The organism is Ruminiclostridium herbifermentans (genome assembly GCF_005473905.2).
GTDB classification, from domain to species: domain Bacteria; phylum Bacillota; class Clostridia; order Acetivibrionales; family DSM-1351; genus Ruminiclostridium; species Ruminiclostridium herbifermentans.
The window spans coordinates 4599084-4817678 of sequence record NZ_CP061336.1 but is presented as its reverse complement, the minus strand read 5'-3'; the positions used below and the strand labels follow the sequence as shown (position 1 = coordinate 4817678).

Annotated in this window: 163 protein-coding genes, 2 tRNA genes, 6 rRNA genes and 2 other annotated features (1 of these 173 cut by a window edge); of the genes, 131 read left to right on the top strand and 40 right to left on the bottom strand. The window is 35.7% G+C overall.

The window, feature by feature from the left end:
* Positions 1-555: 555 nt before the first annotated feature.
* The 18 genes from rpmH to EHE19_RS19430 all read left to right on the top strand — a co-directional run bounded on the left by rpmH (position 556) and on the right by EHE19_RS19430 (position 23131).
* Complete coding sequence (rpmH, locus tag EHE19_RS19515) at positions 556-690, top strand: 50S ribosomal protein L34 (protein ID WP_137697049.1); 135 nt, start codon at positions 556-558, stop codon at positions 688-690.
* A 145-nt stretch (positions 691-835) separates the two neighbouring features.
* The gene (gene rnpA, locus EHE19_RS19510) at positions 836-1201 is read left to right on the top strand and encodes a ribonuclease P protein component (protein WP_137697048.1); all 366 of its coding nucleotides are present in this window, start codon (positions 836-838) and stop codon (positions 1199-1201) included.
* Positions 1183-1398 (top strand): membrane protein insertion efficiency factor YidD, encoded by a 216-nt coding sequence (gene yidD, locus EHE19_RS19505; RefSeq protein ID WP_137697047.1) that lies wholly within the window; start codon positions 1183-1185, stop codon positions 1396-1398. Before rnpA ends, yidD begins: the two co-directional genes overlap by 19 nt.
* A gap of 37 nt (positions 1399-1435) precedes the next feature.
* On the top strand, positions 1436-2275 hold the full coding sequence (locus EHE19_RS19500; protein ID WP_137697046.1) for a YidC/Oxa1 family membrane protein insertase: 840 nt from the start codon (positions 1436-1438) through the stop codon (positions 2273-2275).
* Positions 2275-2907 carry an RNA-binding cell elongation regulator Jag/EloR gene (gene jag, locus EHE19_RS19495; RefSeq protein ID WP_137697045.1) on the top strand — a complete coding sequence of 211 codons (633 nt, stop codon included), beginning with the start codon at positions 2275-2277 and terminating at the stop codon, positions 2905-2907. The genes EHE19_RS19500 and jag overlap by 1 nt, the downstream gene beginning before the upstream one ends.
* Before the next feature lie 102 nt (positions 2908-3009).
* Complete coding sequence (mnmE, locus tag EHE19_RS19490; RefSeq protein ID WP_137697044.1) at positions 3010-4389, top strand: tRNA uridine-5-carboxymethylaminomethyl(34) synthesis GTPase MnmE; 1380 nt, start codon at positions 3010-3012, stop codon at positions 4387-4389.
* Between the two features lie 64 nt (positions 4390-4453).
* The gene (gene mnmG / locus EHE19_RS19485; protein WP_137697043.1) at positions 4454-6337 is read left to right on the top strand and encodes a tRNA uridine-5-carboxymethylaminomethyl(34) synthesis enzyme MnmG; all 1884 of its coding nucleotides are present in this window, start codon (positions 4454-4456) and stop codon (positions 6335-6337) included.
* A gap of 77 nt (positions 6338-6414) precedes the next feature.
* Positions 6415-7128 carry a 16S rRNA (guanine(527)-N(7))-methyltransferase RsmG gene (rsmG, locus tag EHE19_RS19480; RefSeq protein WP_483314009.1) on the top strand — a complete coding sequence of 238 codons (714 nt, stop codon included), beginning with the start codon at positions 6415-6417 and terminating at the stop codon, positions 7126-7128.
* A gap of 159 nt (positions 7129-7287) precedes the next feature.
* Positions 7288-8130, top strand: coding sequence for a nucleoid occlusion protein (gene noc, locus EHE19_RS19475; RefSeq protein WP_137697041.1), 843 nt, complete (start codon positions 7288-7290; stop codon positions 8128-8130).
* A 425-nt stretch (positions 8131-8555) separates the two neighbouring features.
* Positions 8556-11105, top strand: a complete 2550-nt coding sequence (gyrA, locus tag EHE19_RS19470) for a DNA gyrase subunit A (RefSeq protein ID WP_137697040.1) — start codon at positions 8556-8558, stop codon at positions 11103-11105.
* Between the two features lie 884 nt (positions 11106-11989).
* A 16S ribosomal RNA gene (locus tag EHE19_RS19465) occupies positions 11990-13511 on the top strand.
* Between the two features lie 496 nt (positions 13512-14007).
* Positions 14008-17088, top strand: a 23S ribosomal RNA gene (locus EHE19_RS19460).
* 237 nt (positions 17089-17325) lie between these two features.
* Positions 17326-17442: ribosomal RNA gene (gene rrf / locus EHE19_RS19455) — 5S ribosomal RNA — on the top strand.
* The 16S, 23S and 5S rRNA genes sit together here, the layout of an rRNA operon.
* A 514-nt stretch (positions 17443-17956) precedes the next feature.
* Positions 17957-18871: a quinolinate synthase NadA gene (gene nadA / locus EHE19_RS19450; protein WP_137699121.1), complete on the top strand. Its 915-nt coding sequence runs from the start codon at positions 17957-17959 to the stop codon at positions 18869-18871.
* Positions 18872-18902: 31 nt separating this feature from the next.
* Positions 18903-20486 (top strand): L-aspartate oxidase, encoded by a 1584-nt coding sequence (gene nadB, locus EHE19_RS19445; protein WP_137699120.1) that lies wholly within the window; start codon positions 18903-18905, stop codon positions 20484-20486.
* 4 nt (positions 20487-20490) lie between these two features.
* Positions 20491-21327 (top strand): carboxylating nicotinate-nucleotide diphosphorylase, encoded by an 837-nt coding sequence (gene nadC / locus EHE19_RS19440; protein ID WP_137699119.1) that lies wholly within the window; start codon positions 20491-20493, stop codon positions 21325-21327.
* Between the two features lie 457 nt (positions 21328-21784).
* Positions 21785-21955, top strand: a complete 171-nt coding sequence (locus tag EHE19_RS19435; protein WP_137699118.1) for a small, acid-soluble spore protein, alpha/beta type — start codon at positions 21785-21787, stop codon at positions 21953-21955.
* Positions 21956-22210: 255 nt separating this feature from the next.
* A complete protein-coding gene (locus EHE19_RS19430) occupies positions 22211-23131 on the top strand; it encodes a YegS/Rv2252/BmrU family lipid kinase (protein WP_137699117.1) in 921 nt (306 codons plus the stop codon).
* 407 nt (positions 23132-23538) lie between these two features.
* On the opposite strand, the gene EHE19_RS19425 is transcribed toward EHE19_RS19430, so the two are convergent.
* Complete coding sequence (locus EHE19_RS19425; RefSeq protein ID WP_137699116.1) at positions 23539-23784, bottom strand: hypothetical protein; 246 nt, start codon at positions 23782-23784, stop codon at positions 23539-23541.
* Positions 23785-24587: 803 nt separating this feature from the next.
* Here EHE19_RS19425 and deoC point away from each other — a divergent pair.
* The gene (gene deoC / locus EHE19_RS19420; protein WP_137699122.1) at positions 24588-25241 is read left to right on the top strand and encodes a deoxyribose-phosphate aldolase; all 654 of its coding nucleotides are present in this window, start codon (positions 24588-24590) and stop codon (positions 25239-25241) included.
* A gap of 447 nt (positions 25242-25688) precedes the next feature.
* On the opposite strand, the gene EHE19_RS19415 is transcribed toward deoC, so the two are convergent.
* The 9 genes from EHE19_RS19415 to EHE19_RS19375 form a co-directional block, all read right to left on the bottom strand.
* A complete protein-coding gene (locus EHE19_RS19415; RefSeq protein WP_137699115.1) occupies positions 25689-28160 on the bottom strand; it encodes a 6-pyruvoyl-tetrahydropterin synthase-related protein in 2472 nt (823 codons plus the stop codon).
* A gap of 148 nt (positions 28161-28308) precedes the next feature.
* Positions 28309-28812 (bottom strand): 6-carboxytetrahydropterin synthase, encoded by a 504-nt coding sequence (locus EHE19_RS19410; RefSeq protein ID WP_171003660.1) that lies wholly within the window; start codon positions 28810-28812, stop codon positions 28309-28311.
* Positions 28813-28903: 91 nt separating this feature from the next.
* Complete coding sequence (locus tag EHE19_RS20085; RefSeq protein WP_137699113.1) at positions 28904-29353, bottom strand: GtrA family protein; 450 nt, start codon at positions 29351-29353, stop codon at positions 28904-28906.
* A gap of 20 nt (positions 29354-29373) precedes the next feature.
* Complete coding sequence (locus EHE19_RS19400; RefSeq protein WP_137699112.1) at positions 29374-30546, bottom strand: hypothetical protein; 1173 nt, start codon at positions 30544-30546, stop codon at positions 29374-29376.
* A 12-nt stretch (positions 30547-30558) separates the two neighbouring features.
* A complete protein-coding gene (locus tag EHE19_RS19395; RefSeq protein WP_137699111.1) occupies positions 30559-31338 on the bottom strand; it encodes a glycosyltransferase family 2 protein in 780 nt (259 codons plus the stop codon).
* Complete coding sequence (locus tag EHE19_RS19390; RefSeq protein ID WP_137699110.1) at positions 31331-32695, bottom strand: TIGR03111 family XrtG-associated glycosyltransferase; 1365 nt, start codon at positions 32693-32695, stop codon at positions 31331-31333. The genes EHE19_RS19395 and EHE19_RS19390 overlap by 8 nt, the downstream gene beginning before the upstream one ends.
* Complete coding sequence (gene xrtG / locus EHE19_RS19385; protein WP_137699109.1) at positions 32682-33272, bottom strand: exosortase family protein XrtG; 591 nt, start codon at positions 33270-33272, stop codon at positions 32682-32684. Before xrtG ends, EHE19_RS19390 begins: the two co-directional genes overlap by 14 nt.
* On the bottom strand, positions 33269-33961 hold the full coding sequence (locus EHE19_RS19380) for a Firmicu-CTERM sorting domain-containing protein (protein ID WP_137699108.1): 693 nt from the start codon (positions 33959-33961) through the stop codon (positions 33269-33271). The genes xrtG and EHE19_RS19380 overlap by 4 nt, the downstream gene beginning before the upstream one ends.
* A 132-nt stretch (positions 33962-34093) precedes the next feature.
* Positions 34094-34477, bottom strand: a complete 384-nt coding sequence (locus EHE19_RS19375) for a 6-carboxytetrahydropterin synthase (protein ID WP_137699107.1) — start codon at positions 34475-34477, stop codon at positions 34094-34096.
* A 442-nt stretch (positions 34478-34919) separates the two neighbouring features.
* Between EHE19_RS19375 and EHE19_RS19370 the strand changes: the two genes are divergently transcribed.
* A complete protein-coding gene (locus EHE19_RS19370) occupies positions 34920-35141 on the top strand; it encodes a hypothetical protein (protein WP_137699106.1) in 222 nt (73 codons plus the stop codon).
* Positions 35142-35352: 211 nt separating this feature from the next.
* Here the strand turns inward: EHE19_RS19370 and EHE19_RS19365 are convergent, their stop codons facing one another.
* A complete protein-coding gene (locus EHE19_RS19365; protein WP_137699105.1) occupies positions 35353-36144 on the bottom strand; it encodes an amidohydrolase family protein in 792 nt (263 codons plus the stop codon).
* Between the two features lie 490 nt (positions 36145-36634).
* Between EHE19_RS19365 and EHE19_RS19360 the strand changes: the two genes are divergently transcribed.
* From EHE19_RS19360 to EHE19_RS19350, 3 genes are all read left to right on the top strand, one after another.
* Entirely contained in the window at positions 36635-37177 is a 543-nt protein-coding gene (locus EHE19_RS19360; RefSeq protein ID WP_137699104.1) for an Ig-like domain-containing protein, read from the top strand.
* Positions 37178-37443: 266 nt separating this feature from the next.
* Positions 37444-38790 carry a stalk domain-containing protein gene (locus EHE19_RS19355; protein WP_137699103.1) on the top strand — a complete coding sequence of 449 codons (1347 nt, stop codon included), beginning with the start codon at positions 37444-37446 and terminating at the stop codon, positions 38788-38790.
* A 63-nt stretch (positions 38791-38853) separates the two neighbouring features.
* On the top strand, positions 38854-39312 hold the full coding sequence (locus tag EHE19_RS19350; protein WP_137699102.1) for a hypothetical protein: 459 nt from the start codon (positions 38854-38856) through the stop codon (positions 39310-39312).
* A 306-nt stretch (positions 39313-39618) separates the two neighbouring features.
* Here EHE19_RS19350 and EHE19_RS19345 read toward each other — a convergent pair whose 3' ends face one another.
* Positions 39619-40278 carry a GNAT family N-acetyltransferase gene (locus EHE19_RS19345; RefSeq protein WP_244648293.1) on the bottom strand — a complete coding sequence of 220 codons (660 nt, stop codon included), beginning with the start codon at positions 40276-40278 and terminating at the stop codon, positions 39619-39621.
* A 253-nt stretch (positions 40279-40531) separates the two neighbouring features.
* On the opposite strand from EHE19_RS19345, the gene EHE19_RS19340 reads away from it, so the two are divergent.
* The 5 genes from EHE19_RS19340 (at position 40532) to EHE19_RS19320 (ending at position 43719) form a co-directional block, all read left to right on the top strand.
* Positions 40532-40756 (top strand): WYL domain-containing protein, encoded by a 225-nt coding sequence (locus EHE19_RS19340; protein ID WP_137699100.1) that lies wholly within the window; start codon positions 40532-40534, stop codon positions 40754-40756.
* A 274-nt stretch (positions 40757-41030) separates the two neighbouring features.
* Positions 41031-41255 carry a hypothetical protein gene (locus tag EHE19_RS19335; protein WP_137699099.1) on the top strand — a complete coding sequence of 75 codons (225 nt, stop codon included), beginning with the start codon at positions 41031-41033 and terminating at the stop codon, positions 41253-41255.
* A 12-nt stretch (positions 41256-41267) separates the two neighbouring features.
* Positions 41268-41819: a hypothetical protein gene (locus EHE19_RS19330; RefSeq protein ID WP_137699098.1), complete on the top strand. Its 552-nt coding sequence runs from the start codon at positions 41268-41270 to the stop codon at positions 41817-41819.
* Between the two features lie 11 nt (positions 41820-41830).
* Entirely contained in the window at positions 41831-42061 is a 231-nt protein-coding gene (locus EHE19_RS19325; protein ID WP_137699097.1) for an ABC-three component system middle component 6, read from the top strand.
* Positions 42052-43719 (top strand): DUF2326 domain-containing protein, encoded by a 1668-nt coding sequence (locus EHE19_RS19320; RefSeq protein ID WP_137699096.1) that lies wholly within the window; start codon positions 42052-42054, stop codon positions 43717-43719. Before EHE19_RS19325 ends, EHE19_RS19320 begins: the two co-directional genes overlap by 10 nt.
* Positions 43720-44367: 648 nt before the next feature.
* Here the strand turns inward: EHE19_RS19320 and EHE19_RS19315 are convergent.
* From EHE19_RS19315 to EHE19_RS19305, 3 genes are all read right to left on the bottom strand, one after another.
* Positions 44368-45603: a site-specific integrase gene (locus tag EHE19_RS19315; protein WP_137699095.1), complete on the bottom strand. Its 1236-nt coding sequence runs from the start codon at positions 45601-45603 to the stop codon at positions 44368-44370.
* Positions 45604-45686: 83 nt separating this feature from the next.
* Positions 45687-46766 carry a type I restriction endonuclease gene (locus EHE19_RS19310; RefSeq protein ID WP_137699094.1) on the bottom strand — a complete coding sequence of 360 codons (1080 nt, stop codon included), beginning with the start codon at positions 46764-46766 and terminating at the stop codon, positions 45687-45689.
* Positions 46767-47077: 311 nt separating this feature from the next.
* Positions 47078-47458 carry a helix-turn-helix domain-containing protein gene (locus EHE19_RS19305; RefSeq protein WP_137699093.1) on the bottom strand — a complete coding sequence of 127 codons (381 nt, stop codon included), beginning with the start codon at positions 47456-47458 and terminating at the stop codon, positions 47078-47080.
* Between the two features lie 140 nt (positions 47459-47598).
* Between EHE19_RS19305 and EHE19_RS19300 the strand changes: the two genes are divergently transcribed.
* From EHE19_RS19300 to EHE19_RS19095, 42 genes are all read left to right on the top strand, one after another.
* Positions 47599-47742, top strand: a complete 144-nt coding sequence (locus EHE19_RS19300) for a hypothetical protein (protein WP_171003659.1) — start codon at positions 47599-47601, stop codon at positions 47740-47742.
* Between the two features lie 70 nt (positions 47743-47812).
* Complete coding sequence (locus tag EHE19_RS19295; protein ID WP_137699092.1) at positions 47813-48055, top strand: excisionase family DNA-binding protein; 243 nt, start codon at positions 47813-47815, stop codon at positions 48053-48055.
* Positions 48056-48133: 78 nt separating this feature from the next.
* Positions 48134-48385, top strand: a complete 252-nt coding sequence (locus EHE19_RS19290) for an AbrB/MazE/SpoVT family DNA-binding domain-containing protein (protein WP_190530434.1) — start codon at positions 48134-48136, stop codon at positions 48383-48385.
* Between the two features lie 4 nt (positions 48386-48389).
* The gene (locus tag EHE19_RS19285; RefSeq protein WP_137699299.1) at positions 48390-48587 is read left to right on the top strand and encodes a hypothetical protein; all 198 of its coding nucleotides are present in this window, start codon (positions 48390-48392) and stop codon (positions 48585-48587) included.
* Between the two features lie 33 nt (positions 48588-48620).
* Positions 48621-48956: a hypothetical protein gene (locus tag EHE19_RS19280; protein ID WP_137699298.1), complete on the top strand. Its 336-nt coding sequence runs from the start codon at positions 48621-48623 to the stop codon at positions 48954-48956.
* Positions 48928-49119, top strand: a complete 192-nt coding sequence (locus EHE19_RS19275) for a hypothetical protein (protein WP_137699297.1) — start codon at positions 48928-48930, stop codon at positions 49117-49119. The genes EHE19_RS19280 and EHE19_RS19275 overlap by 29 nt, the downstream gene beginning before the upstream one ends.
* 56 nt (positions 49120-49175) lie before the next feature.
* Positions 49176-50522, top strand: a complete 1347-nt coding sequence (locus EHE19_RS19270; RefSeq protein WP_190530432.1) for a ParB/RepB/Spo0J family partition protein — start codon at positions 49176-49178, stop codon at positions 50520-50522.
* Positions 50523-50532: 10 nt separating this feature from the next.
* Positions 50533-51471 (top strand): hypothetical protein, encoded by a 939-nt coding sequence (locus EHE19_RS19265; protein ID WP_190530430.1) that lies wholly within the window; start codon positions 50533-50535, stop codon positions 51469-51471.
* Between the two features lie 26 nt (positions 51472-51497).
* Positions 51498-51920, top strand: a complete 423-nt coding sequence (locus EHE19_RS19260) for a hypothetical protein (RefSeq protein ID WP_137699294.1) — start codon at positions 51498-51500, stop codon at positions 51918-51920.
* Positions 51921-51922: 2 nt separating this feature from the next.
* Positions 51923-52162: a hypothetical protein gene (locus tag EHE19_RS19255; RefSeq protein ID WP_190530429.1), complete on the top strand. Its 240-nt coding sequence runs from the start codon at positions 51923-51925 to the stop codon at positions 52160-52162.
* 246 nt (positions 52163-52408) lie between these two features.
* On the top strand, positions 52409-53320 hold the full coding sequence (locus tag EHE19_RS19250) for a rolling circle replication-associated protein (protein ID WP_190530427.1): 912 nt from the start codon (positions 52409-52411) through the stop codon (positions 53318-53320).
* Positions 53313-53708 (top strand): VRR-NUC domain-containing protein, encoded by a 396-nt coding sequence (locus EHE19_RS19245; protein ID WP_342343333.1) that lies wholly within the window; start codon positions 53313-53315, stop codon positions 53706-53708. The genes EHE19_RS19250 and EHE19_RS19245 overlap by 8 nt, the downstream gene beginning before the upstream one ends.
* The gene (locus tag EHE19_RS19240; RefSeq protein ID WP_190530425.1) at positions 53701-54051 is read left to right on the top strand and encodes a DUF7768 domain-containing protein; all 351 of its coding nucleotides are present in this window, start codon (positions 53701-53703) and stop codon (positions 54049-54051) included. The genes EHE19_RS19245 and EHE19_RS19240 overlap by 8 nt, the downstream gene beginning before the upstream one ends.
* A gap of 72 nt (positions 54052-54123) precedes the next feature.
* The gene (locus EHE19_RS19235; protein WP_137698765.1) at positions 54124-54561 is read left to right on the top strand and encodes an ArpU family phage packaging/lysis transcriptional regulator; all 438 of its coding nucleotides are present in this window, start codon (positions 54124-54126) and stop codon (positions 54559-54561) included.
* 166 nt (positions 54562-54727) lie between these two features.
* The gene (locus EHE19_RS19230) at positions 54728-55855 is read left to right on the top strand and encodes a pentapeptide repeat-containing protein (RefSeq protein WP_171003631.1); all 1128 of its coding nucleotides are present in this window, start codon (positions 54728-54730) and stop codon (positions 55853-55855) included.
* 665 nt (positions 55856-56520) lie between these two features.
* A complete protein-coding gene (locus tag EHE19_RS19225; RefSeq protein WP_137698763.1) occupies positions 56521-57003 on the top strand; it encodes a hypothetical protein in 483 nt (160 codons plus the stop codon).
* A 251-nt stretch (positions 57004-57254) separates the two neighbouring features.
* Complete coding sequence (locus tag EHE19_RS19220) at positions 57255-58106, top strand: hypothetical protein (protein ID WP_137698762.1); 852 nt, start codon at positions 57255-57257, stop codon at positions 58104-58106.
* Positions 58107-58290: 184 nt separating this feature from the next.
* On the top strand, positions 58291-58611 hold the full coding sequence (locus tag EHE19_RS19215) for an HNH endonuclease (protein ID WP_137698761.1): 321 nt from the start codon (positions 58291-58293) through the stop codon (positions 58609-58611).
* 140 nt (positions 58612-58751) lie between these two features.
* Positions 58752-59063, top strand: a complete 312-nt coding sequence (locus EHE19_RS19210; RefSeq protein ID WP_137698760.1) for a P27 family phage terminase small subunit — start codon at positions 58752-58754, stop codon at positions 59061-59063.
* A complete protein-coding gene (locus EHE19_RS19205) occupies positions 59050-60705 on the top strand; it encodes a terminase TerL endonuclease subunit (protein WP_137698759.1) in 1656 nt (551 codons plus the stop codon). The genes EHE19_RS19210 and EHE19_RS19205 overlap by 14 nt, the downstream gene beginning before the upstream one ends.
* Positions 60706-61911, top strand: a complete 1206-nt coding sequence (locus EHE19_RS19200) for a phage portal protein (RefSeq protein WP_244648292.1) — start codon at positions 60706-60708, stop codon at positions 61909-61911.
* On the top strand, positions 61911-62651 hold the full coding sequence (locus EHE19_RS19195) for a head maturation protease, ClpP-related (protein WP_137698758.1): 741 nt from the start codon (positions 61911-61913) through the stop codon (positions 62649-62651). The genes EHE19_RS19200 and EHE19_RS19195 overlap by 1 nt, the downstream gene beginning before the upstream one ends.
* A 6-nt stretch (positions 62652-62657) precedes the next feature.
* Positions 62658-63848: a phage major capsid protein gene (locus EHE19_RS19190; protein WP_137698757.1), complete on the top strand. Its 1191-nt coding sequence runs from the start codon at positions 62658-62660 to the stop codon at positions 63846-63848.
* 12 nt (positions 63849-63860) lie between these two features.
* The gene (locus EHE19_RS19185) at positions 63861-64145 is read left to right on the top strand and encodes a hypothetical protein (protein WP_137698756.1); all 285 of its coding nucleotides are present in this window, start codon (positions 63861-63863) and stop codon (positions 64143-64145) included.
* Positions 64146-64487, top strand: coding sequence for a hypothetical protein (locus EHE19_RS19180; RefSeq protein WP_137698755.1), 342 nt, complete (start codon positions 64146-64148; stop codon positions 64485-64487).
* Positions 64487-64885 (top strand): hypothetical protein, encoded by a 399-nt coding sequence (locus EHE19_RS19175; protein WP_137698754.1) that lies wholly within the window; start codon positions 64487-64489, stop codon positions 64883-64885. Before EHE19_RS19180 ends, EHE19_RS19175 begins: the two co-directional genes overlap by 1 nt.
* Positions 64869-65186 carry a hypothetical protein gene (locus EHE19_RS19170; protein ID WP_137698753.1) on the top strand — a complete coding sequence of 106 codons (318 nt, stop codon included), beginning with the start codon at positions 64869-64871 and terminating at the stop codon, positions 65184-65186. Before EHE19_RS19175 ends, EHE19_RS19170 begins: the two co-directional genes overlap by 17 nt.
* A 16-nt stretch (positions 65187-65202) precedes the next feature.
* Positions 65203-65754, top strand: coding sequence for a hypothetical protein (locus tag EHE19_RS19165; protein WP_137698752.1), 552 nt, complete (start codon positions 65203-65205; stop codon positions 65752-65754).
* 54 nt (positions 65755-65808) lie between these two features.
* Positions 65809-66126 carry a hypothetical protein gene (locus tag EHE19_RS19160; RefSeq protein WP_137698751.1) on the top strand — a complete coding sequence of 106 codons (318 nt, stop codon included), beginning with the start codon at positions 65809-65811 and terminating at the stop codon, positions 66124-66126.
* Between the two features lie 274 nt (positions 66127-66400).
* Positions 66401-69115 carry a phage tail tape measure protein gene (locus EHE19_RS19150; RefSeq protein ID WP_137698750.1) on the top strand — a complete coding sequence of 905 codons (2715 nt, stop codon included), beginning with the start codon at positions 66401-66403 and terminating at the stop codon, positions 69113-69115.
* Position 69116: 1 nt separating this feature from the next.
* A complete protein-coding gene (locus EHE19_RS19145) occupies positions 69117-69971 on the top strand; it encodes a phage tail family protein (RefSeq protein WP_137698749.1) in 855 nt (284 codons plus the stop codon).
* 1 nt (position 69972) lies between these two features.
* Positions 69973-71007: a siphovirus ReqiPepy6 Gp37-like family protein gene (locus EHE19_RS19140; protein WP_137698748.1), complete on the top strand. Its 1035-nt coding sequence runs from the start codon at positions 69973-69975 to the stop codon at positions 71005-71007.
* Between the two features lie 2 nt (positions 71008-71009).
* The gene (locus tag EHE19_RS19135; RefSeq protein ID WP_137698747.1) at positions 71010-72611 is read left to right on the top strand and encodes a hypothetical protein; all 1602 of its coding nucleotides are present in this window, start codon (positions 71010-71012) and stop codon (positions 72609-72611) included.
* A 14-nt stretch (positions 72612-72625) separates the two neighbouring features.
* A complete protein-coding gene (locus EHE19_RS19130; protein WP_137698746.1) occupies positions 72626-72898 on the top strand; it encodes a hypothetical protein in 273 nt (90 codons plus the stop codon).
* Positions 72891-73007 (top strand): CD1375 family protein, encoded by a 117-nt coding sequence (locus EHE19_RS20020; protein ID WP_280513955.1) that lies wholly within the window; start codon positions 72891-72893, stop codon positions 73005-73007. The genes EHE19_RS19130 and EHE19_RS20020 overlap by 8 nt, the downstream gene beginning before the upstream one ends.
* Positions 73008-73082: 75 nt before the next feature.
* Entirely contained in the window at positions 73083-73415 is a 333-nt protein-coding gene (locus EHE19_RS19125) for a hypothetical protein (RefSeq protein WP_137698745.1), read from the top strand.
* Positions 73416-73430: 15 nt separating this feature from the next.
* Positions 73431-74159 carry an NlpC/P60 family protein gene (locus EHE19_RS19120; protein WP_137698744.1) on the top strand — a complete coding sequence of 243 codons (729 nt, stop codon included), beginning with the start codon at positions 73431-73433 and terminating at the stop codon, positions 74157-74159.
* Positions 74159-74500: a hypothetical protein gene (locus tag EHE19_RS19115; protein ID WP_137698743.1), complete on the top strand. Its 342-nt coding sequence runs from the start codon at positions 74159-74161 to the stop codon at positions 74498-74500. Before EHE19_RS19120 ends, EHE19_RS19115 begins: the two co-directional genes overlap by 1 nt.
* Before the next feature lie 98 nt (positions 74501-74598).
* The gene (locus tag EHE19_RS19110; protein WP_137698742.1) at positions 74599-74823 is read left to right on the top strand and encodes a hypothetical protein; all 225 of its coding nucleotides are present in this window, start codon (positions 74599-74601) and stop codon (positions 74821-74823) included.
* 56 nt (positions 74824-74879) lie between these two features.
* A complete protein-coding gene (locus EHE19_RS19105; RefSeq protein WP_137698741.1) occupies positions 74880-75635 on the top strand; it encodes a DNA adenine methylase in 756 nt (251 codons plus the stop codon).
* A gap of 231 nt (positions 75636-75866) precedes the next feature.
* Entirely contained in the window at positions 75867-76943 is a 1077-nt protein-coding gene (locus tag EHE19_RS19100) for an AAA family ATPase (protein WP_171003630.1), read from the top strand.
* 12 nt (positions 76944-76955) lie between these two features.
* Positions 76956-79175 carry a S8 family peptidase gene (locus EHE19_RS19095; RefSeq protein WP_137698739.1) on the top strand — a complete coding sequence of 740 codons (2220 nt, stop codon included), beginning with the start codon at positions 76956-76958 and terminating at the stop codon, positions 79173-79175.
* Between the two features lie 537 nt (positions 79176-79712).
* Here EHE19_RS19095 and EHE19_RS19090 read toward each other — a convergent pair.
* The 3 genes from EHE19_RS19090 to EHE19_RS19080 all read right to left on the bottom strand — a co-directional run bounded on the left by EHE19_RS19090 (position 79713) and on the right by EHE19_RS19080 (position 82554).
* Positions 79713-79789: transfer RNA gene (locus tag EHE19_RS19090), tRNA-Arg, on the bottom strand.
* Between the two features lie 490 nt (positions 79790-80279).
* Positions 80280-81425: a TFIIB-type zinc ribbon-containing protein gene (locus EHE19_RS19085; RefSeq protein ID WP_137698738.1), complete on the bottom strand. Its 1146-nt coding sequence runs from the start codon at positions 81423-81425 to the stop codon at positions 80280-80282.
* Positions 81426-81489: 64 nt separating this feature from the next.
* Positions 81490-82554, bottom strand: coding sequence for an SPFH domain-containing protein (locus tag EHE19_RS19080; protein WP_137698737.1), 1065 nt, complete (start codon positions 82552-82554; stop codon positions 81490-81492).
* 841 nt (positions 82555-83395) lie between these two features.
* On the opposite strand from EHE19_RS19080, the gene pepF reads away from it, so the two are divergent.
* From pepF to EHE19_RS19065, 3 genes are all read left to right on the top strand, one after another.
* The gene (gene pepF, locus EHE19_RS19075; RefSeq protein WP_137698736.1) at positions 83396-85201 is read left to right on the top strand and encodes an oligoendopeptidase F; all 1806 of its coding nucleotides are present in this window, start codon (positions 83396-83398) and stop codon (positions 85199-85201) included.
* A gap of 266 nt (positions 85202-85467) precedes the next feature.
* Complete coding sequence (locus EHE19_RS19070; RefSeq protein ID WP_137698735.1) at positions 85468-86583, top strand: aminopeptidase; 1116 nt, start codon at positions 85468-85470, stop codon at positions 86581-86583.
* 34 nt (positions 86584-86617) lie between these two features.
* Positions 86618-88480, top strand: a complete 1863-nt coding sequence (locus tag EHE19_RS19065; RefSeq protein WP_137698734.1) for a sulfatase-like hydrolase/transferase — start codon at positions 86618-86620, stop codon at positions 88478-88480.
* Between the two features lie 4 nt (positions 88481-88484).
* Here the strand turns inward: EHE19_RS19065 and EHE19_RS19060 are convergent, their stop codons facing one another.
* The 4 genes from EHE19_RS19060 to leuS all read right to left on the bottom strand — a co-directional run bounded on the left by EHE19_RS19060 (position 88485) and on the right by leuS (position 98203).
* Positions 88485-91715: a DEAD/DEAH box helicase gene (locus EHE19_RS19060; protein ID WP_137698733.1), complete on the bottom strand. Its 3231-nt coding sequence runs from the start codon at positions 91713-91715 to the stop codon at positions 88485-88487.
* Between the two features lie 347 nt (positions 91716-92062).
* Positions 92063-93412: a sensor histidine kinase gene (locus tag EHE19_RS19055; protein ID WP_244648291.1), complete on the bottom strand. Its 1350-nt coding sequence runs from the start codon at positions 93410-93412 to the stop codon at positions 92063-92065.
* A gap of 1532 nt (positions 93413-94944) precedes the next feature.
* Positions 94945-95535: an accessory gene regulator B family protein gene (locus tag EHE19_RS19050; protein WP_137698731.1), complete on the bottom strand. Its 591-nt coding sequence runs from the start codon at positions 95533-95535 to the stop codon at positions 94945-94947.
* A gap of 223 nt (positions 95536-95758) precedes the next feature.
* Entirely contained in the window at positions 95759-98203 is a 2445-nt protein-coding gene (leuS, locus tag EHE19_RS19045; protein ID WP_137698730.1) for a leucine--tRNA ligase, read from the bottom strand.
* A 66-nt stretch (positions 98204-98269) separates the two neighbouring features.
* Positions 98270-98505: a binding site (T-box leader), on the bottom strand.
* A 1209-nt stretch (positions 98506-99714) separates the two neighbouring features.
* On the opposite strand from leuS, the gene EHE19_RS19040 reads away from it, so the two are divergent.
* The 13 genes from EHE19_RS19040 (at position 99715) to EHE19_RS18980 (ending at position 113669) form a co-directional block, all read left to right on the top strand.
* Positions 99715-100785 (top strand): mannose-1-phosphate guanylyltransferase, encoded by a 1071-nt coding sequence (locus EHE19_RS19040; protein WP_137698729.1) that lies wholly within the window; start codon positions 99715-99717, stop codon positions 100783-100785.
* Between the two features lie 176 nt (positions 100786-100961).
* Positions 100962-101927 carry a thiamine pyrophosphate-dependent dehydrogenase E1 component subunit alpha gene (locus EHE19_RS19035; RefSeq protein ID WP_137698728.1) on the top strand — a complete coding sequence of 322 codons (966 nt, stop codon included), beginning with the start codon at positions 100962-100964 and terminating at the stop codon, positions 101925-101927.
* A gap of 59 nt (positions 101928-101986) precedes the next feature.
* A complete protein-coding gene (locus tag EHE19_RS19030; RefSeq protein ID WP_137698727.1) occupies positions 101987-103027 on the top strand; it encodes an alpha-ketoacid dehydrogenase subunit beta in 1041 nt (346 codons plus the stop codon).
* 233 nt (positions 103028-103260) lie between these two features.
* Positions 103261-104304: an NAD-dependent epimerase/dehydratase family protein gene (locus EHE19_RS19025; protein WP_137698726.1), complete on the top strand. Its 1044-nt coding sequence runs from the start codon at positions 103261-103263 to the stop codon at positions 104302-104304.
* 278 nt (positions 104305-104582) lie between these two features.
* Entirely contained in the window at positions 104583-105752 is a 1170-nt protein-coding gene (locus EHE19_RS19020) for an O-fucosyltransferase family protein (RefSeq protein WP_137698725.1), read from the top strand.
* Between the two features lies 1 nt (position 105753).
* A complete protein-coding gene (locus tag EHE19_RS19015) occupies positions 105754-106815 on the top strand; it encodes an O-fucosyltransferase family protein (RefSeq protein ID WP_137698724.1) in 1062 nt (353 codons plus the stop codon).
* A complete protein-coding gene (locus EHE19_RS19010) occupies positions 106805-107764 on the top strand; it encodes an O-fucosyltransferase family protein (protein ID WP_137698723.1) in 960 nt (319 codons plus the stop codon). Before EHE19_RS19015 ends, EHE19_RS19010 begins: the two co-directional genes overlap by 11 nt.
* A gap of 168 nt (positions 107765-107932) precedes the next feature.
* The gene (locus tag EHE19_RS19005; RefSeq protein ID WP_137698722.1) at positions 107933-108841 is read left to right on the top strand and encodes a DNRLRE domain-containing protein; all 909 of its coding nucleotides are present in this window, start codon (positions 107933-107935) and stop codon (positions 108839-108841) included.
* Positions 108842-109130: 289 nt separating this feature from the next.
* Complete coding sequence (locus EHE19_RS19000) at positions 109131-109583, top strand: DivIVA domain-containing protein (protein WP_137698721.1); 453 nt, start codon at positions 109131-109133, stop codon at positions 109581-109583.
* Positions 109584-109953: 370 nt separating this feature from the next.
* Entirely contained in the window at positions 109954-111030 is a 1077-nt protein-coding gene (locus EHE19_RS18995) for a Gfo/Idh/MocA family protein (RefSeq protein ID WP_137698720.1), read from the top strand.
* The gene (locus EHE19_RS18990; RefSeq protein WP_137698719.1) at positions 111027-111587 is read left to right on the top strand and encodes an acyltransferase; all 561 of its coding nucleotides are present in this window, start codon (positions 111027-111029) and stop codon (positions 111585-111587) included. Before EHE19_RS18995 ends, EHE19_RS18990 begins: the two co-directional genes overlap by 4 nt.
* Positions 111588-111876: 289 nt before the next feature.
* Complete coding sequence (locus tag EHE19_RS18985; protein WP_137698718.1) at positions 111877-113007, top strand: DegT/DnrJ/EryC1/StrS family aminotransferase; 1131 nt, start codon at positions 111877-111879, stop codon at positions 113005-113007.
* Positions 113008-113090: 83 nt separating this feature from the next.
* Positions 113091-113669 (top strand): hypothetical protein, encoded by a 579-nt coding sequence (locus EHE19_RS18980; RefSeq protein ID WP_137698717.1) that lies wholly within the window; start codon positions 113091-113093, stop codon positions 113667-113669.
* Between the two features lie 17 nt (positions 113670-113686).
* Here the strand turns inward: EHE19_RS18980 and EHE19_RS20015 are convergent, their stop codons facing one another.
* The 6 genes from EHE19_RS20015 to EHE19_RS18955 all read right to left on the bottom strand — a co-directional run bounded on the left by EHE19_RS20015 (position 113687) and on the right by EHE19_RS18955 (position 137678).
* The gene (locus EHE19_RS20015; RefSeq protein WP_280513954.1) at positions 113687-113812 is read right to left on the bottom strand and encodes a hypothetical protein; all 126 of its coding nucleotides are present in this window, start codon (positions 113810-113812) and stop codon (positions 113687-113689) included.
* A 155-nt stretch (positions 113813-113967) separates the two neighbouring features.
* On the bottom strand, positions 113968-114903 hold the full coding sequence (locus EHE19_RS18975; RefSeq protein WP_137698716.1) for a GDP-L-fucose synthase family protein: 936 nt from the start codon (positions 114901-114903) through the stop codon (positions 113968-113970).
* Positions 114904-114983: 80 nt separating this feature from the next.
* On the bottom strand, positions 114984-116012 hold the full coding sequence (gene gmd, locus EHE19_RS18970) for a GDP-mannose 4,6-dehydratase (RefSeq protein WP_137698715.1): 1029 nt from the start codon (positions 116010-116012) through the stop codon (positions 114984-114986).
* 263 nt (positions 116013-116275) lie between these two features.
* Entirely contained in the window at positions 116276-118582 is a 2307-nt protein-coding gene (locus tag EHE19_RS18965) for an NTTRR-F1 domain (RefSeq protein ID WP_137698714.1), read from the bottom strand.
* A gap of 372 nt (positions 118583-118954) precedes the next feature.
* A complete protein-coding gene (locus EHE19_RS18960; RefSeq protein ID WP_137698713.1) occupies positions 118955-120037 on the bottom strand; it encodes a glycosyltransferase in 1083 nt (360 codons plus the stop codon).
* A gap of 319 nt (positions 120038-120356) precedes the next feature.
* Positions 120357-137678: an NTTRR-F1 domain gene (locus EHE19_RS18955; RefSeq protein ID WP_190530419.1), complete on the bottom strand. Its 17322-nt coding sequence runs from the start codon at positions 137676-137678 to the stop codon at positions 120357-120359.
* Between the two features lie 496 nt (positions 137679-138174).
* Between EHE19_RS18955 and EHE19_RS18950 the strand changes: the two genes are divergently transcribed.
* The 14 genes from EHE19_RS18950 (at position 138175) to EHE19_RS18885 (ending at position 163001) form a co-directional block, all read left to right on the top strand.
* A complete protein-coding gene (locus tag EHE19_RS18950; RefSeq protein ID WP_137698769.1) occupies positions 138175-140115 on the top strand; it encodes a glycosyltransferase in 1941 nt (646 codons plus the stop codon).
* Positions 140116-140333: 218 nt separating this feature from the next.
* The gene (locus tag EHE19_RS18945; protein WP_137698770.1) at positions 140334-141341 is read left to right on the top strand and encodes a glycosyltransferase family 2 protein; all 1008 of its coding nucleotides are present in this window, start codon (positions 140334-140336) and stop codon (positions 141339-141341) included.
* Between the two features lie 21 nt (positions 141342-141362).
* On the top strand, positions 141363-142436 hold the full coding sequence (locus EHE19_RS18940; protein ID WP_137698771.1) for an FkbM family methyltransferase: 1074 nt from the start codon (positions 141363-141365) through the stop codon (positions 142434-142436).
* Between the two features lie 81 nt (positions 142437-142517).
* Positions 142518-143537 (top strand): polysaccharide biosynthesis protein, encoded by a 1020-nt coding sequence (locus EHE19_RS18935; RefSeq protein ID WP_137698772.1) that lies wholly within the window; start codon positions 142518-142520, stop codon positions 143535-143537.
* A 126-nt stretch (positions 143538-143663) separates the two neighbouring features.
* Complete coding sequence (gene wecB / locus EHE19_RS18930) at positions 143664-144875, top strand: non-hydrolyzing UDP-N-acetylglucosamine 2-epimerase (RefSeq protein ID WP_190530518.1); 1212 nt, start codon at positions 143664-143666, stop codon at positions 144873-144875.
* Positions 144876-144878: 3 nt separating this feature from the next.
* A complete protein-coding gene (locus EHE19_RS18925; protein WP_137698774.1) occupies positions 144879-145745 on the top strand; it encodes a dTDP-4-dehydrorhamnose reductase family protein in 867 nt (288 codons plus the stop codon).
* A 639-nt stretch (positions 145746-146384) separates the two neighbouring features.
* Entirely contained in the window at positions 146385-147428 is a 1044-nt protein-coding gene (locus tag EHE19_RS18920; protein WP_137698775.1) for a 3-oxoacyl-ACP synthase III family protein, read from the top strand.
* A gap of 70 nt (positions 147429-147498) precedes the next feature.
* On the top strand, positions 147499-147747 hold the full coding sequence (locus EHE19_RS18915; RefSeq protein WP_137698776.1) for an acyl carrier protein: 249 nt from the start codon (positions 147499-147501) through the stop codon (positions 147745-147747).
* Positions 147748-147777: 30 nt separating this feature from the next.
* Positions 147778-148818 (top strand): 3-oxoacyl-ACP synthase III family protein, encoded by a 1041-nt coding sequence (locus tag EHE19_RS18910; RefSeq protein ID WP_137698777.1) that lies wholly within the window; start codon positions 147778-147780, stop codon positions 148816-148818.
* A 78-nt stretch (positions 148819-148896) separates the two neighbouring features.
* The gene (locus EHE19_RS18905; protein ID WP_137698778.1) at positions 148897-150384 is read left to right on the top strand and encodes a class I adenylate-forming enzyme family protein; all 1488 of its coding nucleotides are present in this window, start codon (positions 148897-148899) and stop codon (positions 150382-150384) included.
* Positions 150385-150469: 85 nt separating this feature from the next.
* Entirely contained in the window at positions 150470-159022 is an 8553-nt protein-coding gene (locus EHE19_RS18900; RefSeq protein ID WP_137698779.1) for a type I polyketide synthase, read from the top strand.
* Positions 159023-159358: 336 nt separating this feature from the next.
* Positions 159359-160090 carry a 4'-phosphopantetheinyl transferase family protein gene (locus EHE19_RS18895; RefSeq protein ID WP_171003632.1) on the top strand — a complete coding sequence of 244 codons (732 nt, stop codon included), beginning with the start codon at positions 159359-159361 and terminating at the stop codon, positions 160088-160090.
* Complete coding sequence (locus EHE19_RS18890; RefSeq protein WP_137698781.1) at positions 160087-161052, top strand: alpha/beta fold hydrolase; 966 nt, start codon at positions 160087-160089, stop codon at positions 161050-161052. The genes EHE19_RS18895 and EHE19_RS18890 overlap by 4 nt, the downstream gene beginning before the upstream one ends.
* Before the next feature lie 452 nt (positions 161053-161504).
* Complete coding sequence (locus EHE19_RS18885) at positions 161505-163001, top strand: methyl-accepting chemotaxis protein (RefSeq protein WP_137698782.1); 1497 nt, start codon at positions 161505-161507, stop codon at positions 162999-163001.
* A gap of 186 nt (positions 163002-163187) precedes the next feature.
* Here EHE19_RS18885 and EHE19_RS18880 read toward each other — a convergent pair whose 3' ends face one another.
* The 3 genes from EHE19_RS18880 to coaBC form a co-directional block, all read right to left on the bottom strand.
* Positions 163188-164258: a glycosyltransferase family 2 protein gene (locus EHE19_RS18880; protein WP_137698783.1), complete on the bottom strand. Its 1071-nt coding sequence runs from the start codon at positions 164256-164258 to the stop codon at positions 163188-163190.
* A 68-nt stretch (positions 164259-164326) separates the two neighbouring features.
* Positions 164327-165523, bottom strand: a complete 1197-nt coding sequence (locus tag EHE19_RS18875) for a hypothetical protein (RefSeq protein ID WP_137698784.1) — start codon at positions 165521-165523, stop codon at positions 164327-164329.
* A gap of 584 nt (positions 165524-166107) precedes the next feature.
* Positions 166108-167325 (bottom strand): bifunctional phosphopantothenoylcysteine decarboxylase/phosphopantothenate--cysteine ligase CoaBC, encoded by a 1218-nt coding sequence (gene coaBC / locus EHE19_RS18870; protein WP_137698785.1) that lies wholly within the window; start codon positions 167323-167325, stop codon positions 166108-166110.
* Between the two features lie 298 nt (positions 167326-167623).
* Here coaBC and EHE19_RS18865 point away from each other — a divergent pair, with 298 nt between their 5' ends.
* The 14 genes from EHE19_RS18865 to EHE19_RS18800 all read left to right on the top strand — a co-directional run bounded on the left by EHE19_RS18865 (position 167624) and on the right by EHE19_RS18800 (position 182133).
* Entirely contained in the window at positions 167624-168397 is a 774-nt protein-coding gene (locus EHE19_RS18865) for a type III pantothenate kinase (RefSeq protein ID WP_342343332.1), read from the top strand.
* A 502-nt stretch (positions 168398-168899) separates the two neighbouring features.
* Positions 168900-169757: a Rossmann-like and DUF2520 domain-containing protein gene (locus EHE19_RS18860; RefSeq protein WP_137698786.1), complete on the top strand. Its 858-nt coding sequence runs from the start codon at positions 168900-168902 to the stop codon at positions 169755-169757.
* A complete protein-coding gene (gene panB / locus EHE19_RS18855; protein ID WP_137698787.1) occupies positions 169750-170586 on the top strand; it encodes a 3-methyl-2-oxobutanoate hydroxymethyltransferase in 837 nt (278 codons plus the stop codon). Before EHE19_RS18860 ends, panB begins: the two co-directional genes overlap by 8 nt.
* A gap of 2 nt (positions 170587-170588) precedes the next feature.
* Entirely contained in the window at positions 170589-171434 is an 846-nt protein-coding gene (gene panC, locus EHE19_RS18850) for a pantoate--beta-alanine ligase (RefSeq protein ID WP_137698788.1), read from the top strand.
* A gap of 11 nt (positions 171435-171445) precedes the next feature.
* Positions 171446-171829 carry an aspartate 1-decarboxylase gene (gene panD / locus EHE19_RS18845; RefSeq protein WP_137698789.1) on the top strand — a complete coding sequence of 128 codons (384 nt, stop codon included), beginning with the start codon at positions 171446-171448 and terminating at the stop codon, positions 171827-171829.
* A 118-nt stretch (positions 171830-171947) separates the two neighbouring features.
* Positions 171948-172976, top strand: coding sequence for a Gfo/Idh/MocA family protein (locus EHE19_RS18840; protein WP_171003633.1), 1029 nt, complete (start codon positions 171948-171950; stop codon positions 172974-172976).
* A gap of 32 nt (positions 172977-173008) precedes the next feature.
* Complete coding sequence (gene tadA, locus EHE19_RS18835) at positions 173009-173476, top strand: tRNA adenosine(34) deaminase TadA (protein ID WP_137698791.1); 468 nt, start codon at positions 173009-173011, stop codon at positions 173474-173476.
* A gap of 216 nt (positions 173477-173692) precedes the next feature.
* Positions 173693-174052 (top strand): hypothetical protein, encoded by a 360-nt coding sequence (locus EHE19_RS18830; RefSeq protein ID WP_137698792.1) that lies wholly within the window; start codon positions 173693-173695, stop codon positions 174050-174052.
* A gap of 210 nt (positions 174053-174262) precedes the next feature.
* Positions 174263-174524, top strand: a binding site (T-box leader).
* Between the two features lie 230 nt (positions 174525-174754).
* Positions 174755-176377 carry a biosynthetic-type acetolactate synthase large subunit gene (gene ilvB / locus EHE19_RS18825; protein ID WP_137698793.1) on the top strand — a complete coding sequence of 541 codons (1623 nt, stop codon included), beginning with the start codon at positions 174755-174757 and terminating at the stop codon, positions 176375-176377.
* A gap of 71 nt (positions 176378-176448) precedes the next feature.
* Positions 176449-176958, top strand: a complete 510-nt coding sequence (gene ilvN, locus EHE19_RS18820; protein ID WP_137698794.1) for an acetolactate synthase small subunit — start codon at positions 176449-176451, stop codon at positions 176956-176958.
* Between the two features lie 99 nt (positions 176959-177057).
* Entirely contained in the window at positions 177058-178053 is a 996-nt protein-coding gene (ilvC, locus tag EHE19_RS18815) for a ketol-acid reductoisomerase (RefSeq protein ID WP_137698795.1), read from the top strand.
* A 154-nt stretch (positions 178054-178207) separates the two neighbouring features.
* Positions 178208-179749: a 2-isopropylmalate synthase gene (locus EHE19_RS18810; RefSeq protein ID WP_137698796.1), complete on the top strand. Its 1542-nt coding sequence runs from the start codon at positions 178208-178210 to the stop codon at positions 179747-179749.
* 396 nt (positions 179750-180145) lie between these two features.
* Entirely contained in the window at positions 180146-181723 is a 1578-nt protein-coding gene (gene cimA / locus EHE19_RS18805; protein ID WP_137698797.1) for a citramalate synthase, read from the top strand.
* A 152-nt stretch (positions 181724-181875) separates the two neighbouring features.
* Positions 181876-182133: a hypothetical protein gene (locus EHE19_RS18800; protein WP_137698798.1), complete on the top strand. Its 258-nt coding sequence runs from the start codon at positions 181876-181878 to the stop codon at positions 182131-182133.
* Between the two features lie 122 nt (positions 182134-182255).
* Here EHE19_RS18800 and EHE19_RS18795 read toward each other — a convergent pair whose 3' ends face one another.
* Both EHE19_RS18795 and EHE19_RS18790 read right to left on the bottom strand, forming a co-directional pair.
* Complete coding sequence (locus EHE19_RS18795; protein WP_137698799.1) at positions 182256-183293, bottom strand: sensor histidine kinase; 1038 nt, start codon at positions 183291-183293, stop codon at positions 182256-182258.
* Positions 183290-183964, bottom strand: a complete 675-nt coding sequence (locus EHE19_RS18790; protein WP_137698800.1) for a response regulator transcription factor — start codon at positions 183962-183964, stop codon at positions 183290-183292. The genes EHE19_RS18795 and EHE19_RS18790 overlap by 4 nt, the downstream gene beginning before the upstream one ends.
* A 493-nt stretch (positions 183965-184457) precedes the next feature.
* Between EHE19_RS18790 and EHE19_RS18785 the strand changes: the two genes are divergently transcribed.
* Both EHE19_RS18785 and EHE19_RS18780 read left to right on the top strand, forming a co-directional pair.
* Positions 184458-184616: an Hsp70 family protein gene (locus tag EHE19_RS18785; protein ID WP_137698801.1), complete on the top strand. Its 159-nt coding sequence runs from the start codon at positions 184458-184460 to the stop codon at positions 184614-184616.
* Positions 184617-184988: 372 nt separating this feature from the next.
* Positions 184989-185396, top strand: a complete 408-nt coding sequence (locus EHE19_RS18780; RefSeq protein ID WP_137698802.1) for a hypothetical protein — start codon at positions 184989-184991, stop codon at positions 185394-185396.
* Positions 185397-185773: 377 nt separating this feature from the next.
* On the opposite strand, the gene EHE19_RS18775 is transcribed toward EHE19_RS18780, so the two are convergent.
* Positions 185774-187795: a methyl-accepting chemotaxis protein gene (locus tag EHE19_RS18775; RefSeq protein ID WP_137698803.1), complete on the bottom strand. Its 2022-nt coding sequence runs from the start codon at positions 187793-187795 to the stop codon at positions 185774-185776.
* Between the two features lie 464 nt (positions 187796-188259).
* Here EHE19_RS18775 and xylB point away from each other — a divergent pair, with 464 nt between their 5' ends.
* The 4 genes from xylB to EHE19_RS18755 all read left to right on the top strand — a co-directional run bounded on the left by xylB (position 188260) and on the right by EHE19_RS18755 (position 193713).
* On the top strand, positions 188260-189789 hold the full coding sequence (gene xylB / locus EHE19_RS18770; RefSeq protein ID WP_137698804.1) for a xylulokinase: 1530 nt from the start codon (positions 188260-188262) through the stop codon (positions 189787-189789).
* 218 nt (positions 189790-190007) lie between these two features.
* Positions 190008-191207 carry an ROK family transcriptional regulator gene (locus tag EHE19_RS18765; RefSeq protein ID WP_137698805.1) on the top strand — a complete coding sequence of 400 codons (1200 nt, stop codon included), beginning with the start codon at positions 190008-190010 and terminating at the stop codon, positions 191205-191207.
* A 58-nt stretch (positions 191208-191265) separates the two neighbouring features.
* Entirely contained in the window at positions 191266-192585 is a 1320-nt protein-coding gene (xylA, locus tag EHE19_RS18760) for a xylose isomerase (protein ID WP_137698806.1), read from the top strand.
* A 447-nt stretch (positions 192586-193032) separates the two neighbouring features.
* The gene (locus tag EHE19_RS18755) at positions 193033-193713 is read left to right on the top strand and encodes an SPOCS domain-containing protein (RefSeq protein WP_137698807.1); all 681 of its coding nucleotides are present in this window, start codon (positions 193033-193035) and stop codon (positions 193711-193713) included.
* Positions 193714-193862: 149 nt separating this feature from the next.
* Here the strand turns inward: EHE19_RS18755 and EHE19_RS18750 are convergent, their stop codons facing one another.
* On the bottom strand, positions 193863-194672 hold the full coding sequence (locus tag EHE19_RS18750; protein WP_137698808.1) for a hypothetical protein: 810 nt from the start codon (positions 194670-194672) through the stop codon (positions 193863-193865).
* 323 nt (positions 194673-194995) lie between these two features.
* Between EHE19_RS18750 and EHE19_RS18745 the strand changes: the two genes are divergently transcribed.
* The 9 genes from EHE19_RS18745 to EHE19_RS18705 all read left to right on the top strand — a co-directional run bounded on the left by EHE19_RS18745 (position 194996) and on the right by EHE19_RS18705 (position 210052).
* Positions 194996-196285: a hypothetical protein gene (locus tag EHE19_RS18745; protein ID WP_137698809.1), complete on the top strand. Its 1290-nt coding sequence runs from the start codon at positions 194996-194998 to the stop codon at positions 196283-196285.
* Positions 196272-196940: a DUF6320 domain-containing protein gene (locus tag EHE19_RS18740; protein ID WP_137698810.1), complete on the top strand. Its 669-nt coding sequence runs from the start codon at positions 196272-196274 to the stop codon at positions 196938-196940. The genes EHE19_RS18745 and EHE19_RS18740 overlap by 14 nt, the downstream gene beginning before the upstream one ends.
* 548 nt (positions 196941-197488) lie before the next feature.
* Positions 197489-198448 carry a D-2-hydroxyacid dehydrogenase gene (locus EHE19_RS18735; protein ID WP_137698811.1) on the top strand — a complete coding sequence of 320 codons (960 nt, stop codon included), beginning with the start codon at positions 197489-197491 and terminating at the stop codon, positions 198446-198448.
* A gap of 725 nt (positions 198449-199173) precedes the next feature.
* A 16S ribosomal RNA gene (locus EHE19_RS18730) occupies positions 199174-200695 on the top strand.
* Positions 200696-201021: 326 nt separating this feature from the next.
* Positions 201022-201097: transfer RNA gene (locus EHE19_RS18725), tRNA-Ala, on the top strand.
* 440 nt (positions 201098-201537) lie between these two features.
* Positions 201538-204618 (top strand): 23S ribosomal RNA (locus EHE19_RS18720).
* A 237-nt stretch (positions 204619-204855) separates the two neighbouring features.
* Positions 204856-204972, top strand: a 5S ribosomal RNA gene (rrf, locus tag EHE19_RS18715).
* A 575-nt stretch (positions 204973-205547) separates the two neighbouring features.
* Positions 205548-207830, top strand: a complete 2283-nt coding sequence (helD, locus tag EHE19_RS18710) for an RNA polymerase recycling motor HelD (protein ID WP_137698659.1) — start codon at positions 205548-205550, stop codon at positions 207828-207830.
* Positions 207831-208471: 641 nt separating this feature from the next.
* Positions 208472-210052: a hypothetical protein gene (locus EHE19_RS18705; RefSeq protein WP_137698658.1), complete on the top strand. Its 1581-nt coding sequence runs from the start codon at positions 208472-208474 to the stop codon at positions 210050-210052.
* 116 nt (positions 210053-210168) lie between these two features.
* Here EHE19_RS18705 and EHE19_RS18700 read toward each other — a convergent pair whose 3' ends face one another.
* The 5 genes from EHE19_RS18700 to tkt all read right to left on the bottom strand — a co-directional run bounded on the left by EHE19_RS18700 (position 210169) and on the right by tkt (position 216621).
* Positions 210169-211392, bottom strand: a complete 1224-nt coding sequence (locus EHE19_RS18700) for a M14 family zinc carboxypeptidase (RefSeq protein WP_137698657.1) — start codon at positions 211390-211392, stop codon at positions 210169-210171.
* Positions 211393-211682: 290 nt separating this feature from the next.
* On the bottom strand, positions 211683-213341 hold the full coding sequence (locus tag EHE19_RS18695; protein WP_244648289.1) for a DUF4153 domain-containing protein: 1659 nt from the start codon (positions 213339-213341) through the stop codon (positions 211683-211685).
* A gap of 93 nt (positions 213342-213434) precedes the next feature.
* Positions 213435-213647 (bottom strand): helix-turn-helix domain-containing protein, encoded by a 213-nt coding sequence (locus EHE19_RS18690; RefSeq protein ID WP_137698656.1) that lies wholly within the window; start codon positions 213645-213647, stop codon positions 213435-213437.
* Positions 213648-213662: 15 nt separating this feature from the next.
* Positions 213663-214133, bottom strand: coding sequence for a DUF2975 domain-containing protein (locus EHE19_RS18685; protein WP_137698655.1), 471 nt, complete (start codon positions 214131-214133; stop codon positions 213663-213665).
* A gap of 499 nt (positions 214134-214632) precedes the next feature.
* Positions 214633-216621: a transketolase gene (gene tkt, locus EHE19_RS18680; RefSeq protein ID WP_137698654.1), complete on the bottom strand. Its 1989-nt coding sequence runs from the start codon at positions 216619-216621 to the stop codon at positions 214633-214635.
* A 404-nt stretch (positions 216622-217025) separates the two neighbouring features.
* On the opposite strand from tkt, the gene EHE19_RS18675 reads away from it, so the two are divergent.
* Both EHE19_RS18675 and EHE19_RS18670 read left to right on the top strand, forming a co-directional pair.
* Entirely contained in the window at positions 217026-217850 is an 825-nt protein-coding gene (locus EHE19_RS18675) for a metal ABC transporter ATP-binding protein (RefSeq protein ID WP_137698653.1), read from the top strand.
* Positions 217834-218595 carry the 5' portion of a metal ABC transporter permease gene (locus EHE19_RS18670; RefSeq protein WP_137698652.1) on the top strand. 66 nt of this gene lie beyond the right edge of the window, so the window shows 762 of its 828 coding nt (coding positions 1-762); the start codon lies at positions 217834-217836; its stop codon lies off the right edge, out of view. Before EHE19_RS18675 ends, EHE19_RS18670 begins: the two co-directional genes overlap by 17 nt.

Here is a 218595-nt window from a genome sequence, read left to right as displayed (position 1 = left end):
CTTATTTCGCCACCTTGATCATAATCAAAATTAATAATAGCAAAATGTAATAGTTACATTTGCTAAATGCATAATGTTATTAAAAAAATCAAATATGTAAATAATAAACAATAAAATTTAAGATAATAATACTCTAAAAGTTTTGTGTGAAAAGTATAATTAAAAAATTAAATAAAATAATAAAGTTATTAACAATGTGATTATAATAACACACAAGTTATCAACAAGCATTAATAAATATAACAGAGTTTTGTGGAAAATTCAATATAAAAAACACAAGATATCCACAAAAAAATTTTTTTATCAACTGAAATATCCACAGGTTTTTAAGGTAACATATATTTTAAACAACATATGGTTCAACTATACTTTTTTTGTACTATATATTGATTTATAAAGGTAAAAATAAATAAAAAGAAAATAATGTTAGCAATATAGTACATATAATTGAACCTTGACAGTATAAAAAGTATTAATATATAATAGATTCGGTGTCTTTAAAAGAAAAGACTATGATAAGTTTTATATAAAGTAAATTAGAACGGGGGTGGACTAATGTTAAGAACATATCAACCTAAAAAAAGACATAGACAAAAAGAGCACGGATTTAGAAAGAGAATGAGTACTGCAAATGGAAGAAAAGTACTAAGAAGACGCAGACTAAAAGGAAGAAAGGTTATTTCAGCGTAAGACCGCATTTTGTGGTCTTTTTCTTTAAAAATTGCTATCTTCCATACAGATAAAACTTTAGGAACTCGAAAATAGGATTTTAAGAACACTATTTATTTTCGAGTTATTATTGCTTAAATAGCAGTATTGGAAAATGGAGGTTAGCATGAAAAAGGTTGCGACACTTAAAAAGAATTACGAGTTCTCGAGAGTTTTTAATAAAGGATTGTTTTATGTAGGAAGGCATATAGTAGTTTATGCCTTTCCTAATAGGCAATCAATAAAAAGAATTGGAATATCAGTTTCAAAAAAAGCTGGAAAAGCTGTATTAAGGAATAGAAAGAAAAGGCTTATTAGAGAAGTCTATAAGCATTATGATGAATTTATTCTTAATGGTTATGATATAGTTATTGCTGCAAGAGGGGGAGAAACTGTATTCAAATATTCTGATTTGTTAAAGGAATTCAAATATTTATTGAAAAAGTTACAAATATTTGATCAGGAGAAATATAATTGCTTAAAAGACTATTAATATCTTTGATACATTTTTATCAAAGGTTTTTATCACCTTTAAAAATAAAGCCTACTTGTAGGTTTTATCCAACTTGTTCACAATATGCTTTGGAAGCTATTATGAAATATGGTTGCTTAAAAGGTAGTTATCTGGGAATAAAGAGAATATTAAAGTGTCACCCATTCCATCCAGGAGGGTATGACCCTGTAAAATAGATTAAATAAACATTAGGTTTAGGAGAAAAAATAAGATATGTTAGATTTTATTGCTGGTCCACTGGGTAAATTCCTTTACTGGATTTATACTGGAGTAAATAATTATGGTTTAGCACTGATTGTATTTACAATAATTGTTAGAACTGCTTTAGTTCCATTAACACTAAAACAATATAAGTCTACCGCTGAAATGCAAAAGGTTCAGCCTTTATTGCAAGAAATACAGAGAAAGTATGCTAATGATAAAGAAAAACTGAATCAAGAGACTATGAAGTTGTATCAGGAGCATAATATAAATCCTGCTGGAGGATGTTTACCTTTACTAATTCAGATGCCAATTCTATTTGCATTATGGCAGGTAATATCTAGACCATTAAAATTTATGCTTGGTTTGACAGAGGATAATTTAGCGAAATTAGCAGCTCAAGCTAATGCTACAGGACAATATAAAGAAATTGATACAATTACTTACTTTATGAAAAATGGTATGGGAGACCAAGTTGGAAATTTAAATATGTTCTTTCCAGGGCATGGAGGGATAAACCTTGGTAGTACTCCTACATTGGATTTTGGACAACTAATGTCAGATCCGTCAAAATTCTTAGTATTGATATTACCGCTACTTGCAGTATTAACAACATTTTTAACTGTTCGTATGTCAATGCCTAAAAAGAGTAATGACAAAGAAAAAGATAAAGCAGCTAATCCAATGGGAAATTCATTATTATTTATTTCTCCTTTAATGACATTAATATTTTCGATGCAGTTCCCTGTAGGTATGTCGCTATATTGGTTTGTTGGTAACTTATTTTCAATGGCACAACAATACTATGTGAATAAATATGTCCTTAAGAAGAAGGAGGTAGTGACAAAATAATGGCTTACAGTATAGAAAAAACAGGAAAAACAGTTCAGGAAGCTATTGCAGCAGCATTAACTGAATTAAATTTATCAGAAGAAGATGTTGATATTGAAATTATTGAAGAAGGTACAAAAGGAATTTTTGGTATTATTGGATCAAAAGTTGCAAGAATTAGAGTTACAGTAAGGGAAGAGAATAATAACAGATGCGATATTGCTTCTGATTTTCTATATACTATATTAAATAATATGGAAGTTGAAGCAGACATTAGTGTAAGCGAAGATGATGAAAATATAGTAGTTGATATTAATGGTGATGATATTGGTATAATTATTGGGCGCCGTGGCGAAACAATGGATGCTCTTCAATATTTAACTAGTTTAGTTGTAAATAAAGGTTATGAGGATTATAAGCGTGTTGTATTAAATGTTGAAAATTACAGGCAGAAAAGAGAAGAGACTCTTATAAAATTGGCTAATAGATTAGCTGAAAAGGTTGTAAAGTATAAAAAGCCAGTTACACTTGAGCCAATGAATCCATATGAGAGAAGAATTATTCATTCGTCTTTACAAGGCCATAAATTTGTTGAGACATTTAGTACAGGCGAAGAACCAAAAAGAAAAGTGGTTATTGCATTAAAAAAATAATAACAATTTATGAAATAAGATATATGGTGAAATGGTTCAGGAATTTTCTTGAGCCATTTTGTGTTTGAAAGTTATGATTAAGTATATATAACGAGGTATATTATGTATTTTGAAGATACAATTGCAGCTCTTTCTACACCTATAGGTACTGGTGGAATTGGAATTATAAGAATAAGTGGAAAAAATGCATTTGATATTGTATCAAATATTTTCATTTCAAATAAAACTATTGATGAAATTCAATCACATACCGTAACCTATGGGAAAATAGTGGATCCTACAAACAAAACTGTTATTGACGAAGTTTTGCTAACTAAAATGTGCAGTCCAAAGACTTTCACAAGAGAAGATATTATTGAAATAAATTGTCATGGAGGCTTAGTTGTTGTTAATAGAATACTTGAGCTTTTGATTAAATATGGAGCACGTCCTGCAGAGGCTGGGGAATTTACAAAGCGGGCATTCTTAAATGGTAGAATTGATTTATCTCAGGCAGAAGCAATAATTGATCTCATTAATTCAAAAACAGTTGAGAGTTCTAAAGCAGCAATAAGCCATTTAGAAGGAAATTTATCAAAAAAATTAACCTCATTAAGAGAAACATTGGTAGGACTGTTAGCACACATAGAAGTTACTGTTGATTATCCTGAACATGATATAGAAGAAATAACAGGTGAAAAGGTAATTGAGAGTTTGAAAATAGTCAAAAATAGTCTTATATCACTGGCAAAATCATTTGATAGAGGGAAAATCCTTAGAGAAGGAATTAATATTGTTATAGCTGGGAAACCAAATGTGGGGAAATCCTCTCTCTTAAATCAGTTATCCGGAAATACTAGGGCTATTGTTACAGATATTCCAGGTACGACAAGGGATATTATAGAAGAATATATTAACATTAAAGGTATTCCGGCTAAAGTTATTGATACGGCAGGAATAAGAATTACAAAAGATGTTGTTGAAAAGATAGGTGTTGATAAAGCATATAATGCTATAGAAAATGCGGATTTAATAATAATGGTTATAGCTGCTGATACAGGTATTCTTGAAGAAGATGCAGAAGTATTGAAAATTATTAAAGACAAGAAAAGCATAATAATGATTAATAAAATTGATTTAGTTGATGAAGATAAAATTGATACTATAAAGAATCAGCTAAATGTTGATAAAATATTAGAGGCGTCAGTTATTAATGAGAAAGGTATAGAAGAACTTGAGGAAATAATATATAAAATGTTCTATACTGGAGAGATATCTCAAAACAATGAAATAATAATAACAAATGCTAGACATAAAAATTTAGTAGATATGAGCTTAGAATCAATAAATCAAGCAATTAATTCATTTGAAATAGGAATGCCTTTGGATATGGTAACTATAGATATAAAAAATTCTGCAGATTTAATTGGTAAGATAACAGGTGAGTCAATAGATGATGCTATTATGCATGAGATATTTAGTCAATTCTGTATTGGTAAATAATCAAATTAATTAAAAAAGTTTTTTAAATAATTAATAAAAAGAGATATAGAAAGGAAGAATCCTAATGGATTATTTCGCAGGAAGTTATGATGTAGTTGTTGTTGGCGCGGGACATGCAGGCTGTGAGGCAGCATTGGCATCAGCAAGATTAGGCTGCAAAACAATTATTTTTTCAATAAATTTGGACAGTATAGCAAATATGCCGTGTAATCCCAATATTGGTGGTACTGCTAAAGGTCATCTTGTAAGAGAGATTGATGCTTTAGGTGGTGAAATGGGAAAGAATACTGATAAGACTTTTATTCAGTCAAAAATACTTAATTATTCAAAAGGTCCGGCAGTTTATTCTTTGAGAGCTCAAGTTGATAGACGACAATATCAAATGGAAATGAAGCATACATTAGAATTGCAAGAGAACCTTGATGTAAGGCAGGCAGAAATTGTTGAAATAATCACTGATGAATCTAAGACAAAAGTTAAAGGTGTGAAAACTCATACTGGAGCTATCTTTGAGTGCAAGGCCATTATTTTAACAACTGGAACATACTTAATGGGACGAATAATAATTGGAGATGTTAGCTATAGTGGAGGTCCAGATGGACTTTTTCCAGCAAACAGGCTTTCTGAGAGTCTATTAGCTCTAAATATTAAATTATTGAGATTTAAGACTGGTACACCAGCTAGACTTAATAGAAGGAGCATTGACTTTTCAAAAATGGTTGAGCAAAAAGGAGACGATGAAATTATTCCATTTTCTTTTGAGAATGAAAGTATTGAGAAAGAACAGGTATCTTGTTGGCTAACGTATACAAACAATGAAACTCATGAAGTTATAAGAAATAATCTACATCGTTCACCTCTTTATAGTGGAAATATTACGGGAATTGGCCCTAGATATTGCCCTTCAATTGAGGATAAAATTGTAAGATTTGCTGATAAGGAAAGACATCAAGTTTTTGTAGAACCAATGGGACTTGATACTGAAGAGATGTATTTACAAGGCATGTCAAGCAGTCTGCCAGAGGACGTACAGATAGAGTTTATGAAAACAATACCTGGTTTAGAAGAAGTTAAGGTAATGAGAAGCGCATATGCAATTGAATATGATGGTATTGATGCTACTGAGTTGAAACTGTCACTTGAGCATAAAAAAATAGATGGTTTATTTTCAGCTGGTCAAATAAATGGCAGCTCCGGATATGAAGAAGCTGCTGCTCAGGGGATAATTGCGGGAATAAATGCTGCAATGAAGCTAAAAGGGAAAAATCCTATTATTTTAGACAGATCCCAAGCATATATTGGGGTATTAATAGATGATCTTGTTACAAAAGGAACAAAAGAACCATATAGAATGATGACATCAAGGGCTGAATACAGGTTGCTTTTAAGGCAGGATAATGCAGATTTAAGATTAACTCCAATTGGCAGAGAAATTGGTCTTATTAGTGAGGAACGTTATAATAAATTCTTACAAAAAAAAGAACTTGTTGAGAAAGAAATTGAAAGAATTGAAACTACTTATTTACCTCCAAGTGAAAAGGTACTAAAATATCTTGAAAGTAGAAATAGTACAGCAATAAAAAGTGGAATAAATCTTGCAGAATTGCTTAGAAGACCTGAAATAAGCTACGAAAGTTTATCAGAGGTATGTGAACTTCCAAATTTATCAAGATCAGTAAAAGAGCAAGTTGAAATACAAATAAAATACGAAGGTTATATAAAAAGACAAATTCAACAGGTAGAACAGTTTAAGAAGCTGGAGGATAGAAAAATACCGGAGGATATTGACTATTCTATTATAAAAAATTTAAGATTAGAAGCAAAACAAAAGCTTTCTCAAATAAAGCCGGATTCAATTGGACAAGCTTCAAGGATAACAGGAGTTTCACCAGCTGATATAACTGCATTGCTTATTTATCTTGAACAAATGAATAGGACTTCCAATTAAGTTTTAATAGCGGAGTATTATAAATAAACTCATAAAAGCTTTTTATTTTAAACGTGGAGGGGAATATGGCTTTAGATATAGAATTAAGTAACCTTCTTAAAGAAGGAGCTAAGCATTATGGCAAAGAAATAACCGATGATCAAATAAATCAGTTCACCGAATATATGGAATTACTTAAAGAATGGAATAAAAATATAAATTTAACCGCTATAGAAGATGATAGGGAAATAATTATTAAGCATTTCATTGATTCTTTAAGTATATTGCCATATATAAAAGATGATTGTAAAACACTAATAGATGTAGGCACAGGTGCTGGTTTTCCAGGTATTCCATTAAAAATTGCAAATACAAATATAAATATAACTCTTCTTGATTCTTTAGAAAAAAGAGTTAAGTTTTTAAATGAAGTAATAAAAGTAACTAATATAGGAAATATAACAGCAGTACATGGTAGAGCTGAGGACTTTGGAGTAAATCCAAATTACAGAGAAAAGTATGATATTGCTGTTGCTAGAGCTGTTGCAAATTTACCAGTTTTGCTTGAATATTGTCTACCTTTTGTAAAAATAAATGGAATTTTTATAGCAATGAAGGGAAGTAACATCGAAGAATTGAACAACAGCGATAAAGCACTCGACATTTTAGGTGGGAAAATTGAGAAAATTGAAAAAATGGAATTACCTTTTACAAATATAGAAAGAAATGTTGTAGTGATAAGAAAGTTTAGACACACCCCGACAAAATATCCAAGGAAAGCAGGAAAACCAGGGAAAGAACCGTTGATATAGGAATAAAATGAAATCATTTTACAGATTTTTATCGAACGATTTTTTTTCGGTAATAAAGGAAATGGTATAAAAACAAGAGAATTATCCTTTGTAAGAATTTACAATATTTGGTATAATACCAAAGAAAAAATTAAAACTTATACAAAGGATGGTGCCGTTATGTTAGAAAACAAAGTTCAGTTTTCAAGTCAGGAAAAAAAAGACGAGTTAAAAAATATTACTTATGTTGGAATTGATTTTATAAGACCAAACCCATACCAGCCAAGGAAGCAATTTAATAAATTGGCTCTTGAAGAACTATGTGAATCAATAAAACAATATGGTGTATTACAACCAATTAATGTAAGAAAAATTTCACTAAGTACATATGAACTCGTTGCAGGTGAAAGAAGATTAAGAGCAGCAACAATGGCGGGATTAAAAGAAATTCCTGCAATAATAATTAATGTTGATGATAATGATTCAGCAGTAATGGCATTGATTGAAAATTTACAAAGAGAAGATTTAAGCTATATGGAAGAAGCAGAAGGCTATAGCAACTTAATAAATGAGCATAATTTGACTCAAGAAGAGTTGGCTCAGAAAATAGGAAAAAGTCAATCAACTATTGCCAATAAAATTAGATTATTAAAGCTTCCTCCATTAGTAAAAAAGATCCTTGCGGATAATAATCTTACTGAAAGACATGCAAGAGCTCTTCTTAAACTACATGACGAACAGCTTCAGCTGAAGGTATTAAAGCTAGTATGTGAGAGAGGGCTAAATGTAAAAAAGACTGAAGAACTTGTTGAAAAGGCAATTGATAGATTCTCTAAAGATGTGAAAAGGAAGTCAAGTGATAAAAGGATAACAAAATCTATTAAAGATGTAAGAATTTTTGTCAATACAATAAGACAGGCAATTGATATAATGAAACAGTCAGGAATAAATGCAAAAGCAGCTCAAATTGATAGGGGAGAGTACATTGAATTTGTGGTACGTGTTCCTAAAAATATGGCTTAGTATCTTAATAAAATTACTATGGCTAATTTTTATAAATGCTTATAATTTAATAAATTTAAGAATGAAAAAGTGGATTGTTTTTGACCCACTTTTTTATTATTTTTATTTCCCGAAATGAATTAAGACTAAATAATGGTAATTTTGGTGATAATATAAATATTAAATAAAAACAATATATAGTATTTAATAATTTTTTATACTACGAAATTTAAATTTTATAGTTTCTTAATTTTATAAATAACAGTTAAACTAATTTAGTATCAGCTAAAGTATAGATTTGCATTACTGTAAGCTTTATTGCTTGATTAACTAAATTTATTTATGGATAAGTATGGTGACAAAAAAGTGGACAGCCAGCCAAAAGTTTATTACAATATATAGTGGATTTGATTGTTTTTATAATATGAAAAGAGGTAGAAAGTTTAATGGCAGATGAAATAAGGGAGCAAAAAATTATACCTATAGACATAGAAGAAGAAATGAAAAAGTCATTTATAGACTATGCTATGAGTGTAATAATAGACAGAGCACTACCTGATGTTCGAGATGGTTTAAAACCAGTTCATAGACGTATACTTTACACTATGTATGTTTCGGGTTTTACACCGGACAAGCCATACAGAAAATCTGTTGCGACTGTTGGTGAATGCTTAAAAAGCTATCATCCACATGGTGATGCGGCGGTTTATGATAGTCTCGTACGTATGGCACAGGATTTTTCACTAAGACATCCCCTTGTTGATGGACATGGAAACTTTGGTTCAAGAGATGGCGATTGTGCAGCTGCAATGAGGTATACTGAGGCAAAGTTAACAAAGATATCAATGGAAATGCTTGCTGATATAAATAAGGATACTGTTGATTTTAAACCAAACTTTGACGAGCATGAAGTTGAACCAGTTGTTTTACCATCAAGATTTCCAAATCTATTGGTAAATGGTTCATCAGGTATTGCAGTTGGTATGGCAACAAATATACCACCTCATAATTTAGGTGAAGTAATTGATGGTGTTTGCGCTGTAATAGATAATCCAGAGATAACTATTGATGAATTAATGAAATACATTAAAGGACCTGATTTTCCCACAGCTGCTAAAATTGTGGGTAAAAAAGGTATAAAAGATGCATATAGAACTGGTAAGGGAAGAATAGTTGTTCGTTCTGAAGCTACAATAGAAGAGATGCCTGGAAATAGGCATAGAATTATTATTTCCGAAATACCATATATGGTTAATAAAGCACGTCTTATTGAGAAAATTGCTGACCTAGTTAAAGAAAAGAGAATAGAAGGAATATCTTTATTACAAGATGAATCAGGAAGAGAAGAACCTGTTAGAATAGTAATTGAGTTAAAACGTGATGCAAATCCAGGTGTAGTATTAAATCAATTATATAAGAATACTCAGCTTCAAGAGACATTTAGCGCAAATATGGTAGCTATAGTGCCTACTGAGGATAATCTTTATGAGCCAAGAACTCTAAATTTAAGACAGATTCTTGACTATTACATAGATCACCAGAAGGATGTTATTAGGCGCAGAACTAAATTTGAGTTAGATAAGGCTGAGGCTCGTGCTCATATTTTAGAAGGTTTAAAGAAAGCTCTTGATCATTTAGATGAAGTTATTAAAATTATTAGATCTTCAAAGAATGAGCCTATTGCAAAAGCAGGTTTAATTGAACGATTTGGATTTAGTGATAAGCAGGCTCAAGCTATCGTTGACATGAGATTAGGCCGATTAACAGGCTTAGAAAGAGAAAAAATAGAAAATGAATATAATGAATTAATTGAAAAAATTAATTATTATAAGAATGTATTGGCTAATGAAGTGTTAGTACTTGGAATAATTAAAGACGAGTTAAGAGTAATTAAAGACAAATATGCTGATGATAGAAGAACAAAAATAGAGATTGATGAATATGAAATTGATATGGAAGATCTTATTGAAGAGGAGGAAAGTGTAATAACTTTAACTCATTTTGGATATATTAAGAGACTTCCTGCAGATACTTATACAAGTCAGAGGCGTGGAGGCAAAGGCATAATTGGTCTTAGCACTAGAGAAGAAGACTTTGTTAAGGACTTATTTGTTACAACTACACATCACTATATAATGTTCTTTACTAATAAAGGTAAAGTATATAGGCTGAAAGCATATGAAATACCTGAGTCAGGAAGACAGGCAAAAGGAACCGCTATTGTAAATCTTTTACAGTTAGATGGAGATGAAAGGATAACAACGGTAATTCCAATTCAAGAATATAAAGAAGGTCAATATCTCATTATGGCTACTCGAAATGGGTTAGTTAAGAAGACTGATGTTATGGAGTATAGTAATATACGAAAGGGTGGGCTTGCTGCAGTTTCATTGAGAGAAGATGATGAACTGATAGATGTAAAACTCACTGATGGTAATCAAGATATTATTATTTCTACTTACAATGGAATGGCCATAAGATTTAAAGAAACTGATGCTAGACCGATAGGAAGAGTTTCTCAAGGAGTTAAGGGCATTGAACTGGAAGAAGGCGACCATGTTATTGGTATGGAAGTTTGTACAGAAAATACCACTCTATTAGTTGTTACGGAAAACGGCTTTGGTAAGAGAACAGAGTTAGATGAGTACAAGGTTCAAAATAGAGGGGGTAAAGGTGTTCTTACTTATAGAATTACTGAAAAAACAGGTAAGTCTGCGGGTATGAAACTTGTATCAGGTGATGATGACATCATGCTAATCAGCAGCGATGGTACAATTATTCGTATGAAAGTAAGTGAAGTTAGTATTCTTGGTCGAGCAACCCAAGGTGTTACTCTTATGAGAATGGCTGATGGAGTTAAGGTAGTAAGTATCGCAAGAATGGTAAATGAAGATGATGTGGACAGCGAAGATTCTTCCGATAATGGTGATGATGATGTCCGTGAAAATTCAAACTGCAGTTTGACAGATAACATACAAACAGATGACGATATTTAGATAAATTTTGCTTTTGAGTTTAATATATTTGAAATTAAATAGTGTTATCAATCTAAAAAGGCTATATGAGAAAACATATAGCCTTTTTAAGCTTTTTTGATGGCTCTATGTAGACTGTTGATGTAGGCTTTTAAACTGTGAATTTATCTTATTAGTTGAAGTAGGTCGGCAAACTGAGATTTTTGAAGGTATACTAATTTATTAATAATACAAAAATAATGTTAACAGAAATTATATTCATTTGGCAATAGTAGGGAAACTAGAAATTGTCACATTCTAACATATACTAGGATATTACCTACAAAGCTACAATTCACAGAATAAATTTACTAATAATTTCAGAAATAAGATACATCAAACCTTACAAGATAAAAAACTCTATTAATGAAGGCGAAGTATATTTAATAAAATTAAGGCTTTTTGTATGAATTCAGAAGAAAATAATAGGTAAATTAAAAAAATGAGTAAATATGGAAGTGTATTGTGTTGTAAATGTATTTGGTATGGTGGTATACTAACCAAGCTGTCTAGAGAATCAACACAATTTATTATTTATAGGAGTTTTGAAAAAAAACTAAAATAAAAATAAAAAAAGTGTTGACAACGAAACAGCAAGGTGGTATTATAATTAAGCTGCTTGCGACAAGTAAACAGCAAACAACTTGAAAAGCAGACGAATTGATGCTTTTGAGGATTGGACTTTGAAAAGTAAACAGTGACAAGTCTTTTAATAAAAGACCATGTAAAGGAACTCGAAAAATTCCAAAGTCTATATAATGGACTTTAAATTGAGTAACTTGCGAACTTTACAACCTAGTTCTTAAAGAACAAGGAACAATAAGTCAGCAATTTTAATGAGCAATTAAATTTTCAAATTTAAATATTAATTTGAGAGTTTGATCCTGGCTCAGGACGAACGCTGGCGGCGTGCCTAACACATGCAAGTCGAGCGGAGTTAATTGAAAGCTTGCTTTTGATTAACTTAGCGGCGGACGGGTGAGTAACGCGTGGGCAACCTGCCTTTCACAGGGGGATAACACAGGGAAACTTGTGCTAATACCGCATAACACATCGAGGTAGCATTACCATGATGTCAAAGGAGCAATCCGGTGAAAGATGGGCCCGCGTCCAATTAGCTAGTTGGTGATGTAACGGACCACCAAGGCGACGATTGGTAGCCGAACTGAGAGGTTGATCGGCCACATTGGGACTGAGACACGGCCCAGACTCCTACGGGAGGCAGCAGTGGGGAATATTGCACAATGGGGGAAACCCTGATGCAGCAACGCCGCGTGAAGGATGAAGGTTTTCGGATTGTAAACTTCTTTAGTCAGGGACGAAAAAATGACGGTACCTGAAGAATAAGCCACGGCTAACTACGTGCCAGCAGCCGCGGTAATACGTAGGTGGCGAGCGTTGTCCGGAATTACTGGGTGTAAAGGGCGTGTAGGCGGGAATGTAAGTCAGATGTGAAATCCCAGGGCTTAACTCTGGAGCTGCATCTGAAACTATATTTCTTGAGTGCCGGAGAGGAAAGCGGAATTCCTAGTGTAGCGGTGAAATGCGTAGATATTAGGAGGAACACCAGTGGCGAAGGCGGCTTTCTGGACGGTAACTGACGCTGAGGCGCGAAAGCGTGGGGAGCAAACAGGATTAGATACCCTGGTAGTCCACGCTGTAAACGATGGATACTAGGTGTAGGAGGTATCGACCCCTTCTGTGCCGGAGTTAACACAATAAGTATCCCACCTGGGGAGTACGGCCGCAAGGTTGAAACTCAAAGGAATTGACGGGGGCCCGCACAAGCAGTGGAGTATGTGGTTTAATTCGAAGCAACGCGAAGAACCTTACCAAGGCTTGACATACAGTGGAATACGGCAGAGATGTCGTAGCCCTTAGGGGCTGCTGTACAGGTGGTGCATGGTTGTCGTCAGCTCGTGTCGTGAGATGTTGGGTTAAGTCCCGCAACGAGCGCAACCCCTGTTGTTAGTTGATAACATTCAGATGATCACTCTAACGAGACTGCCGGTGATAAATCGGAGGAAGGTGGGGACGACGTCAAATCATCATGCCCCTTATGTCTTGGGCTACACACGTACTACAATGGCTATTACAATGAGAAGCAAAGCTGTAAAGTGGAGCAAATCTATAAAAATAGTCTCAGTTCAGATTGTGGGCTGCAACCCGCCCACATGAAGTCGGAATTGCTAGTAATGGCAGGTCAGCATACTGCCGTGAATACGTTCCCGGGCCTTGTACACACCGCCCGTCACACCATGAGAGTCTGCAACACCCGAAGTCGATAGTCTAACCGCAAGGAGGACGTCGCCGAAGGTGGGGCCGATGATTGGGGTGAAGTCGTAACAAGGTAGCCGTATCGGAAGGTGCGGCTGGATCACCTCCTTTCTAAGGAGACAGGGATGATGCAGCGTAAGTTGTGATTATCCAGAATCTTTAGGTCGAAGATAGTGTCAGTATTAGCTTGAGCAGAGCTCGCGAAGTCTGGTAAAACATTATCTTAGAGTACTTTGCACGAGGATTTACGAAGTAAATCCTTTAGTCACTGTTTAGTTTTCAAAGCCCAAAAGCTTTGAAAACTTTTGTACATTGAGAACTAAATAATGTATCGATAAATGCGTTTTTTATGAAATTTAAATTTCTTTATGGAATTAAAGTTTCATAGAAACAAGTTTTAATGAAGATGAGAAAACGTAGATATAATTTACATTGTGAATAATATTTACGCGACAAATAATAAGGGTAATATGTACAATTTTTGCAAAAGAAAGGTACACGTGACTCTTAGGAAAGAACTCATTGATAGGTTAAGACAATCACAATCAATTGTGAGAAGCAATTGATATACTTGAGAATCCAAATTATCGAAGATAATTCGAAAAGAGGTCAAGCTACTAAGAGCGTAGGGTGAATGCCTAGGCACCAGAAGGCGATGAAGGACGTGACAAGCTGCGAAAAGCTACGGAGAGGCGCAAATAGCCTGTGACCCGTAGATATCCGAATGGGGGAACCCGGCCAAACTAAACATTTGGTCATCGTTACATGAATAAATAGTGTAACGAGGGCAGACGTTGGGAACTGAAACATCTAAGTACCAACAGGAAAAGAAATCAAAAGAGATTCCGTAAGTAGTGGCGAGCGAAAGCGGATTAGCCCAAACCAAGAAATAGCAATATTTCTTGGGGTTGAGGACTAGCATAATGATTCTCAGAGCATAGCAGAATGAGCAGCTGGAAAGCTGAGACCATAGAGGGTAAAAGTCCCGTATGCGAAATGCGAAGAGACAGGCTAGTATCCAGAGTACCACGAGGCACGTGAAACCTCGTGGGAAGCAGGGTGGACCACCATCCAAGGCTAAATACTAACTGGTGACCGATAGTGGAGCAGTACCGTGAGGGAAAGGTGAAAAGAACCCCGGGAGGGGAGTGAAAGAGAACCTGAAACCCTATGTTTACAAGCAGTTGAAGAGCGTTAAAGCTCGACAGCGTACTTTTTGTAGAACGGTCCGGCGAGTTATTGTATGTAGCGAGGTTAAGTACGTAAAGTACGGAGCCGAAGGGAAACCGAGTCTTAATAGGGCGACAAAGTTACATGCTATAGACCCGAAACCGGGTGACCTACCCATGGACAGGTTGAAGCGGGAGTAAAATCTCGTGGAGGACCGAACCACATGACCGTTGAAAAGGTCTGGGATGAGCTGTGGGTGGCGGAGAAATTCCAATCGAACTCGGAGATAGCTGGTTCTCCCCGAAATAGCTTTAGGGCTAGCCTCAAGTTAGAGTCATACGGAGGTAGAGCACTGAATGGGCTAGGGGCCTTACCAGGTTACCGAACCCTATCAAACTCCGAATGCCGTAATGATGTTACTTGGGAGTCAGACTACGAGAGATAAGTCCCGTGGTCAAAAGGGAAACAGCCCAGACCATCAGCTAAGGTCCCCAAATTACAGTTAAGTGGAAAAGGATGTGGGTTTGCTAAGACAACTAGGATGTTGGCTTAGAAGCAGCCACTCATTCAAAGAGTGCGTAATAGCTCACTAGTCGAGTGAGCCTGCGCCGAAAATGTCCGGGGCTAAACTGTATACCGAAGCTATGGATCAGCGTGTGTTCAATAGTATCACCTAGCAAAAGACTGCTAGAACATTTCACAAAATGCATCATATAAAATATGATTAAGGAGCATTTTGTCAAATGTTCCATACAGCTAAACTGTATACCAGAAGTAATTAGAAGGTATATAAAAGGAGTTAGGAGATAGTATTGAACACACGAGGGTGGTAGGGGAGCTTACTGTTGTAGGTTGAAGCACGACCGGAAGGACGTGTGGACGAAGCAGTAGTGAGAATGCCGGAATAAGTAGCGAGAGTAAAGTGAGAATCTTTACCGTCGAAAGCCTAAGGTTTCCTGGGGAAGGTTCGTCCGCCCAGGGTAAGTCTGGACCTAAGCTGAGGCCGAAAGGCGTAAGTGATGGACAACAGGTTGAAATTCCTGTACTACCGTTATTCGTTATGAGAGAGGTGGGGACGCAGGAGGATAAGTCAAGCATACAGCTGGAAAAGTATGCGCAAGCGAGGTAGATAGTCTAGTAGGCAAATCCGCTAGATGTTTCGAAGGCGTGATGCGGAGGGAAAATAAGTACCGAAGTGACCGATTCCACACTGACGAGAAAATCCACTATCCAGAATAAAGGTACCAGTACCGCAAACCGACACAGGTAGGTGAGGAGAGAATCCTAAGACGAGCGGGAGAAGCGTTGTTAAGGAACTCGGCAAATTGACCCCGTAAGTTAGCGATAAGGGGTGCCACTAGAGATAGTGGTCGCAGAGAATAGGCCCAAGCAACTGTTTATCAAAAACACAGGTCTCTGCTAAATCGAAAGATGAAGTATAGGGGCTGACGCCTGCCCGGTGCTGGAAGGTTACGGGAATTGCTTAGCGCAAGCGAAGGCATGAACTTAAGCCCCAGTAAACGGCGGCCGTAACTATAACGGTCCTAAGGTAGCGAAATTCCTTGTCAGGTAAGTTCTGACCCGCACGAATGGCGTAATGACTTGGGCACTGTCTCAACAACGTACCCGGCGAAATTGTAGTACTTGTGAAGATGCAAGTTACCCGCGGCTAGACGGAAAGACCCCATGGAGCTTCACTGTAGCTTGATATTGGGTTTCGGTATTTTTTGTACAGGATAGGTGGGAGACTGAGAAGTAGTGGCGCCAGCCATTATGGAGTCGACGTTGGGATACCACTCTAAAAGTACTGGAACTCTAACCAGGTACCATAAACTGGTACTGGGACACTGTCAGGTGGGCAGTTTGACTGGGGCGGTCGCCTCCTAAAGAGTAACGGAGGCGTTCAAAGGTTACCTCAGCGCGGTTGGAAATCGCGCATCGAGTGCAAAGGCATAAGGTAGCCTGACTGCGAGAGCTACAACTCGAGCAGATACGAAAGTAGGACTTAGTGATCCGGTGGTATGAAAGTGGAATTGCCATCGCTCAACGGATAAAAGCTACCCTGGGGATAACAGGCTTATCTCCCCCAAGAGTCCACATCGACGGGGAGGTTTGGCACCTCGATGTCGGCTCATCGCATCCTGGAGCTGTAGCAGGTTCCAAGGGTTTGGCTGTTCGCCAATTAAAGCGGTACGCGAGCTGGGTTCAGAACGTCGTGAGACAGTTCGGTCCCTATCTGCCGCGGGCGCAGGATATTTGAGAGGATCTGTCCTTAGTACGAGAGGACCGGGATGGACGAACCTCTAGTGCACCAGTTGTCATACCAATGGCACAGCTGGGTAGCCAAGTTCGGAAGGGATAAACGCTGAAGGCATCTAAGCGTGAAACCCACCTCAAGATGAGATATCCCACTAGCAATAGGTAAGACCCCATGTAGACTACATGGTTGATAGGTCAAGAGTGTAAGTACAGTAATGTATTTAGCTGATTGATACTAATAGGTCGAGGGTTTGACCCAAAGAAGAGGAACAAAAGTTTCCAACAGGTATTCAAGAGTAGGTCGTTTTAATCTAGAAATGAGGAAAGTACATCTTCAATCGATAACATTATTTAGTTCTGAATGTACAAAATATGCTTGACAGAGTATATGAAATGTATTAACATACAAAAGCAGTAAAGGTACATTTAATGAATAGCAGTAAAAAATTAAGTCAAAAACTCTTCGAGAGGTAAAGCTTTTAGAAGAGATAAAGTTTCTGGTGGATATGACGAGATGGACACACCCGTTCCCATACCGAACACGGAAGTTAAGCATCTCAGTGCTGATAATACTTGGCTGGCGACGGCCTGGGAAAGTAAGTCTCTGCCAGAATTATATCAGAGTTTCGAGCGCATAGCTTGGAACTCTGTTTTTATATATATAATTTTTTTTGTGAAAATCAAAAGCGTATTATCTTAAAGATTGAAATTTTAAAGTTATATAAAACTTTGAGTGTAAATGTTTTATATATAATTTTAGCCTTTGTAGGTTATACTAAAAATATGTAATTATTATAAATAATAAATATACTTTATATTATAAAAGCATTTACAAAGCAAAATATAAGTATTAAAATAAATGCAGTATTTCAACTGATTTTATATAGTTAATAATATAATGTTGGGATATTAAAAAATACTTGTAAAGTAAGAAAATAATTGGACATGCTTCTATCTGTTAGTTAAACACACTATATTTTAGGTCTAAATGACGGTATTTCAGACTAGAAGAGAAAGAATCTATTAAATATAACTAGTGGATATAGTATAAATATAATACTACTAGATTTCTACCTTTTATTTAGTAATGTACTTTACACTAATTATCGAAAAAATGAGGTATATTAATGGATAAGCATACACTAATAAGTAATATTAATAAAATGAAAAAAGAACAAAATGCCGTGATAGTTGCACATAACTATCAGGTAGATGAAGTGCAAGAAGTTGCTGATGTTGTAGGTGATTCGCTTGCGTTAAGCCAATTTTGTGCGAAGAACAGCGCAGATACAATAGTTTTCTGTGGAGTTCATTTTATGGCAGAAAGTGCAAAAATTCTTTCACCTGAAAAAACGGTTTTATTACCAGAAATTAATGCAGGCTGTCCTATGGCAGATATGGTCACTGCTGATGCTCTCAGAGAAGCCAAAAAGAAGTATCCTGAAGCTGCAGTTGTGTGTTATATAAACTCTAGTGCAGAGGTAAAAGCAGAATGTGATATATGCTGTACTTCATCAAATGCCTTAACCGTAATTAGATCAATAGAACAAAAAGATATTCTGTTTGTTCCTGATCAAAACCTTGGCAGCTATGTGGCTAAAATGGTTCCTGAAAAGAATATTATTCTTTGGAAAGGATTTTGTATTACGCATCATAAAGTTAAGGCAGAGGAAGTTTTAAAAGCAAAGGAGTTACATCCTGATGCTTTATTACTTGTACATCCGGAGTGTAAGCCAGAGATTGCAGAACTTGCTGATTATGTTGGAAGTACTAAGCAAATAATTGATTATGCGAAGAATTCAGATAATGATAAATTTATAATTGGAACTGAGATGGGAGTTTTATATCAATTAAAAAAGGACAATCCTACAAAGACTTTCTATCTTATGTCCAATGGGCTTATATGTCCAAATATGAAGAAAACTTCGTTACAAAGTGTTCATGATGCATTAGCATTTAAAAGATATAATATTACATTGAGCGATGATATAATTAATCGTGCATCCCATTGCCTAAATAAAATGTTAGAAGTTTGCAAATAGTATATACGGCTATGGGGTAATAGGGGGAAAAATGGAAGAAGATGCGAAAAGGCTTGACATTAAAGTCATATATAAGGATGTTGTTATTATTGGAAGCGGTATAGCTGGAGTTTATACTGCGTTAGAAATACCCGAGAGCTATCAGGTAGCCATAATTACAAAGGAAACCTTGGATATCAGTAACTCTGTGCTTGCACAAGGCGGTATTGCTGTATCTCTAGATGAAAAGAATGATTCACCTGCATTACATTTTAAAGACACACTTTTTGCAGGTGCAGGCCTTTGTGATCAGAAAAGTGTATGGGTATTAGTAGAAGAAGCAGCAGAAAATATTAAAAAACTCTGCAAGTTGGGTGTGAATTTTGATAAAAGCGCACATGGACTGTCACTAACTAGAGAAGGTGCACATAGTGTAAATAGAATTATTCATTCTGGTGATACTACAGGCAAAGAGGTATGTGATACATTAATAAGTGTAGCACACAAAAAGGAAAATATATCTATATATGAAAGATATTTTGCTATTGATTTGGTAGTTGAGTCAGGTAAATGCTGTGGTGTTATAGTTTATGATGAATTAGAAAATAACATTAAAGTATTTAGATCTGATGCTGTTGTTGTAGCGACAGGTGGCTTTGGGCAGATATATTCACATACAACGAATCCTGAGGTTGCTACAGGTGACGGAGTTGGTATGTGCTTAAGAGCTGGTTCTGAAGCTATGGACATGGAATTTATTCAATTTCATCCTACTGTACTATATCATCCTAAAGATAAAAGCTTCTTAATATCTGAAGCAGTTCGTGGTGAAGGTGCTAAATTAAGAAATCATAATAACGAACGATTTATGCATAAGTACGATGAACTAGGGGAATTAGCTCCTAGAGATGTTGTTTCAAGAGCTATATTTCAAGAAATGACTATTTCAGGAAAGAAAAATGTATTTTTAGATATTACTTTTCAGAGCAGAGAGCATCTTGAAGAGAGATTTCCAAATATATTTAAAACATGTCTTGAATATGGCATTGATATGTCAAAAGATTATATCCCAGTTGCTCCAGCAGAACATTATTGTATGGGAGGAATTAGGACTGACGTAGACGGGCAAACCAACATAGATGGACTATTTGCTTGTGGTGAAGTAGCATGTACAGGAATACATGGTGCTAATAGATTAGCAAGTAATTCCCTTCTTGAGGGCTTGGTATTTGGCAGAAAAATTGCAAGAAAAATTGCTTCGACAGGAAAGAACTCTCAGAAACCAAATATTAGCATTAAGCATGATTATATATTGAATTTAGATAATGAAGAAATTCTTAAACATATGAAGCAAGAAATACAAGAAACAATGACTAAGTATGTTGGTATTATAAGAGATGAGCAAGGCTTAACAAAAGCAGCAGGCATTATAAATAAAATTCATGAAGATTATAATAAATTGACAGGTTTTAGTTTGGTTAAGCTTGAGGTCGCAAATATGCTTGTGGTTGCAAGGCTAGTAATTGAATCAGCTCTTGAAAGAAAAGAGAGCAGAGGTGCTCATTATAGGTCTGATTTTAATATGTCTGATGATGTTAATTGGAAGAGAAATATCGTAAAGAAATTAAAGGGGTAGTAAAATGAAGCTAGATAAATTATATATACATGATACCATTATGAATGCACTAAAGGAGGATATGCCTTTAGGAGATATAACAACTGACAATATTATTGATGAAGAAGAAGTTTCAAAGGCAGAGTTTTTAGCTAAGCAGGATGCAGTTATTGCTGGTCTTGATATAGCAAAATATGTTTTTGAAATACTAGATAGTAATATTGTTTTTAAGGCTTTAGTCAAGGATGGAGATAAGGTTAAAAAGGGAGATATCATTGCTGAAGTTAGAGGTTCAACGAGAGCATTACTTAAAGGTGAGAGAACTGCATTAAACTTTTTGCAAAGGCTATCTGCAATAGCAACTATGACTGATAGGTATGTTATCAAGGTTCAGGGACTTCCTGTAAAAATAGCTGATACAAGAAAGACTACACCAGGATTAAGGCTTTTAGAGAAATATGCAGTAAGCGTAGGTGGGGGTTCAAATCATAGATTTTCATTATCAGATGGTGTACTTATTAAGGATAATCATATAGCAGCAGCTGGAGGAATTAAAAATGCAGTTGAACGCGTAAGAGAAAGTATACCTCATACTGTGAAAATAGAAGTTGAGGTTGAATCAATGGAAGAGGTTCAAGAAGCATTGGACTGTAAAGCTGATATCATTATGCTTGATAATATGTCGACAGAGCAAATGACAGAGGCTGTACGCTTAATTGATAAAAGGGCTTTAGTTGAAGCATCCGGAAATATGACTGAAGAAACTATATATGACGTTGCTTTAACAGGAGTGGATATTATTTCAATTGGAAAACTTACACATTCGGCAAATTCAATAGATATTAGTATGAATATTTATTAGAAAATATATTGTATTTTGAAACTGGGGATAATTATTTTAGTTATCCACAGTTTTTTTTAGTTATACACAGTATAAATATTGGGAAACTGCAGAAGCCTTTAAAATTAAGAGGTTTAAGAGAATGTTATAACAACATTTAATCCACAAATACATATAAAAGTGTGGATTACTATATATAAATTCATGGAATAATTTACATTAGAGAAGGATATACTAAATATGATATTATAGTGCAGAATAAAGCGCTATATATAGTTTGTATTGTAATATAGGCTTTATAATATGTGTGTATATTGTGGATAATTTGTTATGAAATAATTTCCTTAATATTTATTTATATATGAGACAAAATATTATTGTACGCTTTAAAAATCTATTATGGGCGATTATAGCGTATTATTTATTTAACTAAAAACTTAATACGCACACACCAATTGCCCGAAAAGGAGGCACTACCATGAGTAGACATAAAAGTACGATGTCAGAGGCTCTTAAAGAGGAAATTGCCAAAGAACTTGGAGTCTACAACACAGTTTCTTCTGAGGGATGGGGAGCAGTAACTTCGAGAGATTGCGGAAACATGGTAAAGAAGGCAATTGAAATAGCTGAGAGAAGTGTCAACCAATAGTAGAGTATTTTAGCGTAGTTAGGGCTGCAGCAAGTTAAATATTGTACTTGCTGCAGCCCATTATACTTTGTAAACTCCATAGATAATATGAGATAATTAAGTATCTTTAGTTTAAACTGTTTTGATATATAGCAATTAACGTGTAATAGATTGATTTTAAAAGGGAATTAATTTATTATAGAGATATAGTACGCTAAGTAAGAGTTTAAAGCATTAGATGGATTTTGATTAGGTATTGATAGAGGAGGGCATAAATTGAAAAATGCACTATTCACATATAATCCAATATCAGGTGGACATAAGATACCAAATGAATTAGATTACATATTGGCATCATTTCAAAAAAACGGTATACTTGTTCAGCCATATAGACTTATAGATGGAGACAAAGACAATATAGTACATTTATTAAAATCTGGTATATATGACTTTGTTATAGCATCTGGTGGGGATGGTACCATAAATTCTATTGCAAATATACTTCTTGAAAATAACATTGAAATGCCTATTGGTGTAATTCCTTCAGGAACGTGTAATGACTTTTCAAAAAGTATTGGAATTAATTCATTGCAGGAGAGCATTGATATTATACTTGAGGGAAAAGTTTTAGCCTGTGATGTAGGCTTTATTAATGAATCTCAATATTTCTTGAGTACTTTTGCTGGAGGAAATTTAGTGGATGTTTCCTTTAGTACAAATAGTGACTTAAAAAAGAACTTTGGCCCATTTGCCTACTATCTGAAAGGATTGTCGGAAGTAGCTAATATAAAAAGCTTTGACTTAAAAGTGACTGCTGATGATAAGGTTATAGAGGGAAAGTTTTTGTTGTTTTTAATTGTTAATGGCAGACAAGCAGCAGGTTTTCCTAACTTAGTAAATGATGCTGATTTAACAGATGGATATATGGATATAATTCTTTTAAAAAAATGTTCAAATATAAACTTGGCAAGTATTTTCTTTAAAGTATTAAGTAAGGACTCTGTGAATGATAAAAATGTAATTATGCTTAAAGCAAAGACTTGTGATATTACTAGTAAATCACAGATAGCCCTTACAATTGATGGGGAAAAGTCAGAGTTATTTCCGTGTCATATTGAGTTTAAAAATAAAGTTTTGAAGGTATTTGCACCACAAAGTGTAGTAGATTTTAACAATGAGGCAAGAAAAAGTCCTTAATTACTATAGTGGTAGATACAGTTTTAGATGATGAAAATTTCTTCTGCCTCATTGAAACGCTGTTGATGAAATAGCTTGAAAATAAAGTAAGCACGAACAAGGTGCATTTTCTGACCACAAAAACCATAATTAGTTTTTGGCGATGTATAAAACGAAAAATTTAATTTTGAATCTAGGCGTTATACCGAAGCAAGAAAAGATCCTCAACTTCTATAAATGATGAATGCTTATGCTTTTAGCAGATGTGAAAAATTTCCGCTTTGTTGTTTAGGGTTTAATAATGAAAAGCCTCTGAACATAATGAATTTTTCTACTTGAATTTTTCTAAATAGTAAAATTTCATTATTCAGAGGCCTTATATTTTAAATAGATTAGGTTAAATTATAGTTTAACATTATGAAAAGTATTCAATACATTTGGTGTTTGTTGTCTTTAAAAGATACAAGCAGCTGATTTCGTCCATTTACAAATGATTTTCTAACATAATATCCACTAGTTAAAAGTAAGTCGTAAAGCTTATCAGTCTGATTGAAATAGTTGTTTCCAATGTCAAGAACTAGCGTTTCGCCTGGTTTAAGTTTACTTTCAACTATATCAATAGCATTGTCTTCATTTAGCATTTCAGAATTGACTAAATTATTTTGTAAATCCATTAAAAATCACTCCTTTGTCATTTTAATTAGGTGTATAAAAGCGTCACAACCAATAAAATAAATGTTTAAAGCTGAATATATTGCTGTTAAAAAACTTAAAAAAACATATCAAATTTTCGGAAGTACTTTTAAATAATCTATTTCTATTTATACTGTATATTAATTTATATAATAAGAATATAGACTAGTTTATTTAATTAGGCGTCATTGATTATTATTTTCCCAATACAAAAAAAATATTAATATCATATTTTTCTTAGCATAAAATAAACATGTAATTTATATTATATATATTTAGTGGTTTGTAAATGAGTTATATTTTTCAAGTGATTTCTTATTTTTACAAAATATGAATATATATTTTAAATTTTGGCTAAAATAATATTGACCTCACAAAATACATTTTGACCCCCTTTACATGGTTAGCCAGATATGGCTAACCTTTTTTTTCAGAAGTTAGAAATTAAATTTGAACATTAATTTAATAAATTTTATTAACAGATAAAATCATATATTTGTGATTAAATTTAACCATTCATATATTGAGCAAGTATAATCCCGTTGCTTGTGTTTAAATAGTATCAAAATCAAACTTGAAGCAATAAATAAAAATTCAGATGTAAAAATTTTTGTATCTTACAATTAAAATAGTATTTGGATAAACATAGTTGAGGATAAGTTATGTACTTGTATTTTTTATTGTAATTTATAATAATAAGTATTATGGAGAACAACTCGTTCAATGAATGATATATGTACTCTAAATATAAAATATAAGTTATTGTTATGGAGGTTACTGAATGATGAAAATTGCAGGTCTTATAGACCATACAGCACTAAAGCCTGATACTACTAGGGAACAGATAATACTTCTGTGTAAGGAGGCAATAGAGTATAAATTTGCCTCAGTGTGTGTAAATCCCTGCTATGTAAAGCTCTGTAGTGAACTATTGAAAGATTATAGCATAAAGGTATGCACTGTAATTGGGTTTCCATTAGGTGCTACAACTACGGCAACAAAGGTTGCAGAAGCAGAAGAGGCAGTGAAAAATGGTGCTACAGAAGTAGATATGGTAATTAATGTTGGAGCAATAAAATCAGGTGATTATGATTTCGTAAGAAGTGATATAGCAGCTGTTGTTCAAGCAGTTGAAGGAAAAGCTCTCGTTAAGGTAATATTAGAGACCTGCTTGCTAACTGAAGATGAAAAAGTTCAAAGCTGCATCATTTGTAAGGAAGTAGGTGCTGATTTTGTTAAAACATCAACTGGATTCAGCACAGGAGGAGCCACAGTTGAGGATATTAAACTCATGAGGTCTATAGTAAAGCCTAATCTAGGGGTTAAAGCTTCTGGTGGAATACGTGATTACAAAACTGCAAAGGCTATGGTAGACGCAGGTGCTAGTAGAATTGGTGCAAGTGCTTCAATAGCAATTGTATCAGAGGAAAATCAATAAAATATTATTTATAAACAAGTTGAGTAAATGTGTGTAATATGTAGATTGTATGTGGATAATATGGTTTAAACAGTCTTATTTATCCACATAAATCTCAGAATTTGTGCATAAATTTGTTGATAACTCAAAATATGTGTGGAAAACCTGTGATATTTATATATCATATTTGGGGATAGGTTTAAATAACTTAAATCTATTGAGAATGTAGAAGGAATAGTGTTGTATTTAAATAAGTACAATATGTGCATATTGTTAATATATCTGTGGATAACAAGTTCGATTAAAGCAGAGTTATCCACAGAAATACTATATTTTGTGTATCAATCTGTTGATAAAACTATATATAAGTGGATAAATTGTGGTTTTTCTACTGTTAAACCTGTAGATAATGTTAAAATATCCACTGATTTAAATTATGGACTGTGTAGTGTACCTGTTTAATAATTATTAATTTGAAGATTTATTAGAAATAACCTCCTTATTTTTTCTTATTATTATTAAATACAAAGCTAATATTCCAAGGATACCAATGACGGTAACGATAATTCCTTGCTTAAGATATGGATATATTAATTTTATTTCGGTATGTTTTTCTGTGACTATCAATAAATTATTTTCCTTCTTTATGCTATCGTTAAGAACAAAGTTATCCTGAAAAGCTATAGTAGTATTTACTCCTTCTACAGGGGTATCAATAATTATCAAATCCTTTTTATAAGTTAAATCAATATTTACCAGTTGTCTAGTTGGAAGTGAATTTTCTTCCATGTTAAGAGTTTCAGACATTATACTCAGTATAGCCTTGTCATCAGTTTGCATAGCATGAAATAGTATATTTAATCCTACAAAAACGATATTTCTATCATCATTTGTACCTATAAAATCCAAGTCCTGTTCTAAGTAATAGAATTTGCCTGTTGGATACTTAATATTATCTAAATAAACTGTATTCCAAGTAGTATAATCCTTATTAAAATTATTATGCATAACAGAGTTGCCCCTATATATCAAATTTGGATACTGCTTTTCAAATGAAATATTTTGAGCAGTTACACCTAAAAAGGTTTTGCGATTTGTTATCTTATCTGTTGGAATCCTATTCATGTCAATGACAATCTTAATACCTTCTGCACTTAGCTTTTGAACTATAGCTTCAGCGGTTTTTCTGCTGTTATATTTAAAGTCAGATAAATATATAATCTTATACTTTGATAACTCCTCAAAAGTATAATCTTCAATATTATCAGAATTTCCAACTGTAAACTTTGGAAAGCAAAGGGTTATATTAGATGCAGATTTGCCTATAGCTAAACCTTCATATTTTGTTATTACTCCAAAGGAATTAGATACATCTCTGTGAAAAACATATGTCTGCTTAGTCTCACAATAAAGATTATATTGGGAGTTTGAGGCAGCATCACATAATTCCTGAAGACTTTTATTTGACATTTGCAGTAATTCCTTTTTTACGATAACAGTGTCGTTTCCTAATTCAATACATCTATCAAACATATAATTAAAGTATCCCTGTTCAAGTGCTGTATTAAGCATAACAATATTTGAAGCGGTAGAGGCCCCCTGCCAAGCCCAACCAAAGGTGTAGTTTGTGGGGTTATCACCTTCACACAGCTCCCAGGAAGGATAAGAGCCATTTGAACTTAAATCCATAAGTGCTACCCTTTGATTTGTTATAGTTTCAGCAATTTCAATTTCATTATCAGTTTTTGTTGATAGTTGTGTGTAATAACGTGAAAAGTTAAAGGAAGGTATACAATCAATTACTATAATTAGTGCTAATATTAACATAAATTTGCGTTTGCATTTTTTCCATTCAATAAGAGAACAGAAAAACAGTGCATATGCAATTGGTGCAAAACGCCGCATCCATAGTATTTGACTGAGAGGCAGCTTGGATAAGAAAGGCATAGCTGCCGTTGTAGTAGCTAGTAATATAATAATAACAGTGTAGAAGCCAGCCTTCTCTTTTTTATTTGAAAGAAGTATTCCAATTAGAGAAACTACAGTAACTGAAATTCCATAATAAAAAGTATCAACAACACCGGATATTCTATTCATAGGATTTAAAGACATACTGAGCGGAGCACTTAATAAACCCATAACTTCAGCATTAGCAGTCGAATCCATACCAACTATTCCGCCGATGAGTGCAGGATAAAGCCATATACCACAAAGGGCAAAGGATAATAACATTCCAGTAAGTGCATATATGGGACGTAAAACTTTTTTGGTATAGATAGAGTATATAGCAAGAAAAATGAAAGAACTAATACCAATCATTGCTGCAACCATAACATGACATAGTGTAGACATACACAGGAGAAGTATAATAGCAAAAAGAGAAGTATTTTTTTCTACTTCAACAAACCTCCATAAAAAGTAAACTATATATGGAAGTAAAATTGCTATAACCATTCTAGGTAAATTTCCTTCACAAAAAAATATTCTGAAATTTTCAGGCATAAAAAACCATATAGTTCCTAAAAAAGAGCAAATTACAATTCTTCGGGAAGATATTCCCCAGAGCAGCCAGCCTATTGCACCCACAAAAAAAGATAATCCGGTAAAAAGATAATAGGCATTTATTATACTCCCGCCAGCAAGATATTGGAGACCTGCCATAATATAATAAGGGAGTGGTGCCCAATACCGATAAGGCTGAATGCCATTATACCAAAGTTCTGTATATAAAGGGTAATAATCTCCTGATTTAATGCTTTTATACATTAAGTCAGATTTAAATAAGTGACCCCACATATCATTACCAGATGAAAAATAGTTTTGAGTTTTCATTATATACATTAAGACAATTGAAAAGAGAGCAAAAAAAGAAATAATAGAAACAATACTAATTACTAATTTATTATTAATTTTAGGCTTTAATAATTCTGTGTTTTCCATGAAAATCCCCTTATAATATAGCTTAGTTAATCAATATTTAAAAATATTATATTGATGCAGAAAAGTATTACAGGTCCATTTTAATTTGTTAGCTTTTTAATTATTAAGGTCTTTTACCTACAATATTTTATTGTGATGGTTTAAGTAGTCATTTATCATCTAAAAAACTTTTTATTATACTTTCTGCAACATCGTCAGCTGTAAGCTTACACTGATTCATATAATGCTGATATTGCATTCTTTGAGAATCTATATTGTCCATATTTGTGTTACTTTCTTCAGAGAGTAGATTTATTACGTAGGATCTAGCAGGAGTTTCACTAATTTCAATTAATAGTAGAATCCAACCTTCACAATTTACTAATTCACGTATCCTGTTTTTAAAATAAGTACAGATATTTTCCAATGTAGGATTAATTGTATTAAAGGGTTCCACATCATTTAAGTATTTATCCTGATACTCATCTAAAAGTGATTCAATATGGGTTTCAATTGAAGAAAATTTAATAAATTCATTACGCATTTTTAGTAAGTGGATTGAAATTTCCCATGTATGAGGGTGCCTGCTTCCCGGCTCTCCATTTATGTATATAGAATGACTTGCATTTAAATAAAATTTAAATTTATATTGCTGATGTCTTTTTTCTGTCATAAATATGTTTATGCCCAACATTTCAGAAAACATAAAGGAAATTTGAATTTCCTTGAAAGAAATGGTGTTTGGCAGGTACCTCCTTTTATTATTATTTCTTTAAAACTTTTGATTCTCTATGCTTTTTTGCAAGTCCGTACAGTAGCTTTCTTAAATAATAAATGTAAAAGAATGGAACTACAACAGATAAGCTTTTGCTAAGCAAAAAATTTAAATTATCTGTTAATGAATTAAATATATAGCTGTTTCCAATGTAAATTAGCACATCTGCTAATAATAAACCAAATAGAAAGGTTATAAAATATATAGAAAAACCTGATATACCATAGTCAAAGTTAAATACATATTTTATAGACAGCAGGTAGTGTATAATTGCTCCAGATATCACGCCTATTGTGTTTGCGCCTACGATGTTTATATTAAATATTCTGTGCAATATCCAAACAATTGATATATCAACCATAGTTACTATTGTGGAAAAACATAAATATAATAGTAATGGTGGTATTTTCTTGGGTAAATATAGCAAAATTATATACATATCCTTTCTTTAGAGATTTTCTAGCTTATTTGATTTTTTTTAGCTATAGTTTTATTTTCCTCTGCGCATGATGGAAAGATAGAGTCAGCCTTTTCATATAATAAAATTACATTTGTATTTACAGAACTATTAAACTTCTTTAGTATATTAGACCAAGCATTCATAAGTTTTGATTGCAAAGTCATTGCAGAATTATAATCGGTTCTAAAAAGTAAAACTGTCAGCTCATTGTCTTGAGTTTTTGCAAGTATACCTTTTTGAGGCAGTAGTTTTTTCAGTACAGGTAATAACTCTGATACTAAACCATCAAAAGTAATATTTTCAGGGAAGGACATATTAATAACAATTTTACTAATCGGAAACAGTTGAGGATTTTCCAGCTTATTAAGCAAGGCAGCAAAAACCTTTTCGTTGTAAATATTTGTATCTTTATTGTATAATAAATCTAAATCTAATTCTGAAACATTTGCAGTAGTAAGTTCCTCTATTATTTGATTTTTTGACTTTATAAGTTTCTTTAAGAGTTGTATTTCATTATCTTTTTTATCAATAATTATTATAGCCACTACAACAATAGAAAAAAGAATTAAACATAATGCTACTATTGTAATAATTGAATATGAATTATGTTTAAAAATATAACCTGAATCAATGATATAAGCTTCTGTTGTGCATATACCTAAAGCATAGGACGTTCCATTGACTTCGAAAAAGGAAACGGATGCTAATTTGTTTTCACCTATTGCCGATTCTGAAAATAAAACAGAGCCTTTTGCTCTGTCGGAGAATAAAGCAATTAGGGGGTCAATATTTTTTCCTCCATTCATTTCAAATGATTTTAATAGCATATTAATGTCTTTAATCATTAACTGATTAGTTTCATTATCATCTTTGAAAAATAGAATTTTATTTTCTTTTATAAAAAACCAATACCGATTTGAAGATGTGATTGAGTTATTTATAATATCTTTTATTACAGTCTGTTCGTTATTTGCTTGTAAAGAAAGTGCGTTAATAAATTGTCTCTCAATTTGTGATACTAACAGTTCCTGTTCTTTCCCAAAACTTATCGAAAAGGACTCTTGATTTTGTCTGAGAATTCCTGTTTCAAATATTATTGTTGCAGCACAAAATAAAAGGGATATTATTATAATAATTAAATATTTTGATTTTGTATGCAATAAAGTATTCATGTAGTATCACCCTTATATCTTATATCGTAATCTCCGTAATCTAAATGCGAGGTTAATGCTGCTAACAGCGGTGCTAAAAACATTCATTTTACTTTTACCCTGTTTGAAATCGTATCTCAATACAAAAGGTACTTCACTAAAGCTTGCTCCAATAATGCTAAGCTTGTACAATAACTCTGCCATACAAGAAAATCCTGTTTCTTCCACCAATTTATCACCGAAATACACGATGGCTTTCTTTAAAATTTCATTTGAATAAAGTCGATATCCGCAGGTATAATCCTTTACATTCTTAACTTTAAATAAAAACTGGTATACATATTTTGCACAATTGCTTATAAAAATACGGTATTTTGAAAGTCCCTGAACACAAGAGCCTCTTTGATACCTAGAAGCAATTACAACATCAGCATATTTTGAATCATTATCCAATAGGGCTTTATTAAGCATGTCCAATATGTATTTGGGATCGTGAGTATTATCACAATCCATCAGACAAGTATATACGCTATTAGGACGATTTTTTATAACATATGTAATGGCTGTTTTTAATGCCTCTCCTAGTCCCCTATTTTGTGTATGATTTACAAGTGTAAAATTACTGTATCTTTTTTCTAATATTTCACAGATATTTTTTGTATTATCACTGCTGCCGTCATTTACAACAACGATATGCAGGGACAAATCAAACTTTTCCAAAAGAGGAAGGCGTAAATCCTGCCACTTATTTATTAATACTTCTAGATTTCCTTCCTCATTGTAGGCTGGTAGTAAAACAGTTAATTCATTCATTGTTATACCTACTTTTCATTTTTTCTATAAATTTTGATATATAAGCAAAATCTGAATATAAAACCTTAGTAAGACCTTTCCATTCATCTGTAAGTGTTTTTGTTCTCCAGCTACTATCACTTTTTATACTATTGATGATGCCAGCAAAGCGAATCCAGAATACTATAAAGTTAAATATAGGCAACAAAGCAACTGCATACCACTTTTTCATATAGTATTGTCTTAATTCTCTAAATTGCTTTAGTAATAACAAAACATCAAAGTAAAATAAAAATGCTGATAGTATATATAGAAAGAGTATTAATACAAGCGATCCGGCAACTAGCTGTAGTGAATAATTCATAAATATTAAACAAATTAATGCAAAATACCATATCATACGAGGAAAGGCAAATGTATGATCATATATTAAAAATCTTAAAGCGTGGTTAGAAAATAGCCCTTTGTCTGCAAATAGATTCCTATCCATAAACATATGGGCAACTTCAATTTCACCGCGCTGCCAACGCTGCCTTTGAGTATATAATTTATTAAAACTCTCTATAGGGTCAACAAAAAACAGAGCGTTCTCACAAAGGAATACTTTCTTTTTTAAAATCTTCTTAATTTGAAAGGTAACATGGGTATCCTCACAAATAGTATCTGTGTTATATAATTGGGTCTTCAAAATAGTAGATTTCCTAAATGCCGAAAAGGCGCCAGATAATGTATATATACTGTCCATTTCAGACTGAAAGTTTCTGCCTGCAAAAAAGGCCTGACAGTATTCACAAAACTCAATACGACGCAGCATTCGCATTAGAAATCCATTTGTAGACTCAATAAGTTCAGGGTCTGTTAATACAGAACCCGTCATGCAATGAATGTCAGAATTTAATTCAAAGCGAGTAACCACATTTTTTAGTGCATCACGATGCAGCTTACCATCACTGTCAATATGTATAATATATTTTCCTTCACTATTAAATAGTGCCAAATTCAAAGCCTTGGATTTACCCTGCTTTGCGTTTAGCCACAGAAGAGACAAATCTTTAAATTCGTTTTGACATTGTCTGTATATTTGAAAGCTATTATCTATGCCTTGATTATTTACAAGCATAATTTTAATCTTATCATTTGGATAAGATGATAAATATATTGACTCTAAGCAGCCATAGAGTGTGCTCGCTGAATTATATACAGGAATAATCACTGTTATTTCAGGGAAATCACTAATATTATTATCATTTTTTACAAACCCTTTTCTAAGGAGGACTAAAGCTTCCCATACAGCTGGAATAATCTCCATTATGAGAGGAATAATTATCCAAGCCATCCAAAAAACAATTGAACTTGAAAGGTAATTAATTAAGTTCATAATTAAAACTCCCAACTTTCTGACGGATAATATGTGCTTTTGTAAACACTAAAAAATATAATGCAATAGAGAATGAATAAAACACTAATCTTCCAAATATTGTATGGGCAAAATAAAAAATGTTATTCCCAAAGAAATAGATTAAAGCACATATTATAAAAATTCTTATTACATTAGCAATAAAAATCCATATAAAGCCAAATATATTGATAACTATTTTCTCATAAAAGCTATAAACATTAAAAAACCAAAGTAAAGATGTAAAGGCCATAATTTCAATGAATCCAGAACACTCATAATCTATATACAAGGAAATAGAGGAGTTATTATTTGAAATAAACAGTATTCCATATTGAAAATAAGAACTGTACATATGCGTTAAGTCCCCTAAAATTCCAGATACAGATGCAACTGCCTTAGTTAGCGAATCTAAAACAATTGGCTGAACCCATAACATCATCAAAATAAACAAGCCAACACTACCCCAACAAAACTTCCAGAAATCCAGCTTGCTACGGTTTAAAACAGTTAATATGTAAATCCATATAATTGAAAATAAAATCACTAATATGTTCATATGCTTTTACCCGTTTGCTTGTACTTACGATAAAGCAATACTATCCCAATAAAGGTAAGTGTAATAATGATACCTAGGAATGGTTCTGTAAAGGTACCTGCAATTGTAATTGACTGACTGCCTAAGCTTGGACAGGTTAAAGTTATATCGTTTACTTCATTAAAAGGTATGTTGTTGCAGTATTCCTTTATTTTGTCATACTTTATACTAAATTCAATATCATCACCTGGTTTATAATTATTGTTATGTACAAGTAAAGCAGCATCGCCAAGTAATGCTGTATAATCTTTATTATTAAATACAGCTACATTAAAATGAGTTCCTTGTTGTAAGTCCAAAATTGATTTGTCCCAGTCAACTTCATTATTACTATCTGTGCACAGTATTACTAATTCAATGGTATACGAATTATTAATATTCAAATATATAGTAAATGAACCGAATTTGCCATCCATTTCGCTCATCTTTATATGACCATAAATAGTTGTATCATCACAAAATAATGCAACATTTTTAATTTCTTCGCTATTATAAATGTCATAGTAAAATGCAGTATGAGGCTTATCCGACCAATCGTCAAAATATCCGTCAATAATAATTGGCGTTTTAGCAGCAGCAATTGATGGTATTAGTATTAATATCATTGTTATTATGATAGAAAATATTCTCTTAACTTTATTTTTTATCAAGAAATTCACCCTCTCAATTATTGCTCTTTTTAATAAAAAAATCGATTATATAACCAGTGGAGGACAACTTGAAGTAATTTTTTATACATTTAAATAGCCGCATATGTAAGGTTACGCAAGCTGAAAATTGCATTATTTTAGTTTAATCGAACTAAACATTAAACGATCAGATACTAAATACACTCGTAAAGGTGTTTCACTTATTTCTAATTGAATCAGATTTAGCTGCTCATTATGAAGGATAACCTTAAATTCCTCATAGAACACGTTCCCCATATTTTCGATAGAGGGTTCTAACTGATTAAATGGGGAGATATCATTTAAATATTTGTTTTGGTATAGTAATAAAAAGTTTTCAATAATTCTGTCTATACTATACAAGTCTACTTTTTTTTCTAATTGTAATTGCTCAAAAAGTAACGATATCTCAAAAGTGTGAGGATGAATGTTTTTGGCATCATTGCTAAGACTATGTTTAGCATTTAAGCGGTATTTCAATTTAAATCCTTCAAACATAATTTTTGCTCCTAAGTCAATTACTAAAAATGTAGACTCCTAAAAGTTATTAATGTAATTAGGTTCGTTTATTTTAATTTTTTATAACATAAAAAGTATAGTTCTCTAATTTAATTATACAGTTTTTACAAAGAAAATCAATGAAAATAGTCGAAAAAGTGCACAATTAAACTAAAAAAATAGTAAAGCAGGTCAGTAAATAGCGAAATATATCAAATAATAAAATATAAAGCAATTAATGGTATATATAATTTTATATTTTTTCGTACAGATTATTATATGGATGAAAGTGTGGAAACTGCTATTGCTAGCAGGATAGGTAGCGTTTTGTTTGTTTAGGCATTAAATATTTATAACTATAAACTAACAAATTTTAAAGGAGATTCAATCTATTGTGTTGAATTAATAAAATTAGAAAATACACTTATAGGAGGATTATGATATGTCAATGGATACGGCAGCAGCAGGTGCGCTTATATTTGCAAGTCTTTTATTACCAATGCTATTAGCGTTAGTATTTAACGTTATTTTTGGAATAATTGCTGTTAGTATGGCTAAAAAGAGAGGTTTTAATACAGTTCCCGCTTTTTTTGCAGGTTTTTTTGCTTCATTTATAGCTTTATTTTTTATTGCAATGTTTCCAAAGTCAAATACTAATTTCTAAAGAAACCTTACTATCGCGTATTTGAATAGGATAATAGCTGGACATAAGTCTAACCGCCACACCAGCTTATGGGAAATGAAGTACTGGGATTTTTACATACAAGAATAGCTTAGCAGAAAAAGAAGAGGCTTACTAAAATGCTATCAATAGAAACAAAACTTGTTTTTATATTTGTTGACATTTTTAATTCAGCCTCTTTTACTTTCAGTAATTATATTTTTAATAGGTTTGAAGCATTTTTCCATAATATTTGTTCTTGCTCTTCTTTTGTCAAATCGAGACTATAAAATCTCTGTAGTTCTTCAACATGTGACCACATTGGGTAATCTGTACCGAAGAGAATTTTTTTGGTACCATGTTCTTTAATAATATATGTTGATTTTTCTTTATTGAGAAAGGCTAGTGAACTGGAGGTATCTAAATACAGGTTTTTCCCAACAAGGTACTTTATAGATTCATCCCACATTTGGTATCCACCAAGGTGAGCTGCAATTACTGTGAGATTTGGGAATTTATCTAATACATTAGCCAATCTCTTAGGACTAGAAGAGGTTCTTTTTTCATCACCCATGTGTATAAGAACTGGAAGCTTACCCTCTAGTGCTTCGTAGATAGGCATCATAGAGGGATCGTCAATATTAAAATCCTGAAAATCAGGATGCAGCTTTATACCTTTTAGCCCAAGATATATTAATCTGTTTACTTCCAAGTTTACATTGGCAAGGTCGGGATGCAAAGTACCAAAACCAATAAAGCTTTCATTCATAGCCTGTGCTTCAGCTATAAAATTATTTATAGATTCAACTTGATCTACTTTTGTTGCCGTTGAGTGTACAATATACTTATAAACATTTATTTCTTTACCTCTTGTAAGCAAATCTTCTATAGTTCCATTACCATGCATTTGAGCGCCATAATAATTCCCGGTTGCCTGTGTTGCTTTTATAGCTATTTTTTCTGGGAATATATGTGTGTGGGCGTCAATTATTTTTGGTCTATTCACTTTATCACCTTCTAATTACGTAGTTTCATATAAATGGCTCTAAGAACTATAAATATTAAAGTGATGGGGGCGGTTGAGCGTTTTCGAAGAATTTTGTAACTTGAAGAAAACGTAGGAACTGTCTCCGTGCAGCTAGGTGTTATAGTACTTAGTGCAATTATATAGATAGTTAGTTAATAATTTATGTTCCATCTATTGGATTTTAACATATTTGAATTAAATGTACAAATGGTATTGGGATGGGTATTTTGTGTACTTGAATTATTTGAGTAGAGAAATGGTACAGGTGCATGGTGGATAATTATGCTCAAAATTGCTCTTGTTTACGCCCTTTTTCATGCATTATGAAGGGCTGCAAAACCATGAAACGTAGTAAAATAAAGGTGGTTCACATTTATACAAACTTTTACAGAAAGTATGATATGAGATATAATAAATATATAAAAGGTAACAAAATTACCTAAAAATTACATCAAGGGGGATAAAAAGTATGATAAAACTTAACGAGCAGAAAGTAGTTTTTGATTGGAAAAGGAGAAATTCATTAAAGGCATTGTGCTTTTCAATGATATTCGTACTCTCATTATTATTGTCAGGCTTTAATACTGCATATGCTGCTACTAGTAGTAACTGGCAAATAATTGCTCTCGCTCCGTTTGATCAAGAGATGAAGTTATCTACTCCATCGGCAGCAGCTCCAGGCGGGCGTGGATTTATGACTCCACAAAAAGTATGTATATTAAATTCAAACGGTGGTCCAGTTATTAATACTCCAGTTACATTTGAAGTGTCTAGTAATGTTTTAATTACATCTCTTATGAGAGGTACATATTCAAGAAGTATAACAGTATATACTGACTCAAATGGTATTGCTACAGCTGCTAACACCCATGCAGATTTTTTAGGAGAAGGGTTCCAAGTATATTCTCAGTATGCAGGGATTAAACAAACGCTGCAAGTGACAGCATCTGTACCAGGGTTAAATAAGGTTACTTTTAATGTGGTAGTTAAAACCTATGGATATCAGTATTAAATATAATGTGTAGTTGAATTGCTATATGGGCTTCTTAAAGTAATTTAAATATAAATTTAACAACCTTAAAACATGTATCTAGCACATGCTTTTAAGGTTGTTTTTATTATATAAACTTAAAGCTTATTAAATTTAAATAAGTATTTAATTATCTCGTTCTTGAATTTATGAGGAGACAAAAGCTACATATTTTATATGGGAACATTTATATATTTTTCTCGTCTTAAATAATGTAATACAAAATTTGTATAAAAGGAGGATAATATATGGCAAAATTCAAATTTTCAAAAATACTTATTTTTGCTGGTGCATTACTTGTTACTGGATTATCAACAGTGGGGGCAGCAACAGTATTTAAAACTGTAAATGCAGTGATAAGACCAGATATTATTGTTAAGCTAGACAACCAGACACTATCTTTAAAGGATGGGAATGGGAACACTATAAATCCATTGATTGTGGAGGGAAGTACATATTTACCTGTAAGAGCTATTGCAGAAGCAGTTGGATTAGATGTGACTTGGGATAGTGAAAGTAGTACCGTAAGTCTTAACCGTCCTGAAAAAGCTGCAGCTTTAGGCGTAAGAGGTACAGTTAGGGATATAGTACAGGGCAAAGATGGAATTACATTCTTAGTAGAGGGCAAGAAACAAAAGGATACTCGATATGACATTGCAACTGTCACAGTAAATAGTCAAACAATATTGGAGAATGTGGATTCTTATAGTGAAATAAAAGAGGGCTCAGTTGTAGAAGTAGTATTCCCCGATTTTGTAGCAGAATCCTATCCTGTGATGAGCGCTGCTGTAAAATTAACTGTAATAAGTAATGGAGAAATAGGCGTAAGAGGAACAGTTAAGGATATAGTACAGGGCAAAGATGGAGTTACATTCTTAGTAGAGGGTAAATATCAAAATGATACCCTTTATGATATAGCATCTATTACAGTAAATAGTCAAACAATACTAGAGAATATTGATTCATATAGTGAAATAAAAGAAGGCTCAGTAGTAGAAATAGCAATGCCCCAATTTGTAGTACAATCCTATCCTGTAATGAGTGCTGCTGTAAAATTAACTGTAATAAGTAATGGAGAAATAGGTGTAAGGGGAACAGTTAAGAATATAGAACAGGGCAAGGATGGTATTACATTCTTAGTAGAGGGCAAATATCAAAATGATACCCTTTATGACATAGCATCTATTACAGTAAATAGTCAAACAATACTAGAGAATATTGATTCATATAGTGAAATAAAAGAAGGCTCAGTAGTAGAAATAGCAATGCCCCAATTTGTAGTGCAATCCTATCCTGTTATGAGTGCTGCTGTAAAATTAACTGTTATAAGTAATGGAGAAATAGGTGTAAGGGGAACAGTTAAGAATATAGAACAGGGCAAGGATGGTATTACATTCTTAGTAGAGGGTAAAAAAGAAAGCGATACTCGTTTTGACATAGCATCCATAACAGTAAATAGTCAAACAATATTGGAAAATATTGATTTATACAGTGAAATAAAAGAAGGCTCAATTGTAGAGGTAGTAATGCCTGAATATGTAGTAATGACTTATCCTGTAATGAGTGCTGCTATAAAATTAAAGGTAATTAAGTAATGGAGAAATAGAGCAAGATGAGCAATTAAGGATATAGTACAAGGCAAGGATGGAATTACATTCTTGGTAGATGGTAAAAAAGAAAGCGATACTCGTTTTGACATAGCATCCATAACAGTAAATAGTCAAACAATACTAGAGAATATTGATTCATATAGTGAAATAAAAGAAGGCTCAGTAGTAGAAATAGCAATGCCCCAATTTGTAGTGCAATCCTATCCTGTTATGAGTGCTGCTGTAAAATTAACTGTTATAAGTAATGGAGAAATAGGTGTAAGGGGAACAGTTAAGAATATAGAACAGGGCAAGGATGGTATTACATTCTTAGTAGAGGGTAAAAAAGAAAGCGATACTCGTTTTGACATAGCATCCATAACAGTAAATAGTCAAACAATATTGGAAAATATTGATTTATACAGTGAAATAAAAGAAGGCTCAATTGTAGAGGTAGTAATGCCTGAATATGTAGTAATGACTTATCCTGTAATGAGTGCTGCTATAAAATTAAAGGTAATTAAGTAATGGAGAAATAGGAACAAGATGAAGAACAGTTAAGAAAAAAATATTAAAACACAAATTATCAAGGCAGCTGTAACAGATATACCCCCACCTTGAGAGAACGTTTCATTTTCTGTGTTTGCTTAACAGAACCAATTTTTTATAGTATCAAAAAACACAAATCCATCAAGGCTATATATAACGAATAAAATCCGGTCTTGACAGATTTGTGTTTTTTAATTCATTGGTTATTAGTGTTTATGTTAATTTTTAGGGTAAACATACTTGCACGAAAGCAAAAACCTACACAACTTTCATTAAAAAATATAATCATATTCTGGGTCTATTTAAGCTTGTTAAATATCGAAATCTATCTTGTGAAGGCAGCCCATCACGCAGTCCTTTTTGGGGGAAGGTCTTGTCAAACTCTTTAGCGGCTGCGGGGTCTATATGATACACTGCATCTTCAAAGAATCTCCCCTTAATATTTGAAAGTGAACCAGGAATTAACTCTAAAGCTTGTAATGGAGGTGCATACATATTGTCAGCTGTTCCAATTTTGAAGGATTCAGCCTGTACAAAACCAAATCGACAATAGTAATCGGGGTCTCCGTATATTAGTATTGCATTATACCCAAGCTCTTTGGCTATAGCTTTTGTGTGCTCGATAAGTTTGCTGCCTATTCCCATACCTTGATATTCTGGTAGCACAGAAACAGGCCCAAATGAAAGTACTTCATGGTGTTTGCCACTGTCATCGAGTATAGTTGCCTTTGTATAAACAATATTTCCGACGATTTTTCCGTCGATTTCAGCCACATAATCCAAATCCTTAATAAAACAAGGAGCACTTCTCATTATGTGTAAAAGATAATGCTCATCACAGCCAGGCATATTTTGATTCCAAAAGGCTTCTTTCGTGAGTTCTTCAACAATTCTATAATCCTCAGGTTGTTCCTTACGCAATATAGCTTCTAGCTTACTGGTCAAATGTGCACCTCCTAAAATATGTATATGGTTTGATTATAGCATTTGACTGGAAAGAAAAGAAGATAAACTAATATAGAGTAAATATAGAAATAAAAAATAAGGTTGAGCGCTAAGTAACTCGCAGAAATAGGCACAGAATAAGTCAGACTAATAATCCATAATTTTGCTTCTTAATTTTACATGGTGTAAAATAATTACAATTATTATTGACTCGAACATATGTTCGGGTGTAAAATTATATTAGGTGATTGTTATGATAAATTATTTTCTTAAAGCATCCCTTGAGCGTAACAGAATCATTCGGATTATGTATTTAAAAGATAATGAAATAACAGAAAGAAACATAAGAGTGCTTGAAATAAGCGATAGTAATATTCGGGCGTTTTGCTTCTTGAGAAACCAAATTAGGGTTTTCAAGCTAGAAAATATTCTGTCTGCTTCGTTTAAAGTCAGTAAATGTGGTGAGATGGTTAAGTAGGAATATGTGGCTGAAAAAGTGACACTTATATCGGTACTTGAGGATTTATTATCTTGTGAATATAGACAAAATTATATAATTTTTGTAAAATTATAATAGAAATATAATTAAGTTAAGTAAAATAAAGTCGTAAATTACCTATTTTTTGAGTTTACAAGTTTTTGTTTGAAAATAATAATTTATTAATAAAAATTTTAAAGGACTTTTAGATTTTATATAGAATAACTATAGATACAATTTTTGTTATATTTACATAGAATAAGGAGACATGCAAATGGAGATATTTGAAAATGTTAATACTATCGTATCTATAATAGCTGGATTATTAAGTATACTTATGTTTATTTTATCAAGTAAAGAGAGAAGAAAATGTACTCAAATAAAAAATTTTATAGAACAGAAAATTCAAGTTGTTAGTAAGGAATCAACTATAAAGAGTAAAGATGAATTTAACATTAAACAGGTAGAAACATTTGATAATAGAAAAACAATTAGTTAGGGGTGTTCTACTTTGAATGATACTTTTAACATAGAATATATTGATAAATTTTGTAATGTTCAAGAGTTAGAAATTTCTGATATTAGTAAAATAATTAAGCAAATGATATCTATAAAGAATGATTTAAATCACAAAAGTAAAAAGAGAAATAAGCCTTACGATATTATTGACAAGATTATTCTAAATAAATTCTCTGAGAATAATAAAGAAAAGATAAAAAAGTATCATTTAGATTCATTTGATATTGTTGAGGATGCATTATCGTGTTTGGCTGGAATTGAGGCCTCTATTATTAATGATTTATTTGATTATTATTGGGAAATATACACAAGTATTTTAATAAAATTAAATATAAATATTAATGATGATGAAAGTATAAAAGAAAATGTTGATTCTATATATTTAGCTTTAAATGAAAAAATTTATGAACAAATATTTGCTGGCAAAAAATCTGATATAGAAATAAATAAAAGAATTACATATATAAATGCCATTTCAGCATATGTTTTTTATCAATGCAAAATTTTAATTCCCATTGAAAGTACAGACTCGAAAAGTCAATAGGAGATGTTATTATGATCGTAAATTTTGATAGCCATCCCAAAAACTCAATAATATATACTACTAGTATAATATTGTCCTATTTAAAGGCTAATGATGGAATAGCTAATTTTGAAGACTTATACAAGTATTGTATGGATTCAAAAATGGATTATTCAATATTTATACTTACAATTGATTGGATGTATTTGGTTGGATTGGTAGAAGAAATAAATAATAGAAATGAGTTGGTCTTATGCAACTAATTAGTTTAATTGTAGTTAAGTCTACAACTAATGAGATTATTAGAAAAATAAAATTTAATGAAAAGGGTTTATCGCTAATAGTTGATGAGACAAATAAAATTACTAGTGGAAGTAATATAGGGAAGACTACTGCAGTCAAAATAATAGACCTTTGTTTAGGTGCGAACTCACCTTCAAGCTTATATAAAGAAAAGGATACTGGTGAGAATATAATTGTTGGGGAATTTCTTGAAAAGAATAAGGTTTATGCTGAGTTAACATGTAAAATTAATGATGAATTATATACATTTAAGAGATCCTTATATAAAAATGGGAAAAATGAGATTAATGGAGAAATAACTAATAATATTGCTGAATATAGAAATAAGTTAAATAATATTATTTTTAATAATTCAAATAACAAGCCAACCTTAAGGCAGTTAATAACTAAGTTTATTAGGCTTGAAAATTCAAATGAAAGTTCTTTACTTAAATACTTAGGTACCTATACAAAGAACTATGAATATCAAGCAATATATGAGTATTTATTTGGTATTGACACATCGAAGTCAGAAAATGTTAACATTTTATCAATTAATGAAGGTATTGAAAAAGATATTGAAGCTATCTACAGGAAGAATGGAGTTTCTTCACTCAAAGAATTTGAAACTAAAATAAACCTAATGAAAGAAGAGGTAGATAAATTCAAAAAATCTTATTCTGAAATAACAGTTATAAATGGATATAATGATAAGTTTAATGATATGCAGGAATTACTGTCAGATATTCATAAATTAGAAGCAAATTATTCTAAGTGTAAATTAAAGATAGAGTTAATGAAAGAAAAGATAAAAAAAGAAGAAGATAAAATATTTAATGTCGATACTAAAATATTAAAGAAGTTATACGATGAAACAAAATTATCATTAGATAGCCAACTACGTGATTTTGAGGATTTAGAAAAGTTTCATAATGGAATGGTAAATAAACGGATCACAATGCTTAAGGAAGCTATGAATGAGTTACAGGTGGAATTAAATTCTACTAATCTTGAACTTAAGAAATTACAAAAAGATTATGAAAATAACTTTGTTAGTTTTAATATAGAACTTAAAGATAAATTTGAAGAAAAGTATGGTGAGTATTCAAAAAATAAAATAAAGCTAGAGAATTTTGAAAATGACTATAACTATGTGGTTGAAAAACAGAAAGAAAAAGATAACAATTTAAGTAAGAAAATAACTCAAAATAATAATGGTAATAAAAAACAAGAAATAGAGGAAAAGTTTAACATCTACTTTAAAGAATTAACGAAAAACATAATTGGTGAGACATTTGCCATTGTTATAAATGAGGATGATGAAGAGTTTCCAGTAAAAATAATTGGAATGAATGGCAAACCTGGTACAGGAATAAAAAAAGCAATGATAACTTGTTTTGACCTTGCACATGTTAAACTGATTATAAAAGAAGGATATCATATGCCGGTTTTTGTTATACATGATAAACTTGAAAATATCGACTTAAAAGAATTAAGAGGTATTATTGCAGAGTCTCGCATATTTGAAGGACAATATATCTTTCCAATTCTAAATGATCGCATAGATATGTTGGGGATAAAAGAAGAAGAAGTTGTTTTAAGATTATCAGCAGGAGATAAATTCTTTCATATAAAATAACTTTGATATGATTATGAGAAACAAAATGTACGAAAAATATAAAAGTAATTAGACAGGTAATTTGTTTGTCACTATGAGATAGGAAATAAATTATGTAAATTAAGCTTTCTATGACAAAATAAAAATATCATAGGAGGCTTATTTTATGGTGAAAAGAAAAAATTAAATGAGTGAAGGTAAAAATATTTCTTCAAAAAGTCAAGGACTTTCTATTATAATCCCTGAAACCATTGGAATTACTTGATATTAAAGTAGTTTTTATAATTAAGTTAGATTAATAAAAATAGACAGTGTCATGAAATATATAATCAGATAAAACAGAAATCAAAAAGAACCCTTGTCTGATTGCATTGAGGAGCAAATAGTAATTCCTTGTTGCTTCTTAATTTCTCTTAAAATTAGTAAATAAGTATAAAATCAATCTAAGAACTCCAAAAACTCACTAATTTAGCGAGTTCTTGGACAAATTCTGGTGCGCTCGAGAGGATTCGAACCTCCGGCCTGCGGTTTAGGAATAAGATTCTGATTTATAAAATATCTTGAAACCCCTGAAAAAAGCGGGCTTTAGTTTTTGACTATTTTGTCTAATTTGTCTGAAAAGCCTGTTTTTTATGAAAATGTGCCCTTATATGTGCCCCAAAATGTGCCCTAAATTTTCTTTAATCTATACACTTTTCTTTGCTTTGGATGTGGATTAAATTCTTTATCCATAGCTGCAGCAACACCTTTTTCTTTAGTAGTCAGCATGTGTGAATAAGTGTTAAGAAAGGTATCTTTTCTTGCATGCCCCAACCTTCCAGAGCCAGTTACAATATCAAAACCTAGAGCGGTCATAATCGATGCATTTGTATGACGTAATCCATGAAAGTTTACATGTGGAAGATTATTTTTTTCTAGAAATTTAGGCCACCATTTTGTTGGAGTATCAGGATGCATAGGTTTACCATTATGCTGAATAAAGAGTTTGTCGTTTTCAAAAAGGAGTTTACCTTTTTCCCTCTTTTTATCCTTATACTTTTTTTGCTCAGAGTAATAGCCTCTTAGAATACTCATAACAAAGACAGGCATAGATATGGTTCTGTTAGATTTTTTAGTCTTAACAGTATCTTCATATATACCTGTATCAGTAGTATAATTTGATGTTTTATTTATAGTAATAGTATTATTAATAAAATCAATATCTGTCCAGTTTAATCCCATCAATTCGCCACGCCTTAATCCCGAAAATAAATCAAGTAATATCATGGATTGATATTTAAGAGGTTCTTTTGATAAAGCATCCATTACCTTCTTGATTTCATCTTCCTCTAAAAACGGTCTTTCGGATTCTTCAACTTTAGGAGGATCTGCTTTTTGTGCAGGATTTGAAACAATATAATCCCATTTTACTGCCTTGCCTAAAATTGACGAAATTAAATCATGGTGATGTTCGATTGTTCGTGCAGATAAATTTTCAGTAATAATTTCTCCGGTTTTAGATTTTTTTTCTATAGGTTCTTCAAGCTGCTTGTAAAATTTATTAAGATGAGTAGGACTCAGCTTGCTAATCCTTATATGCCCTAAAGCGTCATATATCCTAGAATCAAGCATTTCCTTATAGCGGACTAGGGTTTTAGTTTTCAACTTACGTTCAGCATAATCTGGTAACCATACAGTTTCAGTAAATTGCCTAAAAGTCATATTACTTCGTGAGACTTTATTTTCTGATACAGCTGCAACAAACTTTGCAAGTTCAAGTTCTACTTCTCTTGGAAATTTTCCGTCATCTTTCATTGGTGTTTCGCATCTAATATTTTTTCTAAACACTTTACGATTTTTACCAGTTCCTATGCTTGCACGAAGTCTGTATCTCCCGTTTCCTAGTACTTCTATATTTCCAGCCATAACAATGCCTCCTACTCAATCCATAAATACGATTTAGGATAAACTATATAATTTATATAATTACTCCTAACTAGCGAACATTATTAATTATCTATGTAATTTAGAGTTGTTTTTATCAAATTTTCTTTATATGAGTATATGTCATTTATTGAATCTATATAAAATCTTGTAAAATCTTTATTTTCATCAGGAATCATTATTTGCTTCTTTTTGGTATCGAGATTAATTCTACATATGGTTTTTCTGATATTTCCTTTATACAATATTGCAAAATATCTTTCATTATCTTTATAAGTTATATCATCAGCCTTAACTATATCAATGAGCAGGCTCTTTACAATATAGTAACTTTCTATTTCTTCATCAGTTGTATGAATTTTTTCTATTACAGTTTCTACATTTACCTCACTGGTATTAGTAGTACTTTCATCTACAGTAGCAGCTGAGTCAGTATCAGATTTTAATGCAAATGAAATTTTTTCATTCATTAACTCACTTATATAGTCGTTTAACGATTTTTTAATAATTCCTCTATATTTATCAATAACATTTTGAGTTTTTACTCCATCATATATTTTTGATAGTATATACTTTACAAAATCATCAGAGGGCTCTTTTAGCTCGTTTGAAAATAATAGTTTTATAGCTTTTGAATATTTTAGTTCAGATGCTGTACTAAAAATATTATCAACATCAAATGAATCGCGACTAAACTTCTTAAGCTCTGCTACTATATTTGGTTTAATATTTAGAATATCAAATTCTAGGAATGGAGTTAAATCCATTTTATTTGATTCATCTAAATCAGTATAAAAATTATAAGTAATTCCGTTTGTCAATATTCCAAATTTAGCAGATGATGTACCAAAATATCTAAATAACTGTGAACTATGTTTGTCCAGACTTTCACCACACCACTTACATTCAATTAGAATTACAGGAGAACCATTCTTCATTATTGCATAATCAACTTTTTCGCCCTTTTTAATACCGACATCTGCCGTAAACTCAGGCATAAATTCATCAGGATTAAATACATCATATCCAAGCAACTGAAAGAAGGGAACAATTAATGACATTTTTGTTGCTTCCTCTGTAGGAATCTGATCCTTTAATTTTTGAACACGCGCGGAGAACTGCCTTACTTCATCGATAAAATCCATTTTAATACCTCATTTCTTTATGTTATTAGCACTTATATAATTTATATTCTATCACTCGTAATATTTTACATGCAATACCTTAATAGGATATAAAATACAAATAAGTACATAATACACTATTATTCATACAGATATTGAAAAAATAGAACGTATGTTCTATAATGAAAGCAGCTACCTTAGACTGTGCGTTAACAAAAAGGAGAACGCATATGAAAGAACTTATCATTGATATGATTGAACAAATAGACAATCCTGAGTTGCTAAAGCGTATCTACATATTTGTTAAATCCTTAATTGGCTAGGCTCGCTGCCTAGTCTTTTTCGTTATGGTCTTCTGCCATTAATGTAGCCATTTTAGCTAAAACATCCCAATCACTGGCATCTAATTTACTAAGCATATGAACAAATTTTTTCATAAATTCATTATCATTATTTGGGCTTAAAAGAGAGCCAGCCCACTGAGCTAGTTCATCTTCTCTGTCCATTTTCAAGAACATTTCACCTTCTCCAGTACGAAGCCAGATTTCATTGACGTTAAATTCTCTACAAATATCTGAAATTACTCTGTCTGAAAGATTTCGCTTACCGGTTTCATACATTGAAATTGCAGCTCTCTTTAAATTTATTTTTGCTCCAAGATCCTCTTGGCTAATACCTAATGCCTGACGTAATTCTTCTAATCTTTTATTCAATTTGTAACACCTCCTAAAAGGATATTAGCATAATAATGTCACTCTGTAAACATTTTTTTGGAGTATAGTATTGACTTTGTTTATTTTGTGACTTATAATGTTCACATAGTAAACAGAAATTAATAAAGGAGTTGTTAAGTATGACAGATACTGAAAAGAGAATTTTAGACACATTCAAAAAGGTAATTCCGGAATTAACAGAACGTGAAAAAGACAGATTGCTTTGGATTGGAGAGGGTCTTTTATTAAAGACAGAATCACAGCTAAGCAAAAATGTTTCATAGTATGGTCTAAAAAATAATTAATCCTAGCAAGCCGAATAGAGAAGAGGCATAGAAAGGAGGTGTAGAAACTATGCAACCAGCGACAGTAAACAATTACCCTGTTTTATGGAATGCTAAGACTACAGCTGAGTATCTTGGAATATCTTACTGGTCATTAACAGAATTAGCAAGAAAAAAGAAGATACCATTTGTTCCTATTGGGGATAGACCTCATTTCAGAAAGGAAGCTATTGACCAATGGGTCATTGAACAGGAAAAGGCATCAACTAAACCAGAAACTAATCGATTTGGGATTCAGAAGATAAAAGAATAAGAATTTTAGTGGGAGAGCAGATAAAAGCAAAATGCCGTATGGCTATAAAAAACTGAAAGAATTTATAGGAGGTCTATTATGAGTAGAAAAGCAACAGGAATAGTAAGAAAAGTGGATGAGTTAGGAAGAGTGGTATTGCCAATTGAACTTCGTAGAACATTCAACATTGAAGAAAAGGACTCTTTAGAAATTTTCGTAGATGAAGAAACAATCATTTTAAAGAAATACGAGCCTGCATGTATCTTCTGCAATGAAGCAAAAAACGTTGAAGCATACAAGGGAAAGAATATCTGCTGTAACTGCATAAGTGAATTAAAGAGGGGAAGTTAACAGAATGGACAAGCAAACAGCACTAAAAAATCTCGCTGAAAAACTTATCGAATACAAAGAAACTAAAAGTGATGGCGGGAAGAGCCTAAGCTACGGAATTTATCTAGGTATGCTACTTGCATACAGCCAGTGTGGTGTGATTAGTCACGAAGAATTCGAAATTTATAGTAAGAAAATAGCTAATACAATTTATCAAAATTAAATCTGCAAATATACAAAAGCGGGAGGGAGGACAATGGAAGAAAACTGGTGCTGTCTAGCAATTAGTATTTTAACGGACTGTACGCCGGAGCAAGCTGTAGTGATTTTTGAATTTGGAAATAATCGCAAAAAGAAGCCTGCAATAAAATTAAGCAAAGAAGATTTTGAAGGGATAAGAGAACATAAAAACAACGGATTATCGTGGAAGTACATAGGTGAGTTATTTGGGCTGAGTGAAAGCGGAGTGCTTAAAAGATTTAAGAAATACGAAGCGGATTGCGAAAGGCAAAGGCAGCAAGCTAATAAAAAAATTAGTGCTGTAGCAGAAAGGGATGATTCATATGCCAGAACTACGCCAAAAAGAAATTAAATATCGGAATTGTAGTTATTTCTATAGTGCATATATAGAACAAGGTATTTTGGTTAACAGCGGGTATAATTGCAGACATCCGAAACAGGAGGAAGTAGTCACAGAAGAGGGACAAGAGATAGGAAATTGCTATAGTTGGAGCTGTCCTTTGTGTATTAAATAGAAGAGGAAATTCAAAATCTTGAATTGCTAAGTAACTATGAGGAAGGAGTAAAAAGTATGTTACAAAACATTGATATAAATAAGCTGAGAAATCACCCAAAAAATCCACGAAAAGAACTTGGGGATTTGACGGAGCTTGCAGAAAGTATTAAAACTAGGGGAGTTTTACAAAACTTGACGGTAGTGCCTTGGTTCTGCTTTGATACAGGTGTCGGAGCAGATGACCCAAAGGTACAAGAGGAAATGGGTTATTTCGTTGTAATTGGGAATAGACGTCTTGCAGCTGCAAAACTTGCAGGGCTAACAGAATTACCTTGTATAGTATCAGATATGGATTACAAGACACAGTTAGCAACAATGCTGCTTGAAAATATGCAACGTAGCGATTTAAATATATACGAGCAGGCGCAAGGTTTTCAAATGATGCTCGACCTTGGAGAGTCAATAAACAACATATCAGAAAAGACCGGATTCTCAGAATCAACAGTAAGGCGAAGAGTAAAGTTACTAGAACTTGATAGCGATAAATTAAAAAAATCAGTAGAGCGTGGTGCTTCACTTCTAGACTACATGGAACTAGATAAGATTCATGATATATCACTAAGAAACAGTGTATTAGACAAAATAGGTACACCTAATTTTAAATGGGAGCTGCAGAGTGCTATTCAAAAAGAAAAAAAGGAAAAACAGAGGGCATTTATTATTTCTGAGCTTCAGAAATTTGCGAAAAAGACAGAAGATACAGCAGATCTTATCACTATAAAAAACTACTTCCTATCTGAATACGATCAGAAAATTGAAGTACCCGACGATGCTCAAGACACAGAATACTTCTACTATGAAACTGGTTGGGGAGCAATTCAACTATGCAAAAGACAAGATGAAATTAATGAGAGAGACAATGAAGATGACGAAGCGCAAAGAATGCGACAAGACAGAGAAAAAAAGCTAGTTGCATTAAGAGAACTGACACATCAAGCTTATAATCTAAGACTTAGCTTTGCAAAACAAATAACTAACACTAAGGCTAAAAAAAATATTAGAACAATAGTTGAGTACTTACTACGTAAAGGAACAGCCGAATATTTTGATTTTGGCATTGATCTTAATTCTATAAAAGAATATTTCAATATAGAGGTTGATGGAGATGATGAAGAGGAATTAAAATATGACGACATAGCAGATGATATTGCAAAACAGCCGGAACTTAGTTTATTTGCTATGGTCTATCTATCACTTGAATCAACTCAGAACCGCTATTATAACTGGAATGGCGAATATGAAAATGATGAAGATTCAAACTTAGTCTATGATTTTTTAACAAAGCTAGGATATGAAATGTCAGAAGAGGAAAAAGCACTTCGAGACGGAACGCATAAACTATTTGAAAATAGCGAATGTTGAGGATATAGCAATGGGATGCAATAAAAACTGGACTCAGAGTGAAATAGAACGGCTTCGTGACTTATGGGGTTCAAAAACAATTCCTCAGATAGCTAAAATCATGGGTAGAAGTCAAAATGCCATAACAGTAAAATCCAAAAGGATTGGACTTGGTGCTTTCAAAGATCATAGTGAATATATGCCGGCGCTCCAAGTATCAAAACTTTTAGGAATAGACATACACACTATCACAGACTACTGGATTCCCAGACTAGGTCTTCCATTCAAACATATAGCTCCAAGAGGTAAAAAAGAGTTTACTTACATCAGAATATCGTCACTCATTACCTGGCTTAAAAATAATCCTGATAGATGGGATAGCCGTAGAGTAGAATTATATGCTTTTGGAAGTGAGCCAGAATGGCTAAAACAAAAGAGAAAAAATGATTCTGCTAATAAGCCTAAAGGTTGCATTAAGTGGACACCGCAAGAAGATGCAAAGCTTATTTATCTATATCGACAAGGAGAAAAGATAAAGGATATTGCTGATAAATTAGGTAGGTCACTTTCAGGAGTAGAACACAGAGTAGCTCGACTGGATGTTTGGGGTTCGGGTGCTTACATTGGCAACAATCGTCAAAATGAACGGAAAAAGAATAGAAGAGCTTTTGAACACAAAGCACTTGAGGCTAGGTTAATTGCAACATTGAAGACAAGATTTAATCAGCTTAACTGGGATGGATTTTGGCAGAAAGATATATGTATGAATTGGAATCCAGTCAAGGGCTGTACTTCTGGAGAAATAAACTGTGACGAATGTAGCAGCTTTATAAGAATGAAGCCACAATACTGTAAGCGTTGCGGAGGTACATTTTATAGCAGACAGATTCAAGACATTTGCGATTTATGCAAAAAAGCTAGGAAGAAACAATATCAGAAAAAATGGGCTGTATTAAACAAGAGGACATAAAACAAAATTATGAAAGGAGAAAAGCTATGAAGAAAGTTATATCTTTTGGCAGTTGCCGATTCTGCGGACAAAACAGCCTGCATGATAAGGAAGATTTTGAAACAATAGAACAGGCTAATGAATGTGCAACGCTTCATTGTAATTGTGCTGAAGCTACAAAGTATCAGTTTCAAAAGAAAGCGGAAGAGAATAGGCGACAAGCAATAAAGCGAGCAGAGGAGCAAATAGAAAATTTATTTGGTGGTGGCTCAGCTTCATATGGATTGCTACCAGTAGAGAACATTATAAAAGAGCTTATTTTAAACTCAGCAATAATGATTTATGACGGCTTATTAAAAGATGTATCAGTTAATATTACTTCTTGTCTAAAAGTGAAAATTTCTAAATCAACAAAAGGGAAGTTAACTTTTATGAGGTCAGATGCAGCGGTATTTAAACAGGAGGTATAGCAATGAAATTATTAAATAAGTTTATGCCTTTGTTTAATATAGGTACTGATTTATCCTCTATGCTAGATCATACGTATATAGCCTATTTTGCAATATGTAATGATTGCGGGAAGACGTGGAATGTAAGCAGGTATAAAAAAGTTACAAAGAGAGGCTATATTTGCCCATATTGTACAAGTGAAAGACAAAGGGAGAGAAAATACCGCTATGTTAAAAGGTCGGTAGGTGAGCTACATAAATGATAAAGAAAGCAGAAAAAAACGCCTTGTATGCTATTCCAGTAGTACACAAGGCGTAACCTTAAACTTGACTAATTGCCAAACAAATACAATAACAGTATAGCATACTTAACGGCATAAGTCAAAGTCAACGCTAATAGGCGTTTACGGGCTCGTAATAGGTATTAACTTAACAACCATAAACAAGAAATTACCATTTATTAGCTAATTAAAGCTAATTAATATGATTGAATTAAAGGGGGTAAATATGTGCCGTATAGTAGTAGCTATATTTTAGAAAATTATGAGGATATATATGACATTCAATTTGAAGATAGCATAGAGGAAAAAATAGAAGCTCTGAGAGATAAAAATATTAAGAAATATAGAGTAAAAACAATAAAAAGTGGGCAAATGTTGGAATGTGAAATATATCCTATATGGAAAACAGGAAATAAAGATGTCAGAATGAAGAAAAAAAAGCCTAGTAGAGAAGTGCAAAAAAATTTGAATGAGAAAAACACAAAGAAAAAAATTATAAGGCTAATAAATACAAATTTCACTAATGAGGATATATGGGCTACATTTACATACGATAGTAAACATTTACCGGGCAGTCCGGAGCAGGCCAAAAAGGATATGCAAAATTACATTAGACGTTTAAACAGATATGTAAGAAAAAATAAACTTCCTGCTCTTAAATACATTTATGTAACCGAGTATGAAGAGGATGAGAAGAAAGGTAAAAAAAGGGTACACCATCACATAGTAATGAATTTCCGAGATAGAGATGCAGCGGAAAAAATTTGGGATAAGGGAGGTAGGACACACAGTAGACGATTGCAGCCTGATGATTATGGTCTGGAAGGACTAGCCAGATACATAACAAAAGATTCTAAAAATTCAAAGAGATATACAACAAGCAGAAATTTAGAAAAACCTAAAATTACTATAGCAGATAGCAAAATGACAAAAAGGAAAGCGGAGAGGATCGCCAGAGAACAGAATTTAGCAAGTGACACATTCGAAAAGTTATATGAGGGATACATATTTAATGACATTGATATAAAATTCAGCAAATTTGTGAGTGGTGCTTATCTGTATGTAAGGATGCGGCAGAGGGATAAGCCTCATATGAGGGAAAAGAATCGGAAAAGCAAAGGAGGTTTAGAGATTGCCTAAAAGCAAAATTCCAACAGCAAGTGAGAGCGTTGAGCAAATATATTTATTTAGATGGGCTACTTTATCATCTAGGACTATGCCAGAGCTTGAACTAATGTATCATATTCCAAATGGTGGAAAGAGGAATATTACAACAGCGAAGAGGCTTAAAGCAGAGGGAGTAAAAGCAGGTGTACCGGACATATGCTTACCAGTACCGAAGGGCGTATATCATGGACTATATATAGAACTAAAGGCAGGCAAGAATAAAACGACACAAAATCAAGACGAATGGTTAGAGGCATTAGACAATAATGGATATTTTACAGCAGTTTGTTACGGATGGGAGGAAGCTTCAAAGGTTATTACAAATTATTTAAAAAATGGAGGTAGAAGAGAAAATGTTTAATAAAAAGTTAGTTTATGTATGTTCCCCAGTTAAGGGAGATATAGAAGAAAATATAACAAGAGCGAAAGAGTATTGCAAGACTGTTTTAATAATGGGGTATATTCCAATAGCTCCACACGTTACATTCAACGGGATACTTAACGATAAAGTACAGCAGGAGAGGGAAACAGCATTAGCTTTAGGGCTTGAGCTTGTGAAACATTGTGATGAAGTATGGGTATTTGGAAATGTCATAAGCGAAGGAATGCAGGGAGAGATAGAATTAGCAAAGCAAATAGGCATACCAGTGAAGACAGTTTTACATACTGGTGGAACGGAGGAGGCAGAGCAGAATAACAATTAGAGAACGGCTTTTTGAATACCTACCGGAAGATTATGTGTTTATGAGCATTAAGGAAAATAGGGAGGAGATAGAATGAAGTGGTCAGATTGTGCAGTACAAGACTTAAAGAAATATTCTGGACTTAAAGCAAGCATAGATAACGTAGAGGAACGTATAGAAGCATTAGAACTAAAATTCGAAGGAATTAAGGTAAATAAAAGTGATAAGATTCCGGCACATGGTGGTGGTAGCAAGTTGGAGGACTATATGCTAGATAATATAGTAGAACGTGAACGTCTTAACTTTCTACTTGAAGCAGATAGGAAAATATTAGGCATAATAGAAAGGGGCTTGCAAGCCTTAGACAATACAGAGAGGCTTGTATTAGACAGATTTTTTATACATAGAAGAAAAGACCATATCGGAACATTGATAGAAGAGTTAGGAGTAGAACAAAGCCAGGTGTATAGAATTAAAGACCAGGCATTGTATAAGTTTACTATACATATGTATGGGATTGAAGAGTATTAGGACGAAATTGTAAGTAAAATTACATAACTTAAGTTTGCTTATAAAAATATATGTACAGTAATGATAATTTTTATATGAAATAGTACTTTAAATAAATCAATTTAGGATCTATTGCCATTATGGTAAAATATATTTATAAATTTTAATGGTATAAATGGGAGGGAAAATGGCTAATAAAGAGTACATTAATATACTAAAGCAGGATATAAATGAGTGGAATAATTGGAAATTAGCAAATTATAGTAGGATAAGACTTGACTTAAATGATGCAGATTTAAGTGGAATGGATCTTATGAGGGTAGACTTTAGTAATGTAAGCCTTGAATCTGCTAACCTAAGTAAAACGAATCTCAGAGGAGCTAATTTAAGCCAAGCGAATCTAAGTGGAGTAGATCTAAGTAGGGCAAACATCAGTGATGCTTATCTAATTGGAACAAATTTATATAGAGCAACCCTTACAGGAGCAAACTTGGGAGGGACAAACTTAACAGGAGCAAATCTAACAGGAGCAAATCTTAACGAGGCAGACCTAAATTTTGCAATACTTGAGAGAGCAACTCTAAAGAATGTAGATTTGTGCAGAGCAAATTTGAGTGCTACAAACCTTAGTGAGGCGGATTTAAGCGAATCGAACCTAATGCACTCTAGGTTTATTAGAACAGTGTGTGAAAATACTGATTTTAGTGGATGTAGAATTTATGGTATATCTGTATGGGATTTACAAGCAGGAAATAACATTAAATCTAATAATATTAAGATTACGCCATACGGCGAGGCTGACATAACAACTGATAACCTTGAAGTTGCACAATTCATATACTTGATGTTGAACAATAAAAAGATAAGAAGTGTTATAGATTCAATTACTTCAAAAGTCGTTTTGATTTTAGGAAGATTTAAGGAAGAACGAAAAGAAATACTTGATGCAATAAGAGACGAATTGAGAAAACATGACTATTTACCAGTTATGTTTGATTTTGATAAACCTGCAACTAGAAATACCCAGGAGACAGTTTTAACGTTGGCTAGTATGTCAAAGTTTGTTGTTGTTGATATGACAGAGCCGATATGTTCCCCATTTGAGATAGGAACTATAGTTAGAGAACTACGCCATGTGCCCATCCAACCCCTTTTACTTAATGGAGAAATACCATGGGGTATGTGGGATAGTATAGAAGGTTTACCATGGGTGTCAAATATCTCCTATTATCAAGATAAATTTGATCTTATACGTAATATTAACGAAAAAATCATTGAACCATCAGAAAAAAAGCTGAAAGAATTAGTTAAGTAATATTTTTGGTTAGTACTACCGTACATTAGTTAAAAATAATGTGCGGTTTTTGCTTTATAAAATTAGTTGATTACTAAATTCTAATGAGTAGTCTGTTTGAGTAAATTAATCATGTAGGGCAACATATATTTCAGTAACTTTTTAAAGTGATAAGGGAATATAGATATTTCTATCTACATTCCCTTTATCGGTATACACATTAATTATGTTTGTTTCGAAACGCACATATGTAATATGCTATACCCAGTATGTACATTGTGCTTCCAAGTATAAAATACATATAGGAGCCTCCTTTCATTGTCTAAGCCAAAATATTAAGTGGCTTACTCAACCTAAAGATGTCTTAGGTCATTACAATACACCTCTTTCCTTTACATGTTTCTAACTTAGAAAATCATGTAATCCACAGACGATGAAAGAATCAATAAGACAATATACATACCTAAAACATATTACCATAAAAGTAAATAATATGCAATAAAATGAGAAAAATAAGGGAAGTTCATACGGTTTTTATATGCTAAAATATTATGAAAGAATAATGTTTAGTACAAAGACTTGCGGTGTTAATTTGCTTCAAGTTTTTTTGTCCTTCTTATTTGCAGGATTACATCTTTTTATGCAGAATTATGAAAAATAATAATCTGACTAAATGCGAGGTTGACATGTTGGTAAATAATAAGCTGAAAAACACGAATGGTGTAAATTGTGAATCAGAGGCTAATAGAATAACCTATGATGAGTTTTTAAACGATAGATTAAAACCATTATATTCTAAGAAGAAACAATGTAAAAATGTTGAACAACTATATTCAAGAGTTGAATATGAGCTTAGGAATTATTTAAATATAAATAATATTCAAAAAGGGAGTAAAGAAGAAAAGAAGCTAATTATATTACTTAAGGCTAGTATTTCAGATGTTAGGTCAAGTGATACCATATCTATGGGCGGTTTAATTCTCACTATGTTTGGCATATTTGCAGCTTTACTTTCTGATATTATAGGTAAGGAATGGGTTATTATTATTTATTCGGGATTTTGTTTTGCGGGAACATATTTTATAAAAGAAGCGGAAAAGTGGTTTGGATATGCTGGTAAAAAAAACATGGTGCTGAATATATGTCTTAATCTTTTGGTTGATAAATAATTAATATAAAATAATATTTTATAACAAACTTTTTTAAATGGGTTATACTTCCTTTTATTTAAAACTTCTTTTCAATAGCTCCGATGCCAATGGAGCTTTAATTATGTTTTTATGAAGGATATTTCTATTTTATGAAGAAATATAGAAAGTGAAGGAGATGATTGCATGACTGATGTGACTAATAATAAAAAAGGAGAAACCCAAAAGAAAAATGTTTTATTATTACTCCAATAGATAATGAAGGCAGCCCAATGAGAAGGCATATAGAAGGCATTATTGATTCTGCAATAGCACCTGTTTTAGAGGAAGAATATGAAATTATTGTAGCCCATAGAATGTATACTCCAGGATCTATAAATAAGCAAGTAATAATGAGTATATACGAATCAGAATTAGTAATTGCCAATTTAACTGGACTAAACCCTAATGTTATGTATGAATTGGCATTTAGGCATGCAATAAGAAAACCAGTAATAACAATTATGGAATCTGGAGATCAAAAATTACCATTTGATGTGGTAACAGAAAGGACGATTTTTTACGTAAATGATGCAAGAGGAGTTATAGACTTAAGGGCAAATTTAAAAAAGCAAATTGATAAGATCAGTTGTATTAAAACCGAAGAAATTGATAATCCCATTTTTTCTGCATTAGAAAAAACTTTAAGTGAAAAAGCTATACTAGGAAAGATTAACACAGTTGAACCAATACAAACAAATGCAATGGAATACATTTTAAATCGCCTAGACAGGATTGAAAGTGCTGTTAAAAATAATAGAAACTCTAGTAATTTTTACGAAGAATTTAAAAGATATGCTGAAATAAGTAATAGTATAAATCAAGTTGAAATTAAACTTGTTGACAATTTTTGTTTTCAACAACTCGATTTTGTTGCCAAAGAAATTATATCTAAATTGTATTTAAATAAATCTATAAAAGAGATACTTAAGATATGGACTGAAAATAATACTATTAAAGTTAAAGTAAAATATGATGGATCAATAAAAGGATTAGAATTAACAGTGGAACGTGCTATATCAGAAGTATTAAACATTATGGGTTTATCTGAAGATATGCGTGAAGTAAAGATAAAAATAACTTAATTAGAATTTTAGATGCTTTTTAGTTATATTTAGGGTGTGAGACTCAATGGCCACTTTATTTTTGAAACAATTTAATATAGTGTAAGACTAAATTCAATACAAAGGAATTAACAATAAGGGGGATAGATATATTCTATCTCTTTTTTGCTGTTATTAAATAGTTTTTGAGAGGATAAGCAGAGTAATGACAACACCAGATTTAGTTCATTGGATTAATAAGCTGATTGAGAATAACAATATAAAAGCTTTTTATAATTCAAAGTTATGGGAACAAATTAGAGATGAAGCTCTGAAAAGAGACAACAACGAATGTCAAAAATGCAAAACTAAAGGGTTATTTCGTGCAGCACAATGCGTTCATCATATAAAGCATGTAAGAAAACATCCTGAGTTAGCGTTGAGTTTAGATAATACTATTTCTTTATGCAATAGTTGTCATGATGAAGAGCATCCAGAAAAACTAAATAATAAAAGCAAACCACAGCTAAATGAGGAAAGATGGTAGTACCCCCCGGTCAAAAAAACGAAAAAAATTTGAGAGTAGGAAGAACGGGTAGCAGGGTCGACAAAACAGAAAAACCTCACGCGTGAGAAAAAATGAAATTATATAAAAGAAATTGAGTTGAAAGGAGGGATTTAGAAAACATGGCAAGTGCTAAGAAAATAAAGGATTCTCTTATAAAACAGCTTAAGGATAAAGGTGCTAATGTAGAACATTTTTCAAGCTTGATTGATGATTATATTTGGTACTGGATTCAAGAAAAAAATATGCAAAAAGATATTAAAAAAAGAGGTCAAACATATATAGCAATTTCGGCAGCAGGAAAAGAATACGAGAAAGATAATCCCTCTGTAAAAAATGCACTTATGTATAATAAACAAAAATTAGCCATCTTAAAAGAACTTGGATTAACGACATCAAATGTTAAAGCTGGTGATGGTGATGACGAACTCTAAGTTGATTCCGGAAATTCAGGATTACATTGATCTTGTAAGAAGTGGAGAAGTTGAAGTTTGTAAAGAGCAGCTTTTATTATGTGACTATGTAGAGAAATGTTTCTTTGAGGAAAACTTATTTGTAGATGAAACACAATTACATAAATATTTAGGTTTGCAAAAATACTTCCCGTTTGAGCTATTGCCTTGGGAAGTATTTTGTTTTACTCTCCACAATTGTACATATTCCTCGCCTGGTATTTTAAGATGGCCGGACTTGTTTATTTTAGTTGGAAGAGGGGCTGGCAAAAATGGATACTTAAGTTTTGAAGATTTTTGCTTGCTATCTCAATATAACAACGTTAAATATTATCACATAGATATTTGTGCTAATTCAGAAGAACAGGCTAGAACATCTTTTGATGATGTATACAATGTCTTAGAGGCTAATGAAATAAAATTAAAAAAACATTTTTACTGGAATAAAGAACTTATCCGGAATTTAAAGACAAAATCAGAATTAAGATATAGAACATCTAATGCAAAAACAAAGGATGGTGGCAGACCCGGTAAAGTAGATTTTGATGAATACCATCAATATGAAAACTATAAATCAATTCAGGTTTTTAAAACTGGATTAGGGAAAAAGAAGAATCCAAGAACAACTATTACTACTACAAACGGAGATGTAAGAGATGGCCCGCTTGATCACATAATTGCTAGAGCTGAGAGAATCCTTAACGAGCAAAGTGGAGATAATGGTTTATTGCCATTTATCTGTAAGCTTGATGATGAAAAGGAAGTAGACGATCCTAAGATGTGGGATAAAGCAAACCCATCCTTACACTACAATGAGGAGCTTAGGAGACAGATTGAAAAAGAGTATGTTGACTATAAAGAAGACCCTATAAGTAATTCATCATTCATGACAAAAAGAATGAACATTCCAAAAGGGAATAAGGATGTTGAAGTTACATCTTGGGAGAATATACTTGCTACTAATCAAGAAATACCAGACTTAACAGGTTGTACTTGTATTGCTGGTATGGACTATGCAAAAACAACTGATTTTGTATGCGCTGGGTTGCTCTTTAAATACAAGGGAGTTTACTATTGGATTTCGCATACATGGGTATGTGAAAAGTGTAATGACTTGGGAAGAATAAAAGCACCATTGCATGATTGGGAAGAGGCTGGATTGCTAACATTTGTGAAAGGCGTTGAAATATCTCCGGATATACCAGCTACTTGGTTAGCTGAACAGGCACAAAAGTATAACATAACAACGCTGGGCGTAGATAATTACAGATATACATTGTTAGCAAAGGCATTAAGAGAAGTTGGATTCGATACTGATAAACAGGGAGCTAATAATATTAAGCTTACAAGACCTAGTAATCAAATGCTTATTTCTCCAGTTATAACTAGCCTATTTAGTAATCATAAAATTGCGTGGGGAAATAACCCATTAATGAGATGGTATACAAACAATACTTGTATAAAGCAAGAGGCACATGGCAATTTTAGTTATGGAAAAATTGAGCCTAAGAGCAGAAAAACAGATGGATTTATGGCGTTTATTTCTGCAATGTGTGCTGGTGGAGTTGATTTAGAAGATAGTGGAGAAACTCCGGATTTTGATTTGGGAGTATACACATATTAAATGATAAGTCTTAGAAATAAGGCTTTTTATTTTACCTTGAAAGGTGGTGAGAAATTGAAGTTTTTTGACTGGATTAAGGACTTCTTTGGAGTTGAAAAGTCAATGATATTTATAAATCAAAATGCATTGGCGTCAAACGAAGCATTAGTTGCGATAAAAGATTTCGCGCTCTGTTCTGCAATCAACCTTATTGCTGGAGTATTAAGTAAATGTGAATTTAAAACATACCTAAATGGCATTGAGGTTAAAGGTGACGAATACTACCTTTGGAACATAGAGCCAAACAGAAACCAGAACTCGACACAATTTATACAGGAGTTTATATCAAAACTGCTTTACTATAACGAGTGCTTGATCTTAGATATAAACGGTCAGTTGATTATTGCTGATGATTTCACTCAAACAGAGTATGCAGTACTAGAAAATACCTTTACAAATGTTACTAGAGGAACAATGAAGTTTGATAAAACATTCAAAATGAGCGAAGTCCTATATTTTAAATATAGCAATAATGATGTTCAACGACTACTTTCTGAGTTGATGAATGGCTATAACAATTTGCTTAAAATGGCCATAGGAAAATTCAAACGCTCCGGGGGAAGAAAAGGAATTCTTGATATTGATGCAACTGCATCTGGTGATAAAAATTTTCAGCAACGATTTGATGATTTAATGAATAACAGATTTAAGACATATTTTGAGGCTGAAAATGCAGTACTACCACTACATAGAGGATTTAACTATAATGAGCAAAACGGTGAAGGAAGTAAAAAATCCACTAGTGATATGGTTGATATATCTGCAATAGTTAAAGAGGAATTAGACAGAGCTGCACAAGCATTTAAAATTCCTACATCTCTACTTAGGGGGGATATAGCAGACGTAGAGAAGATAACGGATAATTTTTTAACATTTTGCATTGATCCTTTATCGGATATGGTTGGAGAGGAAATCAACCGTAAAAGATATGGCAAAAGTGCTTTTTTAAAAGGCTCTTATGTTAAGGCAGATACAACTTGTATTAAGCATATTGATATATTCTCCATCTCAGAATCCTTTGACAAGCTTATAGCAAGTGGTGGATATAGCATTGATGATTTAAGACAGAAGGCGGGGGACAGTCCATTGAACAAAGAATGGAGCAAAAAGCATTGGATTACAAAAAATTATTCAGATGTACAGGATATGAAGGGAGGTGAGAAATAGTGACAAAATCTATATTTTTAGTTAAGCAATCAATTGATTTAAGCACCCTAGATTTATACATTTATGACTATGTTGAGGGAGATAGCCGGGATTGGTGGACTGGTGAAAAAATAGAAAGTCAAACATCTGCAAACTATGTTCAAAAACAATTAGAAGTAGCAAAAGATGTTAAGTTTATAAACCTTTATATTAACAGTTACGGTGGTGATGTTAAGGAAGGTCTGGGAATATATAACCAGCTAAAAAGACATACAGCATATAAAACTGCATATATTGATGGTTTTGCATGTTCTATAGCATCTGTTATAGCTATGGCCGCAGATAAGATTGTTATGGGAACAAATACGCTAATGATGATTCATCATGCTTCAATGGCTGCATATGGAAATGCGGAAGAACTCAGAAAGGCAGCTAATGATGTAGAGGTAATTGACAAGGCAAGTTGCTCTAGTTACCTTACAAAAGCTGGGGATAAGTTAAGCGAAGAAACATTAAATCAGCTACTTGATGAGCAAACATGGTTAAGTGCTGAACAGTGTTTACAGTATGGCTTATGTGACGAAATTGCAGGTAAGGAAAATACAAACATTACAGAAGCACAGCAGAGATTTGAACAATCCATAAAATATCAAATTCAGCAGGCTAAAGGTAAAATTATTGTTCCAGAACAGTTTATTAATCAAAAAACAAATGCTGAAAAACTTAGGGCAGCATTTTTTAATAAGAAAATAGGAGGATGAACTTAAATGAAATCAAAAGACTTAATACAGCAGGAATTAAGAGATAACTTAGTAGCAGCTTTTAAAAGTACAGACGAAAATGCAATTGCTCAGGCATTTAACATTTTTGCTGAGTCTGTACAGCAAAATATTATGGAGGAATTTCAAGCATATCAAAAAACAGCTGATAGCACTATACTAGCTAAAAGAGGAGTTCACCAGCTAACCGCTGAGGAAAACAAGTTCTATCAAGGAATAATTGATGCTTTGAAGGCACCAGATATCAGGCAGGCTTTTACATCTCTTGATACTGCATATCCGGAAACAGTAATTGATAATGTAATATCTGATATAAAAGAAGCTCACCCATTACTTTCAGCCATAACATTTACAAACACTACAATATTGACAAAGATGATAGTCAATAAACAAGGTGCGCAACTTGCTGTGTGGGGGGCTATTAATTCAGCTATTACAAAAGAATTAAGTGGTGCCATAGGAAAAATAGACCTTACACTTTGTAAGCTATCTGCATTCATGCCAATAAGTAAGGATATGATCGTAGTTGGCCCTACTTGGATTGATGCATATGTAAGAGGTGTACTTTCAGAAGCAATTGCATTAGCACTAGAGACTGCTATTGTTACAGGCACTGGTAAAGATGAGCCTATTGGAATGGATAGGGATGTATCTGATGATGTAACAGTAACAGGAGGTGTTTATCCTAAAAAAACTCCAGTCGTAGTTAAAGATTTTAGTCCAGTAACCTATGGAGCTATTGCTGGTAAATTAGCACAAGCACCTAATAACAAGACAAGGCCTGTTAATAACATCTTACTTATAGTGAATCCACAGGATTACTTTACTAAAGTATTTCCGGCAACAACTGTAAGAGCTGCAGATGGTACATATTCACATGATGTATTTCCATATCCAACTACAGTAGTACAATCATCTGCAGTAGAATCTGGTAGTGCTATTTTTGGATTGGCTGATAAGTACTTTATGGGTATAGGAGCTGGTACAAATGGCGGTAAGATAGAGTATTCAGATGAATTCAAGTTCCTCGATGATGAAAGGGTATATCTAACCAAGTTATACGGTAATGGCAGAGCTTTAGACGATAACGCCTTTATTCTTGCAGATATTAGTGGGCTTACTCCTGCTACTCTTGAAGTATCAGTAACAAATGTGGTAAAAACAAAGCAACAGGCTTAAGAGGTGATATAAATGCCGGAGGGCTTATTAAATGATGTTAAAACTTATCTGCATATAACATGGCAGGATGCTGAAACTGACAAAAATATTACTGGGATAATAAAAAGAGGGATGGCGCGCTTACAGACTATTGCAGGTGTGCCTCTTGATTTTTCCGTTGAAGATTTGCCACGATCATTGCTTTTTGATTATTGCAGATATGCCAATAGCCATGCCCTTGAAATGTTTGAAAAGAATTTTTCATCTGAATTATTAAGCTTGCACATAAACAATCAAGTTGAAAGTGAGGTAATCTAATTGTTAATAAAAACAGACAATATAGAGTTCACAAGCTTTAGCGATGGTGTGTGTGATATTTATGCGGAAGATGAAGAGGGGAACAAAACATATAAATATCAAAGCTTAGGCTTTTCTGATCGTGCTTTAGGTTTTAATCGAGTATTTGCAGCTAGAGCAGTACAAGATGAGGTTAATGCTGTAATTCGTATTCCAAAAGTACCTGGCATTGATACCCATGATACTTTGGAGATAAAAGGCAGGGGTAAATATGATATTATACTTACTCAAATCAAATATGATACTAACCCTCTTAGTATTGATTTAACTTTGAAACAACTTGAAATACACAAGGTGACATGATGGAAACAATAGATATTAATAATTTGGCAGCTGCAATAACTGAGGAACTTCAAATCTATTCAAATGAAGTAGCAGATGGAATAAAAAAGTCTGTAGATATTGTAGCAGATGAAGTCAATCAAGAAATAAAAAATCACATAACTTTTGAGCAACACACAAAAAAGTATGTTAAATCATTTAGACTTAAAACCTCATATGAAGGCCAGTTTGAAAAAAGGAAAACATGGTATGTTGCAAACGGACAGCATAGACTAACACATTTACTTGAAAAAGGGCATGCACTTCGTCAAGGTGGAAGAACTAGAGCATTTCCTCACATAAAATATGGTGAAGAATTAGCACAAAAGCGTATGGAAGAACTAGCAAGGGAGGCTATAGAAAATGCTAACGGACGTTAAAACATGGCTAGAGACAACTGGTTATAAAGTAGCTGAGGAAAGATTTCTAAAGCCTCCTGCACTACCTTACATTATATTTATTGACCATACGGATATAAGGGGTGCAGACAATAAAAATTGTATAGCTACTAGGCAGATAAGCATTGAATTGTACTCAGATAAAATTAACCACGAAGCAGAACAAAAAGTCGAAGAATTATTAAATAAAAAAGCTATACATTATTCAAAAAATCGTACATGGTTACAGGCAGAAATGTTTTTTCAAACTGTGTACGATTTTAATTTAATAGAAAAATTATAGAGAGGGGTTAAAGAAGATGCTTTCAGACGGAGAAAAAATAGTACTGGGAAGTGGTTCATTGTATTGTATGGAGTTTACTGGAACACTACCAGAAAATGACGAAATAGAAGTTGAAGCAAACCAGTTAGGCTGCATTCAAGGTGGCGCGAGTTTAGAATACAAGCCTAAATATTATGAAGCTAAAGATGATATGGGTAAGGTTTCAAAAGTAATTATTACTGAGGAAGAGGCTACTTTAAAATCTGGCATAATGACTTGGTGTGGTAAAACATTGTTAAAGTTGTGCAGTACAGCAAGAGTTACTGAAGAAGCAGGAGTAAGAACTGTAAAGATAGGTGGAACTTCTAACGACAATGGTAAAAAATATGTTATACATTTTGTACATAAAGATGCTGTAGATGGTGATATCAGGGTAACGATTGTTGGACAGAACCAAGCTGGATTTACTCTTGCTTTTAAAAAAGACAAAGAAACTGTAATTGATGCTGAATTTAAAGCACAGCCACAGGACAACGAAGGCACATTGATAAAGTATACTGAAGATATACCAGAAGTATCAGAAGTTTAGTTTGAGAGGGGCAGCAATGTCCCTTTAATATTATATAAGAGGTGAAAAAATAATATGTTTGATATAAATACAATAAATAAAAGGTATTTTGATATTAGTATTTCAGTAACTGATGATGAGGGTAAAGAACATAGTTTTAGGCTTGACGTTGAGCCACCAAAAGTTAAAACTTTAAAAAAAATTATAGCTTTATCTAAGAATAAGGATAATGAAGAGGCAATGTCTGAAGCTATAAGGCTAATCCTTAATAAGAATAAAACTAACTTTAAGGTATCAGATGAAATAATTGAAAACCTTGACATAGACCAATATAAAGCAATTTTTAATGAATATTCAAAATGGTTAAATGAGGTTAGGAATAGCCCAAACTAAGAATCCCTCGTTGTCCTGATGATGATACATACGAGGGGCATTACAATTTAAATTATCTTGAGGAGAAGCTTGTATTTGATTATACAGGCTTTAATTTTAACCAAATTTATGAACTTGATATATTTACGTACCAGGCATTACTTAGAGATGCAGTAATCTACAAGTACATGGAGACAGCGGAAGGACAGAAATATCTCAATAAGTGCTGGATATTAGAACAGACAAAACCAGATAGAGCAAAATTAAGGGAGAGGTTTGGAAAGGAGGGATAGTATTGGCCGGAACAATAAAAGGGATAACAATTGAAATAGGTGGTAATACTTCTCCGCTTAATAAAGCATTAGAAGGTGTAAATAAAAATAGCAGAAACCTACAATCAGAACTTAAACAAGTTGAAAAGCTATTAAAATTAGACCCGACTAATACTGAATTACTTGAACAAAAACAAAAGTTATTAGCTGAGAGTGTAGATAATACTAGTAACAAGCTAAAGACTTTAAAACAAGCAGAAGCACAAGTACAAGAACAGGTTAAAGAGGGGAAAGTATCTGAAGAGCAATATAGAGCATTTCAGAGAGAAATAGTACAAACGGAGATAAGTCTTAAAAAGCTAGTACAAGAACAGGAAGATTTTAATAATACTTTAAACAATACCTCTAATGAACTTGAAGGTGTATCTGGAAAAATGAAAGATACATCGAAAGAAGTAAATAACACATCAAACAATTTTGATGATGCAAAAGACAAAGCTTTATCTTTCGGTGATGTTTTAAAAGCTAATGTTATCGGAAACTTCATAGTTAACGGACTCAAAAATATAGGAAGTGCAATTAAGGATATTGCTATACAGGCTAATTCTGCTAGTGGACTAATACAAGCTAAGCTAGGATTAACAAAACAAGAAGCAAAAGACTTAACAAGTGTTGCTAAATCTATTTGGAAAGATGGTTTTGGTGAAAATGTTATTGATGTAACCAATGATTTAGCAATTGTTAAGCAATATCTAGGTGATATTTCAAATGAAGAATTAAAAGGTGTAACAGAAAAGGCATATACAATATCCAATGTATTTGGTACAGAAGTAAATGAATCTGTAAAATCCGTTAAGACCATGATGGACAACTTTGGAGTTTCATCTACAGAAGCATTTGATATTATTACAGTAGGCTTTCAAAACGGATTAGACTTCTCAGGTGAATTTTTAGACACATTAAATGAGTATGCTCCACAATTTGCAAGCATGGGCTTGTCAGCTGACGAAGCCATGAAAATGCTAAAAAATGGTGTGGATAATGGTGCATTTAGCTTAGATAAAGTTGCAGATGCAATGAAAGAATTTAACATTCGTATAATGGATGGATCCAATACTACAAGAGAAGGGTTAAACAGTATTGGCATTAACTATGACGATTTATTAAAGAAAATAAATAACGGAACTATGACTACAGGTCAGGTAATGCAACTTGTAATAGATAAGCTAAAAGAGCAAGATGATGCTACAACGCAAAACCTATCTGGAGTAGCTTTATTTGGTACACAATGGGAAGATTTAGGTAAAAAAGCTGTCCTGTCACTGAATGATGTAAACAATGGAATTAATAGCATAAGTGGAGCAACGGATAAAGCAAGTCAAGCTGTAAAAGATGATTTAGGAACAAAATTAACAACAGCTACAAGAGGTATACAAGAGGCATTCGCTCCACTTGCAGAGGATTTACTTGATATGGTTAATAACATTATGCCAAATTTAAAATCAGCTTTGCAGTGGATAGTTGATAATTCAGGAATTGTTAAAGCAGGTATTTTAGGTATAGGTGCTGGCTTTATAGTTTGGAATGTATCGAGTACGATTTTTGGAGTTGTAGAAGCCATAAAAGCTTTTCGGCTGGCCAATGAGGGCGCTACAATTGCACAGGCAGCACTTAACTTAGTAATGAACGCTAATCCAATTGGGATTATTATAACTGTTATTGCTGGTTTAATTACGGCTATAATTGCCCTTTGGAATACAAACGAGGACTTTAGAAATGCTTTAATAGGCATATGGGAAGGTATAACAAGCACTGTATCCGGTGCAATCAACAAAATAAAGGGATTTTTTAATGTAATAATAGATTTCGTAAAAAGCAATTGGCAAGGGTTATTGTTATTGCTAGTCAATCCGTTTACTGGAGCTTTTAAACTACTCTATGATAACTGTGAAAGCTTTAGGAACTTTGTTGATGACTTTGTAGAAAAGGTAAAAACTGCGTTTAAAACTACTATTGATAAAATAGTAAGCTTTTTTTCTCAACTGCCCGGAAGAGTTGCTACGCAATTAATCAATCTAGTAACAAAGTTTACAGAATGGAAAGCAAATATAACTACTTGGATTATAACTAATCTACCAATGATAATAAGTAGTTTTGTAGGCTTTTTTGCTGAGCTCCCTTCAAAAGTTTGGAATGTAATAAATGGTGTTATAGATAAATTTGCAAGCTTGAAGGAAGAATTAATTAGATGGGCAAATGAGCACCTTCCTTCTTTTATTGCAAAATTTATTGAGTTTATGATGGAGCTACCTAATAAAATGATAAACATAGGAATGAACATAGTTGAAGGTATTTGGAAGGGTATTAGTAGTGCAGTAGGTTGGCTGAAAGACAAAATATCTGGTTTTGTTGGAGGTATCGTTGATGAAATAAAAGATTCTTTGGGAATACATTCACCTTCTCGTGTCTTAGCTGATGAAGTTGGTAAGTACATGGCTCAAGGTATTGGTGTTGGCTTTGAGGATGAGATGAATCAAGTAAGTACTAATATGGCAAAGGCGATACCAGTTAAAAGACAGGAGTACGCATCTACAACTAGCAACGACACAACAGGCGTTGGATTGAAACCGTATGGATATAACCAGACAGTTAATATTTATAGCCCAACTCCGCTTACACCTGCAGAAGTTGCAAGACAAACAAGAAATGCAAGCAGAAAAATGGTTTTGGGGGTGTAACATGCCAAAAACATTAACATATATAAATACGAAAGGGCAAAGTATTCAGATTGGGTATTTTGACCCTTTTTATTTAGAGAACTTTGATGGTGGAACGAGTATTCCTAAAATCAATATATATACATCTAAAGGAACATATCAGGATGGTGCAAGCTATACCGGAAGTACAATGGACATGCGCAATATAGTTATTGACTTCCGGATTGAGAATGACTTTGTATCTAATAGAAATATTCTTTATGGCATTTTCATCCCAAAGTCTGAAGGGATACTTGTATTTGAACAGGACAGCATAAAAAGAAAAATAAATTGCTTAGTTGAATCTCTAACAATAGATGATAATACAGTACCTAAAACAGCAACATTAAGTTTGCTAAGTCCGAGACCATTTTGGGAAGATATAGACAGCATTAGGAATGATATAGCTGCATGGTTGCCTAGCTTTGAATTCCCACTTGAAATAATACCAGAAGGAATTGAGATGGGATATAGACAATTGAGCCTTGTAGTAAATGTAAAAAATAGTGGCAACATAACTCTAGGGATGGTGATTGAGTTTAGAGCTATTGGAACAGTTGCAAGTCCGAGCATTTTTGATGTATACAAGCGAAAAGAATTAAAAATAAATACTATTATGCAAGCTGGAGATATAATTACTGTTTGTACTATCTATGGCAAAAAGAAAATTGAATTAAATAGAAGCGGAGTAATAAGTAATCTTATAAATTACTTAGATAGTGAGAGCGAGTTTTTGCAGCTTGAGCCGGGAGATAATCTCTTAAGATACAATGCAGAGCAAAATCTCGACAATTTGGAAGTGTCAATATACTATACGCCAGCTTATTTGGGGGTATAACATGGAACTTTATATATATAATAGCGAGTTAGAGTTACTAGGATTAGTGGACATATTTGACAGTCTGAGGTGGAGAAGACGGTATTTTCAACCTGGAGAATTTGAACTTCACTTAAAGGCTACAGCTGAAAATATCGCTTTGTTTCAAGAACAGTACATAGTAGCAAGACATAACACCGTTGAAGCAGGAATAATTGAAAATATAGAAATAAGTACTGATAATTTAGTAGTTAAAGGTCGGTTTTTATCATCACTTTTAGAACGGCGCATAGTATTGGCAAAAACAACATTAAACACCACTGCAGAGCTTGCCATGAGAATACTAGTAAGCAATATGACTCCAATACCCAAATTGGAGCTGGGGGAACTAAAAGGATTTACTGAAACAGTAGATATACAAGTTACATATAAAAATATAGCAGTTACATTAACTAAAATAGCACAGGTAAGTAATATTGGTTATACTGTAAAGTTTGATAGGTTAAATAAAAAGCTACTTTTTGAGTGCTATAAAGGAATTGATAGAAGCGCAAGTCAAGATGTAAACGCAAGAGCCATATTCTCAGAAGAGTTTGAAAATGTTACGGATAGTAAATATACACTTGCAACTGAAAATTATAGGACAGTGGCACTTGTTGGTGGAGAGGGTGAAGATACTGATAGGATACTTGTAATGGTTGGAGAGGCTAATGGACTGACTAGAAGAGAAATCTTTGTTGATGCTAAAGACTTAAAGAAAGAGAACCTTACTGATGAGCAATATAAATTCTTATTAAGACAAAGAGGAATAGAAGCATTAACAGGAGCTGCAAAGAGTGAAGTGTTTGAAAGTAATGTTAATTTGCAATCAAATCTGGTTTATAAAAAAGATTTTGACCTTGGAGATGTGGTTACATGCAGAAATCGAAAATGGAATAAAAAAATTGATGTCCGAATTACAGAAATAGAGGAGGTATACGAGAACGGTATATTAACAATAACACCTACTTTTGGGAGTCCACTGCCTGAGCTTAAGGACGTATTAAAGGAGGAATAGAATTGACACAAAAGAGTAGTTTTTTTAACAGCATAAACGGAGATAGAAAATATAATGCCTCTGACTTTGCTGATTTTTTTAGTAGTTTTATTGGCAATGGTGTATACCCGAATCCAAGTACAAATTTAATTGTGTCAGCTGCTACAGGAATGAATATTAAAGTTGCACCAGGTAAGGCATGGATAAATGGGTACTATTATGAGAACACAGCAGAATTAAACCTTACAATTGATGTATCAGACGGAGTGTTAAAGAGAATAGACAGAATAGTATTAAAGCTAGATTATTTAAATAGGCAGATTGTTTTAGAAGTAAAAAAAGGTACTCCGGCCAGTATGCCTACGACTCCAGAAATAATAAGAAATTCAGATGTATACGAACTTGTAATAGCTGATATTCTTATAAATAACGGTGATACAGCTATAAATCAGGCAAACATAACAGACCAAAGATTAAACAGTAGTTTGTGCGGTATAGTTCACGGAACTGTGGAACAGGTAGATACAACTGAAATATTTAATCAGTACCAAACATCATTATTGAAGTTTGAGCAAGAAAAAAAGGCTGAGTTTCTTGCGTGGATTCAAGAATTAAAAGTTATTTTAGATGAAAACACCGCAGGCAATCTATTAAATCTAATAAATGCAAATAGTTTTGATATCCAAAGTTTAAAGAACTCGGCCACCACGCATTTATCAGATTATGTACGACAACCTGGTTATGGTGTTACGTCCGGAAGTGTAAATACATACACTCTTACATTAAGTCCTGCTCCTACTGCATATGTGGATGGCATGGGTATAGTAGTTAAAATAAATGTAGCTAACACAGGAGCATCAACTATTAATGTAAATGGGCTTGGAGCAAAAGCTATAGTAGATAGTAAGGGAAAGGCGTTAACATCAGGAAAACTAAGGTTAAATGGTACATATTCGCTTAAATATAACTCCACAACTGGAAATTTTATATTACAGGGTAGTGATTCATCCGGCAATGCTACTCCTGCAGATTTACTAGCCGGAAAAACAGCAAGTACAGATGCAGGAGATATAACAGGAACAATACCAAGTAAAGGAGCTGCTACATATAACCCTAGCACAGCAGTACAGACTATTCCGGCTGGACAATATCTTAGTGGGCTACAGACTATAGCAGCTGTAACCGGTACTGCAACTGCGGAAAATGTAGATTCAGGTAAAACTTTCAGTAGTGGAAGTGGAATTAATCAAGTAGGTACAAGCACTAAAAGACATTGGAAAACTGGTAAAGTAACATCAACTACTAGTGAGTATAGTGGATACTATCAGTGCTTGGTCAGTGGCTTATTGTTTAAACCCAAAATTGTTCTGTGGTGGGCGGATGAAGTAAATAGCTCTTATCCGGGTGAAGGTGGATTTGGAGTTACAGATGATTCAGAGTTACCCGTTATGAAATATTTTGACTCTTACTATGATAGAACATACACGACAAAAGGATTCAGAGGTCAAGGGTCAAGTTTCTATATAAGAACAGAAAGCCACGCAAATATTTCATTTTATAATAATTCCTTCATATTTTATACCGGCAGGCTAAACGCTTCATACAATTATATAGTTATTGGATAGGGAGGGGGATATTTTTGACAAGAATAATTTATGACATAACAGGGCAGATAATTAGTCAGATGCAAGGAAGTAACCTATATAAACCAGTAGGAGTTCCCTACATAGATGTAGATATACCTATAGGTAAATATGTAAAATGTATAGATGTATCGGTAACACCTAATGTTGCTGTATTTGAGGATTTACCTAAATCAGAACTGCAAACACTGAAAGAAGAAAACACAGAAATAAAATTAGCTCTAGCTGAATTAGCAGAGATGATGGCAGGAGGTTCATCAAATGGCTAAGATTTATTATGATTTAATAAAAAGCGGTTTAAGAACTATAAATGATGTACCTGAGAAATGGAGGTCAAAAGTACAGGTATTACTAGATTTAGATGTAAAAAGTGAATAAAAAACTAAGTTTAAATGGGACTACTCAGTGATGTGTAGTCCTTTTTATATTAAAAAACATCAAAGGAGAGGACTTATGAAAGATTTTGTTATTAAATATTGGGTACAAGTCTTATTCGGACTTGTAATGGGAGGGTTGGGAACTGCTTTAAAAGTTTTAGAAAAGCGTATGCGTAAACAAACTTGTGATTATAAAGCTCTTAAGGAAGGAACACAGGCACTTTTAAGAAGTGAGATTATAAGGTGCTATGACGTGTATATGGAACGTGGATATATATCTATTCACGGTTTAGAGAGTGTTTCATCTATGTATGAAGCATATCACACGCTAGGCGGTAATGGAACGGTAACCAAATTAATGGAAGAATTAAGAGAATTGCCAGTTAAGACTAGAAAGATAGAAAAATAAAGGAGATTGGTAAAGATGACTGTGAAAGCATCAAAAATTATCGAATGGGTCAAAAGCAAAATTGGTCTTGGTTATGTTTATAGTGCAATAGGGCAAGTATGCACAGTACAAACCCTTAAAGCAGCACAAGCAATGTACGGAAGCACAATGGGAGATGGCTACTTCCAGAAAGGCGGAGATTACACTAAGGGCAGATGTGCAAAGTGGCTGGGTAAAATTTGTTATGACTGCTCTGGTTTAATTAAGGCGGCAAGAAAAGCAATGTCTGGGATATGGCTAGATGTATCAGCTCAAGGGCTGTATGATCAGTGTACAGCGAGAAGAGGTACTATTGTAAATATGCCACTAATACCAGGTACTTTAGTTTTTATGTATGGGACAAAACAAGGCCGTATGGTACATGTGGGTATGTATATCGGAAATGGAGAGGTTATTGAATCTCGTGGTGTGGACTATGGAGTAGTAAAAACTAAGTTATCGCAACGTGCGTGGACACATTGGGGTCAAGCTCCATGGATAGAATTTGATTTACCTGCAGATGAGACAAAGGTTGTTATCGGCACGGAATCAGATAGCGGTGATAATTCCACTATAAAGAAGGATGATTCTAGTCAAGTTGATTTTAATAAAGCATTGGACAACCTTGTATCTAAGTTTGGAATAAGTAAGGAGTACTGGACAAAGAAAAAGGATATCGATCCATATTTCGATGATCTAATAATAAAAATTGGAGGTAAGCTATAATGAAAGAATTTATAATAAGTAACTTAACAACTATACTGCTTTGCTTGGCAGTATTTTTTTATGTGTTTTATCTTGTTTTAAACAAGCGGTGGAACAAACTCAGAAAGCTTGGCTATAAGTTTATTCTAAAAGCTGAAAAAGAAATTATAGGCTCAAAGAGAGGGCAGGAGAGGTTTAGTTTTGTTATTAAGGAATTATATTTGCTAATTCCTAAATGGTTACAAATATTTATAACGGAGGAAACCTTAAAAGAAAAGCTGCAGGATTGGTTTGTCGATGTAAAAGATTATTTGGATGATGGAAAATTAAACGACAGTATAACAGATAAAGTATCAAAATAATAACAATTAAAATCTCTCGGGGGATTCTCCCTGAGAGATATATTTTTTATCATTGACACGAACATATGTTCGATATAAAATTATATTAGGTGATTGTTATGATAAATTATTTTCTTAAAGCATCACTTGAGCGCAACAGAATCATTCGGATTATGTATTTAAAAGATAATGAAATAACAGAAAGAAATATAAAGGTACTTGATATAAGTGACAGTAATATTCGAGCATTTTGTTACTTAAGAAGCAAAATTAGGGTTTTCAAGCTTGAAAATATTCTGTCTGCATCATTTAAAGTCAGCAATTATGGTGAAATGGTTAAATAATAAAATACTTTTAAGAACAGTACATTATCTGTTCTTATTATTTTTTGGAGGATATTATGAACAGTTTTATAGGTTGGATTGGTGGTAAGAAATTATTAAGGAAGGAAATAGTAAGCAGATTTCCAGAAAAGTTTGATAGATATATAGAAGTATTTGGGGGAGCTGCATGGGTACTGTTATATAAGGACAAACATGCTGAAATGGAAATTTATAATGACTATAATAGTGACCTAGTTAACCTTTATCGGTGCATTAAGTATCACTGTAAGGAACTGCAGAGAGAATTATCATTTATGCTGAATTCTAGGGAGCTTTTCGAGGACTTTAAAGCACAGTATAATACAAAAGGTATGACTGACATACAACGAGCTGCAAGATTCTTTATGATAATTAAAACTTCTTATGGCTGTAATACTCGTACATATGGTTGTGTTAAAAGGGACATATCGGTAACAGTTCAATATCTATCAGCTATTCAGGAGAGGCTTTCAAAAGTAGTTATTGAAAATAAAGATTTCGAAAATTTGATAAAGGTTTACGATAATCCGTATACCTTGTTTTATCTTGACCCGCCATATTATGGTACAGAGAAATATTATCAAGCTCAGTTTTCACAAGATGATCATGAACGCCTTTATAAAATACTTACAGGGATAAAAGGGAAATTCATATTGTCATATAATAATTGTGATTATATATGGGAGCGTTATGAGAATTTTCATATTGAGGCGGTTGAAAGAAATAATAACCTTACATCTAGATATGCTGATAAGGATAAAAAGTATGGGGAGTTGATTGTTAGGAATTATTAAATAAAAGCCTCCTTTTAGAGGCTTTTATTTACCTTCTATAGAAGTTGCTGTAAATAGATAGTTAACTAATGCCTTCAAGGATAAAACCTTGAGGCTAAATTTTTCTCATTTTTCATTGTACAATAATATAATGAGAATAATGTTGATGTACATGCTTATATATGGTACTATTGTTTTGTACCAAATAAAAAAGATATTTTAAAAGGTGATAAAATGAGCGTGGATAATATTTTGCCAAAACTTATAAGGGCTGGGTTAGAACAGGATCTAAAGTCATTTGAGGTAATATCTATAACAGTTGCAAATAAATTAAAGAAAACGAACCCTCAAGTAGCAGAAGAGATAAATAGTGTACTTTTCAATAAGAATATTACCAACAATGCATATAGATCAATTGGATTAGATAATTTACCTACAGATAAAAAGAATAATATGAATTTGGTTAATATTGTAGAGGTTCAAGAAATTCAGGAACCAATTTTAGATAATGATGTAAAAAAACTATACAAACGATTTTTAGACGAACAGATAAAAGCAAATGAATTATTGAATATTGGTGTTAAACCATCTAACTCTATACTGTTATATGGTGAGCCAGGTGTAGGAAAAACTTATTCGGCTAAATGGTTTTCATATATGCTAAAAAAACCATTGATTGTGTTGGATTTGTCAATCGTTATATCAAGTTATATGGGTGAAACTGGTGCAAATATAAAAAAAGTATTAGATTATGCGAAAAATAATAATTCAATTCTGTTTCTTGACGAATTTGATGCAATAGCTAAAAGAAGAGATGATGAAAGGGAATTGGGAGAAATAAAAAGAATTGTAAATGTCTTATTAAAGGAACTTGAAGAGTGGCCTATAGGAAGTATTATAATTGCTGCTACGAATCATCCCAATTTGCTTGATAAGGCAATTTGGAGACGATTTGATTTGAAAATAGAATTGGAAATTCCAAAAGATGAATTAAAAAAGGAAATAATTATTAGGGAATTCAACAATGTAAGGAATATATCTCAAAGTATATTAGATTTATTTATAGAGAGTACTCCAATGATAAATGCTGCAGAAATTGTAAGACTTTGTGATGATATAAAAAGAGAAAGTGTATTGTCAAATGATGACATAAATGTAATAATAATAAATAAAGTGGTGAAATATTTCGAAAACTTTAATATTAATCAGAAAAAAAAGTTAGTAGAGGTACTTTATGATGGGGGTAAAAGATATAGGGTTTCTGAAATCAGCAAAATATTTTCAATTCCGCAAAGCACTATATATAGGTACTTAAAAAATAATCAATAAGGATGTGTGCTTATGACATTTATGCCGTTTTTATTAAAAGGTGAGAGATTAGCTACAAGTATAAGAAAAGGAAAAAATGGAGGAGAGAAAGCAAGTCCGTATTCATATGAACAAGTTAAAGAACGGTTGGTAAGAGATATAGATTATATTCAACAAGACTTAACCCAAAATAGTCATTTGTTTTCAGATTCAGAGATTATTCTTTGCGTTCGAATGGCGGAAGGTTTCTTAGCTAAAAGCTATAAACCAGATGTTTTTGAAAATAAAGATTCTATGGAGTTTGTTGGTGCGAGAATTTATGAGAGAAAACACACAGGTAAAGATGAAAATAAATCAAAACTATATTTTGTAAAGTGTGCTAAAGAAAACATTCAATGGTTCCTTAATGATTTAGAAACTGATAATTTTAATAAAACCGAAATTAAGCAGCTAAGAAGGATTGAAAAATTTGATTTCTTACGGCCAGAAGAAAAAATTCTAGGCTTTTCAAATGAATTAGACTTATGTGAGGTGGAAATAGTATTACATCCTATAAGACAAAACGCTGAAAATGCGATTAATAAAATTCAAAGATATTTAGAATCAGAGCCTATCATAAGAGAATATCCTGAAGGTCCAATTTTTATTTTTGGAAAAATTCAAAAAGTGAATATTGAAAAATTAGCAGGGTTTAATTTCCTAAGAACTATTCATCCAGTTAGAAATATTGAAATTACTGATATAACTAGAACAACTGAGTTAAAAATGCCTCGGTTATTGAGTAAAAATTCAAATTCAAATTTAAAAATAGGTGTTTTTGATGGTGGAGTTAATATAAAAAATCCATTTTTAAAAGATTTTGTTAGCGAGTATAATATTGCGTCTTTACCTAAAGAAGAAAAATTAGTTAAACATGGGAATGCTGTATGCGGTGCGGTATTATTTGGGGAATTGAACAAATATGGAAATAGCGATTTAATTCCTAGCCCAAAATTCACGGTAGATAGTTTTAGGGTATTACCTGAAAATGACCTATATACTATAATTGATAACATCGAAAGGACTGTTAATGAGCGAAAAGACATTGATGTTTTTAATATATCTTTTGGACCACGAGGTCCTATTTTAGATGATCAGATTAACAGATTTACATATGCTTTGGATAAATTGGCACAAAAAAACAAGATTTTTTGTATTGCCGTAGGTAATGATGGTGATGTAATGGAGCCATTTAATAGAATTCAAGCACCTTCTGATTCAGTAAATTGCATTGGGGTTGGATCATACAGCTATTATAAGGATAGTATTTATAGATCAAAGTACAGTTGTATTGGAATTGGTAGAGAAGGGGGAAAGATTAAGCCAGATGTTTTAGCGTTTGGGGGAGATGAAAAGAATTTGTTCCATGCTATTGACCTGACTGGTGAATGTAGGGCACTTACAGCTGGGACAAGCTTTGCTTCACCGGTTGTAGCTAACAAAATAGGAACATTATTAAGTGTATCAAATCAAATAAACCCGTTAATGGCTAGAACTCTAATAATACATACAGCAGAAAATAAACTTAACTCTCCAGCAGAGGAAGGGTATGGAATTGTTAAGGACAAGATAAGTGAAATTATTAATTGCGATAAAACCAAAGTTACAATTTTATATGAGGGTCAGATATCACCAGCTACATGCACTAAGCTTCCTATACCAGTTCCTAATTTAGATTTAGTTGAGGGGAAAATTAATTTTAGTTGGACGATAACGACTTTATGTGATGTAAATGCTTTAGATAGCGACTTATATACAAATTGTTGCTTAGAAGAAACTTTTTATCCTAACAGCAATATATATAGATTTTCAAAAAAAGGGGATAAGTTAAAATATAGAAAGAATGTATTAATTGACTCAGAAGAAATAAATGAATTAATATTTAAAGGCTATAAAAAAAGTACATTGCCTATAAGCGATAGTGCAAATTACAAAACAGAACTTGAGAGGAGACTTGATTTGAAATGGGATACTGTTAGTAGAAAATTTAAACCAAAAACAATATCAAGTATTTCAGACCCATTTCTTGTTTTACAAGCTATTAGTAGGGAGGATAACAAAAAAGAGAAGATTAAGTTCTGCGTTGCAGTTACTGTTGAAATTAACAAATACACAGGTAATATGTATAATGATATACGTAATAAGTACAGTGTGTTGACTCCTATTGAAATTTCTCAAGAATCTCAAGTTGATATTGAAATAAATAATATTTAGTTTATAATAAAATGCATTTGAATTATTGGATGGTTAATTTTTATATTTAAGCATTTAATACCCATAATCTGATTTCTATCAAATAAAAGAGCGACAGCCAAAGCTTCGCTCTTTTGTTCCTCCAAAAATCATTCTACGATAGTAATATTAAACCAAAATATGAAAATGTCAAAAATATTATTGTTTAGTGATGGGATTAGTAGTAAATATATACATACACAGGGTGATACAAATATGAAATGTTGTAATTATCTAGAAGAGGAAATTTCTGAAAAATACGTATACTGCAGTAAACTATTTGTGAAGAATGCTGATTAATGGTAAGTTGTATTGTAAAGGAGATATATCTAATTTTAGTAAACGAGAGACAAAACAACAAGCAAGCAGCTTCAATAATTTGATTTAAAAATAACTGAAAATAGTTAAAATGATTGCTTAATTTGCATAGTTGAAAAATAAATGTGCCTTTTTATGTGCCCTAAGAAAATGGTAACAAAAAACTGCTTAACTGTATTCCTACAGTCAAGCGGTTTTCACTGGTGCGCTCGAGAGGATTCGAACCTCCGGCCTGCGGTTTAGGAAACCGACGCTCTATCCTGCTGAGCTACGAACGCATTAACAAATTCAAATTATTATGAAATTTATATAAGTATTATAAACAACTATGACATTATACTAAATATTTTTGATGATTTCAAGTAGATTTATACAATTATGCATCCATTGCATGAAAACAAACACATATTTACCAGGATAAACTATATTTATTTGGAACAACTAGATTTCATTATTGCCTTTAGATGGTTATCTAAAAGGATATATATGACTGAAACTATATCTTGCGTCAGATTTCATCAGGTTTAAGCCTACAACATAAAAAGTTTCATCTCCATACTTTTTGGGGAAACAAGAATCCATTAGCACATGCTTAAGGCTACCTATGGCTGAAACCCTATCTTCCGTCCGATTTCATCAGGTTTCAGCCTAGTATAAAGCATTTTTTACATAAATAGTGTTCTCTCATGATTAATAACACAAGCGCATATTGGTAATTTTTTAATTCCGTTTTCTATAACAAAATTGCGTTAATAATTGTGAATATTATTAACCTCCTGTAAACAAACTAATTAAGTAGAAGCCTAAACTAGCAAAAGCAATAATACCTATTATCAAGGCTGTAACCTTCCAAGGGGATAGTGGTGATTTGCCATGTACTCTGCCAGTTTGTCCATTAATCATGTAGCCGTATGTTTTTCCTTTGTATTTGAAGGAAGAAAACCATAAAGGCAATAAAATATGCTTATATTTTTTGTTAAAGTAAGAGGTTTTAAACCTAATATTTTTAACTTCATCAGCAATTATTTGTGCTCTTATTCCATCTTCAATTTCATGTGCTAGTCTTTCTTTCGCAGTTTCCCATCCTGTCTTTAAATCAACAGAATAACGTTCTGCTTTAAAGCCCGATAAAAACTCTGGCTTATAAGGTGTTAATTCTTTAAAATTATAAGGCTGAATTCCTGCAATCATATCATCATCTATATGAACTGAAGCATCAACAATATAGTCTCTAAAGTCTTTTGTGTATTGACCAGACACAGGATACCATCTTGTTCTTCGTTCTTGATGGGGTACTTGTACAGATTTACCATCACGTGTTTCGGTTCTATAAACAGTAACGTAATAATATTTTCCTGCCATTGCAGTGTAAAAGGAACTCGTATCAGCATTAAAAGACCAGCAGGGTACGTACATGCCAGTTAGCTGCACATACTGATTATTAACGCCCTTTTTTAGCTTAGTAGGAGCTAGCCATTTGCCCTTCAGCCATTTTTTATATTGCGCAATGGCAGTTTCTTCTGTTATTTTAAAAGGAATTAAACTCTCAGGCATTATTCCGGTTGTAATAACTTCTTCTTGTATGTTGCTGTTACCACAGAATGGACATTTATCAGCGACAATATAAGCATCAAATACCGTTGAAGCACCACAGCTTTTGCACTTAACACTGTGACTTTTTTCGCCCCAAACCTGCGGCTCAAGTTCATTGTCATTGTCAAACCCATAAGCAGTAGGATCTTGCTTAGAATCATCAAAGTCAATTACATTTTTGCAATATTCACACTGCAGACTTTGCCCTTGAGGATCAAATACCATAACACCACCACAGGCTGGACATTTGAAAGAGGTTGAATCAGTTGCAGGTGCTTCATCAAAACCAGATTGTGATTTATTTGCTTTTGTGTCATTCATAAATTTTGTCTCCATATCAGAGTATTTATATTTATATTAATTAAATTTTGCTTAAAGCCAGTAACTACTGTTTTTGACCACATTCGAGGCAGAATTTACTATTAGCAGGAAGCTCATTTCCACAACTAGAGCATTTAGTTATAGCTGGAGCCACTTTTGTGCCACATTCCAAACAGAATTTTGCCTGCTCTGGTATAGATGCACCGCAACTAGAACACTTGATTTTCGCAGGTGCAGTTGATGTTGTAGGCTGAGGCTGCTTTTGCTGTTGTGTTGAAAAGGCCTCTGCAAAAATATTTCCTATTCCCATTCCTGCTCCCATACCAACGCCAACGCCTGCCATTCCGCCTGGATTCTGCGCAGCATCACGTATAGATTCAGCTGCCTGATAACGAGTATATTGATTGAGGCTATCACCTATGATTCCCATAGAGGTGCGCTTATCAAGAACCTTCTCAACTTCTTCTGGAAGGGATATATTTTCTATAACAATTGACTCCAAAGATAGTCCTAATTTCTTAAAGCTTTCATCCAACTTTTTCTTTGACATGGAAGCTATTTCATCATACTTTGAGGACAAATCAAGAGCCGGTATAGCTGCTTCAGCCAATAAGTCAGCAACACCAGAGACAATTTTGCTCTTAAGCTGGCCAGTAATTCCATCTACAGTAAATAAGCTGGAAGTTCCAAAAACCTCTCTGAGGAAAACTGTAGGGTCAGCAACTTTAAAGGAATATACGCCAAACATTCTAATTCTAATCATACCAAACTCTGCATCTCTCATCATTATAGGGTTCGTAGTTCCCCATTTGCAGTTTGTAAACTGTTTGGTATTAACAAAATAGATTTCTGACTTAAAAGGAGAGTTAAAACCGTATTTCCAAGATTTAAGCTTTGTTAATACTGGAAGGTTCTGTGTATCAAGAGTGTATCTGCCCGGTGTAAATACATCTGTAAGCTGACCCTCATCAACGAATACTGCCATTTGAGATTCTCGTACAGTTAACTGCGCTCCCATCTTGATTTCTTTGTTTTCAACTGGGAATTGGTATACCATCACATTTGAGCTGCTATCAGTCCATTCAATAACTTCAATAAACTGAGACTTTATAAAATTGAATAATCCCATATTTCCTCCTTGAGCTAGAATTTAGTAAAAAATATTTTTATAATTAACGAGCCTAAAAAATGTTCTCCACTTCTATAAGTGGCATATTGTGCTTATGCTTTAGGCGGTGCAGTAAGAATAGAGCCCGCCTCGATAAAACGCCTCTGATATTAATGAAATTTTTCTAGAACTTCTACAACCGTAAAAATTCATTTCTAATTCATTTCTATTGAATTTTTAATAAATGCCGTTATAATCACACTAAAGCAATTATTATAGACGTGTTTAATATACAATCCTATATACTATATACTTTATCATATAAATCCATAAATTTAAATAACAGTACGTACTTATTTTACTTTGGAATGATTTACAAGCAGATATTAAGCCATTGATATATTTTAATACGATAGATTTATGTACTAAAATTAGTTTATTTTCTATGCTTAGGTGGCGGTATTAATGGCTTAGTTTATTTAATTTTATTATAACCTTGGAAATGCGTGGCATTTATTCTTCGAGTGTTCTATAATTTATATAGTGAATATTTAAAATATTATGCAATATTATTTAATTTGTGTGCAAACTAAGTACAAGCAAAAATAAATTATAATGAATAACCAACGCAGAAATATTTAGCTTGATGAATTGCTGATATAACTATTTTGTTTTTGGGTAGTATTTCGGTGTATCGGAAGCACAAGCTAAATATTTAAACTATTGGTTTTGCCAGTTTCATTTGATTTAGAAAGCCTATAGTTTTCAAGCTTGGCAAAATAGAAAAAGGGTATTGGCAGATAGTAGTAATTGGTTTAGAAGGTTATTGAAATAATATAAAAATATATTGGAGGTATACTAAATGGCTACAAATAAGAATTTACCTAAGAGAGAAGAGATTGATTCAAAGTTCAAATGGAAGCTAGAAGATATTTATAGTGACATTTCATTATGGGAAAAGGACTTTAAAAAAGTTAAAGGTATTGCAATTCAAATAGAGGGCTTTAAGGGTAAGCTGGCTGAAAGTCCGCAAATGCTTTTGGACTGCTTAAAAATGTGTGATGAGTTATTATCACTTAATGACAAGGTTTTTGTATATGCTCGAATGAAACGTGATGAGGATAACGGAAACTCAACTTACCAAGCACTTACTGACAGGGCTTCCACCCTTGCTACAGAAGTTTTTGCGGCAATTTCATTTATTGTTCCAGAAATGCTCAATATTCCTGAGGACAAGCTGTTATCCTATGCAAATTCAGATAAGGAACTTTCAGTGTACCTATTTATGATACAGGAAAGCTTGAGACAAAAGGAGCACGTTCTTTCAGAGAAGGAAGAGCAGATTCTTGCGATGTCATCTGAGGTATCTAGTGCTGCTGGAGATGTTTTCACAATGTTCAATAATGCAGATATAAAATTCCCTTACATAAAGGATGAGGAAGGGGAAGAGGTTGAGGTTACAAAGGGACGATATATTGCGTTTCTTGAAAGCAAGGACAGACGCGTTAGAAAGGACGCTTTTGATGTGGTTTACAGCACCTACAGTAAGGTTAAAAATACTTTGGCAACTACCCTTACAGCAAATGTAAAGAAGAATAGATTTTATGCAATGGTTAGAAAGTACCCATCTGCAATTGAAGCCTCCCTTGATAATGATAATGTTTCTGTTAATGTGTATAATAATCTAATCGAAACAATAAATAATAATCTTAATTTGTTGGACAGATATTTGAAATTAAGAAAGAAGGCATTAAAATTAGATGAACTTCACATGTATGACCTATATGTGCCAATGGTTGAAGAATTTGATAAGAAAATACCATATGAGGAGGCTAAAGCAATTATTTTAGAGGCTCTAAAACCGTTAGGCGAAGAATATATTGGATATCTTCAAAAGGGCTTAAATTCAGGTTGGATTGATGTCTATGAAAATGAAGGCAAGACTAGCGGTGCTTATGCATGGGGTTCCTATAAAACGCATCCTTATGTTCTGCTAAACTATCAGAATAAAATTAACGATGTTTTTACGCTGGCACATGAAATGGGACATGCTCTCCATTCCTTTTATACTAATATGACACAGCCATATGTTTATTCGGAATATAAGATATTTGTTGCAGAGGTTGCGTCAACAGTAAATGAATCCTTGTTGATGAGATACCTGCTGCCAAGAGCTGAGAGCAAGCAAGAGAAAGCATATCTTTTGAATCATTACCTAGAAGAATTCAGAGGAACTGTTTTCAGACAGACAATGTTTGCTGAGTTCGAAAAGATAATTCACGAAAAGGTAGAGCAGGGAGAGGCTCTTAATGCTAAAGAACTCTGCGATATGTATTATCAATTAAATAAAAAGTATTTTGGAGAGACAGTAAATGTTGATGAGGATATTTCTATGGAATGGTCAAGAATACCTCACTTCTACAGCAGCTTCTATGTTTATAAATATGCTACAGGCTTCTCCGCGGCTACAGCTATTGCAGAAAAAATACTTACAGAGGGAAAGCCTGCTGTTGACAAGTATATAGAATTTTTGAAAAGCGGTGGTTCAAACTATCCAATCGAGTTGTTAAAAATAGCAGGAGTAGACTTGTCATCACCACAGCCTATTCAGGATGCATTGGCTGTATTTGAAAAAACTCTCGATGAACTGGAAGAAATTTTGGGATAAATTTTAATAATCAGCTTAGGTATAAAAAGTCTATTGGTGTGGTAGTATTCTATTAATAATGCTGCCACACCTGCAATTTTTTGCTGTAAAAGTTGACTTTAATTTAGGCTGAGCACTGTTAGTGATAAATATGTTTTATGAAATATGTTTTATAAAAAAATTATTGTGAGACATAAAATTTAATTATTTCTTTAGTATTTCTTTAAAGAAATATTATAATTAACTTAAATACAACAAATAATTTATATTAAAAATGGAGGATAAATATGAAGGATTCACGTATAGAAACACTTGCTGCAAATTTAATAAATTACTCCTGTGAATTAAAAGCCGGGGAGAAGATACTGATTGAGAATGTAGGTAACGAAATGCCTCTATCGAGGGCGTTAATTCGTGAGGCATATAAAGTTGGTGCTATACCATATTTGACAATTAAAAATCCAGAGCTTGATCGAGTTATTCTTGAACAATGTACAGAGGAACAAATGAAGGACATGGCTCGTTATGAACTAGCTCGTATGAAGGATATGGATGCATATATTGGCATACGTTCTGGTGACAATGTTAGTGAAAAGGCTTCTGTACCAGCTGATAAAATGAAGCTGTATATGTCTCTCTTTTCAAAGCCTGTTCATTCAGAGGAACGTGTAAATAATACAAAATGGTGTGTTATGAGATATCCAACTCATTCAATGGCACAATTGGCAAATATGCCGACAGAATACTTTGAAGATTTCTATTTTGATGTTTGTAATCTAGACTACAAGAAAATGTCAGTTGCTATGGATCCTCTTGTAAAATTAATGGAAGCAACAGATAAGGTTAGAATCACAGGAAAAGGCACAGATTTGAGTTTCTCAATAAAAGGCCTACCAGCAATAAAGTGTGACGGTAAAATGAATATTCCTGATGGAGAGGTATTTACAGCTCCTGTTAAGGAATCAGTAAACGGTGTTATAACATATAACTGTCCTGCTGTTTATCAAGGTGTTACATTTGAAAACATCTGCCTTGAATTTAAAGACGGCAAAATAATCAAGGCAACATCAAATGATACTAAGCGCATTAATGAAATATTTGATACAGATGAGGGTGCTAGATATGTTGGAGAATTTGCAATTGGAGTAAATCCATATATTGAAAATCCAATGAAGGACACATTATTTGACGAGAAAATCAAAGGCAGTTTGCATTTCACACCAGGCAGCTGTTACGACGAATGCCCTAATGGAAATAAGTCCTCTATTCACTGGGATTTGGTATTTATTCAAAGACCTGAATATGGTGGCGGAGAGATATGGTTTGATGATATACTTGTTAGAAAAGACGGCTTATTTGTTTTAGAAGAACTAAAAGGCTTAAATCCTGATAATTTAAAGTAATAAAAATTATATTTGTTTATAGGGGTCCTAAACTGTGGATATTAAAAAGTTGCTTTCAAAAAATTTATGTGTAAAAGTCTTGTTTTTTATAATACCTCTTATTTCTTTGTTTATTATTGAATTTGCAACTAGAGGTGATTTAGCTAGTATTTTTGAATGGATAATAAAGGCACCAATGCAGTTTACTCTTTCATTAGCTTTGCAATATGCTATTTATATAGTTATATTTGCAATTTTTAAGCATGCAGGGGCTACAGCTCTTTTTTATTCAGTTTTGAGTGTACTTATAGCAGCTAGTGTGGGAAGTAAAAGAGAGATACTCGGAGTGCCTTTAATGCCATGGGATATAATGAGCAGCTTAAATGTGGCAGGACTTATGGGAAGCATAAATTTAGCGCAGTTTAATTTTTTGTATAATTGGATTTTTGTATTATCTTTAATAATTTTTATTGCTATTCTTCTTGTAATTTTTATTTATCAAAAGTCAGTATTTAATTTTAGCAAGAAGTCAAGAATAATTGCCTCTATACTAAGCGGAGCAGTAATTGTAGTGGTTTTTGTAACTCTACCTAAGGCTGGTATAGAGGAATCCCCTATAACTATATGCGAAGAAAATGGATATATTCGAGGGTTTATAGTCAATGCACAGCTATGGGCAGAAATGGATGAGGAAAGCACAGAGTTGGCATATAACGATAATTATAAGTATGACTTTACATCTGGAGAGGCGACATCTGATATAAAGCCAAATGTTATTTTTATAATGAGCGAAGCCTTTTGGGATGCAACTTTATTGCCTAATGTGGTTTTTTCTGAAGACCCAATACCAAATTTTCATAAACTACAAAAATCGGCTATCAGCGGTGAGATGGTCTCACCTACATATGGAGGACTAACCTGCAATGTTGAGTTTGAGATACTCACTGGCTTATCCCTAAAGTATTTGCCTTATCAAACAACAGCATATACTACAAGTATAAAAAGAGATATTCCGGCAATGCCATCATACTTTAAAGAACTTGGATATCAAACAATTGGAGTTCATCCATATGAAAAGTCTTTTTTTATGCGTAACACAGTATATCCAATGCTTGGCATAGACAAATTTGTTACACAGTCAGAAATGCCAGATGCCCAAATAAAGGGAGGGTATATTTCTGATGATACCTTTGCGGACTACATTATCTCAGAATATGAGAAGGCTGAAAAACCAGTTTTTATGTATAATATTTCTATGCAAAATCACTGGCCATATACTAATGAAAATTATTACGAAGATAACAAGTTTCAAGTTCAATCTAGTAAAAATCTAGACAATGAAAGTATAACAGCTTTACAGAACTATGCACAGGGGATAAGTGATGCAGACAAGAGCCTAAAGAAAGTAATTGATTATTTTACAAATGTAAAAGAGCCAACTGTAGTAATATTTTTAGGCGATCATTTGCCTGCATTGACAGATCAGCTTGGAGTATATAAGAAACTTGGTTTTATTGATAAATCTGTTAATGACGATGACCTTTTTAAGGGAACTGAAGGCCAAAATATTGAAAATAGAAATATGCTGATAGATAATCAGAAGATATTAAAAACGCCTTATCTAATCTGGTTTAATTACAAAACAGATATTGAAAAAGGGAAAACACTAAGCCCAAATTATATGGGTGCATATGTTTTGTCTAAAATAGGCATGAAGATACCACCATTTTACAATTTTTTGCTGGATTACTCCCAAAAGGTACCTGTAAATAGACATTTCCTTTCAGTCCTTAGTAATGGTACTGCCTATAAGAAAACACCTTCTAAATACAATGATTATGAATATACCTATGAGAAGGTTCAAAAAGACATATTATACGGAGAGCAAGAATATAGGGATTTGTTTTTTGCAAAATAAATACCTACATTTCAAATAATTCCATCAATTCTTGCTGGCTCAATTTATTAATTAATGTTTCGCCAGACTGTATAACTGCATTAACTAGCTGTTTTTTTCTATCCTTTAAATTTAATATCTTCTCCTCTATTGTACCATGTGTAACTAATTTCATTACATGTACGGTTTTGGTTTGTCCTATTCTATAGGCTCTGTCCGTTGCTTGGTCTTCTACTGCGGGATTCCACCATGGGTCATAATGAATGACAGTATCTGCTCCAGTTAGGTTCAAACCTGTTCCGCCAGATTTGAGAGAAAGCAAAAATATCTTACCTTCACCATTGTTAAAGCCTCTCACTAACCGAATTCTTTCCTCAGCTGGAGTTGAGCCATCTAAATAAAGATAATCTATTTGGGACTCAATGAGCCATTCCTTAATAATTGCCAGCATGGAAGTAAACTGGGAAAACAGAAGTATTCTATGACCAGCCATGAGAGCATCTTCTACAACCTCTTTTAGAAGCAAAAGCTTACCGCTGTCGCCTTCATATCCATCTATAAAAAGGGCAGGATGGCAGCACAGCTGTCTAAGTCTTGTAAGTACTGAAAGAATTTTCATTTGGCTTCTTTCAAAGCCTTTTTCCTTTATCTCATTAAATAAATCTCCTTTAGCACGTTCTAAATAAGCTATATAGAGTTTTTTCTGTTCATCTGTAAGCTCCGCCTCTATTACATGTTCTATTTTTTCAGGCAATTCCTTTAGAACATCCTGCTTGAGTCTCCTTAGAATAAAGGGTTTAAGTTGTTTGCTCAAGCTTGATAATGCAGAGGTGTCACCTTTTAAAATAGGCCCTTCGTACTTCTCAACAAATTTAGAATGAGAATGCATATAACCAGGAAGAATAAAATCAAATACAGACCATAGTTCTGTAAGGTTATTTTCCATTGGGGTTCCGGTTAAAGCTAGCTTATGATTTGATATAAGCTGCTTTACTGCCTTCGCTGCTTGGGAGGCTGGATTTTTTATATGCTGAGCCTCATCAAGAATACAGTATCTAAAGGTAAAATTCTTATAACTATCAATATCCCTTCTAATTAGAGCATATGATGTAACAAGTATATCTGAACTAAGTGCTGATTTAATCAGACTTTCTCGTTCAGCTTTACTGCCTACAACAGCTGTAATGGTCAATTCTGGTGCAAATTTATAAACCTCAGAGCACCAATTATAAATCAAAGAAGTAGGGACAACAACAATAGATGTACAGCTGCCGGAAGTCTGCTTCTCATACTGGAGCAAAGTAATTACTTGAAGGGTTTTACCTAAGCCCATATCATCAGCTAAAATTCCCCCAAGCCCATATACGGATAGGGTTTTGAGCCATTTAAAGCCTAGCTTTTGATAGTCTCTTAATGTTCCTTTAATTGCGGATGGTATCTTATATTCTGTTTCTGTCGGTTCTTGTATATCATGAAGCAAAGTTTTCAATGCATTATTGCGTTCAAAAAACTTCATACCGCTTTCTTTAAGCATACTATCTATATAAAGCGCACGATATTTAGGCAGTTGAATGATGTCATTCTGAATATCTGAGTAATTTAAATCAAGATTATCAATTATTTCAGCCATATTCATCAATTCGTTAGAATCTAACGGCAAAAATGCGCCATCCTTTAGTCTATAGTACTTCTTTTTTTGTTTGATGCTATCAAATATAGCTGCTAACTCGTCCTTTTGTACGCTATCAATATTAAAGCTAAACTCAAGAAAATCATTTAAGCTATTAAGCTTTAAACTACCTGAAAATGAAATGGTTTTTCTAAAGCTCATAGCTTTGAAGCTTTCTGAATAAAATACCTGTGAATTTTGCTGTAATTTAGGTATTACATAGTTTACGAAGTCAAATATTTTTTCTTCCTCATCTAGATAAATTCTATTTCCACTCACTTTGAAGTCTGTCTCAGCAAGTATATCAAGAATAATGCTTTCTTCTTCAATATTTCTAATGAGTATTTTGTCAGAAGATGATTGCCCAACAGCAGAGAAGGGATTAATATTCCTTTCTCCATACTTAAATTTTACGTCGGCAGTGATAATATCTTCATACCTATCAAGGTATATTTCGGGCTCAAATTCGTGGCGCTCAACTATTGCTTGCAGTTCCTCATCAATAGAAACTTGACCAATTTTTTCGACAAAAGGCAAGAGTTCAGCAAAAAATCGTTCTTTATCTTGATTCATAAGGGTCAGCTTGTTAAATTTTTGTATAGAAATATACTTAAAAAAGGGTTTAAAATACTCTTGCTGGGTATTTGAAACTTTACAAATAATATCTTTATACAAAAAATACTCATAGTCAGAAGTAACGGAATGTAAAGGATGTTCTGTGTTTATACTAAGTTCAACGGCAGCTCCATTTTTAGTCAGCATAAAATCTATAGGTATATCCTGTTCGACGATATGAACATTCGCCAGTTTCTGCTCATTAATTATGACATTAAATGAAGTGTCTTTTAGTAATTGTAGTACGTGTTTCAGTGCTGCTTCTGACAAGTATATATCTTTATCTTTTAAAATGGACTGATTTTTGATATTTCCAGTCATATAATTAACTAAATTTTCGTTTTGCCAAATTTCTTGAATATAAGAAATTATAGACTTATCGGTTTCTTTAAAATCATGTATTGCAGGATCAAAAGAAAAACCTTTGCCGTAGACTAGTTCTTTATTGTGATTAATACATTCTAGTAGCTCACTTATATTTCTTACGACGTAAAGACGGTCAAAGCCAATTCGCATTGTTAATGTTGCAGAGGGGCCTCGTTTAGTTAAATGAGACTTAGGCTTAAACAACTCCAAGGTAAATTCAAGGTTTACTTTGGACTTAGCTGAGCTGGCTCTTGTTTGAAAAAAATCAAAAATTTCTTTAATAGCTTTTTTCTGATTTGCAGAATTAAAAAAACCTTGCTCATCCTTTTCATTTATAAGAAATAATACCGATATAATATGCTTACAGCAACTATTTGAATCGGAAAAATCACGACAGGTACAAGAGTAATCTTTTAGAAAACCATTTTTATCAAATTGTATCTGTACATTATAAGGGCGAGTTCCTAAAACTGAAGCGTCAAATAAAAACATATCTTCATTGAAGGATACAGAACGTACTCTTTTATTTTTATAATAATCATAGCCCTTATTCATTCTCATAGGCGTTGACAAATAATATATACTATCTTTAGAAATATGAAACATTTGGTACTCCTAATTGTTATATTAAAATGCAATAATAGTACAATTTAGACTATCCTTTTATTATAAACAATTTCCAAAGTAAAGTATATTTTTATTTATAAAAAATTTCTTGACTCGATATAACGAGACAAGAAATTGCCTCAAACTTCTATAAGTGGTGGGTATCAATTTGGCTTCAGGAGAGATACCCCATCTACCTCATTGATAAGCCCACTGATGTAATGATTTTTTCATTCTATAAATTTCATTATGAATCAAAGCGTTATAATGCAATTAAATAATAAAACCAGTAAATAAATGATGTTAGCTATATTTTGAAACAGCGTATATATCCTATATGAATAATATTATGCCAATTTTGCAATGGATGATTGTGATTTAGCCTTTACCGGAAGAGCAATTAAAAACTCTGTTATATCTTCAGTACTATTTATCATAATACTACCCCCTGATTGCTCTATTGCCGAATGAACGATACTTAGCCCAAAGCCTCTCTTTTTGCTTATATTATCTTTTGTTGAATAACCTGCATTAAATATTTTCTTTTTATCAGCATCAGTAATCATAGGCCCATTATTTGAAATTGATATGTAGTAAGTATTTTTATCTACATAAGTTTGGACATTGATAAATTTTTTCTCTTTTTCAATCAAAGAAATTGACTCAAAAGCATTTTCTATAATATTTGAAAAGATTGTGACAGCTACATCTTCAGCGATATCTGCAACCGATAATGGTGTAGCAAAGTCAACAATAATATCTACTCCCTTTTGAATTGCATTATTATACTTTACATTGATTATAGCATCAACATAATCATTTCCAGAACCTATTGTTATATTTCGGGTTTCATTATTATTTGCATAATTATTGATATATGATTTGATTTTTTCATTCAAGTCTGGTTTGTTTAGAGTACATAAGCCATATATAGTATTTAAATGATTTTTGTACTCATGTCGTTCTTTTGCCACCATTTCGTTAAATGCAATTAACTGCTTTACATTTTCCTTTTCTAACTTACTGGCAAATTCAAGCATTTCAAGATTTGAAAATTCTCGGAACATTATAATAACTGAAAATATAAGGATTGCATAGACGATAAATGAAAATATGTTGAAAAATTGTAGTTTTTCAGGGTCGCCAGATATATAAATATTTAACCCTATTAATATAATTAGCGCGGAAGAAATAAGTGTTAATATTGGTGCAAACTTTGAACGATGATAATCCTTGTCAATAAGTAAATCAATACTTTTATTACTTTTGTATAAAATAAATACTAAAAGAGATTCAATGAATTTAGCAAAAATACTACATATGAAAATCAATTTCTTATCTAAAACCAAAGCATCCATTGGAAATTTCAATATAATTACACAGAATATAACAATAAATAATTCAACAAAGGATAAACCAATAACAGCTAGAAAATGTTTCAATAAGCTTTTAAAAAATGAACCATTAAATATATAATTTAAAATTACTATCGTGAGAATAACTACAGGAAATGTCTGTAATCCTACTGGTAATATCAAGCTCAAACTATATGAATATATGGTGGCGACTACTATAAATATAATTACCTTATTTAAATGCTTGAATAGAAAATCTCTACGATCTGAAAAGGACATAAAAGCTACTATTAACAAAAGGTTTTCTAGCGCAGTAAAAAAAAAGTTACTAACCTCGTACACTTTAACACTCCTCATAATTCAAAATAACATAAAAAAACCATAAATACTATATACTTACTGTACATGTATTTATGATTTTTTTCAAGTATTATATAGATTTTTTGAAAAATTTATTCCTTTGGCTCAAAGAAGTATAATGTTTTAGTAGCACCTAAGGCTAGTTTATTAATTAGTAAAGAACCCTTTCCGATTGATTTTAACAATTGTTTTTTCAATAGAAGCCCTCCTTTACAAGTAATTAACATAATAATATCAAATTCTACAAATTAAGTCAATTCTTTCTATCAAAAAAAAGCGAATATAACAATTATAGAAAAAATTATAAGAAATTATAATATTTTATGAAGGAATTATTCTAAATATAATAATACAAGGTGAATTAATTAATGAATATGAGATCAAAAAAAATACATATACCATTAAGGCACATGTATTTTTTGATTCTAATAGTCAAAATATATTAAATTGACTTTTGTTCATAGAAAAATAAGGTTTTTGCTGCACCAGCAACAAGTCCTGACATTAGTATAGAACTAATACCAATTAGTTTTAATAAACTTCTTTTCACTTTGAAATCCACCTTTCTAAACTTATTAGCAAACCTAATAATGACTTATATAACACAATTTGTCAATACCTTTTTTGAAAATTAATAAATACCATATATTTACAAATGGTGATAAGTTGCTATTTTAAGTAAGTTAAGGCGATAAATATTAGAAAAAAATTTTGAAAAAATTTTTTTACAGAATAAAAATGACTTAATATATCATGTAAATTCATAAGAGTCAATCGCTCATTTAAGCAATATCCATTCTATAAATTCTGATTATTGATTAGTCCATCTTTTGACATAGAACCTAAAAAACCAAAGTACATGTATCATTATGCACATGTAAGCCACCTTTCATATTTATTTACAAGCATAATAATGACTTATATAGCACAATTTGTCAATATGTTTTTCAAAAATTCTTCTATTAATTCCATATAATTACAAATAATGCTGATGTGCAGAATTAAAGGCGATAGATATTAGAAAAATAATATGAAAATTTTTTTACAGAGTAAAAGGAATTTAAAAGTTTTACGCATACTATATATGTTTGAGAGATAATTACCTGTTTAATGTTATTAGTCATAATTTAACTTCAGTTAGTGCTCTTACACTAACTATTGACATATAACCTAAAAATCAAAACTACATGCACAAATAGGCACATGTAGTTTTAATCAAAATAAAATTAATATGATTTTGGTTCAAAAAATCCAATTGTTTTAGTAGCACCAGCAGCTACTCCTGCCATAAGTATAGAACATAAACCAATTAGTTTTAATAAATTCTTTTTTATCTAAATCGCACCTTTCTTATTATGTATTTAATACATATAATGCATTAAATAGAATATAATGTCAATAGTATTTATAAAATTTTTACAAATTATAATATATACTATAATTTAACGATATTTTTAACGAAAATAGCTATCACTAATAGATACATATAAATTAAGAAAAACATTTTTTACCTGTCATACATTCACAGCTGAATCATTATTGATTCTATTGTTAAATTGATTTTTTACCAATTGATATAATGCAAGTATATAAACTTGAAGTATGCTTACTAATAAAATCTGGCTATCAAATAAAAAATAATCTAGAATTAGTGCTAAAATTGTCAATAAAACAGTTAGTGCTTTACTTGTGGTTTTCTTTTCTTCGACTTTTTTTGTACGAACGGGTGCAATAATTAATCCAACTATAGGCAGTAAAATTATTAATATTATATTTAGGGTATCTGGTATTATATTTAATTTACCAACAAATATACTTATTGCAATAGTTGCAAGTGATATAAATATACAAAGAAACTCATTTTTTGCATGATAGCCTGCTAAGAAGGGCCGTAACATTAAAATACCAATAAAAGCGATAAAACATTCTTTAGTTAATGAAAAGCAGAAAAAAATTAAGAATATTAAAATAAATTTATACAAATCTGAAAGGATACATACCAAACCATGGCGAATCCGTTTCTCTTCTTGCTCCGAATAGTCTTGATTTTTTACTACTGTATCTGCTAACTTATTTGCAAGCTTTCTGTAAAATGTAATTTCCAAAACAAAGTCCCCCTATATTATTTCTATCTACACCATTTTATCATAATAAACCAAAAATACCTATATATAACGAAAATAATTGTCTAAATACATAAATTACAGAGACATCTATTTAAGATATATTTATGGTGGAAATAATAAATAGAACCATAAAAAAGTCTGAAAACCCCATGAGAATTAATATTCTCAGTGGCTTTCAGACTTGATTATTAAAAATTAGCTTTTACTTTGCAACAATGTTAACTAGACGGCCTTTAACAACAATAACTTTTTTAATTTCCTTGCCTTCTAAAAATTGCTTTATTTTATCATCTGCTAAAGCTGCAGCTTCTGCTTCGCTATTATCAGCATTGGCAGATATATCGATTTTTCCTCTTACAGTTCCGTTTATTTGAACTGCAATTTCAATAGTGTCTTTAGTCAATGCCTTATCATCGTATTGTGGCCAAGGCTGGTTGAATATTGAATACTCATAGCCCAGTAGTTCCCATTGCTCTTCTGCAAAATGAGGAGCAAAAGGAGAAACTAATTTAACAAGGTCAGAGATAGTATCCTCAAAGAGTTTGATGTTTTTAACCTTAACCTCTGCATCATATTTGTACAGTGCATTAACAAGTTCCATACAGCGAGAAATAGAAGTATTAAACTGGAATCTCTCTGTATCCTGTGTTGCATTTTTTATTGCAAAATGACGAGCATAGTTTAATTCCTTGTCGTCCTTATCCATATCAGTTCTAGATGTTTTTTGCTTTTGCTCTGCAAGACTTTCTACCAATCTCTCTATTCTGCCAACAAATCTTGATATTGCCTTGAGACCATCGTCACTCCATGGACCACCATCAACATAATTAAATCCAAATCCAAGATACATTCTGAATATATCTGAACCATATTTACGTACATATTCATCTGGTGAAATTGTGTTGCCCTTTGACTTACTCATTTTGTTTCCATCTGAACCAAGGATTGTACCCTGATGAACTAAAGATAAGAATGGTTCGTCAAAATTAACATAACCGAGATCACGCAGTGCTTTTGTTATAAAACGAGCATAAAGCAAATGCATCGCTGCGTGCTCAGCACCACCGACATATTTATCTACAGGTAAAATCTTATTAATCCATTCTGTATCAAAAGGTTTGTCACTGTTCTTATTGTCTGGGTATCTTAAGTAATACCAAGATGAGCATACGAAGGTATCTAGTGTATCAGCATCTCTTTTTGCAGGGCCGCCGCACTTTGGACAAACTGTATTTATAAATTCGTCACACTTCTTTAGTGGTGATTCTCCATCTGGCTTAAACTCAACATTATATGGAAGCATAACTGGTAAATCCTTTTCAGGAACAGCAACTTCACCACAGTGTTCACAATAAATTACTGGTATTGGAGCACCCCAGTATCTTTGCCTGGATACCAGCCAATCTCTAAGGCGGTAATTAATTTTTAAGCTACCCTTTTTGTCTGCTTCCAGCTTTTTAACAATACCGATTCTAGCATCATCAGATGATACACCGTCAAATTCTGCACTATTTACAAGTAAACCATATTCACAGAAGGGTAAATCATCATTAGTTCCATCAGCACTCTTGATTACTCTCTTTATTGGGAGACTATATTTTGTGGCAAAGTCAAAGTCTCTTTCATCGTGAGCAGGAACAGCCATTACACAACCTGTACCGTAGCTTGCCAATACATAATCAGCAATCCATATTGGCACTTTTTCACCTGTTATTGGGTGAACAGCATAAGCCCCTGTAAAGGCTCCAGTTTTTTCTTTAGTTGTTGAGAGTCTTTCAATATCAGTTTGTTTCTTGGTATCTTCGATATATTTTTCAATTGCTGCTCTGTTTTCAGCAGTAGTAATTTTATCTACAAGTGGATTTTCTGGAGCCAGAACCACATATGTTACACCATAAAGGGTATCGGCTCTTGTTGTAAACACCTTGAAGCTTAACTCTTGGTCAGCTACTTGGAATTCAATTTCTGCACCTTCTGAGCGTCCAATCCAGTTTGTTTGAATCTTTTTAGTTTTTTCAGGCCAATCAAGAATATCCAGCTTGTCAATAAGTTCCTGAGCATAAGCTGTAATCTTGAAGAACCATTGTGTAAGGTCACGTTTAGTTACTTCACTTTCACATCTTTCACAGGTACCATTGATAACCTGCTCGTTTGCAAGAACTGTATTACATTTTGGACACCAGTTTACAGGCGCATTTTTTCTGTAAGCCAGTCCAGCTTTATATAATTGCAGGAACAGCCATTGTGTCCATTTATAGTAGTCTGGCATACAAGTTTTTATCTCATAATCCCAATCAAAGGTTGCGCCTAATTCTTTTAGCTGCTGTTCCATTGTCTCAATGTTTTTAAGCGTTGAATCTTCAGGATGAATACCTGTTTTAATTGCATAGTTTTCAGCTGGCAATCCAAAAGCATCAAAACCCATTGGATGGAAGACTTCATAACCTTGCATTCTCTTCATTCTTGCCCATGAATCAGTTAAACTGTAATTATACCAGTGACCAACGTGCAGGTTTGCTCCTGATGGGTATGAGAACATTTCAAGGCAGTATAGCTTTTTGTCAATATTATCAGGATTAAATTTGTAAATCTCAGTATCTGCCCACTTTTTTTGCCACTTTCTATCTATATCTGCTGAGTATGGCATTTAATCAACTCCTTTTAAAATAATTATATCCAGTTTTTATATAAAAACATAAAACCCGCCTCTAAAAAAAGAGACGGGATAATCCGCGGTACCACTCTTGTTAGCTTTAATAGCTCACTCTAGTCCTTTAACGCAGGAAGATCGGCTGATTTTGTCAGCAGCTCCACGGCGAGTTCAAAGGCTGTTGTCTACTGCAATTTCACCAAATTTGCAGTTCTCTGTCAGGGAAAAATAACATGCTCAATATAGGGCATTTCCACAAGACTCAATTTCCTTTTACTAATCCGTCTCATAGCTTAATATTTTATTTTATAAGCTGAACAATAAATTTCACAAAGAATTTAACTCTAAAAGTTGATTTATTAACTAAATCTATACTAGATTATCATATATATAATATTTTTTCAATGCTTTAAACACCTGTTTATTTGCATTTTAAATATATGTCGAGTTGGTTTGTGTCTTTGAAATTCTTATTGATAATTTCTTGTTTATACAAAAATAAGTACTTATTAAAATTTGCTGTAGCTCTACAATAAGAAAACTTATCTGTTTTTACTTTAACCACACTTAAATATTAAACTCTATAAAGTTCACGATTGTATCATGGAACAAATCAAAAAGAGTGCTGGCAAATGGTAAAACGCATAGATTATCGGCAGTTAGGCTAAAAAGTAAGACCACGAATGATTGGCGGATACTTTGGGAGCGGAATTGGTTTTATTGACGAAATGAAAGGAGTTTGTATGTCAAATGCACCAATGGACGAGTGAATGACATTCAATAACGAGTGGTTTGACGATTTTATCTAGCAACACCCGCCACACCTTTAAAAATGTGCGCGTTCGTGGAGGATTATTTTTGATACAAGCTATTAATATTTGAGCAGGAATAAAAACATAGCTTGTTGACTTTGTCTAAATGGGATGAAACCCAGTATTTTAAACATTTATGCGGAATTAGAAGTTATATATTTTCAGTTAACATAAAAATAACTAATATATGAACTTCTGTCCTATTATTTACATAAAATAAATTACGACATAATTATGGGGAGAAAAGGATGATGGGAATGATAAGTACTTTTTAAAGGAGGTGCCGAAACCATGTCATACTAATTTGCTTCTAAAGTGTGGAATTGCATTTTAATTTCTGCATTTATCACTATGGAGTGAAGCTTATTTTAAAGAGCAGTTGCAGTTTATTATCTATTTAACTGACTAAAGTCAATTATGGTTAAAGCTTTCGCTACGGTATTTATAGTGTCTTTTTAGGCGTTAGGCGAATTAAGCTTTGAACTATTTTAAGTGAAGCTTGAGTTTGCTTTATAACTAGTTCGAAAAACAACTTTGTACGAACATGATGCTTTTCAAGTGATAAGAAACAACAAGCTGGTTTTGTCCGTGTTGGTGAGAGCAGCTTTAAACCCAAACACTATCAACAGATATTTTAGGATATATAAGTAAAAGTAGTTGACTTTTTAAAGCAATATTTTATGACATGGGAAGAGAATGGATAAATTCATAGTTATAATGGCAGGTGGATCTGGCACTAGATTGTGGCCCCTATCCAGAGAAGTTAAGCCAAAGCAGTTTATTAATATTGATAATGGGAATTGCATGCTGGTACGAACTATTGAGCGTGTACTCGAAATTGTACCTGCAGAAAGATGCTTTATTGTAACCAATAAGATACTTGCAAACATTACGCAAAATACTATTAAGGGTTTAGTACCTTTATCAAATATACTAATAGAGCCTGAAAAGAAGAATACTGCCGCATGTATCTCTTATGCTACTTTACTTTTAAAGGAAAGATATGGTGAGGGCATATTATGCTTTGTACCAGCAGATGGTTACGTTAAAGACAATAAAGCATATAAAGATGCAATAGAACGTGCATTTGACGCTGCTGAAAAGACAGATGATTTAGTTATAATAGGCATCACGCCCACTTATCCAGCAACAGGTTATGGTTATATTCAAACAGATAATAGCGAAGATTCTAAAAAAATAATGAGGGTAATGAAATTTATTGAAAAGCCTGATTTAGAAACTGCAAAAAAACTTATCTCAACAGGTGAATATTTATGGAACGGTGGTATTTTAGTGGGAAGCATGGATGCAATAATAAAAAACATAATGGAATTTCTACCCGACCACTATAACAGGTTAACTGAAGCTATTACTCATGTAAATGAGGGGAACGGTAACACATATATTGAAAATGCATATAATGAAATAAAAAATATATCTTTTGATAATGGAGTTCTTGAAAATAGCAAAGACGTTTATGTTGTAAAGGGTTCTTTCGACTGGGATGATATAGGTTCAATTGAAGCTTTATCAAAAACGATGGAGTTTGACGATGCTGGAAATGCTATAAGAGGTAAACATTTAGGGGTAGAAACATGTAATTCAGTAGTAGTTGGCGAAGATAAGCTTATTGCAACGATGGGAATAGATAGTCTGATAATCATTAGCACTCCAGATGTAGTACTTGTCTGCCCCAAAAATAAAGCACAGGATATAAAGACAATTGTTGACATTCTAAAATGTAATGGATATAAAAACCTTTTATAACTAGGCAAGAAATAGTCTATCGGTGTGGGAGACTTATTAATGGTTTGTTGGCAGGGGACATCAACTAACTGATGCAATTTTCTAAAATGACCATTAAAAACCAAAAATTAAAAGTCTTTCACACCTAAAATTTTAAGCTTATAGAGAAAGATGTAATTATGAAAGGAGTAGCCCAAATGCTCGATAATGATAAACTCATTGAACTGTATAAAGTAATGCAGACCATTCGATTGGTTGAGCATAGAATAGAAGATGAATACAAGTATGATGAAATAAAGACACCAATTCATTTGTCTATCGGTCAAGAAGCAATATCAGCAGGGGTTTGTATTAATCTTGAAAAGGATGATAGTGTAATTGGGACTCACCGAAGCCATGCCCAGTATATTGCAAAGGGTGGGGATATAAACAAAATGATAGCGGAACTATATCTGCGTAAAACAGGATGTTCTATGGGTCGAGGAGGCTCAATGCATTTAATTGATCCTGAGGCTGGAGTGCTTGGTTCTACTGCTATCGTAGGTGGAAGTATTCCCATTGGTACAGGTGTTGCTCTTGCAGCAAAGCTACAGAATAAAAACAACGTAACAGCAATATTTTTCGGGGATGGAGCAGTAGATGAAGGTACTTTTCATGAAAGCCTTAATTTTGCAGCAATAAAAAAATTACCAGCAATATATATATGCGAAAACAATTCATATGCAATAAATTCACATGAAATGGTAAGACATTCTACAAGCATATACAGATGGGCTGAAGGATATGGGATTCCTGCCTATCAGATAGATGGAAATGATGTTTTAAAAGTTTATGATATAGCAAAAAAAGCTATTTCAAGAGCCAGAAGGGGAGAGGGACCATCATTTATTGAATGTATTACATATAGGTGGAAAGGACATATCGGAACGGTAAATGATATTGGTGAAGGTCAGAGAACTCAAGCAGAATATGACTATTGGATTTCAAAATGTCCAATTAAGTGGTTCAGAGATTACCTAAAGGGTATTGGTGTTCTTGATGACAATATGATAAAGAGCATAGATGAGGAAATAAATCAGATTATTAAGGCTGCTTTTGAGTTTGCTCAAAATTCACCAAAGCCATTACCTAGCGACTTACTTGAGTTTGTATACGCTGATTAAGCAGAAATAATATTAGTAAAACAGATTTATATACCCAAATGGGTGTGAGGGAGGTAAGTATGCCCTGGACAACAATTGAAGTTGAAAAGCAGGATAAATTTTATATTAAAGACGATTCAAATGAAAGCAGAATTATTTCATATAAGGATGCCATATATGAAGCCCTGGATCAATCTATGGCACGAGATTCAAGAGTCTTTATAATGGGTGAGGGTGTTGATGACCCAGCAGGAGTATTTGGTACAACAAAAGATTTGCATAAGAAATATGGCGCTGACAGAGTATTTGATACACCAATTGCTGAAAATTCTTTGACTGGTATGGTGACAGGAGCAGCAATGGCTGGACTTAGACCAATTTTAATACACAGCCGAATGGATTTTTTAATTATTTCCTTGGATCAATTGGTAAACCATGCCTGTAAATGGTGCTATATGTTTGGAGGGAAAGTGAAAATTCCTTTGGTGGTTCGTACTATAAGTGCAAGAGGGTGGGGATCTGGGGCACAACATTCTCAATGCGTGCAGGGTATGATGATGAACGTACCAGGCCTGAAAATTGCTGCGCCTGCTACACCTTATGATGCAAAGGGACTATTAATTTCCAGCATAATAGACAATAATCCTGTATTGTTTGTTGAACACAGATGGCTTTATAAAACTATGGGTAATGTTCCTGATAACCTGTATTCCATTCCTTTTGGGAAGGGCATGGTAAGAAGAAAGGGAACTGACGTTACTATTGTAGCAGTTTCTTATATGGTAATAGAGGCTCTGAAGGCAGCAGAAAAGCTTCAGTCTGAAAATATTTCTGCAGAAGTTATAGATTTACGAACTATAAAGCCTATCGATGAAGATATAATTTTTGATTCCCTTGCAAAGACTGGGAAGCTGTTAATAACAGATACTGGCTGTAAAACAGGAGGGGTTGCTTCAGAAATAGCTGCTATTGTAGCAGAAAAGGCCTTTCATTTATTGAAAAAGCCTATTGAAAGAGTGTGCTGCCCCGATGGACCAACACCGGCAAGTGATGTTTTGGAAAAAGCCTATTATCAGGATTCTGAAAGTATATTTAAAAAGGTACTTGAGATGATGAAGTAATTGACTTTCAGCAAAAAAACTGATTGAAATAAGTGTAGATATTGGTTGGTAAGCCTAGTGTATTAAAATACCATGAGTTATAAAGTAGCAATATGGCAGAGACTAGAATGTTGGGCTGAACTACTGTTAATTTCTTGTGTCCGTAAGCAATTGGCAAGTTGGAGCGCCGATTGACTTTATGTGTGATAGTTTAGCATTGAAGCTTTTGTGAGCAGGGGGTGGGGTATACAAATATGGACAAAATTATTGAACAAGATTGCTTGGAGTATATAAAGAGAATAAATTTTGTACCGTTGTATGGAAAGACAGTGTTAATAACAGGTGCTAACGGATTAATAGGAACTTATATTATATATATGCTCCATTTGGTGAATACAATGGAGGGAGCAAATATTAATATTGTCGGAATTAGCAGAAATGCTCCTTGTCAGGCGCTAAGAGATATTTTCGACAGTAATTATAAATTTATTTCCTCTGACCTAAATAAAATAGATTATACAACTCTGCAGCTAAAAACTGATTATATTATTCATGGTGCAACCTATGCACAGCCTGGCAAATTCCTAAGAAATTATCTTGATACAATACATTTAAACACCACTGCTACTGAAAGGCTTTTGCAAAAGGCAAAGGAGGATGGTGCTAGGTTCTTGTTTTTAAGTTCATCAGAGATTTATGGAGAACCTGACAAGTATAACATTCCAACTCCAGAAGAATTTCCTGGACTATGCTCGCCTGTAGGAATACGAGCTATTTATTCTGAATCCAAAAGGATGGGTGAAACACTTTGCTTTGCATATAAAAACTTTGAAGGTGTTGATGCTAAGATTGCCAGAATATCTATGACCTATGGCCCAGGCGTAAAGCTAGAAGATGAAAGGGTAATGGCAAATTTTATAAAGCAAGCACTAAACGATAAAAAAATTGTTATGCTTGATGACGGGAGCAAGGTAAGGACATTTTGTTATATAGCAGATGGTGTACTAATGCTGCTTAATATTCTTTTGCATGGTAATGATTTTGTTTACAATGTAGGAGGAAGGGATTGCATAAGCATTAGAAGGCTGGCTGAGGAAATATGTGCACTGACAGGAAGTACTCTTTCGGTTGAACTACATGAGAAGCCTTCAGCACAAAATATTAAAGTATCTCCTGAACGTGTTGAATTGGATATCAAAAAGATATGTACAGAATTTAAAATAGATAATTTTAAACCCTTCAAGGAGGGACTGACTCGAACTATTGTTTGGAATGTGCTGAGAAGTAAAGGTTTGTAAAAATATATTAATATTCCATGACACCTCTTATGTAGACAAAGGAAATAATCAAATCTGCTTAGGAGGTATTTTTTATGTCACAATTACAAAATATTCGAAATTTCATGTGATAGAATCACCGGCGTATCTTGAAGCTTTTTAGCTGTTAACAGCTGTCAGAAGAAACTTATTTTGAAGCTTATCTTCAGTACGAAAATTTATTTTTGTTAGCATTCACACTTCAATTATGGATTACATAAAATAACATGATAACCATTCTTATTGAGGTGATAAGAAGCATGTCGAGTGATAGATTTTTACTTATTAAGTCCTGGAGTTATACGTTATGGGCTGACATTGATCATGTATTGTGCCAGCTTCTAATAGCTGAGATTACAAACAGAATTCCTGTCATATATTGGCCTACACATTGCCTGCACAACGGAGTTGTCCAAACAAACGGATTTGAACTATACTTTGAACCAATTTCCAACTATACAATTTACCACTTAGCAAAACCCGACTATACCTATTACCCGCCAATATGGGATTCAGATAGCTTATTGGCTGATGATAGAAACAGAGATACCTGGATGTATAGAAATATTGGAGAGATTATAAGCAGTGATGCAAATGTGGTTGTTGGAGATGCCTATTATAATGTATCTGAGCTAATACCATTTTTAAAGAAAAACCACTCGGTTTATGGAATGAGTGCAGAGCAGATATACCATTATCTATATAGCAAATATATAAGAATTAAGCCTGATATAGATATGGAAATACAAAGCTATTACAACTCATTTATTAAGAATAATTACCCTGTTTTAGCTGTACATGTACGTAAAGTTGACAAAAGTGTGGTGTTCGATGCAAGACATTCTAAAGAATATGGAAACCAATATTGGAATAAGGTCTATAAACGATATACCAAAAATCAAAATGAAGATAAAATCAGAAAAATATATCCAAAAGGTAAGATTAAGAAGCCCAATGACTTGTATAAATCTGAGATTCGCAAATTTATAGAAAAATATAATATTAAAAAAATATTTTTACTTACTGATTGCGAAGAGACGGTCAGAGAATATAAAAAGCTATATGGCTCAATGCTGATATACACTGATTGTAAGAGAGTTTTAGGCGGGGATTGTGTATCCCATATGGAAAATCCAATGATAAAGAGGCGAAGAGGTGTTGAGATTATAAAAGATACATATATCGCTTCTAAATGTGATTTTTTTATTGGTAATGATTTTTCTCATTTATCCCATACAGTAACGAGGATAAAGGACTGGGGAGATAAAAGTGTAAGCCTCTTATACTGGCTCTATAAAAGGCTTAAATACCCAGTAAATGTAATGCTAATTGTTAAGAAAGATAGTAATAATGTTTTTTCTCGTATAAAAAATAAAGCTAAAGAGTTTATAGATAAATGCAAGAAAAAGCTATTAAAAGGGGGTTCTTGATATGCCAAGTGAGAGATTTTTGCTTATTAAGTCGTGGGGATGTGGTTTTTGGTCAGATGTTGACCATGTTATGGGACAATTGCTTGTGGCTGAATTGACAAATAGAATTCCTGTGATTTATTGGGGTACAAATAGTCTTTATGCAGAATCCTTTAAATCAAATGCCTTTGACCTTTATTTTGAACCAGTATCTGATTATACAATTTATGATGTGATTAAACCTCAATATACATATTATCCTCCCATATGGAGATATGACAATGTAATGGTAGAGGATCTTGACAAAATTACATGGATATACCGCAATTTAGGTGACCTAATGGGTAGTGATGCAAATGTGGTTGTCAGTGATGTGCATTACTTTGTACGTCCAATAATAAATTACATTACAAAAGACCACTGGGCTTATGGAATGACATCACAAGAAATTTATAGAGGGCTCTTTGATAAGTATATAAGACTTAAACCTGATATTGACCTTGAAATACAAGAGTTTTTTAATGCAAATCTGAGGGATTATAGACCTACTCTTGGAGTTCACATAAGAGGAGGAGATAAGGTACGTGAGGTTGAGAATCTATCAAGCTTAAATAAGAGATATCATACTGCTATAGCTAAATTTTTAGATAAATACAATATACAAAGGATTTTATTACTTACAGACTGTGAAGACATTGTAAAAGACTTTATAAAGAGGTATGGCTCAAAAGTAGTGTTTACCGATTGCAGAAGGGGTGCTTTAAATGCTACTGATAATGCCCCTCATTTGCAGGACTATACTCACAAAAGACGTAAAGGAATTGAAATAATTAAGGATACCTATTTAGCTTCTAAATGTGATTTCTTTATTGGAAATGGATATTCCAATGTATCATATACTGTTAAACGGCTTAGAGACTGGCAGGAAGACAATATAATATTATTTTTCAGAGATTTGAAGAGTGAAATAAAATTAGCTAAAAAACGAACAAAGACTGTGAAGAACAATCACAAAATAGAAGAAAAAAAACATAAGATTGATTACCCTGAATTGTACGGAGGTGTTAACACATATGTCAACTAACAGATTTCTTCTTATAAAGGCATTAGGTAAAAGCATTTGGACAGATGTAGACCATGTTATTTGTCAGCTTTTTGCAGCAGAACTGACAGACCGCATTCCAATTGTATATTGGGGTATGGAGAGTAATTACAGTGTAGCTATAGATACTAATTCATATGAGATATTTTTTGAACCAATATCCCAATATAATATTCATGATATTACTCGCAGAGAGTATACCTTTTATCCGCCGACCTGGAAATATGAAAATCTTTTAGCAGAAGATACTGATAGATTTAAAATGGAATACCGTGATTTAAACAGTCTTATGCGTAGTGATGCAAATGTTGTAGTAAGTGATGTCTATTATCCGTTAAGATCACTAATACCTTGGGTTAGAAAGAGCCACTGGGCCTATGGGAAAACACCTTATCAGATATATCGCGTTCTTTTTGACAAGTATTTAAAGCTTCAACCTTCTATAAAAAGAGAGATTCAGAAATTCATAAATATGAATCCTAACTTCAGAGATGAAAGACCCATTATTGGTGTCCATGTAAGAGGGAATTCAGTTGCGAATGAAGTTGCCCAGATATATGATTTGAATGAGTTTTACAAGCCTAATGTGTGGCAATTTGTTGTCAAATACAATATTAGACACTTATTAGTAATAACTGATTCTGCAAAAGTCTTAAAACAATATAAAAAGCTTTATGACAGGCAGGGTATGCTGCTTTATACAGATAGTAAAAAGGTTTCTTTTAAAGAGCGTATTGCCACTTGTCTTCTTGACTATCCCAATAAAAGACATAAGGGTGTTGAACTAGTAAAAGATACTATTGAAATTATTAAAGATACTTATTTGGCAGCACAGTGTGATTTTTTTATAGGAAACGGCTATTCAAGCTTATCTAATACTGTAATGCGTTTAAGGGATTGGCCAGAAACGAACATAAAGCTTTTATATTAAAACATAAAATTATTGTTAATCACCTGCATAGACAGACTAGGTTTTAAATTTGCTTTGCCTATTATTTAAATGATTCATGAAAAAAGTTGCGTAAGGCTAACATAGTGTAAACAATAAGCATATTATGAAGTATATTCAAAATCTATATAAGCGAAAGGAGATATTTAGATGTCAATTATTACTCTTGTTCAGATTTTTGATGACGTATATATTGATTCATCAAAACCCGATACAAATTTCAGTGATTCAAATGTTTTGTGGGTTGGGAAGCAGGAGGATGGAGCTCTTCAAAGGACATTAATGAAGTTTGATTTAAGCTTTATTCCAGAAGGTTCAAAGATTATTACAGCCAATCTGAATGTTTATCTTGATTATGATGCAAGCGAAATGGAAATTCAAGAGACCATTACTCCATATGCCATTACAGAAGAATGGGATGTTTCAACGGTAACCTGGAATAATCAGCCTGAGGTAAGCAATACAATGAGGGGCTTTACAACTAATTTGTCTACACCAGGGTATTATTGTTTTATATTAACTGATTTTGTGGAACGATGGGTTAACCAAGGTTTTGCTAATAACGGCTTGTTGCTGAAAGCAGACGAAATAAATATTGATGATAACAAGCGTTTTGTTAGCAGCGACGAAACTTTAGTTGAGAAGCAGTCATTTAAGCCTGTATTTGTGGTTCAATATGAGCCTCTTCAGACAGAGGAAAATGATATAGAGGCAAAACCTCCAGTAAATACTAAAACCAGTTATTCTGTGAAGGGTGCAGATACAGACCATGAGGAGGTAACTACAACAGATGAATACCAGACAACGATGATAAGAGATACTTCTAATAAGACGCATGTCAGCTTTTTTGTAAATAATTTAACTGAGAACCTAGCTGAGGTTGGAATAGAAGTTAGTTCTGATGGTGTAAATTTTCTAAGGCAGAGTTATGATCCAATTCCTCAAGGACTTGAAATATTTATCCCTTATTATTATGCACCTTATACCCGTTTATACTATAAGTCTAAATTAGAGGGAGAACATACAAAGCTGAGTATAGATTTTGTTTCTCAATCCTAAACATACTGGTACCGTTAATTAGAGTTTTTGAGAAAGTAACGTATGGATCAAAGGCTCCGACTGTAATCGAATTGTGTTTAAGCAGATTTTTAGCGTAAATTGGGTGTTAAGAGGTCTTTATTTCATAAAATCTTTTGTCCTATAAGCAAAATTATAGATCAATAGACCATTTGTTTAAAACCTATAAAAATTGACTCCCACCTGAATCTTAGAAATAAATCTATTTTCGCATATATTTCATTGCTTTGAATATATATTAGTATGAGTGTAAATGTAGGAGTGAATAAAGATGAATTATACCCCTGAGGAGTTAAGAGGAATATCTTTAAAAAGATCCATCTTTGATGGCTACAACAAAAAGCAGGTTGATAATTTGCTTGCTTTAATTAGTGAAGATTACACCAGACAATTGAAAGAAATTGAAGAGTTGAAAAACAAAGTAGCTACGCAAACGGAAGCTATTAACCACTATAAGATTCTCGAGGAATCACTTCAGCATTCAATTCTTGTTGCGCAGCATACAAGTGAACAGGTTAAAGCGAATGCATGTGAAAAGGCTAAGTTTATAACTGAGGAAGCAGAAGCCAATGCTAAAAAGCTTATTGAGGAAGCAAATATGGAAGTAGTCAAATGTAAAGCTAAATGTGAAGAACTAAAGGCAGAAATAATGTCATATAAGTCAAAGTCAGAATTAATGTTGCAGGCTCAATTGAAAATTTTAAATCAGATGTTTCCAGAATAATGTATTACAGCATAAAAAGGGCATCTCAAAAAAATTACCCTGTAAGAAGACAGTTAAGATAAGAAGTATTAATTTCTAACTTTACTGATTCCGTTTTGCAGGGTTATTTTTGTATACTATTATGAAATAAAAATAAGCAAAGGAATTCAAAATCTGAGATTCTTACAATAGTGATTAATTTATTGAAATCTGTCCATCCACTTTTTGATGATAACCATTTACATTCAAAATTTGATTAATACCTAACCTAATTATAATATGTGATTACTATTAGATTAAACAAAAAAACATAAATGAAACAAATCCATTATTCAAAACATATAATATAAGGGTATAAAAAAGGCTGTATTGTGCCTAAAGGGGTAATAAAGTGAGATATGCATTAATAGGATGTGGTCGGATATCGCCTAATCATATAGCAGCTGCTATTAAAAATAATCTTGAAATAGTGGCTTTATGCGATATTACATATGACAATATTGAATTCTTATTATCAAAATTTAGTATTTCAAAATCCATTAATAAATACACTGACTATAAAAAAATGCTGGAAAAAGAAAAGCCTGAACTTGTGGCAGTTGCTACTGAAAGTGGAAAGCATGCGCCCATTGCTCTTGATTGCATTGAAGCGGGCTGCAATGTAATTATTGAAAAGCCAATTGCTCTTTCTATTAAAGATGCAGATGCTATCATAAAGAGGGCAGAACAAAAGGGCGTTAAGGTCTGTGTTTGCTATCAGAACAGATTTAATAAGTCAATTCAAAAAATTAGGGAAGCTGTTGAAGAAGGCCGTTTTGGAAGATTGCTTTATGGCACAGCCCATATTCGTTGGAATAGGGGAGAGGCTTATTATAAGCAAGCAAAATGGAGAGGCACTTGGGAGCAGGACGGCGGTGCCCTTATGAACCAATGCATTCATAATATTGATTTACTGTGTTGGATGATGGGAAATGAGATTGTAGAGGTTTTTGGAATGACAGATAATTTGATGCACAGCTTTATAGAAGCAGAGGACTTAGGAATTGCATTAGTTAAATTTTCTAATGGAAGCTATGGAATTATTGAGGGAACTACAAATATTTATCCTAATAATCTTGAAGAAACTCTGTATATATTTGGTGAAAAGGGGACTGTAAAAGCTGGCGGGAAATCTGTGAATATAATCGAAGAATGGCAATTTGCTGACAAGCTTGATGACTCAGAAGAGGTAAAGGCAAAATATCATGAGAACCCTGAGAATGTATATGGATTTGGACATAATCCTTTGTATGCAGATATGATTGAGTCCATAAAAAGCAATAGAGAACCATATGTTACAGCTAGGGATGGAAGAAAATCATTAGAACTTGTCCTAGCAATTTATAAATCTGCAGCTGAAGGAAAAAGCATAAAACTTCCATTAAACAGCTGTAGTACTATGGAGTTTAAAGGCAGGTTTAGTATATGAGTATTTTTCTGCATGAAAGCAGCTATGTAGACGAAGATGTCATAATAGGTGATGGAACCAAAGTTTGGCATTTTAGTCATATTCAAAGGGGCGCAAGGATTGGTGAGAATTGCACTATAGGTCAAAATGTCAATATATCAAATAACGTAATAATTGGAAACCACGTTAAAATCCAAAATAATGTTTCAGTATATGAAGGTGTAGAACTGGAAGACTATGTATTTTGCGGTCCTTCAATGGTTTTTACAAATGATTTGACCCCTAGAAGCAAGTATCCCAAAGGGACTGCTGGGTATAAAAAAACTCTAGTTAAATATGGGGCTTCTATTGGGGCAAATGCAACTATTGTATGCGGACACACTTTAGGGAGATGGTCCATGATTGCGGCTGGAACAGTTGTAACAACGGATGTTTGTGATTATGCGCTTATGATGGGTGTGCCTGCAAAGCAAACAGGCTGGGTTTGCGAATGTGGGCTTAGACTTAAGGAAGGCTATAGCTGTAAGGCATGTGGCAGAAGATACAGGCTGGTGAATAAACAACTCGAAGAAATATAGCCGTCTTTATTCCTTCTCTGTCTGGTTTGAAGTGTTTTAAAACTAAACTTGTATCAGCGTAAACTATAAACACATAGAGTTTGCTGAACAAGTTATATAAATATAATCTATCTAGATATAGCCCCAAATATAAATAAATACATTTTGGTGCTTAATTAATCCTAAAATCCTTAATTCAGCAAGTTTTATTCATACAACTAATGAACTCAATATCTTGCTAATTTTGATAAAAAAATAAGCTAATCTATAGCAAAAGTCCCGATTACATATAAAGATGGAGGTACAAAAAATGGTAATGCGAGATTTAAAGACCCAATATAATCTATACAAAAATGAAATAGATAATGCAATACATAGAGTTATAGAAAGCAGTAGTTTCATTGGAGGTGATGAAGTTGATATTCTTGAGAAAAGGCTGGCGGATTATGTAGGGGTTAAGCATTGTATTTCATGCGCTAACGGAACAGAAGCAATGACTTTAGTATTAATGGCATGGGATATTAAAGAGGGCGATGCTGTATTTGTACCAGACTTTACGTTTTTTTCAACTGGAGAAGTAGTTTCACTCAGAAAAGCAACTCCTGTATTTGTGGATGTAGATTATGAAACCTTTAATATAGATACCGTTAAGCTTGAAAATGCTATTTTGAGAACTCTTGAGGAAGGTATTCTGACACCTAAAGCTATAATTCCTGTTGATATATTTGGATTACCTGCAAATCATTTTGAAATTGAAAGAATTGCAAAAAAATATAATCTGTTAATATTAGAAGATGGAGCGCAGGGATTTGGTGGGAGCATAAATGGTAAAAAAGCTTGCAGCTTTGGGGATGCTGCTACTACTTCTTTTTTTCCTGCAAAACCATTAGGCTGCTATGGAGATGGAGGAGCAATTTTTACTAATGATGATGGGTTAGCTGAAATACTTAATTCATATAAAGTCCATGGAAAGGGAAAAAACAAATATGACAACATTAGAATTGGGGTTAATTCACGGCTTGATACAATTCAAGCGGCTGTTTTAAATGTAAAGCTAAATGCATTTACAGAGCATGAACTAGATGACGTGAACAGAATATATAGACTTTATAATGAAAGACTTCAGGGGATTGTAGACGTTCCTAAAATTCCGTCAGGATATGTATCCAGCTTCGCTCAATATACAATAAAGCTTAATAGCTCTGAAGAAAGGGGAATAATTCAAGCTAAGTTCAAGGAGAAGAATATTCCTAGCATGATTTATTACACTAAGCCAATGCATAAGCAACAAGCTTTTTCAAATTTGGATTTTAAGGAGTCAGATTATATTGTTACCAATAAGTTGTGCGATACAGTGTTGTCAATTCCAATGCATCCATATTTAACAGACAATGATATTGAAATGATAACCAGTGCTATAGCAGATGCTATTACTAAATAGAAAGTTATGAGATTGACTTAAATTATCACATTTGATATTATCTTTCGTAATAGTAATATTTAGTAATAATAGGAGAAATCGTTGTGATAAAATTGGAGAGTAAAAAATCGAATATTATATGCATAGTAATGGCTATAGTTCTTTTAGTATCAATAATAAATAGCGTTTATATAAATATGCAAAACCAAAAGTTTAAAAATGGAGATATACAGCAAATGTATTCTGAATGGTATGCATTATATTGTATGTCTGAGTATGTAGATAGATTTATTAATGGTGGCAGTAATGATGGTGAAAGGTACATATTATATGTAAATCAAGTATGCCACCATTTTAAAATATCGATAACCCCAAGTGAACTAAATACTAATCTGTCTAATTTGCTAATTTTATCATATGACCCGTTGTTTTCTAATTTGGCAAAGGAAGAAGAAACTTTAAATAAAGAAAAAGCCATAGAGTTATTGAAAAAAATGAATAGTGATTTATTAGCTATAAGCAAAGATATTATAGAAATGAGTGAAGAGGAAAAAGAAAAACTGCTAGACCAATCATCATCGAAATATGATGAAATGAATACTAGAGTAAAGGATTTTTCTAATAAATATAATAAGTTAGTAGATGATTATTTTAGAACTTACTCAGAATATGTAAGCCATTAGAGAATTGCCGATTAGGATTATTTAGAAGGTATATGGAACAATTTGAATAATTTGTAATAACTATTTAAAGCAGCATTAGGTGACCTAGTGCTGATTTTGATTTTATTATAGAAATTATTTACAGAATTTGCTTCACAGTCCATTACAACCTCCTTTTTTCTCAAGGATTAGCTATAAATGCATATATAAATATTCTTTTCAAATTTTCATTTTTTTCCATAAAATACCTCCAAATCAATGTATTTATTCAAACATCAATTTGAAGGTTAACGCAAATTTGGAGTTAGTTTCCAATATACTATTTGGATAAGACATGATCTAAATAATATTGGTATTCTCGTTTAATACCTTCTTCCATATTAATCTTTGGTGCCCAGCCTGTTTTTTGTATTTTCGAATTATCTAGCACTCTTCTAGGAGTTCCATCGGGCTTGCTGGTATCAAATACAATGTCACCATCATAGCCTATAACTCTTTTAATTGTGAGTGCCAAATCACGAATACTTATTTCATTTCCTGAGCCTATATTAATAAAATCATTTCCTTCATAGGTCTGCATTAAATAATAACAGGCATCTGCGAGATCATCCACATATAGAAATTCCCTTAATGGAGTACCAGTACCCCACAACTCAACAACAGGATTATTTTCAAGCTTTGCTTTATGTATCTTAATAATCATTGATGGTATAACATGAGAATTATATGCATCAAAGGTGTCATTGATACCATATAGACTGGCAGGCATGGCACAGATAAATTTTGTACCATATTGCTTATTAAAAGATTGGCACATATTTATTCCTGATATCTTAGCAAGTGCATATGGCTCATTTGTAGGCTCTAATGGACCTGTGAGGAGATATTCTTCCTTTATAGGCTGTGGGCAGGTTTTAGGATAAATACAAGAACTGCCTAGAAACATGAGCTTCTTAACATTGTTCCTGTAGGCACTTCTTATTACATTACATCCAATTAACATATTTTCCATAATAAAATCAGCCGGATATGTGCTGTTAGCATGTATACCGCCAACTTTAGCGGCTGCTAGAAAAACATAATCAGGTTTTTGCTCTTCAAAAAATTTCTCAGTTGCTGCTTGGTCTGTTAAATCTAGTTCCTTGTGTGATTTTAATATTAAAATTGAATATCCATTGCGTTCAAGGCATCTTACAATAGCAGAGCCTACCATTCCATTGTGGCCAGCTACATAGATTTTACTTTTTATATCCATATTCTTGTCACCTCTGATATTTGTTTCAGAATATTTATTTAAATAATGTTTTTACAACCGTATTTTTATAATAAATATGGCTATTTGATGCCATTAACATCGCTATCAACCATCATTTTAACTAGTTGTTCAAATGAGACCTTCTGTTTCCAATTTAATTTAGTCTTAGCTTTTGTTGGGTCGCCTAGAAGTAAATCAACTTCGGTAGGTCTGAAGAATTTACGGCTAATATTTATTAGTTCATTTCCATTAGCGCTGTTAATACCCTTTTCATTTTCACCTGAGCCTTCCCATTTTAAATTAATTCCAACGTTTTTAAAAGCAAGCTCACAAAATTCTCTTACAGTATGGGTTTCTCCAGTTGCAATTACATAGTCATCCGGTTCTTGTTGTTGGAGCATGAGCCACATAGCTTCCACATAATCTCCAGCAAACCCCCAGTCTCTTTTTGCATCTATGTTTCCTAAATAAAGCTTTTCTTGCTTTCCACTAAGAATATTGGCAATTCCCTTTGTTATTTTTCTTGTAACAAAGGTTTCACCACGTCTTGGAGATTCATGATTGAAGAGTATTCCGTTACAAGCAAACAAATTATAAGCTTCTCTGTAATTGACAGTTATCCAGTAAGCATAAAGTTTTGCTGCTGCATAGGGGCTTCTTGGATAAAAAGGTGTTTTTTCACTTTGAGGTATTTCCTGAACTTTACCAAACAATTCACTGGAAGAGGCTTGATAAAACTTAATGTCAGCGGCTACCTCCTTTATGCTATCCAAAAGTCTTAATGTACCTAAAGCATTTACATCAGAAGTGAACTCTGGAACATCAAAGGATACCTTTACATGACTTTGAGCGCCTAGATTGTATATTTCGCTGGGCTCAATTTTATAAATCAATTTACTGAGGTTACATGAATCTGATAAGTCTCCAAAGTGTAATATAAAGTTCCTGTTACCAGTGCCATCAGCATCAATCAGATGATCTATTCTGTGAGTGTTTATTGAACTGCTCCGTCTGACTAAGCCGTGTACTTCATATCCTTTATTTAATAAAAATTCTGCCAGATAAGATCCGTCTTGCCCTGTAATACCTGTAATTAATGCTGTTTTCATGGATATACTCCTTTATAGCTAAATAATTTTTAAAACTTATTATTTGTAAGTATGTATCTGATAATATATTATGTTTTAGTTCTTTATTGTGGAACTGGAAGGAATTAAATTCGAGTTGACTTTATTTAGAGTGCCACTATTACATGAGCAGAAGGGAATAAAATGCTGATTCCCTTCTGCTCAATTACAATTCTTGTTGTGCTAATGATTACACACGTTTGTCTTCTCGCATCTTTCTATAATTTTTATCATAGTTTAAGTTTCTATATTGAAATTTTCTTGACTGTTAGGTATGCCGTTAACCCTCCTGTCAGACTTGCGCTTACAGAATCAGTGCTTTGAACAGCCAAATCAATTACATCACCGGCTGCTAAGTCAACAATGGTACTGCCTTCAAACAATGTGGTAAGTGTAAGTGACAACAATCGAGTTTGGAATGTTGAAGGTATAAAGTTAGTTCCACCATTCACACGGACACCTGCCGACAGATTGACAGCAAGTACTACTGTACCAACTGTTACCATATATTCAATCTCATAAGTTCCACTGTCTAAAATTGTAATATTATTAGTTCCGAGAGTGACATCGCTGCTTGGCATAGTCTCTGCTAACTCAATTTGGTCAACACCACCGCCAATACCAATTGAGAGGGTTTGTGAGTCAGTTGAATAAAGACCACCAAAAGCTTCAAGACCAGCAGGGCCAGTTGTACCAGCAGGACCGGTAGGACCAGTTGTACCAGCAGGACCGGTAGGACCAGTTATACCAGCAGGACCGGTAGGACCAGTAGCACCAGCAGGACCGGTAGGACCAGTAGCACCAGCAGGACCGGTAGGACCAGTTATACCAGTAGGTCCGGTTACACCAGCAGGGCCAGTTGCACCAGTAACGCCAGCAGGACCGGTTGAACCAGCAGGGCCAGTCGGACCAATAGGACCAGTTGAACCAGCAGGGCCAGTTGGGCCAATAGGACCGGTTGAACCAGCAGGACCAGTCGGGCCAATAGGACCGGTTGAACCAGCAGGGCCAGTTGGGCCAATAGGGCCGGTTGAACCAGCAGGGCCAGTCGGGCCAATAGGACCGGTTGAACCAGCAGGACCGGTTGAACCAGCAGGGCCAGTCGGACCAATAGGACCAGTTGAACCAGCAGGGCCAGTTGGGCCAATAGGACCGGTTGAACCAGCAGGACCAGTCGGGCCAATAGGACCGGTTGAACCAGCAGGACCAGTCGGACCAGTAGCACCGTCAGCACCAGTAGGTCCGGTTACACCAGCAGGGCCAGTCGGGCCGGTAGTACCAGCAGGACCGGTAGGACCAGTAGCACCAGCAGGACCAGTAGGGCCGGTAGCGCCAGCAGGACCGGTAGGACCAGTAGCACCAGCAGGACCGGTAGTACCAGTTATACCAGTAGGTCCGGTTACACCAGCAGGGCCAGTCGGGCCGGTAGCACCAGCAGGACCGGTAGGGCCAGTAGCACCACCACCAGGACCAGTTGGGCCAATAGGACCAGTCGGACCAGTTACACCAGCAGGGCCAGTAGGGCCGGTAGCGCCAGCAGGACCGGTAGGACCAGTAGCACCAGCAGGACCGGTAGGACCAGTAGCACCACCACCAGGACCAGTCGGACCAGTTACACCAGCAGGGCCAGTAGGGCCGGTAGTGCCAGCAGGACCGGTAGGACCAGTAGCACCAGCAGGACCGGTAGGACCAGTAGCACCACCACCAGGACCAGTCGGGCCAACAGGACCAGTCGGACCAGTTACACCAGCAGGGCCAGTAGGGCCGGTAGGACCAGTAGCACCAGCAGGACCGGTAGGACCAGTAGCACCACCACCAGGACCAGTCGGACCAACAGGACCGGTCGGACCGGTAGCGCCAGCAGGGCCAGTCGGACCAGTAGGACCAGTTATACCAGCAGGACCGGTAGGACCAGTAGCACCAGCAGGACCGGTAGGACCAGTCGGGCCAGTTGGACCAGTAGCACCACCACCAGGACCAGTCGGACCAGTCGGACCAGTTGGACCAGTTGGACCAGTCGGACCAGTCGGACCAGTTGGACCGGTAGGACCAGATGGACCAGACGGACCAGTCGGACCAGTCGGACTAACAGGACCTTCTAAAATAGATACATCATCAACTAGAACGTCAGCACCGCCAGCTAAAGTGTTTTTGCTTATAGACAAAATGGCAAAGTCTGTACCAACAGGTGCTGGAATTGAAGTGCCAACAGCCTTTAACCAGTCACCACCTATTACATCAGGAATGTTGCTTTCTGGAATACTTATTACAAGGCCTGTTCCAAGAAAATTGAATGAATTATCAAAATATGAAAGAACTATAGATACTATAGGATTAGGGGATGCTCCTACTTTAGCCAAATAAGCACTAACTTCTACAGGCTGGCTGAAATCTCCATACACAGTTTGATATATAACTGATGTTCCATTCTGCAATTGTGCAGAATAAGTTCCTGTGTGGCTGAATAAAGATGTTATGGTTGCTTCAACCGCGCCCCATGGAGGAAAAGATCCGGTTTCAAAGCCTCCATTTACAATGAGTTCAGTAGCCATATTTTTATTCACCTCCTTAAATTTGTATGAAAGCATACTAGAAAATTAAAGTATGCCCTATAGACAATATATGTTGAGAATTCTATTTTGCTACTGATGTTAATATATGATATAGGAAATTTTAAATATGCAGTGCTTTTAGAATAAGGACATTATTTGTCATTAGAAAATACTTATATTTGTATGAATAAGTTCAATTCTAGAACTATCATAATTATTCAAAGTATAGAATTTGAATACTAAAAATAAGAATATAAAAGCCATTACAGCGACTAAATGAAAGCGTTATTTTTTGCAATTTTAACCTTGTGAATATCTTAACTAAAACATATTTGTTGAAATAAATTTACAAGGTAATTATCTTTAAATCTATTAAGATTCGTTATTGTTGAACATTTTATCAAACAGTTTTTTATTGTAAAGTACACTAGGATCTGTAGGTCTGTATTTGGCAGCTTCTTCATTATGCTCATAGGATTTTTTATAGTCTCCCATACGATAATAGCAAACACAAAGCTGAAGATGGGGATACCAGGTATAATAGGCATTATAAATAAAACTCCAACGATCTGGATCGGGAACTTGCTGCGAAGCCTGTTCATACCAGAAGGCTGCTGTTTTGTAATCACGCTTTCTTTGAAAATTGTATCCAATACGGCAGCACGCTTCTGCCCTCGGAGGTGCATATTTAAAAGACTCAAACAAGGAAGTAAGTTCATTATTTGTATCATTAAGAGCTCGGTAGCAGTCTCCTCTATAAATACATGCAAATATTTTATCTTCGACCCAGCCTTCTTTCATTGAAGTACAAATGTCGTAATTTTTAATTGCTTCTTCATGGCGTCCGTTTTCTCGTAATTCATTTCCATAATAAAAGTAATCCCTAGGAGAGAAGGTATCTCCTCGTGCAATTTTCTGTTCAAAAACTGAAACTGTACGACCCACTGCATGACGTATTTTTTTATGAGTGATAGATATATCTGAGTTAATGATTTTGCCTTGAACATTAATATAGTTATGGCAATCCCCATACCATTGAAAATTCTTTTCTCTCTTTAATAGTCTATTTCGCCTATATCTTAGAGTAACATTTCCAAACTCATCAGTACCTGCGTCATAATACATTGAAACAGAGTCTACAGATGGATCAAGGGTTTCCTTTAGTTCTTTTAGTTTTGCTTGATCTGCTTCTAATACAACATCATCAGCATCTAGATACAAAATATAGTCTTTCGTAGCGTACTTAAATGATTCGTTTCTAGCTGCAGAAAAATTATTAGTCCATTCATAATAAAAAACACGATCTGTATATTGTTTTGCTATTTCTACGGTTCTGTCAGTAGAACCTGTATCTACAATATTAATTTCGTCAACGATATCTTTTACTGTATCCAAACACCTTGCAAGGGTTTCTTCCTCATTCTTTACAATCATACAAAGACTGATAGTAACCATATGTAATCCTTTCTATAGAAACTAATATAATATTATATTCAGGACATTGTTAATTTGTTACTCAAATCTTTGATGAAAGTAAGAGGACTAAAAAAACAAATATTAATGAGGAATGAGAAAATGCGCTAATGTGAGGGATATTTACTTATATAAGTGAACAAATTGATGTCATAGATAAAATAAGATAAATAATACTCTTAATTTTAAATAGAATAAGCTTCAGCGGAGACATTGCTCCGCAGAAGCTTATAAATAGTGATTAAATATTAGAGTAAAGATCATTTTCCAATAGATTGTAAACTGATTAATTCATATCAAATTATGGGAAAACAATAATATTGATATCTCTATTATTTGCTGTTGCTGTATTAACATTTGTTGCTGTTGATACATAAACGCGAACAGAATAAGTGCTTGTTGTTGTTTCTGCTGCTGTATCAACTTGAGTAGAAGCTATAGGGAATCTTTGTGTTCCAGCATCTGCACCTGAAATCAAAAGTGTTCTGGTATCAATTAGTGTAGAATCTCTATACAATCTAATCTCTAAGTCGATAAGCCAATCTGCATTTGTAACAGCTTCCACTGCGAGTGCATAATCAATTTTCAAATTTTCACCGACTTCAACAGGAACATCAACAGTTATTACTGTATATTCATCATCTGCAGGTAATATCGAAGTTGAGCCAACTACTTCATTGAATGAAAGAGTTGGGACATCTGCAGCAGGACCAGTTGGACCAGTGACTCCAGTAGCCCCAGTTGGCCCAGTAGGTCCAGTTGCTCCAGTCGCGCCAGTAGGTCCCGTAGCCCCAGTTGGCCCTGTTGGCCCAGTAGGTCCTGTTACGCCGGTAGCACCAGTTGGACCGGTAGCACCCGTCGCACCAGTAGGTCCAGTAGCACCAGTAGGTCCGGTCACACCAGTAGCACCAGTAGCCCCCGTCGCACCTGTTGGACCAGTCGGCCCGGTTTCACCAGTAGCTCCAGTCGGTCCAGTCACGCCGGTCGCTCCGGTAGGCCCAGTAGCTCCAGTAGCCCCAGTAGGTCCAGTTGCACCAGTTGGACCTGTTGGCCCAGTTGCACCGGTTGGCCCAGTCACGCCAGTAGGCCCGGTCACACCAGTAGCACCGGTAGCCCCAGTCGGACCGGTCGCTCCAGTTGGTCCGGTCACACCAGTAGGTCCAGTTACACCAGTCGGACCAGTAGCGCCGGTCGGCCCAGTAGGACCTGTTGGTCCAGTAGGTCCCGTAGCGCCGGTAGGTCCAGTTGCGCCGGTCGCACCAGTCGGTCCAGTAGCCCCTGTAGCCCCAGTTGGCCCAGTCGGTCCAGTAGCCCCAGTAGGTCCTGTTGGACCAGCTGCTCCAGTCGGTCCAGTCACACCAGTCGCGCCAGTCGGTCCAGTAGAACCGGTCGGCCCAGTAGCTCCAGTTGGACCTGTGACACCGGTTGGCCCTGTTGGACCAGTTGCACCGGTTGGCCCAGTAGGTCCAGTCACGCCAGTAGGCCCAGTAGCTCCAGTTAGCCCAGTTGCACCGGTAGCCCCAGTTGGACCTGTTGCTCCGGTAGGTCCAGTGGAACCCGTCGGACCGGTAGCCCCAGTAGCTCCAGTAGCTCCGGTAGTTCCCGTTGCGCCAGTCGCGCCAGTAGGTCCTGTAGCGCCCGTAGGTCCGGTAGTACCAGTTGGTCCCGTAGCTCCGGTAGGTCCAGTAGCGCCTGTAGCTCCAGTAGGTCCAGTCACACCAGTAGGTCCAGTAGCTCCGGTTGGACCTGTTGCTCCAGTAGAACCAGTAGTTCCCGTAGCGCCAGTAGGTCCGGTAGTACCAGTAGGTCCGGTAGGTCCGGTCGGTCCAGTCGGTCCAGTCACGCCAGTAGGCCCAGTAGCTCCAGTTAGCCCAGTTGCACCGGTAGCCCCAGTTGGACCTGTTGCTCCGGTAGGTCCAGTGGAACCCGTCGGACCGGTAGCCCCAGTAGCTCCAGTAGCTCCGGTAGTTCCCGTTGCGCCAGTCGCGCCAGTAGGTCCTGTAGCGCCCGTAGGTCCGATAGTACCAGTTGGTCCCGTAGCTCCGGTAGGTCCAGTAGCGCCTGTAGCTCCAGTAGGTCCAGTCACACCAGTAGGTCCAGTAGCTCCGGTTGGACCTGTTGCTCCAGTAGAACCAGTAGTTCCCGTAGCGCCAGTAGGTCCGGTAGTACCAGTAGGTCCGGTAGGTCCGGTCGGTCCAGTCGGTCCGGTCACACCAGTCGGTCCAGTAGCCCCGGTTGGGCCAGTTGCACCAGTTGGTCCAGTCACGCCAGTAGGTCCAGTCGGCCCAGTCGCGCCAGTAGCGCCGGTAGGTCCGGTTACACCAGTAGGTCCAGTCACGCCAGTAGGTCCAGTCGGCCCAGTCGCGCCAGTAGCGCCGGTAGGTCCGGTTACACCAGTAGGTCCAGTCACGCCAGTAGGTCCAGTCGGTCCAGTCGCTCCAGTTGCACCGGTTGGACCAGTTTCACCAATTGGTCCAGTAGCCCCGGTCACACCAGTGGCACCGGGAGAACCAGTAGCCCCAGTTGGCCCAGTTGCACCAGTCGGACCAGTAGCGCCGGTCGGCCCAGTAGGACCTGTTGGTCCAGTAGGTCCCGTAGCGCCGGTAGGTCCAGTTGCGCCGGTCGCACCAGTCGGTCCAGTAGCCCCTGTAGCCCCAGTTGGCCCAGTAGGTCCAGTCACACCAGTAGCACCTGTAACGCCGGCAGGTCCAGTTACGCCAGTAGCCCCGGTAACACCGGTCGGTCCAGTAGCCCCAGTAGGTCCAGTTATACCAGTAGGCCCAGTAGCACCAGTTGGCCCGGTAGCCCCAGTAGGTCCGGTAGTACCAGTAGGTCCAGTAGCGCCGGTAGGTCCGGTAGTACCAGTAGTACCAGTAGGTCCCGTAGCCCCAGTTGGCCCTGTTGGCCCAGTAGGTCCTGTTACGCCGGTAGCACCAGTTGGACCGGTAGCACCCGTCACACCAGTAGGTCCAGTAGCACCAGTAGGTCCGGTCACACCAGTCGCCCCAGTTGCACCGGTTGGCCCTGTGACACCGGTTGGCCCAGTCGGTCCAGTAGCGCCGGTCGGCCCAGTTTCACCAGTCGGACCGGTAGCCCCAGTAGCTCCAGTAGCTCCGGTAGTTCCCGTTGCGCCAGTCGCGCCAGTAGGTCCTGTAGCGCCCGTAGGTCCGGTAGTACCAGTTGGTCCCGTAGCTCCGGTAGGTCCAGTAGCGCCTGTAGTGCCAGTAGGTCCGGTAGTACCAGTAGGTCCGGTAGGTCCAGTAGCGCCTGTAGCTCCAGTAGGTCCAGTCACACCAGTAGGTCCAGTAGCTCCGGTTGGACCTGTTGCTCCAGTAGAACCAGTAGTTCCCGTAGCGCCAGTAGGTCCGGTAGTACCAGTAGGTCCGGTAGGTCCGGTCGGTCCAGTCGGTCCGGTCACACCAGTCGGTCCAGTAGCCCCGGTTGGGCCAGTTGCACCAGTAGCACCGGTAACGCCGGCAGGTCCAGTAACGCCAGTAGCCCCGGTAGGCCCAGTCGCGCCAGTTGGTCCAGTCACGCCAGTAGGTCCAGTCGGCCCAGTCGCGCCAGTAGCGCCGGTAGGTCCGGTTACACCAGTAGGTCCAGTCACGCCAGTAGGTCCAGTCGGCCCAGTCGCGCCAGTAGCGCCGGTAGGTCCGGTTACACCAGTAGGTCCAGTCACGCCAGTAGGTCCAGTCGGTCCAGTCGCTCCAGTTGCACCGGTTGGACCAGTTTCACCAATTGGTCCAGTAGCCCCGGTCACACCAGTGGCACCGGGAGAACCAGTAGCCCCAGTTGGCCCAGTTGCACCAGTCGGACCAGTAGCGCCGGTCGGCCCAGTAGGACCTGTTGGTCCAGTAGGTCCCGTAGCGCCGGTAGGTCCAGTTGCGCCGGTCGCACCAGTCGGTCCAGTAGCCCCTGTAGCCCCAGTTGGCCCAGTAGGTCCAGTCACACCAGTAGCACCTGTAACGCCGGCAGGTCCAGTTACGCCAGTAGCCCCGGTAACACCGGTCGGTCCAGTAGCCCCAGTAGGTCCAGTTATACCAGTAGGCCCAGTAGCACCAGTTGGCCCGGTAGCCCCAGTAGGTCCGGTAGTACCAGTAGGTCCAGTAGCGCCGGTAGGTCCGGTAGTACCAGTAGTACCAGTAGGTCCCGTAGCCCCAGTTGGCCCTGTTGGCCCAGTAGGTCCTGTTACGCCGGTAGCACCAGTTGGACCGGTAGCACCCGTCACACCAGTAGGTCCAGTAGCACCAGTAGGTCCGGTCACACCAGTCGCCCCAGTTGCACCGGTTGGCCCTGTGACACCGGTTGGCCCAGTCGGTCCAGTAGCGCCGGTCGGCCCAGTTTCACCAGTCGGACCAGTAGCGCCGGTAGGTCCAGTTGTGCCAGTTAGACCTGTTGGCCCAGTAGGTCCCGTAGCTCCGGTTGGACCTGTTACACCAGTAGGCCCAGTTGCACCAGTAACGCCGGTAAGTCCAGTTGCGCCAGCAGGTCCAGTAGGTCCGGTAGTTCCCGTTGCGCCAGTAGCGCCAGTCGGACCAGTAGCCCCGGTTGGGCCAGTTGCACCAGTAGAACCAGTAGGTCCGGTCGCACCAGTCGGTCCAGTAGGTCCAGTTGAACCAGTTGCTCCAGTTACACCAGTTGACCCAGTCGGCCCAGTCGCTCCAGTTGGCCCAGTTGCTCCGGTAGCACCAGTTGGTCCAGTAGCTCCGGTTGGACCTGTTGCTCCAGTAGCTCCAGTCGGTCCTGTCACGCCAGTTACTCCTGTCGGACCGGTAGCACCAGTTGGACCTGTTGGTCCAGTAGCCCCGGTAGGTCCAGTCGCTCCGGTTGGCCCTGTAACGCCGGCAGGTCCAGTTACGCCAGTAGCCCCGGTAACACCGGTCGGTCCAGTCGCGCCGGTTGGTCCAGTTGCACCAGTCGGTCCAGTCGCTCCAGTAGGACCAGTTTCACCAATTGGTCCAGTTGGCCCAGTAGCTCCGGTCGGTCCAGTAGCCCCAGTAGGTCCAGTTATACCAGTCGGCCCAGTAGCACCAGTTGGCCCGGTTAGCCCTGTGACACCGGTTGGCCCAGTCGGTCCAGTCGCGCCGGTAGGTCCGGTAGTACCAGTAGGTCCAGTTGCGCCGGTCGCACCAGTCGGTCCAGTAGCCCCAGTAGGACCGGTAGGCCCAGTCGGACCAGTCGCTCCGGTTGGCCCTGTGACACCGGTTGGCCCAGTCGGTCCAGTAGCGCCGGTAGGACCAGTTTCACCAGTCGGTCCAGTCGCGCCAGTAGGTCCAGTGGCTCCAGTAGGTCCAATAGGTCCGGTAGCGCCAGTCGCGCCAGTCGGTCCGGTAGTACCAGTTGGTCCCGTAGCTCCGGTAGGTCCAGTAGCTCCAGTGGCTCCAGTCGGTCCAGTTGGTCCAGTTGCACCGGTTGGACCCGTCACACCAGTAGGCCCAGTAGGTCCCGTAGCGCCCGTAGCCCCCGTCGCACCTGTTACACCAGTCGCGCCAGTAACGCCGGTAGGCCCAGTAGGTCCAGTCGCGCCGGTTGGACCTGTTGCTCCAGTAGCTCCAGTCGGTCCAGTCGCGCCAGTAGGTCCGGTAGTACCAGTTGGTCCCGTAGCTCCGGTAGGTCCAGTAGCTCCAGTAGCTCCAGTGGCTCCAGTGGCTCCAGTCGGCCCAGTCGCGCCAGTAGCGCCGGTAGGTCCGGTTGTGCCAGTTAGACCTGTTGGCCCAGTAGGTCCCGTAGCTCCGGTTGGACCTGTTACACCAGTAGGCCCAGTTGCACCAGTAACGCCGGTAAGTCCAGTTGCGCCAGCAGGTCCAGTAGGTCCGGTAGTTCCCGTTGCGCCAGTAGCGCCAGTCGGACCAGTAGCCCCGGTTGGGCCAGTTGCACCAGTAGAACCAGTAGGTCCGGTCGCACCAGTCGGTCCAGTAGGTCCAGTTGAACCAGTTGCTCCAGTTACACCAGTTGACCCAGTCGGCCCAGTCGCTCCAGTTGGCCCAGTTGCTCCGGTAGCACCAGTTGGTCCAGTAGCTCCGGTTGGACCTGTTGCTCCAGTAGCTCCAGTCGGTCCTGTCACGCCAGTTACTCCTGTCGGACCGGTAGCACCAGTTGGACCTGTTGGTCCAGTAGCCCCGGTAGGTCCAGTCGCTCCGGTTGGCCCTGTAACGCCGGCAGGTCCAGTTACGCCAGTAGCCCCGGTAACACCGGTCGGTCCAGTAGCCCCAGTAGGTCCAGTTATACCAGTCGGCCCAGTAGCACCAGTTGGACCGGTTGGCCCTGTGACACCGGTTGGCCCAGTCGGTCCAGTAGCGCCGGTAGGTCCGGTAGTACCAGTAGGTCCCGTAGCGCCGGTAGGTCCAGTTGCGCCGGTCGCACCAGTCGCTCCGGTTGGACCTGTTACACCAGTAGGCCCTGTTGGCCCAGTTGCACCGGTTGGCCCAGTCACGCCAGTAGGCCCGGTCACACCAGTAGCACCGGTAGCCCCAGTCGGACCGGTCGCTCCAGTTGGTCCGGTCACACCAGTAGGTCCAGTTACACCAGTCGGACCAGTAGCGCCGGTCGGCCCAGTAGGACCTGTTGGCCCAGTCGGTCCAGTAGCCCCAGTAGGTCCTGTTGGACCAGCTGCTCCAGTCGGTCCAGTCACACCAGTCGCGCCAGTCGGTCCAGTAGAACCGGTCGGCCCAGTAGCTCCAGTTGGACCTGTGACACCGGTTGGCCCTGTTGGACCAGTTGCACCGGTTGGCCCAGTAGGTCCAGTCACGCCAGTAGGCCCAGTAGCTCCAGTTAGCCCAGTTGCACCGGTAGCCCCAGTTGGACCTGTTGCTCCGGTAGGTCCAGTGGAACCCGTCGGACCGGTAGCCCCAGTAGCTCCAGTAGCTCCGGTAGTTCCCGTTGCGCCAGTCGCGCCAGTAGGTCCTGTAGCGCCCGTAGGTCCGGTAGTACCAGTAGGTCCGGTAGGTCCAGTAGCGCCTGTAGTGCCAGTAGGTCCGGTAGTACCAGTAGGTCCGGTAGGTCCAGTAGCGCCTGTAGCTCCAGTAGGTCCAGTCACACCAGTAGGTCCAGTAGCTCCGGTTGGACCTGTTGCTCCAGTAGAACCAGTAGTTCCCGTAGCGCCAGTAGGTCCGGTAGTACCAGTAGGTCCGGTAGGTCCGGTCGGTCCAGTCGGTCCGGTCACACCAGTCGGTCCAGTAGCCCCGGTTGGGCCAGTTGCACCAGTAGCACCGGTAACGCCGGCAGGTCCAGTAACGCCAGTAGCCCCGGTAGGCCCAGTCGCGCCAGTTGGTCCAGTAGAACCAGTCGGTCCGGTTGCCCCTGTAGCGCCAGTTGGACCAGTCGCACCAGTAACGCCTGTAGCACCAGTCGGTCCAGTCGCGCCGGTTGGTCCAGTTGCACCAGTCGGTCCAGTCGCTCCAGTAGGACCAGTTTCACCAATTGGTCCAGTTGGCCCAGTAGCTCCGGTCGGTCCAGTAGCCCCAGTAGGTCCAGTTATACCAGTCGGCCCAGTAGCACCAGTTGGCCCGGTTAGCCCTGTGACACCGGTTGGCCCAGTCGGTCCAGTAGCGCCGGTTGGCCCAGTAGCTCCAGTAGAGCCAGTTGGCCCAGTTGCACCGGTAGGTCCAGCTGCGCCCGTAGCCCCAGTCGGTCCAGTAGCGCCAGTAGGTCCGGTAGCGCCCGTAGCCCCCGTCGCACCTGTTGGACCAGTCGGCCCAGTAGCCCCAGTCAGCCCAGTCGCGCCAGTAGGTCCGGTAGTACCAGTTGGTCCCGTAGCTCCGGTAGGTCCAGTAGCGCCAGTAGGACCCGTCACACCAGTCGGCCCAGTAGGTCCAGTCACACCAGTAGGTCCTGTTTCACCAGTTGGCCCGGTAGTTCCAGTAGGTCCGGTAGCGCCTGTAGCGCCAGTAGGTCCAGTAGCCCCGGTTGGGCCAGTTGCACCAGTAGGTCCAGTGGAACCAGTCGGACCGGTAGCCCCAGTAGCTCCAGTCGGTCCGGTAGCCCCAGTTACTCCAGTTGGCCCAGTTGCACCAGTAACGCCTGTAGCCCCAGTCGGTCCAGTCACGCCCGTTGGCCCAGTCGCACCCGTTGGCCCAGTCGCACCAGTCGGTCCAGTAGCCCCAGTTGGCCCTGTTGACCCAGTCGGCCCAGTGGCTCCAGTAGGTCCAGTTGCACCGGTTGGCCCAGTAGGTCCAGTTGCGCCGGTCGCACCAGTTGGCCCAGTGGCTCCCGTCGGTCCAGTAGAGCCAGTAGGTCCGGTAGTACCAGTTGGTCCCGTAGCTCCGGCAGGTCCAGTTGCTCCAGTCGGCCCAGTAGACCCAGTTGCTCCAGTTGGACCTGTGACACCGGTTGGCCCAGTAGATCCGGTAGGTCCAGTCGGTCCGGTTACACCTGTCGGACCGGTAGCACCAGTCACACCAGTCGCGCCGGTAGGTCCGGTCGTACCAGTCGGTCCAGTCGCTCCGGTTGGACCTGTTGCTCCAGTCGCGCCGGTCGGCCCAGTTGCACCAGTAGGTCCGGTTACACCTGTCGGACCGGTAGCACCAGTCACACCAGTAGGTCCAGTAGCACCAGTAGAGCCGGTCGGTCCGGTCGCACCAGTCGGTCCAGTTGCGCCCGTAGCCCCCGTCGGTCCAGTAGCCCCGGTAGGTCCAGTCGCTCCGGTTGGACCTGTTGCTCCAGTAGCTCCAGTCGGTCCGGTAGCCCCAGTCGCGCCAGTAGGCCCAGTAGCCCCGGTTGGGCCAGTAGCACCAGTAGGTCCAGTGGAACCCGTCGGACCGGTAGCGCCGGTAGGTCCAGTTGAACCCGTCGGCCCAGTAGCCCCCGTCGGACCGGTCGCTCCAGTTGGACCAGTTGCTCCGGTAGCCCCAGTTGGTCCGGTAGCACCGGTAGCCCCAGTAGGTCCAGTGACACCAGTAGGTCCAGTTGAACCAGTTGCTCCAGTTGACCCGGTAGCACCGGTCGGTCCAGTGACACCAGTAGGTCCAGTCACACCGGTAGGACCAGTTACACCGGTAGGACCAGTTACACCGGTAGGACCAGTTACACCGGTAGGACCAGTTACACCAGTAGGTCCAGTGGCTCCAGTCGGCCCAGTAGGTCCGGTTGCTCCAGTCGGTCCAGTCACACCAGTCGCGCCAGTCGGTCCAGTAGAACCGGTCGGCCCAGTAGCTCCAGTTGGACCTGTGACACCGGTTGGCCCTGTTGGACCAGTTGCACCGGTTGGCCCAGTAGGTCCAGTCACGCCAGTAGGCCCAGTAGCTCCAGTTAGCCCAGTTGCACCGGTAGCCCCAGTTGGACCTGTTGCTCCGGTAGGTCCAGTGGAACCCGTCGGACCGGTAGCCCCAGTAGCTCCAGTAGCTCCGGTAGTTCCCGTTGCGCCAGTCGCGCCAGTAGGTCCTGTAGCGCCCGTAGGTCCGGTAGTACCAGTAGGTCCGGTAGGTCCAGTAGCGCCTGTAGTGCCAGTAGGTCCGGTAGTACCAGTAGGTCCGGTAGGTCCAGTAGCGCCTGTAGCTCCAGTAGGTCCAGTCACACCAGTAGGTCCAGTAGCTCCGGTTGGACCTGTTGCTCCAGTAGAACCAGTAGTTCCCGTAGCGCCAGTAGGTCCGGTAGTACCAGTAGGTCCGGTAGGTCCGGTCGGTCCAGTCGGTCCGGTCACACCAGTCGGTCCAGTAGCCCCGGTTGGGCCAGTTGCACCAGTAGCACCGGTAACGCCGGCAGGTCCAGTAACGCCAGTAGCCCCGGTAGGCCCAGTCGCGCCAGTTGGTCCAGTAGAACCAGTCGGTCCGGTTGCCCCTGTAGCGCCAGTTGGACCAGTCGCACCAGTAACGCCTGTAGCACCAGTCGGTCCAGTCGCGCCGGTTGGTCCAGTTGCACCAGTCGGTCCAGTCGCTCCAGTAGGACCAGTTTCACCAATTGGTCCAGTTGGCCCAGTAGCTCCGGTCGGTCCAGTAGCCCCAGTAGGTCCAGTTATACCAGTCGGCCCAGTAGCACCAGTTGGCCCGGTTAGCCCTGTGACACCGGTTGGCCCAGTCGGTCCAGTAGCGCCGGTAGGTCCGGTAGTACCAGTAGGTCCAGTTGCGCCGGTCGCACCAGTCGGTCCAGTAGCCCCAGTAGGACCGGTAGGCCCAGTCGGTCCAGTCGCTCCGGTTGGCCCTGTGACACCGGTTGGCCCAGTCGGTCCAGTAGCGCCGGTAGGACCAGTTTCACCAGTCGGTCCAGTCGCTCCGGTTGGACCTGTTGCTCCAGTCGCGCCGGTCGGCCCAGTTGCACCAGTAGGTCCGGTTACACCTGTCGGACCGGTAGCACCAGTCACACCAGTAGGTCCAGTAGCCCCGGTAGGACCAGTTGGCCCAGTAGGTCCAGTCACACCAGTAGCGCCAGTCGGTCCAGTAGAACCGGTCGGCCCAGTAGGTCCAGTAGCACCAGTTGGACCTGTTGCTCCAGTAGAACCAGTTGGTCCAGTCGGTCCGGCCACACCAGTAGGGCCAGTAGCCCCAGTAGGTCCTGTTGGACCAGCTGCTCCAGTCGGTCCAGTCACACCAGTCGCGCCAGTCGGTCCAGTAGAACCGGTCGGCCCAGTAGCTCCAGTTGGACCTGTGACACCGGTTGGCCCTGTTGGACCAGTTGCACCGGTTGGCCCAGTAGGTCCAGTCACGCCAGTAGGCCCAGTAGCTCCAGTTAGCCCAGTTGCACCGGTAGCCCCAGTTGGACCTGTTGCTCCGGTAGGTCCAGTGGAACCCGTCGGACCGGTAGCCCCAGTAGCTCCAGTAGCTCCGGTAGTTCCCGTTGCGCCAGTCGCGCCAGTAGGTCCTGTAGCGCCCGTAGGTCCGGTAGTACCAGTTGGTCCCGTAGCTCCGGTAGGTCCAGTAGCGCCTGTAGTGCCAGTAGGTCCGGTAGTACCAGTAGGCCCAGTAGGTCCAGTAGCGCCCGTAGGCCCAGTAGGTCCGGTAGGTCCAGTAGAGCCGGTTGAACCAGTAGCCCCAGTAGTCCCGGTCGGTCCAGTTACACCAGTAGGTCCAGTCACACCGGTTGGACCCGTCACACCAGTCGGCCCAGTCGGCCCAGTAGCGCCCGTAGTCCCCGTCGCGCCAGTTGGACCAGTTTCACCAGTTGGTCCGGTAGTCCCCGTCGGTCCGGTAGAACCAGTTGGTCCCGTAGCTCCGGCAGGTCCAGTAGCTCCAGTCGCGCCGGTCGGCCCAGTTATACCAGTCGCGCCAGTTGGCCCCGTAGCACCAGTTGGTCCAGTCGCGCCAGTTGGCCCCGTAGCACCAGTTGGCCCCGTAGCACCAGTTGGTCCAGTCGCGCCAGTTGGTCCAGTCGCTCCGGTTGGACCTGTTGCTCCAGTCGCGCCGGTCGGCCCAGTTGCACCAGTAGGTCCGGTTACACCTGTCGGACCGGTAGCACCAGTCACACCAGTAGGTCCAGTAGCACCAGTAGAGCCGGTCGGTCCGGTCGCACCAGTCGGTCCAGTTGCGCCCGTAGCCCCCGTCGGTCCAGTAGCCCCGGTAGGTCCAGTCGCTCCGGTTGGACCTGTTGCTCCAGTAGCTCCAGTCGGTCCGGTAGCCCCAGTCGCGCCAGTAGGCCCAGTAGCCCCGGTTGGGCCAGTAGCACCAGTAGGTCCAGTGGAACCCGTCGGACCGGTAGCGCCGGTAGGTCCAGTTGAACCCGTCGGCCCAGTAGCCCCCGTCGGACCGGTCGCTCCAGTTGGACCAGTTGCTCCGGTAGCCCCAGTTGGTCCGGTAGCACCGGTAGCCCCAGTAGGTCCAGTGACACCAGTAGGTCCAGTTGAACCAGTTGCTCCAGTCGGTCCGGCCACACCAGTAGGGCCAGTAGCCCCGGTAGGACCAGTTACACCAGTAGGCCCAGTAGCTCCAGTCGCGCCGGTTGGCCCAGTAGCTCCAGTAGAGCCAGTTGGCCCAGTTGCACCGGTAGGTCCAGCTGCGCCCGTAGCCCCAGTCGGTCCAGTAGCGCCAGTAGGTCCGGTAGCGCCCGTAGCCCCCGTCGCACCTGTTGGACCAGTCGGCCCAGTAGCCCCAGTCAGCCCAGTCGCGCCAGTAGGTCCGGTAGTACCAGTTGGTCCCGTAGCTCCGGTAGGTCCAGTAGCGCCAGTAGGCCCCGTAGAACCAGTTGGTCCAGTTGCGCCCGTAGCCCCCGTCGGTCCAGTCACGCCAGTTACTCCTGTCGGACCCGTAGCTCCAGTCGGTCCAGTCACGCCAGTCGCTCCAGTAGGCCCGGTCACACCAGTAGCACCGGTAGCACCAGTAGCCCCCGTCGCACCTGTTGGACCAGTCGGCCCGGTTTCACCAGTAGCTCCAGTCGGTCCAGTCACGCCGGTTGCTCCGGTAGGCCCAGTTGGTCCAGTAGCCCCAGTAGGACCCGTCACACCAGTCGGCCCAGTAGGTCCAGTCACACCAGTAGGTCCTGTTTCACCAGTTGGCCCGGTAGTTCCAGTAGGTCCGGTAGCGCCTGTAGCGCCAGTAGGTCCAGTAGCCCCGGTTGGGCCAGTTGCACCAGTAGGTCCAGTGGAACCAGTCGGACCGGTAGCCCCAGTAGCTCCAGTCGGTCCGGTAGCCCCAGTTACTCCAGTTGGCCCAGTTGCACCAGTAACGCCTGTAGCCCCAGTCGGTCCAGTCACGCCCGTTGGCCCAGTCGCACCCGTTGGCCCAGTCGCACCAGTCGGTCCAGTAGCCCCAGTTGGCCCTGTTGACCCAGTCGGCCCAGTGGCTCCAGTAGGTCCAGTTGCACCGGTTGGCCCAGTAGGTCCAGTTGCGCCGGTCGCACCAGTTGGCCCAGTGGCTCCCGTCGGTCCAGTAGAGCCAGTAGGTCCGGTAGTACCAGTTGGTCCCGTAGCTCCGGCAGGTCCAGTTGCTCCAGTCGGCCCAGTAGACCCAGTTGCTCCAGTTGGACCTGTGACACCGGTTGGCCCAGTAGATCCGGTAGGTCCAGTCGGTCCGGTTACACCTGTCGGACCGGTAGCACCAGTCACACCAGTCGCGCCGGTAGGTCCGGTCGTACCAGTCGGTCCAGTCGCTCCGGTTGGACCTGTTGCTCCAGTCGCGCCGGTCGGCCCAGTTGCACCAGTAGGTCCGGTTACACCTGTCGGACCGGTAGCACCAGTCACACCAGTAGGTCCAGTAGCACCAGTAGAGCCGGTCGGTCCGGTCGCACCAGTCGGTCCAGTTGCGCCCGTAGCCCCCGTCGGTCCAGTAGCCCCGGTAGGTCCAGTCGCTCCGGTTGGACCTGTTGCTCCAGTAGCTCCAGTCGGTCCGGTAGCCCCAGTCGCGCCAGTAGGCCCAGTAGCCCCGGTTGGGCCAGTAGCACCAGTAGGTCCAGTGGAACCCGTCGGACCGGTAGCGCCGGTAGGTCCAGTTGAACCCGTCGGCCCAGTAGCCCCCGTCGGACCGGTCGCTCCAGTTGGACCAGTTGCTCCGGTAGCCCCAGTTGGTCCGGTAGCACCGGTAGCCCCAGTAGGTCCAGTGACACCAGTAGGTCCAGTTGAACCAGTTGCTCCAGTTGACCCGGTAGCACCGGTCGGTCCAGTGACACCAGTAGGTCCAGTCACACCGGTAGGACCAGTTACACCGGTAGGACCAGTTACACCGGTAGGACCAGTTACACCGGTAGGACCAGTTACACCAGTAGGTCCAGTGGCTCCAGTCGGCCCAGTAGGTCCGGTTGCTCCTGTAGGGCCCGTAGCACCAGTTACACCAGTCGGGCCAGAAGCCCCAGTAGGTCCGGTTACACCGGTCGGCCCTGTGGCACCAGTCACACCGGTAGGACCAGTTACACCAGTCGGTCCAGTAGCTCCAGTTGGCCCGGTTGCTCCAGTAGCCCCGGTTGCTCCAGTAGCCCCGGTAGGTCCAGTCGCTCCGGTTGGACCTGTTGCTCCAGTAGCTCCAGTCGGTCCGGTAGCCCCAGTCGCGCCAGTAGGCCCAGTAGCCCCAGTCGGCCCAGTAACGCCAGTAGCCCCAGTCGGCCCAGTAACGCCAGTCGCTCCGGTCGGCCCAGTAGGTCCAGTAGCGCCCGTAGGCCCAGTAGGTCCGGTAGGTCCAGTAGAGCCGGTTGAACCAGTAGCCCCAGTAGTCCCGGTCGGTCCAGTTACACCAGTAGGTCCAGTCACACCGGTTGGACCCGTCACACCAGTCGGCCCAGTCGGCCCAGTAGCGCCCGTAGTCCCCGTCGCGCCAGTTGGACCAGTTTCACCAGTTGGTCCGGTAGTCCCCGTCGGTCCGGTAGAACCAGTTGGTCCCGTAGCTCCGGCAGGTCCAGTAGCTCCAGTCGCGCCGGTCGGCCCAGTTATACCAGTCGCGCCAGTTGGCCCCGTAGCACCAGTTGGTCCAGTCGCGCCAGTTGGTCCAGTTGCACCGGTTGGACCCGTCACACCAGTAGGCCCAGTAGGTCCCGTAGCGCCCGTAGCCCCCGTCGCACCTGTTACACCAGTCGCGCCAGTAGGTCCAGTTGCTCCAGTTGGACCTGTTGGCCCAGTCGGTCCAGTTGCGCCAGTTGGACCAGTCGCCCCAGTCGGTCCGGTAGAACCAGTAGGTCCGGTAGCGCCTGTAGCGCCAGTTGGGCCAGTCGCACCAGTCGGTCCAGTTGGTCCAGTCGCACCGGTAGGCCCTGTTGGACCAGTAGGTCCTGTTGAACCAGTTGCTCCAGTCGGTCCGGTAGCGCCAGTCGCGCCAGTCGGTCCGGTAGTACCAGTTGGTCCCGTAGCTCCGGTAGGTCCAGTAGCTCCAGTGGCTCCAGTCGGTCCAGTTGGTCCAGTTGCACCGGTTGGACCCGTCACACCAGTAGGCCCAGTAGGTCCCGTAGCGCCCGTAGCCCCCGTCGCACCTGTTACACCAGTCGCGCCAGTAACGCCGGTAGGCCCAGTAGGTCCAGTCGCGCCGGTTGGACCTGTTGCTCCAGTAGCTCCAGTCGGTCCAGTCGCGCCAGTAGGTCCGGTAGTACCAGTTGGTCCCGTAGCTCCGGTAGGTCCAGTAGCTCCAGTAGCTCCAGTGGCTCCAGTGGCTCCAGTCGGCCCAGTCGCGCCAGTAGCGCCGGTAGGTCCGGTAGCCCCAGTTGGCCCAGTTGCACCGGTAGGTCCGGTAGCCCCAGTTGGCCCAGTTGCACCGGTAGGCCCAGTAGCTCCAGTAGGCCCAGTCGGTCCAGTCGCTCCGGTTGGACCTGTTGGACCAGTGGCTCCAGTCGCCCCGGTTGGGCCAGTTGCACCAGTAGCACCGGTAACGCCGGCAGGTCCAGTAACGCCAGTAGCCCCGGTAGGCCCGGTCGCTCCAGTAGGTCCAGTAGGTCCAGTGACACCAGTAGGTCCAGTTGAACCAGTTGCTCCAGTTGACCCGGTAGCACCGGTCGGTCCAGTGACACCAGTAGGTCCAGTCACACCGGTAGGACCAGTTACACCGGTAGGACCAGTTACACCGGTAGGACCAGTTACACCGGTAGGACCAGTTACACCAGTAGGTCCAGTGGCTCCAGTCGGCCCAGTAGCCCCGGTTGGGCCAGTAGCACCAGTAGGTCCAGTGGAACCCGTCGGACCGGTAGCGCCGGTAGGTCCAGTTGAACCCGTCGGCCCAGTAGCCCCCGTCGGACCGGTCGCTCCAGTTGGACCAGTTGCTCCGGTAGCCCCAGTTGGTCCGGTAGCACCGGTAGCCCCAGTAGGTCCAGTGACACCAGTAGGTCCAGTAATGCCGGTAGGACCAGTTACACCAGTCGGTCCTGTCACGCCAGAAGGCCCAGTTGCACCGGTTGGACCCGTCGCACCAGTCGGTCCAGCGGCTCCAGTTGGACCTGTTGGTCCAGTAGCACCGGTAGGCCCGGTCACTCCAGTAGGTCCGGTTACACCAGTCGGCCCGGTAGCCCCAGTGGGTCCAGTTATACCAGTCGGCCCAGTTGCTCCGGTTGGCCCAGTAGATCCTGTTACGCCGGTTGCACCCGTTGGACCGGTAGCACCAGTCGCGCCAGTAACGCCGGTAGGCCCAGTAGCCCCAGTCGGACCAGTTGACCCAGTCGGCCCAGTGGCGCCAGTAGGTCCGGTAGTACCAGTTGGTCCCGTAGCTCCGGCAGGTCCAGTTGCTCCAGCAGAACCAGTAGGTCCAGTCGCACCAGTTGCGCCGGTAGGACCAGTTTCACCAGTAGGTCCAGTCGCGCCAGTTGGACCTGTTGCTCCAGTAGCTCCAGTCGGTCCGGTAGCCCCAGTCGCGCCAGTAGGCCCAGTAGCCCCGGTTGAACCAGTAGCCCCAGTAGTCCCGGTCGGTCCAGTTACACCAGTAGGTCCAGTCACACCGGTTGGACCCGTCACACCAGTCGGCCCAGTCGGACCAGTAGCGCCCGTAGTCCCCGTCGCGCCAGTTGGACCAGTTTCACCAGTTGGTCCGGTAGTCCCCGTCGGTCCGGTAGAACCAGTTGGTCCTGTAGCTCCGGCAGGTCCAGTAGCTCCAGTCGCGCCGGTCGGCCCAGTTATACCAGTCGCGCCAGTTGGCCCCGTAGCACCAGTTGGTCCAGTCGCGCCAGTTGGCCCAGTAGCGCCAGAAGGTCCAGTTGGCCCAGTAGCTCCGGTAGGACCGGTCGCACCAGTCGGTCCAGTCGCTCCGGTTGGACCTGTTACACCAGTAGGTCCAGTTGCGCCAGCAGGCCCAGTAGGTCCGGTAGTTCCCGTTGCGCCAGTAGCGCCAGTCGGACCAGTAGCCCCGGTTGGGCCAGTTGCACCAGTAGGTCCAGTGGAACCCGTCGGACCGGTAGCCCCAGTAGCTCCGGTAGCACCTGTTACACCAGTAGGTCCGGTCGCTCCAGTAGGTCCGGTAGCGCCCGTAGCCCCCGTCGCACCTGTTGGACCAGTAGGCCCAGTTGCTCCAGTAGGCCCAGTCGCGCCGGTAGGTCCGGTCGTACCAGTCGGTCCAGTCGCTCCGATTGGACCTGTTGCTCCAGTCGCGCCGGTCGGCCCAGTTGCACCAGTAGGTCCGGTTACACCTGTCGGACCGGTAGCACCAGTCACACCAGTAGGTCCAGTAGCCCCAGTAGGTCCGGTCGGTCCCGTCGGCCCACCAGAAGCCCCCGTGGGTCCAGTCGGTCCAGTAGGCCCGGTAGGTCCAGTCGGTCCAGTAGGCCCAGTCGGCCCAGTCGGCCCGGTAGGCCCAGTAGGTCCAGAAGGTCCAGTTGGCCCAGAAGGTCCGGTCGGACTAACAGGACCTTCTAAAATAGATACATCATCAACTAGAACTTCAGCACCGCCAGCTAAAGTGTTTTTGCTGATAGACAAAATGGCAAGGTCTGTTCCAACGGGTGCTGTAATTGTTGTTCCAAAAGCTTTATACCAGACACCTCCAATCACATCAGGAAGGCTGCTTTCTGGAATACTTATTACAAGACCTGTTCCAAGAAAACTAAATGCGTTATCAAAATATGAAAGAACGATAGATATTACAGGATTGGGGGATGCTCCTAATTTTGCTAGATAAGCACTAACTTCTACAGGTTGGCTGAAATCTCCATAAATAGTTTGATATATAACTGATGTTCCATTTTGCAATTGCGCAGAATAAGTTCCTGTGTGGCTGAATAAAGATGTTATGGTTGCTTCAACAGCGTCCCACGGAGGGAAGGTCCCAGTTTCAAAACTACCATTTACTATAAGTTCAGTAGCCATTTTTATATTCACATCCTTAATTTCTTTGTTAAGACAGCTAGGACTAATATTAGATTATGCTATTTAGAACACTTATGTTCAGAATATATTTGATACTTGGGCTTATGTATGTTGAGAAAGAGTATATATATTTAAAAAACTAAATAGATGGAATGTGTCATTATTGAAATAACAAGCATATATATATAAGTAAACCAATTTAAACATATATCAATCATTTATAAAAATGAAAATCAGACCTGTATTCATTTATGTTAACTATTGTTCAGAACTTGATTATAGGTAATAAAAGATAAGGGAACCAAGCTACTTAATTTTCCTATTAAAAAATAAAGTGTGGGATTATTAAAGTAAAACATGCAGCAAGTATTAGTAAATTTGTATGCAGATATACTTTTTTTGTGTGAAAGCCATTAAATTATTAAAATGAGGAGGCTTGAGTCCATGCTTGTATTTAGTAGAAATTTGTACTAAATTCAGCACAGGGGAAATAATAATGGGTGAGGTAAATATAACTAACGGAAGAAAGAAAATAGTTTTTTTTTCTAAAGGTGATGATAACTTTATAATAGACATTATTGAAAAGTTATCAATTCAATATGAAACTTCAAAAGCTATAATTAAAGTATCAACTGACATGAAGATGATAGACAAGTGGATGAAGTGGGCTGATATTTGTTGGTTTGAATGGTGCGATGAACTTTTGATATATGCAAGCAAGTTAGAAATAGCAAAGCAAAAGAAAATTATATGTAGATTACATAGTTATGAAGCTTTTACATATTATCCTGCTCAGGTTAATTGGGAGTGTGTTGATAAGCTAATATTTGTATCAGAAGATATACAAAAATATGTCATAGAACACTTCAAAGTAAATAAAGGAAATACAATTGTGATACCAAATGGTGTTGATATGAGTAAGTGGTCTTATAAGCAGAGAGAACCTGGTTTTAATGTAGCTTATGTAGGATATATAAATTATAAAAAAGGGCCCATGCTTCTATTACACACAATAAAAGCTATTTACGACAAGGATAACCGCTATAAATTTTATATAGCAGGACAATTTCAAGATACAAGATACTTACTATACTTTCAGCAGATGTCTAAGGAATTTGGACTAGAGAATAATTTTTTTATTGAAGGCTGGCAGAAGGATCTTGATAATTGGTTGGAGGATAAGAATTATATACTGTGTACTAGCGTATTGGAATCCCAAAATATGAGTGTAATGCAGGCAATGGCAAAGGGTATAAAGCCTGTAGTTCACAACTTTGTTGGTGCTAAAGGAATTTATCCTGATGAATATTTATGGAATACAATTGATGAGGCTGTTTGCAATATTACAGAAGAGGGGTATAACTCTGATGAATACAGAAGCTTTATTGATATAAATTACTCTCTGGAAAAGCAGATTAATGCTATAGATAAAATGATTAATGAATTGATTATAAAGGATAAAGAGAATATTAGTTTTGATTATATAGAGTATTGGAATAATAGACTGAATTCGAATTTCAATATTGAAGGTGTAGGTAATTTTGGACTTGGAGAAATATACAATAAGTTATTATACAAATGCAGGATAGATATATGGGACGGCATTTTTAACAAGATACTTAATGAATCTAGAGACATAAGAGTATTGGAATTAGGTCCTGGAATAGGAATATTTACCGAGTACTTTTATAGAAAAGGTATTCAAGATTATGAAGCCATAGATATTTCATCAAAATCGTCAATTGAACTACAACACAGATATCCGAAATATCAATTTAAGAATGGAGATATTTGTGAAGATAGTCATTATGAAGGTGAATACGACTTGATATTTTGTGCAGATGTATTGCTTAATATTACAAATGAAAATCAATTTAAAAAAGCTATAAATAATATTTCAAGGCATTTATGTGCTGATGGCATTTGTATATTTTTTGAACCCATCAGTACAATCAATACAAAGAGCCAGTCACCCCAAGTAATAATTCGTGATAAAGAATATATAGAAAAAGTATTTATTGATAACAATCTTGTGTTAGTTGATATGCAGCCAGTGGTATTTTTTATGAACTATCCCTTTGATAGAAATCTACTAGGAAGAAAATCAAATAATGCACTTTATTTGTTTAATTTAATTTGCAGTATATTTAAGGATACCACCATTAGTAATCAAAATAAGCAGATTATTGGCGAATATCTGCTAAATAGGGATAGGCAACTAGTATATAATAATAAATTGGGATTATCTGAAAAGCTTCTTATTGTACAAAAATCAGAAATTAATAAAAATATTAACTTTGACCTAAGAGAGATATTAAATATAAAAAAAATAAATAGCAGACTAAAAGTACTTTCTTCAGCAATTTACAATAATGAAATACAACAACACAACTCCTTAAATAAAGTCATTGAACTTGTGAATTCATTAGAGGATTAAATATGAAGTTTAAATTTTATGCATTCATCGTTTCCTTCGCACATAAAAGCTGTAAGCAGTTTTTTTAGGTAAAGCAATCAAATAATGACAGTTTTCTATTTGGTTTATCTTGATAAATTTGAAAATAAAGTTTGTACGAACATGGTACATTTTCGAGCCACATAAACCACAATTGGTTTTTTATAATGGGTTTGAAATAAGAAGCAGGAGGAAGTTTTATGTTAATGCCATTGGTTACTATTGGGATTATTAATTACAATTGTTTAAAATACTTAGAAAAATGTGTTGATTCATATCTGAACCAGTCTTATCAAAACATAGAAATAATAATTGTGGACGACTGTTCAACAGATGGTTCAGTCGATAAAATAAAGGAATTAGAGCATTGTCACAAAAATATAAGCTGCATTTATCATGAGAAAAACAGCGGTGGACCATCACAGGCTATACAGGAAGTAATAAAACAAGCAAGAGGTAAGTATTTTCAGTGGATTGCTTCTGACGATTATGTGAATGAAGATGCTATCAAAAAATTTGTAGATTATTTGGAAAAAACCAATAAAGATTATGTCTATTGTAAATTTAATATCATTGATGAAAATAATACTGTTCGCTCACGTTGGAATTATTCTCTTCCTACACTCAATGAAATGGTTTATAGAATATTTACAAATTGTTCTGGAGTAATTCCTATGAACGGCTTATATAGACTTGAGTTTTTTAGAAAAAAGGATATTACTTGGAGTGTTTATAGAAATAATGAGTATTCCTGCGATACAATTAATTCACTTAACTTTATTAAAAATGGTATGGATTATGGCATTATAAAAGAAAGCCTGATTTATTATAGACTGCACCAAAATAACTATTCACATAATATTGAGCACAGAATTAAAACATCCTTTATTGTTTATGACTACATCATAAAGAATTTCAATGAAGAGATATATTTTCCCGCTATAGATTGGAAAAATTCAGAAAATAGAGAACAGCTGAAGAACTATATTATTGCTTCATATTTTTATAAAAAGATAACAGATTTTTTAAAATTAGAAACATTACCTAAGCATATAAAATACAGTATTACCAAAGAAAAGTTGGCAGAATGCGTAAGTGCTGCTATAGAGGAAGGAAGAGTATATATTTGCCAGGGATTAACTCAAGGAGATACTTTAAGAAAAGAATTAGTGGAATTAGAAAAAAGCTACAACAATCTTTTATTATGAATTGTGAGGGGACAACAAGAAATGGTGAAACATATTTTTGATATGTGCAATGTAGAAGAAGCTGAAAAATATAACGATATCATTTCTTCTCTGCAAGGCAGAAATGTTGTATTGTATGGTGCTGGTGGTATAGGATTTATAACAAGCAATATTCTAAAGGATAAAGCTTGTAATATTTGCAATTTTATTGACGATGACAAAGCTAAACAGGGTACATATGTAAATGGAATTAAGGTTGTAGCCCTTGAAGACGTATGCGTAGAAGATGCTATTATACTGATATGTTTGCCTAATCCTATGGAAGTTTATAATAGGCTTATAGGTTTAGGATATAAATCTGTTAAATACTATCCTATAATGATGAGTGAAAAGGGTTTTTATGATGTATCCTTGCTTATAGAAAATCAGAATAAAATTGAGAGTGTGTTTAATCTATTAGCAGACGACTTATCAAAATTGGTGCTTAGTAATATTTTAAAACATAGGGCTACTATGGATTTCACATATTTAAATAGCATTGTAAGTCAAAATCAGTATTTTCCTAATGATATTTTCATACTAAATGATAAAGAGTGTTTTGTAGATGGAGGAGCATATAACGGAGAAACAATAGCTGCTTTTATTGATGAGACTAATAATAAATTTAGATATATATATGCTTTTGAACCTGATTTGCTAAATTATAATAAAATAAAAGAAACTACAAAAAACATAGACAGCAATATTCTTAAACTATTTAATGCTGGTCTTTATTCTAAAACTGGAGAGATAGGCTTTAATAGTAATGGTAACAGCGCTTCTTCTATTTGTGAGACAGGCAAGGATATCATTTCACTAATAAAGCTTGATGAAGTTGTTGGTGACAATAAACCAACCTATATAAAGCTGGATATCGAAGGTGCTGAAGAAGAAGCACTATATGGAATGAGAGACACTATTTCAAGATATTGTCCAAAACTAGCTATCTCAATTTATCATAAAGCTGCTGACTTATGGGAGTTGCCTTTATTAATTCTCAAGTTATTTCCTTCTTATAAAATTTATATGAGGCATTATTCAAATGGTTTGCATGAAACTGTTTGCTACGCTATATAGATAAATATACAGAAATATTTATTTTCAAAGAGTTTATTGTGATTATTTGATGCGCTGTAAATCAGCGAGATGGGAGATTGTATGTTTACTGGTAAAACGCTTCTCATCACAGGGGGTACAGGTTCCTTTGGAAATGCCGTTCTTAACAGATTTATTAATACTGACATAAAAGAAATACGAATTTTTAGCAGGGATGAGAAAAAACAAGATGACATGCGCCGTGAACTGAATAATGACAAGGTTAAATTTCACATAGGAGATGTTAGAGATTATAACTCATTATTCAAGACTTTAAAGGGAGTTGACTATGTTTTTCATGCAGCTGCTTTAAAGCAGGTGCCTTCTTGTGAATTCTATCCAATGGAAGCTATTAAAACAAATATATTAGGAACGGATAATCTTTTAAATGCAGCAATTGAAAATAAGGTAAAAAAAGTTGTTGTACTTAGCACTGATAAAGCTGTTTATCCCATTAATGCAATGGGAATGTCAAAAGCTATGCTAGAAAAGGTTATGGTGGCTGCTTCAAGAAATGTAAATGATGATGAAACTATTTTATGTGGAACAAGATATGGCAATGTTATGGCCTCAAGAGGATCTGTTATTCCATTATTTATACAACAAATAGTAGAAGGCACACCTATTACTGTAACTGACCCCAATATGACAAGGTTTATGATGACTTTAGAAAATGCAATTGATTTAGTCCTATATGCTTTTTTAAACGCAAGACAAGGAGATATATTTGTTCAAAAGGCTCCGGCTGCTACAATTTTGGAATTGGCTTCTGCTTTAAAGGATATTTTTAATGCAAAAAATGAAATAAAGATTATAGGCACTAGGCATGGCGAAAAATTATACGAGGCATTATTGACGAGGGAAGAAATGGCGATAGCTGAGGATTTGGGAGACTATTACAGAATTCCTGCTGATAACAGGGAACTGAATTATGAAAAATATATCAGCTGTGGAAAAAGTATCTCTTCTGATTTTAAGGATTATAATTCTCATAGTACAAGAAGGTTAACCTATGAAGAGTTAAAGAAACTGCTCCTTAGTCTAGATTATGTCCAAAAAGAGTTAAAAAGGTTTAAAGGTTAACATAATGTCTGGATATACAAACTCCTAATAATATAAGAAATCTGACTATTATTATATTAAAGACGAGGGGGGATTGAGTCCACGCCTGTGAGCTTATTCGATTAGAATTAAATGTTAGGTATGGACATAAATATGTTGAAAGTAATGACTATATTAGGAACACGGCCTGAACTTATAAAATTAAGCAGAGTTATTGATAAGCTTGATACTTATACAAATCATATACTTGTACATACAGGGCAGAATTTTGACTACGAACTTAATGAAGTATTTTTTAAAGAAATGAGAATAAGAAAGCCACAGTATTATTTAAATTGTGCAGGAAAAACAACAATAGAGACAATTGCTAATGTACTGATTAAAACAGATGACGTGTTAGAAGCAGAGAAACCAGATGCTGTATTAATATATGGAGACACTAATAGCTGCTTGTCTGCTATTGCAGCTAAGCGTAAAAAGATACCAATATTCCATATGGAAGCAGGTAATCGTTGCTTTGACCATAGAGTCCCCGAAGAAATAAACCGCAAAATAGTAGATCATTTAAGTGATATCAATATGCCAATATCAGAACATGCAAGAAGGTATTTGCTTCAAGAAGGCATCAAGGGTGAGACCATAATAAAAATCGGGTCATCAATGAAGGAAGTATTTGAATATTATAAAAATGATATTGATAAATCAGAAATATTAAATAGCATGCAGTTAAAACCTAAAGAATACTTCGTGGTTAGTGCACACAGAGAAGAAAATATTGATTGGGCAGATAATTTTAATAATTTAATTGAAACGCTAAATGCTATTGCAAATAAATTCAAAAAAAGAATTATTGTATCTACTCATCCAAGAACCATGAAAAAAGTAGCTTTGCAGGATAAAGCAATTTTTGCCCCTCAAATTGAATGGTTAAAGCCTTTAGGCTTTTTTGATTATATAAAACTTCAAACTAACGCGTTTTGTGTAATATCAGATAGTGGAACTATTACAGAAGAGGCGTCCCTACTGTCTTTCCCTGCTATTACTATAAGAAATGCACATGAGAGACCTGAAGGCATGGATGAAGGTGTACTAATTCTATCTGGACTAAAAGCAGATAGGGTTATACAGTCTATTGACATTGTAACTGGATATGGAAATAGTGAAATTTCTACTAATAATAATCAGAATAATTTATTATATGAAAAGGCAGGTTCCGAGCAAACTTCTGCACTAAAACATGTTTTCAGTGCAGATTTGGTAGATGATTATAATGTCACTAATGTATCTGATAAGGTAGTAAGAATAATTATGAGCTATAGGGATTATATCATTCAAACTGTGTGGAGGGGGATGGAGTGATAAATGGGCAAGAAAAAGATATTAATCTTAGGTTCAACAGGAATGGCCGGACATGTAATAACTACATATTTTGAAGAAAGTGGAGCCTATGAGGTATTTAATCTTGCACATAAGAAAAAACTGAATGAAAAAACATATGTACTTGATGTAACAGATTTTACTGCATTTGAAGCTTTTTTAAATAAAGAGGATTTTGATATCATAGTAAACTGTATTGGTATATTGAACCAATATGCAGATGCAAATAAGGCCAAAGCCATTTTACTGAATTCATATCTGCCGCATTTTTTGGAAAATAAGTTTAGAAATACGCAAGTCAAAATTATTCACTTAAGCACTGATTGCGTATTTTCGGGTAAGACAGGTTCTTACACAGAGACAGCTTTTAAGGATGGAGATTCATATTATGACCGTACAAAGGCTTTAGGTGAGATAGTTGATGGGCGTAATTTGACCTTTAGAACATCTATTATTGGACCAGACATAAATCATGATGGAATTGGACTTTTTAATTGGTTTATGAAATCAAAAGGAATAATTAATGGTTATGTAAACTCTATTTGGACAGGTGTAACAACTATTGAACTGGCAAAGGCGATAGAAAAGGCTATAGAAAAAGATATTTCAGGGTTATATCATTTAGTATCTAAAAAGAGCATAAATAAATATGAGCTACTTTTGCTAATCAAAAATATTTTTAATAAAAATGATGTTCGTATTGATAAATATCACAATGAACTTATAGACAAGAGCTTAATTAACACTCGTAGTGATTTTGATTATGATGTAATAGATTATAGTAAAATGATATCTGAAATGAAAAAATGGATTTTAGCTCATCCTACTTTTTACACCCATTATTCTAAATAAGGCTTATTAAACGACAGCAAGCAAGATTATTTTTTCCATTAATATATTTGTGTTTTGGTAAGAATGTTTTTAAATCTTGATTATATAATTGGACAAATGAAGAATTCATTAATTATTAAAAAAATGTAAAATTATTAACTTATGAGAAATGAGAAACCCTTTTGTATACATAAAGTGATTCTTGATAAAATAGATTGATTTAGCCTGAAAATTGGTATAAGTAAGTTTAGAAAAATGAAATAACAATAGTAACGAAGGTTTATGTAAACATATAATTGGTATAACTCAATATGTGTTTTGTAAGCCTCTTTTTTATTAAATACATTTACTAGACTAATTATTGTAAATATCAACTGAATGAAGAATATGTATTTATATAATAATGAAATTTATTTATAAATCGACACTAAAATATGTAAAAAAATAAATTAAAGATTTTTAAATTCATTATTAGTAAAATAGTGACAAAAATTAATATTTTGGTATAAAATTATATTGATTAGCATAAACAACTTTGTATATTAGATAAATACAATAATGCATTATGTTAAATAATATGTTAAAATAGGATAATTAAGAAATATATTGCTATATTTGAGGCGTAAATATGCAGTCCTTAATATAAATTTTGGAGGCGCTATGAGACAAGATAACTTCATCTTTCCAAAGAACAAAAAGAAGTATTTCAGAAAATTCAGCAAAATTAAATCTGTTGCTGCATATTTGCCAGAAAAAGTTGTAACAAATGATGACATAATAAATGCTAATAAGTTAACCATGAAAGACAGTGTAATTCGTAAATCTATTGGCACTTATCAACGAAGAGTTGCAGATGATCACGAAGTTGATTCGGATATACTAGCTCGTGCTGCTCAAAGTTGTATGACTAAGGCAAATTTACATGTTGATAAATTATCAAAGATAATTGCAACTAAATTTTTTGGGGACAACCTATTACCAATGACTGCTAGCATGGTACAAAGAAAATTAGGATGTTCATATGCGACTCAATCATTTGATGTAGATGGTGGTGTAACTTCTTTTTTACATGCCATTGACCTTGGAACACGTTATATTAACAGCGGCGATGAATATGTTCTTATTGCTTCAGGAGGAATATGTAATAGATTAATCAGTAAAACCGATCCAAGAGTTGCATTTCTATTTGGGGACGGCGCAGCATCAGTATTACTTGAGTTTTCCGATGAACCTCACTTTCTAGCCAGTTATTTTTATACAAACCATACATATTATGAAATTGCTGCTACACAAAAACTAAAACCCGAGTATACAAAAAAGTACTTTGAAAAGGGTGACTTTTCTCTATTTTATGATTTCTATCATATGGATAACTGGAAAATTGCCGAAGAGTTCTATAAAATTGCAGCTATTACAGTAAGGGATTACCTTCTTGAAGAAAGTAACCTAAAAATGAGTGATATAGATCTTGTACTTGTTACCGAAAACAATAAGCCTATTTGGGAAATTACTTTAGATGCTTTAGGTGTAGAAAAAGATAAGAGCATTTCATTAATACATAAATATGGTAATACAATGTCTGCAATGCTTCCTCTGCTTTTAAATGAAGCATACAGCACAGGACGCATTGAAACAGGCATGAATATTTTGATGCTCTCACATGGTGAGGGATTTAGTGGAGGTGGTATGATCTATAGAGTTTAGCATCAGCTACTGCATATTAATGCATTAGTAGAAGTTTGTTGTGCTTAATATTGAATAGGGGGAAGTAGTTATGACGAAAGATGATATTTACAAAAAAATGAAGGATATTCTAGTAGAATATTTTCGGCTAGATGAAGATGAAGTTACTCCAGACACCCATTTAATAGATGATTTGGGTGCAGATTCTATTGCTATTGTTGAGATGAGTTTTCGTATTTCAGAATGTTTTTCTGTTCCAATTGTTGAAGCAGATGAAGATCTTCTTGTAGTAAAGAATATGGCAGAAGAAATATATAATCAAATTAATAAAAATGGGTAATCTCAATAAATAGTAAAGAGGCTGTAAAATATGAAAACAACTATTAAATATCCACCGATAAGTGATTTGCATGTAACACGGTATTCGAAGATACTATCAACAGGTTCTTACTTACCGGATAATATTGTAACAAATGAGGATATTATCAAACGCTATAACTTAATTGCTACTGATAGAGCAGTAAGATACTCTATAGGTATAAGTGAACGTAGATGGGAAAATAAAAATTTGGATGTTTCTGATTGTGTAGCTCTTGCAGCTAAACAATGTTTAGAGAGAGCTAACATTAGTATAGAACAAGTTGATCGTATTATTTATTCAAAATTATTAGGTGATTACAATGTGCCGGCAACAGCAATAGGAATGCTTAAAAAGCTGAATGCAAAAAATGGCATTCCTGCATTTGATTTGACGGCTGCATGCAGTGGTTTTATCCATGCAATGGATATGGCAATACGTTATATAGATTCAGGAGACGATTATGTCTTAATACTTGGTGGTGGACTGACAAGTTGGGCATTAGCTAATGATTTTAATAAAATTGATACCCGTACTGTATTTTTAATGGGAGATGGAATAGCCGCAATGCTTTTAGGCGTCAGTAAAGAAAAACATTTTCTCAGTTCCTATATTCAGACAGATAATACTCATTACGAAGTAGGATATATGCCCCTTGGTTTGTCTTTGTTAAATTCCAAAGAAAGTTTATCTAGTGATATGTTCGGAATGAAAATTGACAACGGAAGAATACTTAATGAAAATGCCATTGAGTCTGCAGTAGTTACTGTAAATCGATTATTGGAATCCTCGAAATTAACTATTGATGATATAGATTTTGTTGCCACATCTGACCAGACCACTCAGCTTTGGGAAGGACAGCTAAAAGCTCTTAATATACCTCTTGAAAAGAGTGTTAGCCTATTCCATAAACAAGGAAATACAGCTTCAGCTATGAGTGCTCTTAATCTTGATGAACTAATTAATTCAGGCAGGCTGAAAAGGGGAATGACAGTTTTAATGATGGCACACGGAGCAGGTGCTAGTGGGGGAGGAGTAATATTTAAATACTAAAATTACTAAAATAGAGAAAATTAAAATCTAGAGCAAGATCATATATTAAAATTTGTAGAATAGGAAGGAGCGGTTAAGATGAATTGTTGTGATTACCTATTCAATATAAGCAATGAACTTTTAGACAATGAAGTAATAGTGGATTCGGAAAATGGCAGAAGGTACACCTATAGAGAGTTACAGATTGCTGTTAAAAAATTTGCAAAATACTTGATGGATAGAGGGTTTAAAAAGGGATCGACTATCGCAATTCACTTGTACAATGGTTCAGAGACTGTAATTGCATATCTTGCTTGTCAATATTGCGGAATAATTTCCTGTATAGTAGATCCAATGTTTAAGCCTTTTGAATTGCAGTACTATTTAGAGGATTCGAAGTCAGTTTGCTTAATTACTTTTATGAAAAATGATAAGGATATAAAAGAAATAGGCTTAGATATTACCATAATGCATGATACTGATGTGGATATGGTATGTGATGGTATAGATTTTGAACAGATTGAACAGGAGCCTCATGATGTTTCCGAGGATGAAGTTTCAATAATTCTATATACGTCAGGCTCAACATCTAAACCAAAAGGAGTTATGCATAATGTATATAGGTGCAAAGCTCATGTAGCAATTCAACAGGAGATAGGATATACATTTAAAGAAAGCGACAGGCTGGTATGTTTTGTGCCATTTTCACATGCATATGGATGTGTGGACATTTTGTTTGATGCAATGGAATATGGTGCATGTGTTGTCATGATGAGATCCTTTCAACCACAAAAGCTTGCAAGGCTCATTGAGAGTGAAGGGATTACACATCTTTTTGGAGTTCCTACTCATTATGCTCAATTGCTTAGATATGACTCCATAATTCCTCAGCTAAAGAAGCTAAAGGCTGCATTTGTTGCGGCAGCGCCTTTAAATCATACTACAGCTATACAATGGGGAGAGAAGACAGGAATATATCTGAATGAAGGCTATGGATTATCTGAAACATGTACACTTACAATATTCAGAGATAGTTCTATTGCAATAACGCCAGGTAATGTGGGAAAGCCGACAACCAAGGTAGCTACAGTAGAAATTGTAGATGAGAGTGGAAATCCTCTCGGTCAAAACGAGGTTGGAGAGATAAGAGTAAAGGGACCTAATGTAATGTTAGGTTATTGGAATAAACCAGAAGAAACTAGTAAAAAATTAAAGGACGGATGGTTTTATACAGGCGATTTTGCTTATAAGAACAGTAACGATGAGTTTATCTTATGCGGAAGAAATACAGAGTTTATAAATGTCGCTGGTATAAAAGTTTCACCTATTGATGTAGAGTCAGTATTAAATCAACATCCATTTGTATCAGAATCAGCTGTTATTAGTCAGAAAGATGAGATGTATGGAGAGGTTGTAAAAGCCTTTGTTGTACTAAAACCAGAGAAAACACTTACTGAAAGGGAACTCATAAAGTTTGTTTCAAGCAAACTTTCAAGTTTTTCAGTTCCCAAAAGTATTACATATATAGAGCAGTTCCCAAGAAACAATATTGGCAAAATTGATAAAAATGCATTATCCAAGTATTAATCTAAGAATAGAATTAATACCACAAAAATATTGAAATCTTAGATTGTTAAAAAATTGACTAAGTAGAAAATGGGGGGGTATTTCTGTGTCTAATTATAGATATTCAGATAACGGAATTGCAGTAATAGGAGTAGGTGGAATTTTCCCTGATGCTGCAGATGTAAATCAGTTTTGGAATAATATTCTTAACAAGAAAGTTTCTATAAAAAGAATACCCGATGAAATAATAAATAGTGAAATATTTTTTCGCCCTGAGTTATATGGAAAAGTAGATAAAATGGATAAAACATATACTCATATTGCAGGGCTTATAGATCATCAGGTATATTCAAAATCAAGTTTTAAGCATAAAATTCCTCCAGCTGTTGCGGAACATATGGATAGGAACCAGATGGCAGCAATATATTGTGTTGATCAGGCTCTTGAATCAATGGGAGAAAATGCGCTTCCAAAAGAGCATACCGCAGTTATTCTCGGAAATGGATTACCAGGAATTAAGTATGATCAAATCCTTCAAAGAATTAACTTTCAGGAGATTGAATACTATCTTAAGAATAATTCTCTTGTGCAGGGAAAGTTTTCACCTGATGAATTAAATGAAGTCATCAATAAATTAAAGGATGAATTCCTTAAAGGTACTATACAAATAACTGAGGATAGCTCTCCTGGAGTTTTGCCCAATATTGTTGCAGGCCGATTAACAAATGTCTTTGACTTATGGGGCCCATCATTTACAGTGGATGCAGCATGTGCTTCTTCACTTGCAGCTATTGCATGCGGGGTTGAAGGACTAATAAGCAGGGAATATGATGCAGTAATAGCTGGAGCTGCAGATGTTTCAGTTTTAGCACCTGGATTAAGTCTGTTTTCGGGAATAAATGCGTTGTCACCCGATGGCTCATATCCTTTTGATTCTCGTGCGAATGGATTTGTAATTGGTGCGGGTGCAGGAGTTTTTATATTGAAACGTCTTGGCGATGCCATTCAAAATAAAGATAAAATACTTGCTGTTATTTCTGGGTATGGAAGAGGCAGTGATGGTAAGGGCAAATATATAGCAGCACCTAGTGAAGAGGGTCAAGTAAGAGCTATAGAGATGTCTACTAAAATGGCAGGATACACTGTTGATACAATAGAAATGATTGAAGCACATGGTACGGGAACCCAAGTGGGAGATCCTGCAGAAGTAAATGCTTTGAAAAAGGCATTTAATAACTTAGGGTGCACAAGAAAAGAATTTTGTGGTATAGGTTCAGTAAAATCAAATATAGGGCATTTGCGCTCTGCTGCAGGAGTACCTGGTGTTTTAAAGGCAGTACTAGCCTTGAATAGTAAGATACTACCTCCTACTGCAAATGTGCAGGAAGTAAATCCAAAGCTGAAGCTTGAAGGCTCTCCTTTCTATGTACTAAGAGATAAGAAACAATGGGAGGCAAACAGCAAGTATCCAAGAAGGGCAAGTGTAAGTGCTTTTGGATTTGGAGGTGCAGACTATCACCTTTCCCTTGAAGAGTATAGAGAAGAATTTGTAAGTAAATCCTATAACATTCCTTATTCAATTCAGAAAAGAGACGAGAGTATTGCCACAACCACAATTAATAGGGAAGATGCAATTGTACAAGAGGCTGTTTTATTTTCAGCAGATACAATAGATTTACTAAAAAATGAATATGAAAAATTTGTTTCTATATTAGAAGCAGATATAGAAAAGGGCTTCAGTAAGCTGGTTTTCAATAATAACTCTAATGTTAGCTATGGCAAAAATTTAAGACTTTCACTAATGGCAAGTAATATTTCTGAACTCAAAAAGAGATGGGATACCTTTATAAAATTATATGAAAGTGACCGCATTGGTAATAAAGAAGAATTGCTTCTAGCTGGAATAAGCTTTGGAACAGGTAAAGAGATAAATCCTGAAAATATTGCAATATTATTTCCTGGACAAGCATCCCAATATGCTAACATGGAAAAGGACTTATACAATAGTTTTCCTGCATTCAAATCTGTATATGACAGTTTTGATGCAATATGGCAGTCCAATTATAAAGATACTGTTTCTTCAATGGTATTTGGAGATGATATAGAAAAGATTGATAATACAATTAAGGAGACACAAAACACACATCCTGCAATTTTTATCAGCAGCTATTGTATGTATAAGCTATTTAAAGATATGGGCTTAGAAGCTGGATATATGGTGGGTCATAGTCTCGGTGAGATAAGTGCTTTAGCTGCAAGTGGTATGATTTCCTTCAGGGATGCTGCAACTCTTGTTGGTAAAAGAGGTTATTCTTTTGCTTCAATTCCAGAAGACAAGCGCGGTAAAATGGTTAGTATAAAAGGTTCACAGGATGAAGTTAAAAGTCTGCTCGAAAAATCAGGGCTTGAAATCTTTATTGCCAATATAAATTCACCTACTCAGACTGCAGTTGGCGGTGATGCAGAAGAAGTTAAAAAGCTTGTAGAATTGTTAAGCAATGAAAAGATAACACACACTGTACTAAAGGTATCTCATGCTTTCCACTCACCTTTAATAAACAGTGCTGCAGACAGCTTCTATAATGAAATTAAGGATATTAAATTTAAGACCGGTAATGCAAAGGTTATTGCAAATCATTTGGTGGATTATTATCCAGCAAATAGTGATACAGCGAAGATACCACAGCTGCTAAAGGAACAAATAACTAATCCAGTAAGGTTTGTTGAATCAATAAATAAGCTTTATGAGGATGGTGTGAGGCTATTTGTAGAAATAGGGCCAGGTACAGTTCTTAGCAATCTTACAAAGGATATATTGTCTGGGAAGGATATAAAAGTTATTACTACAAATTTAAAAAAGAAGAATGACCTAGAGTGCTTGAACAGGGCTATTGGTGAATTATTTGCTGCTGGTGTACATATTCAGGTTCTATCGCCAATTGACAGAATATCTCAAGCGCAAAACTCACAGGTATTTAGTAAAGCTGTTAGTGAACCAATTTCGGAAAATATAAATAATATAGAAGCTAAGACAGCTAGCGTAGCTTATAGTGTACCAGATAAATCAGTGTATACTGCACCAGAAAATTTAGTACCTTCTAAAAGGTTGGTTTATAGTGGTGTTTCAATTGGATTGCCAGGTACATATAAAAAGATTTTTAGTGATGATAACTTTGATTTGCTTTTTGAGGGCAGAAATTTAATTGAAAGATTAACAGATGACGAGCGCTTGAGTATGGCAGAACTCAATATTACTAGACTTGTTAAAAGCGAGCAAGGTTCTGAGTTCAAGACACTATCTTCAATAAATGAAGTTATAGCTTTGGCAGGTAAAATCGGAAACATAGATATGGATGAATATTTGGTGGATGCCGATATTCAAAAGCAAATGACAAAGACAGTATGTATAGCTGTCGCTGCAGGATACGAAGCATTAGCTGATGCTGGAATACCTTTGGTGAAAGAATCAAAGGTAACTTCAAATGGCTCTATCCTTGAAGGCCGATATTTATTGCCTGAAGAAATGAGAGAGAGCACAGGAATAATATTTGCTAATGGTTTTCCTATGATTGAGCCTTTCATTCAAGAGGTATCCAAATTTATTGCATATAAATTCGGGAAAAAATCCAGACAGGAAATGATTGATTTCTATGGGCAAATAATTAATCATACCAGTGACTATAATGTTAAGAAGCAATTATCTGATTGGTTTACTCTGAATTACTCAAGGCTTAGTGATTGTTCTGGAGAAGAGGATATATATAGCTTTAATTCAGACTTTATGAGCCAAGTTGCATCACAGGCAAACAATCGTTTAGCTCAGTTTATTGGTGCATCAGGGCCAAACTTCCAGATAAACGCTGCATGCTCGTCTACAGCATATGCAATATCGTTGGCTGAGGATATGATTCGTGCTGGACGTGCTGAAAGAATGATAATTATAGGAGCAGACAATGCGTCTTCAAAGGAAAGTCTTAAGTGGCTTGGTGGTGGATTCCTGTCTGCAGGTGCGGCAACTACTTCTGAGGATCTTTATAGTGCAGCAGTACCTTTCGATAATAGACGTAATGGTATGATAATTGGTGCTGGCGCTGTAGGTCTTGTGATAGAAAAAGAAGAACTGGTAGAGGCTCGAGGAATGGCTGGAATATGCCGTATTGTGGGTACTCATGCATTCAATATGGCTGGACATCAGACAAAGATTGATGCTGCAAAATTCAGTGAAGAGTTGGAGCGGTTTATTACAAAAATGGAGAAGGAAAATGGATTTAGCAGAGATGAGATAGCGCCAAATACCGTTTATTTCTCACACGAAACATATACACCTAAAAAGGGTGGTTGCTCACAGACCGAAAAGATTTCTCTGGAAAAAGTATTTGGAAGTAAATTTAAGGATATTCTTATATGCAATACGAAAGGTATGACAGGACATACAATGGGAGGTTCTATTGAAGAGGCTGTTGCAGCTAAGTCTCTACAATACCAGAAGGTTCCTCCAATAGTAAATTATTTGGTTCCAGATCCCGAATTAGCTGGACTTAAGCTTTCAAAGGGAGGCAATTACCAGTTTAAGTATACTCTCAGATGTATAGCAGGTTTTGGAGGACAGGGGAATTACAATTTACTAGAGAGAATAGCTGTTGGTGAAAACCGAATTATTAATGCTTCTAAATATGAAGAATGGCTTAGAACGATTGCGACATCAGCTGATGCAGTTTTATCAAAGGATGGTCGCTTGTTGGTGCTTAAGTCACAAAAGAGCATAGAGTCTTCTAGCGAAAGAGTTTTGGCAGAAGGCTTGGGAGCAATTGACCAAGTAAACACTATAAATATACATAAAAATAATTTTGAACAGGATTCTGATATCGTTGATAAGGCTGACAAGAGTACTGTGATTAGTTCAAAAATACTAGACAAAAAAAGTGTTATTGATAGTATTTTAGATATTTTTTCAGAGGTTACAAAGTATCCTAAGGATATGCTTGATCTAGATATGGAAATGGAAGCTGATCTTGGAATAGATACAGTTAAACAGGCTACTATTTTTGCAATGGTATGGGAGAAATTTGGAATTGAAAGAGATGAAGGAAATAGTATTTCAAATTATCCAACAATAGGTCACATTATTGATCTAGCGTACTCAAAGTTGCAAAATGTATCTGCTCATACTGTGACTGAGTCTTTTGAGCAGCAATCAAGTGCAATTGACAAATCAAATAATGTTCCCAAAAGTGATGCTTATTCTGGAAGTATATATTCAAAGGATAAAGTTCGAGATGAAGTATTAGCAGTTATTTCTGAGATATCAAAATATCCAACAGACATGCTTGAATTAGATATGGAAATGGAAGCTGACTTGGGAATTGATACAGTAAAACAGGCAACAATCATATCAATTCTTTGGGAGAAGTTTGCTCTACGTAGGGAGGATGGAGAAAATGTTACCAATTATCCAACAATAGGTCAGGTTGTTGAACTTATATATTCCAAGCTGCCAAGACAATTTGATAATACAGAGAAAACAAAGGAGCATACATTTCAAGCAGATTCAGATACTATAAATAATACTAGCAGCACTTCAAAGAGTAATTTAGAAGCAGAAGTCCTATTGACTATTTCTGAAATATCGAAATATCCTACTGATATGCTTGATGTCAGTATGGAAATGGAAGCTGATTTGGGGATTGATACAGTAAAACAAGCAACCATTATTTCAAATTTATCTGAAAAGTATGATATTAAAAGAGAAGAATGGCCACAGGTATCGGGGCTGCTTAAGATTAAAGATATCATAAATACTTTGGAGAAGATATTAAATAAAAGATTATCGAAAGATATACCACAAGCAGTTGCTTATGAGGAAGCGGCAGCAACTGTTATACAAGAAGTAAGTACTAATATTGATGAAGTTGTTCTTAAAATAGTAGCAAAGCATACCGCATACCCTACGGAAATGATTACTCCTGATATTGAAATAAAACAGGATTTAGACCTTGACGATAAAAAGTTACTAGAAATAGTAACAGATATTAATAAGAGTCTTAATCTTAATGTTTTAAATAAGGCCAGTATAGATGGTATAAATAGCGTTAAAGAACTTATTGATTATTTTTATAATGTAGCTTCAAATGAAAAAAAAGTGGAATCTGCTGACTCTGACGAAGAAAAAAATTCTTCTCAGCTTATTTGGCAGGTCCCAGTACTAATTGAACAGGAACTTCCTGAAAGGGATATTGATATTAGTTCCAAAAATGTGTGTATTATTGGAGATAATGAGAGTTTCGTAACTAAGCTTGCTAATAGTCTCAAAGAGAAGGCTAATGATATATTTACATTAGTATTTGAGAAGCAAATGTCAGAGGATGATTTAGAGAAGGTTGTGAAAGAGTATATAGCCAAACCTATAGATATAATTATTGATTGCTCACATTTAGGTGATGATATTAGTTTTCACAGCTTGAGCCTGGCAGAACAAAAAGAAATTTTACAGCTGAGTGCAAAGGCTAGATTTATATTCTATAGGGAAGCAGCTCAGCAAATAAAATTTTTAGCTGTCAGAATATTATGTGCAGTATCAATTGATGGAGGAATGGGTTACTTAGATAATGCTTATAAAATCATAGATCCATCTTTTGGTGCTATAACAGGCTTTTATAAAGGGCTGAATAGAGAATGGATTAATTGCACAATCAAAATAGTTGATTTTGAAAGAGAACTTATAAATTCTACAGATGAAATGGCAACATGTATAATAAATGAAATTGAGACAGCTGGATTTGACTATGAAATTGCCTATAACTCTAATAAGAGAATGGTTGTAAGAATAGGCGAGCTTAATGAGAATCAACTATTATCAACAGAAATAATCGATAATAGACATTTTTTAATAACAGGCGGAGCATTAGGTATAACAGCGGAAATAACTAAAGAGCTTACAAAGAAATATAAAGGATGTTTTACAATACTAGGCAGAACAGAACTGCCAAGTGATATAGATGAATTAGCTAGGTTAGATGAACAGCAATTATTCAAAAAGAAGACTGAAATACAAGAAAAGCTGGCTAAAAAACATAAAAGGGTTACACCTATACTTATTCAGACTGAATTTGAAAAACTGACAAAAGCTATAGAGATTCATAATATGCTAAAAACACTTAAAGTATCAGGTAATAGTATTATTTATATTAGCTGTGATGTAGGAAACGAAAAGTCTGTAAAGAAAGCAGTTGACAAAGCTGTTAAGAAGCATGGTGCGGTTAATTGCTTAATTCATGGAGCAGGTATTGATAGAAGCCACTTTATTAGACAGAAATCTACTAAAGAGTTTGAGGAAGTATTTGATACAAAAGTATTAGGCGCCTGCAATTTACTAAAATTCTGTGACTCGGAGGAATTAAAAGAGGTTGTACTATTTTCCTCCATATCAGGTCGGTTTGGTAATGAAGCACAGCTTGATTATTGCGCTGCAAACAGTTTCTTAAATGTTTTAGCAAAATCATTAAAAACAAGAAAACCGGATATTAAGACAGTGAGTATTGTTTGGTCTGGCTGGAAGGATATTGGAATAGCAGCAAGAAATGAATACCTTAAGCAAAATGCTTCAAAGCTAGGAATAAAGCTTATTAATACAAAGGCTGGCGTAGATGGCTTTATTAAATTATTAGAAAGTAAAATGGAACTTTGTGAAGTTATTCTCAGCGAAGGTCTTGAAAACTTGACCGATTCACGATTGTTCATTAATGAGTTAGAAAATGCAGTTCTGATTGACAGAGTTGAGAAAAGAGGAAATGTTATAACTAAAGCCTATAAGACCTTCTCTGTAAGAAAGGATGCATTGATTGATCAACATAGACTTAGAAATGTTCCGCTATTGCCTGCTGCTTGCATTATGGAACTTTGTACTGAGTACTTTGCTCTGCAGGCCGGTAAACAGGATAACTATTGCTTGCGTAATTTGGAATTTATAAATCCATTTAAGCTTTTCCATGACAAGGACAGGGAATTATTTATTGATGGACAGCCTGACAATGATGGTTGGAAGATATCAGTACATTCCTTCTTTAAGCCACAAAAGATTGGTAAAGAGACTTTGATAACTCATGGGGGAATGTTTGTATCAGGCAAGGTTGAGAATTATGAGGACATGTATCCATTAAATTGGGAATGGGTTAAAAATAATGAATTTAGTATTACTAGCAAGCTTGACCTAAAGGATATTTTGCTGGATAGTGCGGGGAATCAGATTTTAAACCTTGGACCATTATACTGGAGGATGGCTGAAACTGAGGAATTAAGGAAAATAGATAATTTCCTTCATAGCGATAAAGGGGTTATTTTCCCAGAGTTGTTCCCAACAGAACAAATCTATGAAAAGAATTATCCTCTTGACAAGCTGCTTATAAATCCATGTTTTATAGATGCGATGTATCAAGGGGCTGCTCAGGATTGTGTTACAAAGAAAAATAACATATATTTGCCATGGAAGGTTGAGGAGTTTGGTATTCTTAAGGTTCCAAAGCAGGATGGTTTCTTCAGGGTTTTTGCAGAAGCTGTAGCTGAGGATGAAGAGTACCGTACCTATCGTATAGCAATATTAGATGATAAGGATGAACTTTGCAGCTATGCTAGAAATGCAACCTTCAGACTCATAAACCAGTAAATATAAATTAAAAAGGCAATACCCTCCTTGTGATATAGAGATAAAAAAAGAAAGAAGTATGAAAAGGATAGCATAAAGTGTAATTAATATACAAGTTAAGTACAGAGGGATGATAAAGCATAGAGGGTATTGCCTTATTAACTCAAACTTTGCAGTTGATAAAATGTTTAAAGCCTAGTAATAAATTATGGCAGAAATATTAATGAAAAGCTAATTAATAATGATTTTTATTTACTGAATAAAGCTATTGGTAAAATCGAAAATAGCTTATTTTCATTCGTAAGTTGGGTTAAAGATAAGTACCATATATAGTTCTGATTCTACTGAGGGAATATGATGGAACAGGAAATGGTTATAAAAGAATTAAATAGTTTCTTGCAAAATACGGCTAACAGATATGAGTTTAGTTATGAAGTCATAAATCTTAGAAGCTTTATGAGAAATGTATTCGGCAAGGATGAAAATGTATGGGGAATATTTTCAGAGGTTGAAAGGTCTATTATCAATAAATATGAAAACCCAAAAAAACGCATACAATGGATGGCTGGCAGATATGCAGGTAAAATGGCTATAAAAAAATTAATGTTAAAAACTGATAGTAGTGAAATAGCTAATATTGATGTAACAAAAGTAAGCATTAAAAATGGGGCAAATTCTGCACCATTTATTGAGGGATATCCACATTTAAATATATCAATTTCCCATTCCTATCCATATTGCGTGGCTTTAGTATCAAAGAATAAGATTGGAGTGGATATTGAAAAAACAATGACCATAGTTCAACCAATGCTGAAGTTTTATTACACGACAAATGAAATTAATGAGATTAATAAATTAAGCAATAACAATGATAATAATGAGGCTGATTTCCTTGCTACACTGTATTGGACTAGAAAAGAAGCTATATCAAAGCTTCAAAAGGTAGGAATGAACTTGGATTTTAGAAAAATTGATACAGTTAATGATATTACTATATTACAAGGGCTGTCTATTGATAAAGTAAGGACTGTATCAATTCAGAATAAACATTGCTCGCTATCACTTGCATTTGAGGAGAGAGTTATATGAATGAACTAAGTTCACGTTATGTTGATACTATTGCTATAAATAGAATAATTGATACTAAACTTTCAAAAGTAAGTCATAATCCTAATCAAAGTCTGTTTAAATTTATAGAAGGTAATGCCTTTGAAGATATAGATAATATAAATAGCGAAAACCTAGAGGTAAAATATTTTAGAGATGACAATTTTGAAAAACTTATATTTAAATCGCCTATATGTACAGCCTACAGTGAGAATGATTATGTTAGTGTTATAGTGTATGATACCACAGATGCCATTGGGAATGTTGTTTTTGTACATGGTTTATATGAGGATAATTTAAGTATTTACCAATTTTTAATTACGATGCTTAATAAGATGGGGCTAAATGTTTATGTAATGATGTTACCATATCACTATGACAGGTTGCCTGAACAGAGTGCTTTTAGCGGAGAATATTTTTGGAGTGCAGATGTAGCTAGATCTCAATGGGCAATAAAGCAGGCAGTATATGATTTGTATGCAACCTATAATATAGTTAAAGATAAAAGCAGCTTACCCATATGTATAACTGGATTTAGTATGGGAGGTTGTATTTCATTGCTTTTAGCATCAGTTCGCAAAGATATAGACAATTTGTTTGTTATTAATTCTGTAAGTATATTATCAAAATTAACTTGGGAAAGCAAACTTCTTGTAAACATAAAAAATGAGTTGTGTAACTATGGATACTGTCTTGAGGATATACAAAGGGCTATGGTTGATTTTGAACCCTTAAGCAGACAAAACAATTATTTGTTTGAAAAAAGTATTGCACTTGGATATGGACTTTACGATCAGATTATTCTTCAAGAGGATTATCAGTATCTCATAAGTAATATGAAATTTAACCAAGTATATGAGTATAGTGCTGGGCATTTGAATATATTAAGAGTGCCAAAGCTTGCTAATGATATATTAAAAACTTTTAGTCATATTGAAAAATAGAAATTTGATTAATTTGTGCACCAGTATAAGTAATAAGCAGTTTGTTTTTAAACTAAGTTAAAAATAAATTAGCATAACAAGTTAATTTAAATATTAAAATGGAAGCTACACTTGTAGCTTCCATTTTAATGAACATTAAGAATAAAAGGTGAGTATTTGTTTTATTCCTAATGTTACGCAGCATTATTTCAGTTAATCCAAAATAACTCCTGATATTTCGATAATGCTGAATATACTTCATTCCCGACAAACTTAATATAACAAAATGTAACAAAAATGTCAAACATGAAACTAAAAATGATAAAAAAGGATTCGAGGATTGGTTGTTGTAAAATGTGATGATATATATTAAAATGAAAAGTGTCGATATTTGTCAATATAGGGTAATGTGTATAAAATAACCTATAGTACATTATACATAATTAATTTGAAAGCAGAAGGAGAATTTTATTATGAATAATGAAATCAAAGTTAAAGTTATGGATGGATATGACATAAACCGAGTAAATAAAGTGAATATAGGTATAACTTGGTGTGTTGTAATGGCCATGATAATTCAGACTTTCATAACTGAACCAATTAATATTGCTATATCTAATGCCATAAACGCAATGCCAGTTGCAATATTTGCAACTGTATTATATTTTATACCCATCAAAAGATTTATAAAATCATTACTTTTTGGCTTAATTCCTGTTACAGCAATTACAGCACTTTTTGCACTAAATGGTTTTGCTCTTGATTTTCATTATGTATACTGCCTTTCTGCAGTTATGATTGCATTATATTTTAATAGCAAGCTTGTAATTATTTTTGGAATAGTAGTAGATATTGCGATGTTATTTTTGTATTTTACAAATCATGCAAATTTTTTAGGTTCGAATGATAGTATAGCGACTATTGTTTGTATTTTTATTTCTTATAATGCTATCACTGTGGCTTTATATTTCCTGACTAAGTGGGGTAACGGTTTAATTGATGCAAGCAATTCAAAAAGAGAGGAAGCTGATTTGCTTCTAAAAAAAATTCAAGAATCTTTTGTACAAATTGATAAAGGAACAGATATATTAAATGAAAATATAAATTCAGTAAATAATAATTTAAAAGCAACAACACAGTCAAGTTCAAAAGTAATAAATGCAATGAATGAAATGTCTTTAGCTATAACGGATGAGGCATCTAGTATTTATGAGACTAATGAAAAAATGAGTGATTCAATTGCATTGGTCAATGAAACTAGAGAATATGCAACAATTCTTTCCGAAAAGTCTAACAGCATGGAGCAGATGGTCATTGAAGGTAATACAAAAATAAATGAAATCAGCAAACAAAATAGTATTATTAGTAGTTCTGTCGGCTCTGCACTGACAACTGTTACAGAACTTCAGCAAAGCATGAAGGAAGTAAATGAAGCCTTAAATGAGATTTCTGAAATTACAGAACAAATCAATTTACTTTCATTAAATGCGGCAATCGAAGCAGCAAGAGCAGGTGAATATGGAAGAGGTTTTGCTGTAGTATCGGAGGAGGTACGAAAACTTGCAGATAAGAGTAGGGGAACCGCAGATAAAATTAGTACTATTGTATCAGATGTAACTTCAAAATCAATGGAAACCTTACAAATGGTATCCCTAGGAGATAATTCTGTAAAACAGGGTGAGAAAATGTTGCAAGATGTTAATGAATACTTTGAACAAATGAAGAGTGCAATAATTGATACAAATAAATTTATTTTGAAGAGTATTCAAGGAACAAACCAGGTGGCTGAAAAATTTATTGATATTCAGAAACGTGTTGAAAATGTTGCCAGTATATCAGAAGAGAATTCGGCCTCAATTGAGGAAGTATTGTCTACAGTAGAAGAAGAAAATAATGAGATAATTGAAATATCAAAATCGATGGAGAATATCAGCCATTTGAGTGCGGAACTAAAGAAAATGATAGTTTAAAAGGTATATGAATCCCTAAAGAGAATAATCAACACAATTTAATAAATGGCATAAGTCAATTACATTTCAAAACAGTTACATTAATTAAGAGAATGTTTTATGCTTTGTGAGGCTTGGTTTACGTAATTGACTTTGCCTAGATTATGTTTTAATATGATAACATTATTTACATATGTATAGTACTGCTTAAAATTGCGGTGTCAAAAGCCTTCTTGACATTGGGAAATATCTGGGAGTGCTTTTTCTCTTTCCAAGCAGCTGTATCCAAATATCTAAATCTGTGTTTTCTAGATAGTCATTTACGATAATATCATTGTTTTCAAAATCTGATAGCGTAATGATAATTTGCTTTATATCATCTAAGTATTCCTTAGCTTTAAAGTCAATTACAATACGATTGATTGATTCAGATATTCTATCTTCAATATACCAAAAATTATTGGCTATACTTTTAAAAAGCTCATATACCTTATCTTCAGTTAAATTAAAAGCATTAGGATGTTTTAATAAAAACAATCTAGTATTTTCAACCACACCTGCAATTTTACTTTCATCAACTACTTTTCCTTCTACCCAGTGAAATTGATGCAGAACCTCAAGCTTACTATTTAAAACAAATTTAAGGCCCATTTTCCATAGTCGATAGCAAACCTCAATATCTTCAAGACCCCAAGCTTTTAGTTCTTCATCAAAGCCTTTTACCTTTTGAAGCCATACTTTAGGAGCAACTAAATTACAACTCTGACCATACATAAAAGGATATTTTATGGCAGATGCATTAAAAGATAATTCGCTAAGTATATCACATCTGAATTCATGAAGCTCTTTGCGTTCTTTGCTAAAATAAAATTCTTCAAAAACGCTGCCATCCTGAACAGCTTCAATTGGAATATCATGTGGCAGCATTATCCTAAGACCAGCAATTACGAGGTCTTTATCCTTTGAATAGCATCGATCCACTTCCTGAAGATAATCTTTTTTTATAATAATGTCAGCATCTATAAAGATAATGAATTCACCTTCTGCAGCATTTGTTCCGAAATTTCTTGCTCTTGAGCGACATGAAGAATCATCTCTTTCAATGTAAATATATTTCAATTCATAATTTTTATTTATTCCTTTTATATATTCTCCGGTATTGTCATCTGAACCATCATCCACAACAATAACTTCGAAGTCTTCTTTCTTAAAACCTTCCAGCAAGTTTATAGCAGCCAAAGAATTTCTAAGTTGAAATTTATTGTTATATGTAGGAATTACAAAACTATATTTTTTCGTTTTAAAAACCCCCTTATGTAATACTAAATGGTTCTACCTAGTATTATTTATTTAGAATTAAAAAATAGTTCTAATTCAAAAATCACTTTTCTCAATATATCACTTTCTATATTCTTTAACTCCTTCGTATTTTGAATTATATCTTCTACCTTAGCTTTTTGCTTTGGGTTTAAGTCGCTAACAGTGGGATAATATATATTTGCATTACCAAATGCTCTAAGGCTTTTTAGAAGTTTTATTCTTATAACTTCACATTGCTGCACCACCTTCATATACTCTTCATGAAGAGCAACAATTTCACCTTCAAGATTGTATCTGGAAATTACATATCCAATCCTGTCATAAATACATTTTTTATGTTCTGCAAGTAAATGGATTGCCCTATAATCCGATGTGATTTTACCTTGTAAGAGGTCTTCCATACTTTGAATAAAAACATCATATACCTTAAATCCATATTCAACCCGATCTTCATTAAACTCAAAGGAGTATAACCTTACTTTTTCGCCAATGGAGGATGCGTAGTTTTTTAAATCTTTCATAAACTTCTCATGGTTAAATGGGTATTCTGCATCAAATTTTTTAGGGCGCATTAATTGTATAGCAGACCACTCAGTCCAAGGTGCTGAGTTTTTGTAATGTATTTTACCATTTTCATAGGCTTCCTTGAATTGAACATAATCAAAGGTTATCTCTTGAAATATATTCTGATTGAAGCCAATAGCTTTAAGTTGTTTTTCTTTGTTGTCATATCCATATATTAAAGATGGGTGGATGAAGTGGATTTTATTATAAGCCCATTTATTAGGGAGATAGTTTTCATCAACATTGATTATAAGATAATATCCCATATTTATATTTTCAATAATATAATCAATGATATTATCTACATGTTTAAGCAAAGGAAAGCCTAAACAAATCATTTCAACAATTTCGCTGCTGCAATCATATGGTTCAAAAAAGTTAAATTCAAAACGTCCATTATCATTTTTATAGGAAAATATCTGCACAAAATTAGAATAATACCAAGGCTTATACTTTTCGAAAGCAAGAACCATACAAAGGGGCAGACTTCTATGCAGATATGTGGTAATATCTTTTTGCAGTACTACTTTTAACTCCATTGATTGAGGATAATTTTCTGAATAATATAAAGAAGGTGTATCTTTATAATATTCAATTTGTTCTTTTTGTTGAGGGAGATCATTTTCGTTAATTTTTGTTTCAGAAATAGTGTAATCCATAGTATTTTCACTCCTATTAGATTATTTATTAAAATAACACTTAATTGACGCATATAACTCGAATACTCAAAAACTATTAGCAAGAACAGACATCGCTAGTAATGCATTTTCGTAAAATCAGCAAGTTTAGCAAGGATGTAATAATCGATGTTGTTCTTCGGAAAATAACCTTTTCTATATAGAACAATTTTCTAAAAGACTGCATACTGAAAAATATTAAAGCTGTAGTTATTAAAAAATTGTTCAACTAATTATCACTAATATTATTTGAAGGCATTTCCTCAAATTTATATGCTGATTTGAGTTGAATTTATAAATTTATTAACATATTCTACTATATTAAATAAGTTTAATTTTATGTCACTATGCGATTTATAGTAAATAATGTCGTATTGAATGTTAGTTTAAGTAAGAATATGTAATATGTATAATATTATATAATATTTTTAATTACACGTATATACTAGTATTCAATAATTTAGAAAACAAGACATAAAAAATCAGCCTAACCTATTATATAGAAGAAATAGATTAGAACTGACTGAATAATTAGCTTATAAATAATTATGTGGAGATTAAGATACTTAAATTAATATTTTTCTGTTTTTTAGCTCTCTTTCGACTAAAATTGCAGTGAGTATTTGTTCTGCTACAATGTCTTTAGACATTAATTGTAGTGGGATTTCCTTATCCTCAGTTATAATTGTTACCACATTTGTATCAGTATTAAAGCCGGCACCGGGCTCTTTAAGGCTGTTTGCTACAATCATATCAATCTTCTTTTTAAAAAGTTTAGTTCTAGAATTTTCAATAAGGTTCTGAGTTTCCATAGAAAATCCGCAGATATACTGATTATCTCTTCTGATTTCTCCTATTTTTTTAAGAATGTCAGGAGTTCTTTTTAATTTAATATTTGCATCAGAATCTGATTTTTTAATTTTCTCCGTGCTTACACTAACTGGACAATAGTCTGCAACTGCTGCCGCTTTTATAACAATATCCTGCTCATCCAGCCTTTCAATAACGGCATTATACATATCTTCGGCACTAATAACATCTACAACCTTAACACGTGCTGGAGCTTTAAGGCAGGTTTTACCTGATACTAATGTAACATCAGCACCTCGCAGCATTGCTATCTTGGCAAGAGCATATCCCATTTTGCCAGAGGAGTGATTTGTAATGAAGCGAACAGGATCTATCGCTTCTTGTGTTGGGCCAGCGGTTATTAAAACCTTTAGCCCCTGCATATCTTTCTCATATGCTATTTCTGATAAAATATAGTCTATAATAACATCTTCACTTTGCATTTTCCCTGTGCCAATATCACCACAAGCCAGCATACCAGTAACTGGCGGAATAATAATAAAACCATAATTTTCTAGTCTTTTGATATTACTTTGCACAATTTCATTCTGAAACATATTGGTATTCATCGCGGGTGCTATAATTTTTTTGCAAGTACATGCTAATGCAGTTGTAGTTAGCATATCATCAGCTAATCCATTTGCCAGCTTGGCTATTATATTTGCAGAAGCAGGTGCAATAAGCATTAAATCAGCTTTTTTAGCAAGTGAAACATGTTCTACATTATATTGAAAATTTCTATCAAAGGTATCAATAAGACATTTATTATTTGTTAGAGTTTCAAAGGTAATAGGATTAATAAAGTTAGTTGAGTTTTCAGTCATTATTACATGTACATCACAATGAAGTTTTTTTAAAAGGCTAGCAACATTTGCCATCTTGTATGCAGCGATACTACCTGTAATACCCAAAACAATGGTCTTGTCTTTTAACATTATTTATCATTCCTTTTAATTAATAGTAAATAGTATGGAATAAGCTGAATTATAGCAGACTTTGTGCAAACAGTAAAGAATATTGACAAATTTTATCAAAATATCTATTGATTAGTGTCGTAGTTTCTAATAAACTAAAATTATTAATACTATTTTATATTATTTAGAATAAAAGTATATAATAGTAAACTAATGTTTAATTTGACTGCTTCTTAATATCATAATAATTATGATATAGAAAGCAGACATGGATTTATTTGCTTAAGTATATAACAAAAAATTACAAGGAGCTGCAAATATGGATATTATTTTAGCCATTGATATAGGGAATACCACTGTAGTTATAGGTTGTATTGTGAATGGTAAGGTAATTTTTTCAGGTAGAGTAGAAACAAATAGTGAATATAAATGTGATGATTATGCTACATATATCAAAAATATTTTTGCAAAAGCTAATATTGACACTAATGAAATAAAAGGCAGTATTATATCATCTGTAGTGCCCCAACTTACTAATACATTGAAAAAGGCTGTTGCAATAGTTACTAATACCATTCCATTGATTGCAGGAACAGGGCTTAAACATAATTTAAACATTATGGTACAGAATCCTGAACAGCTTGGAAGTGACCGTGTGGTGGATGCTATAGCAGCAATACATTATTATAGCAAACCCGTTATTATTTTTGATATGGGTACAGCGACAACAGTATCAGTAGTGGATGATAATAATAATTTTAGAGGCGGCTTAATTATGCTAGGAGTGAAAAGTGCATTAGATGCCCTTTCCAGTAAAACAGCACAGCTTCCAGTTATAAATCTTGAAGGATGCGGAAACATTATAGGAAAAAACACTGTTGAATGTATGCAAAGTGGAAGTATTTACGGGCATGCAGCAATGATTGATGGAATAATTCATAAGCTAAAAAAACATGTTGGAAAACATCCAACAGTTATTGCAACAGGAGGTTTGGCAAGACTGGTTATTCCCTATTGTGATGAAAAAATTATATATGATGAGTACCTCTTATTAAAGGGGCTGTATTTACTATATACAAAAAACTGTGATTAACTAAAAAACAATGTTACAAAAACATGATGTTGTTTGAGAAAACAAACTTAACACGGTTTTATTATAGTGATGGTGGGAGTAGACTTCAAAACAAAACTATTTTTAGATATATTTCTGATATAAATGCGATAGTAATTGAATAATGAAAAATTCAAAAATACTTTACATTAAATTACAGAGGTGTTATATTAACCTCTATGGATAGTATTTTTATAACGAGGCAATATTTCCTGCTACTTTATGAATGGTAAGCTCTGATATGATATTTCGGCAGTTAGAATATTATCAGCCTCGCTTATACGCCGTTGATTAATGAAATACTTTTATATTCGAAAAATTTCATTATGATTCTAGGCGTTATGAAAACTATATCATGATTTATTTTATTTTTGATATGGCGGCTCGTATCCTATTAGGAATGAGACCTCAAGAGTTATCACTCCTCTGAATTATAAGCAAAAAGCTTAAAAGGCTAAAGCTATGAAATCAGGGAGGTGGTACTATGAAAATTGGATTTATTGGCGCAGGAAAAGTGGGATTTTCTCTTGGTAAATATTTTTGTGAGCATGGATTAAATGTCATTGGATATTTCAGCAGAAGTCCTCAATCTGCATTACAGGCAGCAGAATTTACAGGTACTTTGTGTTTTAATGACATTGAAGGTATTGTAGAGGCAAGTGATACTCTTTTTCTTACTGTTCCCGACGGGGCAATTAAGGAACTATGGGATTACATTGATAAGCTGTCCATAAAAAATAAAATAATTTGCCACTGTAGTGGTTCGTTATCATCATCAATTTTTTCTAATATTGATAACCATCATGCATATGGTTATTCTATCCATCCTCTTTTGGGTATCAGCGACAAGCTGAATTCATATGAGCAGCTTTCTCATGCTTTTTTTACAATTGAAGGTTCACAAGGTCGATTAAATGAAATGCAAGCTATGCTAATTAACTTAGGGAATTCTGTGCAAATCATATCACCAGAGAATAAGGCTGTTTATCACAGTGCGGCGGTATTTGCCAGTAATTTGATGGTTGCATTAGCACAGGCAAGTATTGATTTGCTAAAAGGTTGTGGGTTTAATGAGAAAAATGCAAGCCTTGCTCTAAATACCTTAATGCTTGAAAATATGAAAAATATAGTACGCCAAGGTACGACACAGGCTTTGACGGGTCCTATTGAGAGGTGTGACATAGAAACTGTTAAACGTCATTTAGCTTGTCTAAATGGAGAGGATAGAAAGATATATATTTTGCTTTCAAGTAAATTAATTGAAATTGCAAAAAGAAAAAAACCAGATTGCAGTTATAGTGAATTGGAAAATATGATTGGAGATATGATAAAAAATGAGTAATACAGTGCTTACATTTAAAGAATATAAGCTTAATAATAAAAAAATTTCTATGCTTACAGCATATGATTATTCAATGGCAAAGCTAATGGATGAAGCAGGGGTTAATGCCATATTAGTGGGTGATTCATTAGGTATGGTGGTTCTAGGATATGAGGATACACTTCACGTTACTATGGAGGATATGATTCATCACACAAGAGCTGTAGCCAGAGGAGCAAAAAATACTTTGATAATAAGTGATATGCCGTTTATGTCATATCAGACTTCAGTTTATGATGCTGTATTTAATGCAGGACGGCTTGTTAAGGAAGGGCATGCTAATGCTGTTAAACTAGAAGGAGGAAGTGTTGTTTGCCCTCAGATTAAGGCAATTGTTGACGCTTCAATACCTGTAATGGGGCATATTGGTTTAACTCCTCAATCTATTAATGCTTTTGGAGGCTTTAAGGTTCAGGGGAAAAGTGAGGAAGCAGCACGTCAGCTGATAGATTCTGCTAAGGCAATTGAGCAGGCAGGAGCCTTTGCAATAACTCTTGAATGTATTCCAGCCAAGCTTGCAGAACTAATATCAAAAAGTATTTCCATTCCTACTATCGGAATAGGTGCAGGAAGTGGCTGTGATGGACAGGTGTTAGTTTATCAGGATATGCTGAGTATGTTTTCGGACTTGACACCAAAATTCGCAAAAAGCTATGCAGATATTGGGGCACAAATGAAAGCTGCTTTTCGTAAATATATTGAAGAGGTTCAAAGTGGGATTTTTCCTGCGGATGAGCATTGTTTCAAAATTGAGGATGCTGTTATTGAAAAGTTATATGGGGGTAATTAGTAATGAATATTGTTCATACAGTGCAGGAAGTACGACAAATAGTTAAGGCGTGGAGGAAGGAAGGCTTAAGCATTGGTTTTGTGCCCACTATGGGATATTTGCATGAGGGACATCAAAGTTTAATTCAGCGTGCAGTCCTAGAAAATGACCGTGTTGTTGTTAGCATATTTGTAAATCCCATGCAGTTCGGGCCTCAAGAGGATTTAGAAAGCTATCCTCGGGACTTAGAGCATGATGCAGCTATATGTGAAGAAACAGGTGCTCATTTAATATTTCACCCAGAGCCAGAAGAGATGTATCTGCCTGACTTTTGCAGCTTTGTTGATATGAATGGTCTTACCAAGGGGTTATGCGGTAAGAGCCGCCCCGTTCATTTTCGTGGGGTTTGTACAGTAGTAAATAAGTTATTCAACATTGTTGGTGCTGACCGGGCATACTTTGGTGAAAAGGATGCACAACAGCTGGCTGTTATAAGACGTATGGTGCGTGATCTAAATATGGATATTGAAATTGTGGGCTGTCCCATTATAAGAGAAGAGGATGGCTTAGCTAAAAGTTCAAGAAATACTTATTTAAATGAGTTAGAACGTAAGGCAGCGTTAATATTACACAAATCTCTTACAATTGGAAAGAGATTACTTGAAAGCGGAGAAAGAGATGCAAACACCATTATCAGCTGCATAACAGAAAAAATAAATACTGAACCACTTGCTAAAATAGATTATGTGGATGTGGTTGATGCTCTATCTCTAGAAAAGGTTGATAAAATAGAACGTTCAGTATTGGTGGCTATTGCAGTATATATTGGGAAAACGAGACTAATTGATAATTTTAGTTTTGAAGTGTAAGGAGAGTTTGTATGTTTATTAATATGCTTAAAGGTAAAATTCATAGGGCAACAGTTGTGCAGGCTGAACTTTCTTATGTGGGGAGTATTACGGTTGATGCAGATTTGTTAGATGCTGCAGGCATTTGTGAGTATGAGAAAGTTCATGTTGTAGATATAGATAATGGGAACCGTCTTGAAACCTACACTATTGCAGGCGAAAGAGGCTCAGGAATGATTTGTCTTAATGGTGCTGCAGCCCGATGTGTGCATGTAGGAGATAAGGTTATTATAATGGCATACTGCTTGTTAGATGCCCAAGAAGCGAAAAATCACAAGCCTTCTGTGGTTTTTGTTGACGAGAAGAATAGAATTAGCAAGGTCACTCAGTATGAGAAGCATGGGGAGTTAGGGTAGTAGTATATAAACAGAAATTGTAAAGTTTATGATTAAAGCAGATTGAAGTCCTACTTATATAACCTATCAAATAATTAGAGTTATAATCACAAGGATAACTCTGAAGGGGGATTTTCAAGTGAGTGAAAGCAATTCACTAATTAAACTTGGAATAGTTGGCTGTGGGGAACATAGTCATGAGCATTTCAAAGCAGCTATAGAAGTCCAAGGTGTTAAAATTATAGCTTGTTGTGACATTCAGGATGTAAGAGCGCGGTCTTGCGCAGAGCAATATGGTTGTGACAGGTATTACACTGTACTTGAAGAAATGCTTGAGGAAGAAAAATTAGATGGAGTAATTTTATGTACATGGCCCATACAGCATCTACAACAAATTGAATTATGTTTAAAAAAAGGTATTAAAAATATACTATGCGAGAAATCTCTTACGCTGTCTTCGAAAGAAGCCACTGCAATTGGTAAGTTAGTTCAACAAAATGATGCGTTTTTAATGGAAGGCTGTAAATACCTTCATCATCCTGCCATCCATAAGTTAGAACGCATTTTATCATATGGAGATATCGGTAAAATTGATAGCATCCGTGCAACTTTTAGTAATTATGAGCCTGAAGAAGCTGCGGATAATAAGGAAGACTGGCGATATTGTAAGGATTGTGGTGGTGGAGTTGCATATGACTGGATGAGTTATCTTGTAAATGCATGCAATCATTTTAGCGGGAGTTCACCAAAACGTGTTTTTGCAAGTGGTACTCAAAGTAAGCAATACGAAGTTTTTACTAGAATATTTGGTATGATTGAGTACGAGAATGGTGTTGTTGCCTTTATAGAAAGCAGCAAGGAGGCAAATTTCAGCGAGGAACTACAGATTACATGTACAAATGGTATCTTACGTTTGCCCATAGCTTGGGGTATTTTTGGTGAGACTAAAATTACTCAGACACATCGTAAGCCAGACTGGGACTACATATTGACTGATAGTTATGAGATTGAAGAGTCAAATGCCTTTGCACTTCAGCTAAAAAATTTTACTGCTGTTATACAAGGACTAGAGCAGCCTAGATTACCATTACACCAATCTATTCAAAATGTACGGCTTATTGAAGCAATGGTTACCAGTTGCTTAGAGGGTCGAATTATTGAATTTTAGGTATATCATATAAAAACAATAACGAGGTAATAATGTACACACGAAAAGAACAATTCATGTTAAAAGCCTTAAATCAAGCAAATCTAGCATATAGAAAAGGAGAAACACCAGTAGGTGCAATTATTGTGAAGGACGGGAAGATAATAGCTAGAGGTCACAATCTAAAGGAAACCAAGAACGATGTTACCTCACATGCGGAAATAGAAGCAATTCGAAAAGCTGCAAAAAAGCTGGGAACATGGAGGCTAGATGGCTGTGAAATGTATGTGACTTTAGAGCCTTGTCCTATGTGCGCAGGAGCAATAATTCAATCTAGGATAAGTACACTTTTTATTGGTGCAATGGATAAACGAGCCGGAGCAGCAGGGTCAGTAGTGGACCTGTTTCGAGTACAGCAATTTAATCATAGAGTAGACGTTGTGCTAGGATTGCTTTTTGAGGAATGTGGGGAGATATTAAAGAGTTTTTTCGAAAAGGTTAGAAGTGAGAATATGAAATAATATTCTCACTTATGATTATGTAAGCTTAAAATGGGTAAATATAATACTAATTCACACTTGGTAGTATTTTTTATTGACTAAATACTGCAATGGCAGAATACAAACTCTTAGTTTGGAAGTTCTAAATATATTATGAGGTTATGTGAATTAATTTTGAGTACTTCAACAATATAGATAGTATAACTTATAATAATTTAACAAGGTTGGTTAAGACATATGATACAAAGAAATATAATAAAAACAGAACAGGCTATGTATGCAATTAAAAATGGGGAATTTGATACAAAAATGATAACCTCAAAGAGCAAAGTAATTGTAATTCTTACGCAAGATTGGTGTCCTCAGTGGATAGATATGAAAAACTGGGTATATACACTTAAACTTGAAGAGGATATTGAAATATACGAGTTTGAATATAATAAGACAGAATATTTTAATGAATTTATGTCTTTTAAAGAAAGCTATTGGAATAACTATTACGTACCTTACCTTAGGTTTTATAAAGAAGGTATTTTGGCTAAAGAAACAAATTATATAGATAAAAGTAAGTTTATGGACATAGTAAAGAATTTGTAATGTAGTGCAAAAAACATGAAAAACAAACAGCAAATAGGGTAGAAATCGTTTGTGGACTGTTATTGACGCTATATTATTTAGATGCTATAATAACTTTAACCTACAGCAATTGCAAGATTTTTGAATTTTTACTGTGTTTAGTGAAAATATTTTTATAATAAATTAGATGTACAAGTAAATAAGTTAACAAGTCAAAAATCTACTTGTTAATATAAGTCGATGACGGAATCAAGATGTATTTGTATCATTTTAGAGAGCCAGCGGTTGGTGGAAGCTGGTATGGTAGATACATGAATAACTCATTCCTGAGAACTAATATCAAAAGATACAGATGTATTCAGTAGGTATTGGCGTTGGCTACGTTATAGCTTAGAACACAGATGCGCGTCTGATTGTTCACTGAGTATACAATTTGGGCAAATTGTATTAAATCAGGGTGGTACCACGATGGAGTAGTTCCCTCGTCCCTGCATATTGCAGAGCCGAGGGTTTTTTATTACCCAAAATGGGAGTAACGATTATTAATATTAAAAGATTTACAATGTAAAATCTATGAAAATTAGGGAAAGCAAAAAGAAATTTGAAACTTAACTCAATGTAACTTCCTAAATAGATTTTTACTAAAAAAAAGATTATAACAGCTATTATTGAAAGTTGATTAATAAATTAGCAGACTAAACATTGGAAAAGGAGGCGTTTGAAATGAAGTTGACAGGTGCACAAGTTATGGTAAAGTCTTTAGAACTAGAAGGTATAAGTACACTATTTGGTTATCCGGGTGCAGCAATCAGTCCATTTTATGATGCCTTACTGGATTCGACACTTACACATATTCTTACAAGGAATGAACAAGGAGCTGCTCATGCAGCAAGCGGGTATTCTCGTGTAACAGGCAAAGTGGGTGTATGTGTATCAACTTCTGGCCCTGGAGCCACTAACTTAATTACAGGAATTGCAACAGCATATTCCGATTCCATTCCTTTAGTTGCAATTACGGGACAGGTGCAGTCGGATCTGATTGGAAGAGATGTTTTTCAGGAGGCAGATATAACAGGTGCCACGGAACCTTTTTGTAAGCATAATTATCTTGTGAAAGATGTAAGAGAACTTCCTAGAATAATAAAGGAGGCTTTTCACATTGCAGCTACAGGAAGACCCGGCCCCGTTGTAATAGACGTACCTATTGATATTCAGACACAAGAGATTGATTTTAAATACCCAAAAGAAATTGAAATCAGAGGATATAAGCCTAACTATAAGGGACACCCTCAACAGATTAAAAAGATTGCTGAAGCCATATCGATTGCAAAATCGCCATTAATTTGTGCTGGAGGCGGAGTTATTACAGCAAAGGCTTCTGACTTATTAACAAAGTTTGCTGAGAAATGTGGTATTCCTGTAGTTACAACACTAATGGGCATTGGAACAATCCCTGGTGACCATTCACTTAACTTAGGAATGTTAGGTTCACATGGAGTATATTGTGCAAATTATGCAGTAAATAATACAGACTTACTAATTCTTATTGGTGCAAGAGTTGGAGACAGGGCGCTAGGTACAACCGGAAAAATTGCTCAAAAGGCAAAAATAATCCATATAGATATTGACCCTGCTGAAATTGGGAAAAATGTCAGCACATCTATTCCAGTAGTTGGTGATGTAAGGCTGGTATTAGAGGACTTATTGGAAATAGTTAAAGGGGGAGATACCAAGCAGTGGCTAAGCATGGTATTAGAAACAAAGCAGACTAGGAAAAAGACTATAGATATACAGACGAAAAATGTAAATCCAAGGCTGGTTATAGACAGCCTTTCACAAAAGCTTTCAGCTGATGCCATAATGACCACAGAGGTTGGTCAAAACCAGATATGGGCTGCTAACAGCTTTATAGCTAGAAAAGCTGGGGCTTTTATCACCTCTGGAGGACTTGGAACAATGGGATATGGATTACCAGCAGCCATTGGAGTTAAGAAAGGAAAGCCTGAAAGCACAGTAGTTGTAGTAGCTGGTGATGGTAGTTTCCAAATGTCTATGCCTGAGTTAGGTACTATAAAACAGGAAGGTTTAGCTATCAAAATAATTATTTTTAACAACTCCAGACTTGGTATGGTACGTGAATTGCAAAAGAATAGACATAATGGAAGGTATTCGCAGGTATATTTGGACAGCAATCCAGACTTTGTGAAACTTGCAGAGGCATACGGCTTTAGTGCAGAAAGAATAACAGATAATTCGCAGGTGGATTCTGCATTAGATAGACTTTTAGCTGATGACAAAACCTATATACTTGAATGTATTGTTGATCCAGAAGAAGCTACAGTATAAGCATGTATGAGAAATTTATATAAATTAATTTGTTTGAGTTAACTTAGTAAATGGTGAGGGGAGGAAATATAATGGCAAAACATACATTATCAGTATTAGTTGAAAATCGCTCAGGAGTACTATCACGAGTGTCAGGTTTGTTCAGCAGAAGAGGCTTTAATATTGACAGCTTGGCAGTTGGAGTTACTGAAGACCCTGAGGTGTCTAGAATGACAATTGTTGTAGATGGTGATGACTATACTGTTGAACAGGTGAACAAGCAATTAAATAAGCTGATTGATGTTATAAAAATTAGAACATTGGAACCATCAGAGTCTGTAAGCCGTGAACTTGCTCTTATAAAAGTAAATGCTACACCGGCAAATAGAACAGAGATAATGCAAATTGTTGAAATATTTAGAGCAAAAATAGTTGATGTTTCAAAAAATACTTTAACTGTTGAGGCATCAGGTACTAATGAAAAGGTAACAGCTCTAGAGGATATGCTGAGGCAATTTGGAATAAAAGAAATAGTTAGAACTGGTACTATAGCCATAGAGAGAGGAAATAAATACATCAAGGCAGGAAACAACGAAGAATAGTAAAGTATTACTGCATTCATATTATTTAATTCAATTGTAATTTTAAAATATTAAAGTGATATAAAATTGATTATTAATTTAATTAGGAGGAATTTTGAAATGGCAAAAATGTATTATGATAGCGATTGTAACTTAAATTTATTAGAGGGAAAAACAGTAGCAATTATTGGATATGGAAGTCAAGGTCATGCTCATGCTCAGAATCTTAAGGATAGTGGAGTTAATGTAATTGTAGGTTTGACACCTAATTCCGCAAGAAGAAAGCAAGTAGAAGCAGATGGAATTAAGGTATATGACACAGCAGAAGCAGCAAAAATAGCAGACATAATAATGATATTAACTCCAGATCAAACTCAAAAAGCTATGTATGATGAGTGTATAGCTCCAAACCTTAAGTCAGGTAATGTATTAATGTTTGCTCATGGCTTTAATATAGTTTACAATCTCATAGTTCCACCAGCTGATGTAGATGTAATAATGGTAGCACCAAAGGGACCAGGACATACAGTAAGAAGTCAGTACAAGGAAGGAAGAGGAGTACCTTCTTTAATAGCTATCCATCAGGATGCATCAGGTAAGGCAAAAGAATATGCATTGGCTTATGCATCAGGAATAGGAGCTGGAAGAGCAGGCATACTAGAAACTACTTTCAGAGAAGAAACAGAAACAGACCTCTTTGGTGAGCAGGCTGTACTCTGTGGTGGTGTTACAGAATTGATGAAAGCAGGCTTTGAAACACTTGTAAATGCTGGCTATCAACCAGAAATTGCATATTTTGAGTGTGTACATGAGATGAAGCTAATAGTAGATCTTATCAACCAAGGCGGTTTTGCAGAAATGAGATATTCAATCAGTGATACTGCCGAATATGGTGATTATGTTACAGGTAAGAGAATAATAACAGATGAGACTAGAAAAGAAATGAAAAAAGTACTTAAAGAAATTCAAGATGGTAAATTTGCTTCAAATTGGATTACAGAAAATGCAGCAGGTGGAAGAGCCAACTTCCTTGCAATGAGAAGAAATGAATCAGAGCATCAGGTTGAGGTAGTTGGTGCAGAATTAAGAAAAATGATGAGCTGGCTCAAAAAGTAAGTTCCAAAATTATAATGCTAAATTCGAAATAATATTTTTTGTTCCAACGTTGCATAAGCTGAAATATTAATTTAGAAATTAAAGAATGGCAATTAAAACATAATTGATTTTACAGGAACAGAGTGTTGGGTGTTCCTGAGAAGGGGGTATAAGCATGGCAAGAAGAATAAAAATATTTGATACAACACTTAGAGATGGTGAGCAAACACCAGGAGTTAATCTGAACTTACAAGAGAAAATGGAGATTGCAAAACAGCTTGTAAGATTAGGTGTAGATGTTATTGAGGGTGGCTTTGCTATAGCTTCACCAGGTGATTTTGAGTCTATAATGACGCTCTCAAAGAATTTAAAGGGTGTATCAATAGCAAGCCTATGCCGTGCCTCACAAAAGGATATTGATAGGGCATGGGAGGCTGTAAAGTACGCTGAAAGTCCTAGAATTCATACTTTTATTGCTACATCAGATATCCACATGAAGTATAAACTCAAAATGACTGAAGAGGAAGTTTTAGAAAGAGCAGTAAGCATGGTGAAATATGCAAAAAGCTTTTGCTCAGATGTTGAGTTCTCTGCAGAGGATGCAAGTAGAACAAGAGAAGATTTTCTTATGAGAATTGTTGAAGCAGTTATTTCAGCTGGTGCTACAGTTGTAAATATCCCAGACACAGTTGGGTATGCAACACCAGTGGAGTTTGGTAATCTGATTAAAAATATACGTAATAATGTTCCAAACATAGATAAAGCAGAAATTAGTGTCCACTGTCACAATGACTTGGGTATGGCAGTTGCTAATTCATTAGCAGCTATTGAAAATGGGGCAACTCAAGTTGAGTGTACTATTAATGGTCTTGGTGAAAGAGCTGGTAATGCAGCTGTAGAAGAAATTATAATGGGTATTAACACTAGAAAAGACTATTATAATATTTCTCACAAGATAGATACTACACAGATATATAGAACAAGTAAATTGGTTTCAAGTCTTACTGGCGTTAGTGTCCAGCCTAATAAGGCCATTGTAGGCGCAAATGCTTTTGCTCATGAATCTGGAATACATCAGCATGGAGTTCTTTCTGAAAAAACAACCTATGAAATAATGACACCAGAGTCAGTAGGAGTAGGTAAAAACAGAATGGTTTTGGGTAAGCTATCTGGTCGCCATGCCTTTGAAGAAAGATTAAAGGAAATGGGATATGCTTTATCTGCAGATGAAGTAAAGGCTGCTTTTGAGAAGTTTAAAGATTTGGCTGATAAAAAGAAGGTTGTTACAGATAAGGATATTGAAGCATTAGTTGATGCAAATATAGCTGTGCCTGAAATATTTGTAATAGACAGTTTCCAGATAAACAGCGGAAACAAAATGATTTCTACATCAACAATCAGCATAAGAAGGGAAGAAGAAGTTGTTACAGAGGCTGCTACAGGAGATGGCCCAGTTGATGCTGCATTCAAAGCAATTGAGCGTGCGACAGGTGTTTATGCTGAGTTGGTTCATTACAGTATAAAGGCTGTTACAGAAGGTAAAGATGCATTGGGTGAGGTAACAGTAAAAATATCAAATGATAATGGAGTATATTTAGGTAAAGCTGTTAGTACTGATATTATAGAGGCAAGTGTTAAGGCATATCTAAATGCTATTAACAGATCAATTAGTGAGATAGGCAGCAAAAGTGAAATTGATAAGGATATAATTAGCTAATAGGAGCCGCTTGAAAAAGCAGCTCCTATTAGGGGTTGCTTTTTTAATTTATTTATTAATCTTATATTTTGCAATTATTTTAAATTTGTCATTAGAAATTACAGATTTAAAGAGATGCTCTATTGCGCAGTATAGCGTTTAAATTATATAGAAAGTGGATGTTATTTATACATAAAAATTTCAATTTTATGTTTGAAAGTTATAGCTTTGTGGGACTTATTAAGTAAAAAGCCAAGTATTTGCATGTTGGTCTTCTTGAAGCAGGCAATTGAACAAACAATTGGTAATTCTCACTTATAGCTTACAGGGTTCGGACTAGGTTTAATTCATACCTGATATAATGTGGATAGGCTCTTTGAGGTTTGTGTATATATTATAGGGAAAGGAGTAAGGCGTATGGAAAATAATAGAGTAATTATCTATGACTCAACATTAAGGGATGGAGCACAGGCACTTGGAATTTCTTTTACTGTTGAAGATAAATTAAAAATAGTTAGAAAGCTTGATCAACTAGGTGTTGATTATATAGAGGCTGGAAATCCAAGTTCAAATCCAAAAGACTTGGAGTTTTTTGAAAAGGTTATGAAGCTAAAGCTTAATAATTCCAAAATAATAGCTTTTGGTGCTACTAGACGAGCAAACATTAAGGTTGAGGAAGATATGAATATACAGTCCTTGCTTAATGCAGGAACCGAGGCAGTGGCAGTTTTCGGAAAAGCATGGGATTTCCAGGTGACAGAGATTCTTAAAACTACGTTAGATGAAAACCTAAGTATGATTTATGATACAATAAAATATTTTAAGCAAAAAGGTAAAACAGTGGTATATGATGCGGAGCATTTTTTTGACGGGTATAATGCAAATTCTGAATATGCAATGACCACACTTAAGACTGCTTATGAAGCGGGTGCAGATGCTATATGTCTATGTGATACTAAAGGTGCAAGCCTTCCTTCATATATTGGGAAGGTGACAAAATTAGTTTGTCAAAAAATAAGCTGTGCAATTGGTATTCACTGTCACAATGATAATGGTATGGCTGTTGCAGGTTCTATATCTGCAGTGGAAGCTGGAGCGACTCAAGTACAAGGTACTATAAATGGATTTGGTGAAAGATGCGGAAATGCAAACCTTTGTACAATAATACCAAATCTTCAATTGATGATGGGCTATGAATGCATTCCTAAGGAAAATATGGAGAAATTGACTCCTATAGCGAGATATGTCAGTGAGGTTGCTAATATTATTCATGATGAAAGAGCTCCATTTGTTGGGAATTGCGCATTTGCCCATAAAGCTGGAATGCATGCAGATGCCGTTAATAAAAATACCTCTGCGTATGAAATGATTAATCCTACTGTAGTTGGTAATCAGAGAAATATTCTAATGTCTGAGGTCGCTGGAAGAAGTGCCGTTATGAGTATGATAAACATGGTTGACAGTACTATAACAAAAGATTCTCCTGAGACAAAGAAAATAATTGAAAGATTAAAGGAACTGGAATATGAGGGGTATCAATACGAGGGTGCAGAGAGTTCCTTTGAGTTGGTAATACGTAAAATACTTGGCAAGTATAAGCCATTTTTTGAGTTAGTTGAATTTAAAGTAATAGTAGATGAACCGACAGTTAGTAGTGTAAGTTCTTCTGCAATGATAAAGATTAAAGTTGGTGAGCAGACTGAAATAACTGCTGCTGAAGGTGATGGACCTGTAAATGCATTGGATAGCGCATTAAGAAAAGCATTGGAAAGATTCTATCCACAAATAGCTGAAATAAAATTAACGGACTATAAGGTTAGGGTTCTGGATTCAAATTTTGCTACAGCTTCAAAGGTTAGAGTTTTAATTGAAACTTCCGATGGTGAAGAGGTCTGGACAACGGTAGGAGTATCAACTGACATTATAGAAGCTAGTTGGAGAGCGTTGGTGGATTCAGTGGAGCATAAGCTTATAAAATCACAAATATGTGTTTAGTTCAGTGCTCATGACTTTATAATATGTTTTGATATTATTCTCACATGAAGTATAATATAATAGAAAATAGCTGAAATAAAATTTATAGAAATGTAAGGACACTGTATTTATGGTAGTTCTTACGTTGCTATATTATTATAAGGGGAATATCAGTGAAACTTTATGGCAGAATAATCAAGCATGGAAAGTTAATTAAAGAAGCATGGGTAGAGCCGCAAGATTCTTCAGTTGAATTCAGGAGTCAATTGGAGGATTGCCTTATTTTACTTTGCAAAGAACTTGATATTGAAGTTCCTTTGTGGCTGAAAAAGAATTCAAAGGAATTTGGAATATATAGAAAAACAAGTTTTGATAGTAATCACTTTGGTGAGGTTATTAGTTTTGACAGACTTGAAATAATGTTGTATTGATTATACTATATGTGCAAAATATTTATATTTGCATAAAATGAATTGACTAATCTGAACGATACGGTTATAGACTGGTATGGGCAGATTAGTCATTTTAGTTTTAGCTATTAACATATTATTTGCTATCCATGGATTTTAGGTAATTTTACAAAAAAGGTAGTACCTTGTCCCAAACTGCTGTCTACAGTGATTTCGCCTTTGCAAAGTTCTATAATACGTTTGACTATTGACAGACCTATTCCATTACCTTGTGTTGCATGGGATTTATCTCCTTGATAAAATTTATCAAATATATGCTTAACTGTATTTTCATCCATGCCTCTACCAGTATCGCTTATTATAAACTCAATTTTATTGTTATTTTCACGACAACTGATATAAATACAGCCGTTTTCATCAGAGTATTTAATTGCATTTTCAATGAGATTTATCCATAAATGAGAAAGCATTTCTGCATTGTTGTAAATTTTAATGGGTTCTAAATCAATATTTATTTCAAGATGTTTATTGTCCCATTGCTTTTCAAAAAGTATTATGCAGTTTCTAATCTGTTCATCAAGATAGTATTCAGTTTGATTGGTTATAACTTTTTGGTTTTCAAATTTTGAAAGTAAAAGTACATTTGCAGACATATTTGCTAGACGCTCAGATTCGCTCACAATAATATCAGCGTATTCCCTACGCTTCTCTGCTGAAAGATTTTCATTTTGCAGCTGTTTTGCAAAGCCTCGGATTGAAACAATGGGCGTTTTAAATTCATGAGAAAAATCATTTATGAAGTTATTTCGAAACATTTCAATACTTCCTAGTTCCTCTGCCATTTGGTTAAAATTTTTGAGCAGCTCAGATATTTCATAATTGCTGCTTTTCTCATCTACACGTACACTGAAATCACCGGAAGATACTATCTTTGTTGCTTTTATAAGTTGGTTTAAAGGTTTCAAGATTCTTTTGCTGGTAGCTGCAGAAATAGATGTTCCGATTATGCAACTAACAATCAATGTAATCATAGGAGAAAAAGCAGGTGTAAGGGCAAAAATGGAAAATAATCCCACAAAAGATAAAAATATAAAACTAGCAAAAGTCAAAAGTCCTGAAGATATCATAATCCAAAATACAATAAATACCATTGAGATATTTAGAGATTTTAATCTGCTCATGACTTAATCACCGCCTTGTATCCAAGTCCTCTAACTGTTATAATTTCAAAATCAGTATTTCCTTTAAAGCGATCACGTAATCGGTTAATATGAACATCTATTGACCTTTCGTCAGTATCTGAATCCATATCCCATAGTTCATCCATTAAACTACGTCTGGTAAAAATTTTATTTTGATAGGATAACAATTTAAACAACAACATAAACTCCTTGTTTGGAAGTTCCTGAGTATTACCATTTTGAGTGACAGTCAGAGAATCATAATCCAAAATAGTATTTCCCACTACTAGCTGATGTTCATTGGCAATTTTTGAACGGCGAAGCAATGCTGCAATTCTTAAAAGCATTTCCTCCTCGTCAACAGGTTTAACCATATAGTCATCAGTTCCCACAAGAAACCCTTTCTTTTTATCTGCTGGAGTCTCTTTTGCTGTAACCATTAATATTGGAAGGTTATAGTTGCATTTACGCAGAGTTTCAGTAAATTCATAACCATCCATACGAGGCATCATAAGATCAACAATAATTAAATCTACATGATGGTTCTCCATTTTTTCCAGTGCATCAATACCATCTTCAGCAAGAATGACTTCGTATCCATTTTGAAGTAATACTGCTTCCATTAATTTTCTAGTATTATTGTTATCCTCTACAACCATAATGCAAACCATGAAATGCCTCCTTAACAAAGTTCGTAATACAAAGGGAAATAATAATAGCCGTATATACTATATTATAAAAATTATATCAAGTAAATATAAACTGATTTTAAACAAAAGATAGAAAAATGCGTTATTATGCATCCGTTGAAAATGCAGCTAATAGTATATGCTCTTTGTGATATAACTGCAGATGGTATGAAGGCAGATAGTTAATTTCTAGCCAGTTAATATTCAGTTTAAATTTCAGCTGTATAATTTTATATAAAATAGGTAATTCAACTTTTTAGCATAAATTGGTAGCTGTTTAACCTTATCAATGTTATCAATGCTAAGTTGAGTTAGTAATAAATATCTATTGTTATGAACTTCAACAAATAATACAAATCATAAGAATAATATAACGTTTAGTAAGGGTTAATACATTATTTATTAATTCTATAAAATATACCTTAATTATAACTACAGCAGTAAATGAGATGAGAAAACCAATTAGAATGTTATAATGTATGACTTGGGAGGAGGAATATTTGATGTATCAATTATTGACATCAACAATGGAGTTATTGAAGAATTTGCTGCAGCAGGAAACAATCATCTGGGCGGTGATGATTTTGATAGTTGCCTTGTTGATTATTTTATAATGAAATTAAAAGGGAAATAGTCTAGAACTTGTAAAAGCCCATTATGTTGTTCAGTGGAAAAGAAGTGGCATAAAAAGCAAAAATTGATTAGCGTAACTATACAGCAATGTTGCGCATAAGAGTGCTGAGTGGTACTATTATTGTGTAATTGTCAATTTTGGTAAGGAAAATACATTTGCTGCACTAAGTTTATGCAAAAACTGCTGCACAAATGGAACCAAATAATAGTGAGTACTAGTGAATATTAAGTGAATAAAATAGAGGACGTGTATATCAGCAACAGCACTATAATTTTATGTGTCGGCAATGAATGCAATTAAGTTATGTTTTGGTCGTTGTTTTAAAAATATGTATTGCATGTGCTGTTGGGAATTTTAAAAAGGAGTGAAAAAATGGGAAGTTTTAAAGATAAGCTATTCCGCTTTATGTATGGAAGGTACGGGCAAGACCAATTATATTATGCATGTCTTATAGCATGTTTTGTTTTAATAACTTTAAATACATTTTTTAGAAGTTATATAATTATGGTTTTAATATTTGGTGTTTTTGCTTTGATGATATTTAGAGCTTTTTCTAAAAATATAAATAAAAGACGTATGGAAAACGAAAAGTTTTTAAAGATTTGGAATCCTGTAAAGGGAAAGTTTAAATTGACAATTCGAAGAATCAAAGAAAGGAAAACACATTGTTTTCGCACATGTCCAAGCTGCAAAAAGATTCTTCGCTTACCACGTAAAAAAGGCAACCATGTTGTAAGCTGCCCTTGCTGCAAAAATGATTTTAATATAAAGGTTCGCTGACATATAAATAGGATTGTTGCAAAACAATAATTTCTGTATACTAATGATTTATTGCAAGAAATAGTACAAAGAAAAAGTATATATCTAATTGCAAAGCTCTGTTAGAAATTATTGCTATAATAGTAGGTGAAGAACAAGTATTGTAGCCGATACAGCGGAAGTAACGTGGCTGTGAGCATTGACCCGAGACAGGATGTCTTGGTAATATGGTCGGCGGAAGTACTTGTTTTTCACCGTAACTATTTTAGCGGCAATTTCGTGAACAAGCTGTAGATATATACTGTGCGGGAGTACTATTTAAGCAGTTCACTGCTGATATATTATATTTTTGGTTTTGCGTAAACCTATAAGAGCAAAAAGCGCCTTGGCCTAATTGTTTATATTTTAAACTTTGCTACTATAGAATTTAGAGCATTTGCATATTCTACACTTTGTTTAGTCATCTTATCAACTTCTTCTGTAATATTTACAGTATCTACAGTTTTTTCTGCTATGTCTGATACACCTTTTGCACTATCATTAACGGCTGTAGCTACTTCATTGATAGCAGTTGTTACATTATTTATAGTATTTGATAATTCTTCAGTTACGGCATTAATTGTAAACATCATTGAATTAACAGTTTCTGCATCTTTATTGTATTGGTCACTTACTTGTATAAATTTAAGGTAATCTGCAGTAACATCTTTATCTATGAATTCTAGAATTTTTGATGAACTTGATGTCATATTGCCAACAGAAGCATATACATCTTTTATAATATTTTGAATATCACTTGTTGTTTTTGATGATTGTTCTGCAAGTTTTCTTATTTCATCAGCTACAACGGCAAAACCTTTTCCGGCCTCCCCAGCCCTAGCCGCTTCAATAGCAGCGTTTAATGCAAGAAGATTTGTCTGATCTGTTATGCTCAATATAGTATCCGTTAGGAAATTTATTTGTTCTACAGCTTTTGATTGCTCGATAGCATCTTCCATTTTTGATTTTACATCATTATAAATACTTTGAGCATTTTTGTTTGAATTAATTGCGTCGTCCTTTAACTTAATGGCTCTTTGTGTTATTTCCTTTGATAAAAGAGATCCTTGTTTGGTCTTTTCGGCTATTGATTCTGCATTATTTTCTACATCAACTATAGATGCTGTTATTTCTTCAACTGAAGCTGCTGTTTCTTCCATTCCCGCCGATAATTGTTGAGTTGTAGCAGAATTGTCAGAAGAGTTAGAATGAACTTTCTCCGTTAGAGATTCTACCTGTAAAGCATTTTCGTTAATGTTATTTGATGATTCTTGAAGTAAGCTCACCATTTCTTGTAGTGTATTTCTCATACTTATCATAGCCCTAGCCATAATTCCAGTTTCATCTTTTACCTTAGTGAGTGTATCAAATGAACTGTCATGTACAAGATCTAATTGTGCAGTTTTATTAATCAGATTAGTAACTTTTAATATAGGATTTGATATACGTTTTCCAATAATAAAGCTGATTACTATTGAAAGCAACATTATTATTAAGCCTATAAATATTATGAATAAACTCATACTTCGAGCGGGAGCCTCAATTTCGGCTAAATCTCCTGACAGAACTAATGTCCACTTGGTTTCAGGAATAACGGTATAGGCAGCAAGTTTACCTTTTCCATCAAACTTATATGATACTGTATTTGTTCCTACTTCTTCGCCTTTTTTAACTTTTTCCACAACAGCTTTAATTTGTTCGTTTTCAACAGGTTTTCCTATCTTGTCCTTGGTGGGATGATAAATCATATTCCCTTTTTCATCTATCAGATACGCATAACTTGACGCAGAGTTAGTCAATTTCAAATTTTCTAGATATTTTGAGGTGCTTTCTGCAACTACAGCAGTTGCCACAAAGCCAGTAAAAACTCCTTTAGTCCCATCATATACAGGAATTGTGACAGCAACTACTTGTTTGCCTGAGGATTTAGATATCAATGTTTCGCTAATTACTGACCTATTACTTTCCAAGGTATTCTTAACATATGTTCTGTCATTCATATCCTGTCCAACTAAATTAGTATCAGTATCGGCAACGATAATACCTTTGTCGTTAACGACAAAAACATGCTCTAAATTTTTAGTATCAGAAATATACTTGTTAAGCAATTCGGTGGATTTCATTCTTAACATTATATCTTCGGGATTTGCTAGCAAATCAATTATTTCTTTTGATGAAGCTAAGTATTTTGGTGAAAGCTGCTCCTTTTCAATTATTAAAGAAATTATTCCACTTGATGTATCAACTAAATCAATCATTTCAGACTTAGTTTGGGCTTGCATTGAGGAACTAGTTTTAAAAAAAGAAAAAAAGCTAGTTAATGTAATTGAAACTAAAATAATAACAGTCATAGATATCGTGATTTTTTTCCGTATACTCATTGTGTTTACCTCCGCTTAATACTTACAGTAAAATCTATATAAGTATATACATCTTACGACATAAAAAGACAAAATACAACAACCTATATATGGAAACATAAAATTTGTAGTATGATAATATTCTTTGAATTATTATTTTATAACACTTCATTATAGAATTAGGTTAAAGATTAGGTTTAATATATTTAAATACTTACTTTAAAAAACACACGTATAATAAAATGTAAAAGACGAATTCTATATTAGAGTAGTATTTTAATTTTGCACAATTACAACATGTCTATTTGATATGAAATCTGATTAAAGTATTAGTTTAAAAGCTAGAATCAAATCAGAGTTATTATTTTTCCATTTTCATTTAGTTTATGAAGTTGGAAATATTGCAAAATTATTTTGACAAAAATACTATAGCTTGATATACTTTATAATATAATATTACAAAGTAACGTAAGGGTGGTGAGCAATTGTCTTTTCTTATTGGTATCGATTTAGGAACTTCAGGAGTTAAAACTGTATTGTTCGATGAAAGTGGCAAACCAGTAGCTAGTTCTACTGTAGAGTATCCACTTTATCAACCAAATTTAGGTTGGGCAGAACAAGATCCAGAGGATTGGTGGAAAGGCACATGCGAGAGCATAAATAATGTCATGTTAAAAAGTGGTGTTGATAAGCGAGATGTAAAGGGTATTGGCTTATCTGGACAGATGCATGGAGCCGTTTTACTAGACAAAGAGGACAAAGTATTAAGAAATGCAATTATTTGGTGTGACCAAAGAAGTGCAGCTGAGTGTGATCAGATTACACAACTTATCGGAAAAGAGAAGTTAATTGAAATTACAGCAAATCCAGCACTTACAGGATTTACTGCATCAAAAATAATGTGGGTAAAGAACAATGAACCACATATTTTTGAAAAAATAGCAAAAATACTTTTACCTAAAGACTATATTAGACTTAGACTTACTGGAGAATATGCTACAGAGGTTTCTGATGCAAGTGGTATGCAGCTTATGAACATTGCTCAGAGGAAATGGAGCAGTGAGGTTTTAAGCAAACTTGAGATTTCAGAATCCATGTTAGGAAAAATGTATGAGTCTCAAGAGGTTACAGGTAAAGTTACAGCGTCTGCTGCTGCAGTAACAGGTTTAAATGAAGGTACTATCGTGGTAGGTGGAGCAGGCGACCAGGCTGCTGGTGCAGTTGGAAATGGAATTGTTAAGCCAGGTGTAGTTTCATCAACAATTGGAACATCAGGAGTTGTATTTGCATATACAGACAAACTTACTATTGATCCATTAGGAAGAGTTCACACTTTCTGTCATGCTGTACCAAACACATATCATATTATGGGCGTTACACAAGGCGCTGGACTATCCTTAAAGTGGTTTAGAGATACCTTCTGCATGGAAGAACTTATGACATCTGAACTGTCAAATATTGATGTTTATAAGCTGCTAGATGCTGAGGCGGAGACTGTACAGCCTTGCAGTGAGGGACTTCTTTATTTACCATATCTGATGGGAGAAAGAACTCCTCATTTAGATCCAAATGCGAGAGGAGTATTCTTTGGACTAACTGCTAAACACACAAAACCTCATTTTGTACGTTCAATAATGGAAGGCGTAACATACAGCCTAAGAGATTGTCTTGAAATTATAAAGGGAATGGGTGTTGAGATTTCAGAGGTAAGAGCTTCTGGCGGTGGTGGCAAAAGTGGCATATGGAGACAGATGCAGGCAGATGTATTCGGTACTAGCATTAACAGAATCTTTTCAGATGAAGGCCCTGCACTAGGTGTTGCCATTCTGGCAGGTGTTGGAGCTGGTATTTATGATAGTGTACCACAGGCATGCAGCAATGTTATTAAGGTAAAAGACAGCTTGCCTCCAATTAATGAAAATATAAAGAAATATGATGAGTTTTATAAATTATATGTTCAATTGTACAAATCGTTAAAAGGAGATTTTACACAGCTTAGTTCTATATTAAAGTAATGCTACTCGAATATTTAAAAGTCAATGACTATACTATCTTATGTGATGAGAAAGTAATTGACTTTTATAACTCTGCATGAAGATTATATGAGGTTGTCAAATATGTACCAATAATACAAATACTCTTGCTTAAGTTTATTGGAACAATAAAATTTGGCAGTTTGTAGTTTGGTGTATAATTTAACAGGTTTCAAATATTCAGTAGGGAGAGTAGATTGATGAAGATTGGTACAATTGGGAATAACAAATTTTTAAAGGAATTAAACGAGACATACTTATTAGAGTTAATTAGAACAAATAAGCAAATTTCAAAAGCCGATCTTGCTCAGCTGACAGGTTTATCGCCGACAGCTTGTGGAATTATTGTAACAAATCTACTTGACAAGGGTTATATTAGAGAAGCAGGTGTAGGTGTATCTACTGGAGGAAGAAGACCTGTTTTGTATGAGTTGACTCCGCAAAGCTACTTTTCTATAGGTGTAGACATTGATGTTGACTATATTAGGTTTATATTAATGGATATTACAGGACAGGTAGAATATAGGGATATAATTCCTAGCAAATCAGACTATTCTGTGTTGGCAACAATTGAACTTGTAGAGGAGAAGATACGCCAGATTATACAAAAAAACAACATTAAAGAAGAAAGACTATTGGGTGTTGGTATATCAATCCCAGGTATGATAGATAATATATCACATGAAGTTGTATTTGCCCCAAACCTTGGATGGGAAAGGGTGAACCTAGAGAACATGTTGGCAGGCATAGGCAGTTTCCCAATATATGTTGACAACGAAGCCATATGTTCTGCAATATGTGAAAATTGGATTGGATGCTGTATTAATCAAAAGGATTTCGTTTGTATTAATATGAAGTCCGGTATTGGATCAAGTATATTTGCAGGCGGTAATTTATATAGAGGCTGTTGCGGGAGTGCAGGAGAAATAGGACACATTATGGTGGATGCTAATGGACCTAAATGCGGTTGTGGAAATTATGGCTGCTTAGAAACGCTGGCATCTTCCAAAGCAATGATAGAAAAAGCCCAAAAGCAGATTAAGCAAGGCTTGATAGCAGACATAACAGATATAGAATCAATTACTATTGATGATATTATTAGCTCAACTAATGCAGGAAACGAGGCTACTCGTGTAATTTTAGTTGAGGCTTCGGGTTATTTGGGTTTGGCGGTAGCTAACATAATTAATACAATTAACCCCTCTAAAATAGTGCTAGGTAAGGAACTGAATAAATTCCCAGAGGATATTTTAGAACATTTAAAAAATATAGCTTTTGCAAAGGCTCTAAAATATCCGGCATCAAGGGTTGAAATAGTAACCTCGGAATTAGGTGAAGATACTTCTGCACTTGGAGCAGCAATTATACCACTCCAGAAACTATTTGGCTATCAAGTTTAAATAAAAAGCGTTTTAGACGGTTAATTAATAAATTTAAAACTAAATGGAGGATTTTATTATGTCAGAAATATTTAAGGGAATCAGCAAAATTAAGTACGAAGGAAGTAAGTCAGATAATCCATTAGCATTTAAGTACTATGATGAAAATGCTGTTATTGGCGGAAAGACAATGAAAGAGCATTTAAGATTTGCTGTAGCATATTGGCATACATTTGCAGCACCAGGAGCTGATATGTTTGGAGCTGGTTCATATGAAAGACCTTGGAATTCAATTACTGATGCAATGGAAATGGCAAAATACAAGGTTGAAGCAAATTTTGAATTTGTTGAAAAATTAGGAGCACCATTCTTCTGCTTCCATGACAGAGATATAGCACCAGAAGGAGCAACTTTAGCAGAGACAAATAAAAACCTTGATATTATAACAGCTTTGATTAAAGACAGAATGAAATCAAGTGATGTAAAGCTTCTTTGGGGAACAACTAATGCTTTTGGTAACCCAAGATTTATGCATGGCGCATCAACTTCTCCAAATGCTGATGTATTTGCTTATGCTGCAGCTCAGGTTAAAAAGGCAATGGAAATAACTCATGAACTAGGTGGAGAAAACTATGTATTCTGGGGTGGTAGAGAAGGTTATGAAACTCTATTAAATACAGATATGAAGCTTGAGTTAGATAACCTTGCAAGATTCTTAAGAATGGCTGTAGATTATGCTAAAGAGATTGGATTTACAGGACAGTTCTTAATTGAACCTAAGCCAAAGGAACCAACAAAACACCAATATGATTTTGATACAGCAACAGTTATTGGTTTCTTAAAGACTTATGGTTTAGATCCATACTTCAAGATGAATATTGAAGCAAACCATGCAACATTAGCAGGACATACTTTCCAACATGAATTAGCAACTTGCAGAATTAACAATATGCTTGGAAGTATAGATGCGAACCAAGGTGATGTAATGTTAGGATGGGATACTGACCAATTCCCAACAAACGTTTATGATACAACTCTTGCAATGATTGAAGTATTAAAAGCAGGTGGCTTAAATAAGGGTGGTTTGAACTTTGACTCAAAGGTTAGGAGAGGTTCATTTGATCCAACAGACTTATTCTATGGTCATATTGCTGGTATGGATACTTTTGCAAAGGGACTTATCATAGCTAATAAAATAATTGAAGATGGAAAGATAGATAAGTTTGTTGCTGACAGATATTCAAGCTACACTACTGGAATAGGTAAGGATATAGTTGAAGGTAAGGTTGGCTTTAAGGAATTAGAGAAATATGCATTAAATATTACAGTGCAGAATAAGTCAGGACGTCAGGAAATGTTAGAGGCACTATTAAATCAATATATACTTGAAACAAAATAAGTTTTAGATAAGTTTTAAAATTGCTCTTTTTAGACAAAATAATATATTAAGTTATACAATATAAAGGCATACCACAATTTCAGAAGACTAAAAAGTCATTTGTTTTGACTTTCTTCTGAGATTACAGGTATGCTTTTTTGTTGGTTCTATGTCAATAGTTGGGCTAGAACTGTATACTGAAATTTTGTTTCTATGTAAATAGATAGGGAGAACAGAAAACTGAAAATTATTCATGAACAAAATTTTTGCTATTTTAAATTTAGAAACATCAGAAGATTCCAGAGGAGAAGTAGCACTTTGAACTAATATAATAAGTATTGGCTTGTTAAATATTTTCCGAATTTTAATATACTGGTGAGCATATTCTCTTTGTTTGCATAAAGGTGTCACATAATGTTTATCTCACATATTATAGATTAGAAAAGTAAAAAGGAGTGACTAATCATTATGGCAAATGAAATTATTGGAGGTTTTCCTCCTATTCCGCCTATACCACAACCTAATAAAACATTGCAGGTTCCGGTAATAATAGGCTGGGGTGAGAAGCAAAAATTAGTAGTTAAAGAGATAACTGTGGGTAAAGCATGTGGTGATAAACCAAGAACAGATATAGGTCTAGGTCCTGCTCCAGGTCCAGAACCATGTTTACCTGCTGCTATTTTCAGAATTGTAGACGTAGATAAGGAAGTAGTAATAACAAAAACAAAATTAGTTCCAAGGATTGAATCTGAAATTCCTACATGCAGTCCTGTTAAAGAGTATTGGAGCAAAATTATTGTTAATGGTTATGTGGATAAGAACATTATTTACAAGACAATCACATGCCATACTAAAGATGATGTTATGGGCGGATTAAATCAGATAACTACACGTGTTTATTTCTCAACATTTATCGAAGTCAAATCTAAAGAGCCAGTTAAAGAAACTGATAAAGCAGAAATAGTAAGTGCAATTGTTGAAGGAGAAGACGAGGAATTATTAGATCCTAATCCAGTAGATAAGCATGCACCAGAATGGGCTGTAACCTATAATAAACTTCTTGAAAAAATGTTGATAAGAATTACTGCAAAAGTTGTAAGAGTAGAGCATGTAACAGTAAAACCAGAAAGTACACCTTGTGAGGGTTAATTTAGCTTAAATAGCAGCATATTTTAATAACTCTAAAGGGTGAAGGAGAGAAGTCCTGCGAAATTCTATAGTAAAATGCTAAACACTAGAGTTAAGTTATTTTAACTTTATAAAGGATTCTTTATGCTAAAGAGCTACAATGTAGCTCTTTAGTCTTTATCTAAATTTTTTAATACTTCAAAATCCATATACATTAATTCTTCTACATTTGTACTTTCACTATCTTCAAATTGCCATACTTTAGATGAAATATTATATTCAAAATTTTTTTGGGAGCTAGCAGTAAATTCCTTTCGTACTGAGTCAGTATTATCTGTTTCTTGTATTTGTTCTGCGTTATTTGTCGTGCTTTTATCATTTATAGTGTTAGCATTATTTGAACCAGCTACGATATTCGTAGTATCATTGTCGGAATTTACAATATGTGACAGGTCTACTGTGCCTATATCATTTGAAGAATTTGCTGTTTTTACTGCACTAATATTATTCAAGGCGTTTTTAGAGGCTTTTGGAGTATTATTTTTTGCAGTATCAACAGTTTCAGTGGCATCAATATCACTTTCTGTGTCACATGCTATACTAGATACTCTTATTTCTCCAGAAACTTCAATATTCCAAAAGGAACGGATACGGCTCTTGCTAACATAGTTAAATTTGCAGGATGGCTGTAGTTTTAGTTCAGACTCTATTTTGCTATTTTCTAATGTATCAAACAGAACAATTTCACAAAAATTTTTTCTCAGAGTAAATGATTTATAATTGGCTTCTTTGGTTGCGTTAGGTTGCCTATAAAAAACTAATACACTGTATTCTCCAAATACAGCTACTTCTTTTTCGGAAATAACTTTTGATAATACACTCTCAGCTTTTGCATAGCAATTAATTATTATTGAATTATAAGGCTTCTGGGATTGAATAGTACTTGAGAATGCTACGCGGGTTTCATATGCTAGAGCCATGTGCTACATCTCCTAACAAATAATTATTTTTATAGCAATAATTTTATTGCTACTAATAATATGAGTTTTCATTCAGAAATATTACTATCCAAACAAGGTAATAAGTTTATAATATTAACGGTTAATGATTTAAATTTTCCCAGTTAAATTATATAGGTATCCATAATCATCAATGGAGAGTTAAGATGCAAATAATGAATACTGCCTGTTGTGGTTGTACAAAATGTGCTGTGCCTTGACATTGATGTGCTATATACGTAAAATTAGCATAGAAATTAAGTTCAGACTCAAGTAATATTAGTTGCATAAGGAGTCACATACTTATGAAAGACAAAAATAATACTGAAACAAATTGGAGGAAACTTGATAATACAGCCAATGTTTTTCCAGTAATATCAAATAAAACATATAGCAGTGTATTTAGAGTAGCGGTTCATCTTAAAGATGAAATCGATGGAGATATACTTCAGGAAGCATTAATCAAGACTCTGCCGTTATTTAGTTCTTTTAGTGTTAAATTAAAGCGTGGAGTTTTTTGGCATTACTTTGAAACAAACAGAAAAAAGCCTCAAGTCGAAAAGGAGCAGGCATATCCATGCGCTTTTATTGATCCATACAATAATAATCAATTTCTTTTTAAAGTTACTTACTTTAAAAAACGGATTAACCTTGAAGTTTTTCATGTTATAACAGATGGGACAGGAGCATTGAAATTCTTAAAGGCATTAACTTATAATTACATAAAGCTTGCATATAAGGAGGCTTTAGACGAGAGCGTTTTAAAAATTCCGGTGGTTGATGTTATGTCAGATGTTGAGGATAGCTACCATAAGTATTATAGAAAGCATTCCTATCCAAAATACAAAACGCAGAAAGCATATAAACTTAAAGGTGACATGCTTCCTGTTTTTACAATGGGCGTTATTCATGGAGTGGTCAAATTAGAGCCTTTATTAGCCATATGTAAGAAAAAGAATGTAAGTCTCACGCAATATATTGGAACGCTTATTATTTGGTGCATATATAAGGAATATTTAAATGAGCAGACCAGTAAGAAACCTATACAAGTGAATATTCCAGTGAATTTGCGACAATTCTTTAATTCCACAACAGAAATGAACTTTTTTTCGTATATTAATGTTGGAATTAAAAGTACAAAAAGTAACTATACTTTTGATGAAATGCTGGATATAGTTTCTAAGCAATTTAAGGAGCAATTGACGAAAGAGAATCTGTCACATACTATTTCAGGTAATGTATCCACAGAGAAAAATATTTTTGTGCGTTTTTCGCCTTTAGTTTTAAAACAACTAGGAGTAAAAATAGCATATGTTAGTTCAAATAAAGCAAACACAGTTGTTCTCTCTAATCTAGGGAAAATTGAAGTACATGATGAATTTAAAGAATATATAAGCAGATTTGAAGCGCTTATTGGTGTGTCCAAGGCTGAGCCAACTAAATGTGCTATTTGTTCATTTAATGGAAATATTGTTTTTACATTTACTTCAATTTTAAAGCAACCATATTTACAAAGGGCATTTTTTCGGCATCTTAGTGATGAGGGAATAGAGGTTAGTATAGAAAGTAATGGTGTTTATTATGAAAACATGTAAAAGATGCAGGGTATATGTTGTAGAGAATACTGATATTTGTCCGCTGTGCAAAACAGTATTAACTGATATGGATGGAGAAAAGCTAGATAAAACATATCCGGCTATAGAAGTTAACTCACATAAATACAATATAATAAAGAGATTGTTTCTGTTTGTATCTATACTATCTGCTGTTGGGTCAGCCATTACCAATTATTTAACATATAATGGTGTAATGTGGTCGGCTATTAATATTTCTGCCATAGTGTATTTTTGGATAATAATGAGTTACTCAATAAAGAGGAACAGAAACATTGCTTCGCATATTTTAGTGCAGATAATATGTATATCTATTCTTACTGTGATAATGGACAACTCCATTGGATATAGCGGATGGTCGGTAAATAATGTTATACCAGAGATCATGACATTAGCTAATGTGGCAGTATTAATTTTAGTGTTTATAAATCGTATGTATTGGCATACTTATGTGATAAACCAAATTGTAATTGCTGTTTGTGGACTAATACCTGGTGTGCTTTGGCTTTGTGGACTTATTACAGTTATAATCCCAACGGCAATAGCTACAGCAACGTCATTATTAGTACTAGTTATAATGATAATTTTTGGAGATAAAACAATAAAGAGCGAACTTAAGAGAAGATTTCATTTTTAACTGGTATTAAGCACCTATTGTTATGATGGTTACAGAGGATGGATGATAAAAACTCGAAAATAAGGTTAGTACAAACATGATGCGACTTCGAGTTGTAAAAACCACAAGTGTTTTTTGATGGTGTGTTTTAATGCATACATCCTTCTCTTCGCATATCATAAACGTGCAAGCAGGTTTTTGTGAATTTGAGCAATCAAGCAATAACTATACACTTTTTAATTACTTTTTATGTAGCTGGAGGTATCAGCGGAATGGAGGTATAGCTTGAAAAATGCGAAGTTTTTATTTGTGCAAACATCATTCTCTTCGCATATCAAAAACCTGCAAGCAGCTTTTTGCGGGCTTGATTAATGTACAAACATGATGCATTTTCGAGTTGAAAAAACCATAAGTGAGTTATGGCAGTTTGTTTTGGTGCAATCATCCTATTTTTGCATATAAATAAGCTGGGTGCAGGTTTTTGTGAATTTGAGCAATCAAGCAATAACCATACACTTTTTAAATTACTGTTTATGTAGCTGGAGGTATCAGCAGAATGGAGGTATAGCTTGAAAATAGTTGTTTTAGATGGATACACTTTGAATCCTGGTGATTTGTCATGGGATGGGATTAGGGGGCTTGGAGATTTAGTTGTCTATGATAGAACTCCTGCTGAAAAAACAATTGAGCGAATTGGCGATGCTGAAATAGTATTGACAAATAAGGTTATGCTAACAAGAGAAATATTGATGAAAGCACCTTCCATTAAATATATAGGTGTAATTGCAACTGGGTATAATGTTGTTGATATAGAAACAGCTAAAGAACTTGGAATAATTGTAACAAACGTCCCTGCCTATAGCACGGCATCTGTCGCACAGTTGGTTTTTGCACTTATTCTTGAGTTATGTCATCATGTGGGTGAGCATAATAGAGCAGTTCATAACGGTGCATGGACTAGTAGTATAGATTTCTCTTTTTGGAATTACCCATTAATAGAACTTGCAGGTAAAACACTTGGTATTATAGGCTTCGGGGCTATTGGACAGGCTACTGCCAATATTGCAGCTGCATTTGGTATGAATATATTATATTTCAATAGAACACGAAAGCCTGAATTTGAAACTGATAGGATACAGTTTGCTGAACTAGACACTTTACTAAGTGAATCAGATTTTGTAAGCTTGCACTGTCCATTGACTAATGAGACAAGGGCACTTATTAATAAAGAGAAAATTGCAAAAATGAAAGATGGTGCGTTTCTTATAAATACATCTAGAGGTGATGTGCTAGTGGAAGAAGATGTTGCAGAGGCGCTAAATAGTGGCAAACTGGCAGGAGTAGGCGTAGATGTAGTTTCTGTTGAACCAATAAAGCAAAATAATCCTTTGTTAAAAGCTAAGAATTGTATAATAACACCCCATTTTGCATGGGCAGCAAAGGAGTCAAGATCTCGACTAATGGATACGTTAATAAAAAATATACAAGCATTTTTGAATAATGATCCAATTAATGTTGTAAGTATTTGATATTTTTATAATCAATTTCACACGTATATATTCTACTTAACATTTTCATATAGTTGAGTTGTAATAAAGGTTATTAATGGTTTATTATCAGTTAACTAAGTTGTTTATATCAATTATTTAATTTTTAATATGATACAGTGTCCTACACTTACAATTTTCAATTGGAAGGTTGACTTATTAATTAAATTGATAAACTTAAGTTACAGCATATTATAATAAAATGGATTTAAAGGTATTGCTAGCAATTTAGTATAATATGAATAAAAAAGAAGGAAATTGAGAATATTTAATTATAAGCATAATAAATGGTTGAATTATAGATGTCATTATGATTGAAATTGCCTTATGAAAAGTATATACTAATTTAGCTGTTAAGAGTCAATGCAAAGTATTATTTTTAAGCGGTTATAAAAACTTGAATAAAAAATAAAAAAAGTGTTGACAATAAAATGGCAAGATGGTATTATAATTAAGCTACTTGCGACAAGCGAATAGCAAACACCTTGAAAAGCAGACGAATTGATGCTTTTGAGGATTGGACTTTGAAAAGTAAACAGTGACAAGTCTTTTAATAAAAGACCATGTAAAGGAACTCGAAAAATTCCAAAGTCTATATAATGGACTTTAAATTGAGTAACTTGCGAACTTTACAACCTAGTTCTTAAAGAACAAGGAACAATAAGTCAGCAATTTTAATGAGCAATTAAATTTTCAAATTTAAATATTAATTTGAGAGTTTGATCCTGGCTCAGGACGAACGCTGGCGGCGTGCCTAACACATGCAAGTCGAGCGGAGTTAATTGAAAGCTTGCTTTTGATTAACTTAGCGGCGGACGGGTGAGTAACGCGTGGGCAACCTGCCTTTCACAGGGGGATAACACAGGGAAACTTGTGCTAATACCGCATAACACATCGAGGTAGCATTACCATGATGTCAAAGGAGCAATCCGGTGAAAGATGGGCCCGCGTCCAATTAGCTAGTTGGTGATGTAACGGACCACCAAGGCGACGATTGGTAGCCGAACTGAGAGGTTGATCGGCCACATTGGGACTGAGACACGGCCCAGACTCCTACGGGAGGCAGCAGTGGGGAATATTGCACAATGGGGGAAACCCTGATGCAGCAACGCCGCGTGAAGGATGAAGGTTTTCGGATTGTAAACTTCTTTAGTCAGGGACGAAAAAATGACGGTACCTGAAGAATAAGCCACGGCTAACTACGTGCCAGCAGCCGCGGTAATACGTAGGTGGCGAGCGTTGTCCGGAATTACTGGGTGTAAAGGGCGTGTAGGCGGGAATGTAAGTCAGATGTGAAATCCCAGGGCTTAACTCTGGAGCTGCATCTGAAACTATATTTCTTGAGTGCCGGAGAGGAAAGCGGAATTCCTAGTGTAGCGGTGAAATGCGTAGATATTAGGAGGAACACCAGTGGCGAAGGCGGCTTTCTGGACGGTAACTGACGCTGAGGCGCGAAAGCGTGGGGAGCAAACAGGATTAGATACCCTGGTAGTCCACGCTGTAAACGATGGATACTAGGTGTAGGAGGTATCGACCCCTTCTGTGCCGGAGTTAACACAATAAGTATCCCACCTGGGGAGTACGGCCGCAAGGTTGAAACTCAAAGGAATTGACGGGGGCCCGCACAAGCAGTGGAGTATGTGGTTTAATTCGAAGCAACGCGAAGAACCTTACCAAGGCTTGACATACAGTGGAATACGGCAGAGATGTCGTAGCCCTTCGGGGCTGCTGTACAGGTGGTGCATGGTTGTCGTCAGCTCGTGTCGTGAGATGTTGGGTTAAGTCCCGCAACGAGCGCAACCCCTGTTGTTAGTTGATAACATTTAGATGATCACTCTAACGAGACTGCCGGTGATAAATCGGAGGAAGGTGGGGACGACGTCAAATCATCATGCCCCTTATGTCTTGGGCTACACACGTACTACAATGGCTATTACAATGAGAAGCAAAGCTGTAAAGTGGAGCAAATCTATAAAAATAGTCTCAGTTCAGATTGTGGGCTGCAACCCGCCCACATGAAGTCGGAATTGCTAGTAATGGCAGGTCAGCATACTGCCGTGAATACGTTCCCGGGCCTTGTACACACCGCCCGTCACACCATGAGAGTCTGCAACACCCGAAGTCGATAGTCTAACCGCAAGGAGGACGTCGCCGAAGGTGGGGCCGATGATTGGGGTGAAGTCGTAACAAGGTAGCCGTATCGGAAGGTGCGGCTGGATCACCTCCTTTCTAAGGAGACAGGGATGATGCAGCGTAAGTTGTGATTATCCAGAATCTTTAGGTCGAAGATAGTGTCAGAATTAGCTTGAGCAGAGCTCGCGAAGTCTGGTAAAACATTATCTTAGAGTACTTTGCATGAGGATTTACGAAGTAAATCCTTTAGTCACTGTTTAGTTTTCAAAGCCCAAGATATTTTAATACATAGAAATCAAGTTAAAGAACAAATGTTCGTAATTGGTTTTTAGTTAAAAGTGTTAGGGTTTTGAAATATGGATATTGCAGTTAGAGACGAACGATTGCTCTAAAAGGCAAAAGTTATATCTAACATTTACCGTGGGGGTATAGCTCAGCTGGGAGAGCACCTGCCTTGCAAGCAGGGGGTCATGAGTTCGATTCTCATTATCTCCACCATATCGGAATAAAAGATTCCGGTAAAAAACCAGTTGACATATTAATGAAAGCTGGTATAATAAAAGTCCGTGTTGAGAATTGAAAGATTTAATACATGGATTAACTATGGAAAGCATAGTAAACGAACCGAGGTTCGTATTGTACATTGAGAACTAAATAATGTATCGATAAATGCGTTTTTTATGAAATTTAAATTTCTTTATGGAATTAAAGTTTCATAGAAACAAGTTTTAATGAAGATGAGAAAACGTAGATATAATTTACATTGTGAATAATATTTACGCGACAAATAATAAGGGTAATATGTACAATTTTTGCAAAAGAAAGGTACACGTGACTCTTAGGAAAGAACTCATTGATAGGTTAAGACAATCACAATCAATTGTGAGAAGCAATTGATATACTTGAGAATCCAAATTATCGAAGATAATTCGAAAAGAGGTCAAGCTACTAAGAGCGTAGGGTGAATGCCTAGGCACCAGAAGGCGATGAAGGACGTGACAAGCTGCGAAAAGCTACGGAGAGGCGCAAATAGCCATTGACCCGTAGATATCCGAATGGGGGAACCCGGCCAAACTAAACATTTGGTCATCGTTACATGAATAAATAGTGTAACGAGGGCAGACGTTGGGAACTGAAACATCTAAGTACCAACAGGAAAAGAAATCAAAAGAGATTCCGTAAGTAGTGGCGAGCGAAAGCGGATTAGCCCAAACCAAGAAATAGCAATATTTCTTGGGGTTGAGGACTAGCATAATGATTCTCAGAGCATAGCAGAATGAGCAGCTGGAAAGCTGAGACCATAGAGGGTAAAAGTCCCGTATGCGAAATGTGAAGAGACAGGCTAGTATCCAGAGTACCACGAGGCACGTGAAACCTCGTGGGAAGCAGGGTGGACCACCATCCAAGGCTAAATACTAACTGGTGACCGATAGTGGAGCAGTACCGTGAGGGAAAGGTGAAAAGAACCCCGGGAGGGGAGTGAAAGAGAACCTGAAACCCTATGTTTACAAGCAGTTGAAGAGCGTTAAAGCTCGACAGCGTACTTTTTGTAGAACGGTCCGGCGAGTTATTGTATGTAGCGAGGTTAAGTACGTAAAGTACGGAGCCGAAGGGAAACCGAGTCTTAATAGGGCGACAAAGTTACATGCTATAGACCCGAAACCGGGTGACCTACCCATGGACAGGTTGAAGCGGGAGTAAAATCTCGTGGAGGACCGAACCACATGACCGTTGAAAAGGTCTGGGATGAGCTGTGGGTGGCGGAGAAATTCCAATCGAACTCGGAGATAGCTGGTTCTCCCCGAAATAGCTTTAGGGCTAGCCTCAAGTTAGAGTCATACGGAGGTAGAGCACTGAATGGGCTAGGGGCCTTACCAGGTTACCGAACCCTATCAAACTCCGAATGCCGTAATGATGTTACTTGGGAGTCAGACTACGAGAGATAAGTCCCGTGGTCAAAAGGGAAACAGCCCAGACCATCAGCTAAGGTCCCCAAATTACAGTTAAGTGGAAAAGGATGTGGGTTTGCTAAGACAACTAGGATGTTGGCTTAGAAGCAGCCACTCATTCAAAGAGTGCGTAATAGCTCACTAGTCGAGTGAGCCTGCGCCGAAAATGTCCGGGGCTAAACTGTATACCGAAGCTATGGATCAGCGTGTGTTCAATAGTATCACCTAGCAAAAGACTGCTAGAACATTTCACAAAATGCATCATATGAAATATGATTAAGGAGTATTTTGTCAAATGTTCCATACAGCTAAACTGTATACCAGAAGTAATTAGAAGGTATATAAAAAGAGTTAGGAGATAGTATTGAACACACGAGGGTGGTAGGGGAGCTTACTGTTGTAGGTTGAAGCACGACCGGAAGGACGTGTGGACGAAGCAGTAGTGAGAATGCCGGAATAAGTAGCGAGAGTAAAGTGAGAATCTTTACCGTCGAAAGCCTAAGGTTTCCTGGGGAAGGTTCGTCCGCCCAGGGTAAGTCTGGACCTAAGCTGAGGCCGAAAGGCGTAAGTGATGGACAACAGGTTGAAATTCCTGTACTACCGTTATTCGTTATGAGAGAGGTGGGGACGCAGGAGGATAAGTCAAGCATACAGCTGGAAAAGTATGCGCAAGCGAGGTAGATAGTCTAGTAGGCAAATCCGCTAGATGTTTCGAAGGCGTGATGCGGAGGGAAAATAAGTACCGAAGTGACCGATTCCACACTGACGAGAAAATCCACTATCCAGAATAAAGGTACCAGTACCGCAAACCGACACAGGTAGGTGAGGAGAGAATCCTAAGACGAGCGGGAGAAGCGTTGTTAAGGAACTCGGCAAATTGACCCCGTAAGTTAGCGATAAGGGGTGCCACTAGAGATAGTGGTCGCAGAGAATAGGCCCAAGCAACTGTTTATCAAAAACACAGGTCTCTGCTAAATCGAAAGATGAAGTATAGGGGCTGACGCCTGCCCGGTGCTGGAAGGTTACGGGAATTGCTTAGCGCAAGCGAAGGCATGAACTTAAGCCCCAGTAAACGGCGGCCGTAACTATAACGGTCCTAAGGTAGCGAAATTCCTTGTCAGGTAAGTTCTGACCCGCACGAATGGCGTAATGACTTGGGCACTGTCTCAACAACGTACCCGGCGAAATTGTAGTACTTGTGAAGATGCAAGTTACCCGCGGCTAGACGGAAAGACCCCATGGAGCTTCACTGTAGCTTGATATTGGGTTTCGGTATTTTTTGTACAGGATAGGTGGGAGACTGAGAAGTAGTGGCGCCAGCCATTATGGAGTCGACGTTGGGATACCACTCTAAAAGTACTGGAACTCTAACCAGGTACCATAAACTGGTACTGGGACACTGTCAGGTGGGCAGTTTGACTGGGGCGGTCGCCTCCTAAAGAGTAACGGAGGCGTTCAAAGGTTACCTCAGCGCGGTTGGAAATCGCGCATCGAGTGCAAAGGCATAAGGTAGCCTGACTGCGAGAGCTACAACTCGAGCAGATACGAAAGTAGGACTTAGTGATCCGGTGGTATGAAAGTGGAATTGCCATCGCTCAACGGATAAAAGCTACCCTGGGGATAACAGGCTTATCTCCCCCAAGAGTCCACATCGACGGGGAGGTTTGGCACCTCGATGTCGGCTCATCGCATCCTGGAGCTGTAGCAGGTTCCAAGGGTTTGGCTGTTCGCCAATTAAAGCGGTACGCGAGCTGGGTTCAGAACGTCGTGAGACAGTTCGGTCCCTATCTGCCGCGGGCGCAGGATATTTGAGAGGATCTGTCCTTAGTACGAGAGGACCGGGATGGACGAACCTCTAGTGCACCAGTTGTCATACCAATGGCACAGCTGGGTAGCCAAGTTCGGAAGGGATAAACGCTGAAGGCATCTAAGCGTGAAACCCACCTCAAGATGAGATATCCCACTAGCAATAGGTAAGACCCCATGTAGACTACATGGTTGATAGGTCAAGAGTGTAAGTACAGTAATGTATTTAGCTGATTGATACTAATAGGTCGAGGGTTTGACCCAAAGAAGAGGAACAAAAGTTTCCAACAGGTATTCAAGAGTAGGTCGTTTTAATCTAGAAATGAGGAAAGTACATCTTCAATCGATAACATTATTTAGTTCTGAATGTACAAAATATGCTTGACAGAATATATGAAATGTACTAACATACAAAAGCAGTAAATGTACATTTAATGAAAAGCAGTAAAAAATTAAGTCAAAAACTCTTCGAGAGGTAAAGCTTTTAGAAGAGATAAAGTTTCTGGTGGATATGACGAGATGGACACACCCGTTCCCATACCGAACACGGAAGTTAAGCATCTCAGTGCTGATAATACTTGGCTGGCGACGGCCTGGGAAAGTAAGTCTCTGCCAGAATTATATCAGAGTTTCGAGCGCATAGCTTGAAACTCTGTTTTTATATATATATAATTTCTTTGAAGTCTAAATCCTAATTTCAGAATATATACTTGAAATCCACATAAATAACGTATTTAGTTTTGTATATTATATGCCACATACCAAAATATAAAATCTTTTTTAAACAATACTATATCTATATGATACTTCTAATAGGAATTTAGCCAAGATTGTTGCTATAATTATAACATATGTTCAAATATGACTATACAAATGGTGTATGTTATAAAAATTATATGAGGTGTGTCGAACCTAGCCGAAGATAATTTAGATAATGTATTAAAAAAATAAAGGATTAATTTGTATATGTATTAATACCGGGAGATCAGGATTTTGAAATGTTCTACTATTACTATTTTTAAGGATAACAATATATTACTTATAAACTGAATGAATAATATTATAATTCACCATCAAAATTCTATATAAACCTGTAATGCTTGAAAAAAATATTTTATCAAATAGCCTTTAAAAAGTAATTATAAATTTATTATTTGAAAAGGCGAACAATACAAAGTGAGGAGGAATTTATTATGTCTGCTGCAAACCATCCAGCCTATAAAGAAGAGCTAGAAAGGTGCAGGTATACTTTGGACTATGTGAAAAAAAGTCTTGAACGCGCTATAGAAAAAAGAAAAAAGGTTGGAAATGAGTTAGATAATGTTCAAAGACATATGTCTGGTGATAGTAGTGCAGACTACACAAGTATCATGGTTAATACTTTGATTCATGATGCGTTGGCATTAAAGATTAAAAACCTGCATACTGCCAAAAGTAAGCCATACTTTGCTAGAATTGATTTTCTTGAGGACGATACTAAAAAAATTGAAAAGTTATACATTGGGAAAATGTCACTTGCAAGAGACGAAGATCAGGAAATAATAATTGTTGACTGGAGGGCTCCAATTGCAAACTTGTACTATGAAGGAAGATTAGGGGCATCTAGCTATGAATGTCCTGATGGGACTATTGAGGGGCAACTTCTTTTAAAGAGACAATTTTCAATTAATAATGGAGAATTAGAAGAAATATTTGATATTGATATAACTACTAATGATGAATTTTTACAAACTTATCTTGGAGCTAATGCTGAAAACAGGCTAAAAGAAATTGTTTCTACTATTCAAGAAGAGCAAAATAAAATAGTAAGGGCACCTATGTGGAAACCTCTTATAGTTCAAGGCGTAGCAGGTAGTGGTAAAACAACAATTGCTCTCCATAGAATTGCATATCTTATTTATACCTTTGAAAAAAGTTTTGAGCCTGAAAATTTTATGATAATTGCTCCTAATAGACTTTTTTTAAACTATATCTCAGAGGTATTACCGGAACTTGGAGTAGAAAGAGTAAATCAAACTACATTTGAAGATTTTTCAATGGAGTTAATCGGGAAAAAGTTTAAACTCACAGATTCAAATTACAAACTCAATAAGTTTGTTAATTATAATACCACAGATGAACAGATTTCCAATAACAATTTAATAAGACAGGCTTCTATAGTGAAAACATCAATGTACTTTAAAGATATAATTGATGAGTATATCAAGATAATTGAGTTTTCATTTATTCCAAAACAGGACATAATGTTAGGCACAAAGGTGATATTTACTTATGAAGAAATAAATAATTTGTTTACAACACAGTATGCTATGTGGCCAATAGCACAAAGAATGAATGAAATTAAAAAGAGCATTACTACAAGGCTTAAGGCAAGCAAACAGGATTTTATTTCTCAGATAGAATTTGAATGTGATAGGAAGATTGCAAAGATTAGAGCGTCAAAAATTGATGAAAAAGAAAAACAAGAATTGGTCATTAAAGCATTTGAAAAGAGAGACAGAGTAATTGGAAAAATTGAAAAAGTTACTAAGACTTTAGTTAAGGAATATTTAGATACCTTACCTAAAATAAGTCCATACCAGTATTATATAGATTTAATGAAGAATGCGGATACATTTGATAGTATAGCGAGTAAATATATTGATAAAGAGGTATGTAAGTTTACCAGAGAATATACACTGAGTGTATTAAATAATAAAATGTTGGAGCTTGAGGACTTAGCACCAATAATATATTTAAAATATAAGATATATGGAATGGATGAAAAAATTCCTGTTAAACATATTGTAATTGATGAAGCACAAGATTTCAGTGCCTTTCAATTTTTTGTGTTAAAAAAGATAGTTAAAGATAGTTCATTTACTATATTAGGAGATTTATGCCAAGGGATACATTCATATAGAGGCGTTCGTAGCTGGGAAGAAATTGTGGAGAATGTTTTTGAGGGAAAAAAGTGTGAATATTTAACTCTTGAACAAAGCTACAGAACTACAATTGAAATAATGGATGCTGCAAATAATGTAATTGATAAATTACAAAATAGTGAACTGCTGAAAGGAAAACCTGTTATAAGGCATGGAGAACCTGTTGAAATAATATCTAAATCAGATATTGATGAAACTGCAAAGGATATATGTCAAAAGATTATAGAATCAAAAGCAAAAGGACACAAAACAATTGCAGTAATATGCAAAACAAGTGAGGAATGTGAATTATTTCTGCCTCTTCTAAAAAGGGCTGACAAAGACATAACTGTTATTACTGGAAATGAAAAAGAATATAAAAGTGGTATTGTGATTGTACCTTCATACCTATCTAAAGGATTAGAATTTGACGTAGTACTTATTTCAAATGCTAACAGGCATAATTATACTGAAAACGAATTAGATGTTAAATTGTTGTATGTGGCAATGACTAGACCACTTCATAAACTTTTAATTTACTATGTAGGAGAGAAGACTAAATTGCTTGATTAGAAGTCTTATTATTACATTAGAATTAATCACAATTGATGAAGAATATTATAAAACAGGCACATTAATTTTTCTAACACTTCAGGAAAAATTTTATGGCTAGAGTACTTAACTAGTTGGATGCTATAAACTATATCATAAGTAGACCTTCAGAATAGAAAAAGGAAGATATCAATTGATTGAAATAATTTGGATAAGATTAAGTATAAATAAACGAGGCGTAACAATAAAGTGGTTTACGCCTCGTTTGCTAGTGCTAATCTCCTTCACTACTCTTATTATTTCTGGCTGCTATCTTTGCGGCTCTAGCCTCTTTTTTAGTCATTTTCGGTGCTTTTTTTTGAGAACCTTTGTCACCCATTTATATCCCTCCTAAATTGATGTATTATTAGTATTACCAATCTTTACTTTTTAAATACCAGTTTTATGGTAAAAATTTTAACTTGTATGAATATTTAATTTATTAGTAAATATTGGGTATTAAATATAGAATGGTTAATCAAGGTTATAATTTTGTAAAATACTGCATAATTGGCAACATAAAAATTTTTTGTTAAATTATTAGTAAAATTTGTCTATGCAGTATTTAGTTTTATATATATAATTAATAGTATGATGATAATAAAGATTATTGGAGGTATTTCATGTTACGTAGAAATAATAGAAAGTGTTTAGCCTGTATATCTGTTTTTTTAGTTTCATTATTAATGATAACTTTATTTTTATCTGAAACAAACGTAAAGGCTTCTGTTTTTGGTTCAAAGAATTATTATTTGTATCTGGAGAAAAATAATTTAAAGGATCTTAAGAAAAAATATAAGGATTACTACATAGAAAATTATTTATCTGAGAGAAGTTATGAATGTAAGGCAAGTGCAAAGCTCGATGGAGATTTAATGAAATATGATGAAGAAATGAAAATGATTTCGGATTATTTATCTAAATTTGAGTTAAATTGTAAGTATAATGTAAATTATAAAGATTTAAAGGACAGCTATTTTACACTTTTCTTAGGCGCTAAATATGATAATAAGGACTTTGCGGATTTAGATATAAAATCAGCAGGCAATAAAGAAATTATCACTTTTCCAAGTTTGATAGATAAGGCTATAGGAATTGACAATTCTAGTACATATGAAATATCAACTAATCTTATAAATGCCTTTCTTTACGATGATAAGGCGTTTGAAGAAATATTTGGATTAAGTCGAAAAGCTTATGATAATATGATAGAAAGATACTTAAAGGATGTTATTTTTGGACAAATTCCAGACTCTAAAGTAGTATTGAACAGAACTGATAAATTTGAGGGAATTAATTGTAATTCTATAACATTTAATATTGATGAAGAAATTATTGCAAATATTTGTAAGGCTTTGGCGAAGGAACTTGAAAAAGACAAGGATATTAGAACAATATGCAAGAGTGTTAATAATTTATATATGGACATTCTGAAGCTTCAGGAACTGGAGATTGATCTTGGGAGCGCAACGCTAGATGAAATTGATGAAGGGATTCAAAATATTTGTTTTCTTTTGTATTATGCTGCAGAAAATATAGAGGACGTACAGATTGAATATACGGCATACTTTAAGGACAATGGGGATATTCTTTCTAGACAGTTTATTGAAAAGGAAAGTGAAGTAGGGATAACTCTTTCATCATTTAAAGATTTATTGGGAAATGATATGTTTAACTTTAATGTTAAAGAGAGCGAAGATAGTATTTTTGAAATAAGAAACAAAATGAAGTTACATAATGGTTTATATAATGGAGAATGCGAAGTGGATATATCAGGCAAAAATTTAATTAAAGCAGATTATACATATGAAAAAGATGCAAAAGTAGGAGGCTTAGATGCTTTTGTTGGAAGCATACAAGGAAAAGTAAAATTAGCACAATTTAAAGATGATTTAGAAACTACAGACATAAATGATATCTACTTTAGCATTAAAAATATGAGGAAGGATAATAACACTCTTCAAGGCCAATATGCATTTACTACAAGCTTCGATGGCAAAAGAATGGGAATTACTGTTTTCACAGAAGTTAAGCAGTCAAATATAGCTAATATATCAAAACCTATTATATCTCTGGACAATGCTATTATGCTTGATGATATAACTGCTCTTTCAGAGTTTGCTAATGAAATGGGTGAAAGAATACAGGAAAAAATAATTGGATTGCTTTTGTCTGGTAGTTCAGAAGAAGAGTATTTGAATTAAACCTACAAGTTTTATAAATTATAAACACCCTTTACTATAATTTAGTAGAGGGTGTTTTAGTTTTAAATGTCTATGATAATGCTTTATTAATGAATATCCGGACAAATTCCTTTAATCTATTCTAAGTAGATGGTATTTGTGAATTCATCGTAGGTATATTTTAGATTAAATATATTTTTAAAGTAATCAATATCTATATAATAAGTGTTATTAATTGTTAAACTGTACATTTTCAGCTTATATTGCTGTGTTTCAGTTATGCTATTAGAGGTAAGTATTTTAGCATCTCTAACTGAAATGTAATTTTTTTTGTCTTGTTTTAGAATGTCTTTACTAAGATGTACTAAAGAATTTTTGTATATCAATGCCGTTTTCTTATCACCATTAAATTGAGTTTGCTTAAGTAACTGTTTTGACATTCTCAGTGGAACAAGCTTGTTTTTCTCCCATATGGAATTATATAAAGACCATTCTATAGGCTTAGTTATTCCACGTTTCCCACCAATCTCAATTGTAAAAGATGGGATTTTTAATGTCTGAACGCACCAGTCTTTAAATCCGGATGTTGAAGATTTATAATTACTTGTGCTCACTAAGCTATATCCTGTTGTATCTTTTAATATATTAGCATATGCCAAATCTCTGGTTTTAGCAGCGCCTTGCTGACCATAGTACCAATAAATTATATCTCCAGCTGCATGATAAGCAATTGTTAAATCAAATTCAACTGTTTCACATAAGTATTTAACAGCTTTTGTTTCTGGTTCTGAAAAAGGTGATGTACCAGTAGAATATGTACTGGTAATTCTTTTTGTCCAATCAGCTGCACAGTTATGATTTAAATCTACTTTATTAGCATTAAAATAATAAGCTGGTGAGCCGTTTACACATATCTGTACCCCATCGGGATTAACGAGGGGCATGAAATAAAAGGATACCTCATTATCAAGGAGTTGTTTAATATTGCAACCATCTATGATTTTATTATTTGAATAAGCTTCTAGTATGTATTGAGCTTGGTTAAGTGTTAGAATAGTTCCCATATATTCACGAGGATGATGGGAGGCATTTATAAATATTTTTTTAGGACCTTTACCTACCTTTAAAACTGTTAAGTCTCGATTCTGTACTGATTTTCCGGCAGTAAACAAATATGTAATATTACTATAATTCTTATTTAATTCATTCAAGCGGGTTTGCGTATCAGTGTATACATTCTTGCTGTTGTATATTTGCTGTAAGGTTTTAGAATAAGTGATTTCTGTTTCTGCTGCAAATGAAGAAAAGGATGATAGAATAAATAAAATTAAAAGGATAGAAATATTTATTTTACGCACCATGTTGCCCCCTTAAGATTTATTTTTTCTTATAATAATACATTATTTTTATGTTAACTTGCAAAACAGAAAAAGTAGAATATGGAGAAATATGTGTGAAAAAGCGAGGTGAGATAATAGCAAAAAATTCCATGCCGTTTTTAATATATCGACATGGAATTAAGTATTTGGTAATATTTATTTAGGTAAGGTTTGCGGATACAGTCAGATAAAAACGAGAAGTTTTATCCCCGCGTATTATAGTTATCATCGCATTTTAAACAAATTAAAATTTCAATTTCAGTATGAGTATGTCACTTGAATTCTCTGTTCAAAATACTACTAGCTTCTATCATGTCAATTGTAAATCCGTAAAGTTTATGCCGGTATTGTAACTTAAAATTGTGATGCTCTAGTATATTTTTTATATCAAAGTTTATGTTGCTTCCTTCATCCAATCCTTTCAGACGAATTATTTCAGGCACGGCGCTGTAGGATAATTGTCCTAAATAGTTTATGTCAATTGAATTTTCTGTTGGACTGGATAAATAGCGATTAACATTATAATTAGCTATAATTCTGTCTACGTTTATCAGGCTCAGAATACAAACACCTACAATTACAGTAATACCAATCCAATTCATTACATAGATGTTGTTAATAAAGCATTTTATTATTAACCATAACAAACAAAAACCAATTAAAATCATAAACCATAGCGTCAAAACGCGTTTAACACTAAGACCATAAATATCTACATACAATAGCATCCTTTTCATTGCAGATATTAGTAAAACATCATTACACAAACACAGGCAAACAGTTGTCAACTGAATCCATAAAGGAAGCTTACCATTTTTTTTCTTAGTCATGATTAAAACAGAAAGTGCAATTGCAAATATTATCCCTGAAGCAGTTGTAAGTTCAAAAAATCCTCGTCTAGCGTATTCTGCGTAAGTCATGTCTGAGGCGCTAATATTAACTGTACCGCCGAATAAGTACATAAATTGAAACACCACAAAGGTTATAATAAATATATTTATAATTGTAAGAAAAGTGCCAATAATTATACTTTCAATATTATCGCCAATTTTAGCAGCTGGAGTTTGCTTTTTTTCTTCATATTTTAAACCTAAAATCATTGCTCCAAAGAACAGACCAAATAAAGACCCTAAAACAATATCCCAGAAAGCAACTCTAAAATCTAGACCTATAAGGTTTTTAACTGTATTCATGGATTCAGCAAATACTGCATCTGCGCTCATGAATAAGCCCATTAGAATTGCTGCTATTGGTATTGATATTGCCAGCCCAATAAAAATATAGATAGAGTTTGCTAAAGCTTTTGACTTGTTGTTTTTAATTATTTTAAATGATATAAAGGGCATAGCAAAGTTTGAGATAGGCCTTCCAATAAGGTTAACTATGGATTTTGACAGCATATCGAAGCTAAATAAACCATTTACCTCAATATCAGCAAGCACAATAATCTGAATGCATAGCAGCCCCATTATTGTCAACCAGGTAATAAATTGCGTACTAGGATTATAATGAATAAAAAAACTAAATGCAAGCAGCAGAATTGGGGGGGCCAAGTAAACAGAAGCTTTATTTATCGGTTTTTCTGGCTCTTTAAAGAAATAAAATAGCATACATTCAAGAGCAATAGCTAAAATTGGTACGGAAATGCCAGCTGAACCAAGTAGAATAGTTTCTGTAAATAGAATGCAGAATAGAATACTTAACACAGATATATATAAACCCTTTATAGAGGTTACTTTCTCCTTAAAAGCAATGTATTTAAGGGTTTTATTTCTAGGAATATAGGGGGTATAGTAGCTATAATTTGGAGGCATATCCATGCTATTTGCATTGCTTTGATGGGCTGCTTGCGAAGATTGCCCTGTTTGTGATGCAATTTTATTTGTTTTTGAGTTTTGAGGCTCAGATTTTTGTGGATTCTTGTTTTCCATATTTATTAATCCTTCCTTTCGATGTGAAAACTCACAATTGGTTATGCTGTCAGGAGAACTGTTCAATATCTCAGATATTTTTATAAAAGCTGCTTAATCTTCAGCTGGTACGTACTCTAAGATGTCCCCAGGCTGGCAGTCTAAAGCCTTGCATATTTCTTCGAGTGTAGAGAACCTTATGGCTTTCGCCTTATTGGTTTTTAATATTGAAAGGTTAGCAGTTGTTATTCCTATTTTTTCAGCTAACTCTGTTGAACTCATTTTTCTCTTTGCCAGCATTACATCTACATTTACTACTATTGGCATAGGTATTCTCCTTTTCTATATGGTCAAGTCATTTTCTTGCTTGTAATTAACGGCCTGATAGAATAATTTGGCAATGATGAAAATACATGCGGCAAGAAATAAAAACGTTAAACCTACAAGAAGAACAAAAGCCGACGGAATGAAAAATATTGCAAGCAAATAAATAAATGCAACGGGCAAACACCAGTAAGAGATATACTTTATTCTGTTTGCGGTATCTAATGTAAAAGGATTTTTAACATTTATGTTATGGAGTGCTTTTTTTGCATGATGTAATATAGAGAAACCACAAACACCTGATATAAATAGCAGTATTATCATTGAGTAGTAAATAGTATCTTCAACTAAACTTTGCTTATAAAGTAAATAGTAATTAAGTGTCCAAGGTAAAGAAAGTACCAGTATAGTACCTAAAATTTGAAAAATAGTACAAGAGACTTCCATCACACGACTTAATCCTTTAATACCTAAAATTTGAAAATTCATTAATTTACACCTCATATGTTAATAATTATAGTGTTATTATCTATATAAAATATACTGCTTAAATTATCGTTTGTCAATAAAAATTTATTAAAATATGATAATTTATTTTTGAAATACAATATTATTTACTAAAGACAGTTATAGTTTAGGACTTTGCTACGATATTCAGATTGTTTTTTTAATCGATTTGTGGATATATTTAGATTAATTGAAATTTTGAAATATTCAATACACTAGGTTACTTAATAAAATCACTATATGCAGCAAAGCATATGCTATTTTTGTGAATTTTTGAGTAGAACTATAAATTCTAAATTAGATTATTTTTCTATATTATAAGCTTTAGCACGAAATTTAACAAAAAAGTAACGGCCGATTATATAAATTATATTCTGACCGTTACTCTTCTTTCAGGATGAAAGATGGATTAGTAATGCTGTTTTCACGATTTCTTGCTAAACGACTTATTGAATAACTATTTGTATAAACAACTCAATATTTATTTTTTAATAACAGCTTTAACCTTTGCTGCTATATTGTCAGCAGTAAAGCCGAAATGCTTAAATAACTGTTCTGCAGGAGCCGAGGCACCGAAATTATCTATACATACGACATCACCTTTTAAACCAACATATTTGTGCCAACCAAAGGATGAGGCAGCCTCAACAGCAACTCTATTGGTAACAGCTGATGGAAGAACACTTTCTTTATACTCTTCTGACTGCTGTTCAAATAACTCCCATGAAGGCATGCTAACAACTCTAACATCTATGCCTTCTTCTTGAAGTGTTTTTCCCGCTTCTAATGTTACATGAACTTCAGAACCACTGGAAATTAAAATTGCCTGTGGAATAGGGTTTTTAGAGTCTAATAAAGTATATGCTCCTTTTAGAGCTATTTTACCATCAATATTAAGTGAAGGAAGATTTTGTCTGGTCAATACTAGACAAGTGGGTGCTGATTTGCTTGTTACTGCCGTAAACCAGCCAGCAGCCGTTTCATTACTATCTGCAGGTCTAAATACAACGAAGTTAGGAATACTCCTAATTGCAGCCAATTGCTCAATTGGCTGGTGAGTAGGACCATCCTCTCCTACACCAATACTATCATGTGTCATAACATAAGTTACGGGTAATTTCATAAGGGCTGATAACCTCATAGCACCCTTCATATAATCAGTAAATACAAAGAAAGTTGCACAGAATAATTTTAAGCCACCATAGGCAGACATTGCATTTGCGATAGAAGCCATTGCGTGTTCTCTTACACCAAAGTGAATATTTCTTCCACTATAATCAGCAGCTGAGAAATCACCCATGTCTTTCATATTAGTTTTATTTGATGGAGCTAAATCAGCAGAACCACCAATAAAGTTTGGTAATCGCTGAGCTAAATAATTAATTAAATTACCTGAGACTGCTCTTGTTGCAATTGGTTTTGAATCAAATTTCCAATATCCTTCATCATTCAATAACAGCTCATCATAGCTTCCGTTATGCCATAAATCCCATTCCTTAGCCAAACCAGAATACTTTTCAGAATACTTCTTAAACATCTCAGTCCAGTTTTCTTCAGCTTTTATTCCTGCTTGAACTAGTTCTTGCATATATGCTAAAACTTCATCTGGAACCTTGAAACAGTCATCTTTAGAAATACCTAGGAATTCCTTTGTTTTTGCTAAGGATTCTTCACCAAGTGGTTCTCCATGAACAGAAGAACTGCCAGCATTAGGTGAACCATAGCCAATTTGAGTATTTATAATAATAATTGAAGGTTTTGCGGTATTGGCTTTAGCACAGTCAATTGCAGTACTTATTGAGGGTACATCATTTCCATCTTCAACATTGATAACCTGCCAGCCGTATGAATCAAAACGCTTTGCTACATTTTCAGTAAATGAAATACTGGTATCTCCTTCAATAGTAATTTTGTTACTATCATAAAGTAAAATTAGTTTTCCTAATTTTAATGTACCTGCAAGTGAAGCAGCTTCACTTGCAACACCTTCCATTAAGCATCCATCACCACATAAAACATAAGTGTAATTGTCAACAACATTAAATCCATCCCTATTAAATTTAGCGGCCATAAAAGCCTCAGCCATTGCCATACCGACACCATTTGCGACACCTTGACCAAGAGGTCCTGTTGTTACTTCAACACCGGGTGTATGCATATATTCAGGGTGTCCGGGGGTTTTACTGTTAAATTGTCTGAAGTTTTTCAAATCTTCTATTGAGATATCGTATCCAAAAAGATGCAATATTGAATATAGCATGGCTGAACCGTGTCCTGCAGAAAGAATAAATCTGTCCCTATTTGACCAGTTTGGATTTAAGGGATTGTGTTTCATATGCTTAGCCCATACGGTATAAGCAATTGGGGCTGCACCAAGTGGTAATCCAGGATGTCCGGAGTTTGCTTTTTGAACTGCCTCAGCTGACAAAATTCTTATTGTATTAATACTTAAAGTGTCTATTCTATTCATTATCTTTGTCCATACCATTTGAAAGAAACAGTATTAAAAATATGGCAGGGACTTTACACCTCCATTATAAATTTTTTAAAATAAGTGTTTTCAACACAACAAGCTGTGTGTATGCAGAGTTTCTCGTAGGTCTGCATAATTATTTGTTATCTTTGAATATATTATCATAAAAATAAAACAAAATAACATGTTAGCTATAATATTTCCAAAATACAAAAATAAAAAACTAAAAAATTATATATAATTAGAAGAAGATATATTTATTACTGTATTATGCGATTTTATATTATTCGAAATTTATTTTGAAAATAAAAATAATTTAATAATGAGTGAATCTATAGTAATTTTTGGTATAATACTTTAGTATAAAGTTTGAGAGGAAATTCTTTTGAGAGGAAATATTGATGGAAGATAATATCAAGAAACATAATGAGAAATGCCACTTAAATATGAGCTGCAGCGGGTATTGCTGTACTAAAATTCAGGGATTTTCAGTTAAAATTGGAAAAACACAAATACTTAAAGATGTAAATTTGCATTTACACTGTGGGGAACTGACAGCAGTAATAGGACCTAATGGTGCAGGAAAAAGCACACTGCTTAAAGCAATTTTGGGAGAGGTTAAGCATGAGGGGACAATAACCTTTAATGGGTCAAGCGGAAATATTACTAGCAGACCGATAGTAGGCTATGTACCTCAACAGTTGGAATTCGATACTGCAGCACCAGTAAGTGTAAAAGATGTATTTGTTTCCTGTATGAGCAAAAAGCCTGCATGGTATAAGTCATCAAGGCAGCTTCTGCAGAAAATTATCGACTGCCTCAGCAGAGTACAGGCAGAAGGTCTTATAAATAAAAGATTAGGTTCATTGTCAGGTGGTGAACTCCAAAGGGTTTTACTTGCGCTTGCATTGGAGCCTATGCCACAGCTATTGCTTTTGGACGAACCTGTGTCAGGTGTTGATAAAAAGGGCTTAGATGTTTTCTATGAAATAGTATCAAGAATTAGAGAGATATATGATCTTTCCATTATTCTTGTGTCTCATGACTTGGATTTAGTCAAAAAGCATGCAGATAGGGTTGTGTTAATTGACGGAACAGTTATTCTAAATGGTACACCTAAAGAGGTATTCAGCGATAAAAGACTGCATGAGACCTTTGGACTAACCGGTATTTTTGATAATGCTAGAACAGAGGATAGGAGGAAAGTTGATGAGCCAGATATATAGCATATTAAATACTATTCTTCCTTTTGACTGGTTAAGTTATGACTTTATGAAAAATGCTTTTTTAGCAGTTTTGTTAATTACACCTATTTTTGCAATTCTAGGGACAATTATTGTTAACAATCGTATGGCGTTTTTCTCTGATGCATTAGGTCATGGAGCGTTTACAGGGATTGCAATAGGAACAGCAATAGGTATAATTTCTCCTATGTGGTCAGCTATAGTCTTTTCAATAGCATTTTCCGTGTTGATAACCATTGCTAAGAATAAAACAAGGACATCAACCGACACTGTTATAGGAGTCTTTTCATCAGCTGCTATTGCCATTGGTTTGATAATAATAAATACTTCAAAATACAGTTCCTTATTTATAGGAGACTTGCTTAGTATAAGTTCAGAAGAGGTTATAGTACTTTTTGTATTAGCAATCTTGGTTATTGTGCTTTGGATTTTGTTTTACAATAAAGTGCTCCTTGTAAGCCTAAACCAATCATTGGCAAGAAGTCGAGGAATAAATACTCTTGCAGTTGAGATGATTCTTACTTCTTTAATTGCTGTGGTGGTTACAATATGCATACAATGGGTTGGGCTTTTGATAATAAATTCTTTATTAGTGCTGCCTGCAGCGGCTGCAAGAAATGTTTCTACCAATACAACACAATATAATTTTATTGCACTAATTGTTTCAATTGTATCAGGTGTTGTTGGATTAATACTTTCATATTATTTTGATATGGCAACGGGCGCC

What these genes read in the sequence shown, in the direction of transcription:
- mnmE (WP_137697044.1), top strand. Translation starts at nt 3,010, where the DNA reads ATGTATTTTGAAGATACAATTGCAGCTCTTTCTACACCTATAGGTACT.
- leuS (WP_137698730.1), bottom strand. Translation starts at nt 98,203, where the DNA reads ATGCCATACTCAGCAGATATAGATAGAAAGTGGCAAAAAAAGTGGGCA.
- EHE19_RS19370 (WP_137699106.1), top strand. Translation starts at nt 34,920, where the DNA reads ATGTCAATGGATACGGCAGCAGCAGGTGCGCTTATATTTGCAAGTCTT.
- EHE19_RS18810 (WP_137698796.1), top strand. Translation starts at nt 178,208, where the DNA reads ATGGCAAGAAGAATAAAAATATTTGATACAACACTTAGAGATGGTGAG.
- EHE19_RS18895 (WP_171003632.1), top strand. Translation starts at nt 159,359, where the DNA reads ATGGAACAGGAAATGGTTATAAAAGAATTAAATAGTTTCTTGCAAAAT.
- EHE19_RS19265 (WP_190530430.1), top strand. Translation starts at nt 50,533, where the DNA reads ATGGGATGCAATAAAAACTGGACTCAGAGTGAAATAGAACGGCTTCGT.
- EHE19_RS19205 (WP_137698759.1), top strand. Translation starts at nt 59,050, where the DNA reads ATGACGAACTCTAAGTTGATTCCGGAAATTCAGGATTACATTGATCTT.
- EHE19_RS19375 (WP_137699107.1), bottom strand. Translation starts at nt 34,477, where the DNA reads ATGTTTGAAGGATTTAAATTGAAATACCGCTTAAATGCTAAACATAGT.
- EHE19_RS18750 (WP_137698808.1), bottom strand. Translation starts at nt 194,672, where the DNA reads ATGGCTCTAGCATATGAAACCCGCGTAGCATTCTCAAGTACTATTCAA.
- noc (WP_137697041.1), top strand. Translation starts at nt 7,288, where the DNA reads ATGTTAGAAAACAAAGTTCAGTTTTCAAGTCAGGAAAAAAAAGACGAG.
- EHE19_RS18975 (WP_137698716.1), bottom strand. Translation starts at nt 114,903, where the DNA reads ATGGATATAAAAAGTAAAATCTATGTAGCTGGCCACAATGGAATGGTA.
- EHE19_RS19240 (WP_190530425.1), top strand. Translation starts at nt 53,701, where the DNA reads ATGTTTAATAAAAAGTTAGTTTATGTATGTTCCCCAGTTAAGGGAGAT.
- EHE19_RS19300 (WP_171003659.1), top strand. Translation starts at nt 47,599, where the DNA reads ATGACAGATACTGAAAAGAGAATTTTAGACACATTCAAAAAGGTAATT.
- EHE19_RS18830 (WP_137698792.1), top strand. Translation starts at nt 173,693, where the DNA reads ATGATACAAAGAAATATAATAAAAACAGAACAGGCTATGTATGCAATT.
- EHE19_RS18775 (WP_137698803.1), bottom strand. Translation starts at nt 187,795, where the DNA reads ATGAGTATACGGAAAAAAATCACGATATCTATGACTGTTATTATTTTA.
- deoC (WP_137699122.1), top strand. Translation starts at nt 24,588, where the DNA reads ATGAAAATTGCAGGTCTTATAGACCATACAGCACTAAAGCCTGATACT.
- EHE19_RS20085 (WP_137699113.1), bottom strand. Translation starts at nt 29,353, where the DNA reads ATGTATATAATTTTGCTATATTTACCCAAGAAAATACCACCATTACTA.
- EHE19_RS19210 (WP_137698760.1), top strand. Translation starts at nt 58,752, where the DNA reads ATGGCAAGTGCTAAGAAAATAAAGGATTCTCTTATAAAACAGCTTAAG.
- EHE19_RS19120 (WP_137698744.1), top strand. Translation starts at nt 73,431, where the DNA reads ATGACTGTGAAAGCATCAAAAATTATCGAATGGGTCAAAAGCAAAATT.
- EHE19_RS19315 (WP_137699095.1), bottom strand. Translation starts at nt 45,603, where the DNA reads ATGGCTGGAAATATAGAAGTACTAGGAAACGGGAGATACAGACTTCGT.
- pepF (WP_137698736.1), top strand. Translation starts at nt 83,396, where the DNA reads ATGGCTACAAATAAGAATTTACCTAAGAGAGAAGAGATTGATTCAAAG.
- EHE19_RS19140 (WP_137698748.1), top strand. Translation starts at nt 69,973, where the DNA reads ATGGAACTTTATATATATAATAGCGAGTTAGAGTTACTAGGATTAGTG.
- EHE19_RS19435 (WP_137699118.1), top strand. Translation starts at nt 21,785, where the DNA reads ATGAGTAGACATAAAAGTACGATGTCAGAGGCTCTTAAAGAGGAAATT.
- EHE19_RS18875 (WP_137698784.1), bottom strand. Translation starts at nt 165,523, where the DNA reads ATGGATTACACTATTTCTGAAACAAAAATTAACGAAAATGATCTCCCT.
- EHE19_RS19125 (WP_137698745.1), top strand. Translation starts at nt 73,083, where the DNA reads ATGAAAGATTTTGTTATTAAATATTGGGTACAAGTCTTATTCGGACTT.
- EHE19_RS18860 (WP_137698786.1), top strand. Translation starts at nt 168,900, where the DNA reads ATGAAAATTGGATTTATTGGCGCAGGAAAAGTGGGATTTTCTCTTGGT.
- EHE19_RS19110 (WP_137698742.1), top strand. Translation starts at nt 74,599, where the DNA reads ATGATAAATTATTTTCTTAAAGCATCACTTGAGCGCAACAGAATCATT.
- EHE19_RS18915 (WP_137698776.1), top strand. Translation starts at nt 147,499, where the DNA reads ATGACGAAAGATGATATTTACAAAAAAATGAAGGATATTCTAGTAGAA.
- xylA (WP_137698806.1), top strand. Translation starts at nt 191,266, where the DNA reads ATGTCAGAAATATTTAAGGGAATCAGCAAAATTAAGTACGAAGGAAGT.
- tadA (WP_137698791.1), top strand. Translation starts at nt 173,009, where the DNA reads ATGTACACACGAAAAGAACAATTCATGTTAAAAGCCTTAAATCAAGCA.
- EHE19_RS19030 (WP_137698727.1), top strand. Translation starts at nt 101,987, where the DNA reads ATGCCCTGGACAACAATTGAAGTTGAAAAGCAGGATAAATTTTATATT.
- EHE19_RS19260 (WP_137699294.1), top strand. Translation starts at nt 51,498, where the DNA reads ATGAAGAAAGTTATATCTTTTGGCAGTTGCCGATTCTGCGGACAAAAC.
- EHE19_RS18955 (WP_190530419.1), bottom strand. Translation starts at nt 137,678, where the DNA reads ATGGCTACTGAACTTATAGTAAATGGTAGTTTTGAAACTGGGACCTTC.
- EHE19_RS19015 (WP_137698724.1), top strand. Translation starts at nt 105,754, where the DNA reads ATGCCAAGTGAGAGATTTTTGCTTATTAAGTCGTGGGGATGTGGTTTT.
- EHE19_RS18985 (WP_137698718.1), top strand. Translation starts at nt 111,877, where the DNA reads ATGGTAATGCGAGATTTAAAGACCCAATATAATCTATACAAAAATGAA.
- EHE19_RS19410 (WP_171003660.1), bottom strand. Translation starts at nt 28,812, where the DNA reads ATGACAGAAAAAAGACATCAGCAATATAAATTTAAATTTTATTTAAAT.
- EHE19_RS19225 (WP_137698763.1), top strand. Translation starts at nt 56,521, where the DNA reads ATGTTGGTAAATAATAAGCTGAAAAACACGAATGGTGTAAATTGTGAA.
- ilvC (WP_137698795.1), top strand. Translation starts at nt 177,058, where the DNA reads ATGGCAAAAATGTATTATGATAGCGATTGTAACTTAAATTTATTAGAG.
- EHE19_RS18795 (WP_137698799.1), bottom strand. Translation starts at nt 183,293, where the DNA reads ATGAGCAGATTAAAATCTCTAAATATCTCAATGGTATTTATTGTATTT.
- EHE19_RS18705 (WP_137698658.1), top strand. Translation starts at nt 208,472, where the DNA reads ATGTTACGTAGAAATAATAGAAAGTGTTTAGCCTGTATATCTGTTTTT.
- nadC (WP_137699119.1), top strand. Translation starts at nt 20,491, where the DNA reads ATGAAGCTAGATAAATTATATATACATGATACCATTATGAATGCACTA.
- EHE19_RS18695 (WP_244648289.1), bottom strand. Translation starts at nt 213,341, where the DNA reads ATGGAAAACAAGAATCCACAAAAATCTGAGCCTCAAAACTCAAAAACA.
- xrtG (WP_137699109.1), bottom strand. Translation starts at nt 33,272, where the DNA reads ATGAACATATTAGTGATTTTATTTTCAATTATATGGATTTACATATTA.
- EHE19_RS19400 (WP_137699112.1), bottom strand. Translation starts at nt 30,546, where the DNA reads ATGAATACTTTATTGCATACAAAATCAAAATATTTAATTATTATAATA.
- EHE19_RS18920 (WP_137698775.1), top strand. Translation starts at nt 146,385, where the DNA reads ATGAGACAAGATAACTTCATCTTTCCAAAGAACAAAAAGAAGTATTTC.
- EHE19_RS19040 (WP_137698729.1), top strand. Translation starts at nt 99,715, where the DNA reads ATGGATAAATTCATAGTTATAATGGCAGGTGGATCTGGCACTAGATTG.
- jag (WP_137697045.1), top strand. Translation starts at nt 2,275, where the DNA reads ATGGCTTACAGTATAGAAAAAACAGGAAAAACAGTTCAGGAAGCTATT.
- EHE19_RS18935 (WP_137698772.1), top strand. Translation starts at nt 142,518, where the DNA reads ATGTTTACTGGTAAAACGCTTCTCATCACAGGGGGTACAGGTTCCTTT.
- EHE19_RS18685 (WP_137698655.1), bottom strand. Translation starts at nt 214,133, where the DNA reads ATGAATTTTCAAATTTTAGGTATTAAAGGATTAAGTCGTGTGATGGAA.
- EHE19_RS19310 (WP_137699094.1), bottom strand. Translation starts at nt 46,766, where the DNA reads ATGGATTTTATCGATGAAGTAAGGCAGTTCTCCGCGCGTGTTCAAAAA.
- panD (WP_137698789.1), top strand. Translation starts at nt 171,446, where the DNA reads ATGTTTATTAATATGCTTAAAGGTAAAATTCATAGGGCAACAGTTGTG.
- cimA (WP_137698797.1), top strand. Translation starts at nt 180,146, where the DNA reads ATGGAAAATAATAGAGTAATTATCTATGACTCAACATTAAGGGATGGA.
- coaBC (WP_137698785.1), bottom strand. Translation starts at nt 167,325, where the DNA reads ATGTTAAAAGACAAGACCATTGTTTTGGGTATTACAGGTAGTATCGCT.
- EHE19_RS19220 (WP_137698762.1), top strand. Translation starts at nt 57,255, where the DNA reads ATGAGAAGGCATATAGAAGGCATTATTGATTCTGCAATAGCACCTGTT.
- EHE19_RS19395 (WP_137699111.1), bottom strand. Translation starts at nt 31,338, where the DNA reads ATGAATGAATTAACTGTTTTACTACCAGCCTACAATGAGGAAGGAAAT.
- EHE19_RS18690 (WP_137698656.1), bottom strand. Translation starts at nt 213,647, where the DNA reads ATGCCAATAGTAGTAAATGTAGATGTAATGCTGGCAAAGAGAAAAATG.
- EHE19_RS19270 (WP_190530432.1), top strand. Translation starts at nt 49,176, where the DNA reads ATGTTACAAAACATTGATATAAATAAGCTGAGAAATCACCCAAAAAAT.
- EHE19_RS19070 (WP_137698735.1), top strand. Translation starts at nt 85,468, where the DNA reads ATGAAGGATTCACGTATAGAAACACTTGCTGCAAATTTAATAAATTAC.
- EHE19_RS19175 (WP_137698754.1), top strand. Translation starts at nt 64,487, where the DNA reads ATGGAAACAATAGATATTAATAATTTGGCAGCTGCAATAACTGAGGAA.
- EHE19_RS19285 (WP_137699299.1), top strand. Translation starts at nt 48,390, where the DNA reads ATGGACAAGCAAACAGCACTAAAAAATCTCGCTGAAAAACTTATCGAA.
- EHE19_RS19295 (WP_137699092.1), top strand. Translation starts at nt 47,813, where the DNA reads ATGCAACCAGCGACAGTAAACAATTACCCTGTTTTATGGAATGCTAAG.
- EHE19_RS18765 (WP_137698805.1), top strand. Translation starts at nt 190,008, where the DNA reads ATGAAGATTGGTACAATTGGGAATAACAAATTTTTAAAGGAATTAAAC.
- helD (WP_137698659.1), top strand. Translation starts at nt 205,548, where the DNA reads ATGTCTGCTGCAAACCATCCAGCCTATAAAGAAGAGCTAGAAAGGTGC.
- EHE19_RS19500 (WP_137697046.1), top strand. Translation starts at nt 1,436, where the DNA reads ATGTTAGATTTTATTGCTGGTCCACTGGGTAAATTCCTTTACTGGATT.
- EHE19_RS19190 (WP_137698757.1), top strand. Translation starts at nt 62,658, where the DNA reads ATGAAATCAAAAGACTTAATACAGCAGGAATTAAGAGATAACTTAGTA.
- EHE19_RS19160 (WP_137698751.1), top strand. Translation starts at nt 65,809, where the DNA reads ATGTTTGATATAAATACAATAAATAAAAGGTATTTTGATATTAGTATT.
- EHE19_RS18780 (WP_137698802.1), top strand. Translation starts at nt 184,989, where the DNA reads ATGGGAAGTTTTAAAGATAAGCTATTCCGCTTTATGTATGGAAGGTAC.
- rpmH (WP_137697049.1), top strand. Translation starts at nt 556, where the DNA reads ATGTTAAGAACATATCAACCTAAAAAAAGACATAGACAAAAAGAGCAC.
- tkt (WP_137698654.1), bottom strand. Translation starts at nt 216,621, where the DNA reads ATGAATAGAATAGACACTTTAAGTATTAATACAATAAGAATTTTGTCA.
- gmd (WP_137698715.1), bottom strand. Translation starts at nt 116,012, where the DNA reads ATGAAAACAGCATTAATTACAGGTATTACAGGGCAAGACGGATCTTAT.
- EHE19_RS19145 (WP_137698749.1), top strand. Translation starts at nt 69,117, where the DNA reads ATGCCAAAAACATTAACATATATAAATACGAAAGGGCAAAGTATTCAG.
- panC (WP_137698788.1), top strand. Translation starts at nt 170,589, where the DNA reads ATGAATATTGTTCATACAGTGCAGGAAGTACGACAAATAGTTAAGGCG.
- EHE19_RS18945 (WP_137698770.1), top strand. Translation starts at nt 140,334, where the DNA reads ATGTTAATGCCATTGGTTACTATTGGGATTATTAATTACAATTGTTTA.
- EHE19_RS19280 (WP_137699298.1), top strand. Translation starts at nt 48,621, where the DNA reads ATGGAAGAAAACTGGTGCTGTCTAGCAATTAGTATTTTAACGGACTGT.
- EHE19_RS19170 (WP_137698753.1), top strand. Translation starts at nt 64,869, where the DNA reads ATGCTAACGGACGTTAAAACATGGCTAGAGACAACTGGTTATAAAGTA.
- EHE19_RS18755 (WP_137698807.1), top strand. Translation starts at nt 193,033, where the DNA reads ATGGCAAATGAAATTATTGGAGGTTTTCCTCCTATTCCGCCTATACCA.
- nadB (WP_137699120.1), top strand. Translation starts at nt 18,903, where the DNA reads ATGGAAGAAGATGCGAAAAGGCTTGACATTAAAGTCATATATAAGGAT.
- EHE19_RS19215 (WP_137698761.1), top strand. Translation starts at nt 58,291, where the DNA reads ATGACAACACCAGATTTAGTTCATTGGATTAATAAGCTGATTGAGAAT.
- EHE19_RS20020 (WP_280513955.1), top strand. Translation starts at nt 72,891, where the DNA reads ATGGCTAAGATTTATTATGATTTAATAAAAAGCGGTTTAAGAACTATA.
- ilvB (WP_137698793.1), top strand. Translation starts at nt 174,755, where the DNA reads ATGAAGTTGACAGGTGCACAAGTTATGGTAAAGTCTTTAGAACTAGAA.
- EHE19_RS19355 (WP_137699103.1), top strand. Translation starts at nt 37,444, where the DNA reads ATGGCAAAATTCAAATTTTCAAAAATACTTATTTTTGCTGGTGCATTA.
- EHE19_RS18905 (WP_137698778.1), top strand. Translation starts at nt 148,897, where the DNA reads ATGAATTGTTGTGATTACCTATTCAATATAAGCAATGAACTTTTAGAC.
- EHE19_RS18890 (WP_137698781.1), top strand. Translation starts at nt 160,087, where the DNA reads ATGAATGAACTAAGTTCACGTTATGTTGATACTATTGCTATAAATAGA.
- EHE19_RS19275 (WP_137699297.1), top strand. Translation starts at nt 48,928, where the DNA reads ATGCCAGAACTACGCCAAAAAGAAATTAAATATCGGAATTGTAGTTAT.
- ilvN (WP_137698794.1), top strand. Translation starts at nt 176,449, where the DNA reads ATGGCAAAACATACATTATCAGTATTAGTTGAAAATCGCTCAGGAGTA.
- EHE19_RS18790 (WP_137698800.1), bottom strand. Translation starts at nt 183,964, where the DNA reads ATGGTTTGCATTATGGTTGTAGAGGATAACAATAATACTAGAAAATTA.
- EHE19_RS19035 (WP_137698728.1), top strand. Translation starts at nt 100,962, where the DNA reads ATGCTCGATAATGATAAACTCATTGAACTGTATAAAGTAATGCAGACC.
- EHE19_RS19325 (WP_137699097.1), top strand. Translation starts at nt 41,831, where the DNA reads ATGATCGTAAATTTTGATAGCCATCCCAAAAACTCAATAATATATACT.
- mnmG (WP_137697043.1), top strand. Translation starts at nt 4,454, where the DNA reads ATGGATTATTTCGCAGGAAGTTATGATGTAGTTGTTGTTGGCGCGGGA.
- EHE19_RS20015 (WP_280513954.1), bottom strand. Translation starts at nt 113,812, where the DNA reads ATGGACTGTGAAGCAAATTCTGTAAATAATTTCTATAATAAAATCAAA.
- EHE19_RS18885 (WP_137698782.1), top strand. Translation starts at nt 161,505, where the DNA reads ATGAATAATGAAATCAAAGTTAAAGTTATGGATGGATATGACATAAAC.
- EHE19_RS19060 (WP_137698733.1), bottom strand. Translation starts at nt 91,715, where the DNA reads ATGTTTCATATTTCTAAAGATAGTATATATTATTTGTCAACGCCTATG.
- EHE19_RS18675 (WP_137698653.1), top strand. Translation starts at nt 217,026, where the DNA reads ATGGAAGATAATATCAAGAAACATAATGAGAAATGCCACTTAAATATG.
- EHE19_RS19025 (WP_137698726.1), top strand. Translation starts at nt 103,261, where the DNA reads ATGGACAAAATTATTGAACAAGATTGCTTGGAGTATATAAAGAGAATA.
- EHE19_RS19415 (WP_137699115.1), bottom strand. Translation starts at nt 28,160, where the DNA reads ATGGAAAACACAGAATTATTAAAGCCTAAAATTAATAATAAATTAGTA.
- EHE19_RS18740 (WP_137698810.1), top strand. Translation starts at nt 196,272, where the DNA reads ATGAAAACATGTAAAAGATGCAGGGTATATGTTGTAGAGAATACTGAT.
- EHE19_RS18940 (WP_137698771.1), top strand. Translation starts at nt 141,363, where the DNA reads ATGGTGAAACATATTTTTGATATGTGCAATGTAGAAGAAGCTGAAAAA.
- EHE19_RS18865 (WP_342343332.1), top strand. Translation starts at nt 167,624, where the DNA reads ATGGATATTATTTTAGCCATTGATATAGGGAATACCACTGTAGTTATA.
- EHE19_RS19320 (WP_137699096.1), top strand. Translation starts at nt 42,052, where the DNA reads ATGCAACTAATTAGTTTAATTGTAGTTAAGTCTACAACTAATGAGATT.
- EHE19_RS19235 (WP_137698765.1), top strand. Translation starts at nt 54,124, where the DNA reads ATGAAGTGGTCAGATTGTGCAGTACAAGACTTAAAGAAATATTCTGGA.
- EHE19_RS19360 (WP_137699104.1), top strand. Translation starts at nt 36,635, where the DNA reads ATGATAAAACTTAACGAGCAGAAAGTAGTTTTTGATTGGAAAAGGAGA.
- EHE19_RS19115 (WP_137698743.1), top strand. Translation starts at nt 74,159, where the DNA reads ATGAAAGAATTTATAATAAGTAACTTAACAACTATACTGCTTTGCTTG.
- EHE19_RS19340 (WP_137699100.1), top strand. Translation starts at nt 40,532, where the DNA reads ATGATAAATTATTTTCTTAAAGCATCCCTTGAGCGTAACAGAATCATT.
- EHE19_RS19000 (WP_137698721.1), top strand. Translation starts at nt 109,131, where the DNA reads ATGAATTATACCCCTGAGGAGTTAAGAGGAATATCTTTAAAAAGATCC.
- EHE19_RS18925 (WP_137698774.1), top strand. Translation starts at nt 144,879, where the DNA reads ATGGGCAAGAAAAAGATATTAATCTTAGGTTCAACAGGAATGGCCGGA.
- EHE19_RS18910 (WP_137698777.1), top strand. Translation starts at nt 147,778, where the DNA reads ATGAAAACAACTATTAAATATCCACCGATAAGTGATTTGCATGTAACA.
- EHE19_RS18990 (WP_137698719.1), top strand. Translation starts at nt 111,027, where the DNA reads ATGAGTATTTTTCTGCATGAAAGCAGCTATGTAGACGAAGATGTCATA.
- EHE19_RS18960 (WP_137698713.1), bottom strand. Translation starts at nt 120,037, where the DNA reads ATGGTTACTATCAGTCTTTGTATGATTGTAAAGAATGAGGAAGAAACC.
- EHE19_RS18785 (WP_137698801.1), top strand. Translation starts at nt 184,458, where the DNA reads ATGTATGACTTGGGAGGAGGAATATTTGATGTATCAATTATTGACATC.
- EHE19_RS18965 (WP_137698714.1), bottom strand. Translation starts at nt 118,582, where the DNA reads ATGGCTACTGAACTCATTGTAAATGGAGGCTTTGAAACCGGATCTTTT.
- panB (WP_137698787.1), top strand. Translation starts at nt 169,750, where the DNA reads ATGAGTAATACAGTGCTTACATTTAAAGAATATAAGCTTAATAATAAA.
- EHE19_RS18950 (WP_137698769.1), top strand. Translation starts at nt 138,175, where the DNA reads ATGGGTGAGGTAAATATAACTAACGGAAGAAAGAAAATAGTTTTTTTT.
- rnpA (WP_137697048.1), top strand. Translation starts at nt 836, where the DNA reads ATGAAAAAGGTTGCGACACTTAAAAAGAATTACGAGTTCTCGAGAGTT.
- EHE19_RS19010 (WP_137698723.1), top strand. Translation starts at nt 106,805, where the DNA reads ATGTCAACTAACAGATTTCTTCTTATAAAGGCATTAGGTAAAAGCATT.
- EHE19_RS19080 (WP_137698737.1), bottom strand. Translation starts at nt 82,554, where the DNA reads ATGGGATTATTCAATTTTATAAAGTCTCAGTTTATTGAAGTTATTGAA.
- EHE19_RS19165 (WP_137698752.1), top strand. Translation starts at nt 65,203, where the DNA reads ATGCTTTCAGACGGAGAAAAAATAGTACTGGGAAGTGGTTCATTGTAT.
- EHE19_RS19005 (WP_137698722.1), top strand. Translation starts at nt 107,933, where the DNA reads ATGTCAATTATTACTCTTGTTCAGATTTTTGATGACGTATATATTGAT.
- EHE19_RS19095 (WP_137698739.1), top strand. Translation starts at nt 76,956, where the DNA reads ATGACATTTATGCCGTTTTTATTAAAAGGTGAGAGATTAGCTACAAGT.
- gyrA (WP_137697040.1), top strand. Translation starts at nt 8,556, where the DNA reads ATGGCAGATGAAATAAGGGAGCAAAAAATTATACCTATAGACATAGAA.
- EHE19_RS19335 (WP_137699099.1), top strand. Translation starts at nt 41,031, where the DNA reads ATGGAGATATTTGAAAATGTTAATACTATCGTATCTATAATAGCTGGA.
- EHE19_RS19255 (WP_190530429.1), top strand. Translation starts at nt 51,923, where the DNA reads ATGAAATTATTAAATAAGTTTATGCCTTTGTTTAATATAGGTACTGAT.
- EHE19_RS18745 (WP_137698809.1), top strand. Translation starts at nt 194,996, where the DNA reads ATGAAAGACAAAAATAATACTGAAACAAATTGGAGGAAACTTGATAAT.
- nadA (WP_137699121.1), top strand. Translation starts at nt 17,957, where the DNA reads ATGGATAAGCATACACTAATAAGTAATATTAATAAAATGAAAAAAGAA.
- EHE19_RS19230 (WP_171003631.1), top strand. Translation starts at nt 54,728, where the DNA reads ATGGCTAATAAAGAGTACATTAATATACTAAAGCAGGATATAAATGAG.
- EHE19_RS18700 (WP_137698657.1), bottom strand. Translation starts at nt 211,392, where the DNA reads ATGGTGCGTAAAATAAATATTTCTATCCTTTTAATTTTATTTATTCTA.
- EHE19_RS19020 (WP_137698725.1), top strand. Translation starts at nt 104,583, where the DNA reads ATGTCGAGTGATAGATTTTTACTTATTAAGTCCTGGAGTTATACGTTA.
- EHE19_RS19290 (WP_190530434.1), top strand. Translation starts at nt 48,134, where the DNA reads ATGAGTAGAAAAGCAACAGGAATAGTAAGAAAAGTGGATGAGTTAGGA.
- EHE19_RS19185 (WP_137698756.1), top strand. Translation starts at nt 63,861, where the DNA reads ATGCCGGAGGGCTTATTAAATGATGTTAAAACTTATCTGCATATAACA.
- EHE19_RS19200 (WP_244648292.1), top strand. Translation starts at nt 60,706, where the DNA reads ATGATAAGTCTTAGAAATAAGGCTTTTTATTTTACCTTGAAAGGTGGT.
- EHE19_RS19390 (WP_137699110.1), bottom strand. Translation starts at nt 32,695, where the DNA reads ATGAACTTAATTAATTACCTTTCAAGTTCAATTGTTTTTTGGATGGCT.
- EHE19_RS19105 (WP_137698741.1), top strand. Translation starts at nt 74,880, where the DNA reads ATGAACAGTTTTATAGGTTGGATTGGTGGTAAGAAATTATTAAGGAAG.
- EHE19_RS19425 (WP_137699116.1), bottom strand. Translation starts at nt 23,784, where the DNA reads ATGGATTTACAAAATAATTTAGTCAATTCTGAAATGCTAAATGAAGAC.
- EHE19_RS19085 (WP_137698738.1), bottom strand. Translation starts at nt 81,425, where the DNA reads ATGAATGACACAAAAGCAAATAAATCACAATCTGGTTTTGATGAAGCA.